224 protein-coding genes, 13 tRNA genes and 1 other RNA gene (1 of these 238 cut by a window edge) are annotated in these 230,686 nt (G+C 45.1%); 151 read left to right on the forward strand and 87 right to left on the reverse strand.

From position 1 onward, the window contains the following. The 16 genes from DD616_RS08570 to lolB form a co-directional block, all read right to left on the reverse strand. Positions 1 to 75 (reverse strand) — tRNA-Gln (locus DD616_RS08570). A 25-nt stretch (positions 76 to 100) separates the two neighbouring features. Then, positions 101 to 185 (reverse strand) — tRNA-Leu (locus DD616_RS08575). An 81-nt stretch (positions 186 to 266) separates the two neighbouring features. Then, a tRNA-Gln gene (locus DD616_RS08580) sits at positions 267 to 341 on the reverse strand. 24 nt (positions 342 to 365) lie between these two features. After that, positions 366 to 450, reverse strand: a tRNA-Leu gene (locus DD616_RS08585). Positions 451 to 469: 19 nt separating this feature from the next. Beyond that, a tRNA-Leu gene (locus DD616_RS08590) sits at positions 470 to 554 on the reverse strand. 45 nt (positions 555 to 599) lie between these two features. Continuing rightward, positions 600 to 676 (reverse strand) — tRNA-Met (locus tag DD616_RS08595). Positions 677 to 754: 78 nt separating this feature from the next. Next, positions 755 to 829: transfer RNA gene (locus DD616_RS08600), tRNA-Gln, on the reverse strand. Between the two features lie 25 nt (positions 830 to 854). Next, a tRNA-Leu gene (locus tag DD616_RS08605) sits at positions 855 to 939 on the reverse strand. Positions 940 to 1,020: 81 nt separating this feature from the next. Next, positions 1,021 to 1,095: transfer RNA gene (locus DD616_RS08610), tRNA-Gln, on the reverse strand. A 25-nt stretch (positions 1,096 to 1,120) separates the two neighbouring features. Then, positions 1,121 to 1,205, reverse strand: a tRNA-Leu gene (locus tag DD616_RS08615). Positions 1,206 to 1,245: 40 nt separating this feature from the next. After that, a tRNA-Met gene (locus DD616_RS08620) sits at positions 1,246 to 1,322 on the reverse strand. Between the two features lie 282 nt (positions 1,323 to 1,604). Further along, positions 1,605 to 2,696, reverse strand: a complete 1,092-nt coding sequence (ychF, locus tag DD616_RS08625; RefSeq protein ID WP_013857965.1) for a redox-regulated ATPase YchF — start codon at positions 2,694 to 2,696, stop codon at positions 1,605 to 1,607. Positions 2,697 to 2,706: 10 nt separating this feature from the next. After that, positions 2,707 to 3,297 (reverse strand): aminoacyl-tRNA hydrolase, encoded by a 591-nt coding sequence (gene pth / locus DD616_RS08630; protein ID WP_013856262.1) that lies wholly within the window; start codon positions 3,295 to 3,297, stop codon positions 2,707 to 2,709. Positions 3,298 to 3,446: 149 nt separating this feature from the next. Then, entirely contained in the window at positions 3,447 to 4,391 is a 945-nt protein-coding gene (locus DD616_RS08635) for a ribose-phosphate pyrophosphokinase (protein ID WP_010320509.1), read from the reverse strand. A gap of 29 nt (positions 4,392 to 4,420) precedes the next feature. After that, positions 4,421 to 5,293, reverse strand: coding sequence for a 4-(cytidine 5'-diphospho)-2-C-methyl-D-erythritol kinase (ispE, locus tag DD616_RS08640; protein ID WP_208872175.1), 873 nt, complete (start codon positions 5,291 to 5,293; stop codon positions 4,421 to 4,423). Continuing rightward, entirely contained in the window at positions 5,290 to 5,922 is a 633-nt protein-coding gene (lolB, locus tag DD616_RS08645) for a lipoprotein insertase outer membrane protein LolB (protein ID WP_208872176.1), read from the reverse strand. The genes ispE and lolB overlap by 4 nt, the downstream gene beginning before the upstream one ends. A gap of 161 nt (positions 5,923 to 6,083) precedes the next feature. Here lolB and hemA point away from each other — a divergent pair, with 161 nt between their 5' ends. From hemA to ybaK, 8 genes are all read left to right on the forward strand, one after another. Further along, the gene (gene hemA / locus DD616_RS08650) at positions 6,084 to 7,343 is read left to right on the forward strand and encodes a glutamyl-tRNA reductase (RefSeq protein ID WP_013856265.1); all 1,260 of its coding nucleotides are present in this window, start codon (positions 6,084 to 6,086) and stop codon (positions 7,341 to 7,343) included. A 29-nt stretch (positions 7,344 to 7,372) separates the two neighbouring features. Then, entirely contained in the window at positions 7,373 to 8,461 is a 1,089-nt protein-coding gene (gene prfA / locus DD616_RS08655) for a peptide chain release factor 1 (protein WP_208872177.1), read from the forward strand. Between the two features lie 4 nt (positions 8,462 to 8,465). Continuing rightward, positions 8,466 to 9,347 (forward strand): peptide chain release factor N(5)-glutamine methyltransferase, encoded by an 882-nt coding sequence (gene prmC / locus DD616_RS08660; RefSeq protein WP_105977206.1) that lies wholly within the window; start codon positions 8,466 to 8,468, stop codon positions 9,345 to 9,347. Further along, positions 9,332 to 9,715 (forward strand): SirB2 family protein, encoded by a 384-nt coding sequence (locus tag DD616_RS08665; protein ID WP_013856268.1) that lies wholly within the window; start codon positions 9,332 to 9,334, stop codon positions 9,713 to 9,715. The genes prmC and DD616_RS08665 overlap by 16 nt, the downstream gene beginning before the upstream one ends. An 18-nt stretch (positions 9,716 to 9,733) precedes the next feature. Next, entirely contained in the window at positions 9,734 to 10,543 is an 810-nt protein-coding gene (locus tag DD616_RS08670) for a SirB1 family protein (protein ID WP_208872178.1), read from the forward strand. A gap of 22 nt (positions 10,544 to 10,565) precedes the next feature. Next, positions 10,566 to 11,417 carry a 3-deoxy-8-phosphooctulonate synthase gene (kdsA, locus tag DD616_RS08675; protein ID WP_026028071.1) on the forward strand — a complete coding sequence of 284 codons (852 nt, stop codon included), beginning with the start codon at positions 10,566 to 10,568 and terminating at the stop codon, positions 11,415 to 11,417. Positions 11,418 to 11,788: 371 nt separating this feature from the next. Continuing rightward, positions 11,789 to 13,450: a bifunctional UDP-sugar hydrolase/5'-nucleotidase UshA gene (gene ushA, locus DD616_RS08680; RefSeq protein WP_208872179.1), complete on the forward strand. Its 1,662-nt coding sequence runs from the start codon at positions 11,789 to 11,791 to the stop codon at positions 13,448 to 13,450. 106 nt (positions 13,451 to 13,556) lie between these two features. Next, positions 13,557 to 14,033, forward strand: coding sequence for a Cys-tRNA(Pro) deacylase (gene ybaK / locus DD616_RS08685; RefSeq protein WP_026027304.1), 477 nt, complete (start codon positions 13,557 to 13,559; stop codon positions 14,031 to 14,033). 45 nt (positions 14,034 to 14,078) lie between these two features. Here ybaK and DD616_RS08690 read toward each other — a convergent pair whose 3' ends face one another. Beyond that, positions 14,079 to 15,338 carry a uracil-xanthine permease family protein gene (locus tag DD616_RS08690; protein WP_010320498.1) on the reverse strand — a complete coding sequence of 420 codons (1,260 nt, stop codon included), beginning with the start codon at positions 15,336 to 15,338 and terminating at the stop codon, positions 14,079 to 14,081. A gap of 189 nt (positions 15,339 to 15,527) precedes the next feature. Here DD616_RS08690 and DD616_RS08695 point away from each other — a divergent pair, with 189 nt between their 5' ends. Further along, positions 15,528 to 16,673 (forward strand): DUF8605 domain-containing protein, encoded by a 1,146-nt coding sequence (locus DD616_RS08695; RefSeq protein WP_041769128.1) that lies wholly within the window; start codon positions 15,528 to 15,530, stop codon positions 16,671 to 16,673. Positions 16,674 to 16,774: 101 nt separating this feature from the next. Here DD616_RS08695 and DD616_RS08700 read toward each other — a convergent pair whose 3' ends face one another. The 4 genes from DD616_RS08700 to bepA are packed head-to-tail and all read right to left on the reverse strand — an operon-like array spanning position 16,775 to position 19,609. Next, positions 16,775 to 17,200: a DUF2069 domain-containing protein gene (locus DD616_RS08700; protein WP_026028353.1), complete on the reverse strand. Its 426-nt coding sequence runs from the start codon at positions 17,198 to 17,200 to the stop codon at positions 16,775 to 16,777. Positions 17,201 to 17,208: 8 nt separating this feature from the next. Further along, positions 17,209 to 17,781, reverse strand: a complete 573-nt coding sequence (gene wrbA, locus DD616_RS08705) for an NAD(P)H:quinone oxidoreductase (RefSeq protein WP_017042769.1) — start codon at positions 17,779 to 17,781, stop codon at positions 17,209 to 17,211. Beyond that, positions 17,778 to 18,128, reverse strand: a complete 351-nt coding sequence (gene arsC, locus DD616_RS08710; RefSeq protein WP_088732765.1) for an arsenate reductase (glutaredoxin) — start codon at positions 18,126 to 18,128, stop codon at positions 17,778 to 17,780. The genes wrbA and arsC overlap by 4 nt, the downstream gene beginning before the upstream one ends. 23 nt (positions 18,129 to 18,151) lie before the next feature. Then, entirely contained in the window at positions 18,152 to 19,609 is a 1,458-nt protein-coding gene (bepA, locus tag DD616_RS08715; RefSeq protein WP_026029005.1) for a beta-barrel assembly-enhancing protease, read from the reverse strand. A gap of 194 nt (positions 19,610 to 19,803) precedes the next feature. Here bepA and DD616_RS08720 point away from each other — a divergent pair, with 194 nt between their 5' ends. The 3 genes from DD616_RS08720 to DD616_RS08730 all read left to right on the forward strand — a co-directional run bounded on the left by DD616_RS08720 (position 19,804) and on the right by DD616_RS08730 (position 23,194). Beyond that, on the forward strand, positions 19,804 to 20,031 hold the full coding sequence (locus DD616_RS08720) for a sulfurtransferase TusA family protein (RefSeq protein WP_017042766.1): 228 nt from the start codon (positions 19,804 to 19,806) through the stop codon (positions 20,029 to 20,031). Then, positions 20,032 to 21,108 (forward strand): AI-2E family transporter, encoded by a 1,077-nt coding sequence (locus DD616_RS08725; protein WP_017042765.1) that lies wholly within the window; start codon positions 20,032 to 20,034, stop codon positions 21,106 to 21,108. A 214-nt stretch (positions 21,109 to 21,322) separates the two neighbouring features. Next, a complete protein-coding gene (locus DD616_RS08730; RefSeq protein ID WP_017045754.1) occupies positions 21,323 to 23,194 on the forward strand; it encodes a methyl-accepting chemotaxis protein in 1,872 nt (623 codons plus the stop codon). Positions 23,195 to 23,275: 81 nt separating this feature from the next. Here the strand turns inward: DD616_RS08730 and bcp are convergent, their stop codons facing one another. Both bcp and DD616_RS08740 read right to left on the reverse strand, forming a co-directional pair. Continuing rightward, positions 23,276 to 23,743 (reverse strand): thioredoxin-dependent thiol peroxidase, encoded by a 468-nt coding sequence (gene bcp, locus DD616_RS08735; RefSeq protein ID WP_013856283.1) that lies wholly within the window; start codon positions 23,741 to 23,743, stop codon positions 23,276 to 23,278. 13 nt (positions 23,744 to 23,756) lie between these two features. Beyond that, positions 23,757 to 24,299: a glycine cleavage system transcriptional repressor gene (locus DD616_RS08740; RefSeq protein ID WP_017045752.1), complete on the reverse strand. Its 543-nt coding sequence runs from the start codon at positions 24,297 to 24,299 to the stop codon at positions 23,757 to 23,759. A gap of 282 nt (positions 24,300 to 24,581) precedes the next feature. Here DD616_RS08740 and dapA point away from each other — a divergent pair, with 282 nt between their 5' ends. Both dapA and bamC read left to right on the forward strand, forming a co-directional pair. After that, positions 24,582 to 25,460, forward strand: a complete 879-nt coding sequence (gene dapA / locus DD616_RS08745) for a 4-hydroxy-tetrahydrodipicolinate synthase (RefSeq protein ID WP_026028067.1) — start codon at positions 24,582 to 24,584, stop codon at positions 25,458 to 25,460. Between the two features lie 51 nt (positions 25,461 to 25,511). Next, positions 25,512 to 26,531, forward strand: coding sequence for an outer membrane protein assembly factor BamC (gene bamC / locus DD616_RS08750; RefSeq protein ID WP_208872180.1), 1,020 nt, complete (start codon positions 25,512 to 25,514; stop codon positions 26,529 to 26,531). A 43-nt stretch (positions 26,532 to 26,574) separates the two neighbouring features. Here the strand turns inward: bamC and DD616_RS08755 are convergent, their stop codons facing one another. Genes DD616_RS08755 through DD616_RS08770 form a run of 4 tightly spaced genes read right to left on the reverse strand, consistent with a single transcriptional unit; the run spans position 26,575 to position 28,940 of the window. Then, positions 26,575 to 26,754, reverse strand: coding sequence for a DUF2897 family protein (locus DD616_RS08755; protein WP_170906945.1), 180 nt, complete (start codon positions 26,752 to 26,754; stop codon positions 26,575 to 26,577). Between the two features lies 1 nt (position 26,755). Continuing rightward, positions 26,756 to 27,439 carry a M15 family metallopeptidase gene (locus DD616_RS08760; protein WP_208872181.1) on the reverse strand — a complete coding sequence of 228 codons (684 nt, stop codon included), beginning with the start codon at positions 27,437 to 27,439 and terminating at the stop codon, positions 26,756 to 26,758. A 3-nt stretch (positions 27,440 to 27,442) separates the two neighbouring features. Further along, positions 27,443 to 28,576, reverse strand: a complete 1,134-nt coding sequence (gene dapE, locus DD616_RS08765) for a succinyl-diaminopimelate desuccinylase (RefSeq protein ID WP_017045749.1) — start codon at positions 28,574 to 28,576, stop codon at positions 27,443 to 27,445. Positions 28,577 to 28,592: 16 nt separating this feature from the next. Further along, positions 28,593 to 28,940, reverse strand: a complete 348-nt coding sequence (locus DD616_RS08770) for an ArsC family reductase (RefSeq protein WP_017047857.1) — start codon at positions 28,938 to 28,940, stop codon at positions 28,593 to 28,595. A gap of 203 nt (positions 28,941 to 29,143) precedes the next feature. Here DD616_RS08770 and DD616_RS08775 point away from each other — a divergent pair, with 203 nt between their 5' ends. Beyond that, entirely contained in the window at positions 29,144 to 29,431 is a 288-nt protein-coding gene (locus DD616_RS08775) for a winged helix-turn-helix domain-containing protein (RefSeq protein WP_010318729.1), read from the forward strand. Positions 29,432 to 29,452: 21 nt separating this feature from the next. On the opposite strand, the gene DD616_RS08780 is transcribed toward DD616_RS08775, so the two are convergent. Next, on the reverse strand, positions 29,453 to 29,806 hold the full coding sequence (locus DD616_RS08780) for a DUF4156 domain-containing protein (RefSeq protein ID WP_115339200.1): 354 nt from the start codon (positions 29,804 to 29,806) through the stop codon (positions 29,453 to 29,455). Positions 29,807 to 29,810: 4 nt separating this feature from the next. Beyond that, positions 29,811 to 30,152 carry a DUF2956 domain-containing protein gene (locus DD616_RS08785; RefSeq protein ID WP_017045746.1) on the reverse strand — a complete coding sequence of 114 codons (342 nt, stop codon included), beginning with the start codon at positions 30,150 to 30,152 and terminating at the stop codon, positions 29,811 to 29,813. Between the two features lie 179 nt (positions 30,153 to 30,331). Here DD616_RS08785 and DD616_RS08790 point away from each other — a divergent pair, with 179 nt between their 5' ends. From DD616_RS08790 to flhB, 27 genes are all read left to right on the forward strand, one after another. Next, positions 30,332 to 30,799, forward strand: a complete 468-nt coding sequence (locus DD616_RS08790) for a DUF2919 domain-containing protein (RefSeq protein WP_208872182.1) — start codon at positions 30,332 to 30,334, stop codon at positions 30,797 to 30,799. 66 nt (positions 30,800 to 30,865) lie between these two features. Further along, positions 30,866 to 31,768, forward strand: coding sequence for a Dyp-type peroxidase (locus DD616_RS08795; protein ID WP_017048866.1), 903 nt, complete (start codon positions 30,866 to 30,868; stop codon positions 31,766 to 31,768). A gap of 125 nt (positions 31,769 to 31,893) precedes the next feature. Continuing rightward, positions 31,894 to 33,027 carry a flagellin gene (locus DD616_RS08800; RefSeq protein ID WP_208872183.1) on the forward strand — a complete coding sequence of 378 codons (1,134 nt, stop codon included), beginning with the start codon at positions 31,894 to 31,896 and terminating at the stop codon, positions 33,025 to 33,027. A 243-nt stretch (positions 33,028 to 33,270) separates the two neighbouring features. Then, positions 33,271 to 34,404, forward strand: a complete 1,134-nt coding sequence (locus DD616_RS08805; RefSeq protein ID WP_013856299.1) for a flagellin — start codon at positions 33,271 to 33,273, stop codon at positions 34,402 to 34,404. Positions 34,405 to 34,689: 285 nt separating this feature from the next. Next, complete coding sequence (locus tag DD616_RS08810) at positions 34,690 to 35,820, forward strand: flagellin (RefSeq protein ID WP_026028066.1); 1,131 nt, start codon at positions 34,690 to 34,692, stop codon at positions 35,818 to 35,820. Positions 35,821 to 35,894: 74 nt separating this feature from the next. After that, positions 35,895 to 36,323, forward strand: coding sequence for a flagellar protein FlaG (gene flaG / locus DD616_RS08815; RefSeq protein WP_013856302.1), 429 nt, complete (start codon positions 35,895 to 35,897; stop codon positions 36,321 to 36,323). Positions 36,324 to 36,345: 22 nt separating this feature from the next. Continuing rightward, positions 36,346 to 38,346 (forward strand): flagellar filament capping protein FliD, encoded by a 2,001-nt coding sequence (gene fliD, locus DD616_RS08820; RefSeq protein WP_013856303.1) that lies wholly within the window; start codon positions 36,346 to 36,348, stop codon positions 38,344 to 38,346. 1 nt (position 38,347) lies between these two features. Continuing rightward, positions 38,348 to 38,653, forward strand: coding sequence for a flagellar protein FliT (gene fliT, locus DD616_RS08825; RefSeq protein ID WP_013856304.1), 306 nt, complete (start codon positions 38,348 to 38,350; stop codon positions 38,651 to 38,653). A 10-nt stretch (positions 38,654 to 38,663) separates the two neighbouring features. Then, complete coding sequence (gene fliS / locus DD616_RS08830; protein WP_010318718.1) at positions 38,664 to 39,074, forward strand: flagellar export chaperone FliS; 411 nt, start codon at positions 38,664 to 38,666, stop codon at positions 39,072 to 39,074. Positions 39,075 to 39,322: 248 nt separating this feature from the next. Continuing rightward, positions 39,323 to 40,789, forward strand: a complete 1,467-nt coding sequence (locus tag DD616_RS08835; protein WP_017045739.1) for a sigma-54 dependent transcriptional regulator — start codon at positions 39,323 to 39,325, stop codon at positions 40,787 to 40,789. 129 nt (positions 40,790 to 40,918) lie between these two features. Next, positions 40,919 to 41,977, forward strand: a complete 1,059-nt coding sequence (locus tag DD616_RS08840; protein WP_013856306.1) for a sensor histidine kinase — start codon at positions 40,919 to 40,921, stop codon at positions 41,975 to 41,977. Then, positions 41,977 to 43,386 (forward strand): sigma-54-dependent transcriptional regulator, encoded by a 1,410-nt coding sequence (locus DD616_RS08845; protein WP_026028065.1) that lies wholly within the window; start codon positions 41,977 to 41,979, stop codon positions 43,384 to 43,386. The genes DD616_RS08840 and DD616_RS08845 overlap by 1 nt, the downstream gene beginning before the upstream one ends. 84 nt (positions 43,387 to 43,470) lie before the next feature. Further along, entirely contained in the window at positions 43,471 to 43,782 is a 312-nt protein-coding gene (gene fliE, locus DD616_RS08850) for a flagellar hook-basal body complex protein FliE (protein WP_026028064.1), read from the forward strand. A 14-nt stretch (positions 43,783 to 43,796) separates the two neighbouring features. Further along, positions 43,797 to 45,539 (forward strand): flagellar basal-body MS-ring/collar protein FliF, encoded by a 1,743-nt coding sequence (fliF, locus tag DD616_RS08855; protein ID WP_013856309.1) that lies wholly within the window; start codon positions 43,797 to 43,799, stop codon positions 45,537 to 45,539. Then, on the forward strand, positions 45,532 to 46,581 hold the full coding sequence (fliG, locus tag DD616_RS08860) for a flagellar motor switch protein FliG (protein ID WP_013856310.1): 1,050 nt from the start codon (positions 45,532 to 45,534) through the stop codon (positions 46,579 to 46,581). The genes fliF and fliG overlap by 8 nt, the downstream gene beginning before the upstream one ends. 30 nt (positions 46,582 to 46,611) lie before the next feature. Beyond that, on the forward strand, positions 46,612 to 47,415 hold the full coding sequence (gene fliH / locus DD616_RS08865; protein WP_013856311.1) for a flagellar assembly protein FliH: 804 nt from the start codon (positions 46,612 to 46,614) through the stop codon (positions 47,413 to 47,415). Next, the gene (gene fliI / locus DD616_RS08870) at positions 47,415 to 48,737 is read left to right on the forward strand and encodes a flagellar protein export ATPase FliI (protein ID WP_208872184.1); all 1,323 of its coding nucleotides are present in this window, start codon (positions 47,415 to 47,417) and stop codon (positions 48,735 to 48,737) included. The genes fliH and fliI overlap by 1 nt, the downstream gene beginning before the upstream one ends. A gap of 3 nt (positions 48,738 to 48,740) precedes the next feature. Next, positions 48,741 to 49,193, forward strand: coding sequence for a flagellar export protein FliJ (gene fliJ, locus DD616_RS08875; RefSeq protein WP_010318709.1), 453 nt, complete (start codon positions 48,741 to 48,743; stop codon positions 49,191 to 49,193). A 156-nt stretch (positions 49,194 to 49,349) separates the two neighbouring features. Next, entirely contained in the window at positions 49,350 to 51,401 is a 2,052-nt protein-coding gene (locus tag DD616_RS08880) for a flagellar hook-length control protein FliK (RefSeq protein WP_208872185.1), read from the forward strand. Positions 51,402 to 51,434: 33 nt separating this feature from the next. Beyond that, positions 51,435 to 51,932, forward strand: a complete 498-nt coding sequence (gene fliL / locus DD616_RS08885) for a flagellar basal body-associated protein FliL (protein WP_013856316.1) — start codon at positions 51,435 to 51,437, stop codon at positions 51,930 to 51,932. A 7-nt stretch (positions 51,933 to 51,939) separates the two neighbouring features. Further along, positions 51,940 to 52,992 carry a flagellar motor switch protein FliM gene (gene fliM, locus DD616_RS08890; protein ID WP_013856317.1) on the forward strand — a complete coding sequence of 351 codons (1,053 nt, stop codon included), beginning with the start codon at positions 51,940 to 51,942 and terminating at the stop codon, positions 52,990 to 52,992. Between the two features lie 17 nt (positions 52,993 to 53,009). After that, positions 53,010 to 53,420: a flagellar motor switch protein FliN gene (gene fliN, locus DD616_RS08895; protein ID WP_010318705.1), complete on the forward strand. Its 411-nt coding sequence runs from the start codon at positions 53,010 to 53,012 to the stop codon at positions 53,418 to 53,420. A gap of 33 nt (positions 53,421 to 53,453) precedes the next feature. Next, complete coding sequence (fliO, locus tag DD616_RS08900; protein ID WP_013856319.1) at positions 53,454 to 53,834, forward strand: flagellar biosynthetic protein FliO; 381 nt, start codon at positions 53,454 to 53,456, stop codon at positions 53,832 to 53,834. A gap of 46 nt (positions 53,835 to 53,880) precedes the next feature. Next, on the forward strand, positions 53,881 to 54,720 hold the full coding sequence (fliP, locus tag DD616_RS08905; protein WP_017048873.1) for a flagellar type III secretion system pore protein FliP: 840 nt from the start codon (positions 53,881 to 53,883) through the stop codon (positions 54,718 to 54,720). 11 nt (positions 54,721 to 54,731) lie between these two features. Beyond that, positions 54,732 to 55,001: a flagellar biosynthesis protein FliQ gene (gene fliQ / locus DD616_RS08910; RefSeq protein ID WP_013856321.1), complete on the forward strand. Its 270-nt coding sequence runs from the start codon at positions 54,732 to 54,734 to the stop codon at positions 54,999 to 55,001. Positions 55,002 to 55,009: 8 nt separating this feature from the next. Then, positions 55,010 to 55,792, forward strand: coding sequence for a flagellar biosynthetic protein FliR (fliR, locus tag DD616_RS08915; RefSeq protein ID WP_013856322.1), 783 nt, complete (start codon positions 55,010 to 55,012; stop codon positions 55,790 to 55,792). Positions 55,793 to 55,801: 9 nt separating this feature from the next. Then, a complete protein-coding gene (gene flhB / locus DD616_RS08920; protein WP_013856323.1) occupies positions 55,802 to 56,932 on the forward strand; it encodes a flagellar biosynthesis protein FlhB in 1,131 nt (376 codons plus the stop codon). 56 nt (positions 56,933 to 56,988) lie between these two features. Here flhB and smrB read toward each other — a convergent pair whose 3' ends face one another. Continuing rightward, the gene (smrB, locus tag DD616_RS08925; protein ID WP_013856324.1) at positions 56,989 to 57,519 is read right to left on the reverse strand and encodes an endonuclease SmrB; all 531 of its coding nucleotides are present in this window, start codon (positions 57,517 to 57,519) and stop codon (positions 56,989 to 56,991) included. A 63-nt stretch (positions 57,520 to 57,582) separates the two neighbouring features. On the opposite strand from smrB, the gene prmB reads away from it, so the two are divergent. Next, positions 57,583 to 58,515: a 50S ribosomal protein L3 N(5)-glutamine methyltransferase gene (gene prmB / locus DD616_RS08930; protein WP_013856325.1), complete on the forward strand. Its 933-nt coding sequence runs from the start codon at positions 57,583 to 57,585 to the stop codon at positions 58,513 to 58,515. 184 nt (positions 58,516 to 58,699) lie between these two features. Continuing rightward, the gene (aroC, locus tag DD616_RS08935; RefSeq protein ID WP_026028357.1) at positions 58,700 to 59,785 is read left to right on the forward strand and encodes a chorismate synthase; all 1,086 of its coding nucleotides are present in this window, start codon (positions 58,700 to 58,702) and stop codon (positions 59,783 to 59,785) included. A gap of 155 nt (positions 59,786 to 59,940) precedes the next feature. On the opposite strand, the gene DD616_RS08940 is transcribed toward aroC, so the two are convergent. Beyond that, on the reverse strand, positions 59,941 to 60,564 hold the full coding sequence (locus DD616_RS08940; RefSeq protein WP_026027295.1) for a trimeric intracellular cation channel family protein: 624 nt from the start codon (positions 60,562 to 60,564) through the stop codon (positions 59,941 to 59,943). Positions 60,565 to 60,798: 234 nt separating this feature from the next. Between DD616_RS08940 and DD616_RS08945 the strand changes: the two genes are divergently transcribed. The 3 genes from DD616_RS08945 to DD616_RS08955 all read left to right on the forward strand — a co-directional run bounded on the left by DD616_RS08945 (position 60,799) and on the right by DD616_RS08955 (position 62,267). After that, the gene (locus DD616_RS08945) at positions 60,799 to 61,329 is read left to right on the forward strand and encodes an elongation factor P hydroxylase (RefSeq protein ID WP_017045732.1); all 531 of its coding nucleotides are present in this window, start codon (positions 60,799 to 60,801) and stop codon (positions 61,327 to 61,329) included. 32 nt (positions 61,330 to 61,361) lie between these two features. After that, a complete protein-coding gene (locus tag DD616_RS08950; protein WP_013856329.1) occupies positions 61,362 to 61,625 on the forward strand; it encodes a YfcL family protein in 264 nt (87 codons plus the stop codon). 117 nt (positions 61,626 to 61,742) lie between these two features. Next, positions 61,743 to 62,267: an NADPH-dependent FMN reductase gene (locus DD616_RS08955; RefSeq protein ID WP_026028358.1), complete on the forward strand. Its 525-nt coding sequence runs from the start codon at positions 61,743 to 61,745 to the stop codon at positions 62,265 to 62,267. Positions 62,268 to 62,381: 114 nt separating this feature from the next. Here DD616_RS08955 and mnmC read toward each other — a convergent pair whose 3' ends face one another. Next, on the reverse strand, positions 62,382 to 64,409 hold the full coding sequence (mnmC, locus tag DD616_RS08960) for a bifunctional tRNA (5-methylaminomethyl-2-thiouridine)(34)-methyltransferase MnmC2/FAD-dependent 5-carboxymethylaminomethyl-2-thiouridine(34) oxidoreductase MnmC1 (RefSeq protein WP_208872186.1): 2,028 nt from the start codon (positions 64,407 to 64,409) through the stop codon (positions 62,382 to 62,384). 127 nt (positions 64,410 to 64,536) lie between these two features. Here mnmC and fabB point away from each other — a divergent pair, with 127 nt between their 5' ends. The 3 genes from fabB to DD616_RS08975 all read left to right on the forward strand — a co-directional run bounded on the left by fabB (position 64,537) and on the right by DD616_RS08975 (position 68,117). Further along, positions 64,537 to 65,748 (forward strand): beta-ketoacyl-ACP synthase I, encoded by a 1,212-nt coding sequence (fabB, locus tag DD616_RS08965; RefSeq protein WP_017047845.1) that lies wholly within the window; start codon positions 64,537 to 64,539, stop codon positions 65,746 to 65,748. Between the two features lie 226 nt (positions 65,749 to 65,974). Beyond that, positions 65,975 to 67,120, forward strand: a complete 1,146-nt coding sequence (locus DD616_RS08970) for a 4-phosphoerythronate dehydrogenase (protein ID WP_026028062.1) — start codon at positions 65,975 to 65,977, stop codon at positions 67,118 to 67,120. Next, positions 67,104 to 68,117 carry an aspartate-semialdehyde dehydrogenase gene (locus DD616_RS08975; RefSeq protein WP_013856334.1) on the forward strand — a complete coding sequence of 338 codons (1,014 nt, stop codon included), beginning with the start codon at positions 67,104 to 67,106 and terminating at the stop codon, positions 68,115 to 68,117. Before DD616_RS08970 ends, DD616_RS08975 begins: the two co-directional genes overlap by 17 nt. 114 nt (positions 68,118 to 68,231) lie before the next feature. Here the strand turns inward: DD616_RS08975 and fcrX are convergent, their stop codons facing one another. Beyond that, on the reverse strand, positions 68,232 to 68,681 hold the full coding sequence (gene fcrX / locus DD616_RS08980) for a ferric iron uptake transcriptional regulator FcrX (RefSeq protein WP_010318689.1): 450 nt from the start codon (positions 68,679 to 68,681) through the stop codon (positions 68,232 to 68,234). A gap of 214 nt (positions 68,682 to 68,895) precedes the next feature. Here fcrX and DD616_RS08985 point away from each other — a divergent pair, with 214 nt between their 5' ends. Beyond that, positions 68,896 to 69,414, forward strand: a complete 519-nt coding sequence (locus DD616_RS08985) for a DUF4442 domain-containing protein (protein WP_010318688.1) — start codon at positions 68,896 to 68,898, stop codon at positions 69,412 to 69,414. On the opposite strand, the gene DD616_RS08990 is transcribed toward DD616_RS08985, so the two are convergent. After that, positions 69,411 to 70,295, reverse strand: coding sequence for a LysR family transcriptional regulator (locus DD616_RS08990; RefSeq protein ID WP_094129040.1), 885 nt, complete (start codon positions 70,293 to 70,295; stop codon positions 69,411 to 69,413). The two genes, DD616_RS08985 and DD616_RS08990, sit on opposite strands and share 4 nt — an antisense overlap. 116 nt (positions 70,296 to 70,411) lie before the next feature. Here DD616_RS08990 and DD616_RS08995 point away from each other — a divergent pair, with 116 nt between their 5' ends. Next, positions 70,412 to 70,858: a CidA/LrgA family protein gene (locus DD616_RS08995; RefSeq protein ID WP_013856338.1), complete on the forward strand. Its 447-nt coding sequence runs from the start codon at positions 70,412 to 70,414 to the stop codon at positions 70,856 to 70,858. Next, positions 70,855 to 71,556, forward strand: coding sequence for an LrgB family protein (locus tag DD616_RS09000; protein ID WP_013856339.1), 702 nt, complete (start codon positions 70,855 to 70,857; stop codon positions 71,554 to 71,556). The genes DD616_RS08995 and DD616_RS09000 overlap by 4 nt, the downstream gene beginning before the upstream one ends. 70 nt (positions 71,557 to 71,626) lie before the next feature. Here the strand turns inward: DD616_RS09000 and fldA are convergent, their stop codons facing one another. The 3 genes from fldA to DD616_RS09015 all read right to left on the reverse strand — a co-directional run bounded on the left by fldA (position 71,627) and on the right by DD616_RS09015 (position 73,309). Then, positions 71,627 to 72,160, reverse strand: a complete 534-nt coding sequence (fldA, locus tag DD616_RS09005) for a flavodoxin FldA (protein WP_013856340.1) — start codon at positions 72,158 to 72,160, stop codon at positions 71,627 to 71,629. A 48-nt stretch (positions 72,161 to 72,208) separates the two neighbouring features. Then, the gene (locus DD616_RS09010) at positions 72,209 to 72,430 is read right to left on the reverse strand and encodes a DUF2788 domain-containing protein (protein ID WP_010318683.1); all 222 of its coding nucleotides are present in this window, start codon (positions 72,428 to 72,430) and stop codon (positions 72,209 to 72,211) included. A 108-nt stretch (positions 72,431 to 72,538) separates the two neighbouring features. After that, a complete protein-coding gene (locus DD616_RS09015; protein ID WP_017045728.1) occupies positions 72,539 to 73,309 on the reverse strand; it encodes an alpha/beta fold hydrolase in 771 nt (256 codons plus the stop codon). A 92-nt stretch (positions 73,310 to 73,401) separates the two neighbouring features. On the opposite strand from DD616_RS09015, the gene seqA reads away from it, so the two are divergent. After that, the gene (gene seqA / locus DD616_RS09020; RefSeq protein WP_010318681.1) at positions 73,402 to 73,947 is read left to right on the forward strand and encodes a replication initiation negative regulator SeqA; all 546 of its coding nucleotides are present in this window, start codon (positions 73,402 to 73,404) and stop codon (positions 73,945 to 73,947) included. Between the two features lie 110 nt (positions 73,948 to 74,057). Further along, positions 74,058 to 75,704, forward strand: a complete 1,647-nt coding sequence (gene pgm / locus DD616_RS09025) for a phosphoglucomutase (alpha-D-glucose-1,6-bisphosphate-dependent) (RefSeq protein WP_026028060.1) — start codon at positions 74,058 to 74,060, stop codon at positions 75,702 to 75,704. Positions 75,705 to 75,772: 68 nt separating this feature from the next. On the opposite strand, the gene DD616_RS09030 is transcribed toward pgm, so the two are convergent. Further along, on the reverse strand, positions 75,773 to 76,531 hold the full coding sequence (locus DD616_RS09030) for a DUF1853 family protein (RefSeq protein ID WP_208872187.1): 759 nt from the start codon (positions 76,529 to 76,531) through the stop codon (positions 75,773 to 75,775). A gap of 86 nt (positions 76,532 to 76,617) precedes the next feature. On the opposite strand from DD616_RS09030, the gene DD616_RS09035 reads away from it, so the two are divergent. Next, positions 76,618 to 77,373 carry a Nif3-like dinuclear metal center hexameric protein gene (locus DD616_RS09035; protein ID WP_013856344.1) on the forward strand — a complete coding sequence of 252 codons (756 nt, stop codon included), beginning with the start codon at positions 76,618 to 76,620 and terminating at the stop codon, positions 77,371 to 77,373. A gap of 85 nt (positions 77,374 to 77,458) precedes the next feature. On the opposite strand, the gene DD616_RS09040 is transcribed toward DD616_RS09035, so the two are convergent. Then, complete coding sequence (locus DD616_RS09040) at positions 77,459 to 78,748, reverse strand: citrate synthase (RefSeq protein ID WP_017042719.1); 1,290 nt, start codon at positions 78,746 to 78,748, stop codon at positions 77,459 to 77,461. Between the two features lie 396 nt (positions 78,749 to 79,144). On the opposite strand from DD616_RS09040, the gene sdhC reads away from it, so the two are divergent. The 8 genes from sdhC (at position 79,145) to sucD (ending at position 88,753) form a co-directional block, all read left to right on the forward strand. Beyond that, positions 79,145 to 79,537 carry a succinate dehydrogenase cytochrome b556 subunit gene (gene sdhC / locus DD616_RS09045; protein WP_010318676.1) on the forward strand — a complete coding sequence of 131 codons (393 nt, stop codon included), beginning with the start codon at positions 79,145 to 79,147 and terminating at the stop codon, positions 79,535 to 79,537. Continuing rightward, entirely contained in the window at positions 79,531 to 79,878 is a 348-nt protein-coding gene (sdhD, locus tag DD616_RS09050; protein WP_010318675.1) for a succinate dehydrogenase, hydrophobic membrane anchor protein, read from the forward strand. The genes sdhC and sdhD overlap by 7 nt, the downstream gene beginning before the upstream one ends. After that, complete coding sequence (gene sdhA, locus DD616_RS09055; RefSeq protein ID WP_013856347.1) at positions 79,879 to 81,645, forward strand: succinate dehydrogenase flavoprotein subunit; 1,767 nt, start codon at positions 79,879 to 79,881, stop codon at positions 81,643 to 81,645. Between the two features lie 15 nt (positions 81,646 to 81,660). After that, on the forward strand, positions 81,661 to 82,374 hold the full coding sequence (locus DD616_RS09060; RefSeq protein WP_013856348.1) for a succinate dehydrogenase iron-sulfur subunit: 714 nt from the start codon (positions 81,661 to 81,663) through the stop codon (positions 82,372 to 82,374). A gap of 89 nt (positions 82,375 to 82,463) precedes the next feature. After that, the gene (sucA, locus tag DD616_RS09065) at positions 82,464 to 85,274 is read left to right on the forward strand and encodes a 2-oxoglutarate dehydrogenase E1 component (RefSeq protein ID WP_170899968.1); all 2,811 of its coding nucleotides are present in this window, start codon (positions 82,464 to 82,466) and stop codon (positions 85,272 to 85,274) included. A 30-nt stretch (positions 85,275 to 85,304) separates the two neighbouring features. Beyond that, on the forward strand, positions 85,305 to 86,513 hold the full coding sequence (gene odhB / locus DD616_RS09070) for a 2-oxoglutarate dehydrogenase complex dihydrolipoyllysine-residue succinyltransferase (protein WP_013856350.1): 1,209 nt from the start codon (positions 85,305 to 85,307) through the stop codon (positions 86,511 to 86,513). Between the two features lie 201 nt (positions 86,514 to 86,714). After that, positions 86,715 to 87,881: an ADP-forming succinate--CoA ligase subunit beta gene (gene sucC / locus DD616_RS09075; protein ID WP_208872188.1), complete on the forward strand. Its 1,167-nt coding sequence runs from the start codon at positions 86,715 to 86,717 to the stop codon at positions 87,879 to 87,881. Continuing rightward, positions 87,881 to 88,753, forward strand: a complete 873-nt coding sequence (gene sucD, locus DD616_RS09080; protein ID WP_013856352.1) for a succinate--CoA ligase subunit alpha — start codon at positions 87,881 to 87,883, stop codon at positions 88,751 to 88,753. Before sucC ends, sucD begins: the two co-directional genes overlap by 1 nt. Positions 88,754 to 88,830: 77 nt before the next feature. On the opposite strand, the gene znuB is transcribed toward sucD, so the two are convergent. After that, entirely contained in the window at positions 88,831 to 89,610 is a 780-nt protein-coding gene (znuB, locus tag DD616_RS09085) for a zinc ABC transporter permease subunit ZnuB (RefSeq protein WP_026027242.1), read from the reverse strand. Continuing rightward, the gene (gene znuC, locus DD616_RS09090) at positions 89,603 to 90,385 is read right to left on the reverse strand and encodes a zinc ABC transporter ATP-binding protein ZnuC (RefSeq protein ID WP_013856354.1); all 783 of its coding nucleotides are present in this window, start codon (positions 90,383 to 90,385) and stop codon (positions 89,603 to 89,605) included. Before znuC ends, znuB begins: the two co-directional genes overlap by 8 nt. Positions 90,386 to 90,469: 84 nt before the next feature. Between znuC and znuA the strand changes: the two genes are divergently transcribed. From znuA to DD616_RS09115, 5 genes are all read left to right on the forward strand, one after another. Then, on the forward strand, positions 90,470 to 91,348 hold the full coding sequence (gene znuA, locus DD616_RS09095) for a zinc ABC transporter substrate-binding protein ZnuA (protein ID WP_047687812.1): 879 nt from the start codon (positions 90,470 to 90,472) through the stop codon (positions 91,346 to 91,348). A gap of 172 nt (positions 91,349 to 91,520) precedes the next feature. Beyond that, the gene (locus tag DD616_RS09100; RefSeq protein ID WP_208872189.1) at positions 91,521 to 94,883 is read left to right on the forward strand and encodes an AraC family transcriptional regulator; all 3,363 of its coding nucleotides are present in this window, start codon (positions 91,521 to 91,523) and stop codon (positions 94,881 to 94,883) included. Between the two features lie 770 nt (positions 94,884 to 95,653). Next, entirely contained in the window at positions 95,654 to 95,881 is a 228-nt protein-coding gene (locus DD616_RS09105) for a FeoA family protein (RefSeq protein ID WP_013856356.1), read from the forward strand. After that, a complete protein-coding gene (gene feoB / locus DD616_RS09110) occupies positions 95,881 to 98,154 on the forward strand; it encodes a Fe(2+) transporter permease subunit FeoB (RefSeq protein ID WP_208872190.1) in 2,274 nt (757 codons plus the stop codon). The genes DD616_RS09105 and feoB overlap by 1 nt, the downstream gene beginning before the upstream one ends. Continuing rightward, positions 98,151 to 98,381 carry a FeoC-like transcriptional regulator gene (locus DD616_RS09115; protein ID WP_208872191.1) on the forward strand — a complete coding sequence of 77 codons (231 nt, stop codon included), beginning with the start codon at positions 98,151 to 98,153 and terminating at the stop codon, positions 98,379 to 98,381. Before feoB ends, DD616_RS09115 begins: the two co-directional genes overlap by 4 nt. 112 nt (positions 98,382 to 98,493) lie before the next feature. Here DD616_RS09115 and DD616_RS09120 read toward each other — a convergent pair whose 3' ends face one another. Beyond that, complete coding sequence (locus DD616_RS09120; protein WP_013856359.1) at positions 98,494 to 98,922, reverse strand: HIT family protein; 429 nt, start codon at positions 98,920 to 98,922, stop codon at positions 98,494 to 98,496. An 83-nt stretch (positions 98,923 to 99,005) separates the two neighbouring features. Then, a complete protein-coding gene (gene argS, locus DD616_RS09125) occupies positions 99,006 to 100,742 on the reverse strand; it encodes an arginine--tRNA ligase (RefSeq protein WP_094123958.1) in 1,737 nt (578 codons plus the stop codon). A gap of 205 nt (positions 100,743 to 100,947) precedes the next feature. Between argS and DD616_RS09130 the strand changes: the two genes are divergently transcribed. Next, entirely contained in the window at positions 100,948 to 101,544 is a 597-nt protein-coding gene (locus DD616_RS09130) for a VOC family protein (RefSeq protein WP_017049126.1), read from the forward strand. Between the two features lie 26 nt (positions 101,545 to 101,570). Here DD616_RS09130 and DD616_RS09135 read toward each other — a convergent pair whose 3' ends face one another. Then, the gene (locus DD616_RS09135) at positions 101,571 to 104,348 is read right to left on the reverse strand and encodes an insulinase family protein (protein WP_208872192.1); all 2,778 of its coding nucleotides are present in this window, start codon (positions 104,346 to 104,348) and stop codon (positions 101,571 to 101,573) included. Between the two features lie 214 nt (positions 104,349 to 104,562). On the opposite strand from DD616_RS09135, the gene sixA reads away from it, so the two are divergent. The 23 genes from sixA (at position 104,563) to DD616_RS09250 (ending at position 126,010) form a co-directional block, all read left to right on the forward strand. Next, the gene (gene sixA, locus DD616_RS09140; RefSeq protein ID WP_017042529.1) at positions 104,563 to 105,027 is read left to right on the forward strand and encodes a phosphohistidine phosphatase SixA; all 465 of its coding nucleotides are present in this window, start codon (positions 104,563 to 104,565) and stop codon (positions 105,025 to 105,027) included. 181 nt (positions 105,028 to 105,208) lie between these two features. Next, positions 105,209 to 107,302, forward strand: a complete 2,094-nt coding sequence (flhA, locus tag DD616_RS09145) for a flagellar biosynthesis protein FlhA (protein ID WP_013856364.1) — start codon at positions 105,209 to 105,211, stop codon at positions 107,300 to 107,302. A 52-nt stretch (positions 107,303 to 107,354) separates the two neighbouring features. Continuing rightward, positions 107,355 to 108,842 carry a flagellar biosynthesis GTPase FlhF gene (flhF, locus tag DD616_RS09150; RefSeq protein WP_088732741.1) on the forward strand — a complete coding sequence of 496 codons (1,488 nt, stop codon included), beginning with the start codon at positions 107,355 to 107,357 and terminating at the stop codon, positions 108,840 to 108,842. A 13-nt stretch (positions 108,843 to 108,855) separates the two neighbouring features. Then, positions 108,856 to 109,743: a MinD/ParA family protein gene (locus DD616_RS09155; RefSeq protein WP_010318888.1), complete on the forward strand. Its 888-nt coding sequence runs from the start codon at positions 108,856 to 108,858 to the stop codon at positions 109,741 to 109,743. Beyond that, positions 109,736 to 110,470, forward strand: coding sequence for an RNA polymerase sigma factor FliA (locus tag DD616_RS09160; protein ID WP_010318887.1), 735 nt, complete (start codon positions 109,736 to 109,738; stop codon positions 110,468 to 110,470). Before DD616_RS09155 ends, DD616_RS09160 begins: the two co-directional genes overlap by 8 nt. Before the next feature lie 44 nt (positions 110,471 to 110,514). Continuing rightward, on the forward strand, positions 110,515 to 110,883 hold the full coding sequence (gene cheY / locus DD616_RS09165) for a chemotaxis response regulator CheY (protein WP_033197405.1): 369 nt from the start codon (positions 110,515 to 110,517) through the stop codon (positions 110,881 to 110,883). Between the two features lie 57 nt (positions 110,884 to 110,940). Beyond that, positions 110,941 to 111,657 carry a protein phosphatase CheZ gene (locus tag DD616_RS09170; RefSeq protein ID WP_017045236.1) on the forward strand — a complete coding sequence of 239 codons (717 nt, stop codon included), beginning with the start codon at positions 110,941 to 110,943 and terminating at the stop codon, positions 111,655 to 111,657. Between the two features lie 9 nt (positions 111,658 to 111,666). Then, positions 111,667 to 113,961, forward strand: coding sequence for a chemotaxis protein CheA (locus DD616_RS09175; RefSeq protein ID WP_017048523.1), 2,295 nt, complete (start codon positions 111,667 to 111,669; stop codon positions 113,959 to 113,961). A 25-nt stretch (positions 113,962 to 113,986) separates the two neighbouring features. Further along, complete coding sequence (locus DD616_RS09180; RefSeq protein ID WP_088732740.1) at positions 113,987 to 115,102, forward strand: protein-glutamate methylesterase/protein-glutamine glutaminase; 1,116 nt, start codon at positions 113,987 to 113,989, stop codon at positions 115,100 to 115,102. 10 nt (positions 115,103 to 115,112) lie between these two features. Further along, a complete protein-coding gene (locus DD616_RS09185) occupies positions 115,113 to 115,889 on the forward strand; it encodes a ParA family protein (RefSeq protein ID WP_026027244.1) in 777 nt (258 codons plus the stop codon). Beyond that, complete coding sequence (locus DD616_RS09190; RefSeq protein WP_088732739.1) at positions 115,879 to 116,868, forward strand: chemotaxis protein CheW; 990 nt, start codon at positions 115,879 to 115,881, stop codon at positions 116,866 to 116,868. Before DD616_RS09185 ends, DD616_RS09190 begins: the two co-directional genes overlap by 11 nt. 40 nt (positions 116,869 to 116,908) lie before the next feature. Then, a complete protein-coding gene (locus DD616_RS09195; RefSeq protein ID WP_013856372.1) occupies positions 116,909 to 117,403 on the forward strand; it encodes a chemotaxis protein CheW in 495 nt (164 codons plus the stop codon). Then, entirely contained in the window at positions 117,403 to 117,903 is a 501-nt protein-coding gene (locus tag DD616_RS09200; RefSeq protein ID WP_234427317.1) for a DUF2802 domain-containing protein, read from the forward strand. The genes DD616_RS09195 and DD616_RS09200 overlap by 1 nt, the downstream gene beginning before the upstream one ends. A gap of 211 nt (positions 117,904 to 118,114) precedes the next feature. Continuing rightward, positions 118,115 to 118,738 carry a cytochrome c biogenesis heme-transporting ATPase CcmA gene (gene ccmA, locus DD616_RS09205; protein WP_026027245.1) on the forward strand — a complete coding sequence of 208 codons (624 nt, stop codon included), beginning with the start codon at positions 118,115 to 118,117 and terminating at the stop codon, positions 118,736 to 118,738. Further along, entirely contained in the window at positions 118,735 to 119,403 is a 669-nt protein-coding gene (gene ccmB, locus DD616_RS09210; RefSeq protein ID WP_013856375.1) for a heme exporter protein CcmB, read from the forward strand. The genes ccmA and ccmB overlap by 4 nt, the downstream gene beginning before the upstream one ends. Positions 119,404 to 119,514: 111 nt before the next feature. Continuing rightward, entirely contained in the window at positions 119,515 to 120,267 is a 753-nt protein-coding gene (locus DD616_RS09215; protein ID WP_019280903.1) for a heme ABC transporter permease, read from the forward strand. A gap of 2 nt (positions 120,268 to 120,269) precedes the next feature. Beyond that, positions 120,270 to 120,476 carry a heme exporter protein CcmD gene (ccmD, locus tag DD616_RS09220; protein ID WP_013856377.1) on the forward strand — a complete coding sequence of 69 codons (207 nt, stop codon included), beginning with the start codon at positions 120,270 to 120,272 and terminating at the stop codon, positions 120,474 to 120,476. After that, positions 120,473 to 120,958 (forward strand): cytochrome c maturation protein CcmE, encoded by a 486-nt coding sequence (gene ccmE, locus DD616_RS09225; RefSeq protein WP_208872193.1) that lies wholly within the window; start codon positions 120,473 to 120,475, stop codon positions 120,956 to 120,958. Before ccmD ends, ccmE begins: the two co-directional genes overlap by 4 nt. After that, positions 120,955 to 122,910, forward strand: coding sequence for a heme lyase CcmF/NrfE family subunit (locus DD616_RS09230; RefSeq protein WP_017045241.1), 1,956 nt, complete (start codon positions 120,955 to 120,957; stop codon positions 122,908 to 122,910). Before ccmE ends, DD616_RS09230 begins: the two co-directional genes overlap by 4 nt. Continuing rightward, positions 122,911 to 123,462 (forward strand): DsbE family thiol:disulfide interchange protein, encoded by a 552-nt coding sequence (locus tag DD616_RS09235; protein ID WP_013856380.1) that lies wholly within the window; start codon positions 122,911 to 122,913, stop codon positions 123,460 to 123,462. Further along, entirely contained in the window at positions 123,462 to 123,959 is a 498-nt protein-coding gene (locus DD616_RS09240) for a cytochrome c-type biogenesis protein (RefSeq protein WP_017042542.1), read from the forward strand. Before DD616_RS09235 ends, DD616_RS09240 begins: the two co-directional genes overlap by 1 nt. After that, positions 123,959 to 125,176: a c-type cytochrome biogenesis protein CcmI gene (gene ccmI, locus DD616_RS09245; RefSeq protein ID WP_013856382.1), complete on the forward strand. Its 1,218-nt coding sequence runs from the start codon at positions 123,959 to 123,961 to the stop codon at positions 125,174 to 125,176. The genes DD616_RS09240 and ccmI overlap by 1 nt, the downstream gene beginning before the upstream one ends. 69 nt (positions 125,177 to 125,245) lie before the next feature. Beyond that, positions 125,246 to 126,010 (forward strand): MlaA family lipoprotein, encoded by a 765-nt coding sequence (locus tag DD616_RS09250; RefSeq protein ID WP_088732734.1) that lies wholly within the window; start codon positions 125,246 to 125,248, stop codon positions 126,008 to 126,010. Between the two features lie 33 nt (positions 126,011 to 126,043). Here the strand turns inward: DD616_RS09250 and DD616_RS09255 are convergent, their stop codons facing one another. The 3 genes from DD616_RS09255 to sodB form a co-directional block, all read right to left on the reverse strand. Next, positions 126,044 to 126,670, reverse strand: a complete 627-nt coding sequence (locus DD616_RS09255) for an SDR family oxidoreductase (protein ID WP_370685854.1) — start codon at positions 126,668 to 126,670, stop codon at positions 126,044 to 126,046. 233 nt (positions 126,671 to 126,903) lie between these two features. After that, positions 126,904 to 127,407 (reverse strand): VC2046/SO_2500 family protein, encoded by a 504-nt coding sequence (locus DD616_RS09260; RefSeq protein WP_208872194.1) that lies wholly within the window; start codon positions 127,405 to 127,407, stop codon positions 126,904 to 126,906. Positions 127,408 to 127,529: 122 nt separating this feature from the next. Further along, the gene (sodB, locus tag DD616_RS09265) at positions 127,530 to 128,114 is read right to left on the reverse strand and encodes a superoxide dismutase [Fe] (protein ID WP_010318866.1); all 585 of its coding nucleotides are present in this window, start codon (positions 128,112 to 128,114) and stop codon (positions 127,530 to 127,532) included. A 241-nt stretch (positions 128,115 to 128,355) separates the two neighbouring features. On the opposite strand from sodB, the gene DD616_RS09270 reads away from it, so the two are divergent. Further along, a complete protein-coding gene (locus tag DD616_RS09270; RefSeq protein WP_010318865.1) occupies positions 128,356 to 128,688 on the forward strand; it encodes a Grx4 family monothiol glutaredoxin in 333 nt (110 codons plus the stop codon). Between the two features lie 84 nt (positions 128,689 to 128,772). Beyond that, positions 128,773 to 130,725, forward strand: a complete 1,953-nt coding sequence (locus DD616_RS09275; RefSeq protein ID WP_208872195.1) for a DNA topoisomerase III — start codon at positions 128,773 to 128,775, stop codon at positions 130,723 to 130,725. A 74-nt stretch (positions 130,726 to 130,799) separates the two neighbouring features. On the opposite strand, the gene DD616_RS09280 is transcribed toward DD616_RS09275, so the two are convergent. Then, on the reverse strand, positions 130,800 to 131,027 hold the full coding sequence (locus tag DD616_RS09280; RefSeq protein WP_026028272.1) for a hypothetical protein: 228 nt from the start codon (positions 131,025 to 131,027) through the stop codon (positions 130,800 to 130,802). Between the two features lie 225 nt (positions 131,028 to 131,252). Further along, positions 131,253 to 131,343: transfer RNA gene (locus DD616_RS09285), tRNA-Ser, on the reverse strand. A gap of 585 nt (positions 131,344 to 131,928) precedes the next feature. Here DD616_RS09285 and DD616_RS09290 point away from each other — a divergent pair. Together DD616_RS09290 and DD616_RS09295 are read left to right on the forward strand one after the other, a co-directional pair. Next, complete coding sequence (locus DD616_RS09290) at positions 131,929 to 132,819, forward strand: formate dehydrogenase accessory sulfurtransferase FdhD (protein WP_094133610.1); 891 nt, start codon at positions 131,929 to 131,931, stop codon at positions 132,817 to 132,819. Between the two features lie 10 nt (positions 132,820 to 132,829). After that, positions 132,830 to 135,139 carry an FdhF/YdeP family oxidoreductase gene (locus DD616_RS09295; RefSeq protein ID WP_208872196.1) on the forward strand — a complete coding sequence of 770 codons (2,310 nt, stop codon included), beginning with the start codon at positions 132,830 to 132,832 and terminating at the stop codon, positions 135,137 to 135,139. A gap of 54 nt (positions 135,140 to 135,193) precedes the next feature. On the opposite strand, the gene DD616_RS09300 is transcribed toward DD616_RS09295, so the two are convergent. The 3 genes from DD616_RS09300 to DD616_RS09310 form a co-directional block, all read right to left on the reverse strand. Further along, positions 135,194 to 135,270: transfer RNA gene (locus DD616_RS09300), tRNA-Pro, on the reverse strand. Positions 135,271 to 135,332: 62 nt separating this feature from the next. Further along, positions 135,333 to 137,138, reverse strand: a complete 1,806-nt coding sequence (locus DD616_RS09305) for a DUF3413 domain-containing protein (RefSeq protein WP_017049110.1) — start codon at positions 137,136 to 137,138, stop codon at positions 135,333 to 135,335. Between the two features lie 24 nt (positions 137,139 to 137,162). Next, positions 137,163 to 137,387: a YejL family protein gene (locus tag DD616_RS09310; RefSeq protein ID WP_013856392.1), complete on the reverse strand. Its 225-nt coding sequence runs from the start codon at positions 137,385 to 137,387 to the stop codon at positions 137,163 to 137,165. A gap of 84 nt (positions 137,388 to 137,471) precedes the next feature. Here DD616_RS09310 and yejK point away from each other — a divergent pair, with 84 nt between their 5' ends. Together yejK and DD616_RS09320 are read left to right on the forward strand one after the other, a co-directional pair. After that, positions 137,472 to 138,473 carry a nucleoid-associated protein YejK gene (yejK, locus tag DD616_RS09315; RefSeq protein ID WP_017042553.1) on the forward strand — a complete coding sequence of 334 codons (1,002 nt, stop codon included), beginning with the start codon at positions 137,472 to 137,474 and terminating at the stop codon, positions 138,471 to 138,473. Between the two features lie 173 nt (positions 138,474 to 138,646). Continuing rightward, positions 138,647 to 139,843, forward strand: a complete 1,197-nt coding sequence (locus DD616_RS09320) for an Hpt domain-containing protein (RefSeq protein ID WP_094133166.1) — start codon at positions 138,647 to 138,649, stop codon at positions 139,841 to 139,843. Between the two features lie 109 nt (positions 139,844 to 139,952). On the opposite strand, the gene nhaC is transcribed toward DD616_RS09320, so the two are convergent. Then, entirely contained in the window at positions 139,953 to 141,389 is a 1,437-nt protein-coding gene (nhaC, locus tag DD616_RS09325; protein WP_017048541.1) for a Na+/H+ antiporter NhaC, read from the reverse strand. A 422-nt stretch (positions 141,390 to 141,811) separates the two neighbouring features. On the opposite strand from nhaC, the gene asd reads away from it, so the two are divergent. After that, on the forward strand, positions 141,812 to 142,942 hold the full coding sequence (asd, locus tag DD616_RS09330) for an aspartate-semialdehyde dehydrogenase (RefSeq protein ID WP_208872197.1): 1,131 nt from the start codon (positions 141,812 to 141,814) through the stop codon (positions 142,940 to 142,942). A gap of 115 nt (positions 142,943 to 143,057) precedes the next feature. Here asd and DD616_RS09335 read toward each other — a convergent pair whose 3' ends face one another. Beyond that, positions 143,058 to 143,696, reverse strand: a complete 639-nt coding sequence (locus DD616_RS09335) for a YchE family NAAT transporter (RefSeq protein WP_010318853.1) — start codon at positions 143,694 to 143,696, stop codon at positions 143,058 to 143,060. Between the two features lie 629 nt (positions 143,697 to 144,325). Between DD616_RS09335 and adhE the strand changes: the two genes are divergently transcribed. Next, on the forward strand, positions 144,326 to 146,998 hold the full coding sequence (gene adhE, locus DD616_RS09340; protein WP_013856398.1) for a bifunctional acetaldehyde-CoA/alcohol dehydrogenase: 2,673 nt from the start codon (positions 144,326 to 144,328) through the stop codon (positions 146,996 to 146,998). 123 nt (positions 146,999 to 147,121) lie between these two features. On the opposite strand, the gene DD616_RS09345 is transcribed toward adhE, so the two are convergent. Both DD616_RS09345 and rne read right to left on the reverse strand, forming a co-directional pair. Beyond that, on the reverse strand, positions 147,122 to 147,997 hold the full coding sequence (locus tag DD616_RS09345; RefSeq protein ID WP_088732727.1) for a DMT family transporter: 876 nt from the start codon (positions 147,995 to 147,997) through the stop codon (positions 147,122 to 147,124). 122 nt (positions 147,998 to 148,119) lie between these two features. Next, complete coding sequence (rne, locus tag DD616_RS09350; protein WP_081245248.1) at positions 148,120 to 151,206, reverse strand: ribonuclease E; 3,087 nt, start codon at positions 151,204 to 151,206, stop codon at positions 148,120 to 148,122. Positions 151,207 to 151,821: 615 nt separating this feature from the next. Between rne and rluC the strand changes: the two genes are divergently transcribed. After that, positions 151,822 to 152,769 carry a 23S rRNA pseudouridine(955/2504/2580) synthase RluC gene (gene rluC, locus DD616_RS09355; RefSeq protein ID WP_094133167.1) on the forward strand — a complete coding sequence of 316 codons (948 nt, stop codon included), beginning with the start codon at positions 151,822 to 151,824 and terminating at the stop codon, positions 152,767 to 152,769. A gap of 106 nt (positions 152,770 to 152,875) precedes the next feature. Here the strand turns inward: rluC and DD616_RS09360 are convergent, their stop codons facing one another. Next, a complete protein-coding gene (locus DD616_RS09360) occupies positions 152,876 to 153,460 on the reverse strand; it encodes a Maf family protein (RefSeq protein WP_013856402.1) in 585 nt (194 codons plus the stop codon). A 146-nt stretch (positions 153,461 to 153,606) separates the two neighbouring features. On the opposite strand from DD616_RS09360, the gene yceD reads away from it, so the two are divergent. The 14 genes from yceD to ptsG all read left to right on the forward strand — a co-directional run bounded on the left by yceD (position 153,607) and on the right by ptsG (position 166,029). Beyond that, the gene (gene yceD, locus DD616_RS09365; protein ID WP_010319120.1) at positions 153,607 to 154,131 is read left to right on the forward strand and encodes a 23S rRNA accumulation protein YceD; all 525 of its coding nucleotides are present in this window, start codon (positions 153,607 to 153,609) and stop codon (positions 154,129 to 154,131) included. 33 nt (positions 154,132 to 154,164) lie between these two features. Then, positions 154,165 to 154,335 carry a 50S ribosomal protein L32 gene (rpmF, locus tag DD616_RS09370; RefSeq protein ID WP_010319119.1) on the forward strand — a complete coding sequence of 57 codons (171 nt, stop codon included), beginning with the start codon at positions 154,165 to 154,167 and terminating at the stop codon, positions 154,333 to 154,335. A gap of 9 nt (positions 154,336 to 154,344) precedes the next feature. Beyond that, positions 154,345 to 155,370, forward strand: coding sequence for a phosphate acyltransferase PlsX (plsX, locus tag DD616_RS09375; RefSeq protein WP_208872198.1), 1,026 nt, complete (start codon positions 154,345 to 154,347; stop codon positions 155,368 to 155,370). 5 nt (positions 155,371 to 155,375) lie between these two features. Further along, entirely contained in the window at positions 155,376 to 156,326 is a 951-nt protein-coding gene (locus tag DD616_RS09380) for a beta-ketoacyl-ACP synthase III (RefSeq protein ID WP_010319117.1), read from the forward strand. Between the two features lie 63 nt (positions 156,327 to 156,389). After that, positions 156,390 to 157,313 carry an ACP S-malonyltransferase gene (gene fabD / locus DD616_RS09385; protein WP_208872199.1) on the forward strand — a complete coding sequence of 308 codons (924 nt, stop codon included), beginning with the start codon at positions 156,390 to 156,392 and terminating at the stop codon, positions 157,311 to 157,313. 19 nt (positions 157,314 to 157,332) lie between these two features. Beyond that, complete coding sequence (gene fabG / locus DD616_RS09390) at positions 157,333 to 158,067, forward strand: 3-oxoacyl-ACP reductase FabG (protein WP_041769216.1); 735 nt, start codon at positions 157,333 to 157,335, stop codon at positions 158,065 to 158,067. A 234-nt stretch (positions 158,068 to 158,301) separates the two neighbouring features. After that, complete coding sequence (gene acpP, locus DD616_RS09395) at positions 158,302 to 158,535, forward strand: acyl carrier protein (RefSeq protein ID WP_014204679.1); 234 nt, start codon at positions 158,302 to 158,304, stop codon at positions 158,533 to 158,535. A gap of 90 nt (positions 158,536 to 158,625) precedes the next feature. Then, entirely contained in the window at positions 158,626 to 159,870 is a 1,245-nt protein-coding gene (fabF, locus tag DD616_RS09400) for a beta-ketoacyl-ACP synthase II (protein WP_026028275.1), read from the forward strand. A gap of 77 nt (positions 159,871 to 159,947) precedes the next feature. Then, on the forward strand, positions 159,948 to 160,745 hold the full coding sequence (pabC, locus tag DD616_RS09405; protein WP_208872200.1) for an aminodeoxychorismate lyase: 798 nt from the start codon (positions 159,948 to 159,950) through the stop codon (positions 160,743 to 160,745). After that, complete coding sequence (mltG, locus tag DD616_RS09410) at positions 160,742 to 161,758, forward strand: endolytic transglycosylase MltG (protein ID WP_017045260.1); 1,017 nt, start codon at positions 160,742 to 160,744, stop codon at positions 161,756 to 161,758. Before pabC ends, mltG begins: the two co-directional genes overlap by 4 nt. Continuing rightward, entirely contained in the window at positions 161,755 to 162,399 is a 645-nt protein-coding gene (tmk, locus tag DD616_RS09415) for a dTMP kinase (protein WP_013856410.1), read from the forward strand. Before mltG ends, tmk begins: the two co-directional genes overlap by 4 nt. 9 nt (positions 162,400 to 162,408) lie before the next feature. Further along, entirely contained in the window at positions 162,409 to 163,395 is a 987-nt protein-coding gene (gene holB / locus DD616_RS09420; RefSeq protein ID WP_208872201.1) for a DNA polymerase III subunit delta', read from the forward strand. Next, positions 163,386 to 164,171 carry a TatD family hydrolase gene (locus DD616_RS09425; protein ID WP_017045263.1) on the forward strand — a complete coding sequence of 262 codons (786 nt, stop codon included), beginning with the start codon at positions 163,386 to 163,388 and terminating at the stop codon, positions 164,169 to 164,171. Before holB ends, DD616_RS09425 begins: the two co-directional genes overlap by 10 nt. A gap of 427 nt (positions 164,172 to 164,598) precedes the next feature. Further along, positions 164,599 to 166,029, forward strand: a complete 1,431-nt coding sequence (gene ptsG / locus DD616_RS09430) for a PTS glucose transporter subunit IIBC (protein ID WP_013856413.1) — start codon at positions 164,599 to 164,601, stop codon at positions 166,027 to 166,029. Positions 166,030 to 166,372: 343 nt separating this feature from the next. Here ptsG and DD616_RS09435 read toward each other — a convergent pair whose 3' ends face one another. The 3 genes from DD616_RS09435 to DD616_RS09445 all read right to left on the reverse strand — a co-directional run bounded on the left by DD616_RS09435 (position 166,373) and on the right by DD616_RS09445 (position 169,086). Next, positions 166,373 to 166,468, reverse strand: a complete 96-nt coding sequence (locus tag DD616_RS09435) for a MetS family NSS transporter small subunit (RefSeq protein WP_010319106.1) — start codon at positions 166,466 to 166,468, stop codon at positions 166,373 to 166,375. After that, positions 166,468 to 167,928: a sodium-dependent transporter gene (locus tag DD616_RS09440; protein WP_017045264.1), complete on the reverse strand. Its 1,461-nt coding sequence runs from the start codon at positions 167,926 to 167,928 to the stop codon at positions 166,468 to 166,470. The genes DD616_RS09435 and DD616_RS09440 overlap by 1 nt, the downstream gene beginning before the upstream one ends. 477 nt (positions 167,929 to 168,405) lie before the next feature. Further along, a complete protein-coding gene (locus DD616_RS09445) occupies positions 168,406 to 169,086 on the reverse strand; it encodes an outer membrane beta-barrel protein (protein WP_017048553.1) in 681 nt (226 codons plus the stop codon). Positions 169,087 to 169,124: 38 nt separating this feature from the next. On the opposite strand from DD616_RS09445, the gene cydH reads away from it, so the two are divergent. Together cydH and DD616_RS09455 are read left to right on the forward strand one after the other, a co-directional pair. Next, positions 169,125 to 169,214: a cytochrome bd-I oxidase subunit CydH gene (gene cydH / locus DD616_RS09450; protein WP_094123948.1), complete on the forward strand. Its 90-nt coding sequence runs from the start codon at positions 169,125 to 169,127 to the stop codon at positions 169,212 to 169,214. Positions 169,215 to 169,232: 18 nt separating this feature from the next. Continuing rightward, the gene (locus DD616_RS09455; RefSeq protein WP_019280909.1) at positions 169,233 to 170,432 is read left to right on the forward strand and encodes a patatin-like phospholipase family protein; all 1,200 of its coding nucleotides are present in this window, start codon (positions 169,233 to 169,235) and stop codon (positions 170,430 to 170,432) included. Positions 170,433 to 170,450: 18 nt separating this feature from the next. Here DD616_RS09455 and pyk read toward each other — a convergent pair whose 3' ends face one another. Continuing rightward, positions 170,451 to 171,899 carry a pyruvate kinase gene (pyk, locus tag DD616_RS09460; protein ID WP_019280910.1) on the reverse strand — a complete coding sequence of 483 codons (1,449 nt, stop codon included), beginning with the start codon at positions 171,897 to 171,899 and terminating at the stop codon, positions 170,451 to 170,453. Between the two features lie 279 nt (positions 171,900 to 172,178). Here pyk and mlc point away from each other — a divergent pair, with 279 nt between their 5' ends. Together mlc and DD616_RS09470 are read left to right on the forward strand one after the other, a co-directional pair. After that, positions 172,179 to 173,396, forward strand: a complete 1,218-nt coding sequence (mlc, locus tag DD616_RS09465) for a sugar metabolism global transcriptional regulator Mlc (RefSeq protein WP_013856420.1) — start codon at positions 172,179 to 172,181, stop codon at positions 173,394 to 173,396. Between the two features lie 90 nt (positions 173,397 to 173,486). Further along, positions 173,487 to 174,431, forward strand: a complete 945-nt coding sequence (locus tag DD616_RS09470; RefSeq protein ID WP_017048555.1) for a chemotaxis protein CheV — start codon at positions 173,487 to 173,489, stop codon at positions 174,429 to 174,431. 135 nt (positions 174,432 to 174,566) lie between these two features. On the opposite strand, the gene DD616_RS09475 is transcribed toward DD616_RS09470, so the two are convergent. Beyond that, positions 174,567 to 175,307 (reverse strand): YciK family oxidoreductase, encoded by a 741-nt coding sequence (locus DD616_RS09475; protein WP_088732719.1) that lies wholly within the window; start codon positions 175,305 to 175,307, stop codon positions 174,567 to 174,569. A gap of 90 nt (positions 175,308 to 175,397) precedes the next feature. Between DD616_RS09475 and sohB the strand changes: the two genes are divergently transcribed. Then, complete coding sequence (sohB, locus tag DD616_RS09480) at positions 175,398 to 176,459, forward strand: protease SohB (RefSeq protein WP_088732718.1); 1,062 nt, start codon at positions 175,398 to 175,400, stop codon at positions 176,457 to 176,459. 64 nt (positions 176,460 to 176,523) lie between these two features. On the opposite strand, the gene rrtA is transcribed toward sohB, so the two are convergent. After that, positions 176,524 to 177,117, reverse strand: coding sequence for a rhombosortase (gene rrtA / locus DD616_RS09485; protein ID WP_088732717.1), 594 nt, complete (start codon positions 177,115 to 177,117; stop codon positions 176,524 to 176,526). A 3-nt stretch (positions 177,118 to 177,120) separates the two neighbouring features. On the opposite strand from rrtA, the gene DD616_RS09490 reads away from it, so the two are divergent. Continuing rightward, positions 177,121 to 177,729 carry a tRNA-uridine aminocarboxypropyltransferase gene (locus tag DD616_RS09490; protein ID WP_088732716.1) on the forward strand — a complete coding sequence of 203 codons (609 nt, stop codon included), beginning with the start codon at positions 177,121 to 177,123 and terminating at the stop codon, positions 177,727 to 177,729. A gap of 49 nt (positions 177,730 to 177,778) precedes the next feature. Here the strand turns inward: DD616_RS09490 and DD616_RS09495 are convergent, their stop codons facing one another. The 3 genes from DD616_RS09495 to DD616_RS09505 all read right to left on the reverse strand — a co-directional run bounded on the left by DD616_RS09495 (position 177,779) and on the right by DD616_RS09505 (position 181,083). Next, a complete protein-coding gene (locus DD616_RS09495; RefSeq protein WP_088732715.1) occupies positions 177,779 to 179,104 on the reverse strand; it encodes an anti-phage deoxyguanosine triphosphatase in 1,326 nt (441 codons plus the stop codon). A 58-nt stretch (positions 179,105 to 179,162) separates the two neighbouring features. Continuing rightward, a complete protein-coding gene (gene yfbR / locus DD616_RS09500) occupies positions 179,163 to 179,747 on the reverse strand; it encodes a 5'-deoxynucleotidase (RefSeq protein ID WP_026028390.1) in 585 nt (194 codons plus the stop codon). 121 nt (positions 179,748 to 179,868) lie between these two features. After that, positions 179,869 to 181,083, reverse strand: coding sequence for a pyridoxal phosphate-dependent aminotransferase (locus DD616_RS09505; protein WP_013856428.1), 1,215 nt, complete (start codon positions 181,081 to 181,083; stop codon positions 179,869 to 179,871). Between the two features lie 217 nt (positions 181,084 to 181,300). Between DD616_RS09505 and DD616_RS09510 the strand changes: the two genes are divergently transcribed. The 6 genes from DD616_RS09510 to menE all read left to right on the forward strand — a co-directional run bounded on the left by DD616_RS09510 (position 181,301) and on the right by menE (position 188,602). Further along, positions 181,301 to 182,608, forward strand: coding sequence for an isochorismate synthase (locus DD616_RS09510; protein WP_208872202.1), 1,308 nt, complete (start codon positions 181,301 to 181,303; stop codon positions 182,606 to 182,608). After that, positions 182,605 to 184,320 (forward strand): 2-succinyl-5-enolpyruvyl-6-hydroxy-3-cyclohexene-1-carboxylic-acid synthase, encoded by a 1,716-nt coding sequence (menD, locus tag DD616_RS09515; RefSeq protein WP_208872203.1) that lies wholly within the window; start codon positions 182,605 to 182,607, stop codon positions 184,318 to 184,320. The genes DD616_RS09510 and menD overlap by 4 nt, the downstream gene beginning before the upstream one ends. Further along, a complete protein-coding gene (gene menH / locus DD616_RS09520) occupies positions 184,310 to 185,098 on the forward strand; it encodes a 2-succinyl-6-hydroxy-2,4-cyclohexadiene-1-carboxylate synthase (protein ID WP_208872204.1) in 789 nt (262 codons plus the stop codon). Before menD ends, menH begins: the two co-directional genes overlap by 11 nt. Before the next feature lie 45 nt (positions 185,099 to 185,143). Next, positions 185,144 to 186,010, forward strand: coding sequence for a 1,4-dihydroxy-2-naphthoyl-CoA synthase (gene menB / locus DD616_RS09525; RefSeq protein WP_026027256.1), 867 nt, complete (start codon positions 185,144 to 185,146; stop codon positions 186,008 to 186,010). Positions 186,011 to 186,104: 94 nt separating this feature from the next. Further along, positions 186,105 to 187,103: an o-succinylbenzoate synthase gene (menC, locus tag DD616_RS09530; protein WP_129532634.1), complete on the forward strand. Its 999-nt coding sequence runs from the start codon at positions 186,105 to 186,107 to the stop codon at positions 187,101 to 187,103. Further along, entirely contained in the window at positions 187,094 to 188,602 is a 1,509-nt protein-coding gene (gene menE, locus DD616_RS09535) for an o-succinylbenzoate--CoA ligase (RefSeq protein ID WP_208872316.1), read from the forward strand. The genes menC and menE overlap by 10 nt, the downstream gene beginning before the upstream one ends. Here menE and DD616_RS09540 read toward each other — a convergent pair. Beyond that, positions 188,549 to 189,259 carry an SDR family NAD(P)-dependent oxidoreductase gene (locus tag DD616_RS09540; RefSeq protein WP_208872205.1) on the reverse strand — a complete coding sequence of 237 codons (711 nt, stop codon included), beginning with the start codon at positions 189,257 to 189,259 and terminating at the stop codon, positions 188,549 to 188,551. The two genes, menE and DD616_RS09540, sit on opposite strands and share 54 nt — an antisense overlap. Before the next feature lie 5 nt (positions 189,260 to 189,264). Continuing rightward, positions 189,265 to 189,663, reverse strand: a complete 399-nt coding sequence (locus tag DD616_RS09545; RefSeq protein ID WP_208872206.1) for a thiol-disulfide oxidoreductase DCC family protein — start codon at positions 189,661 to 189,663, stop codon at positions 189,265 to 189,267. Positions 189,664 to 189,975: 312 nt separating this feature from the next. Between DD616_RS09545 and DD616_RS09550 the strand changes: the two genes are divergently transcribed. Further along, the gene (locus DD616_RS09550; RefSeq protein ID WP_017049087.1) at positions 189,976 to 190,692 is read left to right on the forward strand and encodes a hypothetical protein; all 717 of its coding nucleotides are present in this window, start codon (positions 189,976 to 189,978) and stop codon (positions 190,690 to 190,692) included. Between the two features lie 195 nt (positions 190,693 to 190,887). Here the strand turns inward: DD616_RS09550 and DD616_RS09555 are convergent, their stop codons facing one another. Beyond that, positions 190,888 to 192,759 (reverse strand): MFS transporter, encoded by a 1,872-nt coding sequence (locus DD616_RS09555; protein ID WP_094128937.1) that lies wholly within the window; start codon positions 192,757 to 192,759, stop codon positions 190,888 to 190,890. A 9-nt stretch (positions 192,760 to 192,768) separates the two neighbouring features. Continuing rightward, entirely contained in the window at positions 192,769 to 193,365 is a 597-nt protein-coding gene (locus DD616_RS09560; RefSeq protein ID WP_013856438.1) for a TetR/AcrR family transcriptional regulator, read from the reverse strand. A gap of 178 nt (positions 193,366 to 193,543) precedes the next feature. Between DD616_RS09560 and DD616_RS09565 the strand changes: the two genes are divergently transcribed. Continuing rightward, positions 193,544 to 194,413 carry a Tim44 domain-containing protein gene (locus DD616_RS09565; protein WP_013856439.1) on the forward strand — a complete coding sequence of 290 codons (870 nt, stop codon included), beginning with the start codon at positions 193,544 to 193,546 and terminating at the stop codon, positions 194,411 to 194,413. A 57-nt stretch (positions 194,414 to 194,470) separates the two neighbouring features. On the opposite strand, the gene DD616_RS09570 is transcribed toward DD616_RS09565, so the two are convergent. Continuing rightward, positions 194,471 to 195,538: a PLP-dependent cysteine synthase family protein gene (locus DD616_RS09570; RefSeq protein WP_013856440.1), complete on the reverse strand. Its 1,068-nt coding sequence runs from the start codon at positions 195,536 to 195,538 to the stop codon at positions 194,471 to 194,473. A gap of 119 nt (positions 195,539 to 195,657) precedes the next feature. Here DD616_RS09570 and DD616_RS09575 point away from each other — a divergent pair, with 119 nt between their 5' ends. Continuing rightward, positions 195,658 to 196,119, forward strand: coding sequence for an Lrp/AsnC family transcriptional regulator (locus DD616_RS09575; protein ID WP_013856441.1), 462 nt, complete (start codon positions 195,658 to 195,660; stop codon positions 196,117 to 196,119). A 19-nt stretch (positions 196,120 to 196,138) separates the two neighbouring features. On the opposite strand, the gene tesB is transcribed toward DD616_RS09575, so the two are convergent. Continuing rightward, positions 196,139 to 196,999 carry an acyl-CoA thioesterase II gene (gene tesB / locus DD616_RS09580; protein ID WP_013856442.1) on the reverse strand — a complete coding sequence of 287 codons (861 nt, stop codon included), beginning with the start codon at positions 196,997 to 196,999 and terminating at the stop codon, positions 196,139 to 196,141. Positions 197,000 to 197,145: 146 nt separating this feature from the next. Here tesB and DD616_RS09585 point away from each other — a divergent pair, with 146 nt between their 5' ends. Further along, positions 197,146 to 197,577 (forward strand): YbaY family lipoprotein, encoded by a 432-nt coding sequence (locus tag DD616_RS09585; protein WP_208872207.1) that lies wholly within the window; start codon positions 197,146 to 197,148, stop codon positions 197,575 to 197,577. Between the two features lie 111 nt (positions 197,578 to 197,688). On the opposite strand, the gene DD616_RS09590 is transcribed toward DD616_RS09585, so the two are convergent. Continuing rightward, positions 197,689 to 197,991: an MGMT family protein gene (locus DD616_RS09590; protein WP_094128935.1), complete on the reverse strand. Its 303-nt coding sequence runs from the start codon at positions 197,989 to 197,991 to the stop codon at positions 197,689 to 197,691. A gap of 69 nt (positions 197,992 to 198,060) precedes the next feature. Here DD616_RS09590 and DD616_RS09595 point away from each other — a divergent pair, with 69 nt between their 5' ends. From DD616_RS09595 to DD616_RS09610, 4 genes are all read left to right on the forward strand, one after another. Then, a complete protein-coding gene (locus DD616_RS09595; protein ID WP_017045285.1) occupies positions 198,061 to 198,804 on the forward strand; it encodes a VP0952 family biofilm-associated protein in 744 nt (247 codons plus the stop codon). An 83-nt stretch (positions 198,805 to 198,887) separates the two neighbouring features. Further along, on the forward strand, positions 198,888 to 200,954 hold the full coding sequence (locus DD616_RS09600) for a GGDEF domain-containing protein (RefSeq protein ID WP_208872208.1): 2,067 nt from the start codon (positions 198,888 to 198,890) through the stop codon (positions 200,952 to 200,954). A gap of 173 nt (positions 200,955 to 201,127) precedes the next feature. Next, an RNA gene (ffs, locus tag DD616_RS09605) (signal recognition particle sRNA small type) lies at positions 201,128 to 201,224 on the forward strand. 177 nt (positions 201,225 to 201,401) lie between these two features. Continuing rightward, a complete protein-coding gene (locus DD616_RS09610; protein WP_208872209.1) occupies positions 201,402 to 202,301 on the forward strand; it encodes a LysR family transcriptional regulator in 900 nt (299 codons plus the stop codon). Between the two features lie 127 nt (positions 202,302 to 202,428). Here the strand turns inward: DD616_RS09610 and DD616_RS09615 are convergent, their stop codons facing one another. Next, the gene (locus DD616_RS09615) at positions 202,429 to 202,914 is read right to left on the reverse strand and encodes a VOC family protein (protein WP_013856448.1); all 486 of its coding nucleotides are present in this window, start codon (positions 202,912 to 202,914) and stop codon (positions 202,429 to 202,431) included. A 376-nt stretch (positions 202,915 to 203,290) separates the two neighbouring features. On the opposite strand from DD616_RS09615, the gene DD616_RS09620 reads away from it, so the two are divergent. Genes DD616_RS09620 through DD616_RS09650 form a run of 7 tightly spaced genes read left to right on the forward strand, consistent with a single transcriptional unit; the run spans position 203,291 to position 209,651 of the window. Continuing rightward, positions 203,291 to 203,899 (forward strand): thermostable hemolysin, encoded by a 609-nt coding sequence (locus DD616_RS09620; protein WP_370685855.1) that lies wholly within the window; start codon positions 203,291 to 203,293, stop codon positions 203,897 to 203,899. A gap of 10 nt (positions 203,900 to 203,909) precedes the next feature. Beyond that, positions 203,910 to 205,409, forward strand: coding sequence for an AMP-binding protein (locus DD616_RS09625; protein ID WP_208872211.1), 1,500 nt, complete (start codon positions 203,910 to 203,912; stop codon positions 205,407 to 205,409). Between the two features lies 1 nt (position 205,410). Then, complete coding sequence (locus DD616_RS09630; protein WP_013856451.1) at positions 205,411 to 206,145, forward strand: iron-containing redox enzyme family protein; 735 nt, start codon at positions 205,411 to 205,413, stop codon at positions 206,143 to 206,145. Beyond that, on the forward strand, positions 206,135 to 206,932 hold the full coding sequence (locus DD616_RS09635; protein WP_208872212.1) for an SDR family oxidoreductase: 798 nt from the start codon (positions 206,135 to 206,137) through the stop codon (positions 206,930 to 206,932). Before DD616_RS09630 ends, DD616_RS09635 begins: the two co-directional genes overlap by 11 nt. A 27-nt stretch (positions 206,933 to 206,959) precedes the next feature. After that, entirely contained in the window at positions 206,960 to 207,589 is a 630-nt protein-coding gene (locus DD616_RS09640) for a tetratricopeptide repeat protein (RefSeq protein WP_049785460.1), read from the forward strand. 3 nt (positions 207,590 to 207,592) lie between these two features. Then, entirely contained in the window at positions 207,593 to 208,249 is a 657-nt protein-coding gene (locus DD616_RS09645) for a response regulator (protein WP_208872213.1), read from the forward strand. After that, complete coding sequence (locus DD616_RS09650) at positions 208,239 to 209,651, forward strand: sensor histidine kinase (RefSeq protein WP_473778381.1); 1,413 nt, start codon at positions 208,239 to 208,241, stop codon at positions 209,649 to 209,651. Before DD616_RS09645 ends, DD616_RS09650 begins: the two co-directional genes overlap by 11 nt. A gap of 29 nt (positions 209,652 to 209,680) precedes the next feature. On the opposite strand, the gene DD616_RS09655 is transcribed toward DD616_RS09650, so the two are convergent. Both DD616_RS09655 and DD616_RS09660 read right to left on the reverse strand, forming a co-directional pair. Then, positions 209,681 to 211,318, reverse strand: coding sequence for a phosphoethanolamine transferase (locus tag DD616_RS09655; protein WP_208872214.1), 1,638 nt, complete (start codon positions 211,316 to 211,318; stop codon positions 209,681 to 209,683). 163 nt (positions 211,319 to 211,481) lie between these two features. Then, complete coding sequence (locus DD616_RS09660) at positions 211,482 to 211,925, reverse strand: Lrp/AsnC family transcriptional regulator (protein ID WP_019280913.1); 444 nt, start codon at positions 211,923 to 211,925, stop codon at positions 211,482 to 211,484. Positions 211,926 to 212,030: 105 nt separating this feature from the next. On the opposite strand from DD616_RS09660, the gene DD616_RS09665 reads away from it, so the two are divergent. Beyond that, on the forward strand, positions 212,031 to 212,615 hold the full coding sequence (locus DD616_RS09665; RefSeq protein WP_013856459.1) for a LysE family translocator: 585 nt from the start codon (positions 212,031 to 212,033) through the stop codon (positions 212,613 to 212,615). Positions 212,616 to 212,722: 107 nt separating this feature from the next. Here the strand turns inward: DD616_RS09665 and DD616_RS09670 are convergent, their stop codons facing one another. The 3 genes from DD616_RS09670 to DD616_RS09680 all read right to left on the reverse strand — a co-directional run bounded on the left by DD616_RS09670 (position 212,723) and on the right by DD616_RS09680 (position 216,961). Continuing rightward, positions 212,723 to 214,381 (reverse strand): putative transporter, encoded by a 1,659-nt coding sequence (locus DD616_RS09670; protein ID WP_026027818.1) that lies wholly within the window; start codon positions 214,379 to 214,381, stop codon positions 212,723 to 212,725. Between the two features lie 286 nt (positions 214,382 to 214,667). Continuing rightward, on the reverse strand, positions 214,668 to 215,369 hold the full coding sequence (locus tag DD616_RS09675) for a response regulator transcription factor (RefSeq protein ID WP_013856461.1): 702 nt from the start codon (positions 215,367 to 215,369) through the stop codon (positions 214,668 to 214,670). Continuing rightward, positions 215,366 to 216,961, reverse strand: coding sequence for a sensor histidine kinase (locus tag DD616_RS09680; protein WP_017047054.1), 1,596 nt, complete (start codon positions 216,959 to 216,961; stop codon positions 215,366 to 215,368). Before DD616_RS09680 ends, DD616_RS09675 begins: the two co-directional genes overlap by 4 nt. Positions 216,962 to 217,137: 176 nt before the next feature. Between DD616_RS09680 and DD616_RS09685 the strand changes: the two genes are divergently transcribed. Next, positions 217,138 to 217,704 (forward strand): metal-independent carbonic anhydrase family protein, encoded by a 567-nt coding sequence (locus tag DD616_RS09685; RefSeq protein ID WP_208872215.1) that lies wholly within the window; start codon positions 217,138 to 217,140, stop codon positions 217,702 to 217,704. Between the two features lie 69 nt (positions 217,705 to 217,773). Here the strand turns inward: DD616_RS09685 and DD616_RS09690 are convergent, their stop codons facing one another. Continuing rightward, entirely contained in the window at positions 217,774 to 218,262 is a 489-nt protein-coding gene (locus DD616_RS09690) for a hypothetical protein (RefSeq protein WP_010319103.1), read from the reverse strand. 321 nt (positions 218,263 to 218,583) lie between these two features. Here DD616_RS09690 and DD616_RS09695 point away from each other — a divergent pair, with 321 nt between their 5' ends. After that, positions 218,584 to 219,591 (forward strand): substrate-binding domain-containing protein, encoded by a 1,008-nt coding sequence (locus DD616_RS09695; RefSeq protein ID WP_026027817.1) that lies wholly within the window; start codon positions 218,584 to 218,586, stop codon positions 219,589 to 219,591. A 70-nt stretch (positions 219,592 to 219,661) separates the two neighbouring features. On the opposite strand, the gene edd is transcribed toward DD616_RS09695, so the two are convergent. Both edd and DD616_RS09705 read right to left on the reverse strand, forming a co-directional pair. Then, complete coding sequence (gene edd / locus DD616_RS09700) at positions 219,662 to 221,473, reverse strand: phosphogluconate dehydratase (RefSeq protein ID WP_208872216.1); 1,812 nt, start codon at positions 221,471 to 221,473, stop codon at positions 219,662 to 219,664. Beyond that, entirely contained in the window at positions 221,470 to 222,003 is a 534-nt protein-coding gene (locus DD616_RS09705; RefSeq protein ID WP_208872218.1) for a gluconokinase, read from the reverse strand. The genes edd and DD616_RS09705 overlap by 4 nt, the downstream gene beginning before the upstream one ends. Before the next feature lie 160 nt (positions 222,004 to 222,163). Between DD616_RS09705 and DD616_RS09710 the strand changes: the two genes are divergently transcribed. The 3 genes from DD616_RS09710 (at position 222,164) to DD616_RS09720 (ending at position 225,198) form a co-directional block, all read left to right on the forward strand. Continuing rightward, positions 222,164 to 223,540: a GntP family permease gene (locus DD616_RS09710; RefSeq protein ID WP_026027816.1), complete on the forward strand. Its 1,377-nt coding sequence runs from the start codon at positions 222,164 to 222,166 to the stop codon at positions 223,538 to 223,540. Positions 223,541 to 223,566: 26 nt separating this feature from the next. Next, entirely contained in the window at positions 223,567 to 224,175 is a 609-nt protein-coding gene (locus DD616_RS09715; RefSeq protein WP_017047051.1) for a bifunctional 4-hydroxy-2-oxoglutarate aldolase/2-dehydro-3-deoxy-phosphogluconate aldolase, read from the forward strand. A 159-nt stretch (positions 224,176 to 224,334) separates the two neighbouring features. Further along, positions 224,335 to 225,198, forward strand: coding sequence for a DMT family transporter (locus DD616_RS09720; RefSeq protein WP_017047050.1), 864 nt, complete (start codon positions 224,335 to 224,337; stop codon positions 225,196 to 225,198). 149 nt (positions 225,199 to 225,347) lie between these two features. Here the strand turns inward: DD616_RS09720 and DD616_RS09725 are convergent, their stop codons facing one another. Continuing rightward, entirely contained in the window at positions 225,348 to 226,262 is a 915-nt protein-coding gene (locus tag DD616_RS09725) for a GlxA family transcriptional regulator (protein WP_208872220.1), read from the reverse strand. Between the two features lie 117 nt (positions 226,263 to 226,379). Here DD616_RS09725 and DD616_RS09730 point away from each other — a divergent pair, with 117 nt between their 5' ends. Continuing rightward, positions 226,380 to 226,898 carry a cysteine hydrolase family protein gene (locus tag DD616_RS09730; protein WP_105976590.1) on the forward strand — a complete coding sequence of 173 codons (519 nt, stop codon included), beginning with the start codon at positions 226,380 to 226,382 and terminating at the stop codon, positions 226,896 to 226,898. 235 nt (positions 226,899 to 227,133) lie between these two features. After that, positions 227,134 to 227,517, forward strand: coding sequence for a DMT family protein (locus tag DD616_RS09735; protein WP_208872222.1), 384 nt, complete (start codon positions 227,134 to 227,136; stop codon positions 227,515 to 227,517). A 103-nt stretch (positions 227,518 to 227,620) separates the two neighbouring features. Here DD616_RS09735 and DD616_RS09740 read toward each other — a convergent pair whose 3' ends face one another. The 4 genes in view from DD616_RS09740 to DD616_RS09755 are tightly spaced (each overlapping or abutting the next) and all read right to left on the reverse strand, a layout consistent with a single transcriptional unit that may run on beyond the window. Further along, positions 227,621 to 228,850 carry a beta-ketoacyl-ACP synthase gene (locus DD616_RS09740; RefSeq protein ID WP_208872224.1) on the reverse strand — a complete coding sequence of 410 codons (1,230 nt, stop codon included), beginning with the start codon at positions 228,848 to 228,850 and terminating at the stop codon, positions 227,621 to 227,623. Beyond that, on the reverse strand, positions 228,847 to 229,572 hold the full coding sequence (locus tag DD616_RS09745) for a 3-ketoacyl-ACP reductase FabG2 (protein WP_017045136.1): 726 nt from the start codon (positions 229,570 to 229,572) through the stop codon (positions 228,847 to 228,849). The genes DD616_RS09740 and DD616_RS09745 overlap by 4 nt, the downstream gene beginning before the upstream one ends. Next, a complete protein-coding gene (locus tag DD616_RS09750; protein ID WP_170888735.1) occupies positions 229,569 to 230,033 on the reverse strand; it encodes a hotdog family protein in 465 nt (154 codons plus the stop codon). The genes DD616_RS09745 and DD616_RS09750 overlap by 4 nt, the downstream gene beginning before the upstream one ends. Continuing rightward, positions 230,011 to 230,686: the 3' portion of a beta-ketoacyl-[acyl-carrier-protein] synthase family protein gene (locus DD616_RS09755; protein WP_208872226.1), read on the reverse strand. The gene runs 560 nt beyond the window's last position; 676 of the gene's 1,236 nt are visible here — the last part of the coding sequence; the start codon falls outside the window, past its right edge — the gene reads right to left on this strand; the stop codon is at positions 230,011 to 230,013. Before DD616_RS09755 ends, DD616_RS09750 begins: the two co-directional genes overlap by 23 nt.

Raw genomic sequence — 230,686 nt, forward strand, 5'->3', positions numbered from 1 at the left:
TGGCAGGGCTACCTGGATTCGAACCAGGGGATGGCGGCATCAAAAGCCGCTGCCTTACCGCTTGGCGATAGCCCTACAAGATGATTGCTCATCTAAATAATGGTGCGGAAGGAGAGACTTGAACTCTCACACCTTACGGCGCCAGAACCTAAATCTGGTGCGTCTACCAATTTCGCCACTTCCGCAACTTATGCTGTAGATAAACTGAGGATTGGTTACTCAATTTATCGTTGTTATGGGTAGCTTATCGCTAGCCATATGAAATATGGCAGGGCTACCTGGATTCGAACCAGGGAATGGCGGCATCAAAAGCCGCTGCCTTACCGCTTGGCGATAGCCCTACAGGATGATTGCTCATCTAAATATGGTGCGGAAAGAGAGACTTGAACTCTCACACCTTGCGGCGCCAGAACCTAAATCTGGTGCGTCTACCAATTTCGCCATTTCCGCAAATTTTTAGTTATCGAGATGGTGCGGAAGGAGAGACTTGAACTCTCACACCTTACGGCGCCAGAACCTAAATCTGGTGCGTCTACCAATTTCGCCACTTCCGCAGCTCGATATCTATGTGTTGCCAACTTTCGCTAACAACTAAATTATGGTGGCTACGACGGGATTTGAACCTGTGACCCCATCATTATGAGTGATGTGCTCTAACCAGCTGAGCTACGTAGCCATCTTTTTGAGCGAGACAATATAATACAATCCACACTCATGTGCCAATGGTTTTTTAAACACTGACCCATTTGAATAATGGCAGGGCTACCTGGATTCGAACCAGGGGATGGCGGCATCAAAAGCCGCTGCCTTACCGCTTGGCGATAGCCCTACAAGATGATTGCTCATCTAAATAATGGTGCGGAAGGAGAGACTTGAACTCTCACACCTTGCGGCGCCAGAACCTAAATCTGGTGCGTCTACCAATTTCGCCACTTCCGCAACTTAACCTGTAGATTCAGTGAATATTGGTATTCATTGAATCGTTGTTATGACCAGTTTATTCGCTAGTCATCTCAATATTGGCAGGGCTACCTGGATTCGAACCAGGGGATGGCGGCATCAAAAGCCGCTGCCTTACCGCTTGGCGATAGCCCTACAAGATGATTGCTCATCTAAATAATGGTGCGGAAAGAGAGACTTGAACTCTCACACCTTGCGGCGCCAGAACCTAAATCTGGTGCGTCTACCAATTTCGCCATTTCCGCAACTTTCCTAAATATTTTTATAAGAAAAACACTTAGGAAATGGTGGCTACGACGGGATTCGAACCTGTGACCCCATCATTATGAGTGATGTGCTCTAACCAACTGAGCTACGTAGCCATTTTTATTCTCTCTTTAAGTTTGCCTTAATGTCGAGAACGGAGCGCATTATGCGGATATGGCTCTAGAGCGTCAATAGTTTTTTTGAATAAATTCTTTGAAACCAACCGTTCGAACTTTTTTTGAACAAAGAGACGTGTTTGTGATCAAAAACGGTTAATAAATCATTAAGCTTATTGATTTTTCCTTGCTTGTCGCTAAGGTTGATTTTGAGAAAAAAACAAAAAAGCCAACAGAATCTGTCGGCTTTAATGGTGTATTAATGGCTGATTAACGAGTTATTTACACATTGAAGCGGAAGTGGATAACATCGCCATCTTTTACGATGTACTCTTTACCTTCCAAGCGCCATTTGCCCGCTTCTTTGGCTCCATTTTCGCCGCGATATTGAATGAAATCATCATAACCCACAACTTCAGCGCGAATGAAACCACGTTCAAAGTCGGTATGGATTTTACCCGCCGCTTGCGGAGCCGTCGCACCGACCGGAATCGTCCAGGCACGCACTTCTTTTACGCCTGCGGTGAAGTAGGTTTGTAGCGTTAGCAGTTCGTAACCGGTACGAATCACGCGGTTTAGACCGGGTTCTTCAATGCCTAAATCGGCTAAAAACTCGGCGCGATCTTCTTCTTCAAGTTCAGATAGTTCAGCTTCAATGGCTGCGCAAACAGCAACCACAGAATTGTTCTCTTTTTCTGCAAACTCTCTGACAGCATCAAGGTACGGGTTATTTTCAAAGCCATCTTCGCTCACGTTGGCGATATACATGGTCGGTTTCAACGTTAAGAAGTTGAGATAATCTACGGCGGCTAGCTCTTCTTTTGAGAGTTCAACCGTGCGAGCCATACCACCTTCCGTTAATACAGGGAGTAGCTTCTCTAATACGGTGATTTCAAATTTAGCGTCTTTATCGCCACCTTTGGCACGTTTTGCTTGACGCTGAATGGCGCGTTCACAGCTATCAAGGTCGGCAAGGGCAAGCTCTAGATTGATTACTTCAATATCTTCAATTGGCGATACTTTGCCTGCTACGTGAACGATATTTTCGTTCTCGAAGCAGCGAACAACGTGACCAATCGCATCTGTTTCACGGATATTGGCAAGGAATTTGTTGCCTAAACCTTCACCTTTTGACGCGCCAGCCACTAGGCCTGCGATATCGACAAATTCCATTGTCGTCGGAAGGATACGTTGAGGGTTTACAATTTCTGCTAACGCATCGAGACGAAGGTCTGGAACAGGAACCACACCCGTGTTTGGTTCGATAGTGCAAAACGGGAAGTTTGCTGCTTCGATGCCCGCTTTAGTTAGTGCATTAAATAATGTTGATTTACCCACATTTGGTAAACCCACGATGCCACATTTAAAACCCATGACTGTAACCTTATTCAGCTTTGAACGTATGTAAGCGATTTTGTGCTTTAGTTAGACCATCTTTTAGTAAAATGTCGAAGCAACGAACCGATTCGTCAACCGCGGCATCTAGGCACTCTTGCTCTTTGGCGGGTGCTTTACCTAAAACATAGCCTGCTACTTTATCTTTGTGCCCCGGATGGCCGATACCAATCCGCAGGCGGTAGAATTCTTTGTTATTGCCGAGTTTGCTGATGGTGTCTTTAAGGCCATTATGCCCGCCATGACCACCGCCCATTTTGAACTTAGCTACCCCGGGAGGTAAGTCTAGTTCATCATGTGCCACCATGATCTCTTCTGGTTTTATCTGGTAAAACTTGGCGATGGCCGCCACGGCTTTACCGGATAAATTCATAAAAGTTGTTGGGATCAATAAACGCAGATCTTCACCATTAACCACGATACGTCCGGTGAAACCGAAGAATTTGGCTTCGTTTTTCAAGGTGACGTTATGAACTCGGGCTAATTCTTCTACTACCCAAGCGCCGGCATTGTGCCTCGTTTTGGCGTATTCAGGACCAGGATTCGCTAGCCCGACAAGAAGTTTGATTGGTTGGCTCAAGGTTAGGATCTCTTTGCAATATCAAAAGCGCGGTATGATAGCACACAAAAGGGAAAGGGTGCGAGGCGCTAAAATAACAAAGGAAAAAGCACCTCATTTTTCAATGAAGTGCTTTAAAAGTATTTAAAAATCAGTAAATAAACTGAGTGTTAATTAAACATGGCAGAAATAGACTCTTCGTTGCTAATGCGACGAATCGCTTCAGCAAGCATGCTAGACAAGGTTAATTGTGTCACTTTGCCGGTTGCCGCCATCTCTTTAGATAGGGTGATCGAGTCTGTGACGATAACTTGGTCTAGTACTGAGTTTTTGATATTTTTCGCTGCGTTACCTGAGAATACCGCGTGCGTTGCGTAAGCAAACACACGTTTTGCACCACGTTCTTTCAACGCTTCAGCGGCTTTACACAAAGTGCCGCCAGTGTCGATCATGTCATCCACGATCACACAATCGCGGCCATCAACATCGCCAATCAGGTTCATAACTTCAGACACGTTGGCGCGTGGACGACGTTTATCAACGATTGCGATGTCGATATCACCTAATGCTTTTGCAGTCGCACGAGCACGAACCACGCCACCAAGGTCAGGTGAAACCACAACAGGATCTTCTAACCCACGCGCTTTCATATCTTCAAGCAACACCGGCGTACCAAAGATGTTATCTACTGGGACGTCAAAGAAGCCTTGGATTTGTTCTGCGTGAAGGTCGATGGTCAAAACGCGGTCAACACCAACGTTTGAAAGGAAATCTGCAACAACTTTTGCAGTGATCGGTACACGAGCAGAGCGCACTCGGCGGTCTTGACGGGCATAACCAAAATATGGGATGACAGCAGTAATACGGCCTGCTGAAGCACGGCGCATTGCATCAATCATCACTACTAATTCCATTAAGTTGTCATTAGTAGGAGCACAAGTAGATTGAATAATAAATACATCGCTACCACGAACATTTTCGTTGATTTGCACTGCAACTTCACCGTCGGAGAAACGAGAAACAGTAGCATCACCAAGAGAGATGTATAGACGTTCAGCAATACGTTGGGCTAGTTCAGGTGTGGCGTTACCAGCAAATAGCTTCATATCAGGCACGGTGGAAACCTCAGGGTTGCGTCCAGTTTTTAAATAGGTCGGGTGTTGGCGAATTGGTATTCAGCCAGAGTCTTTTTCAGTGGCGAAATGTTACACCCTAAGGCGACAAACGCGAAGACTGTGTCAGGGAGCTTGGCAAGGACAGCTTCCGCTTCTACTTTGCTAGAAAATTCGGCAAAAACGCAAGATCCCGTCCCAGTCAATCTTGACGGCGCGTATTGTAGCAGCCATGAAAGTTGCTTATCAACCTCTGGGTACAGCATTCGGACAATTTTTTCGCAATCGTTTTCGTAAGGGTGTTCGAGAAGCGTTGCTAGCGCTCGTTTTGGCGTGTTCCTTATCAATTGGGGATGAGTGAAAATATCTTTCGTTGCAATGCTCACATTAGGCCGAACCACCAAATACCATTTTTGCTTTGGTTCGGTTTGGGTCAGTTTTTCACCTACGCCTTCAGCAAATGCGGCAAAGCCATGGACAAAAACGGGAACATCCGCCCCGAGTGTTAAACCGAGCGTAGCGAGTTCTTGCTGTGATAAATTGGTTTGCCATAAGTAGTTCAGTCCAACAAGCACGGTTGCAGCATTGGAAGAGCCGCCACCGATGCCACCGCCCATTGGCAAAACTTTATTTAATTCAATGCTCGCGCCATAGCGGCATCCACTTGCCTTTTGTAAGGCGATGGCCGCTTTCCAAATCAAGTTGTCTTGTAGCGCAACGCCAGCAATGGCTGGTGTGAGAGTTATTTCGCCAGACTGATTGGCGGTAATGGTTAACTCATCACCAAAATCGAGAAATTGAAACAGTGTCTGTAATTCATGATACCCGTCGGCTCTTTGCCCGGTGATGTACAGAAACAGGTTGAGCTTAGCGGGTGATGGCCAGTGGGTTGGGGTACAAATCATGGCGTTAGGGTCCACTTTGAAATGACGAGGTTTAATAAAACTTGATCTTGAGTCAGCTTCAGTTTGGCTGGAAGTGGCACTGAAGTGGAAGAAGCGGATGTTGAGACGAAGGGATAAGCTTGGTAGTTCAAATATTCCAAGTGCCAGCGGCTAAGCCCTAGCTGTTTATCTAACGATGCCAACAAATTATTTTGATTCAATTGAAAACCATCCGCCTTGGTTGGCAGCCCAAGCAGCCAATCTTGTAGCTGCTCAATGGGGATCGATAACCCAGTTAACTCGTAAACTAAAGCATCCGCATTCTGCGCATCGATAATTTGATCATCATACGTTTTGACCTGGGCGCCCTGAGGCGAGATGGAGAGATTTAAAACGGTCTGCCCTAAAAATGTTGAGAGACGAAGCTGGCTATGGTCGGCGTTTTTTTGCCAATGAAAATTGAGGGATTGGCGCTGTTGTGGTGATATATAGCCGAGTTTTCCGCTGGCTTGGTACTCGCGGATCGTTTGCAATTGCTGTTGGTGTTGCTGCCAGCCGACGCTCTCGACCCTTGTTGAGGGTAAGTTTGTGCAACCAAAGAGTGTTAGCAGAGTGAGGAGAGTTAAAATCAGTCTATTTGCGCGTGTCATATCTGCCCATTATTTACACAGTGAAGGCCGTAAAAACGCCTCACTATATCATTGATATCACGAAGTCGGGAAAACAAATCCCTGTTGCCCTTTCATTAAAACAGGGCATCAAGTAAAATTCTGCTCCTATTTACATTTCCTGAACCGAGAAACCTCTATAGATGTCCTTGCTTGCTATTGGAATAAATCACAATACAGCGTCGGTAGAACTGCGAGAGAAAGTGGCGTTTGGTCCTGATAAATTATCAGAAGCCTTGCGACAACTTGCGTCCAGTTCCAGCGTTCAAGGTAGCGTTATTGTCTCTACCTGTAATCGCACGGAAATTTATTGTGATGTAAAATCATCGAGCAAAAGTAAGTTAATCGATTGGTTGTCTCAGTTCCATCATGTGAATCCAGAAGATCTTAAACCGAGTTTGTATGTACACGAAGAACAAGCCGCTATTCGTCATTTGATGCGAGTGGCTTGTGGGCTGGATTCACTGGTATTGGGTGAGCCGCAGATTTTAGGGCAGGTGAAACAAGCCTATGCGGATGCTCGCGAGCATAATGCGGCTGATTCAGCGATTGAAAAACTGTTTCAAAAAGCATTCTCTGTAGCTAAACGTGTGCGCACCGAAACCGAAATAGGCGGCAGTGCGGTGTCGGTGGCTTATGCTGCTTGTACGTTGGCAAAGCAGATCTTTGAATCACTCTCTGATTCAACGGTAATGTTGGTTGGGGCGGGTGAAACCATCGAACTGGTTGCGAAGCATTTAGCCAGCCATCGATGTAAACGCATGATAGTTGCCAACCGAACCCGCGAGCGAGCGATGGGGCTTGCACAGCAGTTTGACGCTGAAGTGATTGCACTCAATGAGATACCTGACTATCTCGCTCACGCGGATATCGTCATCAGTTCAACCGCCAGCCCACTGCCGATTATTGGCAAAGGGATGGTAGAAAGTGCGATTAAAGTGCGCCGCCATCAACCCATGTTACTGATTGATATTGCCGTGCCTCGTGATATTGAATCGCAGGTCGGGGATTTAAACGATGCCTATCTGTATACGGTTGATGATCTTCAGTCGATTGTAGACAGCAATATGGAACAGCGTAAAGTTGAAGCCATTCAAGCTGAAGCGATTGTCAGTGAAGAGAGCGCAGCCTTTATGAGCTGGATGCGCTCCTTGCAAGCGGTAGACAGCATCCGAGAATACCGTCAATCGGCCAACGAAATTCGTCAAGAATTGCTCAGCAAAAGCTTGCAGGCCCTAGCTGCAGGGGGCGATCCTGAAAAAGTGTTACTTGAGTTAAGTAACAAACTCACCAATCGATTGATCCACACACCAACCCGAGCATTGCAAAGCGCTGCCGAGTTAGGTGAACCGGCTAAATTGGCCGTGATTAGACAAAGTTTGGGTCTTGACGACCCTCGATAATATCCGTCACTCCGAATTAAGAAGAAACTATGAAAGCGTCGATTTTAGTTAAGCTTGAATCCCTTGTTGAGCGTTACGAAGAGGTTCAGCGCCTGCTTGGCGAGCCTACCGTAATTAGTGATCAAAACAAATTCCGTACTTTGTCAAAAGAGTACTCTCAGCTTGCGGAAGTCACTAAATGCTTCCAAGCTTACCAACAAGCGCAAGAGGATTTGGTTGCCGCAGAAGAGATGACCAAAGAAGAAGACGCCGAGATGCGTGAGATGGCTCAAGAGGAAATCAAAATAGCCAAAGCGACGATTGAACGTCTCACTGATGAATTGCAAATTCTGCTGCTACCAAAAGATCCGAACGATGATCGCAACTGCTTCTTAGAAATTCGTGCAGGGGCGGGCGGTGATGAGGCGGGTATTTTTGCTGGCGACCTGTTCCGTATGTACAGCCGTTATGCTGAGAAGATGAGCTGGCGTATCGAAATTATGTCCGCTAGTTATGCTGAGCATGGCGGCTATAAAGAAGTGATTGCTAAAGTGAGTGGTGATGGCGCTTACGGTGTGCTTAAGTTTGAATCAGGCGGTCACCGCGTACAGCGTGTTCCGGCCACGGAATCTCAAGGTCGTGTGCATACTTCCGCTTGTACCGTCGCGATCATGCCCGAAATTCCTGAAGCCGAAATTCCAGAAATTAAAGCTAGCGATCTGAAAATTGACACTTTCCGCTCATCGGGCGCGGGTGGTCAGCACGTAAACACCACCGACTCTGCGATCCGTATTACCCACTTACCAACAGGCACGGTAGTTGAGTGTCAGGACGAGCGTTCACAGCACAAAAACAAAGCCAAAGCGATGGCCGTATTGGCCGCTCGTATTGCACAAGCGGAAGAAGCGAAGCGCGCAGCCGAAGTGTCCGATACTCGTCGTAACCTACTGGGTTCTGGTGATCGTAGCGACCGTATTCGTACTTACAACTACCCGCAAGGTCGAGTTTCCGATCATCGTATTAACTTAACCATCTATCGCCTTAATGAAGTGATGGAAGGGGATCTGCAAAGCTTGATTGATCCAATCATTCAAGAATATCAAGCAGACCAACTTGCCGCTCTTGCCGATCAACACTGATCCCATGACGTTATCTCGTATTGATGATGCGTTGAAAGCCGCGATTGCTCAACTCCAAGAAGGCGGCAGTGATTCGCCTTCTGTGGATGCAGCGGTGCTGCTTTGCTATGTACTGGATAAACCACGTTCTTATCTGCTGACTTGGCCTGAAAAGACCTTAAGCGAAACGCAGTCGCGGCAATTTTGCTCGCTGATTACGCGTCGAGTGACGGGGGAGCCTGTGGCCTATTTGGTTGGGGAACGTGAGTTTTGGTCGCTGCCACTGAAAGTTTCGCCTTCGACATTAATTCCTCGGCCGGATACTGAACGTTTGGTTGAAATTGCGTTAGAAAAAAGCCAGCAGACGCAAGGGGATATTTTGGACTTAGGCACAGGAACTGGCGCGATAGCATTAGCGTTAGCGTCTGAGTTACCTGAACGTCATGTGGTCGGTATCGATTTACGCCCTGAAGCGCAAGCCTTAGCGTTGGAAAACGCGCAGCGTTTAACTATTACCAATGTCACATTTTTACAAGGTAGTTGGTTTGAACCTTTAAAGCTCGGTACAAAGTTTGCTTTAATTGTCTCCAATCCACCGTATATTGAAGAAAATGATCCCCATCTCACGCAAGGGGATGTACGTTTTGAGCCTTTAAGTGCGCTGGTGGCCAAAGACAAAGGCTTGGCTGACATTAAACACATTGCAGAGAATGCGCGACACTATTTGCAGCAACAAGGCTGGCTGCTGTTTGAACATGGTTATGATCAAGGGGCGGCAGTCAGAGCGTTATTTGAGTCACTCGGCTATCACCACGTAGTGACAGAAAAGGATTATGCGGGTAATGACCGAGTGACACTGGGTCAATATTCGCACTCAGAAGAGAGAGCATCATGTACGAAGGATTAAAACATTTTCATCTACTGACCATTGCGATCAGTGCACTATTGTTGTCGGTACGTTATGCCTTGATGATGATGGATTCCAAATGGCTGCAACACCCTTTTTTGAAACGTTTTCCTCATATTAACGATTCGCTGTTGTTGTTATCGGGTATTGCGTTGATTGTGATGTCTGGTTTTATCCCATTTACCCCAGCCGCACCTTGGTTAACTGAGAAGCTGACCTGTGTGATGGCGTACATTGCGCTGGGCTTCTTTGCGCTCAAACTGGGTCGGAATAAGCTGTTGCGTACCTTTGCTTTTTTGGGCGCATTAGGTTGGCTTGCTATGGCGGGAAAAATCGCCATCGTAAAAACGGCTATGTTTTTAGGCTAACAGCATCCGAGCGGCATTATGTTTGAATGGTTCGATGAAGATTTTGATGCAATGGAATTGGTGGAAGGGGCGCTGATCTTAAACAAGGCCGTCAATCCTGAAACTGAGGATGAATGGGCACGCCAAGAGTTGGCCCGTTTGCTTACACAAGCAAAACACGAGTTAGCTAATGAGCAGGATGAAAAACAGCGTTTCGAAGCGTTGTTGCATCTGTTTTACCAACAATGGGGTTTTAGCGGTGACAGAGAGGCTTATTTTGATTCACGTAATGCCTTCATCGATAAAGTATTGCAGCACCGCAAAGGTATTCCCGTCAGTTTAGGTGCGCTGTTGCTCTATTTTGCGCGCAAGCTAGGCTTTCCTTTACAAGGTATTACCTTTCCCACACAGTTTTTATTGCAGTTGCATTGGTGCGATGAATCACCGATTTATATTAACCCTTTTACTGGTGAAACCGTCTCATTACATATACTACAAGCGTGGTTAGTTGGGCATAAAGGGGTCTTGTCTAAGCTGAAATCGAGTCATTTGGAAGTGACAGATAATCCGACGGTGATCGGTCGTTGGCTGGCACTACTAAAGAGCGCACTATTAAGAGAAGAGCGTTATACCTTAGCGCTGCGTTGTACTGATTTAGCGCTGACTTTTGTTCCTGATGATCCGTATGAGATCCGCGATCGCGGCTTTATCTATCAGCAACTGGATTGTCACCAAATTGCCTTATCCGATTATCAATACTTTATTGATCATTGTCCGAATGATCCGGCGGCTGAGTTATTAAAAAATCAAGTTAATGCATTAAGCTTTGAAGCTATTACGCTGCATTAACCGCTAAATGAGAGAGAATAAAATGGAACAAAAAATCGTCCACGTGGGTGATATTCCCGTTGCTAACGACAAACCGTTTACTCTGTTTGCTGGAATGAACGTCCTTGAATCCCGTGATTTAGCGATGCAAATCTGTGAGCATTACGTGAAAGTGACCGATAAACTCGGCATCCCTTATGTGTTTAAAGCTTCTTTTGATAAAGCCAACCGCAGCTCTGTTCACTCTTATCGTGGCCCCGGCTTGGAAGAGGGAATGAAAATTTTCCAAGAGTTAAAGGAGACCTTTGGCGTCAAAATTATTACTGACGTGCACACAGAAGCTCAAGCTCAGCCTGTGTCTGAGGTGGTTGATGTGATTCAACTGCCAGCGTTTCTTGCTCGTCAAACTGACCTTGTCGAAGCGATGGCGAAAACAGGTGCAGTGATCAACGTGAAAAAACCACAATTTATGAGCCCTGGCCAAGTGGGCAATATCGTGGAAAAATTTGCAGAGTGCGGCAACGACAAAGTGATTTTATGTGAACGTGGTGCTTGCCATGGCTATGATAATCTGGTCGTTGATATGTTGGGTTTTGGTGTGATGAAAAAAGTATCAAACGGCAGCCCAATTATTTTTGATGTGACCCATTCACTGCAAATGCGCGACCCTTCTGGCGCAGCTTCTGGTGGGCGTCGTGAACAGACAGTTGAGTTAGCAAAATCAGGTCTTGCTGCCGGGATTGCGGGCCTTTTTATTGAAGCGCATCCAAACCCAGATAAAGCGCGTTGCGATGGTCCATCGGCACTGCCTTTGGATAAACTTGAACCTTTCCTTGCACAAATGAAAGCGTTAGATGATTTGATCAAGAGCTTTGCTCATATCGATATCCGCTGATTTTTTGTTGGATCTACCACTCATAATTTGGCCACCGTAAGGTGGTCAAATTTTATCGAATGTTTCCCAAACTTGTTTATCTTGTCTAAGTGCTCACTTTGTGCTCACTTTTCCTTATTTTTTCGTGTTTAGGAAAGAAAACGATTGCCTGTGATCCATTAAAATTTCACGTGTAACCTGTGGCAACCGTTACATTTTTGAATTGATTTTATAGTGATCAATTCTACATAAATATGAAATCAATCTGTCACCTTTGAGATGTTAATTTAAACTGGGTCAAGTTTATTGGTATGGCTTGATTTTGTGTTTGCAACGTTGACCATGACCTCCCCCTCACAAGCAGTGGATTTTTCAAGTTCAAAGGTATGATAATGAAACAACGTCTTATTCTAAAAACAGCGCTCAGCGCGGCCATTCTTACAGCCCTTGTGGGTTGCGCAACTCAACCCACTCATGAGTGGAAAGAAGATACGACTTATAAACTCACCGTGTTACACACTAATGACCACCACGGTCGTTTCTGGCAAAACAAATATGGTGAGTATGGTATGGCGGCACGTAAAACGCTGATCGACGATCTTCGCTCTGATATTGAAGCTGAAGGCGGCAGCGTGCTGCTTCTTTCTGGTGGCGATATTAATACCGGAGTTCCTGAATCTGATCTGCAAGATGCAGAGCCTGATTTTAAAGGCATGAGCAAGATTGGTTATGATGCGATGGCGTTAGGTAACCATGAATTCGATAACCCGCTCGAGGTGCTGTTTAAGCAAAAAGAGTGGGCGAATTTCCCAATGCTGTCGGCCAACATTTACGATAAAGCGACCGGAAAACGTCTATTCCAAGCCTACCAAATGTTTGATAAACAGGGCGTGAAAATAGCGGTTATCGGTTTAACGACTGAAGATACCGCTAAAATCGGCAACCCTGAATACATTGGTGGTATTGAGTTTAGAGATCCAAAAGAAGAAGCGAAAAAACTGATCGCAGAAATTGAGAAAACGGAAAAACCGGACCTTATTTTTGCCGTTACCCACATGGGCCATTATGAAAATGGTCAACGTGGTGTGAATGCACCGGGAGATGTTGCGCTTGCACGATACTTGGATGAAGGTTCTCTCGATATGATCGTCGGCGGTCACTCTCAAGAGCCGGTCTGCATGGAAGGCCCTAACGTGGTGAGGAAAAACTTCCATCCGGGAGATGAATGTAAGCCTGATATGCAAAACGGTACTTACATAGTGCAAGCGCATGAATGGGGTAAGTATGTTGGCCGTGCGGATTACGAATTCCGTAATGGCGAACTGAACATGGTGAGCTACAACCTGATCCCTGTAAACCTGAAGAAAAAGGTGAACGTGAATGGCGAGAGTAAGCGCGTACTGATTCAAGATCAAATCGCTGAAGATTCAGAAATGCTTAGCTTCTTGCGTCCATATCAAGAACAAGGCCAAGCGAAACTGAATGTGGTCATTGCACAAAGTAATGGCAAGTTAGAAGGGGATCGCAACGTTGTGCGTTTCCAACAAACCAATTTAGGTCGTTTGATTGCACTTTCTCATATGGAACGCGCAAAAGCCGACTTTGCGGTGATGAATTCTGGCGGCGTGCGTGATTCGATTGATGCAGGAAAAATCACTTATAAAGATGTGCTCAAAGTACAACCTTTTGCCAATATTCTCACTTATACCGATATGACCGGGGCTGAAGTGTTGGATTACCTCAATGAAGTGGCGACCAAACCTGTTGATTCTGGCGCTTATGTACAATTCGCGGGGATTTCGATGACAGTGGCCAATGGTAAGGTATCGAACGTCGTTATTGGTGATAAGCAGCTCCGTTTGGACGAAACGTATCGCTTCACTGTGCCTAGCTACAATGCAGCAGGTGGTGATGGTTATCCAAAAATCTCCGATCATCCAGGTTATGTGAATACGGGGTTTGTGGACGCGGAAGTATTAAAAGATTACCTCGAAGCACACAGTCCAATTGATGTGAACCAATATGCACCAGCAGGCGAAATTGTCTATAAGTGATAGCTCGATAAAGAGTTTGACTCATTGTGAGCAATCATTTTAACTAAAGGCGGTGCTTAGGCATCGCTTTTTTATTGGCACTAACGGTTACTTTGAGATAAGCACGATGACACCTGCGATTGATTTGGCGAAAAAGAAAAAAATTCCTCACACTCTCCATCAATATCAACATGATCCTAATCACAGCAGTTATGGTTTAGAAGCGGCTGAGGTTTTGGGACAAGATCCGAAAAAAGTGTTTAAAACACTGCTGTTTTGCTTAAATGGCGAGCCGAAAAATCTCGCTGTCGCGATTATTCCTGTTGATCAAAAATTAAACTTAAAGCGTGCGGCCAAAGCGGCTAAGTCGAAAAAAGCGGAAATGGCTAATCCAGACATAGCGCAAAAAACCACAGGTTATGTGGTCGGTGGTATTAGCCCACTTGGGCAGAAAAAAGCACTACCGACCTTCATTCATCTCAGCGCAGAAGATCAATCGACCATCTGTGTCAGTGCAGGTAAGCGCGGTTTAGAGATTGAATTGGCACCGAGCGATCTTGCGTTATTAACGCGAGGTGAGTTTGTTGAATTGTGCCAAGAATAGAGAATGAAAATCCGACCTCAATTGAGGCCGGATTGACTGGCAAAATTAGTTCTTCAGTTTGATCTCTTCTTCCATCTGGGCGTTATCCACCACATGGTTTTCACCTAAGTCATTAGGAAGGATCAAGTTTAGAATAATGGCTACGATACCGCATAAGCTGACACCTTGTAGGCTAAACTCTCCGATACCAAAGGCCATGCCGCCGATACCAAACACTAATGTCACTGCCACAATCACTAAGTTACGAGACTTGTGAAGATCGACATGATTTTTAATCAGTGTGTTTAGGCCAACCGTTGCAATTGAACCGAACAGCAAAATCATAATGCCGCCCATTACGGGAATTGGAATGGTTTGTAGTAGCGCGCCCAGCTTACCAACCAATGCTAATACAATCGCGGTGATCGCAGCCCAAGTCATGATTACTGGATTAAAGGCTTTCGTCAGCATTACGGCACCCGTCACTTCGCTGTACGTAGTGTTTGGTGGCGCACCCAGCATCGAGGCTGCGATGGTGGCAACACCGTCACCCGCAATGGTGCGATGTAGCCCAGGTTTCTTGATGTAATCTTTTCCAGTGACGTTTGAGATCGCGAGCATATCGCCCACGTGTTCGACTGCCGGAGCAATTGCAACCGGGATCATGAACAAGATCGCGTTGATGTTGAACTCAGGGAAAGTGAAGTTCGGCATTGACAGCCAAGCCGCTTGCGTAACAGGAGTAAAATCCACTACACCAAAATAGAGGCCCAAAAGATAGCCTGCAAAAATACCGCCGCAGATCGGCAACAGTTTGAGAAAACCTTTGGCAAAAACGCTAATCGTGATGGTGGTTAACAGTGAAACGCAAGAGATCCACATCGCTACATCTGAGCTAATCAGTTGTACCGAACCATCTCCAGTTTTACCTAGCGCCATGTTTACAGCAACAGGCGCAAGGCCTAAGCCAATCACCATGATCACCGGGCCAACGACCACAGGAGGTAAAATTTTGTGGATGATTTCTACGCCACGGACTTTGATGATCGCTCCCAGTAGTATGTAGACAAAACCAGCGGCCACTAAACCGCCCATCGTCGAGGCAACGCCCCAAGTTTGGATGCCAAACATAATCGGTGCAATAAAGGCAAAAGAAGAAGCAAGAAAGATGGGGACAGAGCGGCGAGTAATAAGTTGGAATAAAAGGGTACCGACACCGGCGCCAAATAGTGCAACGTTAGGATCAAGCCCAGTTAACAGCGGGACAAGAACCAGCGCACCAAATGCGACGAAGAGCATCTGTGCGCCTTGGATGGCATTTTTCATCATGATTTCCCTGAAGCAAAATAAAAATTCGCGGGATTCTATCACTTTTGCAAACGATTGCCATTGAAACTAGATCAAATAAAGTCACAAATGTTGATGAAATTATCACCGAACTCTGCCGTGGATTCCTTGCCGCGGACCGGATAGTTGCTTATCATCGACGTTCACAAAACAGATCATAGGAACAGTATGCGCTATTTAGCTATGTTGGTGATGAGCTTACTCACTCTCCCTGCTTATGCCTTAACCAAGGTCGACTTATACCATACCGAAGTCGTGATTGATCAACAGCAAGACAATGCCGACGCGAATGCTCGTATCAAAGGGATGAGCGAAGTGATTGTTCGAGCTTCGGGTGATAGGAATGCGGTGAACAATGAGGTGATTAAAAAAGCCTTAAGGCAGAATTCGCAATATTTAGCGCAAATCAGTTATGGTCAAAATGGGGCGCAATCTTCGATTGTCATGGGGTTTAGCGCACCGCATATCCGCACATTATTAACTCAAGCTCAATTACCATTTTGGCCTGAAAACCGAGCTAATGTTTTAGTCTGGTTGATTGAAGAGTCAGGTTATGACCGCAGTATCGCTTGGGAACATTCTGACACGAGTACGCTAAAACAGCTTAAAGGCGCGACTCAAACTCGCGGTTTGCCTATCACAGTGCCTGTGGGTGATTTTGATGATATTACCGGTGTGGAAGTATCGGATTTGTGGGGCGGTTTCGTACAGCCTATCAGCATGGCTAGCCAACGTTATCCAACCGATGCTGTATTGGTGGTCAGAGTGCAAAGTAATGGTGTGCGTTGGAGTTTGTATGATCAACCCGCCGCTCAAATGGCACAAGCCACGAAAGCGCCACTGTCTGGTCAAGCGTCTGGTGACGATGCCATTGAACAAATGGTCGATCAATTGAGTGATTACTATGCAAGAAAGAGCTCGGTTATCGTGGCCAGTGAATCCTCTTCTTCGCTGCTTGCTCGTTTTAGCCCGATTGATGATGCAATGGATTTCTTTACCTTGGAGAATAAGTTGAAGCGCTTAAGTTCTGTTGCTTCTTTGGACATTCTCAAGATTCAAGGTGAGGAAATCACTTTCGAAGTGCATTTGTTGGCTTCAGAGTCCGAGTTTGAGCAAGAAGTGCTACGCATGGGCAAAGTCGCTAAAATTGATGACCCACAGCCAGAGAGTGTGCCAACACAGCTTACCCCAGCAGCAGAGGTTGATGATTCTGCTGTGGAGTCAGGCTCTTTGCAAGTCACACCTGAACCGTCATTATCTCAGGCCATCACTGAACCAGTGAAGCGAGTGCTCTCTTTTGAGTGGCAAGCGTAAAGTACTCAGTCACCTCTTGAACAAATGCTGAGATAATCAAAAAGAGCCCATCAGGGCTCTTTTTGTATGAGAAGAATAGGCAATCCTGTCATGGATTGACTCTATGGTTGATTATCGTGGGTAAAATTGGCTTTCTCTTGTTTTTCGACTTCAGATAGACGCTTGAGTTTCAGTCCGAGCTCTTTACCGCGATGGCGAGCATACAAGGTATTACCGACAAAAGCGGCAAATGTAAGTAGCAGTTCCACTACCGCTAACCAGCGCTCCCCTCCATCAACATAAATCAGCGTCAATGCGTGTAGAAAGTAGAGCATTAAAACAAAGTTGGCCCAGGCGTGAGTGTAGGGTTTTCCGGCCAAAATTCCCGGTAATGGTAAAAGCAGTGGGATAACCCATGCAATGGCCAATGCAACATGATTAAGATGAGGGTGAGGAGAGAGCGAGAATTGCCATAAAACCACCCATATAATTAGGGATAAGTTACTCAGTAAAGCTAGCCATCGGTATTGCTTGGTGTTTGGCATCATTTCTGCCGTCATAATCTGTCCTTTAATCGGCTGGCTAGCATTGCCAGCCGTTTTCCTAAATTTTTAGCCAGTTCACTTTCGTGCGTAGTGAGTTGTGGCGAGTGTGTTGCGACATGGCTTGCACCATATGGCGTGCCTCCAGAGGTTGTGGTATGCAGTGCAGGCTCTGAATAAGGGATGCCAACGATTAACATGCCATGATGCATCAGTGGCAGCATCATACTCTGTTGCGTACTCTCTTGGCCGCCATGCAAAGAGGATGAAGAAGTAAACACGCAAGCGGGTTTATCAATTAATGCGCCGCTAATCCATAAAGGGGTCGTTTGGTCCCAAAAATGCTTCAGTGGCGCGGCCATATTGCCAAACCAGACTGGACTGCCAAAAGCCAAACCATCACATTGCTTTAACTCATCCAGAGTCAGGTAGGGATCGGTCGTTTGCTCTGCATGATTGTCTAGCGCCGGAACGGTGCGCAAGAGCGCTGTCGCGCCTTGTGCTTCAATTCCGCGTGCGATTTGCCGTGCCAGTGCTTGCGTTGAACCGTGCCTACTGTAATAAAGTACGACGACTTTAATACTCATAAAATCTCAAGTACTTGCTCTGGTGGACGACCGTGGCGCGCTTTACCATTGGCGACAACAATGGGACGCTCAATCAACTTAGGGTGCGCGGCCATGGCTGAAAATAGCTGATCATCAGTAAGTGCATCATCACTTAGGCCAAGTTCTTTATAGAGATCTTCTTTGGTGCGCATCATGTCACGAACCTGTTGTAGCCCGAGTTGAGCGTACAAGGTTTTCAACTGTTCGATGGTTGGGGTTTGGTCTAAATATTTGATGATCTGTGGCTTTAACTGGCGGTCTTCCAGCAGTGCCAGAGTTTCACGACTTTTTGAGCATTTAGGGTTGTGATAAATCACGACTGACATAACTTCTCCTCGTTGTATTGTGATTATTGGAGTGATAAGAATCGGTCTCGTTGCACCATCAATTGGTCAATGCGTGCATCGTAGCGAGCTTGTTCTAAGCTGCCAAGTTCGGCGAGTTGACTTGCTTGAGTGTAATATTGAATCGCTTTATTCCAATTAGCTTTGAGCGCTAAAAGCTCCGCTCGCGCGGCGAGATCTTCTTGGCTATTGCCAATGCCGATATTCGCTTCTGATAGCAAATGCCAGCCGTTGGTATCATTAGGGTTGTCATGGGTGTAGCGCTGCAATACCCGAATGGCATCAGACAATTTATCTTGTTTTAACAAGCTGTTGGCGTAGTTAATTGTTAAGGTTGGATTGTTCGGTTTCTGTTTAAGCGCCTTCTCGAGCAAGGTTTGGGCTTTGGCCGCTTGATTTAGAGCGATATCGAGATCGGCCATCGCATCAAGATAGAAATTGTTTGTTGGGTCTTGTGCAACCAGCTTTGATAAAATCGCTTCTGATTTATCAAATTGCTTGCTATCGAGATAAACCAAGGCTTTGCCATATTGGAAGGCTGGCGCGAGAGCTGCACTTTCTTTTTTCTCCGCACGCTTAAACCAATCAAGAGCGGCTTCATTATCAATCCCAGCATAGCGAGCAACAATTCGCGAGCGTGCTAAATGGTAATCCAACGAAGGTTGAAGGCGCATAGGCGGGTAGTGTTGGGCACGCTCACGGCTGTCGGTAATACGATCTTCTGGCAGCGGATGGGTTAGTAACATCGGTGGCGGTTTACTAGCGTAACGATATTCATCAGCGAGGCGGCCAAAAAACCTTGGCATGGCTTGGGCATCAAACCCCGCTTTGGCTAGCGTTGCAATACCAAATCGGTCAGCCTCTTTTTCATTACTGCGCGTATAGTTTATTTGGCTTTGCATACTGCCTGCGGTGGTGGCGGTAATGGCGGCAATGCCCACTTCAGGTGCCGCAATAGCCAGTAACAAAGAGCCTGCCAATGCGGCGATTGTTGCTGGTGAGCGTCTGGCTTGGTCTTCCATACTGCGTGCTAAATGGCGCTGCGTGACGTGGGCAATTTCGTGCGAAAGAACCGAAGCGAGTTCGCTTTCTGTTTGTGCATGCAAAAACAACCCAGAGTGCAACGCAACATAACCGCCAAAGAAGGCAAACGCATTGATATTGCGATCGCGGATCATAAAAAAGGTGAACGGCGTTTTTACATCGTTGGCATTGGCAACCAATTTATGCCCTAGGCTATCGATGTACTCGTTGATCACCGGATCATTGACGATAGGCTGGCTGTTACGCAGCATGCGCATATAAGCATCACCATAAATAAGCTCTTGATCAATCGTCAAGGTCGAACCTGCTACTGTCCCAATGTCCGGTAGCTCTATGGTGTCGGCATAGCTCAAGGAAGGGGCGTTTATCGCCACAGTAATACAGAGGCAAAGTAAGGATCGAGCGCGTTTAAACTTCATATTTGTCAGTGATATTCCGTGATCTTCTTGTCTGTATGACATTGAATGTGTGAATTGGTTTCCAACTCAAAATAGCGGCCAAAAATTGTAGAGAGATAAGAGTAAGCCAGCCGGTGTTTGAGTATCGATAAACACTGGCATGCCAGTCAAAACTCGATACAATGGCAGGCCTATATTAAGCATTGAGCAGAAGAATGGAACCAAATATTCTGGATTTACGCCAGCAGCGTTGTCCGATGGCTTTATTACTTGCGAAGCGTCACACTGTTCAATTGGTTTTGGGTGAGGTATTAGACATTTGGCTTAACGACGTCAGCTCAGGACAGGATATAGAAAAATATTTGTCTGCTCATGGCTTTCGTTGCCAGTGGAACACGTCACCCGGCTATTTTTGGCTAAAAGTAATTAAGGAACTCGATTAAATGTTTGAAATGGTAACTCGTTGGTATCAAAGACGCTTTTCTGATCCTCATGCCGTTAGTCTGGTTGCTATTCTGTTTTTTGGTTTTGTAACGATATATTTCTTCGGCCATTTGATTGCGCCGCTGCTTGTGGCCATTGTGCTGGCGTATTTACTTGAGTGGCCAGTAATGCAATTGCGCCGTTTTGGGCTTCCTAGGTCCGTTTCCGTAATTTTGGTGATTTTGCTATTTGTCGGTTTGATGCTGCTGGCTATCTTTGGTTTAGTACCAACCATTTGGAAACAGGTTGGTAATTTAATCAATGACATTCCTAACATGTATGCAGGGTTGCAAAGCTTCATTTTGAGTATTCCTGAACGTTACCCTGAACTCGATAACTTACAGATTGTTGAGTCGGTGATAAGCAATGCGAAGAACCAGGCTTTAGGTATGGGGGAAAGTGTCGTTAAAGGGTCACTTGCTTCTCTTGTGAGTTTGGCCACCTTGGGTGTCTATCTCATTTTAGTGCCGTTGCTGGTCTTCTTTTTATTGAAAGATAAGAATGAAATGCTGCGAATGACCAGTGGGTTATTGCCACGTAACCGTAAACTCGCGGCTAAAGTATGGCAAGAGATGAACCAACAAATCTCAAACTACATCCGTGGAAAAGTGTTAGAAATACTGATTGTTGGTAGTATCAGTTACGTCACTTTCGCCATTCTTGATTTACGTTATTCGGTGTTGCTTGCTGTGGCTGTGGGTCTATCGGTTTTGATCCCTTATATTGGCGCGGCCGCTGTGACGGTGCCAGTTGCCATTGTTGGTCTCTTCCAGTGGGGCATGACTCCGCCGTTTTACACATTATTAATTGCTTATGGCATCATCCAAGCTTTGGATGGCAACGTATTGGTTCCCGTTCTATTTTCTGAAGCCGTTAATCTACATCCCGTTGCTATCATTGTCGCGGTGTTAGTCTTTGGTGGGCTATGGGGGTTTTGGGGCGTATTTTTTGCAATTCCTCTTGCCACTCTAGTAAAAGCAGTATGGCATGCTTTGCCCAGCACTGATGAACCTGTTGTTGAGGCTGAATCACCCTAAAATCACTGAATTATAAATAAAAAATAGAGAGTAAACAGAATCTCTAAGGAAGCCTAAACCGTAATCGTTTTGGGCTTTTTTTTTGCCAAATAGTAAATATTGATTAGACTGAACTAAGTGGATGTGTAAAAAAGCTATAGATTTTTTGTAACTTGGCGATAACTAACTATAACCACAAAAATGATAATTAATTTGGCATCAATGAGGGATACTTATGAAGTTTAGCCAAAAAATAGTTGCAGCTTCTTCTGCACTTCTGCTTGTTACCGTCTCGCTTATTTCTATTCAGCAACTGAGCATTGTTCGCTCGGAAATAGAATCCCTAGTTACAAAAAGTCTGAATGAAATGGAAGCAGGGGTTAAAAACACCATTGTTTCTGAAATGGAAAGCAAAAAATCCTTAGCTCAGTCAATGACTGAGGTGATTGAGCTTGATCCGCTCAACCGGGATTACGTTAAAAACATTCTTGAAAAACCGAAGTTGAAAAAAAGCTTTTTAGCCATAGGGTTAGGGTATGAATCCGATGGTAAAGTGGTGGAGAATGATGACGGTTGGGAGCCAAGCGCTGATTACGATCCTCGCAAGCGCCCTTGGTTTGTGGATGCTAAAGCATCGAAAAAGCTTATCGTTACAGCGCCGTATGTCGATATTTCTACCAAAAATGTGATCATTTCTATTGGTACGCCTATTTACGATCAAGGTCGATTCTCTGGTGCCATGTTCTACGATATGGAATTGACGGGTTTAGCTGAATTGGTGAACTCTATTAATTTATTCGATGCGGGTTACCTCTTTATTGTTTCAGGTGATGGAGCGACGATTGCCCACCCTGATACCAAAAATAATGGTGAGAAGTTATCGACTTATTTACCACAAGTGACTCTGAAAGAGGGGGACCAACAGATTGAAATTGATGGTACCCGTTATCTCGTCAGCTTCACTCATATTCCAAGTGAGAACTGGTACATCGGTGCGATTGTTGATGAATCCATCGCCTTCAATGCGATTGGCGTATTACGCAATAGCTCTATTATCTATACGTTAATTGGGCTTGTGTTGAGTGTGATTGGCTTGACGCTACTGATTAAGGTGTTAATGCGCCCATTAGGTGTGCTCAATGAAGCGATTCAAGATGTCGCCTCAGGGCAGGGGGATTTAACCAAACGCTTGGATACCAATACGGACCAAGAGTTTGCTCAACTCGCATCAGGGTTTAATACCTTTACCGAGACGCTGCAAAAGCAGATCACGCAATCAAAAGCGATTGGTGAAGAGATCATGCGTGGCACAGAGCTCACGGTGCAAGGTGCTCATGAGTCAGCAGAAGCGATGCGCACTCAGTTACAAGAGTTAGAGCAACTAGCCACTGCAATGCATGAAATGGCAGTGACATCGACAGAAGTTGCCAATAATGCGCAAGGTGCAGCAGCAGCGGCGAAAGAAGCCGATGAAGCAACGCAAGATGGTTCCAGTGTGGTCAGTGAAACGACATTGTCGATCGACAATTTATCGGCCCGCATTGACCAAGCGGTGGAAGAGGTGAAAGGCCTAGAGTCCGCGACGGCAAATATTGAAACTATTTTGAAAGTGATTAATGACATTGCTGATCAAACTAACTTGCTTGCCTTAAACGCGGCGATTGAAGCGGCTCGAGCGGGTGAATCTGGCCGTGGCTTTGCCGTTGTTGCTGATGAAGTGCGTACACTAGCTCAGCGCACTCAGCAATCGACCACCGAAATTCGCAGTATGATTGAGCAATTACAAGCAGGAGCGAGTTCGGTTTCTTCGGCTATGAATGAAAGTAAAACGACGGCTGTTGATGCGGTGAATAAAGCGAAAACGGCAAATTCGGCATTGAACCGTATTCGTGATGCGATACAAGTGATTTCGGACATGAATATCCAAATTGCATCTGCGGCAGAAGAGCAAAGCCTTGTGGCTGAAGAGATCAACACCAATACAGTGAAGATTAAAGATTTGTCGACGCAAGTGGCACAATCTGCTGAAGAAGCCAATATCGCAATGCAGGTTCAAACGGAAAACGTTCGTGAGCAAGATGCTCTGCTCAATAAGTTCATTGTGTAATTACACATCAACTTTTGATTAGCCGTGTTACAAAAATGCCAGTATTAAGAACTGGCATTTTTTATTTCAGTCGAGCTTTGATTATTGGGCGTTTAGATAATCAAGTACCACTTCATGGTGATCTTTGGTTTTGAATTTATCAAAAACCTGTTCAATGATGCCTTGCTCGTTAATTAAAAAGCTAATCCGGTGTAGACCATCATAAACTTTGCCCATGAACTTCTTCTCACCCCATACGCCGAACTGTTCAGCAACCACGTGGTCTTCATCGGATAATAAAGTAAAGTTTAAGTGATCACGTTCAATGAACTTTCCTAAACGCTTCACGGGATCGGTGCTGACTCCGAGTACCACTACGTTGTGAGCATCAAGTTCTGCTTTTACATCTCGAAGGCCTTGAGCCTGAACGGTACAACCTGGTGTCATGGCTTTAGGATAAAAGTAGAACAACACCTTTTTCCCTGAGAAATCAGCAAGGGAAACGGTATTTCCATCTTGATCTAAAAGTGAAAAAGCAGGTGCTGGCGTGCCTGCAGTAAGCGTTTTCATTATTCTTCCTTTTTTATTGACTGTTTTTTATAAAGTTGAGCGAACCTTGTACATCCAGTGTCTTGCATAAACTGTCAAATTCTTCTTGTAGTTGCATTAAGTTACACCCTGAATCGACACTGGCGGTAATGGCAATATGAAATTGGTCGTGATCAAGATGTAACTTCGATTTATGAATCGTCTGCGCACTCAGTGAAGCCATACCAATATTACGATTGGCAAAAAATTGAGTGAATTTCTCTGTTAGGCCAATTTTGTCTTCAGACTCAACAAACACTTCAACCGTATAGGCATTATCTTGATAATCATGAGGTGATGTACGTTTCATGATGGTGATGAGATCATGTTGTTGGCCTAATAAAGGTAAGGTTGTCTCTACTCGGGTGATGTGGTTTGTATTGCCAGAGACCAGCATGATGAGCGTGAACTCTTTGCCAAACAAAGCAATTCGGCTATCGATGATATTGCAGCTTGATTGCGTAACTAAACGTACCACTTCATTACAGATACCAGGGCGGTCTGTCCCTACAGCAGTGATCACTAGATGCTGAGTCATAATATCGCTTCACTTTTATCGTTTTGGGCATGTTATCACAGTTAAATTATAGAGGAACGGTGGTGGAATAGCTTTTTAAGAACTCCGTCTTGAAAATAACGTGTTGTTGACATCGACATATTCAGATCCGCTATAAAGTTTGCCCTTAATTGATGTTGTTTGTTAAACCTCTAACATCTGATAAATATTCATCCAAATGGGCTGATTAAGCGAATTTAATCCCTTGTGTTTTTCAATCGCCTTACAGTACCATGCAGAAAGTAACAAATTAGGGAGATGGACATGTTTTCAGGAAGTATCGTAGCGCTCATTACACCGTTTAATCATGATGGTGAGGTTGATTTTGTTAGTTTGAAGAAGCTGGTGGACTTTCACGTGACAGCCGGAACTGACGCCATTGTTGCCGTCGGAACAACGGGTGAATCTGCCACGCTAACCGTTGAAGAGCATGTCAAAGTTGTCGCAAAAACCGTCGAGTTTGCCGAAGGACGTATTCCTGTGATTGCGGGAACGGGTGCGAATGCTACTCATGAAGCGGTAACGTTTAGCCGTTTATTAAATAACACAGGTATTGCTGGCTGTTTAAGTGTGACTCCTTATTACAATAAACCAACCCAAGAAGGTTTATTTCAACACTACAAAGCAATTTCTCAAGAGACTGATATCCCTCAGATTCTCTATAATGTACCAGGCCGTACAGCGGTGGATTTGCGTCCTGAAACCGTCGCTCGCCTTGCTGAAATTAAAACGATTGTCGCTTTGAAAGATGCAACGGGTGATTTGAGCCGAGTGGCTCTTCATCGTGAGCTTTGTGGAAAAGACTTTATTTTATTAAGTGGCGATGACGCGACGGGTTTGGAGTTCGTTAAATTAGGTGGACAAGGTGTTATTTCGGTGACGAATAATATTGCCGCTAAAGATATGGCGCAGATGATGCACTTAGCATTAGAAGGCCGATTCGACGAGGCTGAGCTTATTAATCAACGTTTAATGCCTTTGCATAAAGGTCTGTTTGTTGAGTCGAGCCCGATCCCAGTGAAATGGGCTGCTCACAAAATGGGATTGATTACAAATGGTGATCTACGTCTACCTTTGACTGAACTGTCTGAACCTGTACGTTCAACGGTTGCCCAAGCCATGACCGAAGCTTGTATCTTCTAAATCGATTCAATATTGTGCCGAGGCTTTTTCCTCGGCAGTCTAGGAGTTTGAATGAAATTTACTCATCAGCTAGTTATCAGTTCACTAGCTGTTTTTGTTTTAAGCGCATGTGCTGGTAACGCTTCTCAGCGTCGCCAAGCAAAAGATGATTTTGCTTATTTAGAAACCCCGGCTCTAAAAGAGTGGCAACTTCCTGAAGGAGCCACTCCGCAGTTTTACCCTAATTACCAGATCCCTGAAGGTGACTTCCAAGGTGGCATTGGCCGTACTGTGGATATTCGTCCTCCTCAACAAGTCTTAGAATTGATCCCTGGCGCGCGTGCCGAGCGCCAAAATGGCGAAGTGACATTATGGATGATCAAGCAAGATGAAGCCGACAAGGTGTGGCAAACTGCGTTAGCCATGCTTAAAGAGCGAAATATTGGTATCGCTGCACAAAGTGAAAACCAGATTGATACTGATTGGGTGACTTGGGTTTCTGAAGATGAAGAAGTTGAGATTGGTAGCCGCTACCAAATCTCACGGGTGATGGCGAATAATCGTTTTGGCTTTAAGATTTCATTGACTGGTTGGCGTGAAGGTGGCAAAGAGATGCCAGTGAGTGCTACCAATAAAGAGCGTTATAATGCGTTCATGACCAATTTGGTCACGGCTCGTTACGATACCGATCTACGTCAAGAAGCAGCACGTAAAGCTCAACAGTTGGTTAAACAGATCCCCATTACGATGGGCAGTGACCGTAGTGGTTTCCCTGTAATTATTGCTCGTACCTCTTATGATGTTCTGTGGCAACGTTTGCCTAATCTTATGCTGCAGTTCGGTTTTACGCTCGAAGAGCGCAACCAATCTCAAGGTACAATAAAAGCGAAATACTCCGCGCCAGATGACGCCTTTTGGCAAGACATTGGCGTGAAACCGATCTCGCTGAAAAGTGGAACTTACACCTTCTTATTAGGTGATCTAGGCAACCGTACCTCGATCAACGTGACCAATTCAGCTGGCAAACCGGTGGAAGAGGAGCTATTGAAAGATATGGTGCCTGTACTGTCGGCGATTGCCGAGCGTCAGTAATTGTGATGACGAATCCATGAAAAATAAAGGGACGAAAGTCCCTTTATTTTTGCTCTGAATCTGAGTCTTCGTGCTTATCAAGTTCGTTGAGTTTATCTAGATCACTCTTTTTCCCTTTCAAGCCAAATTTCATGTTAGCCGTGTATTTCAGCGCGGCAATATTACCGATAAACACCGCTAAGATTACAATAGTGATAACCCAAGGGTTGGTAATGAATTCCATATCAGGACTCCGGTTGGCTGATGTTAACAATGTACTGAGTGTAGATCCGATCTAAGTTCTCTTGTACCGTCGACACACCTAGGAGCGGCATGTTTTCAAGCTGTGTCGCCAATATACTTGGCGTCAACAGGTTAAGACAGTCTTTAGCCGCTGTTTTGTGGCTAATATGCCAAGGTTCAAACGCAACACCGCCTTTCTTTCCTTGGTAGGGGAAGAAAAAACCAAACTTAGGTAAATGCTCTTTCATCCATTGATAAAAAGGAGCTTGGTGGCCTGAGAGATATTCCCACGGTTCAAGCTTGAGTGTGACACCTGTCGGTAATGCTTTGCGATCAAAAACATCAAAGTCACACCCCCAATGGTGGCGGCTGCTACCGGGCAGCGCTGACCAGCGCAAAATCGTGAATATCTTTTGTTCTTCGCTTAACTGAGCAGGGTTTATCGGTTGACTGTTATTATCAAGTAATTCGGCTTGCCCTGACATTTTCCGATTCCAGATGTTCAACTGGCGTTCAAAATCACGAAACCCACTGGCGATATGGAAATCAAAACCAGCGTCGTCAGCCGCTTGCTTTAGATCGAGCAAATCTTGGATCACCCCGGGGTGAACCAAGAAAGATTTCTGCCCAATCAACACTGATGTTAAATGGGAGTCGGTTTGTCCGGTCAACTGCTCTGGAGTCATGGGTTACACCAATAAATTCTCTAGGGTTTTTTGGTACATATCCGTCAGTTTCTCTAAATCGGCAATCTTAACGCACTCGTTAACTTTATGAATTGTCGCGTTAACAGGACCAAGTTCGACCACTTGTGCGCCCATCTGGGCAATAAAGCGTCCATCAGATGTGCCCCCTGTCGTCAATAGCTCTGGGGATTTGTGGTTCACCTCATCGACGGCTTTAACGACGGCAGTCAGTAATGAGCCCGTATCGGTCAAGAAAGGTTGGCCGCTTAATGTCCAGCGTAATTCATAATCCAATCCATGGGCATCTAAGATAGAATGCACGCGGCGCTTGATCTCTTCATCGGTTAACTCGGTACTGAAACGGAAGTTAAACTGCACGTCAAACTCACCGGGGATGACGTTTGATGCTCCCGTGCCAGCTTGCAAGTTTGGAATTTGGAAGCTGGTCGGTGGGAAATAAGCGTTCCCTTCATCCCATTTTATTGCCGCAAGTTCGGCTAACGCAGGCAAGGCTTGGTGAATCGGGTTATTAGCAAGGTGAGGATAAGCAACGTGTCCTTGAATCCCTTTTATCTGTAGATCGCCTGTAATTGAGCCACGACGGCCATTTTTTATCACATCGCCCACATTTAATGTACTCGATGGCTCACCGACGATACACATATCAATTGGCTCATTACGCGCCATTAACGTATCGACTACGCGAGTGGTGCCATTGATGAATGGCCCTTCTTCATCTGAAGTGATCAAAAAGGCAATCGAACCTTGATGGTTAGGGTGCTGTTCAATAAAGCGCTCGACAGCGACAACCATGCAAGCAAGCGAGCCTTTCATATCTGCCGCCCCGCGCCCATGTAAATAACCATCAATTACAGTCGGTTCAAACGGCGCTGTATGCCACTGCGCTAAAGGGCCTGCGGGAACGACATCCGTATGGCCAGCAAAGGCAAAAAGAGGCGATTGAGTGCCGCGGCGAGCCCAAAAATTAGTGGTATCTTCAAAGACCATTGTTTCCACTTCAAACCCTAGCGCTTGTAAGCGTTTAATCATCAGGTCTTGGCAACCTGCATCCTCAGGAGTTACTGATTGGCGACTAATGAGATCTTTTGCGAGCGCCAGTACAGGGCTGTCTGTCATCCTTGAAATCCTTGTATTAAGAGAAAATAGCAGCGTATTGCTGAGCATTGAAACCGAGATGGTAATGGGTATCGACCAATAAGATAGGTCGTTTGATCATAGCTGGTTGTTCAACCAACAAAGTCACAACACTGTGAGCATCTAACGACTCTTTTTGTGACGGCGTGAGCTGACGAAAGGTTGTACCGCGTTTATTGAGTACATTTTCCCAACCAAGTGCTTGGCAAAACTGAGCCACGAGCTCGGCATCAATACCTTGTTTACGGTAGTCATGAAATTGGTAATCCACCCCCGCAGCTTCCAACCATTTCCGTGCTTTTTTAATGGTGTCGCAGTTGGGAATGCCATACATGGTGATCGTCATAAAAATCCTTGTTGAGGCGTATTATTTTTTTAATGGTCAAATCCTATCAGGAAGCGCTGTGGCTTACAAAATAGAGATGCTTTTATTTCGTTGTTTAAAAAAAATGTGTTTCAGTTGCTTACGATTGGAAAGTTATTGATCGAACGCAACACTCTAAATGTGAAAACAGAAATAATGAAGCGGCACAGTAATAGGAGGTGTCAATGGAACTGAGTCCTGTTTTTGCAAGGCGACTGTATTTAGCTTTGTTAGTAGAAAGCCTTGAAAGACCAAACGTGCCCAAACTCATCGAAAAAACGGGGTGGCCTCGCCGTACGATTCAGGATGTCCTGAAAGCACTGCCAGGAATAGGGATTGAACTGATGTTTGTTCAAGATGGAAGGCGTCACAATGATGGTTACTATCAACTCTCTGATTGGGGGCCATTTGATAGTCAATGGGTATTAGATCGTCGCTGTGATATTGCGACTAGCCTTGGATTTAGTGCATAAGCCAGCATTTGCTGGCTTTTTTTATGGTGTTTTCATATCCACATTGGGTAAGCAACGATAAACAGTACCGAAAATCGTGACAGAGGTTTTGAAATAATTGGAGTAGTCGAGCGTTACTGTATCGCCTCCCAGTTGATGAGCGTGAGTTTTTAGCTCGTTTACCGCCCTTCGAATCAATCTGTCATTGGGAATGAGCCAAGAGCTGAACCAGTAACCTTCACTGCCTGTCACATCCCCTAACCAGTCACACTGACCAGCATCAAATCCGGCATCAGTACGAATCTGAATGCGATCTGCATCGTTTGGGAGTGGGCTGTGTGATGAGCTACAGCCTATCATTAGCGCTGCCAGCAATAATATAGACAGTCTTTTCATCAGTTTAACCTTTCAGAACTAGATAAGAGATAAAACCAAGCCAGCTCACGATCAGCAGTGCCCAAGGTAACCATGAGGTCGATACCAAGCTGGATGACGTTTCAATGTGTGCGGGTTCTTCTTCCGTATTTTGTGCGGTTTTCTTTAGCTGCAATGCTCTTTTTTTGGCTTTATCTGCCTGTCGGCTTTTCTCTTTTTGCTGCTTTTTATACAAGGCTATGCCTTTCTCAATGCCTTGAGCGATCAGCTTGGTTTGTTCTTTCGTTTGCCCCTGCTTTTGAGTGGCTAAGGCGACTTTCATGGCTTGTTGCTGAGTTTGTTCTGAGGGAATAATCGTTTTATTCATAACGTTTACAAGCGGCTATAGACAGGCGCTTACCCTATCACGTATCGTCATCCTTCACTATTGAGATTGATCACTATGCGTGATGTTCAAGTTAGAAACTGGTCAAGAGCAAAAGATCTGGCTAGCTATTTGAAATCTATTCGCTAAAGTAAAAACGTTTTTTTAAAAGAGCGAAGGTATTGATGCGTTATGCGTTAGAGCGATACGATCAACATGGTTTTCTTAAAGCCCCTAAACTTATCTGGCTTGGTTGGTTATTTTTGGCAAAAGCTTGGGTTGTTTTCGTGGTGGCAGGAGCAAGCCGAGATAATGGCACGACGATTTTAACCATTGTTTACCCAGACCATTCGATGCTTTATTTGGGGTTGATTATGGGGTTGCCAAGTATCATTCTGATGTGGCTTATCAGCTTACGTGCTCCTGAACGATCGTGGCTAAACCGCATCGTCAGCATGGGAAAACCGCTGACGTTACTTATGGTTATCTTGCAATTTATGCAAACGCTTTATCATATCTATTTAGAGCACGGCGTTTTTAATTGGGCCAATGCAAGCACGCTGTTGGTGCTGTTATGGTTTGGTCTATATCTACTGAAGAGTAAAAGTGTGCGTGATTGTTTTTCTATCCCGCTCATAGACAAGGCGTGATCCCAATCAAGGTCGCCCCAAAAAACTGAATTACACTGAGCAAAAATAAGTAAGTGAGGATATTTTATGACACAACCTCAAACCGCGATTCTGCCTGAAGCAGGTCCGTTTGCACTATTTAGCCTTTTAAAAGTAAAGCAAAATCCGGCGCATGTTTTAGCGCAATTAAAAGCATTGCCCGCTTTAGTCAATGAGATAAATCAACATCAACCCGGCGCTGAATTAACCGTGTCGGTCGCGTTTACTCGCACCTTTTGGCAGCGTTTAAACCAAAGCATACCACAAGAGCTGATTGATTTTCCTGAGCTTGGTAAAGGCGAAACCATAGCACCAAGTACCGAGGTGGATGTGTTGATTCACTGCCATTCTCAGCGTCATGACTTGCTGTTTTATGTGTTGCGTAAATGGATGGAACCCGTGGCTGAGTTGGTTGAAATGGTGGATGAAACCTACTCATTTCGTTACTTAGATGCGCGAGATATGACGGACTTTATCGATGGCACTGAAAACCCTAAAGCCGAAAAACGTCAAGAAGTTGCACTGATTGCTGATGGTGAATTTGCTGGCGGCAGCTATGTGATGTTGCAGCGTTTTGTGCATAACCTTCCAGCTTGGAATCGCTTAAATGTGGCGGCGCAAGAAAAAGTGATTGGGCGCACTAAGCCTGATTCGATTGAGCTTGATAATGTACCAGCAGCATCTCACGTTGGCCGTGTCGATATCAAAGAAGAGGGAAAAGGGCTAAAAATTGTTCGTCACAGCCTACCTTACGGTACGGTGAGTGGTGAGCACGGTTTACTATTCATTGCTTATTGCCATACGCTGCATAACTTTAAAGTGATGTTGGAAAGTATGTATGGTGTGGCGGATGGTAAAACAGACCAACTGCTGCGCTTTACCAAGGCCGTAACGGGTGCGTACTTTTTTGCCCCTTCAGCTGAGATGCTGCAACATCTTGAACTAAAGTAAGTTTCAATACTGACCTACTATCGGACCGAGCCTTGTGCTCGGTTTTTCTTTTTTAAGCATTTTATGTAAAGAAAAGCGTCTACTGTCCGATAAAGAGATCATTCATTCTATGGCATAGGTCTGTTATGGCAATTACCGTTAATACCAATGTTTCCGCTTTGATTGCGCAGCGTCACTTAGGCTCAGCAAGCGAAATGTTGAATCAATCTTTGGAGCGTCTTGCTTCCGGGAAGCGTATTAATAGTGCCAAAGATGATGCTGCGGGTTTACAAATTTCGAATCGCCTTGAGTCGCAAATGAGGGGCTTAGATGTCGCTGTACGCAATGCTAATGATGGCATTTCAATCATGCAGACTGCTGAAGGTGCAATGCAAGAGACCACCAGCCTGCTTCAGCGTATGCGAGATCTCTCTTTGCAGTCGGCGAATGGCGCGAACAGTAAAGCGGATAGGCAAGCTTTACAGGAAGAAATGAGCGCCTTGAACGATGAATTAAACCGAATTGCTGAAACCACCTCTTTTGGTGGTCGTAAGTTACTGAACGGTTCGTTTGGTCAATCCTCATTTCAGATAGGGGCGAGCTCTGGCGAAGCAGTGCAAGTTTCGTTAAAAAATATGCGTTCAGACAGTTTGTATATGGGGGGCTTTAGCTATGTTGCGGCAGGCATGGCGGATAGTCAGTGGCGGGTGACACAAGATAATCGGCAGCTCACCATGAGCTATACCGATGCCAAGGGAAAACAGCACAACATTCAAATCCAAGCAAAAGTAGGGGACGATATTGAAGAGTTGGCAACCTACATCAATGGGCAAACCGATAAAGTATCGGCGTCAGTCAACGACAAAGGACAGCTACAGCTGTTCATGGCGGGTAAAGAAACCTCTGGGACTATTGATTTTAAAGGTAGCTTAGCCAATCAGTTGCAAATGAATGTGACGGGATATGAAGCAGTAGACACTCTTGATATTACCGAAGTCGGTGGTGCGCAGCGGGCGGTTGCCGTCATTGATACCGCAATGAAGTACGTTGATAGCCATCGCTCTGAGTTAGGCGCGTTGCAAAACCGTTTTAACCACGCCATCAACAACCTCGACAACGTACATGAAAACCTCGCTTCTTCAAACAGTCGAATTAAAGATACTGACTATGCGAAAGAGACCACCCAAATGGTAAAACAGCAAATCCTACAACAAGTCAGTACCTCTATTCTTGCGCAAGCCAAAAAACAGCCAAACCTAGCATTGGCCTTACTTCGCTAGCGATAAAAATCAACAATTATCGACCTTTATCAACAACTCTTTAGCGAAATTATTACCTTTTTGATGGGTTTTTGACCTCTTGTCCTGTTTTTTACACTAAACACATTTTTTTTAAGAAAATTGAAAAAAAATCCTCAAGCTTTGGAAAGTACCGCCGTTATAAAAAGTAACTTTGAGAGAACTATTTGGTTTTCCGAGACGTCGGAAACCGGAAACATCGGAAAATCAATTGGAGTAATCACCATGGCAGTTAATGTAAATACCAACGTATCAGCGATGACAGCACAGCGTTACCTAAACGGCGCTAGCAATGCACAACAAACATCAATGGAACGCCTATCTTCTGGCTTTAAAATCAACAGCGCAAAAGATGATGCGGCAGGCCTACAAATCTCTAACCGTTTGAATGTTCAGAGCCGCGGTCTTGACGTAGCAGTACGTAATGCGAATGACGGTATTTCTATTGCACAAACCGCTGAGGGTGCGATGAATGAAACGACCAACATTTTGCAACGTATGCGTGACTTGTCACTACAATCAGCTAACGGCTCAAACTCAAAAGCAGACCGTGTAGCGATTCAAGAAGAAGTCACCGCTCTGAATGACGAGTTAAACCGTATCGCAGAAACCACATCATTTGGTGGTAACAAATTACTTAACGGTACTTTTGAAACTAAGTCATTCCAAATCGGTGCGGATAACGGTGAAGCCGTCATGCTTAGCCTAAACAACATGCGTAGCGACAATGCTATGATGGGTGGCACAAGCTACCAAGCGGCGAACGGCAAAGATAAAGATTGGTCAGTTCAAGCCGGCAGCAACGATCTACAAATCACCCTGAAAGATACTTCAGGTACAGATCAGACTATCAATATCTCAGCTAAAGAAGGCGATGATATTGAAGAGTTGGCGACTTACATCAACGGTCAAACTGATATGGTGAAAGCATCAGTTGATGATGAAGGAAAACTACAAGTCTTCGCTGGCAGTAATAAAGTAGAAGGCCCTGTAACATTCGCAGGCGGTCTTGCTGGTGAGCTCGGCATGCAAGCTGGTCAAGCTGTTACCGTAGATGTCATTGATGTGACCTCTGTGGGTGGCGCTCAAGAATCGGTTGCCATTGTTGATGCTGCACTGCAATTTGTAGATAGCCACCGTGCACAATTAGGTGCATTCCAAAATCGCTTTAGCCATGCAATCAGCAACTTAGATAACATTAACGAAAACGTGAGTGCTTCTAAGAGCCGTATTAAAGATACTGACTTTGCCAAAGAAACAACAGCGCTTACTAAGTCGCAAATTCTTTCTCAAGCATCAAGCTCAGTGCTTGCTCAAGCAAAACAAGCGCCACAAGCGGCACTTAGCTTACTTGGCTAAAAGAGCCCAATAGCTCAAGAGTTACTCTTAATGAAAATCCAGCCTCGGCTGGATTTTTTTGCTTAGTGGCAAAGTGGAAAAAGTGTTAGTCGATGCAGCATTATCTTTCTTACTTTTTGACGCTAATCACATTTCTCATGCTCGCTGCATAAATTTTAAAAAAAAGCTTATTTTTTTCTAAAGGATATAAATCTTTCGCCGTTAAAGGATACGAGAGAAATGAGGTGTACCGACGTGAGGTGAGAGACACGGAAGTACATCAACACAATGCCTAAGGAGATCAATATGGCAATTAATGTAAGCACTAACGTGTCTGCAATGACCGCACAGCGTTATTTAAATAACGCCGCTGATGGTACGCAGAAATCGATGGAGCGTCTGTCATCGGGCTATAAAATCAATAGCGCGCGTGATGATGCAGCGGGTCTACAAATCTCAAACCGTTTAACGTCACAAAGCCGTGGCTTAGATATGGCGGTAAGAAACGCAAATGATGGTATTTCCATTGCACAAACCGCAGAGGGTGCAATGAATGAAACCACCAACATCTTGCAACGTATGCGAGATCTTTCTTTGCAATCAGCAAACGGTTCTAACTCAAGTTCAGAACGCCAAGCGATCCAAGAGGAAGTCTCAGCACTCAATGATGAATTAAACCGTATTGCTGAAACAACCTCGTTTGGTGGTAATAAACTGCTAAATGGTTCGTTTGGTAATAAATCTTTCCAAATTGGTGCCGATTCTGGTGAAGCTGTGATGCTTTCCATGAGCGACATGCGTTCTGACACAAAAGCGATGGGCGGTAAGAGCTATGTCGCGACAAATGGCAAAGCGCCTGACTGGTCAGTCACCAATGCGACGGATCTGACTCTGAGCTATACTGATAAACAAGGAGAAGCTCGCGAAGTCACCATTAACGCTAAAGCGGGTGATGATTTAGAAGAAGTCGCTACTTACATTAATGGTCAAAATGGTGACATCAAAGCTTCAGTCGGTGATGAAGGTAAACTGCAACTGTTTGCCGCCAATCAAAAAGTCTCAAGCGATGTCACTATTGGTGGTGGACTGGGTACTGAAATTGGTTTTGCTGCAGGTAAAGACGTAACCGTCAAAGACATCAATGTCACAACGGTTGGCGGCTCTCAGGAAGCTGTAGCTTTGATTGATGGTGCACTAAAGGCCGTTGATAGCCAACGTGCCTCGTTAGGTGCATTCCAGAACCGTTTCGGTCATGCCATCAGTAACCTTGATAACATCAACGAGAACGTCAACGCTTCTCGTAGTCGAATTAAGGATACTGATTATGCCCGTGAAACGACCCAAATGACGAAGTCGCAGATTTTGCAGCAAGCGAGTACGTCAGTTTTGGCACAGGCGAAGCAGTCACCATCTGCAGCTCTTAGTCTATTGGGTTAACCGATAGGCGAATGGAGCTTTGTGGGGAAAGCAGTGTTTTCACTGCCAACCTATGAGGTGGAAGGGAGATTGTTATGGAAATACCATCCTACACATCGAACATCCAGCCTTACGGCTCGCAAAGTGGCATTAAATTTGCTTCAGAAAACGATGGCGCGACACGCGCTTCCTCGAAACAAAATGAGGTGAATCGTACTGAACAGTTAAGAAATAGGCAAAACCAAAGCGTTGAAGCGGCAATCGAGCTTGCACAGCAACGAGAGCAGATCAACAAATCGGAAAGAGCCAAGATGGTAGAGCAGATGAATGAATTTATCTCATCTATCAACAAAGACTTAGCGTTTAGAGTCGATGAAGAATCAGGACGGGATGTTGTGACGATTTATGAAGCCAGTACTGGTGACATTATTCGTCAGATCCCGAACGAGGAAATGCTAGAGGTTTTGCGACGCCTTGCCAGACAAAAAGACCACAGTACAGGTTTATTGGTTGCTAAGGTGTAATCGTAGTTTTTGAGGTGATTTAATGAGCTTAGGCCCGATGGGTATGAATACTGGCATGGATATCAATTCCTTGGTCAGCAAAATTGTCAATGCAGAGCGCGTTCCTAAGCAGCAACGTATTGATAATGAGCTTGGCCAAATTGATGCCAGTATCAGTGCCTACGGCCGGCTCAAAGAGTCGCTGGATACGATGAAAAATCTTATGACGAATTTTCGTCAGGAGAAGGCTTTCGCTTTGCGAAAAGTCGATACTACTGATGAAAATGTCGTCTCCGCGACAGCCACCACTGACGCAATAGCAGGTAAATATGCTATCGATGTGTTGCAGCTTGCACAGAGCCATAAAGTTGCCTCGGATGTTTTAGATAAAGAGGCAAAGTTTGGTCCTGGTAAGCTGCAGATTTCACTTGGTGATCAGAAGTTTGATGTTGATGTCCAAGCCAATTCAAAATTGATTGATATCGTTCGCGGTATCAACAGCACTAAAACCAATCCCGGAGTTCGTGCTTCGGTAATCAATGATGTTGAAGGACCACGTTTGATTGTGGCCTCTAATCTATCTGGAAAAGATCATGACATTAAAATTAATGCTCAGTCTGATGCCGGAAATCCGCTCAAAAATCTAGAATACAAAACGCTGGAAGAACGCGTTAAAGATTTAGAAAAAGCACGCGCTGCAGCGCAACAAATCATTGCACCACTCACGCCAGCTCAACAAGCTATCGCTGCAAAAGTCGCCGAGAAAATAGGTGCGGCGGCACGCGAAGTTGACCAAAGTATGGCGAGTGGTGTTCAAGAAGTCGCCGGGCAAGTAGCTGCCGACGGTAAAGTCGCTAATGCTGCCGGTGAATTAACCGATGCCGCCGTCAAAGCTGCTGCCGCCGCCGGTGTTGCTGCCAATAAGTATCTGAAACCGCAAGATCGTATTCCAGGGTGGACTGAAACCGCCTCTGGCACCTTGCTCGATTCCTACTATGAACCTGAGCCAGAGCTTGATGCAACCGCGTTAGAAAAAGCGCCAGATGTGCCCGGTTGGACCAATACTGCTTCTGGTACTTTGGTTGACTCCTATGTCACCCCCAAAGAAGCGCAAGCCAAGCTTGAACAGCAATTAGCAGCTGAAAAAGCTGCGGTTGCGGCGGCGGTGCGTAGTGGTGAACTGACGCCAGAGCAAGCCAAGCAGAAAGAGCGTGAAAAGCTTGACCCGCAAGAGCGTGAGTATTTAGATAAAGTGGACAAAGCAGATGCTGAACTTAGAGCGGCACAAGCATCGTTTGACGCCTATCAAGGTATGACTCAAGTACAAGCAGGCCAAGATTCCGTGGTGGTTTTGGACGGTGTGGCGACCCTTTCTAGCAACAACAACGTGATTGAAGATGCGATTGAAGGGGTTGATTTGACCCTTAAAGGGCAAACGGCCAAAGGCAAACCACCGGCTGAAATTGGCATCGAATATGACCGCAAAACCGTGCGCGATGATATTGAACAATTTGTCGCGGCGTATAATCAGTTTTATCAGGTCTCTAAAGAACTTGGAGGCGTTGACCCTCGGACTGGCCAAGCTGGGCCACTGGCGGGTGACAGTATTGTGCGCAGTGCAGACTCCCGCCTACGTAGTGTTTTTTCGACTAGAATTGAGCAGGCTCCAGAAGAGATCAAAAGTCTGATTGAGTTTGGTATTACCACCACACGCCAAGGGACACTTGAAATTAACTACGACATGCTAGATCGCCAACTCAATAACAACTTTAATAAGCTAGGTGAGTTCTTTGGTGGAAACCAAGGATTTGCCAAACGGGTTGAAGATGCTATTCAGAGCATGACGGGGGTTACGGGGTCGATTCGCACACGCGAAAAAAGCTTAGTAGAACGCAACTACCGTGTGGCGGACGACCAAGCGGCACTTGATCGCCGCATGGACAGTTTGGAGAAGCGAACGCATTCTAAGTTTTCAGCAATGCAAGACGCGACCAGTAAAATGCAGAACCAATTAGCTGGTATGATGAATGCGTTAGGCGGCTGATATGGAGCAGCAACTCGACCTTTTAAGTGATCTAGATCACCAAATAAGAGCAATGCTTGTCATTGATGAAATTAATACTGAAGAAATCAATCATCTTGTCGATAAAAGGGAACGGATATTGCAAAACTTACTGACGCATGCGTCAGAAAATCCACAGTTTGCAATGTCGAGCCAATGGCGAGAGGCTATTGATGAAACTAAACATCTTGTTGAACTGATGCAGTCAAAAACGGTCGAGATCGGTAGAACGCTCCAAAAATACCGACACGGTAATAAATCCGTTCAGCAATACAAAAAGTTTTTATAAGAGGAAGACTATGCGCGGTTCTTTACAGGCATACAAAAAGGTATCAGTGGATAGCCAGCTCAGTGCGGCCTCGCCGCATAAAGTCGTACAAATGTTGATGGCGGGTGCCATTGAACGCCTTATTCAAGCAAAAGCAGCAATGCTACAGGGGAATATTCCAAGTAAGGGTGAACGCCTTGGTAAAGCATTGGATATCATTATTAGCTTACGCAGTTGCTTATCGATGAGTGATGGCGGGGATATTGCAAAAAATTTAGATCAGCTTTATGAATTTATGATCACTCAGATCACCGAAGCGAATCATCAAAATGACCCGCAACCACTGGATGATGTGATCGACATCATTCGAGAAATTAAATCAGCATGGGATCAAATCCCTCCTGAATACCACAATCTAACGGCAAGCGAAGTGGGCATATAAGTTATTTATAAAACTTTAGGCACTTATTTTTTAAAGTTTTAACTGATGTCACACCAGCTCATTGCTTGGTTGCCTTATTTTTTTTATTCCATAGAATAGAAGCCATTACTAGCCTAATGGCTTTTTTTGTTGCTGAATTCCACAAATTGTCTATCGTTTAATCAAGTGATTATAGAAAAACAAAACTGAATAACGATTTTCAGAAGTGCGGCCACAATTTCTCTGATTTAAGGCAAATATTCTCACCTATGCAAGGTTTAGCAAAACTGCTTGTGATAGAAGACGATCCGCAGATCCGTCTCAATCTAAGTAACATTTTAGAATTTGTTGGAGAGCACTGCGAGGCGATCGAGTCATCCCAAATCAAGGATATTGATTGTTCAAGATTGTGGGGGGGCTGCATTATTGGATCGCTAAAAAGTGAGCAGTTAACTGATGAGATAGCTCAGTGGTTGACTAAGGCCAATTATATTCCACTTCTAATGGCAAACAAGCAGCCATATTCATTGGAAGAATTTACTCAATACGTCGGTGAACTTGAGTCACCCCTTAATTATCCTCAACTGAGTGACGCATTACGACATTGCAAAGAATTTTTAGGACGCAAAGGCGTGCAAGTTCCCTCTACATCGCGTAAGAATACCTTATTTCGTAGCCTTGTAGGCCAAAGTCATGGTATCCAAGAAGTTCGCCATTTGATTGAGCAAGTCTCAGGCACAGAAGCCAATGTGTTGATCTTAGGTGAATCGGGAACGGGCAAAGAAGTGGTTGCGCGTAACATCCATTATCATTCTGCACGCCGCAACGGTCCGTTTGTGCCGATTAACTGTGGTGCGATTCCGGCTGATTTACTTGAAAGTGAATTATTTGGTCATGAAAAAGGGGCGTTTACCGGAGCGATAACCGCGCGTAAAGGTCGTTTTGAGCTTGCCGAAGGCGGTACTTTATTTCTCGATGAGATCGGTGATATGCCGATGTCGATGCAGGTAAAGTTGTTGCGTGTGTTACAAGAGCGCTGCTTTGAACGTGTGGGCGGTAACACCACCATTAAAGTGAATGTGCGTGTGGTGTCAGCGACTCACCGCAATTTAGAAAACATGATTGATGATGAATCATTTCGTGAAGATCTTTACTATCGACTCAATGTTTTCCCAATTGAAATGCCAGCGCTAAAAGATCGCAAAGACGACATTCCATTGCTGTTACAAGAACTCATGACACGTATGGAAGCGGAAGGTGGACAGCCATTTTGTTTTACCCCGCGAGCAGTCAATTCGTTAATGGAACATAATTGGCCGGGCAATGTTCGTGAGCTAGCGAATTTAGTTGAGCGGATGATCATTCTCTATCCAAATAGTCTCGTCGACGTCAATCATTTACCAACTAAATACCGCTATAGTGATATTCCAGAATTCCAACCAGAGCACAGCTCCTATGGCTCAGTTGAAGACCAAGAACGTGATGTGCTGGCGGGTATTTTCTCTGAAAACTTCAGTTTTGAAGACGTCGAAGAGATGCACGAAAATCTCAACGCACCGCAGTCATTGCCTCCTGAAGGCGTGAATTTGAAAGAGCTATTGGCGGACTTGGAAGTCAATATGATCAACCAAGCCCTTGAAGCTCAAGGCGGAGTGGTAGCGCGTGCCGCTGATATGCTGGGTATGCGCCGTACGACCTTGGTTGAAAAAATGCGTAAATACAATATGCAACGGTGATTAAAAAACAGCATGGGTAAAGTTTAGTCAATATATTGGCAATGGATTAATTCTTTGATTTTAAAGAAAAATAGCCTGGCATGTATTTTGCGTGTTAGGCTATTGTTGTTTTATAGGTAGAATTTCGACATGCAGTCTCCTGACACACCCATTAATCAATCTCACTTAGATTCTGTAGAGGATCAAGTTGAGCGCTATAAACAGGTTCTTGATGTGATGCCTGCTGGCGTCATTTTGCTCGATACTCAAGGCGTAGTCAGAGAGGCTAACCCTGAAGCTCAGCGGTTATTGCAAGTCCCATTAGCGGGTGAAAAATGGTATTCCGTCATTCAAAGTGCTTTTGCGCCGAGAGAAGATGATGGGCATGAAATCTCGCTGCGCAATGGTCGTAAAGTTAGATTAGCCATTTCAGCATCAGCAACAGGCCAATTGATATTAATCACCGATTTAACCGAAACTCGGTTACTTCAATCACGCATCAGTGATTTACAGCGCTTATCCTCACTCGGTCGAATGGTGGCGTCTTTGGCACACCAAGTTCGCACACCGTTATCCAGTGCCATGCTCTATGCCTCAAATTTAGGTGCGCCTAACTTGCCAAACGCTACAAGAGAGCGTTTTCAGTCTAAGCTGATGGATAGGCTTCATGATCTTGAAAAACAAGTCAATGATATGTTGTTGTTTGCCAAAGGTGGTGACAATAAAGTCATTCAGCCGTTTACAGTGACAGACTTGGTCAGCGAATTTGTTCCCATGGTGGAAACGGCATTAAAAAATAGCGCAATTGATTATCATCAGGAAGTGGAACAAGAAGGGACAGTGGTGTTAGGCAATGCAAATGCCATTGCCTCTGCACTGAGTAACTTAGTGATGAACGCAATACAAATTGCGGGTAAGGCGTCGCAAATTGATGTCTTTTTTCGCCCGGTAAATGGTGAGCTGAAAATCTCGGTACAAGACAGTGGCCCGGGAGTCCCTGCTGCGCTGCAAAGTAAAATTATGGAACCGTTTTTTACCACTCGCTCACAAGGAACGGGGTTAGGGTTAGCGGTGGTACAAATGGTCTGCCGCGCCCATGATGGGCGATTGGAATTAATTTCAGAAGAAGGGGAGGGTGCTTGCTTTACTATGTGCATTCCACTCGAGCGTCATGCCCCTTCTTCACCAACAGAGACTGGAGAAGGATGATGGCTCAAAGCAAAGTCTTAATCGTTGAAGATGATGAAGGTCTACGCGAAGCGTTAGTCGATACTTTGGCGCTGGCCGGTTATGAATGGCTGGAAGCTGATTGCGCCGAAGATGCACTGATTAAACTCAAAGCACATCCTGTTGATATTGTTGTCTCTGACGTTCAAATGGCTGGCATGGGTGGCCTTGCACTGCTGCGCAACATCAAACAGCATTGGCCCAATTTACCCGTGTTGCTGATGACGGCGTACGCCAATATTGAAGATGCTGTCTCGGCGATGAAAGAGGGCGCCATTGATTACATGGCAAAACCCTTTGCCCCCGAAGTGCTGCTCAACATGGTTAGCCGTTACGCGCCAGTGAAATCGGATGATAACGGTGATGCGGTTGTTGCCGATGAGAAAAGCCTGCGCTTATTGTCACTTGCCGACAAAGTGGCAAAAACCGATGCTAACGTCATGATTTTGGGCCCAAGTGGCTCAGGAAAAGAGGTCATGTCTCGCTACATTCATAACTCATCTCCGCGTAAAGATGGGCCATTTGTGGCGATCAACTGCGCCGCCATTCCAGACAACATGCTCGAAGCCACCTTATTTGGTTATGAAAAAGGGGCATTTACAGGAGCGGTACAAGCTTGTCCGGGCAAATTTGAACAAGCACAAGGTGGGACCATTTTACTCGATGAGATCAGCGAGATGGATCTGAACCTACAAGCAAAACTGCTGCGTGTACTCCAAGAGCGTGAAGTGGAACGCTTGGGGGGGCGTAAAAGCATTAAGCTTGATGTCCGCGTATTGGCGACCAGCAACCGCGACCTAAAGCAGTATGTGCAGGAAGGCAATTTCCGTGATGATTTATATTATCGCCTCAACGTCTTCCCAATCTCATGGCCAGCGCTACGTGACCGAAAAGGGGATATTGAACCGCTGGCTCACCACCTTGTAGAGCGTCACTGCACTAAACTTGGTTTACCTGTGCCTCGTATCGCGCCGCAAGCTATTAACAAGCTGCTTAGTTACGCTTGGCCGGGCAACGTCCGTGAACTTGATAACGTCGTGCAACGCGCGCTGATCTTGAGTGAGCAAGGAGACATTGCAAGTGAACATATCTTGTTGGAAGGGGTTGATTGGCAAGATGCTAGCAGCTTGCAACAAGTCGTAGAGCGCAGCGATATTGCCACACCAGAGATTAAGCCTGTAGCACAAGCCGAAGTGAACAAGCTGTTTAATAACAATGGCGCTGCATTGGGTGATGAGCTGAGAGATCAAGAGTACACCATTATTATGGATACTTTAGTCGAGTGCCAAGGCCGCCGTAAAGAGATGGCAGATAAGCTCGGAATTAGCCCTAGGACACTGCGTTACAAATTAGCAAAAATGCGTGATGCAGGAATTGATATCCCGAATTAACCCTAAAGTGGGTGATGGCATATAAATTGCTGCATCACAGAAAGAAGCAGCACAGCAGTCAAAGATTTGGCGTTAGAGGTAGCAATGAGACTTGATGGTTTAAACAGCGAAATGCAAACAATGATGTTGGAAGCAACCAATGCTCGTCCTACGGCAACTGGACAAAGTGTGAGTGCTGATTTTGGCGACATGCTTTCCAAAGCCATTAATAACGTGAACAGTTTGCAAAAGACCTCAGGTAATTTACAAACCCGCTTTGATCGGGGAGATGAAAATGTCTCACTATCGGATGTGATGATTGCTCGTAACAAGTCGAGTGTAGCCTTTGAAGCGACGATTCAAGTTCGAAATAAACTTGTCGACGCCTACAAAGAACTCATGAATATGCCCGTATAAATTAGGTAGCCGCCGTGGCAGAAGATAAGCAAACAACCGATCTTACCGTGACCAGTGGTTCTGACCACGCTTTAATGGCGAGCTCAGATCTAGACATGGACACGCAAAACCCAGATCTTGAAGAGAAGAGTTCATCCAAAAGTGATTTTGCGATGGGCGACTTGGACTTGTTGCGCCAGGTGGTGTTAGTCCTCTCTATTTCCATCTGTGTAGCACTGATTGTCATGTTGTTCTTTTGGGTTCGAGAACCTGAAATGCGCCCGCTTGGCGCTTATGAAACCGAAGAACTTATTCCTGTCCTCGATTATCTTGATCAGCAGAAACTGACCTATAAATTAGATGGTAATACTATCTTAGTGCCATCCAGTGAATACAACAGCTTAAAACTCAACCTCGTCCGTGCAGGGTTAAATCAAAACAAGCAAGCGGGCGATGAAATCTTGATGCAAGACATGGGCTTTGGTGTTTCTCAGCGCCTTGAGCAAGAGCGCCTTAAACTTAGCCGTGAACGTCAGCTTGCCAAAGCGATTGAAGAGATGAAGCTCGTCAACAAAGCTCGTGTGTTATTGGCACTGCCTAAGCAAAGCGTATTTGTTCGTCATAACCAAGATGCTTCTGCCTCCGTATTTCTTACCTTGCGAACTGGCGCTAACCTCAAACAAGAAGAGGTCGACTCTATTGTCGATATGGTCGCCAGTGCCGTGCCAGGGATGAAACCCAATCGAATTACCGTGACTGATCAACATGGTCGGCTGCTCAGCTCAGGCTCTCAAGATCCTGTGTCGTCAGCCCGCCGTAAAGAACAAGAACTTGAACGCAAGCAAGAAGAGGCGCTGCGTGACAAAATTGATTCGGTATTAATCCCGATTCTAGGTTTTGGTAATTATACCGCCCAAGTGGATATCCAACTGGATTTCAGTGCCATTGAACAAACGCGTAAACGCTTTGACCCGAATACGCCAGCGACACGCAGCGAATATACGCTTGAAGACTATAACAACGGCAATGTGGTGGCTGGCGTTCCAGGTGCATTAAGTAATCAGCCACCTGCGGATGCTTCGATCCCACAAGACGTCGCGCAGATGAAAGATGGCTCGGTTCTTGGGCAAGGTTCTGTGCACAAAGAAGCCACGCGCAATTTTGAACTCGATACCACCATCAGTCATGAACGTAAACAATCGGGTGTGGTGAATCGTCAGACCGTTGCGGTGGCGATTAAAAACCGACCATCGGTTAACCCAGAGACTGGCGAAGTCACCTATACTCCCTTGAGCGAAAGTGAAATTAGCGCCGTGCGACAAGTATTGATTGGGACGGTTGGCTTTGATGAAAACCGTGGCGATTTGTTGAATGTCTTGAGCATGCAATTTGCCGTGCCTGAAGTTGAATCAATGGTTGATGTCCCTATTTGGGAGCATCCAAACTTCAATGATTGGGTACGCTGGTTTGCTAGTGCCTTGGTTATTGTGGTTGTGGTGCTGGTGCTGGTTCGCCCTGCGCTGAAAAAACTGCTCAACCCTGCTGCGGATGATGATGATCCAATGTACGGACCTGATGGTTTACCGATTGGTGCTGATGGTGAAACCAGTTTAATTGGCAGTGGTATTGACGGCGGTGATCTCTTTGAGTTTGGTTCCGGTATTGATTTGCCAAACTTACACAAGGATGAGGATGTACTGAAAGCGGTGCGTGCTCTAGTGGCCAATGAGCCTGAACTTGCGGCTCAAGTAGTGAAGAATTGGATGCAAAATGCCTGATAATAAAAATAAGAGTGGAACAGAAGTGACAGAATCATCGGTTGATATTTCAACAATTTCTGGTGATGAAAAAGCGGCTATTTTGTTGTTGAGCTTAAACGAAGAGGACGCCGCTGGCATCATCCGCCATCTTGAACCTAAGCAGGTACAACGAGTCGGTAGCGCGATGGCGAAAGCGAAAGAGCTTAGCCAAGAGAAAGTCGGCGCGGTGCATCGTGCTTTCCTCGAAGATATTCAGAAATACACCAATATCGGTATGGGCAGCGAAGACTTTATGCGTAACGCGCTTATCGCTGCATTAGGTGCCGATAAAGCCAATAACTTGGTCGATCAAATTTTGCTTGGCACGGGTTCAAAAGGGTTGGATTCATTGAAATGGATGGACCCACGACAAGTGGCGAGCATCATTGTTAATGAACACCCACAAATCCAAACCATTGTTTTATCGTATTTAGAACCGGATCAATCGGCTGAAATTTTGGCGCAGTTTGCTGAACGTGACCGTTTAGACTTATTAATGCGCATTGCCAACCTTGAAGAAGTACAACCTTCGGCATTGGCTGAGTTGAATGAAATCATGGAGAAACAATTTGCCGGTCAAGCGGGCGCGCAAGCGGCGAAAATTGGTGGCTTGAAAGCCGCGGCTGATATCATGAACTACCTCGATAACAATATCGAAGGCATCCTCATGGATCAGATGCGTGAGCAAGATGAAGACATGGCAACACAGATCCAAGATCTGATGTTCGTGTTCGAGAACTTAGTCGAAGTGGACGACCAAGGCATTCAAAAATTGCTGCGTGATGTACCGCAAGATGTACTGCAAAAAGCACTTAAAGGTGCTGATGACGCATTGCGCGAGAAGATCTTCAAAAACATGTCAAAACGTGCAGCTGAGATGATGAAAGATGATCTGGAAGCCATGCCTCCGATTAAAGTATCAGATGTCGAAGCGGCGCAAAAAGAGATTCTGGCGATTGCACGTCGTATGGCCGACAGTGGCGAAATTATGCTGTCTGGCGGCGCAGACGAATTCTTATAATCTAACCCTGACTCAACAATAGGTAGCATTATGTCTGGAGAAAGAAAACGCGGCTTTTTACGTTTAGATGCAGACGCTAATATTGAACAAGCCAAAAAGTGGGGGTTGCCGGACTACGGCGCAGAGATCAATAAAAAAGCCAAAGAAACGGCAATGAACTACGACCCCGGTTGGATGCCAAGTTTTGATGAGCCTGTGGTTGAAGAGCCGCTGCAACTCAGCGAAGAAGAGATTGGCCAGATCAAACAAGGGGCTTATCAAGAAGGTTTGCACCAAGGCCAAGAAGCCGGATTCAAACAAGGTTATGAAAAAGGCAAAGAAGAAGGGCTGATTGCAGGACACCAAGAAGGTGTTGAGCAAGGCAAAACCGAGGGTGTCGCTGAAGGGCAAACCCTCATCCAGCAGCAGGTTGATATTTTCGTTGGTCTTGCCAATCAATTTGCTCAACCGCTAGAGTTGATGAATGCCCAAGTCGAAAAACAGCTGGTCGATATGGTTTTAACCTTGGTCAAAGAAGTCGTTCACGTTGAAGTACAAACCAATCCGCAAGTGATCTTAGATACCGTCAAATCGTCGGTTGAATCCCTGCCTGTATCCGGGCATGCCATCACATTAAAACTCCATCCAGAAGATGTTGAAGTGATTCATTCTGCTTATGGCGAAAAAGAGCTGGATTTCCGAAACTGGACATTGGTCAAAGAACCGGCATTAAATCGCGGTGACGTCCAGATTGAAGCAGGTGAATCGAGTGTGAATTATCGAATGGAAGATCGCATTCGTAGCGTGTTGAAAAGTTTTTGTGGCACCAATCGTCACCAACAAGGTGATCAATAGTGTTGTCTCTTGCCGATCGCCTTAGTCAATATAAAACCGAAGGGTTAACCTGCCGCCCAATGGCATCGGGCAAACTGGTCCGTGTGGTTGGTTTAACCCTTGAGGCTACCGGTTGTAAAGCCCCTATTGGTAGCTTATGTAAAGTAGAAACCATGTCCGGAGAAATGGAAGCGGAAGTGGTTGGCTTTTCTGGCGATAACCTCTATCTGATGCCCAGCGAACAGATAACAGGCGTACTGCCCGGAGCTAAAGTTACCCCAATGACAGGGGACCCTGGCCTACCAGTCGGGATGGAGCTGCTTGGACGGGTGATTGATGGTGTCGGTAATCCACTCGATGGGTTGGGGCCTATTTATACCGAAAAGCGCGCATCGTTTAATGCTGACCCCATCAATCCATTAGCTCGTAAACCCATAACAGAACCTCTGGACGTTGGCCTAAAAGCGATCAACGGTTTACTTACGGTAGGTAAAGGGCAGCGGATTGGTTTATTTGCTGGCTCTGGTGTCGGTAAATCGGTAACGCTTGGCATGATGACTCGTGGCACAACCGCTCAAGTGGTGGTGGTGGGGCTGATTGGTGAACGTGGCCGCGAAGTAAAAGAGTTTATAGAAGAGATTTTAGGCGTTGATGGACGTCAACGTTCAGTTGTAGTAGCCGCGCCTGCGGACTCCTCACCGCTGATGCGTTTAAAAGGCTGTCAAACCGCGTTAGCGATTGCGGAATACTTTCGTGATCAAGGGTTAGATGTATTGCTACTAATGGACTCGTTGACTCGTTTTGCCCAAGCGCAACGTGAAATTGCGTTATCTGTGGGTGAGCCGCCAGCCACAAAAGGTTATCCGCCATCGGTGTTTGCTAAACTGCCCGCCTTGGTTGAACGAGCGGGAAATGGCGGTCCTCACCAAGGATCGATTACCGCTTTCTTTACCGTGCTCACCGAAGGGGATGATCTACAAGACCCGATCGCTGATGCATCGCGAGCCATTCTTGATGGTCACATTGTTTTATCACGTGAAATGGCCGATGCCGGACATTACCCTGCGATTGATGTAGAGAAATCGGTCAGCCGTGTCATGCCACAAATCACCACCGATGAACATCTGTTGATGTCGAAAGCGGTGCGTCAAATACTCTCCATCTGCCGGAAAAATCAAGATCTCGTCTCTATCGGTGCTTACAAGCCGGGGACGGACCCTGCGATTGACAGTGCATTTACGCTAAAACCTAGGCTGGATGAATATTTGCAGCAAGGGATGAAGGATTCGGTTCCTTACGACATGTGCGTCAATATGCTCAAGCACGTTTTGCAAGTGGGGTAATCGATGGATAACGCACTCGAGTTTCTGCTTGATCAAGCCAAAGACAAAGAAGAAAAAGCCGTGATGGCGTTATCTAAATCGCGTGATGAGCTAGAGAGCTATTACAAGCAGTTGGCGCAGATTGAACAATACCGACTGGATTATTGTCAGCAGCTTATGGAGCGCGGCATGTCAGGTTTGACGGCGAGCCAATATGGACACTTAAACCGATTTCTTACCCAGTTAGATGAAACCCTTGTCAAACAAAGAGATGCAGAACAACACTTCAAAAATCAGGTAGAGAACTGCCAAGAGCATTGGATGGAAGTGAGAAAACAGCGACGCTCTTACGAATGGCTCATTGAAAAAAAACAGATAGAAGCGCAACGTCTGCAAGATAAACGAGAGCAGAAGCAGATGGATGAGTTTTCTACACTGCTCTTTAGTCGGCAACGTTCTAATCAACATAAGTTTTAATCAAAATAAGTTTTAAGTCACTGACGCCTCAAGTCGTCAACGTGTCCAATAAGATGGGTGTCATACTTTTTTATCGATATTGAAGGCTTGGCTCATTTCTTGCTTCTGACTAATCACGGAGTTCATTAGGTTAATCCACTGCGCCATCGTCAAAAAATGATGAAACATGACTTACTGGCCAATAATGAATCCGCGTCATCCTCTGTTTTTAGTGCGAGCATCATGGATATGAATGTAAATATTACAACACCATCCGACACCTCTAAAATGGCCAGCGTGAGTAAAGCAGGCTCTGATGCGGTGAGTGAAGGTTCTGAATCTCAAGGTTTTTTTGAAAAACTGACCGCCCTCATTATGGGTCGTAGCACTGAATCTTCGGCAGAAACCGACTTTAAGGCGCTGGATGAGGGAGCTGTGCTCACCGATGACGTGGCAGCCCAAAGTAGCGATGCCTTGTTAGATAAAGAACTTGGTGAGGCATTGAGTGAAGAGGCCGATGTTGATACCGCGCAAACAAAATCACCCCCTTCAGCAGAGGTTGATGACTCCGCTCTTCAGCAGAAAACAGCACAAGTGATGAGCGATGGCGATGAAATCCTTGGCCGTTTAAATAGCGCCAATCAAGCACTTGCTGACCAAAACGGCAAAACCTTGCCACAAAACACTCATCCGGTAGACGTGCAAATCGACGACAACGCAGGTGACTCCTCGGATCAAGTGGAGCAAAAAGCGCCAGCGGCTGCGCAAATATCAGCACAGGATGCATTCGCTAAACCCACTACTGAATCAGTAGCACCGGCGTCAGTGAATGAGCAAGCTCCATTGTCTGATCAGCACATCACGGAACAAGATGCAGAGCGTGTGCTGCCTATTCAGCAGGGCAAAGAGCGTTTGATGGCTGCGGAAGGTTCACCTACGGCATCAAGCTTAAACGCAGAGACTGAAGAGAATGGTGAACTCATCCTGCCGGAATCAGTCCGAAAATTCATTCAGCCGCCTCAAGATACAAAGTCAGTGCAAGCAAGCGCTTTGTCGCAAGCGATAGAAGATGAGGCCACTTTACTTGCCACAACTGAAGTTGGCGATGCAGCAGTTAACGCGGTGGCAAAAAGTGACAACGCCATGCCCATAGAGCCATCACCTTTGGTTGAAGCGCAAGCACTTGATTCACAATTGACGACAAATTTAGCAGAGGGAAAGCTACCACTTTCCCCATCCCCATCGGCGAATACACCTCAAACCGATTCGGAAAATGATCAGCAAGGACTGTCCACAGAGGCATTATTGACTGCCGCTGCCATTCCTTGGGCGAACACAGTTGTTGCCGAAGGGCAAGCATTACCTCTAGATGTGGCACAAAGTGAAACGGTCCTCAAGGGTAAAAATACGCCGGTTTCATTAGCCCATTCTGTTCAGCAAGCCTTAGCTCAGCAACAATCTCAAACCATGCAGGCTGCCGTGGCGGCAGACAAAGCCGCACTAGCATCGTCACCTCTTGTGACAGCAAGCAATGAGTTATCCAATGTACAAATACAACAGTTAGCGAATGCGGCCGCGATACCAGCTGCAACCCATGCAGAATTGCCACTCAACCCCGCGCTATTCAAAGCCGGATTAGGCGCGAAAGCGTTATCGGGTGTGAATGATGCAGGGGCGGCTCAAGAGCAAAAAGAGGGCACATTAGCGCAGCAGCTTTCGAGTGCTTTGGGGCAACATGGTTTGAACGCGACGCAGAGCCGTGCTGACAACTTGCAAGCCGCGCAACAGCCTCCTTTGTTGCTTAACCGAGAAATGGCCAGTGAGCAAATGGCGGAACGGCTGCAAATGATGATGTCGAAAAACCTTAAACATGTCGATATTCGCTTAGATCCACCGGAATTGGGGCGTTTACAAATTCGTATGAATATGAATGGTGATCATACGACGGTTCATTTTACGGTCGCTAACCATCAAGCACGTGATGTGATTGAACAATCTATGCCAAGGCTACGAGAAATGTTGGCACAACAAGGTGTGCAGTTGGGTGAGACCTCTGTCCAACAACAGAGCGCTGGTCAGCAACAAGCGCGCTACACTGCCGACGGGGATGCCCAATCTGGTCAATTGACGCGCAACGGAAGCTATTTAGACGAAGAAAACCTTGATACAGACGTCAAACTTGATTTGAATGTCGCATCAAAGCGTGATGGAATCAGTTATTACGCTTAAACTAATATTAAAAATAACGACATAGAGAACATTATGGCCGATGAAGAGTTAGGCGCGGAAGCCCCCAAAGGGAAGAAAAAACTGCTGATTATCATTATTGCTGCCGTAGTGTTACTGCTTGGTGGTGGTGCAGCTTTCTTTTTGATGAGCGGAGATGAGGGTGAAGCCACGAGTGAGCAAGCCCCCGCAGCGCAGCAAGCTTTGCCAACGGATCCTGTGGCTTACGTTAATATTGCACAGCCGTTTGTGTTTAACGTCACGGGTGATAAGAAAGATCGGTTGGTGCAAATCAAAGTGCAGTTGATGGTGCGGGGTTCTGAAAATGAAAGCCTTGCACGTTACCATTCACCTTTAGTGGAAAGCTCTTTACTAGCCACTTTTGCGTCTGCCACTGTGGAACAGCTTCGTAGCCCTACCGGGCGAATTGAGCTGAGAGATAAGGCGACCGATGACATTAAAGCGGCACTCACTAAAGCGGTTGGGCAACCTGTGATCGAAAAAGTGTTGTTTACCGATTTTGTAATGCAGTAGGTGAGAAGTGACTGATTTATTAAGCCAAGACGAAATCGATGCCCTACTTCATGGTGTAGACAGTGTTGATGAGGCGGAAGACGATGACGATGTTGCCGATAAGTCGGCGATTAACTTTGACTTCTCTTCACAAGACCGTATCGTCCGTGGGCGCATGCCTACGCTGGAGCTTATCAACGAACGTTTTGCTCGTCACATGCGTATTAGTTTGTTCAACATGCTGCGTAAAACGGCTGAAGTGTCGATCAACGGCGTACAGATGATGAAGTTTGGTGAATACCAAAATACGCTTTATGTTCCGACTAGTTTGAACATGGTGCGTTTTCGTCCGTTAAAAGGGACTGCGTTGGTCACGATGGAAGCGCGTTTAGTCTTCATTTTGGTGGAAAACTTTTTTGGTGGCGATGGACGTTTCCACGCTCGAATTGAAGGGCGCGAATTTACGCCAACAGAACGACGTGTCATTCAATTACTGTTAAAAATTGTTTTCGGTGACTACAAAGAAGCTTGGTCACCGGTGATGGGCGTTGAGTTTGAATATTTGGATTCAGAAGTGAACCCAAGTATGGCTAACATCGTTAGCCCAACGGAAGTGATCGTAGTGAGCTCGTTTCATATCGAAGTCGATGGCGGCGGCGGCGATTTCCACGTGGTCATGCCTTATTCGATGGTTGAACCCATTCGTGAGTTACTCGATGCGGGTGTCCAGTCGGATAAAATGGAAACTGATGTGCGTTGGAGTTCTGCACTGCGCGAAGAGATCATGGATGTACCCGTCAATTTCCGAGTCAATTTATTAGAACAAGACATTTCATTGCGTGACTTAATGGATCTACAAGTAGGCGATATCATCCCAATTAAAATGCCCAAAAACGCAACGATGTTTGTTGAAGAGCTGCCTACTTACCGAGTGAAAATGGGCCGCTCTGGTGAAAAACTGGCGGTTCAAGTCTCTGAAAAAATTAAACGCCCTGATGTAGTAAAAACGGATCTCGCCTTTTTAGGCAAAGACATCATGTCTGAATTTGAAGATGATGACGAAGAAGATAACGAAGAATAATAGAGTAGGTAACGAAGATGGAACCAAGTGACGACCAAAGATTGGCAGACGAATGGGCAGCCGCATTAGGGGAAGACCCATCCGCGCCTAGTATTGATGTAGATGAAATTCTGGCCGCGCCTCTTGATGAATTGAAAGACACTTCACCACCGATCACCGAAGATGAGCGCCGCAAACTTGATACGATCATGGACATTCCGGTGACCATTTCGATGGAAGTGGGGCGTTCGAAGATCAGCATTCGTAACTTACTGCAATTGAACCAAGGCTCGGTGGTTGAGCTTGATCGCATCGCGGGTGAGTCATTGGATGTGATGGTGAACGGCACCTTGATTGCTCATGGAGAAGTGGTAGTGGTTAACGATAAATTCGGTATTCGTTTAACCGATGTAATCAGCCAGACTGAGCGTATTAAAAAGCTGCGTTAGCATAACGTCAGCTTACGAAAAAGAAGTATTTGGATGAAAAAACTGATCGGTTTATTGCTCTGTTCAAGCCAAGCGATGGCAGCGCCGAATGATCACTTAGATTTAGCGACCACTTTCGGGTCGCTTTTGTTCGTTATTGCGCTAATTCTCTTTTTGGCTTGGGTGTTAAAACGAATGCGAGTACCCACGTTCGGTAATCAAAAAGGGCTGAGCATTGTACGTCAACTGCCAGTGGGTACTAAAGAGCGTATCGTTATTGTGCAAGCAGGAGAAGAACAATTTCTCGTCGGAGTCACGTCACAATCCGTCCAATTGATCGCAAAATTAGATGCCCCACTCAAACAGGAGGAGGCTGAGGTCAGTCCGTTTGCCGGTCAACTGACTCAGCTGCTAAAGAAAAATGACAAGAAATAGTCGCACGGCCTCATTGGGTTACCTTGGCCATCTATGGCATCTTTCTATGTTGCTGGTGGCATTATTGTTTACCCCGTTTGCGTTTTCAGAGCAAGAGTTAGCCACGCCAATTCCTTCCAGCGCCGTAGGCGCAGAAACGGTGACAGTAACGGCGATGAATAAAGACAGTGGCGCCTCTAAAACGATAGCCGCTGGTAGCGTCAGTGGTGGTGGCGGTATTCCAGCATTTACCATGACGACCAATCCAGATGGCAGTCAAGATTACTCGATCAATCTACAAATTTTAGCCTTGATGACCATGTTGGGTTTTTTGCCTGCCATGGTCATTTTGATGACTTCCTTTACACGTATCGTGATTGTGATGTCGATCTTGCGCCAGGCAATGGGCCTGCAACAAACGCCGTCAAACCAAGTAATTATCGGCATTGCTATTTTTCTCACTTTTTTCATTATGTCACCAGTCATCAATGCCATTAATGAGCAAGCTGTGCAGCCGTATCTCAATGAGCAGATGACGGCGCGTCAAGCGTTTGATACGGCTCAAGAGCCACTAAAAGCCTTCATGCTGAAACAGACGAGAGTCAAAGATTTAGAAACCTTTGTTGAGATATCGGGCTCTGACGCAACCAATCCTGAAGAGGTCTCGATGGCGGTGCTGATCCCTGCGTTCATCACCTCGGAGCTAAAAACGGCGTTTCAAATCGGCTTTATGCTATTTTTACCCTTTTTAATCATTGATTTAGTGGTGGCGTCTGTTTTGATGGCGATGGGTATGATGATGCTTTCGCCGATGATCGTCTCGCTGCCATTTAAACTCATGCTGTTTGTACTAGTGGATGGATGGAACTTGATCCTCTCAACGCTAGCTGGCAGTTTTGCTTTATAGCGGGGGCGCGAATGACTCCTGAAGTCTTTGTTGAGCTGTTTCGAGACGCACTGTGGATGGTGCTTATCATGGTGTGCGCCATCATCATCCCGAGTTTGTTGATTGGCTTAGTGGTCGCCATTTTCCAAGCCGCGACCTCAATTAACGAACAGACGTTGAGCTTTTTACCGCGTCTCATTGTGACGTTACTGGCACTGATGTTCTTTGCCCATTGGATGACGCAGATGTTGATGGAGTATTTCTTCTCTATCGTTGAACGGCTACCACAGGTACTGTACTAGGAGCTTGAATGGAGTACCCAACAAGCCTCGTTTTAGAGTGGATTGCTAGCTATTTTTGGCCCTACACTCGTATTTCCGCCATGCTGATGGTGATGTCAGTCACTGGGGCCCGCTTTGTTCCGACCCGAGTGCGGCTCTACTTAGGTTTGGCTATTACCTTCGCCGTGATGCCCGCGATTCCTGCCGTTTCAGAGACCGTTGAACTACTTTCATTTAAAGGTTTTTTGACCACCTTTGAGCAGATTATTATTGGCGTTGCAATGGGCATGATCACCCAGTTTATAATCCAAACCTTTGTTATGCTTGGCCAAATATTGGGTATGCAAGCCAGCTTAGGTTTTGCTTCAATGGTCGACCCCGTAAACGGACAAAACACCCCTCTGCTTGGTCAACTGTTTATGTTTTTAGCGACCTTGTTCTTCTTAGCAACCGATGGTCATTTAAAGATGATCCAACTGGTGGTATTCAGTTTTAAAACCTTGCCTATTGGCGATGGGGCATTAACGACCGTGGATTTTCGTGAGCTTGCATTGTGGCTGGGAATTATGTTTAAAGTGGCGCTGAGTATGTCTCTTTCTGGCATCATTGCGCTATTAACCGTCAACTTATCATTTGGTGTGATGACTCGTGCAGCCCCTCAGCTCAACATTTTCTCGTTGGGTTTTGCGTTTGCGCTTTTGGTCGGCTTGCTACTCTGTTGGTATATTTTAGGCGGCCTGTATAGTCACTACGAACTATTCTGGTTAGAAGGCGAGCAACAAATTTGTCGCCTTATCCGTATGAACTGTTAGGAGGCGCGTTTGGCAGAGTCAGACGGTCAAGAACGTACCGAAGACGCCACGCCCAAGCGATTGGACGAGGCGCGAAAAAAAGGTCAAGTCGCTCGTTCAAAAGAGTTAGCGTCCGTTTCGGTACTGGTGGTGGGTGCGATTGCATTGATGTGGTTTGGCGAATCGTTAGCCCGAGCTTTGTACGCTTTGATGGGTCGAATCTTCAACTTAAGCCGAGAAGAAGTGTTTGATCTCGGAAAGTTGTTTGATATTGCGGCTGGTTCTCTTGCGACCCTGATATTGCCACTCTCGCTTATCTTAATCACGTTATTTATTGCTGCATTAATTGGCGCGGCTGGCATTGGTGGAATTAACTTTTCTGTCGAAGCTGCGATGCCAAAGCCCTCCAAAATGAACCCGCTCAGTGGCTTAAAACGTATGTTCGGTTTGCAAAGTTGGGTTGAGTTATTTAAGTCCATTTTAAAAGTACTGCTTGTTTCTGGCGTTGCTTTTTATCTGATCAATGCATCGAAAGAAGATCTATTTCAACTGAGCATGGATGTCTATCCACAAAATATTTTCCATGCGCTCGATATTTTGCTCAACTTCGTGTTGCTAATTAGTTGTTCTTTATTGGTCGTGGTCGCCATCGATATCCCATTCCAAATCTGGCAGCACGCTGATCAATTAAAAATGACCAAGCAAGAAGTAAAAGACGAATACAAAGATACGGAAGGAAAACCTGAGGTTAAAGGCCGAATTCGGATGTTGCAGCGTGAAGCGGCCCAGCGGCGGATGATGGCGGAAGTGCCACAAGCGGATGTAATTATCACCAACCCAGAACACTTCTCAGTTGCGCTGCGCTATAAACAAAATACGGATAAAGCACCGATTGTGGTGGCTAAAGGCGTCGATCACATGGCGATGAAAATTCGTGAAGTAGCACGTGCGCATGATATACACATCATCCCCGCACCGCCTTTGGCTCGAGCGCTTTATCACACAACCGATCTTGAGCAGGAGATCCCCGACGGGCTTTTCGTGGCGGTTGCGCAGGTACTGGCTTATGTCTTTCAGCTTAAGCAGTATCGTAAACGCGGTGGCCAAAGACCCAAACTCGATGAGAATAACATGCCGATTCCACCGGATTTACGACATTAATCCTCATCGTTATGCTGGAGCAAAAGCGTTGATGCTGAAGTTAGCGTCAGTTTAAATCACTTATCAGGAATAGAAAGCAGCACCAATACCGCGCCATGCCCGCCAAATTCAAGGGGGGCTTGATGAAATGCCATCACATCAGGATGTTGAGCGAGCCAGAGAGGAACTTTTTGTTTGAGAATGTGTTTACCGATCCCATGTTGGACACAAGCGCAGTGAATATTTTCTTTCACACAATAAGCAACCATCGCCCCGAGCTCTCGTTTCGCTTCTTGCTGTGTCATGCCGTGCATATCCAAAAACACATCCGGCACATAGACGCCACGTCTTAACCGTTTAACTTCATATTTCGACACATCATCACGAGCATAGCGCGTCGGGCCTTCATCGCTGAGTTTTGGTATAAACTCATCGGAAAAATAAAATTCGGTATCGCTGGCTTCCCGCGCAATACGGCGGATTTCTTTTTGTTTGGGGTTTCTGTTTGGCGGCTGGATTATGGTATCCTGTCGCAACTTTTTAACGCCCTTTACTGCATCCCGAAACAAGTCGAAAGCGTCATCGTGTTCGGTCTCTTTTTGGCTCATTGGGTTTGGTCATTTTCTAACAGATCGATATTGGCAGTATTGTAGCGCTTTTCGGAGGCAATTTTGGATAAGATTTTTGTAGAAGAGGCGGTTTCTGAACTTCACACGCTTCAAGATATGATTCGTTGGACGGTCAGCCGTTTTAATGCCGCCAACTTATTTTATGGTCATGGGACCGATAATGCGTGGGATGAAGCCGTTCAGCTAATCCTACCGACACTCTATCTTCCGATTGATGTTCCTCCGCATGTACTGAATTCTCGTTTAACAGGCAGCGAACGTCTGCGTATTGTTGAACGGGTGATTAAGCGCATTAATGAACGTACTCCTATCGCTTATTTAACCAATAAAGCGTGGTTCTGTGGCCTTGAGTTTTATGTGGATGAGCGAGTACTGGTGCCACGTTCACCGATTGGCGAATTGATTGAAGCGCAGTTCCAACCTTGGTTGATCGACGAGCCTGTACGCATTATGGATTTGTGTACTGGCAGCGGTTGCATCGCCATTGCGTGCGCCCACGCGTTCCCTGATGCTGAAGTGGATGCGATTGATATCTCAACCGACGCACTGCAAGTGGCGGAGCAAAATATTCAAGATCACGGTATGGAGCAACAAGTTTTCCCGATCCGTTCCGATCTATTCCGTGATTTGCCAAAAGAGAAATATGACCTAATCGTGTCGAATCCACCGTATGTGGATCAAGAAGATATGAATAGTTTGCCCAAAGAGTTCAAACACGAACCAGAACTCGGCTTAGCCGCCGGTACCGATGGTTTGAAATTGGTGCGTCGTATTTTGGCCAATGCGGCGGGATACCTCACTGATAACGGTATTTTGATCTGTGAAGTGGGCAATTCGATGGTGCATATGATGAACCAATACGACCACATTCCGTTTACTTGGCTTGAGTTTGAAAATGGTGGGCATGGCGTATTCATGCTGACTCGCCAGCAGTTGGTTGATTGCGCTAGCGACTTTGCGCTTTATATCGACTAATGCCGTACGCATAAGAAAAACGCCAGCCACAGTGCTGGCGTTTTTTTATCCATTAGAAAAATACACATTGCTTTATTTTGGGGCTTTACATCATTTCGTAATAAAGCCACTATGAATCCACGAACAATAGAATGAAGCGGTGATAGGGAGCATGTCGCTCTGTGTCATCAATATTGAGGAAGTCATGGCAGGAAACAGTATCGGACAACATTTTCGGGTGATGACATTCGGAGAAAGTCACGGTATCGCACTAGGATGTATCGTCGACGGATGCCCTCCGGGCTTAGAAATTACAGAAGCTGACTTACAGATAGACCTAGATCGTCGCCGTCCTGGCACATCTCGCTATACAACGCAGCGCCGTGAAGCGGATGAAGTCAAAATTCTTTCTGGTGTATTTGAGGGGAAAACCACAGGTACATCGATTGGTCTATTAATTGAAAATACCGACCAACGTTCAACCGATTATTCAGACATTAAAGACAAGTTTCGCCCCGGTCATGCCGATTATACCTACCATCAAAAATATGGCATTCGCGACTATCGTGGTGGTGGCCGTTCATCAGCACGTGAGACAGCGATGCGAGTGGCAGCGGGAGCCATTGCGAAGAAATATCTCAAACAAGAATTTGGGGTTGAAATTCGCGCTTACTTGTCACAAATGGGTGATGTTTGTATCGATAAAGTGGATTGGAATGAAATTGAGAATAACGCCTTTTTCTGTCCAGATGCAGACAAAGTGGCGGCATTCGACCAACTGATCCGTGATTTGAAAAAAGAAGGTGATTCGATCGGTGCAAAGATTCAAGTTGTCGCGACAAACCTGCCTGTTGGTTTAGGTGAGCCGGTATTTGATCGTCTAGATGCGGATATTGCACATGCTTTGATGAGCATTAATGCGGTGAAAGGGGTAGAGATTGGTGACGGTTTTGATGTCGTGCAGCAAAAAGGCAGCCAGCATCGAGATCCTCTAACACCGAACGGCTTTCGCTCAAATCATGCCGGCGGTATTTTAGGCGGTATTTCGACTGGGCAAGATATTGTTGCCAGTATTGCGCTTAAACCCACGTCAAGTATTACAGTACCTGGCGATACCATTACTCGCACGGGTGAACCCACACAACTTATCACGAAAGGTCGCCATGATCCTTGCGTTGGTATTCGCGCCGTGCCCATTGCCGAAGCAATGCTGGCGATTGTGTTGATGGACCACTTACTTCGTCATCGCGGGCAGAATTTTGCGGTTCAAACAGAAACGCCTAAAATCTAATCCAGCATAACCGAATTAAAATGAAAAGCGCCCTTCTTGTTAGGGCGCTTTTGTTTTAAGCAATTTTCTGTTTGGCCAATTTCCGCGGCTGAATGAATTTTTTATCGAAACAAGTCAGCTAACTAACTAACTAAATATCTAACATCGGATTATGGCTAATGAATCTGATTTTCAGCATCAAGCTGGAAAGAAGGCAAACGCCATTTAAAACGCACTGCCGCCATACGCAATAAATAACCCACAATAAGCGTTACTATCGTGCTGGTGACATCATTGATGCCGAATGCGAGCAAGGTTAAATAAAGCCCTGAAGCGACTAATGAAACCGAAGCGTAGAGCTCTTCATGCAGTACCAGTGGCGTTTGTCTGCAGATTAAATCGCGTAATAACCCACCAAACACCCCAGTGACCAACGCAGAAACCATACAAATGCCGGGATGCAAACCCATGCCCATTGCGACTTTTGTGCCTATGATACTGAACACAATTAGCCCCAATGCATCTAAACGAATGAACAACCCTTTGAGTTTGATTACCCATTTAGCTAAGCCTGTGGTGAGAACGCCTGCGATACAGGTAATGGCTAAAAACTCCGGATTCTTCACCCAACCTAGCGGATAATGGCCGAGTAAAATATCCCTCACCGTACCGCCTCCAATCGCAGTGGCACTCGCTACTAACATCACACCGAACCAATCCATTTTTCGACGGCCTGCACTCAATGCACCAGTCATCGCTTCGGCAGTAATACCAATAATATATAAAACACTGAGCAACATAATGCGGTACTCCGACAGCACTTCCTTAGGTATATAAGAACCGAGAAAGCGGTTGAACTTAAAAATGGAGGCGCAAGTGTAGTAGTAAAGTCAGGCGATGGCGAATGAGATTTTATGCCAAGAAACCGTTTGACCGATTAATAAAACTAATGAAATGGGGCGATTGAATGGCTTTACCTGACTACAGAAAAATAAGAGAATGCGTTGAGAAATTTTTGCCTGCATGACTGAGTGATGACACATCAATACCAAGACTTGATCTCCCTGTTCAATGACACTTTTTTTGAGCCATTCAATACGCGTTTAGAGCTCGGTGGTGATGAGCCGATTTACTTGCCTGCTGATGCGCAAATTAATCATCACCGCATCATTTTCGCACGGGGATTCTTTGCCTCGGCACTGCACGAAATCGCGCATTGGTGCGTCGCCGGCCCTGAACGGCGATTGATGGAAGATTTTGGCTATTGGTATCAACCAGACGGGCGAACCGCGCAAGTCCAAGCCGAATTTGAAAAAGTAGAGGTGCGCCCTCAAGCGTATGAGTGGATTTTATCGGTCAGTGCTGGCTTTCCTTTTACTGTGAGTTGTGACAACCTACACGGCGATTTTGAACCAGACCGTATCGCCTTTATGACTCAGGTACATCGTGAGGTAGTCGCTATCTTACAGGTTGGACTTCCACCCCGAGTGAAGATGCTGTCAGATGCATTACGTGCTTTTTATGGTACGACAGAATTAAGGCTAGAGCACTTTATTATCAGGTAACTAGCTAAATAATAAGAGAAAATGAGAGTTGTATGATTATTGGATTTGAAGAAAAACTGCTGGAAATGATTGATGCACGTATTGCGACGGCATCGGACGATGAATTGTTTGCGGGTGGTTATTTGCGAGGTCATATTTCTTTGTCTGCAGCCGCGTGTGAAGATGAAGGAATTGACGATCTATCTCTGTTTAAAGCACGAATTGAGCAAAGCCTAGAGCAAGCGCGCACAGAGCTTACGCCTGCAGACCGCGTGATTGTGTTCGATTTATGGACCGAGCTTCACAACCAAGCTTAAGGTGACCACACTTAACTCATTCGAATTCTTTGAATGAGTCCGTAAAATTTTTATGGTTGTTGTTAATTTGTGCGATCGCTATGCTTAAGCCATATTCGAACACACAAGGGCAACACCATGAAAGTCATCGCATTTGGAGCATCAAACAGCTCAACTTCAATCAATAAAGCATTGGCCACTTACACCGCTCACCTCATTGAAGGTGCAGACGTGGTGGTGCTTGATATTAACAACTATACCGTTCCTATGTTTAGCGAAGATCTTGAAAAAGAGCTTGGTCAAGCCGAAGGCGCTCAAGCTTTTCTGCGTGATCTTGCTCAAGCGGATGCGTTTGTTATCTCTTTTGCTGAGCATAATGGTCACTACCCAGCAGCGTACAAAAATTTATTTGACTGGGCAACACGCATTGACCGTGAACTATTCAAAGGTAAACCTGCTGTTTACCTAGCCAGCTCTCCAGGTCCTGGTGGCGCGCAATCGGTTTTGGCGGCGGCAAATAATTCTGCTCCTTATTTTGGTGGTAATGTAAAAGCGTCTGTCTCGGTACCGAGTTTTTATGACAATTTTGACTTGGCTACGGGTCAAGTGACTAACCCTGAAGTGGCGGCACAATTGAAAGACGCGATTGCGAAGCTCGTATAGCTTTCTTGTCTCGTTTTAAGTTCGTCTCACCTTAAGTCTCACGCCTTTTCGCGTGAAAAAGTGAGCATTAAAAAAGCCTTGCTGGATAAGTAAGGCTTTTTTCTATGATGGGTTTTATCGAAGAGTACGTTCGGTGATGGCTTTGCCTTTTTTGAGTTTTCTCACCCACATTCGACTTGGATGAAGCGTTTCGAGTACATCAACAGCAAGTGGTAGCGGATCGCCATTCATTTGTGAAGCCAGCAACTCAGCCATTAATGGCGCAGAACTTAGCCCTCGCGATCCTAGCCCGAGCATGCAGTACAAATGAGGATAGTGAGCCACAGATGGAGTCTGTTGCGGATCTTGGGACGTTAACGGCTGGTAGTCGAGTTTGATCTGTTCAAAGTTGCCCACATTCCCGACAAACGGCAAATGATCGCGGCTGACACAGCGAACGCCTTGGCGAGATTGATTGCTAGATGTATCGACTTGCTGTGTCCAGTTTTGGTCGTTAATACAACGGGTTAAGCGTTGTCCATTCTCTTGCTGCGCCGCCGCATCGAATGCTTGGTTGGTTTGACTTCGGTCATAGCTTGCGCCAATGCAGTGCTGTTGAGTGTTGGGGTTGTGCGGTGTCATATAGCCGTCGTAACACAACACGCTGCTCAGCTTTTGCAATGTTTCTGAGGTTGGAATATGGCTTACTTGTCCTTTCACTTTGCCAAGTGGCAACGCTTGTGTTTGCTCGAAATGGTCAAATTGATGTCCGTTTGCAATGACCACACACTGATGGTGCTTTTCGCTACCATTAACACTTAATGTCCACTGCCGTTGTATTTCATCCCAGCGCAAAGACTCCACCTTGTGATTGAAATAGGCGTTGAATCGCTCACTTTGGCTTAATTGGTCAAACAGGCCTTGTGTCAGTTGAGCAGGGCAAAGCCATCCTCCGAGTGGGTAATGTAAGCTGACCATGTCAGTCGGTAAGCCGACGTTTTGTAACGTTGCTTGTTGATCGCAGTAGTGCATTAGCTGAGGGTTAAATTTCCCTTCAAGCATCGCCATCTGTTTTTGGGTCGATTTTTCATCCCACATCAATTGGGTCACACCACACCAATCATGATCAAAAGGGACGCTTTGCGCCATTTGCTCAACAAATTGCCGAGCAAACAGAAAAGCGGGCGCAAAAACACGCGATACACCACTGTGGTCTTTATTCAGCAGTGGGTAAACCGCACCTTGTCGGTTACCTGAAGCACCTTGAGCGGCCTGAGGATCGGCGCAATACAGGCTGACATTGATACCGCGGCGATTGAGCATTTTAGCTAATGTGGCACTAGCAATGCCGCCGCCGATGATCGCCACGTCGGTAACATTGGTCGTCGGCGCAATCGCAAACCAAGGTTTTATATTGCTGTACGGCGTTTTGTGTTCCAGTTGACCAGCAATCATCTCTCTTTTGGTGCCAAAGCCTTTCACTTTTTTCATCGAAAAGCCTGCTGCTATCAATCCGCGTCGTACAAAACCTGCGGCGGTAAAAGTGGCGCACGTGGCTTTGTGTTTCGCCAGTTTGGCCATATTCTCAAACAGCGTTTGATTCCACATTTCAGGGTTTTTACTGGGAGCAAAACCATCCAAAAACCATGCGTCTACCACGCCTTGCTCAGTCGTGGGAACTTGCGGCATACACTCTTTGATATCACCGAACCAAAGATCAAGGGTAATGGCGCCATCATCAAGAACAATGCGATGACATTCTGGTACTGCAATCGGGTAGTGTTGTTGAAGCTTTTTCGCATAAGTCGCTAATTCAGGCCACGCTTGGTGCGCTGTTATCAAGTCGTGTTTATGGAGCGGATATTTTTCAAAACTGATAAAATGCAGCGCTTGCAATGGCGCATTTGGGTTTTGTTGCCTAAACGCATCAAATTCTTGCCATACAGCGAGAAAATTTAACCCAGTGCCAAACCCCGTTTCGGCAATGACGAATCGTTTTTGGTCATATTGGTGCCATCTTTGTGGTATATGATTTTGGGAAAGAAACACGTAACGCGTCTCTTCTAGGCCGTTAACGTTGGAAAAGTAAACGTCATCGAATTGGTCGGAAACGGGTGTGCCCGCTTCATTCCAACCCAGTGTTGCGTTGGTTATGCTGGTCATAATGGTGTAATTCTGTGAAATCGGGCGATATATAGCTCGAGATTGTACGAATTTCTGGGAAAGCTGACCACTTTTGTTATTCTTCTTAGTTATTATCTAAGCGAATTTTGAATTATAGGAATGTCACATGAAACGAGTCGTAATCACCGGTATGGGTATTGTTTCAAGTATCGGTAACAACGTCGAAGAAGTTTTAGCGTCTCTAAAAGCAGGCAAATCAGGTATTACCGCTTCTGAGCAGTTCAAAGAGAACGGTTTACGCTCTCAAGTGTGGGGTAGCCTGAAAATGAACCCTGCTGACCATATTGATCGCAAACAGATGCGTTTTATGGGTGATGCGGCCGCGTTTGCATACCTATCAATGGAACAAGCGATTGCCGATTCAGGTTTAGCACCAGAGCAGGTCTCTAATGACCGCACTGGTATTGTGGCTGGTTCTGGCGGTGCGTCGTCGTATAACCAAGTTATTGCTGTCGACACATTGCGCACAAAAGGCGTGAAGCGCGTTGGTCCTTACATGGTTCCACGTACTATGTCTTCGACTGTTTCAGCCTGTCTTGCTACGCCATTTAAAATCCGTGGCGTCAACTACACCATGAGCTCCGCTTGTGCGACGTCGGCTCACTGTATTGGTCACGCAATGGAACTTATCCAATTGGGTAAGCAAGATGTTGTGTTTGCAGGTGGTGGTGAAGAGCTCGATTGGTCTTTAACTATGATGTTTGATGCAATGGGTGCGCTGTCAACTAAGTACAACGAAACACCAGAAAAAGCGTCACGTACTTACGATGCTGACCGCGATGGTTTCGTGATTTCAGGCGGCGGCGGCATGGTTGTGGTTGAAGAGCTTGAGCATGCACTGGCTCGCGGCGCAAAAATTTACGGTGAAATCGTCGGTTACGGTGCGACATCCGATGGCTACGACATGGTGGCTCCATCAGGTGAAGGCGCTGTGCGTTGCATGAAGATGGCAATGCAAGCGGTAGATAGTGTGGATTATGTCAATACACATGGTACTTCCACACCTGTCGGTGATGTAAAAGAGTTGGGTGCCATTCAAGAAGTGTTCGCTGGCAACAGCCCAGCTATCTCGGCAACAAAAGCAATGACTGGCCACGCATTGGGTGCGGCAGGTGTGCATGAAGCCATCTACTCTACCTTGATGCTTCACCACGGCTTTATCGCGCCAAGCATCAACATTGACAATTTAGATCCAGCGGCTGATGGCCTTGATATTGTGACCGAAATGCGCGAGCAAGAGCTAACCAGTGTGATGTCTAACAGTTTTGGTTTTGGCGGTACGAACGCGACGCTAGTGATCAAAAAGTATCAAGGCTAATGAGCCTACACACCTCTAATAAAAAGGTTTCCAGAGCGGGTCAGCTTAGCTGATCGAACAGACGCAGACTCTGTCCCATGGAGAGCGGGACGGGATCCTTTTGTTCTGGGTTTTTGCCCGGTTTCCGTGAGGAGCCGGGCATTTTTATGGAAAGCGGGATTTCTTCTCGACAGTCTGTGCGCTTTTCTGCACAATTCCTTCAATTTCGAAAATTGTGAACTCCGCTATGAAAATCCTTATTGATGAAAACATGCCTTATGCTGAATCGTTATTTAGCCAGCTTGGTGAGGTGGTGTTGAAACCCGGTAGAAGCTTAACGGCTGATGATCTTATCGACGTTGACGCCTTGATGATTCGTTCTGTTACGAAAGTAAATCAAGCACTATTAGCGAAAGCCAATAAATTAAAGTTTGTTGGTACGGCGACGGCAGGTATGGACCACGTTGATCAAGCGCTTTTGGCTGAAAGAGGCATCTTTTTTACTGCCGCACCGGGGTGTAATAAGGTGGGAGTGGCTGAGTATGTTTTCAGTGTATTGATGGTGTTAGCACAGCAGCATGGTTTTTCTGCCTTAGAGAAAACCGTTGGCATTATTGGTGCTGGTCAAGTCGGCAGCTATTTAGCCGAGTGTTTAGCGGGGATTGGCATTAATGTGCTGCTCAACGATCCCCCAAAACAAGCACAAGGTGATTGCCGCGAGTTTACTCATCTTGATGTTTTACTTGATAAAGCGGATGTCATTACGCTGCATACACCCATTACTAAAAGTGGTGAATGGCCAACTCATCACTTGATTGATGAAGTTCGACTTGCCCAGTTGCGCAGTGATCAGATCTTGATCAACGCGGCTCGTGGCCCTGTGGTGGATAACCAAGCGCTGAAACAACGCCTACAGAAAAATGATGGTTTTATTGCCGCTTTAGACGTGTTTGAATTTGAACCTGAAGTGGATATGGAACTGCTGCCTTTGCTCGCCTTTGCGACGCCGCATGTGGCTGGCTATGGGTTAGAAGGTAAAGCCCGAGGCACGACCATGATTTTTAATAGTTTTTGTGAGTATCTTGGCGATGACCATTGCGCGAATGCCAGTAGTTTATTACCCGAGACTCCCATTGCCAAAGTGTATTTATCACGCGGTTGGGATGAGGAAACATTACACAGTTTAACCCAATTGATTTATGACGTACGCAAAGATGACGCCTTGTTTCGCCGTGAAATTGGCAAACCAGGTGCTTTTGATCAAATGCGTAAACTTTATTGGGATAGAAGAGAATATAGCGCGATGACTGTCGTCGGTAGTGAGTCGTGTGATCTCACTCCCTTAGCTAAATTAGGTTTTAAAACAGAGGTAACAAATGAGCCAAGAATTTAATATCGCTATTTTAGGAGCAACCGGCGCGGTTGGTGAAACCATGCTTGAAGTGCTCAAAGATCGCAAATTCCCCGTTGGTGAACTTTACCTACTTGCCAGTGAGCGTAGTGAAGGTAAATTCTACCGCTTCAATGGTAAGACCATACAAGTACAAAATGTTGAAGATTTCGATTGGTCACAAGTTCAGATTGCACTGTTTTCCGCTGGTGGTGAATTGTCCGCAAAATGGGCACCTATTGCCACAGAAGAAGGCGTGGTAGTCATCGATAACACCTCACATTTCCGTTATGAGTACGATATCCCACTTGTTGTGCCTGAAGTGAACCCTGAAGCGATTGCGGATTTCCGTAACCGCAATATTATTGCGAACCCAAACTGCTCAACCATCCAAATGTTGGTGGCGTTAAAGCCGATTCACGATGCTGTGGGTATCGAGCGAATTAACGTATCAACTTATCAGTCCGTTTCAGGAGCTGGGAAGTCAGGCATTGATGAGTTGGCGGGACAAACCGCAAGGCTGTTAAACGGTGTTTCGGCCGATCCTGATGTGTTTAGCCAGCAAATTGCGTTTAACTGCATCCCACAAATCGACCAGTTTATGGATAATGGTTACACCAAGGAAGAGATGAAAATGGTGTGGGAAACGCAAAAAATATTCAATGACTCAACCATTATGGTCAACCCAACTTGTGTACGCGTGCCAGTTTTTTACGGCCATGCTGAGTCACTGCATATTGAAACACGCTTACCGATTGATGCTGAGCAAGTTATTGAGTTATTAGAGAAAACTGAAGGTATTGAAGTATTCAGTGGGAATGATTTCCCCACGCAAGTTCGCGATGCGGGAGGGAAGGATACGGTTCTTGTAGGGCGTATTCGCAACGATATCAGTCACCACAGTGGCATTAACATGTGGGTAGTGGCAGATAACGTGAGAAAAGGCGCTGCAACAAATGCGGTACAAATTGCGGAAGTGTTGATTCGAGATTATTTCTAATTAATACCTAGTAAAAGGAGTGGCTTACCACTCCTTTCTCTCTACATAAAAAAGCCGAGTGATTGATTCACCCGGCTTTTTTATTATCGTCCAGCTTAAGGCTGAGAATGATGGCTATCTTTTTGACTTGTGCGCGTTAGGGTTCTGCTTGCAACTGCCGTCGGCACATTTACCATATAGATAAAGACTGTGATTGGTGAGCTGTACATTATATTGCTCGGCAATCTCTCTTTGGCGTTGTTCGATCACCTCATCTGAAAACTCAATCACTTCACCACAATCTAAGCATACTAAGTGGTCGTGGTGGTGTTGTGTTGAAAGTTCAAAAACGGATTTTCCACCTTCAAAATGGTGACGAGTGACAATACCCGCATCATCAAATTGGTTTAATACTCGATAAACAGTCGCAAGACCGATTTCTTCACCAAGATCAATCAATTTCTTATACAGTTCTTCAGCGCTGATATGTTGGCATTCAGGCTGCTGTAGCACTTCTAAAATTTTTAGCCTAGGAAGGGTAACTTTAAGACCTGCATCCTTGAGCGCTTGGTTATTATCTGACATACACTTTCCTGTTGATGATCTGCAGCAGTTAACAGAATTCATAATTGCGATCATTATAGGGGAGTCACTGCTAACAATAAACCACGAAGTTCAAAGGGTTACTTTATATTTGTCACAAAGCCGCGCAATATCACTGATATAACAGCTCTTACCAGTTACAATTGCGTAACATTTATTAGTGATTGAGTCGATAGGTTTAAAAGGTGAGCACGGAATGAATCACTCTTTAGCAAGATTTTATAAGCCAAATATTGTTAAGTGGGCGTTAAATAGCTGGCCCCCTTTTTGGGGCGCTGGTATCCACATTGATGAAATTAGTAGCGACTTCCGTCAGGTGAAAATGCGCCTAAAGCTGCGGTGGTGGAACAAAAATGCTAATCGCACTCAGTATGGTGGCAGCATTTTCTCTCTCACGGACCCTGTTTACTCTTTGATGTTAATGGGGATTTTGGGTGAGCAATATTATGTATGGGACAAAGAAGCCAGCATCAACTTTATCAAACCGGGCCATTCTGATTTGTATGCGGAGTTTCTGATAACGCAAGACCAACTGGATTCAATCTTAGTGAGCACGGCCAATGGGGATAAATGCTTTCCGGAATTTGTTATCCATGTTAAGGATGCCAAAGGCGAAGTGGTCTCTGAAGTGCAACGTAAATTGTACGTGCGCAAAAAACCTAAATACAGAGAAGAGAGTGATGCAGACAAAATGGTTACTTTTTGTGACCGCTAAGGCTGTCCATTCTGCATTTGACACAGCTCAATCCAAGCTTCGGCGGTGCGAGAAACGTACCGTTCCGCGTGCCATATTAATCCTAAGTGCCAATCAATACTGGGTGTCATCGGTTTGACTAAGACGCCTTCTCCTTGAATTCGTCGACAAAGTGGTTCGGGTAGAAAGGCAACACCTACGCCACTTTTGACCAACGCGACTAAAAAATCCCACTGGCTACTGCGCGCTGCAACTTGTGGTGTAAATCCGTGTTGTAGGCAGAATGAGTGGATGTAGTCACTCAGCGTAAAATCATGGGTATAGAGGTAAAATGGCTCATTTTGTAGTTGCTCCCAACCGATGGCTTCTTGCTGCTTCCAAGGAGATGAATCGGGGAGTACGGCGCAAATGGGGTAACTGTCTAAGGAGAGTGACCGCAGATTATCAATCGGATGAGGCGAAAGCATGGTGACGGCGACGTCAATTTCGCCATTGAGGATAGCTTGCTCTATTTTACGTCCGCCATACTCAACGATGGTGAGCTCTACATGAGGGTAGGTTTGACGGTATTGGCGGATCAGACCTGCGTAAAGGTGTCCAACCATTGGTGGAATACCGAGATGCAGTTGTCCCCGCTTTACCTGATTGAGATCGACCAGCTCGGCTTCTAACTGAGACATCTGCGCTAAGATCTCTAGCGCTCTTTGATAGACAACCTCTCCTGCATCGGTAAGCCAGAAACGTCGACCTTCACGATGTAATAGTGGCTGTTCAATTTCCTGCTCTAGACTGCGGATCATCTTACTGATGGTGGGTTGGGTGACGAACAGTTGCTCGGATGCGCGGGTAAAGCTTTGTTGATTGACCAATTCAACAAAATAGCGCAGTGCTTTAATATCCATAATATCTCCTTTTATCATTCCATTTTGGCATGAAAATGATAATAAAAAGTCATTTTACGATGGTTTTATGGCTTAATATAATGTGACTAATTTCACAAAACGGCATTAGTCTCATCATGCAAAGAATAAGAAACAGCCAAAGAGTAAAAAACAATCTGCAAACAGTGGTACAAGTTGTTGCGCTATCAATGATCTGGTTTTTGGCGGATTTTCTAGTCAGCACTTTTCATATTCCTTTACCAGCAAATTTAACGGGCATGCTATTGCTGTTAACTTTAGTGATTATGAGAGTTGTAAAAGTTGATTGGCTGCGCAAGGGAGCAACTTGGTTATTGGCGGAAATGCTGTTGTTCTTTGTACCAGCGGTCATTGCGGTCGTTAACTATCAAGAGTTAATGCAACAGCAAGGGTTACGAATTATGGCGGTACTTGTCATCAGTACCATCATGGTCATTGCTATTACTGCTTGGACCGTTGATAAAATGTATCGTTTAGAGCTGATATTAGCGCGTAGAAAAAGCAACCGGGCAATACGCCTAACCAAAGTGGAGCGTTCATCATGAGCTCACTACTTACCTCAACGCTGCTTGGTGTATTTTGCTTGCTGCTAACCTTGGCTTTTTACTATGGCAGCAAGTGCCTTTATCAACGTAAACGTTCTATTTTCTTAATGCCGCTGCTATTGGCCCCTATATTGTTAGTGGCTGTTGTGATGATCTTTCACATCCCTTACCAAACCTATATGGCAGAATCTCATTGGTTATTGTGGCTACTTGGTCCGGCGACAGTGGCTTTTGCTATTCCTGTCTATGACAACCGATTGTTGATCAAGCGCCACTGGCTCTCTCTATCCGTGGGAGTGATCGTATCGGTTGTGGTGGCTGTGGGGAGCACGGTTTTGTTGGCTCGTTGGTTTGAATTACCCGATATGCTTCAGCGCAGTTTAGCGATGCGCTCGATTACCACCCCTTTTGCTGTTGAGGCGACGAAGTCAATTGGTGGGCAAAGTGATCTGACTGCTCTATTTGTGGTACTTACTGGGGTGATAGGCATGGCGGTAGGTGAAGTGGTGTTAGCGTTATTATCCATTCGCTCTGGGCTTGGTAAAGGAGCCAGTCTTGGCGCTTCCGCGCACGGTGCAGGAACGGCAAAAGCGTATCAAATTGGCAATGCTGAAGGGGTCGTGTCGAGTGTGGTGATGATGATTGCGGGAATGGTCACTGTGTTGCTTGCTCCATTTATCGGCCGTCTACTTTGGTAAAGAAAAGAGTGCTGTTGTATACGGGTCAATAAAAAATCCCCTCGCAAGGGGATTTTTTATGTTTAAGAGATTAGCCTTCAAGTTCGGCTAAACACATCTCTTCATAAATCTGCTTAACCCATGTGCTGACGCGCTGTTCAGTCAACTCTGGTTGACGATCTTCATCGATGCATAAACCAATAAAGTGGCTATTGTCACCCGCAACCAAGGCTTTAGAGGCTTCGAATTCATAACCTTCAGTTGGCCAGTGGCCAATAATCGTTGCGCCTTTGCTTTCGATAATGTCACGCACTGTACCCATCGCGTCACAGAAGTATTCAGCGTAGTCTTCTTGATCGCCGCAACCGAAAATAGCAACTAATTTCGTCGAGAAGTCGATCGCTTCTAATTCTGGGAAAAAATCATCCCAATCACATTGTGCTTCGCCGTAGTACCAAGTAGGGATACCCAGTAACAATAAGTCAAAATTATCAATGTCTTCTTTGCTGCTTTTCGCAATATCTTGAACGTGAACGAGCTGCTTACCCAGTTGCTTTTGAATCATTTTCGCAACGGCTTCAGTATTACCGGTATCGCTACCAAAGAAGAGGCCTACACTTGCCATAGAATCATTACCTTTAATTTGTCATTTTCTGGCGGATGAGCGTGTTCTTTACCCCAGTCCGGTACCTTCCCAACTGAGTTGGATAAGTCCTTTAAGGATAAAGCCAGCACAACCTAAAAACAGAACTAGCCATACAATACGGCGCCCAAATGGCGGTACATTACCTTGCTTAAGGACATCTTTTATTGCCATACCGATAAGGAAAAATATAGACGCAAAAAGAAGATCGAGTCCAATCGACTCAAGCATGTTCATGTAGTCGTACAGCATGGGTATCCTTTATGCCAATTTGCTTGAGCGCACTATAACACTGTTATTCGTCAAAGTTAATGCGCGCATTGGTACCTATTTCACACTTGTTGTTTCACAGTAAAGCGGCTAGCTGCCAATGAACTTCCTGATCGCTCGTAAAACTTCAACGGGCTTTTCTGCGTGTAGCCAGTGCCCTGTGTTGGCGATGACGTGCGCTTTCGCTTGGCTAAACTGCTGCTGGATCATTTCTTGGTGTTCCGCTAGTAGATAGTCAGAGTTGCTGCCTTTAACCAATAAGGTTGGAACAGAGCTGCAAGGGATTGGTTCCCAGCCTAAAATATTCCAGTAATTTTTTTCAATGGCGGGAACATTAAAACGCCAGCTCATTACACCATCTTCTCGTTTAAATAACGATTTACTGAGAAATTGTCGTACGCCTTCTAGCTCAATATGTTGCGCTAAAATGGCCATGACCTCTGCTCGCGAGGTAGGCTGCTGCGCAATAACCGCGTTGAGCCCCGCCAGTACGTTATCATGTTTCCGATGCTGATAGCTAACGGGTGCCATATCTAAAACCACCAGTTTGGCGACTTTGGATGAGGCGATGTCAGCCAGCTTCATGGCAACTTTACCGCCCATTGAATGGCCAATCAGCGTGACTGAATCACAAGCTAACTCTTCGAGTAAACTAGCAACATCGAATGCCATGCTCGCGTAATCATGTTCCTCACTGTGAAATGATTGACCGTGATTACGCAAGTCAATACTCAATACTTGGTGATCGGCTTTTAGGTCTCTTGCAAGTAAACCTAGGTTGTCTAAATTGCCGAATAAACCATGGATCAAAACAACGGTGTGACCTTCACCTTCGAGTTTGTAATTAAGAAGTGCTGACATTTTATCTTATTAGTGATTGGTTTAACGTAGAGTATCAGTGAAGATCTCGCTATAATCCCTCAGAGTTTAAACATTGAGATTGTGAAAAGCGAATGAAAACAATTGAGGTTGATGAGGATCTATACCGTTATATTGCCAGCCAAACCCAACATATTGGAGAAAGCGCGTCGGATATTTTACGCCGTTTGCTCAATGTTGACGGTAAAGTGTCTGCAGCAGCGGTCGTGACGCAAGTAAGTACCGAGCCCAAGGGCATTGTTGTGAGTAAAGATGCCGTACAAGAGATACAGATTGATAGCGTAAAAGAGATGCGTTCTTTGCTCATTTCTGATGAATTTGCGGCTTTGAAAAAAGCAATTGATCGTTTTATGTTGGTGCTTTCAACCTTATACCGTATCGATCCAGTAAGTTTTGCTGAAGCGACCTTAGTGAAAGGACGTAAGCGTGTGTATTTTGCTGACAACGAGCAAACCTTGCTTGCTAGTGGGCAGACAACCAAGCCAAGAGCGATTCCAAACACACCATTTTGGGTCATTACCAATAACAATACTAGCCGCAAACAACAGATGATCGAGCAGCTGATGGTATTGATGAATTTCCCGAGTGACATTATTGAGAAAGTGACGCACTCAATCTGATTTGTGCCCATTCATAGATAAAAATCTGATTCAAGCCTCATACTGCGGACCACTAAGTCCGTATCATGAGGCTTTTTATTTCGTTGTTATTTTAAGAAAGGATGTCAAAAATGGCTATGCACCCACGCGCCGGACAAAAAGCACGGCAGGAAGACTTACATAATATCCCTGCGCTCGTTGCAAACTACTTTTTACTTCAACCTGATGCGGCTAACCCAGACCATAAAGTACAATTTGGTACTTCGGGGCATCGTGGTTGCGCGGATAAATCGACATTTAACGAAAACCACATTCTTGCTATTGCTCAAGCGGTAGCAGAAGTGCGCGCTCAGCAAGGAACCACTGGGCCGATTTTTGTCGGAAAAGACACGCACGCACTCTCTGAGCCTGCTTTTTCTAGTGTACTTGAAGTACTGATCGCTAATGAAATTGAAGTGATCGTTCAACAGGATAATGGCTATACGCCAACGCCGGGTATTTCACACGCAATCTTGACTCATAACTTGAAGCACGCGCAAAAAGCTGATGGGATTGTGATCACACCTTCTCATAATCCACCGCAAGATGGTGGTATTAAATACAATCCTACCCATGGCGGCCCTGCTGAAGGGGAAATCACCCAAGCGATTGAAAACCGAGCCAATGAGATCATTGCAGAAGGCATGCAAGGCGTGAAGCGTCTGCCTATTATGTCGGCAAAGCAATCGCCGCTGTTTAAACAAGTTGATCTTGTGAAACCTTATATTGATGACTTAGTGAATGTGATTGATATGGAGGCCATCCAAAAAGCCAATCTAAAACTGGGTGTTGATCCGCTCGGTGGCAGTGGTATTGATTACTGGCGTCAAATTGGCAAAGCGTATCAGCTTGATTTAACACTGGTGAGCGAAGCGGTGGATCCGACATTCCAATTTATGTCACTCGATAAAGATGGTGTAGTGCGTATGGACTGTTCTTCTCCTTATGCAATGGCGGGGTTATTAGCGTTAAAAGATCAGTATGATCTCGCGTTTGGTAATGACCCTGACTACGACCGCCACGGCATTGTCACTCCGAAAGGTTTGATGAACCCAAACCATTTCTTAGCCGTATGCATCGATTATCTGTATCGTCACCGCAAGCAATGGCGTAAAGAAGTGGCTGTTGGTAAAACGTTAGTATCAAGTGCATTGATTGACCGTGTGGTCGCCGATCTTGGCCGTGAGCTGTGTGAAGTACCTGTCGGCTTTAAGTGGTTTGTTGATGGCTTATACAGTGGTCACTTCGGTTTTGGTGGTGAAGAGAGCGCAGGTGCGTCATTCCTGCGTAAAGACGGAACGCCTTGGTCAACGGATAAAGACGGTATTATCCTTTGCTTACTGGCGGCGGAAATCACCGCTGTCACAGGTAAAAATCCGCAGCAATATTATGAAGATCTGGCCGCGAAACATGGAGAGTCTAAATATAGTCGTATTCAAGCTGTCGCAAATGGCCCACAAAAAGCAGTGCTGAGCAAATTGTCACCAGAGATGGTCTCTGCGCAAACATTAGCGGGAGATGAGATCACAGCCCGCTTGACGCATGCTCCCGGTAATGGCGCAGCCATCGGTGGATTAAAAGTGACCACTGATTATGGCTGGTTTGCTGCTCGTCCATCAGGCACAGAAGATATTTATAAGATCTATTGTGAAAGTTTTAAGGGCGATGAGCACCTCAAGCAAATCGAAGCGGAAGCGCAACAGATTGTTAATCAAGTCTTTGCCGACGCTGGTTTGTAAGCAAACTTATCAATTAAAATAGGCGGCCAGAGGCCGCCTATTTTATATTTAGTCGTCTATTATCTTGGTTAAAGCTGAGGCCAACTGTCGGGAACGATGAACCAGAACTTTCCGCTGTCACTTTGGCAATGCACAAAACCATGCTCTTCATTTGCTGTGTAACGCGTGCAGTTTTTACCTTTCCCGCTAATCCATTGAGGCTTTTCCAGTAAGAATAACGCTTCATCTATTTGATGTGACTGGCTTTGATAACACCAAAAACCAGCAATTTGTGACGGATTGAGTTTATAACCTAGGCATTCACTAGGAACAAGCTCATCGTGAAAAGGGTTTACATATAAGCGCCCTTGCATCAGTAAATGACGGCTAACGTCACGCCAAAGTGGGTAAGCCGCACTAAATTGGGCTGATTGGGAAAGGGTCAATTGGTGGTTCAGCATATGTTCAAGTTTGAGATCTAATCGATCTTGAGCATTGGGACCATACCACAGCCCTTGATGTAGCAGGTAAAACTTCACTGCGACTTCCCAATGCTCATAACGCTGACTGCGTTTATTTTTGATGACAAAATCTAGCGAACCTAGTGTACTTCCTGCTTCGTTCAATTGAATTTCTTCAGAAACGGCGGAATAAGTGGGGTTTAGCGTAAACAATAAAGAACATAAATGCTGGTAGAGAAAGCCTAATCTAGGGTTCCCTCCATATTCTTCTTTCAATGTCGGAACATTGGGTAAAAAAGGAGTACGCGCCGCGACTACACCCTCTCCTTGAAAAAGAGTAGGGGTTGTCGACACCCAGTGTGCCAGTGTGTTGAGGTCCATTGTCATTAATTGTTCTCGTCCTTATTTTTCGACATTCTAGCTTGAAATTGTTATAACCACGCTAATGATAAAACTCAATTTTGGAATGAAAGATGGATAATTTAAAACTTGAAGCTCTGCTCAATCAAAAGCTTAATCCTCAATTGATTAAAGACTATTGCCCTAATGGATTGCAAGTTGAAGGTCGCACTGAAATCAAAAAGATTGTGACGGGTGTGACGGCCTCGCAAGCGCTGATTGAACAAGCAATTGAACGAAATGCTGACGCTTTATTAGTGCATCATGGTTATTTTTGGAAAAGTGAGCCTGAGTCCATCCGTGGAATGAAAGGCCACCGGATCCGAGCTTTGATACGAAATGATATAAATTTATACGCATATCACTTGCCGTTAGACATCCATCCAGAATTAGGTAATAACAAATTGCTAGCTGATTTATTGGGGATTCATGTTGATGGCGGATTAGAAGGGCACCCGCAGTCGGTCGCCATGTTCGGCCATTTTGAACAAGCGTTGACAGCCGATGAGCTCAGTCAACGAATCGAGCAAGCTTTACAACGACGGCCACTGCACGTAGCTCCGAGCTCAAACAGAATCATCAAAACGGTGGGTTGGTGTACTGGTGGTGGGCAAGATTACGTCGATCTAGCGGCGCAGCACGGATTAGATGCGTTCATCTCTGGTGAAATATCAGAGCGGACTACCTACTCAGCAAGAGAGCAAAATATTCATTATTTTTCTGCAGGGCACCATGCCACAGAACGTTATGGCGTTAAGGCACTGGGAGAATGGTTAGCGAGCGAATATGGCTTTGAGGTTGAGTTTATCGATATCAATAACCCTGTGTAGCGGGTTTGTTTCTGATCAATGCATCCAATGAAAAAAGAGCGAGTGGGAATTCGCTCTTTTCTATTAAGTACTATGACTGGGTTTGCTATTCGCGTTCGTGTAACGGTTTAAAGTTACGCATTTTTTGACCAGTGTAAAGTTGGCGAGGACGGCCAATTTTATTATCTGGATCACTGTGCATTTCATTCCAGTGGGCAATCCAACCGATAGTGCGAGACATTGCGAAGATAACGGTAAACATAGAGATTGGAATACCGATAGCCTTAAGAATAATGCCTGAGTAGAAATCCACGTTAGGGTAGAGTTTTTTCTCAACAAAGTATTCGTCAGAAAGCGCGATGCGCTCAAGTTCCATCGCCACATCTAACAGTGGGTCTTGAATATTCAGCTCTTTGAGCACTTCATGGCAAGCCTCACGCATTACCGTCGCTCTTGGGTCGTAGTTTTTATAAACTCGGTGACCAAAACCCATCAAGCGGAATGGATCATCCTTATCTTTTGCTCTGACGACATACTCAGGAATGTTATCAACGTTGCCTATCTCTTCTAGCATACGCAGACAGGCTTCGTTAGCCCCCCCATGAGCAGGCCCCCACAAAGAGGCAATGCCAGCCGCAATACAGGCAAACGGGTTAGCACCAGAAGAACCGGCAAGGCGAACCGTTGAGGTTGACGCGTTTTGTTCATGATCGGCATGCAGTGTGAAAATTTTATCCATCGCGCGTGCAACCACAGGATTCACTTCATACTCTTCACACGGCGTTGCAAACATCATGTGTAGGAAGTTCTCGGCATAGCTTAAGTCATTACGCGGGTAGATAAATGGTTGGCCGACAGAATACTTGTAGCACATCGCCGCCAATGTTGGCATTTTTGAGAGTAGGCGGTAAGCCGCTATTTCTCGGTGTATATCATTATTAATATCAAGTGAATCATGGTAGAACGCGGCAAGCGCTCCAACCACACCACACATTACAGCCATTGGGTGAGCGTCACGGCGGAAACCGTGGAAGAAACTTGCGATTTGCTCATGAACCATAGTGTGACGCGTCACCGTATGTTTAAACTCTTCATATTGCTTACGATTAGGGGCTTCACCGTAAAGAAGAATATAACAAACTTCCAAGTAATCAGCGTTATTGGCTAATTGATCAATAGGGAAGCCGCGGTGCAGTAACACCCCTTTTTCGCCATCGATATAAGTGATTTGAGATTCACAAGATGCAGTGGCAAGAAAACCAGGGTCAAAAGTGAAGTATCCGTTGGCTCCTAGTTTACGAACGTCGATTACTTGTGGGCCTACAGTCCCATCCATAATCGGCAGCTCGATTGGCGCTTTACCTTCAATATGAAGGGTCGCTTTCTTATCTGCCATAACAATCTCCTTTGTTTATTATTTAATCCGTCCAGGATGTTTGTGTGACATTTTTTTACGTGTGTTCTTAATTAAAGTCAATTTTTCTCGTCTGATGTGTGCACTTGTTTTGATTTTTTATACATATAAAGTTAAAAATCTGTTCTGTGTAGCAAAAATTGTTACATCAATTGTATTAGAATGTTGCGAGCCGTATAGTGGCACTGAAAATTTTGGTGAACACCTTATAAATAAAAGGCTAGAAACTGTATTTCAGTATTGCATTCTGTCTTTGTTGTTAACGGAATTATTACATTTAACTGCGCGATATCGGGCTCTTTATGTTAAAATAATGTTAACTTTTGTGGGTTTTACAACCAAAATTCATTTATAACTATAAATGCTCAATGGAGCTGAGTGAGCAAGCCCGTGAAAGAAAGAAAGTCAAGACCTGTTAATTTAGATTTACAGACCATTCACTTTCCGATCAGTGCGATTGCATCCATCCTACACCGAGTGTCTGGGGTGATGATGTTCGTTGCGGTCGGAATTTTGCTGTGGTTACTCTCCCTCTCGTTAAGTTCTCCGGTAGGTTTTATGGAAGCCAGCAACATTGTGAATGGCTTTTTTGCAAAATTTATTTTATGGGGAATTTTAACAGCGCTGTCTTACCACATTGCAGGTGGTATACGCCATTTGCTGATGGACCTGGGCCACTTTGAAGAGTTGGAGTCAGGGGCTATGAGTGCCAAAGTCGCCTTCATCGCAACAGCAGTGCTTTCAGTTTTAGCGGGAGTATTGGTATGGTAAAACATGTTTCTTCTTTTGGTCGTAACGGAGTGCATGATTATCTGCTGATCCGTGCTTCTGCGATCATTATGACTCTTTATACTATCTACCTAGTCAGCTTCTGTGCTTTCTCTGGTGATATCTCCTATGTTTCATGGACACAGTTTTTTGGTGGAACCTTTACCAAAGTCTTCACAATGCTGGCGTTAGTCTCTGTCCTTATCCATGGTTGGATCGGTTTATGGCAAGTATTAACGGATTACATTAAGTGTTCTAAATTGCGTGGTGGCCTGCAATTGGTCGTTATTGCAGTGCTCTTTGGATACTTCTTCTCTGGCTTATTTGTATTGTGGGGTGCGTAAGTGACTATTCCAGTTCGTGAATTTGATGCCGTAGTGATCGGCGCTGGTGGTGCCGGCATGCGTGCAGCACTGCAAATTTCAGAGCAAGGTTTATCCTGTGCTCTGCTTTCTAAAGTTTTTCCAACACGTTCTCACACGGTTTCGGCTCAAGGCGGTATTACCGTTGCGTTAGGCAACGCGCATGAGGACCACTGGGAACAACATATGTATGACACGGTAAAGGGCTCCGATTATATCGGTGACCAAGATGCTATCGAGTACATGTGTAAGAATGGTCCAGAGTCGGTGATTGAACTAGAGAAAATGGGTTTGCCTTTTTCTCGTTTTGACAATGGCACCATTTATCAGCGCCCATTTGGTGGGCAATCCAAAAATTTTGGCGGTGAACAAGCGGCTCGAACCGCTGCTGCCGCTGACCGTACTGGTCACGCACTACTTCATACCTTGTATCAACAAAACATTAAATATAAGACCACTATTTTCTCTGAGTGGTACGCACTTGATTTAGTGAAAAATGAAGAGGGTGCAGTACTTGGCTGTACCGCATTGTGCATGGAAACAGGCGAAGTTTGTTATTTCAAATCTAAAGCCACAGTGTTAGCGACTGGCGGAGCTGGCCGTATCTATGCTTCAACCACCAACGCGCATATCAATACGGGTGATGGTGTGGGCATGGCTATCCGCGCTGGCGTCCCGATGCAAGATATTGAAATGTGGCAATTCCACCCAACAGGGATTGCTGGTGCAGGCGTTCTTGTGACGGAAGGGTGTCGTGGTGAAGGTGGCTATCTTTTAAATAAAGATGGCGAACGTTTCATGGAACGTTATGCACCAAACGCGAAGGATTTGGCTGGTCGCGATGTAGTAGCCCGCTCAATGATGATTGAGATCCGTGAAGGTCGTGGTTGCGATGGTCCATGGGGTCCGCACATCAAGCTTAAACTGGATCACCTTGGCAAAGAAACTCTGGAATCTCGTCTGCCGGGCGTATGTGAGTTGTCACGTACGTTTGCTCACGTCGATCCAGTTAAAGAACCGATTCCAGTGATCCCAACCTGCCACTACATGATGGGAGGAGTACCGACTCAAGTTTCAGGTCAGGCGATTAAGCAAGATGCTAAAGGCGCTGATGTGGAAGTTCAAGGTTTGTTTGCGTGTGGTGAAATTGCATCAGTATCGGTGCATGGCGCGAACCGTTTGGGTGGTAACTCTCTACTGGATTTAGTGGTCTTTGGCCGAGCAACAGGCTTGCATTTGGGCGAAACGTTGAAAAAGCAAGCGGACGCAAAACCTGCCACAGAAGCGGACATTGAAAAATCGCTAGAACGTTACAACCGCTGGGAAAACAGTACAGGTGGTGAAGATCCCGCGCAAATTCGTAAAGATCTGCAACGTTGTATGCAAAATAACTTCTCGGTGTTCCGTGAAGGTGAAGCGATGGCTAAAGGTCTTGAAGAGCTTAAAGTGATTCGTGAACGTTTGAAGAACGCACATCTTTCAGACAAGTCAACCGAGTTCAACACTCAACGGATCGAGTGTTTAGAGCTGGAAAACTTGATGGAAACAGCATTTGCTACCGCGGTTGCTGCAAATTATCGTACCGAAAGCCGTGGAGCCCACGCTCGCTTTGACTATCCTGAACGCGATGATGCTAATTGGTTATGCCATTCAATTTACAACCCTGAGACTGAAAGCATGTCGAAGCGTAGCGTAAATATGGAACCAATTTATCGTGAAGCGTTTCCGCCTAAAGCGCGCACATACTAAGGAGAAGGCACTATTATGAAATTGAAATTCTCTTTGTATCGCTATAATCCGGATGTCGATCAAAAGCCTTACATGAAGGATTATCTGCTTGAAGTCGAAGAGGGCTCTGACATGATGTTGTTGGATGCACTCATTTTGCTGAAAGAGCAAGATCCCACCATTGCTTTTCGTCGCTCGTGCCGTGAAGGAGTGTGTGGATCTGACGGTTTGAACATGAACGGTAAAAATGGATTAGCGTGTATCACTCCATTATCCGCGCTTTTGGCCAAAGGCACGATTGTTATTCGACCTCTGCCGGGGCTACCAGTCGTCCGTGATTTAATTGTCGATATGGCCCAGTTTTATGAAAATTACGAGAAGGTTAAACCTTACCTTGTGACTGACGGAAACTTGCCTCCAGCTCGTGAGAACTTGCAATCACCAGAAGAGCGAGCGCATTTAGACGGTTTATATGAGTGCATTATGTGCGCTTGCTGCACAACTTCATGCCCTTCTTTCTGGTGGAACCCGGATAAGTTTATCGGCCCAGCAGGTTTGTTGGCGGCTTATCGTTGGCTAATTGACAGCCGAGATACCGCAACAGATGAACGTTTATCTAATCTTGATGATGCTTTTAGCGTTTTTCGTTGCCATGGCATCATGAATTGTGTAAGTGTTTGTCCTAAGGGATTAAATCCGACGAAAGCCATTGGACATATCAAATCAATGCTTGTGAACCGTTCGGTTTAAAATGAATAAAAATTGCAGGTCTTCGGACCTGCCTTTTATAGCTCGGCATAGACCGAAGCAAACGTGAAAACTACTGGTTAAGGGAAAATATGCACAACGGCGTGATGAAGGCATGGCTCGAGTCTTCACACTTGGCTGGCGCCAATGCAACTTACGTAGAGGACCTCTACGAACTGTATCTAAGTGATCCTGATCTGGTAAGTGAGGAGTGGAAACGTGTTTTTGATGGCTTGCCTGCGCAAGCTGACAATGTGGTTGAACAGCCACATTCACGTGTCCGTGACTACTTCCGACGACTCGCGAAAGAAACAAAGCATTACAATGTCCAAGTTAGTGATCCAGATGTCGATGCTAAGCAAGTAAGAGTCTTGCAGCTGATTAATGCTTACCGTTTTCGCGGTCATGAAGCGGCTCAACTCGACCCCCTAGGTTTATGGCAACGCCCATTAGTGGCAGAATTAGACCCAGCGTTCCACAATCTTAACGAAGGTGACTTCGAAGAAACTTTCAATGTCGGCTCTTTTGCTATCGGGCAAGAGACAATGAAATTGAAAGACATTTATCAAGCCCTCAACAAAACCTATTGCGGTTCCATCGGTGCAGAATACATGCACATTATCGACACTGAACAAAAGCGTTGGATACAACAACGTCTTGAATCAGTCGTTGGTCAACCTTCTTTCAGCAAAGAAGAAAAACGAATTTTCCTCGAAGAATTGACAGCCGCAGAAGGCCTTGAGCGTTATTTAGGCGCGAAATTCCCCGGTGCTAAGCGTTTTTCTTTGGAAGGTGGTGACGCGCTCATCCCAATGATGAAAGAGTTGATCCGTCATGCTGGTAGCACAGGTATGCGTGAAGTTGTGATTGGTATGGCGCACCGTGGTCGTCTTAACATGCTCGTCAACGTCTTAGGTAAAAAACCTCAAGATCTGTTCGACGAGTTTGCGGGTAAGCATGGTGAAAGCTGGGGAACGGGTGATGTTAAATATCACCAAGGTTTCTCTGCTGACTTTGCGACACCCGGCGGTGATGTGCATCTAGCCTTAGCATTTAACCCTTCGCATCTTGAAATTGTTAACCCAGTCGTAATTGGTTCAGTTCGTGCTCGACAAGATCGATTGGGAGATGAAGACGGTTCGACAGTGCTACCTATTTCGATTCATGGTGACTCTGCTATCGCTGGCCAAGGTGTCGTTGCCGAGACATTTAACATGTCTCAAGCGCGTGGTTATTGCGTGGGAGGGACGGTACGTATTGTTATTAACAACCAAGTTGGTTTTACCACGTCAAACCCTCGTGATACACGCTCGACTATGTATTGTACTGACATCGCTAAGATGGTTCAGGCACCCATTTTCCACGTCAATTCTGATGATCCAGAAGCAGTTGCTTTCGTCACCCGCATTGCACTCGATTATCGTAATGAATTTAAGCGTGATGTCGTCATTGATCTGGTTTGTTATCGCCGTCACGGCCATAACGAAGCCGACGAGCCAAACGCAACTCAACCGCTGATGTATCAAAAGATCAAAAAGCATCCTACGCCGCGTAAGCTTTATGCCGATGTTTTGATAGAGCGTGGTGAGTTTGATATTGAGATTGCCACACAGTTAGTCAACGAATATCGTGATGCTCTGGATCATGGTGAAGTCGTGGTGAAAGAGTGGCGTCCAATGGCACTGCATTCTGTTGATTGGTCACCGTATATTGGCCATGAATGGGATATGCCATGGAATAATAAAGTTGACCTTGAGCGTTTAAAAGAGCTAGGTAACCGAATTTGTCAGTATCCAGAAAGCCATAAACTGCAAAGTCGTGTGGATAAAATCTATACCGACCGACAAGCGATGGTTAATGGAGAGAAGCTTCTCGATTGGGGTATGGCTGAAACGCTGGCTTATGCAACCTTAGTTGATGATGGAAAGCGAATCCGCATTTCGGGGCAAGACTCTGGGCGTGGAACCTTCTTCCACCGTCACTCGGTATTGCATAACCAAAGTGACGCAAGTACCTATATTCCATTGGCGAATATCCATGATAAACAGGGTCCTTTTGAAGTATTGGATTCGGTTTTGTCGGAAGAAGCAGTGCTAGCTTTTGAATATGGCTACGCGACAGCGGAGCCGAGTGGTTTGACGATTTGGGAAGCTCAGTTTGGTGATTTCGCCAATGGAGCTCAAGTCGTGATTGACCAGTTCATCTCTTCCGGTGAACAAAAATGGGCGCGTTTGTGTGGTTTAACCATGTTGCTACCTCATGGTTATGAAGGACAAGGCCCGGAGCACTCATCAGCACGCCTAGAGCGTTATTTGCAACTGTGCGCCGAACAAAACATGCAAGTGGTGGTTCCCTCTACGCCAGCGCAGGTATACCACATGCTGCGTCGTCAGGTTGTTCGTCCAATGCGTCGACCATTGATCGTTATGTCACCAAAATCGTTACTGCGTCACCCACTATGTATCTCAACACTGGAAGACTTGGCTGACGGATCGTTTTTGCCGGCTATCGGCGAAGTTGACGATCTCAACCCAGCGAATGTCAAACGTGTTGTGTTCTGCTCTGGTAAGGTTTACTACGACCTGCTTGAACAGCGCCGCAATAACGAACAAGGTGATGTTGCTATCGTCCGTATTGAACAGCTATATCCATTCCCGAAAGAAGAAGTGGAAGCGGTTATCGCTCAATACACTAATGTTGTTGACTATGTATGGTGCCAAGAAGAGCCTCAAAACCAAGGTGCTTGGTACAGTAGCCAACATAACTTCCGTTCTGCCATTCCAGCCGGTGCTGATCTGAAATACGCAGGTCGCCCTGCATCAGCATCACCAGCCGTTGGTTATATGTCGGTACACTTGAAACAACAAAAAGCGTTGGTTGAAGACGCTCTGACCCTAGCTTAACGAACTAGAAGTAAAAGGAAGACACAGATTATGACAATTGAAATTCTGGTTCCAGATCTACCTGAATCAGTGGCTGATGCAACAGTCGCGACATGGCATAAAAAGCCAGGTGAAGCCGTCGCTCGTGATGAAGTACTCGTTGAGATTGAAACTGATAAAGTAATTCTTGAAGTGCCAGCGCCTGAGGCGGGTGTTCTCGAAGCCATTATCGAGCAAGAAGGTGCGACGGTGCTTTCGAAACAGTTATTGGCGAAATTGAAACCCGGTGCCGTTGCAGGTGAACCGACGAAAGATACCACCAACGATACAGAGCCGTCTCCTGATAAACGCCACAAAGCCACACTGACAGACGAAACGAATGATGCGCTTAGCCCTGCGGTACGCCGTTTACTCGCCGAGCATGGTTTGGAAGCAAGCCAAGTGAAAGGCTCTGGTGTGGGTGGACGTATCACGCGTGAAGATATTGATGCTCATCTAGCGGCTGCAAAATCAGCGTCAGCAGTTGCTTCAAGTCAACCTGAGCCTGTCGTTGCGATGGCGCGCAGTGAAAAACGTGTACCGATGACGCGTTTGCGTAAACGTGTTGCGGAGCGCCTGCTTGAGGCAAAAAATAGCACGGCGATGTTGACGACGTTTAATGAAGTTAACATGAAGCCTATCATGGATCTGCGTAAGCAATATCAAGGTCTGTTTGAAGAGAAACACGGTATTCGTTTAGGCTTTATGTCTTTCTACGTGAAAGCGGTAACAGAAGCGTTAAAGCGTTACCCAGAAGTGAATGCATCTATTGATGGCCAAGATATTGTGTATCACAGCTATTTTGATATTAGCATGGCAGTTTCAACGCCTCGTGGCTTAGTGACTCCGGTTCTTAAAGATTGCGATACGCTAAGCCTTGCCGAAATTGAGAAGGGCATCAAAGAGCTTGCACTCAAAGGAAGAGATGGCAAATTGACGGTTGAAGAACTGACTGGCGGTAATTTCACAATTACGAATGGCGGTGTGTTTGGATCGTTAATGTCAACACCGATCATCAATCCGCCGCAAGCGGCCATATTGGGTATGCACAAAATCCAAGACCGCCCAATGGCTGTGGATGGCAAAGTAGAAATTTTACCAATGATGTACCTAGCACTTTCTTACGACCACCGTTTGGTGGATGGCCGTGAGTCAGTTGGTTTCCTTGTGACAGTAAAAGAGCTACTTGAAGATCCAGCACGTCTGCTACTGGACGTGTAACCTCACTGAACGTTGTTCAGTGAATGTAAGGCTAGGCAGGCTCACGTCTAGCCTTCATTTAAGCAAAAGGCTACAAGCTATCCTCTTGGATAAATTGCAGCCGCTTAATTTGAGAAGCACCCTACAGATATATGGCGCAGCATAGCTGCCGCTTTATGGAAATAATAAATCCCCTAAGGGATAAACAAACGGAAGAACATAATGAATTTGCATGAATATCAAGCCAAACAGCTGTTTGCAGAATTCGGTTTGCCTGTACCGGAAGGTTATGCCTGTGATACTCCACAAGAAGCTTTTGAAGCGGCGGGTCGGATTAGTACAGCGAAGAAAGTTGTTAAGTGTCAAGTGCATGCAGGTGGTCGCGGTAAAGCGGGTGGCGTTGAGTTGCACGACACTAAAGATGGTGTCAAAGAGTTTGCTCAAAAATGGCTAGGTAAACATCTGGTTACTTATCAAACGGACGCAAATGGCCAGCCAGTATCAAAAATTTTGGTTGAAGAAGCCTCTAATATCGCGAATGAGCTTTACTTAGGCGCTGTTGTTGACCGTGCGACTCGTCGTGTCGTGTTCATGGCCTCAACAGAAGGCGGCGTGGAAATTGAAAAAGTAGCGGAGGAGACTCCGGAGCTGATTCATAAAGCCGCAATTGATCCTTTGGTTGGTCCGCAAGCCTATCAAGGCCGCGAACTTGCTTTCAAACTTGGCTTGGAAGGCGACCAAATTAAGCAATTTGTGAAGATCTTTCTAGGTCTTGGCGCTATGTTTACCCAGTATGATCTTGCATTGCTAGAAATCAACCCATTAGTTGTCACCGCTGAAGGGAACTTGTTGTGCCTTGATGGCAAGATCAACATCGACTCAAACGCACTTTATCGTCAACCTAAACTTCGTGAAATGCACGATCTCTCACAAGAAGATGAGCGCGAAGCTCATGCTGCTCAGTGGGAACTGAACTATGTTGCTCTTGATGGCAATGTTGGCTGCATGGTGAACGGTGCTGGCCTTGCAATGGGCACCATGGATATTGTTAACCTTCATGGCGGCAAACCTGCAAACTTCCTTGATGTTGGTGGTGGTGCAACCAAAGAGCGTGTTGCTGAAGCGTTCAAAATCATTTTGTCTGATGACAACGTGAAAGCCGTATTGGTGAATATTTTCGGCGGTATCGTACGTTGCGATATGATTGCAGAAGGCATTATCGGTGCGGTGAAAGAAGTTGGTGTAACGGTTCCCGTAGTCGTGCGTTTGGAAGGTACAAACGCGGAATTAGGACGCGGAGTACTCGCAAATTCTGGTCTTGATATCATTGCAGCTGAGTCGTTAACGGACGCAGCTCAGAAAGTTGTTACTGCGGCGGAGGGTAAATAATGTCGGTACTTATTAATAAAGACACCAAAGTAATCTGCCAAGGTTTCACTGGTGGTCAAGGAACTTTCCACTCCGAACAGGCGATTGCCTACGGTACACAAATGGTCGGTGGGGTTTCTCCGGGTAAAGGTGGTCAAACTCACCTTGGTCTGCCTGTATTTAATACGGTGCGTGACGCAGTGAAAGCAACGGGTGCAACGGCAACCGTTATTTATGTACCTGCACCATTTTGTAAAGACGCTATTTTAGAAGCAATTGACGCTGGTATTGAACTTATTGTGACGATCACGGAAGGTATACCGACTACCGATATGATTGACGTAAAAGTGAAGCTCGAAGAGACTGGTGTGCGTATGATTGGCCCGAACTGTCCGGGTGTGATTACACCGGATGCGTGTAAGATCGGCATCATGCCAGGCCACATTCATAAGAAAGGAAAAGTGGGTATTGTTTCTCGTTCAGGAACGCTAACTTATGAAGCCGTTAAGCAAACAACAGATGAAGGCTTTGGTCAGTCAACGTGTGTTGGTATCGGCGGTGACCCAATCCCGGGCTCTAACTTTATTGATATCTTGAAACTATTCCAAGACGATCCTGAAACAGAAGCGATTGTGATGATTGGCGAGATCGGTGGTACAGCCGAAGAAGAAGCCGCTGCATTCATTAAAGAGAATGTCACGAAACCGGTGGTGTCTTATATTGCTGGTGTGACTGCGCCTCCGGGTAAACGGATGGGCCATGCTGGCGCTATCATTTCTGGTGGCAAAGGGACAGCTGATGAGAAATTTGCAGCGCTTGAAGCCGCGGGTGTGAAAACCGTCAAAAGCCTTGCTGATATCGGAAAAGCATTGCGTGAAGTGACGGGTTGGTAATCACGCCTCCCTCAGTTTGAAGACAAACCCCGAACCTTGTTTCGGGGTTTTTACTTTAGATTCAATAGGTTTTGATACTAGCGTTTTACAAGTTGACTGCACATAAACATCGTTGTAGCCGTCACGACAACCGAAGGGCCTGCAGGTGTGTCAAAATGCCACGAGAGGATTAGCCCGCCCAGCACAGCTAAAGCGCCGACCAAAGAAGCCAATATTGCCATCTGCTCTGGGGTTTTTGTGAGTCGTCTAGCGGTCGCCGCGGGAATAATCAGCAGCGATGTCATAATCAGAGCACCAACAAATTTCATTCCTAGTGCAATCACCACCCCAATTAATAGCATTAGCAGCAAACGCATTAAATCAACGTTGATACCCTCAACAAACGCAAGCTCTTCGTTCACTGTAGTTGAAAGTAATGGCCGCCAAAAAAGAAATAGCAGTGCACTTACTGCAATCGCTCCCCCCCAAATGAAGGCTAAATCGGTAAAGTTCACTGCCAATAAATCGCCAAAGAGATAGCTCATTAAATCGATGCGAACGTTATCAAGGAAGCTTACTGCAATGAGACCAATGGATAACGAGCTGTGAGCGAGAATGCCGAGCAAAGTGTCTGTCGCCACAAGCTGCTGTTTCTGCATAGTAACCAAAATGATTGCAAGCCCAAGACAGCAAACGAGCAACGCAAGATAAAGGTTGATATCAAGCAAAAAGCCTAGCGCCAATCCCATCAGCGAGGCGTGTGCGAGGGTATCGCCAAAATAAGCCATTTTTCGCCAAACCACGAATGACCCAAGGGGACCTGCGATAACGGCAATACCAAGGCCTGCTAATATTGATGGAAGAAGAAATTCAATCATGATGGTGACCGTGTGAATGATTTGAACAGCAAGTTGCATCTCCTTTCACAGGTTGGCCTGCTAAGTCGTGATGATGCTGATGTTTGTGATGGTAAAAAGCTAAGGCTTCGCGATTGCGCGTACCAAATAAAGCGATATAGCTTGGGTGTTGAGTAATCGTTGCAGGTGAACCGAAACAGCAAACATGGTGATGAAGACAGATAACATCATCCGTTTTTGCCATCACCAGATGCAAATCGTGAGAGACCATGAAGACACCACAGCCGAAACGATGTCGTATGGCATCGATAAGATCATACAGATCAATTTGCCCTTGCACGTCAACACCTTGAGCTGGTTCATCAAGAATTAGAATATCTGGGCGCTGTAGCAATGCACGGGCGATAAGAATCCGTTGTGTTTCACCACCGGACAGCTTATGCATATCATAATCAAGAAGATGCTCGGCCCCGACTAGTCTGAGTGCGTCTAGCAACTCTTGTTGACTAAAACGTCCGGCCAAACTTAAAAATCGTTTAACGGGGAGTGGTAACGCGTCATTAAGTTTTAACTTTTGAGGAACATAACCAATTTTAAGGTTTTTTACGCGCGTCATCGTTCCGCTATGGACGGGCTGTAGCCCGAGCAATACTTTAACGAGCGTCGACTTGCCCGCACCATTAGGACCTATCAGTGTGGTAATCTTCCCTTTTTCTAGGTTGATACTGACATTGTCCAAAACACGGCGGTTGTTGAATTCGACACAAATGCCTTGCAGCTGAATTAAGTTGGACATGAATGGAACTTATTTGCAATTCGGAAGTGTTATAATGTAACATTTCGTTCCCTTTAACGCTATATACCGAATGGAAAAACCATCATGTTGCGTCAGATTATGCTCCTTCTTTGCTTAATAACATTATCGCCTTTGGCGTGGTCTACGGTCATTTTGACCAGCATCAAGCCGATTCAGATGATTACATATGAATTGACTCTCGATGTGAATGAACCAGAAGTACTACTGGGGGCAAATACCTCACCGCATGACTATGCGTTGCGCCCTTCTGATGTTAAAAAAGTCAGAGCGGCGGATTTAGTGATTTGGTATGGAAAAGACCTTGAGCCATTCTTAAGTAAGACATTAGCGAGTCACCACAACGTTTTGACCATCAGCCAAATTGATGGCCTGACACTGAGAGAGCTCAGTGGCGAACAACACGATCATGATGGGCATCACCATGGTATGTATGACCCACATTTTTGGCTTGGAACCGATCAAGCCAAGCAAGTGGCAGCGGCGATTACCGCAAGTTTAGTGAAAAGTGATAGCGCTAATGCCGAGCAGTATAAAGTAAACTTAGTCCGCTTTTTGGCTCAATTAGACTCGACTCATCAAGCAATCATGCAGAAGATGAGCAAAATTAGTGATAAAGGATATTATGTTTTTCATGATGCATACGGTTATTTTGAACAGCAATATCATTTGAATAACCTCGGCCATTTTACCGTTAGTCCTGACAGAAAGCCGGGTGCTAAAACCCTAATCACCATTAAAAATTCAATCATTAATAATGAAGCGAAATGCGTGTTTTCAGAACCTCAGTTTACCCCGGCGGTGATTGATACTGTGACTCGTGGCACTAAGGTTAAAACGGGAGTACTTGATCCATTAGGCGCAGATATCAAAGTGAAAAGTGGCAGCTATTTTGAGCTGTTAAATCAGCTGAGCAACAACTTTTACACTTGTTTGTCTCAATAGATGTACGCTGTATTGTATGTTGTACGATCTGTACTGAAATCTAGGATAAAGATTCACAGATTGTCGCTTTCTTAGCTTCAAAAAGCCTTATCTTTGGTTAGAATGTTTTGATAATTATCGCCACGAAAAAACAGTTTGCAATTTGGCGTGCTATTGATTGAGGCTCTGTCTGTTGAAAGGAAAGAACGACTATTTTAAACCTTTGCTCTGGATCTTGGGTTTTCTGACGCTTTTATTAGCGCAGGGGACACAAGCTCTAGACAAAGCACCTTCCATCTTCTATCCATTGCCAGCTCAGGCTCAAGGGAAAATTTTTGCCGCACAAAATTTGTTTTTAGGTGAAGAAGGGGGAATTTGGATACACGATGTGCATGGCAAAGTTGTTTTCTTTGATGGACAAAACATCCTTCCCCGGCGTGGCTCAGTGCTTTCACAAGAGAGCGAAAATATTACCTATCTTAATAACGCTTTTTGGACGTTCATTGATAATGAACTTTATCGAACTTATCCCGCACAAGATCGCGAATTAGTATTTAGCTTAACGCCTGGAATCATCATAAAAAAAATAGGTTCGTCAGGTAATTTCATCTGGTTAGCCGATGAGACGCACTTTTATACATACCATGCGCAAACCCACAAGTTAGTTACTTATTCTTTTAAAGAAATGTATCAATTAAATCAAGCTAGTCGATTGATCGTTAATGATGCGAAGTTTGTGCTTTCTAAATGGGTATTAGCCACTAATGCTGGAGTCTATCTGTCAGATGGAGAGAGTTTTTCTCACGTGCTCAGCTCTGGTAAAAACTTCATTGAGAAACTCTATTTTTCCGAGAAACGTAGAGAACTTGTGATTGGAACGCTCAATGGTGGGCTGATTATTGATGTCGAGGACCCAAAGCGCCAACAAAAGTTGGTTGGAGATTCCCATGTATTATCTGTTGCTGAGACAGATCAAGAGTATTGGATTGGTACTGAAGATGGATTATTTGTTCATTCGTTTTTGACAGGTAAAACCGTCAAGTTAGAAAGTAATGACCAAGACAATAATGGGTTACCAGGCAATAAAATTTATTCATTGGTCAATGACTTACAAGGTGGGATTTGGATCGCAACGGATAAAGGTGTTCGCTACTTTTCTCTGTTTGGACAAAAATTTAAGCGCCATTCCATTGTACAGCTCAACAATAATCCCATAACAAAAATTGTGACAAGGTCAGATAATAAAGGCTATTTGTTTTTAACTCGACAAGGGTTGTACCAAGTCGATGCTGAAGATTGGCAAGAGCCTAAACTTATTTTCCCTGGAGAAGTGCATGATGTTGCTCAAATAGATGATCATTCTCTATGGATAGCTACACATACAGGCATCGTTATTTATCACTTGCAGACAAAAAAGATGATAGAAACGAGCGTTTTACCTCTGAAGCTGCGTTCGAATGATACTAAACACCTTGAATTTGATCATGAAGGACTGTTGTGGGGAGCAACAGGTAACCATTTGTGGTCATATCAGTTGGCCGATAACTCGCTAACCGATTTCGGTTCTGAATGGTTTGTTGATGCATTTTTGCCTGCAAAAATAATAAAACTTAAGTCAACTCGGCGAGGGGTATTTATCGGCACTGACCATGGTGTTTATCTTTTTGACAAAGGCAAAATTGTTTTTCTCCGAGCGACTAGTCATTATGGACAAAGCATTGATATATTTGAGAGTAGCAAGGGTGATGTTTGGTTTGCTAGTGCTTATGGCGTCTTTGTTTTGGCACATGATCGTAGTGATATTCGATCTATTGATATGGTTGAAGAGAATATTAGCCCCAAATGTTTAACTGAAACGGGCAACGGTATTTGGCTGACTTCCTCACAAGGAATCTCGCTCTATAATCCTATGGGTGAGATGGTAAAGCATTTTGGTGATCCACACGGATTGATGAATAATGAATTTAAAAGTGGAGTTTGCGAATCAAGTATTATCAATAACCAACAGCAGTTGCTGCTAGGTTCCCGTTTTGGCTTAGTGACAGCATGGTCCTCTGAACTCACGGTTGCTACCCCTCCTAATACCAATATTATCTTTAGCCAAGTGAATGTCGATCACATTCCTGTCATGTTCGGTCGTGGTCGTTTTCAGACACTAGAACTGGAATATGGAAGTTCGATAAGCTTTTTGTTTGGTGCATTGCCAGAATCGAGAGCCTTATCATTGGAGTATCGTATAGCAGGGGATAAGGAGTGGCAGAGATTAGAAAGTGCTCAGTTGACACTTGATCACCTGTTACCTGGACACTATCGTTTGCTGGTGAGAAATTACAGTCCAAATCCGCAAAACAGTATGATAAACAGTCTATCATTTATTGTGGATAACCCGTGGTATTGGTCTTCATGGGCTATTGTTCTTTACCTTTGCCTTTCTATAGGCCTTATTGCTTTTGCTTCATGGTGGCGTTCTCGTTGGGTTACCAAAGTAAACCGAAAGTTAAAAGCTCAGGTGGCCTTGAAAACGGATCAACTACGGCATCAAAGCAAAATTGTTTTGACTAATAACCAGCAGTTGCGCAAGCAATTACAAATTCGCCATATCGTTGTTGAACAGATGTTAGATTCTATTACACCTACATTAAATCAGCTGATTTATCGCTCGCAACTCCATCAACTCGCGCGACTTGAGTCTTTAGCTTTAAAAGTAAAACGTGAACTGGCGTTACTTCGTAATGTAAGAAATGATAAAACAGCGACTCAGTTGCTCTACGATCTATCGATCATCTTGAACTCTTGTGTGGACGGATGGCGTGAAGAGTTCGCGAAAGCGAATATTTCGTTGGCTGTGAACAATGAGCTTAAACAAGCTTATATTGAATCTGCCCATTTTAACCTAGACATCATTTTCAATACGCTACTGTCTGATGCGGTAAAACGTCTTTACAGAAATCAAGAGCTACAAATTCATTGTTATGAAAGGGAGAAAAGACTATTTACTGTGATGATTGACTGTGGCGATCAGGTGCAATCCATCAATAGTGATAAGCGTATCTCTGGTTTTGAACTAGAGGAGATGCAACTGTTAGTACAGCGCAGTGGTGGGGAAATACATATTTTTTCATCGCCAGAACGAAATTTAGTTGAGCTTTCTTGGCCATCAGTAGGGCTTGTGAGTGATGCACCCGAAGTGATCGTTGTAGAGGAGCATTCAGAGGACAAGTTTATTGATGTAACGGAAAAAGAGTGGCTTAAAAAAGTCGAAAAATTGGTACACAATTACTATTCAGATCCTGAATTTAGTACCTCTAGTGCGGCTAAATCACTCTTCGTATCGGAGCGTAGTTTGCAGCGTCGTTTTAAAGCGATCACCAATAAAACATTCAAAGAGTATCTAAATGAGATCCGCTTAGAGAAAGCGTGCCAATATTTGCTTGCAGGAGGGAAAGTCGCCCAAGTCGCTTTTGATTGTGGGTTTAATGATCCGTCTTATTTCAGCCAAAGATTTAAACATCACTTCGGTTTATCGCCAACCCAATTTGTTGATGATAACGAGTAATACCGCCCCTGATAAATAGTGATAACTTTCCCACTTGAAGCTGCAGCGATGTTAGCGACATTCAGTCACCCTAATCACAAAGCTTATTCAGGTGTGTGGAGATGAACTCACTTTCCGCCGGCCTGCAATCAAGCTGTATCTCCCTTCTTGATTAGATTGACTGCTGTGTTAGCTGCGCATATTTGTCTATGCTTGCGTAGATACACTCATTAATACTCAAAGTCGTAATATCAATTTATTTTGGAAATAGCACTTACTCAATAAACAGGCTGGGTCGGTGATTGTGTTGCGGTAAAGATGAGATGAGTAGAAAAAAAAGATCGTGGTATAGCCGGGGGGACTATACCACGGGTGTCAATGACACCTTCGCTTGCTGCCGGAGTGATACGAGTAACACCCGTACCACCTCTGGAATTTGTATCTAAGGAGTAATTCCTTTCGATGGATTTACTATATGGCAAAGGACTTATTTCATTTATAAAATTAACGACAACCTAGTATAAGAAAAACGACAAAATATATAATTAACCATAACCTATTGATTTTAATAGTTTCTTTTTATTTTATCTGTTTTTGTTTATTTTTTTATGTTTAGCTAATTTGTGCCTGATAATTTTTTAACGTTTTTAACGTCAGTTTATTTACCGAAAACAACGTGATGGATTTATGCAATCTTTGATTTCACGCAATAAAATAGAGGGTTAGCGCGTGTATTATTTGCCTGTTAATAAAAATATTTCTCATTACCACTACCATTGAGAGCAAGATAGATGAAATTATCTCAATTAAATGAAGGGGATAGCGCGAGCATTGTCGCGTTCAATCAACTTCCAAATGACATTCGTAAAAAATTGATGGTGATGGGCTTGCTGCCTCTAACTACAGTTACGTTAATCAGAAGAGCTCCTATGGGAGATCCACTTCAACTTGAAGTGAGAGGCGTCTCTTTAGCGGTACGTGAAAATATAGCCGCTTGTATTGAAGTGGAGAGAGCGTAGTGCGATATCAAATTCTAACCGTTGGTAACCCTAATAGTGGCAAAACAACGTTATTTAATGGGCTGACAGGTTCTAAGCAGCAAGTCGGTAACTGGGCTGGTGTTACAGTTGAGAAAAAAACGGGTCGCTACACTCATTCTGGAGATGAATTCATACTAACGGATTTGCCGGGCATCTACGCACTTGACAGCGGGAATGACAGTAACAGTATTGACGAATCCATTGCCTCTAGAGCGGTTCTTACACATCCTGCCGATTTAATCATTAACGTTGTGGACGTGACGTGTTTGGAGCGCAGCCTCTATATGACGCTTCAATTGAGAGAGCTCGGGCGTCCAATGATTGTGGTTTTGAATAAAATGGATGCTTTAAAAAGAGAGCGTCAAAGCCTAGACATTCAACAACTTGAGAAAGTTCTAGGTTGCCCCGTTTTTATGCTTTCTGCTACCAGTAAAGAGCAGGTGAGTCGATTCAAAGAAAAGCTGCATAAAGTACTGCTGCAAGGCGTAGCTCTTAAAGAACTGCTATTGGATTACGGTAGTGCATTTGAACAATCGATCGGAAAATTAGCCACTATTTTTCAACATAAGCAAGTGGCACCTCGCGCATTGGCTATTCGTGCTTTAGAAAATGATCTTTTGGTGATTAATGGATTACCAGAAGTGCAGCGTGAGCTTATCCAGAAAGAGCAATTGCAAAGTGGTTTGGATATTGATCTGCATGTCGCTGATACCAAATACACATTTTTGCATGAACAATGCCAGCAGATCCGCAAAACAGAAGGGAAACTAAGCCACAGTTTTACACAAAAAGCGGATAAGCTGATTTTAAATAAATGGGTGGGTGTACCGTTTTTCTTTGTGGTTATGTACTTAATGTTTATGTTCTCGATCAATATTGGGAGCGCTTTCATTGATTTCTTCGACATTGGCGTCGGGGCGTTATTGGTTGATGGTGGGCACCACTTACTGGATGATCATTTGCCTATTTGGTTAGTGACATTATTAGCCGATGGCCTTGGCGGAGGTATTCAAACCGTCGCCACATTTATCCCAGTTATCGCTTGTTTGTACTTATTTTTAGCTGTACTCGAAAGTTCAGGCTATATGTCTCGCGCGGCTTTTGTTTTAGATAAAGTGATGCAGAAGATAGGCCTACCGGGTAAAGCGTTTGTTCCGCTTGTTTTAGGATTTGGTTGTAACGTTCCCGCGATTATGGCGACCAGAACTCTAGATCAAGAACGTGAACGTAAATTAGCGGCATCGATGGCACCCTTTATGTCATGTGGTGCACGTTTGCCAGTGTATGCGCTATTTGCTGCGGCGTTTTTCCCTGAAAGCGGTCAAAATGTAGTTTTTGCTCTTTATTTATTGGGCATTTTAGCCGCAGTGTTCACTGGTTTGGTTTTGAAGCATACGCTCTATCCGGGTTCAAGCGACAGCCTAGTGATGGAGATGCCAGATTACGAGATCCCAACGCTGCAAAACATCATGATCAAAACATGGCAGAAATTAAAACGTTTTGTTCTCGGTGCAGGGAAAACGATTGTCATCGTTGTTATGATCTTAAGCTTCCTCAATTCAGTTGGTACTGATGGCAGCTTTGGTAATGAAGATAGTGACAACTCCGTGTTATCAAAAGTGGCTCAAGTGGTTACTCCGGTATTTGCTCCTATTGGTATCAATCAAGATAACTGGCCAGCGACAGTGGGTATCATCACGGGTATTTTTGCAAAAGAAGCGGTAGTCGGAACATTAAACAATTTATATACCTCTGCTGAAGGTGATGAAAGCGAATATGACCTAATGGCGAGCCTACAAGAAGCGGTTATGTCTATTCCAGAAAACCTAACGGGATTAAGCTTCTCTGATCCGCTCGGTATCGAAGTCGGAGACTTGACAGACAGTAGCGCAGTGGCTGAAGAGCAAGCCGTAGATGCCTCAATCTTTGGTAATTTGAAACAGCACTTTGTCACTGGTCATGCCGCATTTGCCTACCTTATCTTCATTTTGCTTTACACGCCTTGTGTTGCAGCCATGGGGGCTTATGTTCGTGAGTTTGGTGCAAATTACGCTCGTTTTATCGCAGTATGGACGATGGGGCTTGCGTATGGTAGCGCCGCGCTTTATTACCAAGCGACAAGGATCACCGAAACCCCTGTCGAAAGTTTAACGTGGATTATTGCCATTGTTATGGCGAGTTTGTTGACCTTTAAAATGCTTAAGCGAAAAGGACTCCAGCAGAAAACGGTGCTTGAGGTACAAGTGGCATGATATTAAATGAGTTAAAGCGCTACATTGAAGATAATGGGATCGTTAGCCGCTCGGCGATTGCGAAAAAGTTTTCGCTCAGTGAGGACGGCGTTGACGCTATGTTATCCGTGTGGATACGAAAAGGTGTGTTGTCGCGCACTATCGATACCAACAAGGCTAACCGCGTAACAAGAGTGCGTTATGGGCTTAACCGAAATAACGGGCTGTCTTTGACTGTCGTACTTTAGTCATAATTGATGCTAGGCATTCTGTCTGATAAACGAAAGCCGCAGATGTCAGCGGCTTTCAAACTTTTACCCAATCTATCTTTTACCTAATATATGGTGTGAGAGACGACGTTTATCCTTTTCTAAAAATAGAACTCAGTGATAGAACATTTTGGATTCTGGTTAAGATCGCTTGCTGTTCTTGTTCGGCTCTCACTATCCCTTGAGTATTGCCCCAGATAGGCCCAGGCCATGCTATGTCATTTTTAAATCGAGCAACATGGTGAATATGGAGCTGAGGAACCATGTTACCCAGCGCACCTAAATTGAGTTTATCTGGACAAAACGTGGCTTCAAGAGCTTGGCTAACGGCTTGAGATTCGCATAAAAATTGTTGCTGTTCCTGCATTGGTAGATGATGCAGCTCTTTCAAATTTGCACGTTTAGGCACCAGAATAATCCAAGGCACGGCATTATCTTTATGGAGTAAGGCTAAGCAAAGAGGAAATTCACCAATGACGGAAGTGTCTTTGGCCAGTTGCGGGTGGAGTTCAAAATTCATGTCAATCTCACTTGCACGGATGTTATCACCGATAAAAGAAAAGGCTGACCATGGTCAACCCTTTCATTCACTCATAGCTGTCGTTACATACGTTCTAATGTATCAATACCGAGTAGCGACAGACCTTGCTTGATGGTTTTTGCTGTCAACGCAGCCAGTTTTAGGCGGCTTTGTTTCACACTTTCATCTTCAGCGACTAAGATAGGGCATGCTTCATAGAAGCTAGAGAATTGGCCAGCTAATTCAAATAGGTAGCTACACATAATGTGAGGTTGGCCTTCGCGGGCAACAGCTTGTACCGCTTCTTCAAACTGCAGAAGTTTCGCAATCAAAGCTTTTTCTTTCTCTTGTGTGACTTTAATTTCACCCGTCAGGTTATCCATCGATACGCCTGCTTTAGCAAAAATTGACGCGACACGTGTGTAGGCATACTGCATGTAAGGTGCAGTGTTACCTTCAAATGCCAACATGTTGTCCCAGTCAAACACGTAATCGGTAGTACGGTGCTTAGAAAGATCAGCATATTTCACTGCGGCCATCGCGACAGTATTGGCAATGTTCGCTTTTTCTGCGGCGTCTAAATCAGGGTTTTTGGATTCAATTAATTTAGCGGCACGCTCTTGCGCTTCATCGAGAAGATCGGCCAGACGAACAGTACCGCCAGCACGAGTTTTGAACGGGCGGCCATCTTTGCCTAGCATCATACCAAAGGCGTGGTGTTCAAGAGTCACTTCTTCAGGTACATAGCCCGCTTTACGGACAATCGTCCATGCTTGCATTAGGTGTTGATGTTGACGCGAGTCGATAAAGTACAGCACACGGTCCGCACCCAAGGTTTCATAACGGTATTTTGCACACGCGATATCGGTTGTGGTGTATAAGAAGCCGCCATCACGTTTTTGGATGATAACGCCCATCGGCTCGCCATCTTTATTTTTGTATTCTTCAAGAAAAACGACTTGTGCGCCATCATCTTCTTGCGCCAAACCTTTTTCTTTTAAATCTGCTACGATGCCGGGCAACATGTCGTTGTACATGCTTTCGCCCATCACATCATCGCGCGTGAGCGAAACATTCAAACGATCATAGTTACGCTGGTTTTGGATCATGGTGATGTCCACCAATTTTTTCCACATTTGAGCGCAGAATTCGTCACCGCTTTGTAGTTTGACCACATAATTTCGTGCTTTAGCGGCAAACACTTCATCTTCGTCGTAGAGTTTTTTTGACTCACGATAGAAAGCTTCAAGATCGGAAAGTTCCATTGAAACTTCGTTACCAGATTCTTGCTGCACACGTTCAAGGTTGGCTATCAACATACCAAATTGCGTGCCCCAGTCACCGATGTGGTTGGCGCGGATCACTTTATGGCCTAAAAATTCCAAGGTACGTACAACGGCGTCACCAATGATGGTTGAGCGTAAGTGGCCTACATGCATCTCTTTGGCAACGTTAGGCGCTGAGTAGTCTGCGACGATCGTCTTCTGCGCTTCTTTGGTTACACCAAGGTGCTCATCTGCTAGGGCGATATCCGCTTGTTTAGCAAGAAACGCTTCACTGAGGAAAATGTTGATAAAACCTGGGCCTGCAATTTCCGTTTTGCTCGCAATGCCATCGAGGTCCAGAACATCCAATACTTTTTGAGCAAATTCTCGCGGGTTGGTACCCAGTTGCTTAGCTACGCCCATAATGCCATTGGCTTGATAGTCACCAAATTGCGCTTTGGCCGATTGGCGAACAGCAGCAGGACTGCCAGCTGGTGCGCCTGCGGCTTCAAGAGCCTGAGATACTTTGTCATTAATCAGTGCTTGGATATTCACACGCGTTTCCTTTAATTCTTGGAATTGCAAAGGTATGCATTTTATTCACCATTTAGTGCCAATACATATCTTAATTTTGTTCATCATTTGGCGCACATAATACCAATTTTATTGAGGCGCTTATAGGGACTAAATTAGGAAATTTTCTACTTTTCGAAGAGTTGTTGGTACTATTAGACGATAATCATCATTTTGGACCATTTAAATGCTTGAACCATTAAAGAATGCAGCGCTTCATCCTGAACAGCTTAAGCAGAATTTAGATAAATTTATGCATAAAATTCAAGAATTAACCAAAATTTTGCATATTGATTTATCCACAAATCAAGCTGACCACATTGCACTGCGCATTAATGATCGTAAATTAGCGTCATTAGCACATGCGGCATGGCTGGAGGAAGGGCGAGAAATATCGAGTGCTCAGATAAATGGCCGTCCTATCATCGTGATTGAATTTACGGTGCCGCTATCGGCTAATAGTTGGTCAATAGAATGTTTGGAATTGCCTTACCCTGCCGAGGGAAAAATTTATCCAGAGCAGAGCTGGGAGCATGTGGAATTTGTGGTGCCATCTGAGGCACAAACCGCGCAAGCCTATTTGCAGGATATACTGTCGGTTTACCCACGATTAAAAGAATGCTGGACAACATTAGACACTCAAGGTGTTCAAGTTAAATTGTCCAGTCCAAAAGGGGAAGGGGAGCGATTACATAACCCGACGGTTGCATTTAAGTGGCAAGGCGTGTGCATTAAACTGCATCCCCACTCTTTAAAAGAGATTGTAAAATCAGAGCAAAGATAAATTGCTCTGATGGCGATGAAGTACGGTTATCCTAAGTTATAGCTTTTAGGCCGAAGCTGGAACGCTTCAATTGAGCCAATTTCTTGCCCTAAACTGAGTTTCTGAACCGTTTGATGTGCGTTTCCTTGGCTGTGCATGATCAGTCGATTGGCGGTCCTTGGTTTTAGCTCATTGACCACAAAGCGGATCATATCACTGCGACTGAGTGATTTCAGTTCACTCAAAACCTGCTCTCTTTGATCAAAGCCGGCATCTTTATTGCCGATAGCAACCCAAAGTCTTTGCGCACGGCTGCGAAGGGTGGGGTCGGGCGTTGAAATTTGATTCCATAAACCGCGCTTACTGCTGTGCCACTGGTATTCGTTGAGCTCCAGCAGCACCATGTAAAAAGCATTTAAAAATTCATCTACAGCGCTAATCAGCTCATAAGGGGCAGCATTCGGTGACTGGACGTAGAGTACGATGCCTGGGTGACGGTTTAATGGCATGTTGCCCGTTCCGACCATATAACCAAGTTGCTGCTTAGTGCGAATTTCATGAAAAAATGTAGCGGACATCAAGTGATTAGCTAATGAATATAAGGCGATGCTGCGCGGTGCGGCATCATTGCACTGATAATAGACCACCACAGCAGAATCTTCTTGATCGCAGTGAACCTCTTTTTGAAAAGTCCCACTCTCTCCGAGCATGACGAGTGGTCTTAATGATTCCTCGTACTGTTGATCTTTGACTCGTAATGCATTTTTAAGCGTATCTGCCATCGCTTGTGCATCACTTCTTAACCAGTCGCCATAGACAAACATCTCAACATGAAGTTGCGCTAATATTTGTTCAACGAAATCACTGAGCTCATCGACTTCTATCTGTTTTAAGGCACCAAGTAGCGTTTCATAAGGAGGGTTGTTGGGTTGTAAAATACCCGTCATTGCATTGAAAAGCTGCGAAATTGGACGATCTTTAGTGGTATTTTTCCAGTTACGAAGCAGTTGTTGCTTGATGGTGTTAAAGCGTTTTAGGCTAAAATCACGTTTAGCAAAGCGTGCGAGAATCATCTCCATTAACTGTGGTTGTTTTTCGCTAAAACCAGAAAGCATCAGGGTGACGCCGCCTTGATGAGCGTACATGTTGTAACTCATCCCAGCAATTTCTGCTTGATAAGTTTCCGTGGCCAGCGAGTCTAAAAACATTTCCACACAGAGACGTGTTTTAACAATATTTCGAGCAGTGGCTACCGAGATGGGGCTATCAATCGCGATGTAAATTACCCCTTTAGGCACTCTAAATTCATGGTCTTGTAGATGCCATAAACGAAAGCCTGGTAACTCTTCAATGATTTCCGGGTGTAAAGACGTTGAAGGCTCTAACGGTTTTGGGTCTAAGTCGTAACAGATAAAAGGATTGAGTGGCGGTAAGTTTGTTTCAATGTCGCAAGGGGTTGCGAATGCTGCAAGTTGTGACGCCGATAATGGAGTAATTGAATAAGGTGTAAAATACCATTTCGCTTTCTTATCGTAATACCCATCTTTAGCAATTAACGTGGCGCGTAGATTTTCAGGAGTCAAATAATGAAGTGCTTGCTTAAGTAGTGATTCGTTGTAGCCCGCCATCATGTAATCGCCATAGATGGTGTCTTGCGGCTGATAGTGCTGCATATTAACCACTAAATGGCTGACCATGTCTAATGGCCTTGTCGTTTCTTGAAAGCGAAAAGCCGATTCAAGCACCGCTCTTTTCTCAAGGTAACGCCATTCGTTTAGCCCCTGATCTGCGATTAATTTAATCTGAGTAAAGAGTGACTGGATGATGTTATCGACCTGTTTTACGCCTTCATGTGTCAGGCTAAAACTTATCGAAAACTCACGATAATTGCTGCCACTCGCGCCGCCTCCAGCCGATAAGGACGTGATCCAACCTTTCTCTTTTAATGCCAGCATTAAACTGCCTTCACCTTCGTAACCGATGAGATGGGCGAAATAAGAGAGAGGTTTGACATGATAAAAGTCATCCGTGCTTGGGGCAGGGAAGCTTAAAATCAGTTTGCGGATCTCTTTTCGTGGCTCGATTTGAATCAAGACGCCTCGGTGCGCGTCTAAAACAAAAGGCACCTCTATTTTTTTCGGGCCGAGCTGTTTATTTGGGATGGAGGAAAATTCATCTCTTGCCCACTGCTCTAACTCATCAAGTGTCTGTGGGCCTGCTAGCGAGAGCGTCATCAAATCAGCCGAGTAATTTTCATGGTGAAAACGGACAATTTCTTCACGGATAGAGACACCATTTCTATCACACAGCGTTTCTAAATTACCCACTGAAAATTTAGCAAACGGGTGTTGCGGATTGATGGTTTCTTTTTGAACCTGATAGAGCCTTCTCGAATCATCATTCTGTTTGAGTTTAAATTCAGAATCCACCGCTTGGCGTTCTTTATCTAGGGCTTCTTCATTAAATAAGGGGGCACAAAAGAATTGGCTGAATCGGTCCAAGGCTTTTTCAAAATGATTTGGGCTTACATCAAAGAAAAAACAGGTGTGCTCTGTACCAGTCCATGCGTTATTGCTGCCACCATGTTGATTAATAAAACTTTGAAACTCACCAATTTTCGGGTACTTTTCTGTGCCTAAAAACAGCATGTGTTCCAGATAGTGGGCAAGACCTTCTCTGTCTTCAGGGTCATCAAAATGCCCCACATTAATCGCTAAAGCAGCGGCTGACTTTTGTGCATCATCCGCTTGAATAAGTAATGTTCTCAGACCATTAGTTAACGTAATGTAGCGGTATTGGTTGGTGTCGTTAGGGCTTAAATGCACAGTGACTCTCCACAGAAAAGGCTTTTTTAATTATGGCGTTGAAACGGTTAGGTGCAAATTTCAAGCAATGATTTTATGAGCGAAGTGCCATTTTAGTCCTTCAGGAGACTTTTTAATAGACTGTTAACAGTGTCGAAGTCTTTGCTTGGTTGCCTGATATAATCGAGAATAAAGCCGCCTAGACGGCATAGATAATAACCACTAGGAATGAGTAATGAAGATTTTTATTATGCGTCACGGAGAAGCTGAACATTATGCAGCGAGTGATGCACAAAGGGCCTTAACCGAAAGAGGTCTTCGTGAGTCTGTTGCTGTGGCTCGTGCTTGTGAAAAGCAAGATCTTCGCCATGTAGATAAAGTATTGGTAAGCCCTTACTTACGGGCGCAGCAAACTTGGGCTGCGATAGCCTCTTATTTTAATGCCGATGATGTTGTGACCTGTGATGACATCACACCTTATGGGAAAGCGGAAGTGGTATTTGAGTATGTCTCTGCCTTGGCCGATGTAGAACAAATCGAATCAGTGCTGCTGGTGTCTCATTTACCGTTAGTTGGCTATCTCGCGGCTGAATTCGTTACCGATTTAGTCCCTCCAATGTTCCCCACATCCGGTCTGATTGGTATCGAATATGATAGAGAGTTGCGTAAAGGACAGCAGATCTGGAGTATTAATCCTTAAACCACCATTCAAAGTAAAAGAAGTTCACGTAATTTGAATAACTAGGCTACGTTAAGTGAAGGGTTATTGCCTTTACCAATGTAGCCATTATTTTGACTGTTTTACTGGACTAAAAATTGCATCGCCGAGTTAACGCATTGTCGCATTTATAGATATTTATCAACAGATTGCTTGCTAACCTATGAAATTTACTCTCCCATTTGCAGATAAATTGCCATCAATACCGCAGCGAAGTATGCCAGCAATCGGTGCGCCGGTTATGGTATTGGCCACGTTGGCTATGGTCGTTTTACCGATCCCAGCCTTCCTATTGGATCTGTTTTTCACTTTTAACATTGCCTTATCGATGGTGGTGTTACTCGTCACTGTCTATACCCGTAGACCGCTTGATTTTGCTGCTTTTCCTACGGTTTTGCTTATTGCAACCTTACTTCGACTAGCCTTGAACGTTGCTTCAACCCGTGTGGTTTTATTGTATGGTCATGAAGGCCCTGGGGCGGCTGGTAACGTCATTGAAGCGTTTGGTAGTGTGGTGATCGGTGGTAACTACGCCGTCGGTTTAGTGGTGTTTTTGATCTTGATGATCATCAACTTCATGGTAGTAACCAAAGGTGCGGGACGTATTTCTGAGGTGAGTGCTCGCTTTACCCTAGATGCCTTGCCGGGTAAGCAAATGGCCATAGATGCGGACTTAAATGCGGGTTTAATCGATCAAGACCAAGCGCGGCTGAGACGCTTTGAAGTAACCAAAGAAGCGGATTTCTACGGTTCAATGGACGGTGCGTCAAAATTTGTTAAAGGGGATGCGATTGCTGGGATATTAATTTTGTTCATCAACATTATTGGCGGCTTATCGATTGGTATGGCGCAATATGGGTTGGGTTTTAAAGAAGCGATCCAAATCTACACACTGCTGACCATTGGTGACGGCTTAGTGGCTCAGATCCCCTCATTGCTGCTTTCGATTGGCGCTGCCATGATGGTTACCCGTCAAAATACCGATGAAGATATGGGAGAGCAAGTCGTCTTCCAACTGTTTGACAACCCTAAAGCATTGATGATTACCGCTTGTATTCTCGGCATCATGGGCATTGTACCGGGTATGCCTCACTTTGCTTTTTTACTGCTAGCCGCGTTAGCGGGTGGTTGCGCGTATTGGATGATACGCAAACAGAAAAAAACCGCCGATGAAAAGAAACTGCCTGCAAAAGTGGACAACGAAGCACCCACTCAAAAAGAGCTCTCTTGGGATGATGTTCAACCCGTTGATGTGATTGGCTTAGAAGTGGGCTATCGATTGATACCGCTGGTGGACCGAGATCAAGGTGGAGAGCTGCTCGAACGCGTAAAAGGTGTTCGGAAAAAACTGTCGCAAGACTTTGGCTTTCTCATCCCCGCAGTGCATATTCGCGACAATTTAGAATTAACACCCAATAGTTATCGCATTACCTTAATGGGGGTTGCTGTTGGTGAAGCGGAGATCCGCCCAGATCAAGAACTGGCGATTAACCCTGGTCAAGTCTATGGTGTTATTGACGGTGAACGCACACTCGACCCTGCATTCGGCCTTGAAGCGGTTTGGATCCGTGAAGAACAACGTGAACACGCACAAGCTCTCGGTTACACAGTTGTGGACTCATCGACCGTACTCGCCACTCATTTGAGTCAGCTTCTCACTAATAACGCCTCGCAACTGATTGGTCATGAAGAGGTTCAAAACTTAATTGAAATGCTGGGTCGCTCAGCGCCAAGGCTAGTTGAAAACTTCGTTCCAGATCAACTGCCGTTGGGTACAGTCGTTAAGGTACTGCAAAACCTACTCAATGAAGCGATTCCAATCCGAGATATTCGAACCATAATACAAACCTTGGCGGAGTATTCTGGGCGGAGTCAAGAACCTGACATCCTAACGGCGGCCGTTCGAATCTCATTGAAGCGTTTAATCGTCCAAGAAATCAATGGTATAGAACCTGAACTACCAGTGATAACACTGATTCCTGAGCTGGAACAAATATTGCATCAAACCATGCAGGCGTCAGGAGGAGAATCGGCAGGTATTGAGCCAGGCTTAGCAGAGCGTTTACAAGCTGCACTGAGCCATGCAACGCAAGAACAAGAATTGAAAGGTGAGCCCGCCGTGTTACTCACGTCTGGTGTGCTTCGTTCCACTTTGGCGAAGTTTGTGAAAAACACGATACCTAATTTGCGTGTGCTCTCTTATCAAGAAATACCTGACGAGAAACAAATTCGGATTGTTCAAGCCGTTGGGAACTAACGAAACTGTTGTTACCTAATCGGGCTTTAGCCATTTAACACGGATATCTGCTTTGAAAATAAAACGATTTTTTGCCAAAGATATGCGAACAGCGCTGCTGCAAGTGAAAGAAGAGCTTGGTGCGGAAGCGGTGATCATGTCGAATAAAAAAGTCGCGGGTGGTGTGGAAATCGTTGCCGCTGTGGATGGTGAACAGCCCACCCAGCAAAACAGTGCCAAGCGCTATAATTCGCAGCCTAGACAACAAGGTTACACCCAAGTCACCCCGTCTTTGAACAAATCCTCTCGTGAGTTGGATGATGATCGAGTCAGCCTGCAAAACAGCGCAGATACTGGGCGTTCAATGACCAAACGTTTTGCAAATATGTTAAAGCAGTACAGCGCACCAAGTGGCTCAGATTCGGACTATCACGCCGAAAATGAAGATTCGCTCTCTGCATTATTGCAACGTCAATCAGGTTCATCTAACACTAACTCAGGACACGGTAGTGCAGAGTTACGAGCCGATTCGCCATTAGCGAAGTTAATTGCAGAGGATAGAAGAGCGTCCACCCGTCAAACGCCGAAGCTAGATCCGTCGCGTTATGATCGTTACCCAACGCAAGAGGCGAGTGTTTCGAACCCAGAGCTGGAAAACATGCGTGAAGAGATGACCTCAATACGCCGCCTGTTAGAACATCAAGTGTCAGGATTAATGTGGCAAGAAGTTGAGCGTCGAGAACCTTTGCGTGCCATGCTCATTAAAAGACTTGAGCGCATGGGGGTTTCACAAGAACTGGCTGACCAGCTTGCGTGCTATATCCCAGAAGATACTGCTCCAACTAAAGCTTGGAAGGCACTGCTTGGCTTAGTGGCTGATCAAGTCCCTGTTTCCAAACAAGATATTCTGAAACGTGGTGGTGTGGTTGCGCTATTAGGCCCAACAGGGGTTGGTAAAACCACCACCATTGCTAAACTAGCCGCTCGCGCTGCTATGGAGTATGGCGCTGATAACGTTGCTCTAGTCACCACAGATACCTACCGTATTGGTGCTCATGAACAGCTCTCTATTTATGGCCGAATCATGGGTTGTCCAGTAAGAGTTGCTAAAGATTCCAGTGAGTTAGCCGATGTAATATATCAGCTAAGAAATCGGCGTTTAATTTTAGTTGATACCGCGGGGATGGGGCAGCGTGATGTTCGGTTATCAGAGCAGCTCGATACCCTGATGCAAGAGAGTGGCGAAATCATCCACAGTTACCTTGTTCTGCCTGCAACGGCGCAAAGAAAAGTATTACAAGAAACAATCGAGCACTTTAGAAGGATCCCTCTTTCAGGGTGCATTATGACTAAGCTTGATGAGTCATTGAGCTTAGGGGAATTTGTGAGTGTCGTGGTTCAAAACGCACTGCCCGTTGCTTACATCGCGAATGGCCAGCGTGTACCAGAAGATATTGTGATTGCCCAGCCGAAGTACATGGTTGCAAAGGCAAACGAATTGCTAGAGAAGTCGACAGAGAATGAACCTCACTATTGGAGCAGCGACTCCGAGAGATTCTAGGCGGCGGACAAATATGGCGAATAATATGATATATGACCAAGCGAGCGGTTTACGCCGCTTAACTCAACCGTCACTGACCAAAGTCATATCTGTGACTGGTGGTAAAGGTGGTGTGGGTAAATCTCACGTGACACTCGGCATGGCGATCTGCATGGCTCGTCAAGGCAAAAAAGTCATGGTGTTGGATGCAGACTTAGGTTTAGCTAACGTGGATGTGATGCTTGGCATACGCCCGAAGCGAAACTTAGGGCATGTACTGGCTGGCGAGTGTGAACTCAAAGATGCCATCGTCGAGGGGCCTTTTGGGATACGAATAATTCCAGCGACCTCGGGCACACAGTCGATGACAGAGTTGTCACACGCCCAACATGTTGGTTTAATACGCGCCTTTGGCAGTTTAGAAGATGAGATGGATATTCTGCTCATCGATACAGCCGCAGGTATTTCTGATATGGTCGTGAGCTTCTGTCGCGCCGCACAAGATGTAGTGATCGTGGTATGTGACGAACCGACATCCATCACCGACGCTTACGCGCTGATCAAGCTCTTAAGTCGTGAACACCAAGTGCAACGTTTTAAAATTGTGGCCAATATGGTGAGAAGTTATCGTGAAGGACGGGAATTATTTGCTAAATTAACTTTAGTGACAGAAAGATTCCTAAATGTGAGCCTTGAACTTGTTGCTTGCATACCTTTGGATGATAAAGTGCGACAAGCAGTAAAAAAACAAAAAATAGTGGTCGATGCGTTTCCACGGTCACCTGCGGCACTGGCAATCAGCTCGTTGGCAAGTAAAGCGTTAACGTGGCCAATTCCAAGAACGCCGACAGGCCATCTGGAATTTTTTGTCGAGCGTTTGCTAAATAGAACAGAAAGTGTAGGGGAACCATTCGGTGAATAAAGCGCTTACTTATGACCAACACGGAAACCTAAAGAGCCAACAAGCATTTTTAGAAAAATACTCTGTATTGGTTAAGCGTATTGCACACCATTTAGCAGGTCGCCTGCCACCAAACGTATTGGTCGAAGATCTAATACAAGCCGGTATGATAGGCCTACTTGAAGCACAAAAAAATTATGATGGGAGTAAAGGTGCAAGCTTTGAAACCTACGCAGGAATTCGAATTCGTGGAGCTATGCTCGACGATATTCGGCGTGGTGATTGGGTTCCACGCTCGGTTCATAAACACAACCGAGAGATAACCCATGCAATTTCAGTTCTAGAAGGTGAGCTAAACCGAAACCCAACTGATACAGAAGTTGCGAAGTATTTAGGCATGTCGCTGGATCAGTACCATACTGTATTAACTGACATTAATTGCTCACGGATTGTCGGAATCGAAGATTTAGGTATTTCTGATGATGCAATTTCTCCTCTGGATGACGATGAAGACAACTCGCCATTTAAGGGAGTCGCCGATGAATCGTTTCGTAAAGCATTGGTTGAATCAATAAAATCACTTCCAGAACGTGAAGCTTTGGTACTTTCGCTCTATTATGATGAAGAGCTAAACTTAAAAGAAATTGGTGAAGTTCTAGGTGTTAGCGAATCCCGCGTTAGCCAGATACTAAGCCAATCTATGCAGCGACTAAGAACGAAGTTAAGTTCTTGGACGCAAAATGACTAATATCACTGATTTCGAGCTCAGTGGAGGCAATTTTGAATAAAAACATGAAGATCCTTATTGTTGACGACTTTTCAACAATGCGCCGTATTGTTAAGAATCTACTTCGTGATTTGGGCTTCAATAATACCCAAGAAGCAGATGATGGCCTGACAGCGTTGCCTATGCTAAAGAAAGGTGATTTTGAGTTTGTGGTTACAGACTGGAATATGCCGGGCATGCAAGGCATCGATTTGTTGAAAAATATCCGAGCAGACGCAGAACTTAAGCATCTGCCTGTTCTGATGATCACCGCAGAAGCAAAACGCGAACAAATCATCGAGGCAGCTCAAGCAGGTGTGAATGGTTATATCGTAAAACCTTTTACTGCTGCTACGCTTAAAGAAAAACTGGATAAAATTTTCGAGCGTTTATAAAGCGTGTGGTCACAGACAAAAGGTGCTCTATTCATTTATGCGCGAAAAGGCTAATCGATGATTTCATTAGAACAAGCAAAAGAACTCGTTCAGCTACTGGAAAATGGACAGCAAGATCAGGCGAATCAACTCTTTAAAGAGACCTACGACAAAGCAAGCAATCCAATGCTGCAAGAAATAGGCACTTTGACAAGGGAACTGCATGAATCGCTCAAACAGTTCAACCTTGATGAACGGATGGCTGAGATTGCAAATGACGAAATTCCAGATGCAAGGGATCGTCTTCAATACGTAATTGATAAAACGGAAGTGGCTGCGAATAAAACAATGGATGCAGTGGATCGATGTATGCCGATCGCTGACAGCCTTCACGAAGGTCTGTTAAAAGTGCGTCCACAATGGAATGAGTTGATGCATGGACGTATTGATCTCATTGAGTTTAAAGCACTTTGTCACCGTATTGATGATCTACTATCACAAGTTGAAGGCAACAGCAGCGAATTGCGAGGTCAGCTAACTGAGATATTGATGGCTCAAGACTTTCAAGATCTCACTGGCCAAATAATTCGGCGTGTTATTACGCTGGTTAATGAAGTTGAGAAACGCCTAGTTGAGATTCTCACTGCCTTTGGGGCTAACCAAATAGAACAAAAAACAGACAAGAAGAACCCATCTATCGAACCTGAAGGTCCTATTTTGAACCCTCATGAAAGAGCCGATGCGGTTTCATCTCAAGACGAAGTCGATGATTTGTTATCGAGTCTTGGTTTTTAGGGGTAACGTATGAGCTACGAATTAGACGACGACATTCTTCAGGACTTTTTGGTTGAAGCAGGTGAAATTCTCGAATTGCTCTCAGAGCAATTGGTTGAACTTGAGAACAACCCCGAAGACAGGGAGTTATTAAATGCGATTTTCCGCGGTTTCCATACCGTTAAAGGTGGGGCCGGGTTTCTTGCCCTCACCGAGCTGGTTGAGACGTGCCACGGTGCCGAGAACGTATTTGATATCTTACGCAATGGCCAAAGAAGTGTAACATCGAGCTTGATGGATACGATGTTACGAGCTTTAGACACCGTTAACGCACAGTTTCGCGCTGTTCAAGATCAAGAACCCTTAGAGCCTGCAGATCCCGCTCTACTCGATGAACTTCATAAATTGTGTCGTCCTGCTTCTGAAGATGAAATTGACGAAGTGGAGCCTGTTATTGCTGAAGTTGAAGTCGAGGAAGAGGCCGCTATCGAAGCGCCTGAACCGGAAGTCATTCAACCAGTGGCCTCAAAGGCTGTCGCGTCAAATTCTATCGATGAAATCACGCAAGATGAATTTGAAAAACTGTTAGACGAACTACATGGCAAGGGCACCGCGCCTAATGCTCATTCTGAAAATGCCGCACCGGCGGCCCCAGCGCCTAAAGCCCCAAGTGCATCAGTGGCTGCTAGTGGTGACATTACGGATGACGAATTTGAAAAGCTGCTTGATGAACTGCACGGCGTAGGCAAAGCTCCAACCGTTGAACCCGCTCCTGAGGTTACAGCGAAACCAACTACTCCGCCTAAATCAACAGCGGCACCTAAAGCTTCTGCTGGTGGTGGCGATGATTTGATGACGGACGAGGAGTTTGAAAAGCTTCTTGACGAACTGCATGGCTCAGGAAAAGGGCCATTGCCAGAAGAGTTGGAAATGGCAACCAGACCTGCTTCTGAAAATGTGAAGCCAGCAGAGCCTGTAAAACCAACAGAGACCGCAAAACCGAAAGCTGAAGCGGCGAAACCTACACCTGCTCCTCAGCCTAAAGTAACGGCTCCAGCCACCTCTTCCCCTGCGAAAGCTCCGGTTGCAGTGGCTGAGAAAAAAGAAGTATCAGCACCTGCTGTGGCTAAAAAAGCGCAAACTCAGCCGGAAACAACAGTCCGTGTTGATACATCAACGCTCGACATCATTATGAACATGATTGGCGAATTGGTGCTAGTGCGTAACCGCTTGCTGAGTTTAGGGCTTAATAGCAACGACGAAGAGATGGCAAAAGCGGTGGCTAACCTTGATGTAGTTACCGCGGATTTGCAAGGCGCGGTCATGAAAACGCGCATGCAACCGATTAAGAAAGTGTTCGGCCGTTTCCCTCGCGTGGTTCGAGACCTTGCACGTACCCTGAAAAAAGACATCGTGCTTGAAATGCGGGGCGAAGAAACAGACCTTGATAAAAACTTGGTCGAAGCGCTTGCAGACCCATTGATCCACTTAGTGCGCAACTCAGTTGACCACGGCATTGAAATGCCTGATGTGCGTAGCAAATCTGGAAAGCCAAGCACGGGTAAAATCATACTCTCAGCTTCGCAAGAAGGTGATCATATTGAGCTAGCTATCGTCGATGATGGCGGCGGTATGGACCCAGATAAGCTGCGTAGTATTGCGGTTAAACGAGGCATGATGGATGAAGATGCGGCGTCGCGTCTCTCCAATAAAGAGTGTTTTAACTTAATCTTCATGGCGGGATTCTCCAGTAAAGAGCAAATTTCAGACATTTCTGGTCGTGGTGTTGGGATGGATGTTGTAAAAACAGCCATCAATACACTCAATGGTTCAATTGACATCGATTCTGAGATGGGCAAAGGGACTAAGATTACGATCAAAGTGCCGCTAACACTCGCTATCTTACCGACATTGATGGTTGGGGTCGCAGGGCATCCATTTGCTCTACCGCTTGCGAGCGTGAATGAAATCTTCCATCTTGATCTTAGCCGGACGAACGTTGTTGATGGACAACTGACCATCATAGTACGTAAAAAATCGATACCACTCTTCTACTTACAGAATTGGCTAGCACCTAAAGCGGGTAAAATAGAACTGCGTAAAGGTCATGGACATGTTGTTATTGTTCAGATTGGTAGCCAGCGAGTTGGTTTTGTGGTTGATACCTTAATTGGCCAAGAAGAAGTGGTAATCAAACCACTAGATAAGCTTCTTCAAAAAACACCGGGTATGGCTGGGGCAACGATTACCAGCGATGGACATATTGCACTAATACTAGATGTGCCAGATTTGCTTAAGCAGTATGCTGCTGCTTCCCGCATTTAAATGAGCACACAATATAAGGACACCCATGGCGATTAGAGTATTAGTCGTTGATGATTCGAGCTTTTTTAGACGGCGTGTGAGTGAAATTATTAACTCTGACACCCGTCTAGAAGTGATTGATGTTGCAACTAACGGTAAAGAAGCCGTAGAAAAAGCGAGAATCTTAAAGCCTGATGTCATCACAATGGATATTGAGATGCCAGTTATGGATGGCATTACTGCTGTCCGTGAAATTATGGCTGCGAACCCGATCCCAATCTTGATGTTCTCATCGCTGACTCATGATGGTGCCAAAGCAACGCTAGATGCTTTAGATGCTGGAGCGTTAGATTTCTTACCGAAAAAGTTTGAAGATATTGCCCGTAACCGTGATGAGGCTGTCGCTTTATTACAACAACGGGTTATTCAAATCGCGTCGAAAAAAGGGATGCTGAGAAGACCTTTGGTTTCACGCCCAGTGCCGAGCACATCGTCGCCGTTTTCCAATAGAACAGCGGCTACAACGGCGAGTTCCCCTGCGCCGAAATCAATGGGCACATTGGCTCGCTTTAAAGCTACAGGTAAAAAATATCAGTTGACCGCTATCGGTACCTCTACAGGGGGCCCGGTTGCGTTACAAAAAATATTGACGAAGTTACCTGCGAATTATCCGCATCCGATCGTACTCATTCAACACATGCCAGCCACCTTCACTGCTGCATTTGCAAACCGGCTCAACTCACTGTGTAAAATTGAAGTGAAAGAAGCAGAAGATGGTGATGCATTGCGCCCAGGCGTTGCCTATTTGGCTCCGGGTGGTAAACAGATGATGATTGAGGGCCGTCCGGGTAGTGCTAAATTGCGCATTATCGATGGTGGCGAACGTATGAACTATAAGCCGTGTGTTGATATAACATTCGGTTCTGCGGCGAAGATCTATGCAGATAAAGTGCTGTCAATGATATTGACTGGTATGGGAGCCGATGGTCGTGAAGGGGCTCGAATGTTACAAGCCGCAGGGGCAACCATTTGGGCTCAGGATGAAGAAAGTTGCGTGGTGTATGGTATGCCGCAAGCTGTCGCAAAAGCGGGGATCTCGTCTGAAGATTTACCGTTAGAGCGTATATCAGAACGAATGTTAGTTGAAGTTGGCCTCGCATAAAGGAAGTTCAATGATTGTATGGAGTATTGCAAACCAAAAAGGCGGTGTGGGTAAAACAACCACAACAATTACGCTTGCCGGTTTGCTAAGTCAGCAAGGCAAAAGAGTGCTGTTGGTCGATACTGACCCTCACGCCTCGCTTACTACATACTTAGGTTATGATTCTGATGGCGTGCCCGTCAGCCTGTTTGACCTATTTCAGCAACGTGAGTTAACAGAGCAAAGCGTTACCCCTCTTATCCTAAAAACCGATGTTGAAGGCATTGATCTCATCCCTGCCCATATGTCTCTAGCCACTTTAGATAGAGTCATGGGCAACCGCAGTGGAATGGGGCTGATTTTGAAACGTGCGCTTCTTGCATTGCGCCATAATTATGACTATGTATTGATCGACTGTCCTCCAATCTTAGGGGTAATGATGGTTAATGCATTGGCCGCCAGCGATCGTATCTTAATTCCAGTGCAGACTGAGTTTCTGGCTATGAAAGGGCTCGAAAGGATGATTCGCACCTTAGCCATCATGCAAAAATCTCGTAGTCGATCGTTCAAAGTGACTATCGTACCGACTATGTACGACAAGCGAACCCGGGCTTCTTTGCAAACGCTGAATCAACTTAAAAAAGATTACCCAGAGCAAGTTTGGAGCTCTGCTGTACCTATAGACACCAAGTTTCGTGACGCGAGTTTAAAGCGCTTGCCTGCTTCTCATTTTGCTGAAGGTAGCCGTGGTGTTTTTGCTTATAAACAGTTGCTGATTTATTTAGAGAGGCTAGCTATTGATGAGTAGTGGGCCATTTTTATCCAGTGAACAAGCACTCGATGACTACTTTACAGCGTTACTAGATGAAGAAGCGATTGAACTTGAGCTGAAAGCGGAAGAGCAAAAAGAATTGTCCCTTGCTGAACCTGAGTTAGCGCTTTCGACATCGGTGCAATCTGTACCGGAAAAAAGTTATTACCATGCTGAAGTGGTTGAGTTTGAGCTGCCGAATTTAGATGATGTGCAGCGCTTATTAAGCCAGCTAGAATCAAGTAATCCAGTGGCAGAGTTAGAGCTGGAAGAGATCATGGAGCAAAACACCGTTCAGATCGCTTTAAAAACTCAACCAGTGGCTGAAATTGTTGAAGAGATCCAAGAATGGGATATTCCCGCCGATACTTTGGAAACAGAACCTGAAGTTGAAATTCTGACTGCGGCAGACACTGTTGAAGAATTTGTTGTTGACGTGGAAGTGGTTGAGCAACCGACGGCTGAAGTCGAACTTGAAACGCAAGCGGGCTACTCTGGAATTGGTACATGGCAAAGCACTGCGAGAACACGAGATTTTCAAGTGCTCTATTTTGAAGTGAATGGTGTGACGTTTGCGGTGCCTCTTGATGAACTTGGAGGGATCCACCGTATGGCAACGCTCAATCATTTAATCGGTCGACCTGCTTGGTACCTTGGACTGCAAACGAATAAAGATAATCAGCTAGATGTTGTCGATACGGCAAAATGGGTAATGGCAGAAAAGCTCCATGATGATAGCTACAAAGAAGGTTATCAATACATCGTCATGCTTGGTGACAGTATGTGGGGGTTAGCAAGTACTCAGCTTATGGGTACAGAATTGCTAAGCTCAGAGAAGGTCCGCTGGCGAGAACAGGCAGGCAAAAGGCCGTGGCTTGCTGGAATGGTAAAAGAAAAAATGTGTGCTTTGATCCATGTTGAAGCATTGATAGCTATGCTTAATGCAGGGCTTGATGTAAAAGCACTAGAGAAATAATAATACATTGATGTCGGAATCGACTTAGAGAGGAAAAGGTATGTCTCAGACTAACGAAGTAGAAGTAAGAAAAGACAAGTCTAACGACGAAGTGCTTCAGTGGGTGACGTTCCAACTAGAAGAAGAAACATACGGAATTAATGTAATGCAGGTACGTGAAGTACTCCGCTATACAGAAATTGCACCGGTACCAGGTGCTCCTGATTATGTTCTTGGCATCATTAACCTACGTGGTAATGTTGTGACCGTCATTGATACACGATCTCGTTTTGGCTTAATGCAAGGTGAAATCACGGATAATACACGCATTATTGTGATTGAATCTGAGCGCCAAGTGATTGGTATTTTAGTCGATAGCGTTGCGGAAGTAGTTTACCTACGTTCTTCTGAAATCGATACTACACCAAGTGTTGGTACTGATGAGAGCGCTAAGTTTATCCAAGGCGTGAGCAACCGTGACGGTAAGCTATTGATCCTTGTTGACCTGAATAAACTGCTAACTGAAGACGAGTGGGACGAGATGGTCCACCTATAATGAGCGAAGTTATGTTGTTCAGTGCTCCTGTTATTCTTATAGGGAGCGCGGTTTTTGTTGTTGTATTTTTGTTGCTGGTGTTACTTCGTGTACGTCAGGGACTTGCCCAACAGATTGATCACCAAAGACAACAAGCCCGATCGTTAGATAAGGAGTTGCAAAAGGCGAATAGACAGCTGTTGGAAATACGCTCAGTTGCTATTGGTCTTGGCCAAAAAGTGACGGATCAGCAGGATCTCATCCAGCATTTAAACGAGCGAATTACTGAATTGGAACATGTTGATACGGATGGGCGTTTATACAGCCGAGCGACAAAAATGGTCCAACTCGGTGCTGACATCAATGAGCTTATTAAAGAGTGTGAGCTACCTAAAGCTGAAGCTGAGTTGATGATGTCCTTGCAGAAGAAAATTGCAGGGCATGAAAGCATCCCGCCACTGAGTAGTCACCCGGAAGGTCGCGAGCCGGTGCAAAGTACGAGGCGACCTGCAAAAAAATAGTCGAAAGAGCGAAACTAGAGAGGGAAGCCAATGGCTTCCCTCTCTAGTTTTGAATGTGGCTAAATGTAGCCATAAAGTAGTAAATGAGACAGAAAATAATTAAAAATTAACAGTTTCTTACCTAGTTTCGTGACTGGTAATAGTCTTATTATGTTTTGTCTTAGGTGTGGTGTGCTAATATAGCGGCTCAAATTTCTCGATTTAGATGCACATGCTTGAAGTAAATAACCTGACCGCAATTCGTGATGAAAGAGTTCTGTTTGAAGCACTTAGCTTTGTGATTCATGCTGGCGAATTGGTGCAGATTGAAGGACGGAACGGCACAGGTAAAACGACCTTACTACGAATTATTACCGGGTTAGGTGATAGAGAGGATGGTTCTATTTTGTGGAATGGCATGAATATTGAGTCTAATCGTGATGATTACCACCAAGATTTACTGTTTCTTGGTCATCAAACTGGGGTTAAGCGCGATTTGACGGCATTCGAGAATCTTCATTTTTATCAATCAGTGCATAATGCAGAATCGTCTTCTCAAGAGATATATCAAGCCTTGGCTAAAGTGGGTTTAGCTGGCCGAGAAGACGTGGCTGCAGGCCAGCTTTCTGCCGGACAACAGCGCCGAGTTGCGCTGGCTCGTTTGTGGCTCAGTCAACAAAAGTTGTGGATTTTAGATGAACCGTTAACTGCGATTGATAAGCAGGGTGTCAAAGTGTTGGAAGCCTTATTTCTAGCGCATGCGCAACAAGGTGGCATTGTTGTATTGACCACACACCAAGATATGTTTGCTAACTATCCGCAATTGCGAAAAATTAAATTGGGGCATGAGTCATGATCGTGACCATGGGGATGATCATCCGTCGTGAATTATTGATCGCCTTTCGACGTCAAGCCGATATTTTTAATCCACTGTGGTTTTTTATCATAGTGATCACCCTATTCCCGCTGAGTATCGGCCCAGAGCCTGCTTTGCTCGCCCGTATCGCTGCAGGTATTGTTTGGGTTGCGGCGTTACTGTCGGCGCTACTATCACTTGAGCGTCTGTTTCGCGATGATTTTCAAGACGGGTCACTTGAACAAATGATGCTGATCCCAGTGCCATTACCCATAGTCGTTATTTCAAAAGTCGTGGCTCATTGGTTATTGACTGGACTGCCTTTAATTTTAATTAGCCCATTGTTAGCCGTATTATTGTCATTAGATTTTAATACGTGGCTTGCAGTTGTATTGACTTTGTTCATTGGCACGCCAACGTTGAGTTTTATCGGTGCTATTGGTGTTGCATTGACCGTAGGCTTGCAAAAAGGTGGCGTGTTGCTGAGCCTACTGGTCTTACCCTTGTATATCCCGATTTTAATCTTCGCTACATCAGCTATTGATGCAGCATCGCTTGGCATGCTCTACAACGGTCAATTGGCTGTTTTGGGGGCAATGTTTATGGGCGCGATAACATTAACTCCATTTGCTATTAGCGCAGCATTGAGAGTCAGCGTTAACTAAATTAAGTACGAACGATATTTTCAGCAATGCATTTGAGCGTTGCGTATCAACAACACAATAAACTGAGCAGACACATGCTCAGAAGCAATGAAGTAAGAGTGAGACAATACAATGTGGAAATGGCTCCATCCCTATGCAAAGCCTGAATCCGCCTATCGGCTATGTGGAAAGTTCCTGCCTTGGTTTGCAGGGCTCGCTATCTTATGCCTGGTAGTCGGTAATATCCTTGGTTTAGCTTATGCTCCGGCAGACTATCAACAAGGCGACAGCTTCAGAATCATTTACATTCATGTCCCTTCCGCCATTTGGTCAATGGGCATTTATATGTCGATGGCGATTGCGGCTTTCATTGGTCTAGTTTGGCAATTAAAACTGTCAGACATGGCCGCTGCTGCAATGGCGCCCATCGGTGCGGTATTTACGTTTATTGCGTTAATTACTGGAGCAATTTGGGGCAAACCGATGTGGGGTACCTGGTGGGTATGGGATGCTCGTCTGACGTCTGAGCTCATTTTACTGTTTCTCTATTTGGGAGTGATTGCGCTTTACCACGCTTTCGATGATCAAAAAACAGCCGCAAAAGCCGCAGGTCTGCTGGCCATCGTTGGTGTGATCAATCTACCTATCATTCATTTCTCCGTTGAGTGGTGGAATACCCTGCATCAAGGTGCCACGATTACTAAATTTGAAAAGCCTTCCATATCCAGTGACATGTTGTGGCCATTGCTGCTCAATATTTTTGGTTTTGCTTTCTTTTTTGCTGCGGTCACTATGGTCCGCTTACGCAATGAAATTATCAGTAAAGAGAGCCATCGCCCTTGGGTTATCGAATTGGCAACCCTTCAAACACAGAAAGGTAACTGATCATGCATTTTGACTCTTTGAGTGATTTCTTGGCGATGGGCGGTTACTCCGCCTATGTATGGAGTGCATTTGGCATTACCTTTTTATCCATGTTTATTTTACTGATGCTCAGCATCAAGCGTGGCAAAACCTTGTTGCAAGATGTGCAAGCAAAGGTTGAACGCCAAGCCAGAATTGATGCTGCAAAGCATATGGAGAACACCTTATGACCCCAAGACGTAAAAAAAGACTCACCATTATTTTGGCATTGATTATTGGGGCTGGTGCCACCATTGGTTTGATGTTGTATGCACTCAATCAAAATATGGACCTTTTCTATACGCCGACCGAGCTTGTACACGGTAAACCCGATGGGATAAAACCAGAAGTGGGTCAACGGCTACGCATTGGCGGCATGGTGGTGGTGGGCTCTGTGAAAAGAGATCCGGATTCACTAAAAGTAAGATTTCAGCTCCACGATGTTGGTCCAAATGTGATGGTCGAATATGAAGGCATCTTACCCGACTTGTTTAGAGAAGGTCAGGGTATTGTTGCGCAAGGCGTATTGAAAGATGCCACTACAGTAGAAGCGTTTGAAGTGCTAGCCAAGCATGATGAAAACTATATGCCACCGGAAATTGCTGAAGCAATGAAGAAAACGCATGAGCCGTTAACCTATAGCTCGGAACAAAAACAAGGAAGTGCTCAATGATTGTTGAAATAGGACATTTTGCCCTTATTGTTTCACTTGGGCTTGCCATATTACTCAGCTTACTTCCACTTGTTGGTGCTTCTAAAAACAATACCATGCTGATGAATACTGCGCGGCCATTAGCATGGGGAATGTTTTCATTGCTATTGGTCTCATTTAGCATTTTGCTGTGGGCATTTTATGTCAATGACTTCACGGTACAATACGTGGCGAGTAATTCGAATAGTCAATTACCCTGGTATTACCGTCTAACAGCGGTGTGGGGGGCGCATGAAGGTTCATTATTGCTGTGGGTTTTAATTCAAGCGGGATGGACTGTGGCGGTGGCTACCTTTAGCCGTGGTATGCCTCAAGAATCTGTGGCGCGAGTCTTATCTGTTATGGGGCTGATCAGCGTTGGATTCTTGCTGTTTGTCATCGTGACTTCGAATCCATTTTTACGCACCTTACCCTATTTCCCAATTGATGGTCGTGACTTAAACCCGCTGCTACAAGATCCTGGGCTAATCATTCACCCACCCATGTTATACATGGGATATGTTGGTTTTTCAGTCGCATTCTCATTTGCGATAGCCTCTTTGATGACTGGGCGTTTGGATACTGCATGGGCCCGTTGGTCTCGTCCTTGGACAACTGCGGCGTGGTTATTTTTGACATTAGGTATCGCGCTAGGTTCGTGGTGGGCTTACTACGAACTTGGCTGGGGTGGCTGGTGGTTCTGGGATCCAGTAGAAAACGCGTCGTTTATGCCATGGCTTGCGGGAACGGCATTGATGCACTCACTTGCTGTGACAGAAAAACGTGGCACATTCAAAGCTTGGACAGTGTTACTGGCAATTTCAGCATTTTCGCTCAGTTTACTGGGCACATTCTTAGTGCGATCTGGTATTTTGGTTTCGGTACACGCATTTGCATCCGATCCCGCTCGTGGCCTGTTTATCCTTGGGTTTTTGGTGTTTGTCATCGGTGGCTCACTGCTATTGTTTGCCGTTAAAGGTGCGGCAGTGCGCGTCCGTGGCAATGCTGAATTGATCTCGCGTGAAAATGCGCTGCTCTCCAACAACATCTTATTAATCGCGGCATTGGTGGTGGTGTTGGTTGGCACCTTGTTACCTTTAATCCACAAGCAGATTGGCCTTGGTTCCGTATCAATAGGAGCGCCTTTCTTCAACATGCTGTTTGCATGGCTAATGGTGCCATTTGCATTTTTGCTGGGGATCGGTCCACTGATCCGTTGGAAGCGCGATAATTTTTCCAAGCTTTTGAAACCGATGTTGATTTGTGGCCTGATGGCGTTGATTCTTTCGGCGGTTATGGTGTACCTGCTAGCTGAACGCTTTAGCTTGATGGCATTTATCGGCTGGGTCATGGCGTTTTGGATCATCTTGCTACACGTTGTCGAGTTGCACCAACGTGCGACACATCGTCATAGCTTCATGATAGGGGTGACTAAATTACAACGTAGCCACTGGGCTATGATGTTAGGCCATGTTGGTCTTGCCGTTACTGTGATTGGTATTGCGATGGTGCAAAACTACAGTATCGAGCGTGATGTTCGTCTAGCACCTGGGGAATCTTTTGAAATCCAACAATATAACTTTTATTTCAAAGGGTTAAGAGATAAAGATGGCCCGAACTATGATGGTTATATTGCCGATTTTGAAATTACGCAGGATGGGCAATACGTGAATACACTCCATGCGGAAAAACGCTTTTATCGTACTGCCAAGTCAATGATGACTGAAGCGGCCATCGATCGTGGCATCACTCGCGATTTGTACATTGCAATGGGTGAGCGATTAGAAGATGGTCGTTCATGGGCGATCCGAATTTATTACAAACCATTTGTACGTTGGATCTGGGCTGGTGCTTTATTGATGTCATTAGGTGGTGCGTTAGCCATCAGTGACAAACGCTACCGCTTTAGAAAAAGCTCCCAACAGGAGGCGTAGATGAACAAGAAAATTCTATTTATTCCATTGGTGGCTTTTCTTGGTCTAGTTGCCGTCTTTGTTACTCAGTTGGTCAAAAATACCGAAGGTGATGATCCCACAAAATTGGAGTCGGTTCTGATTGGTAAGTCTGTGCCTGAATTTCGTTTGGAAGATTTAGCCGAACCCGGCAAGCTGTATGACCAAGCGATATTTAAAGGGGAGCCTTTGCTGCTGAACGTCTGGGCAACTTGGTGCCCGACCTGCTATGCCGAACATCAATATCTCAATCGGTTGGCGGGTGATGGTGTAAAAATTATAGGCTTAAATTATAAAGATCAACGAGATAAAGCGGTTCAATGGTTAAATGAGCTAGGTAATCCTTACTTGATCAGCCTGTTCGATGGTAATGGTATGCTAGGGTTAGATCTCGGCGTTTACGGTGCGCCGGAAACCTTTCTCATTGATGCCAACGGCGTTATTCGTTACCGCCATGTGGGGGATGTTAATCCAACCAATTGGCAAACAACTTTGCAACCTATGTATCAGAAACTTCTAGAGGAAGCGAAGTAATGAAGCGTTTTATATTATCGATCATTGCTAGCTTTGCTTTGGTATTTTCTGTGCAATCTGCAATTGAAGTGTACGAGTTTGATAATCCACAGCAAGAGCAGCAATTCAAAGAGTTGAGCAATACATTGCGTTGTCCAAAGTGTCAAAACAATACTATTGCCGACTCAAATGCTGCATTAGCACAGGACTTACGTAATAAAGTCTATGAAATGACCAAACAAGGTAAGTCTGAACAAGACATTGTTGACTACATGATTGCACGTTACGGCAACTTTGTGACCTATAACCCACCGTTGACTTTGGCGACTTCCATCTTATGGCTAGGTCCTTTGAGTGTGGTGTTTCTGGGTTTTGGTTTTATTGTATTACGCAGCAAACGTCGTAAAGCATCAACCGCTCAAAATGGTGAAGTTTGGGATGCCGAAAAGGAAGAGCGATTAAATCAGTTGCTCGCCGAAGACGCGGTTGATGATGAGAAGCATGGAGACAAACAATAATGACGTTTTTTTGGTTATCTACCCTCATTCTGACCTTCTTTGGTTGTGTCTTCATTGCACTGCCGATCCTCAAAAACAGAGCGAACAACGATGCAGCGCTGCGTGACGAATTGAACAAAGCGATCTTTAAAAACCGCCTTGCAGAGTTACACGAAGAGACGCAAGAAGGGTTGGTTGACAGCGAACAAGAGCTGATTGCTGATCTGAAACAGTCGCTATTGGATGATATTCCTGCGCAATCGGTGCAAGGAAATTCTTCACATGTGTCACCGATGGTTGTTTTGATCCCCTCGATTTTATTGGTCGTCATCTTAAGCTATGGCTTTTACCTAAAATTTGGCGCGGCTAGTCAAGTAGAGCAGTGGCAGCAAGTGAACGCTAACTTACCTGCACTCTCAAAAAAAATGATGTCACCAGAAGGTGCTGCCTTAAGTGATGATGAGATGAATGATCTCACACTGGCGCTGCGCACTCGTCTGCATTATCAGCCTCAAGATGCGACCGGGTGGTTGCTGCTTGGACGTATTGGACTTGCTAACAGAGATATAGAAACATCGATTGGCTCAATGAAGAAAGCGTATGCGTTAGATCCAAAAGATGCAGATGTGAAGTTGGGCTATGCGCAAGCATTAATGTTGTCACAAGATGAGCTTGACCAAAATCAAGCACGTGAAATTTTAACGGCATTAGTACAACAAGATTATGTTGATCTACGCGTGTTTTCACTACTTGCGTTTGATGCGTTTGAACGCCAGGATTACCCAGCGGCGATGAAGTATTGGCGATTAATGCAGCAGATGATTGGCCCTGAAGATAGCCGTTATGAGATGCTTTCGCGCAGTATTGAAAGAGCACAAAGCAAAATGCAGCCTAAAGCTATCGATGGGAAAATGGTTCCTGTCACCATCTCACTCGGTGATGGTGTGACTCTTGAACAAAATGCAGTACTCATAGTCTCTGTGCACAGTTCTGATGGTGCACCTATGCCTGTTGCCGCAGCGCGTTATCCACTGACTCAATTCCCTATTAAGGTTGTGTTAGATGATAGCAATAGCATGGTTCAGGGTCGGAAGTTATCCGACCTTGCACAGCTTATTGTTCGAGTACGCTTGGATACGGATGGCAATGTTTCAACCAAACAAGGTGATTGGTTTGGTGAAAGTGCTCCCATGAGCCTCGGTCAACCTGTTGAAGTTGTGATCAATAAGCAGTATTAATAGCACTTATATACAATTAACGTATTGATAGGCCGATGTCTCATCGGCCTTTATACATGGAAATAAATAATGATAAGCCGCCTATCCCGACTGATATGCCCTATGCTGTTCTTTTTCGTATTATCAGGGTGTGCAAGCGCTCCGGATTCAACGTCAGCCGAATCAAATCAAACGCAGTCGGGCGATCCTTTTGAGGTTTTTAACCGATCAATGTGGACAATCAACTACGATTATATCGATCCATACTTGGTTCGCCCTGTTGCGATTGCCTACGTGGATTACATTCCACACCCCATTAGAAAAACGATCGCCAATGTTCTGTCAAACCTTGATGAACCTTCAAGCATTATCAACAACATATTGATGGGTAATGGTACGAAAGCCGTTGACCACTTTAACCGCTTTTGGATTAATAGCACCTTAGGCCTGTTTGGGATGATTGATATTGCGTCAGAAGCGGGCATCACCAAACACAATGAAAAAGCGTTTAGTGATGCGGTAGGCCATTATGGTGTTGGTAATGGTCCATATTTAATGATTCCTGGATACGGACCCTACACGATTCGAGAAACCACAGATGTTGTGGATGGCTTGTATGTACCACTTTCTTATCTCAATGTCTGGGCTGGCCTAGGCAAATGGGCTCTGGAAGGATTGGAGACCCGAGCAAGGCTCGTTCCCCAAGAAGTGACGTTGGAAAACTCCCCAGATCCATACTCATTAACTCGCGATGTTTATTTACAACGCCAAGATTTTAAAGCAGAAATTGATACCCAAACGTATGATGAATCGGAAGAAGAGTATCTCGACGATTATCTGGAAGAAGGGTTTTAATCATACCCATGTAGGTCGGCCTTGTACTGCTAGCTAGGCCGACATCACACGTCCGCTAAAGTATTCGTTAGCGACGATGTATTCCGTATTGCGGATCAATTCATCTTGCAGCTCAGCCCAATGGGGCTTCTCATCTACATCACCTTTTGCGCTAGGCACTACGCCTCCGACCCTTATGTTGAAAGGGGTTAGTTCTTTTGCCCAACTCTGCGTGAAACCAGAAACCATAGAATTCGCATTTTCAATTCCCGCTAGGTCATACTCATCATTTTGAGAAATGACGTTCACAATCACACCTGGTTTGTTGTTAATACGCATTCGCTCAGCACTTGCTTGACCAAAAGTGAATAAAGTTGAGGCCATCATGGCGAGCTTCTGAAGAAAGACTTCAGCTCGTTGTTCACCTATCAAGGGGGGGAGGGATGCATTTGGCCAATTATTGACCAGTACATCCGGTGCCCCATGATAGGTTTGATCAATAAAATCGAACAGCCGATGGATCGTTTCTAAAGAGTAATCTGGTGTGTGGTAATAATGAACATCCTGAGAGATCGCTTTGCAACGAGCAAAGGTTTCCATTAATCCAAATTTGTCTTGGTCACACAAAATAATTTTTGCACCTAAATGTGCGAAATGAACGGCCAGCGTGCTACCAAGCATCGAACTTGCTGAAGTGATTAATATTATTGCACTTTTTATATCCATTGGGTGCCTCACCCTATTGTTTGTTTTATTGTTGTAGCGGGATTTAGTCTCAATAGGATGGTTGATTAACTGTGGGTAGGGTGTGAATAACATCAAATTACTCAGCCTAAGCGAGCGTGGTATGTGTTTTTTTTGGTCATACTCACATTCTGATCTAGAGAATGTCGTTTTGTGTTACATACAAGACATCAAACTTGGGTGCGGATCTGATCTCGCCGGTGGGCAACGGTGAGTTGAACCGACAGATCGGCAACTAAGAGCTCAACGTTTGAGGGGGAGGCAAGATGCCTTCGCTCATGTCCTGACAGATTAAGATATACCTCTTCGGGTAAATCATGCGTATCTTCAGGCAAATAGGCGAGTACTTCAGGAGTCAAGTAGTGGCTGAGTTTCGCACTGGCGAGCCCTCCGTGATGGAAAAGCTCGGCCTGTTTTGCTGAAACAGCGTAAGAGCTTTGGTCGGAACGCAGTGCTTGAGGATCCGTAAGCTCAAATCGCTTACGTAACAATTCATCGCTAGTGGGTGGGTTTTCAATACGTTCAACAGGAGTGTTGTCGCGTACATCGTTAGAAAACATCGACAGTATGAGTGCAAAGTCCGCACGGCGTCCTTGCTGAACAGCATGGCTTAGCCCCGAGCCAAATTGAAGCTCGTTTATAATACTGGCTTTATCTAATGTATGTACTTGCATTTGCCTCTCCAACCGATGCACTTTTAGCGGCGAGAAAGCAGATAACTTTAGATAAAATAACAAAAAAGCCTGCGATAAAGCAGGCTTTTCATATGACTAAATACCAATCCAAGGGGAAAAGGTTATTTTGCTAGGTTTTCTGCAACGAATGCCCAGTTAACCAGTGCCCAGAAACCATTCATGTAGTCAGGGCGTAGGTTACGGTAATCGATGTAGTAAGCGTGTTCCCACAGATCAACCGTCAGTAGCGGAGTCACACCTTCGTGAGTCAGTGGTGTGGCTGCATTTGAAGTGTTGATGATCTCTAAAGAGCCATCCGCATTTTTCACCAACCAAGTCCAAGATGAACCAAAGTTATTGATCGCTGAGTCAGTGAATTTTGCTTTAAAAGCTTCAAAAGAACCAAATGCGGCGTTGATTGCGTCTGCAACGGCACCTGTTGGTTCGCCACCTGCATTTGGTGCAAGGCAGTGCCAATAGAAGGTGTGGTTCCAAATTTGAGCGGCGTTATTAAACACGCCACCAGTTGAAGTTTTGATGATCTCTTCGAGAGATTTACCTTCAAATTCAGTGCCAGGAATAAGGCCGTTAAGCTTCACAACGTAAGTGTTGTGGTGCTTACCGTGGTGGAAATCTAGTGTTTCGGCTGAAATGTGTGGTTCTAGAGCGTCTTTAGCGTAAGGCAAAGCTGGTAATTCGAATGACATTGCTCGATTCTCCGTTGTGTAGAAAGAGTGAAAGTCTCTTTCAGTAGCTTCCAGATATTATAATGATATTCGTCGATACGACTGACTTGAAGGTATTTTAGCAAGTTTTTACTTTATTAAAAGTCCTAATATTGAAAATTGTTGTATAGGCAGGATATCCATAAATAATATGTGCTTTTTATTCTCTATTAATGATTTAGAATGTCAGTAACAAACCGCACTATCCCATTAAGAGGAAGCAATGGAAACTATTGATAAAATTAAACAGCAACTTGAAGAAAATGCCATTCTGCTATATATGAAAGGCTCTCCTAAGCTACCAAGTTGCGGATTCTCTTCTCAAGCTGCGCAGGCTTTGATGGCTTGTGGTGAGAAATTTGCTTATGTGGATATTCTGCAAAACCCAGATATCCGCGCTGAGCTGCCTGTATACGCACAGTGGCCTACTTTTCCACAATTGTGGATTGAAGGTGAGTTGATTGGCGGTTGTGACATCATTATCGAAATGTTCCAAAAAGGCGAACTGCAACCTTTAGTGAAAGAAGCCGCTGCACGTGCAGGCAATGAAGAGTAATACTGTATAAAATAACAGTTTTTCTTGATTTATTAAGGTCACATTGGTTAATGTGGCCTTATTTTTTTGCGTTGATTTGAGTTTATGACCCGTTTATTCATTGCTGAAAAGCCCAGCTTAGGGCGCGCTATAGCCGATGCTCTGCCGAAACCACACAAGAAAGATCAAGGTTTCATTCGTTGTGCGAATGGCGACATCGTTACTTGGTGTATTGGGCATTTACTCGAGCAAGTTGAGCCGGATGTTTATGATGAACGCTATAAAAAGTGGAATTTACTCGACTTACCTATCATTCCTTCACAGTGGCAGCTTAGACCGCGCAAAACATCGAGCAAACAGTTGACTGTGATTCGTCAGCTTTTGAAAGAAGCATCGCAAATTATCCATGCAGGAGACCCGGATCGCGAAGGGCAACTATTAGTTGATGAAGTGATTGATTATTGCAAAGTAAGCCAAAGTAAAAAAGAGCAAGCATTGCGGCTACTGATCAGCGATTTAAACCTTCCAGCCGTGCAGCGTGCACTGAAACAGATGCGCAGTAACCGCGAATTCATCCCTTTATCGGTTTCAGCGCTCGCGCGTTCAAGAGCCGATTGGTTGTATGGCATGAATATGTCACGGGCTTATACTTTGCTGGGGCAGAAAGCGGGCTATCAAGGTGTCTTGTCGGTTGGACGGGTACAAACTCCTATTCTAGGGCTTGTGGTACGTCGGGATGAGGAGATAGAAAACTTCATCCCGCGAGACTATTTTACATTACATGCGTTAATCCCTTATCAAACTGATCAAGTGGCGTTTGATATCCGTGCGCGCTGGAAACCCAGCGATGCTTGTCAGCCGTGGCAAGATGAAGAAGGGCGAGTCTTAAACCGCAAGTTGGTGGAAAATGTCGCACAGCGCATCGCAGGGCAACCCGCCACAGTGATTGAAGCCGAACAAAAGCAAACTAAGCAAGCCGCGCCGTTACCTTATTCCTTATCTGCACTGCAAATTGATGCAGCGAAGCGCTTTGCAATGAGCGCCCAGCAAGTGTTAGACACTTGCCAATCTCTGTATGAGAAGCATAAATTAATCACCTATCCGCGCTCAGATTGTCGTTACTTACCACAAGAACATTACGCTCAAGCTTCGTCAGTAACTCAAGCTATCGCGTGCAACGCCAAAGAGTTGTTAACGGCGGTCAGTGGCGCAAACTTAGCTCTTAAATCCAAAGCATGGAACGATAAGAAAGTGGACGCGCACCATGCCATTATTCCCACACCAAAGCAGGCATCCGTCAATGCCTTGTCGGGAAATGAGATGAAAATATACCAATTGATTGCGCGTCAATACTTGATGCAATTTTATCCCGCCGCCGTGTACGCGGAAGCCAAGCTGGTGTTTGATATTGCGGGTGGCTTTTTTGTTGCGTCAGGGCGACAACTGGTTGACACCGGTTGGAAGAGTTTGTTGGGCAAAGTCGATGAAGAAGAGAACGGAGTCGATACCGTTCCACCACTGAGTAAAGGGACGGTGCTGACGTGTCGAGAAGGGGAGATTCACGATCGAAAAACCGAGCCTCCTCGTCATTTTACTGAAGCGACTTTGCTACAAGCGATGACGGGAATTGCTCGCTATGTTGAAGATAAAGAGCTGAAAAAAATCTTACGTGAAACCGATGGTTTGGGTACGGAAGCGACGCGAGCGGGGATCCTTGACACTTTATTCAAGCGGCAACTCTTAACACGTCAAGGTAAACTGATTCTAAGCTCGTCAGCGGGAAGGGGTTTAATTCATGCGCTGCCAAATGAATCAACTTATCCTGATATGACCGCCCATTGGGAGCATCAATTGCAAGCGATGGCTGAACGTGGGCAAGCGTATCAACCCTTTATGCAAGTGCTGCAAGAGCGCATTATTCAGATCATGGAACAGGCGAAATCGGGCGCAGTGCCAGAGTCGCTTCGCTCATTGCCCAAAGTGGAGCGCCCTGCATTCAAACGAAAGATACTTAAATCCAGCAAAACCACGCGTTATCAACGTAATTCGGCTCAATAAAATGACATCAAAGAATCGGTCGCTAAGTAAGCTGAGGCCTGCGAATTAGGTAAGATATTCACCGACCTGACGAGCTAATTATCACATTTTCGATAAAAAAGGCTGGTATCCCAATCGGTTACATTGTCAGTCACTTTGCCGACAAGTGGCAGTAAACGCCACGCCTCGCGCTCTTGAAAAGGGTGGCTTGTTATCACGGCAAAACCAGCAATACAGCATCTTCCACCTTTAGAACGGATAAACTGGGCAATCGAGCTGACCGCTTCTTCACTGTAGGATTCAATCTTATAGAGATGGCTCATACACTTCTCCTCTCTAACCATGCCATTAATTACGACATAACCGTTGAATAATGGGAAGCATATTTGATGCCAGTTTCTAAAAAATACACCTTTGGTATGTGATGAATGGAGAGGGTACTTATCTAATGAATGGCAACTGGTGCGTGGAATAAAATATCAGTATGAGAAAATGATGTTAATCAGATACGAAAAAGCCGCTGTAAAAACAGCGGCTTTTCTTAAAAATGGCGGAGAGATAGGGATTTGAACCCTAGGATAGCTATTAACCATCGCCGGTTTTCAAGACCGGTGCTTTAAACCACTCAGCCATCTCTCCGTGTGGTGCGCATAATAGCGAGGCAATTTTACTTTGTAAAGTCTTGAGCTGATCGTTTGCTGGTTTTGTATACAATTGACGATAATTTTCCACTAATAGCTTGATTCTTAGCGCCTTGTTGGAGAAAAAACGTACATTAATGCGTACTTCGTTATGGCGCATTTTTGATTTGGTTGCTGGCTTAACGGTGAATTCTTACGATGTTTATACAGAAAGTCGTATTGAAGCGGGGTAATCGATTATGTATTAGCAACGGTTTACCAAGAGCCTGATGCTCTCTTGTAGTATCAGGCTACCAGAGTTTCATAAATGGAATGTTATTTCTTTTTTATGCTTTTATGTTCATATAATGCTTAAACCTCTGGGAATGACGGGTAACAAGCTAAAACTGGCAGGGAAATGGTACTAAACCTGAACCATAGCCAAAAGATGGCTTTCTTGACCCTGCGCAAGGTGAGGAGTAATTTGCAGCTTCCTGTGTTTAAGGCACTGCTTCCATTTCCAATCATTAAGTACAGAGTGTTTGCAGGAGTTTATCTTGCACTCACCTATGCTGATGATTGAAATCAGTCAATAAAAAGAACCATGCTAGAAGAAACGACAACCAATGACCCTCATGATGCTCAACCTGAGGGGACTGAACGCATTTATCGCCAACGTTTTGATTCCAAAATAGGGTTTCAAAATGAATACGATATTCTTGCTATTGAAGAGCCTTTACAAATCAGTTTGCAATGGAATGATACGGTTACTAACAAGCTGCATATCGAAGAGTGGAGCATGACAATGCGAACGCCCGGTGACGATGCTCATCTCATCGGTGGCTTACTTTACACGCAGCAAGTGATCGATTCATATGACCATATACTCAATATGGAATTGGTTGACGACGAATCACGCCATGGCCAGAATCACTGGTTGGTCACGCTCAATCATCCATGCACTGATGTGATTCAGCATCAGGCCCGTCGTTATATGAGCCAGTCGAGCTGTGGCATTTGCGGTATGACATCCATCCGAGCCTTGAGTTTGAGGCGAGAAATTCGTGTTGATGATAGCCCGAAATGGCTCTCTTCTGATGTTGTTATTGCGCTTCCTAATCTGCTTCTTGTTCATCAACCACTGTTTGCAAAAACGGGGGCGGTGCATGGTGCGGGTTACTTCGTGAATGGCGAGTTGATTGCCGTTGCCGAAGATGTGGGCCGCCATAACGCAGTGGATAAGTTGATTGGTCGAATTTTGAGTGAGCAACGTTGGCACCCGCAAGGGGTATTGATTCTTAGTGGCCGAGTGAGTTTTGAGTTAATGCAAAAAGCGGCCATTGCTGGCATTTCAGTGGTGGTGGCTGTTGGTGCGCCATCACGTTTAGCGCTCGATATGGCGCGTCAGTTCGATATGACACTGATTGGTTTTATCAAAAAAAATCAGTTCAATATATACCATGGTCATGCACGTTTGCAGTCAGTGAAAGAGTGAGAAGAAGAATATGAGTATTAAACAATATACCGGTTCGGCTGGTGGTTGGGGAGCGCTAAAAAGCACCGCGCATCATCTATTGAAAAGTCATAATGTTGCCAAAAATATTTCCAATCTTTTAAAAACCAACCAAGACCATGGTTTTGACTGTCCGGGCTGTGCTTGGGGTGAAAAACATGTCCCAGGGCGTTTTCGTTTTTGCGAAAATGGCGCTAAGGCCGTCAACTGGGAAGCCACTTCTCGACGCGTTGGGGCGGATTTCTTTAAGCAATATTCGGTCACTTGGCTCAATAAGCAGAGTGACTATTTTCTCGAATCTCAAGGGCGTTTAGCGGAACCAATGCGCTATAACGCTCAAACGGATCACTATGAGCCAATCAGCTGGGATGAGGCGTTTGCACTGGTTGCACAACACCTCAATCAACTCGCTAGTCCAAATCAGGCGGAATTTTATACATCAGGCCGCGCGAGTAATGAAGCTGCATTTCTATACCAGTTGTTTGCGCGCCGGTTTGGTACCAATAATTTTCCTGATTGCTCAAACATGTGCCATGAAGCGACGAGCGTCGCCTTGGTTCGCTCGATTGGCATTGGTAAGGGAACTGTGACTATTGAGGATTTTGAAGAATCCGATGCGATTCTTTTATTTGGACAAAACCCAGGAACGAATCACCCTCGTATGTTGGAAACACTGGCGTCAGCCTATAAGCGTGGCGCTCGGGTTGTTGCGTTTAATAATTTAAAAGAGCGAGGATTGGAGCGTTTTACTAACCCGCAAAATCCTTTTGAAATGTTAAGCAATGGTTCAACACCGACCACTAGCCATTATTTCACTCCTAAATTAGGCGGAGACATGGCGGCGGTTCGTGGCTTGGTGAAAATTCTTCTTGCTCGTCATCAGCAAGCACAGGCCTGCGGTGAATCGATATTCGATCTTGATTTCATTGCCCAGCATACCGAAGGGATGGAGTCTTATTTAGCCATGGTGCAGGCTACGTCGTGGTCAAGTATTATTGAACAATCTGGGCTCACGCAACAAGAGCTAGAGCTGGTGGCAGATATTTACCAAGGCGCTAAACGCGTGATCGTAACTTGGGCAATGGGGGTGACTCAGCATAAGCATTCAGTGGCAACCATACAAGAGTTGGTCAATCTACAATTACTGTTTGGCCAAATTGGTAAGGATGGTTCTGGGGTATGTCCTGTCCGTGGCCACTCAAATGTGCAAGGTGACCGCACGGTTGGAATTAATGAAAAACCGCCTGAATTTCTACTCGACAATATTGAAAAAGTACTGGGCTTTACGCCACCAAAAGCGCATGGCCATAATGTAGTTAATGCTATTGAGGCGATGCTACGGGGTGAAAGTAGAGTCTTTATCGGTTTAGGAGGAAACCTCGTTGCTGCTGCGCCCGATACCGAGCGTGTCGCACAAGCAATGAAAAACTGTAATTTGACCGTAAACATTGCGACTAAACTGAATCGGAGTCATGTCAACCCGGGCAAGGATGCGTTGATCCTGCCTTGTTTAGGTCGGACAGATATTGATATTCAGGCTCAGGGGCCACAGAAAATTACCGTTGAAGACTCATTCTCCATGGTTCATGCTTCTTCTGGGCGAATTGATGTTACAGGAGAGATGATGCGCTCAGAGCCTGCCATTATCGCAGGAATGGCAAAAGCGACCTTAGGGGAGGGAAATCCAATCGATTGGCAATCCATGGCCGATAATTACGATAACATTCGAGATTTGATTGAAAAGATTATCCCAGGATTTGCCAATTTTAATCAGCGGCTCAAAGGGCCTGGCGGTTTTTATCTTGGTAATTCAGCGCGTGAATTTAATTGGAAAACGCCCACAGGAAAAGCGCAGATAAGCAGTAATGCACTTCCTGAATCTATCGTTCCGCTTAAAACTCAGCAGATGACCAAGAAACCGATTTTTGTGTTGCAGACGATGCGTTCGCACGATCAGTACAACACCACGGTTTACGGTTTGGATGATCGTTACCGAGGTGTATTTGGCGAACGTAATGTCATCTTCATGAATGAAAAAGATATTGAGCAGCTGCAATTAAAAGCGGGTGAACGAGTCGATATTGAGACACTGTGGGATGATGGTATTAAACGTGAAATTTTGGGCTTCAAAGTGGTCGCCTATGTAATTCCTCAAGGGAATGTAGCGGCCTATTTCCCTGAGGCAAATGCACTCATTCCATTGAGCAGTAAAGGCGACTTTAGTGATACCCCGACATCAAAATCTATTGCCGTTGTTATTCACCCAACCAAAGTTGCACCACCGTTAGTTCAAACAGACTAAAAAATCAGATACTAAAGCAAAAAAGAGAGCCGAAGCTCTCTTTTTTTAGGTGTATGGTCGGACTGAGAGGATTTGAACCTCCGACCCCCGACACCCCATGACGGTGCGCTACCAAGCTGCGCTACAGTCCGATTGGCGTAATCTAATCATTTATCCCTTTAGCGTCAAGAGATAATCTTGCTAACGACCTGATTTAATTATCTTTGGCGTAAAATCTCTGCAATTCAGTTAAGCCTTGCATCAGTACTGGTAACGCTGGGCTAGAGTCTTTCTGACGTTGATAGTTTTCATCAAACAGCTTGAAGTTGCCAAATTTATCAATGAGAGTCGTTTGGGTATCGGTAATCAAGGCTAATTCACGGGCATCACCGGCTAAAATCCACTTCCTTTTGTTTTCATCAAACAAGTTTCTACCACTGCTAAATTCAATAGGGTTGGATGAAGCACCTAACAGATCCTGTAAAAGCGTGACTGAAAAATCTAAGTGACTTGAACGGTGTGAGTATTCCCCTGCCATTTTTCCAGGCCAATGGATGATCATCGGCACTTGTAACTGGTATCGGCTGTAATTGCTGTTAGCACCCCAGCTGTTGGTTTTTGTCTCGTTAAACTCCGCGCCATGATTTGAGGTGATCACAATCAGCGTATTGTCTTGCAATTGTAATTCGTCAATCTTAGTGAGCAGCAGGCCTATTTCTTGGTCGGCTGCATTGACCGAGTTATTGTAACCAGCACGCAGGCGATCGCTGGCACTACCTTTACTTGACCGAGGGTCAAAGTCATTAAAGTTGTCAACGGTCGTCAACTCCAAATAGCTGAACCAGGGTTGTTCGGTTTGCTCGGATACCCATTTATGCCAGCGTTGTATAGTTTGGTTATCTGTGCTCGATTCTTGATCAAAAGGAGCTTTAGAGACCGTTAAAGTGCGGAAAATCGTCTCTTCGTATAAGGTGTCGTCAAAATTATCGCCACTAAAGAGGCCAAACTGATAATTCTGTTTTTTCAATACATCTATCAGTATCGGAGGGGTACCTTGTGAACGAATGGCGTTGGCATAACTGCTTGGCAATCCATAAAATAAGCCAAAGATCCCAAACATGTCATTACTCGAGCTGTAATGATTATTAAACTTCAAATTTTCTGTCGCAAATTGGTAAGTGTTGGGCATGATTTCAGCTGTCAGCACATCACTTCTTAAATTATTGACACTCACTAGCAAAATATTGAGATTATTTGCTCTGCGGCCAAATTGAAGAGGCTCAAGAGGATAACGAACAATGTTAAGGTTCTCTTCATTATCCTTCAAACGCTTTAAGTACACATCACGATCAAATAGACCGTGTTTTTCCATGAACGATTTTGCCGTCATTGGATACGAGAGCGGGAAGTTTGATTTTTGGCTGGTCACTGATGTTTCTAAATACGCATCAGACCAAACGTAAATAAGGTGGCTGGTAATAAAACTAATGAAAAATACCGCCGCGATGGGCCGGCCAACGTGTTTATGCGATAGTTTTCGCTGCTTACGCCAAACCCACTCCGAAAGCCCAAGTTGTAAGAGGAAAATGAGCGGCATGACCACAAACAGATGCTGTAAGTCGGCGGTGATAGCGCTGGTCTCATCGCTAAAAAGCAGTTCCCATACAATCGGTGTTAAGTGCAGGTTGATTGCTTGATAAGCTTGGGTATCGATTAATAAGAGTGTGAGTCCTAACGTTGCAAAACAGACCGCCACGAAGCGAAATAGTTTGCGCGACGGAATGATGAATGTCAGAGGGAATAAAACCAGCAGATAGAGTGCAAAGACCAAAAATCCAAAATGGCCGACCCAAGACACAGCTAAATAAAACTGCCCCAACAAGGTTTCAGGCCATGGTGATTGTACGATATATCGAGTACCAATAAGCATTGCTGCAATGATATTGAAGAAAGCAAACCAATGCCCCCAACCAACCAACCGTGATACGCGTTCACCGTATGTATTTTCGCTATCTGCCATGTGATTTTCTATCTATGCATTCTATTAGTGAGTAGTAGTTTCTAAAGACGACATCAATGCCTGAGCAAATTTTTCCGCAATCGCCTTACGCTGTGAAGCGGCAACGTTTTGGTTTAAGACATTCGTTGCAATGTTTCCCGCAATCATGAGAGTAAGCTCAGGGGAAGCACTATGTTTAGCGAGGATGGCAGCAACTTCTGTCAGGATATTTTCAATTCTTTCGTCGCTGTATTTAGATGTAATAGGCATAAAGACTCTAATGATGATAGTAAAAGCGGCTTATGATAACCTACAATGCCTTACAACTGAAACCAGAACGATGATAATTTCACTATGAGTCTTCACCTTTCCAACGTGATTTTGCACCAATTAAGCAAAAACGAGCAAGATGAGTTGGTGGTTAAATACCGCTCTCAATCTTTAGATAATGATACGTCTGCCGAAAATTTAGTGGCTGAGTTGCATCGCGTGTTTAATTCGAAAGCGAGCAAAGGTTTTGGTTCGTTTAAGTCGGACAGTGATTTTCAAACTTGGTTGCAAGAACTTCGTCAAGGTGAGCGTGATTTTTACGATTTTTCACAAATCAGTGCTCAACGGCTGAAAGATGAATTATCAAAGTATCCGTTTGCTGATGAAGGGATCTTAGTGATGGCCGAATATCAGTCACTGGCTACTGATTACCTATTTATTGGGCTTTTACCTCTCAACCAAAGTTTGAAAGTAACAGAGGGGCTCGACATTAGCGCGACAGATTATCTTGATATCAACAAAATGGATATCGCGGCGCGTCTTGACCTCTCAAGTTTTGAAACGGACAAAAACTCAAACCGTTACCTTGCCTATATCAAAGGTCGCGTTGGTCGAAAAGTGTCGGATTTCTTTCTTGATTTTCTGCAAGCCGATGTCGGGTTAGATACCAAAGTGCAAAATCAAGTACTGATGCAAGCGGTACAGGATTTTTGCACGGATTCTAAGCTAGAAAAAGATGAAGCGATCGGTTACAAGAAGCAGGTTTACGATTACTGCAATGAGCAAATTAAAGCCGGTGAAGAGGTTCATATTCGTGAGTTGTCTGGTGAATTACCTGCTAGCCAAGACGGCACGGGTTTTTTCGAATATACGCAGGCACATGGCTATGAACTGGAAGAGAGCTTTCCTGGTGATCGTTCTACCGTGCGTAAACTGACCAAGTTTGTCGGTGCAGGGGGCGGTTTGAATGTGAGCTTTGATAGCTTGTTATTGGGAGAGCGTATTTTTTATGATCCTGAAAGCGACACGTTAACCATCAAAGGCACGCCACCGAATTTAAGAGAACAGTTAACGCGCCAGCGTTAATCGTTTACCACTAAGAGAGCTTGATATGGCTCTCTTTTTTGTCTTTTCTCCCGATGTACAACTCAGCACGGTCCAAACTTTAGGTTTATGCTTGTATTAATTACAAGTACAAATTGGTAATCACAGTGTTTGGGCAAAAGAAATCAAAACGATTCAGCGTGAGATCGTATGGAGTGATTCTGTTTGGTTGGTTAATCTCCGTTGGTCTTGTGTTTTGGCAAAGCCATTTAAGCTACCAAGCCATGCATGCGGTGAAAGAGTTACATTACAGTGTTGAAGAACTTAAAAGTTCACTCTATTTTAAAGAGCCTTATCGTTCGACGCGAGCGAATGATATCGCGCTGAATGTACAGCTACTCTATTCACTTAGGCTACAGCTGGAAGTTGAGCACCGAGATTTTTCATGGCGACCAGATATTCAGCAATTGCTTCATGTGACTGATCGCTATATCACACTGACCAAATCGTATTTGTCGATTGAGCTTAATATTCAACCCTTGGTTGAACGCCTACAAGTGCTGCGCGATAATCCCACTAATTCAGAACAACTCAAGCAAATGTATGTGGTGTTAGGCGCTTATGTATTTGAAGCGATGTTCAGTGACACTGAGCAAAATCCGGGGATCTATCGAGCATTAGATAAACTCTATGTGGATGGGCAATCTTTACCAGCCATTCAGAAAAAAGAGTTAGAGCAGACATTAGCACAAGCGTCTGATTTACTGAATCAATACGCCCAAGGTGCACGTTTGGTCGACAATTTAATCAATCACTCTATTTACAATCAGCTTATCCATGTTGAAAACCAATACCATCGTCTTTTAAACATCTATGCTTATCTTGTCACGGGGTTAAGTGGTGGTGTTATGCTATTGCTGGGTTGGTTGATGTTTCGGTCATCAGTTTTAACTCGTTCTCATGTTAATAAAGTTCCCAGCGCTGCGAAAGAGGATGCGTCATCTGAGATAAATCCCAGTCGTGTTTTGTCTACAGAAGAACCACAGGTGGAAACATCGGATCTTTCTGATGATTTGGCCATCGATATTGAATCCATGCTCATAACTCTCAATGGCGATGTTGAGTCTGTCACTCTACTGTTGAGCGTATTTATACAAGATCATCAGCATGATGCAACTGAATTGAAAAGATTGGTGCATTCTGATTTGGAGGAGGCGCAGCGCCGAGCACACAGCCTGAAAGGCGTCGCGGGCAATCTTGGTTGCCGTTCACTCAAGCAGATAGCGTCAGAAATAGAGTTGCGACTTAGTCAGAAGCAACGACCTACGGAGAAGCAATTGGGGTTATTAACAACGCAATTAGCGGCCGCTATAGCCAGTGCGCAACACTACCTTGATCAAAGAAAACGATAAGCCAGTTCTATCGTATCAGCTTTAAATGGTGATTCTGCTTGTAGTAAAAAAGAGCTCAGTTGAGCTCTTTTTAATGGTTTTTTAGTTCAATGACCTTTGCAATACTCTGCTAGGCTGACTGTTGGTTGAGAACCGGTGCTTGTTCAGCACTGTCTGCTGGTGCAGTAGGTTCACATTTATCAACAAACCAACCCATGTAAGAGGTAAAAATGGTCACCAAAATACAGACAAAGCTTAGCCACATAAAGGGGGCATATGAGAGCGTTGCAACGCCTAGAATGCTCGCCATGTAGATGCCATTATCGCTCCATGGCACCATACCGGAGGTGAGCGTGCCACCAAATTCAGCGTTACGTGATAGGTTCTTACGCTGATAGCCTAAACGGTCATAGTTCTTGGCACAGATTTTAGGGGTCAGGATGAGTGATACATACATAGCTGAGCCAAAAACGTTGCCCATAAATGCAGTACCAATGGTACTGGTAGCCAGTGAACCTGCGCTTGTCACGCGGCGCTCAAATAGTTTTGCGATGGTTTCAAGCACACCCACTTTATCTAGCAATCCACCAAACCCGAGACCAAAGACAATCACGGCTACAGAACCAAGCATAGAGGACATGCCGCCTCGGTTTAAGATTGAGTCAATGAAGCCAACGCCAGATTCAATATTGTAAGGTGCCCATGCGGTATTGAAAGCTTGCAAGAAGTCTACGTCTTGGATCATCACAGCCCAAATGATGCCCAGCAATGAACCAAAGCTAATTACAGGAAACGAAGGCATTCTCATCGCAAGCAAGCCGAGTACAATCAGCACTGGCACAAAAGAGTATGGGGTAATGTAAAACTGCTGTTCCATCGCCTCAATCACGCTTTGTACTTGAGACATGTCTACGTTACCCGCATAGTGGAAACCAAATAAGGTAAACATGATACCCGTGATCACGTAGCTGATAAGCGCTATCGGCAGCATACCTTTAATGTGCTCCATCACTTCAACGTTAGACATCGAAGACGCCAGAATAACGGAATCAGATAATGGCGACATTTTGTCACCAAAGTAACAACCTGAAAGTACTGCGCCAGCGGTGATTGGTGCTGGAACGCCAAGACCCTGACCAATCCCCATCATGGCAATCCCCGCGGTACCAGCTGCACCCCATGAGGTTCCAGTTGCTAAAGCGGTGAGAGAGCAGATGATCATCGTTGCAAGAAGGAAAATAGAAGGATGGATTGCTTGAAGACCGTAGTAAATGATGGTCGGCACGATCCCGCCAGAGATCCAAGTACCAACTAATGCGCCAACAGCTAAAAGTATCAACACGGCACCTAAACCATTAGAAATACCATTCAGTGCTGCTTTTTCTAATTCTTTATATTGGTGACCTAAACGAACACCGAGCACAATAATGATGAACCAGCCAATGTATAAGGCCAGTTGGATAGGGAGATCGAGTTGAGCTGTAAACGAAAACGCGAGTAACAAAAACAAGCCTAGAGCAATAATTACTTGAATTAAGCTAGGTAGGCGTTGAGGGGCTTGCGTCATAAAAGAGCCTCTTGTCAGATTTATGATCTAAGGACAGAACGGTGCCCTTATTGAGTTCGATCGCACTTTACAATAGTTAGCATAATATATCGACATCAAACACCTCGGATGTGATTTATGTCGTTCAAGTGGTTAATCTTCGATGTTAAATGTTGATAATAGTTAAATTTAATGGTTATAAATGTTTTGTAGTGTGGGCTTTTTGTGTAACAAGAACGTGATTATTTAGCGTTTCGTTGATTATTGAATGCTGAATCATAGTGCGGTTGAGTGATTTTTAGGCTTAAATGTGTTTTTTACAAAACTGGCTACGCAGAAAGAAAAAGTTACCACTTTTACTAAGAAAGTCTTGAGATTTTATGCTGAACCACTTATAGATGGAGCAATAAATTTTCATTTTAGATACATGGAGAGTGAGCGCGATGAGAGTAGGTTTAGTGGGTTGGCGTGGTATGGTCGGTTCTGTACTGATGCAGCGTATGGTTGAAGAAAATGACTTTGACTTGATCGAACCGGTTTTCTTTAGCACATCTCAAATTGGTATTCCTGCCCCAACGGTGCCTTCTAAGAAAGGCCATCATCATACAGGGTTACTGCAAGATGCTTACGATATTGATAGCCTCAAACAATTAGATGCCATTATCACTTGTCAAGGTGGTAGCTACACTGAAAAAGTGTATCCAGCGCTGCGTCAAGCGGGTTGGAAAGGTTACTGGATTGATGCTGCATCTACCTTACGGATGGATAAACAATCAATCATCACTTTAGATCCGGTCAACTTGACACAAATTCAGCACGGTATCCATTCAGGAACCAATACCTTTGTGGGCGGTAACTGCACAGTCAGTTTAATGCTTATGGCATTAGGCGGCCTTTATGAGAAAGGTTTGGTCGAGTGGATGAGCGCAATGACCTACCAAGCAGCTTCGGGTGCTGGCGCTCAAAATATGCGCGAGTTGATCTCGCAAATGGGAGTAATTAACGATGCGGTGAGCTCTGAATTGGCTAATCCATCGAGCTCAATTCTTGATATTGACAGAAAAGTGGCTGAAACCATGCGATCACCTTCTTTTCCTACCGAGCAGTTTGGTGCACCACTAGCGGGTTCATTAATCCCTTGGATTGACGTCAAACGCGACAATGGTCAAAGCAAAGAAGAGTGGAAAGCGGGCGTTGAAGCTAATAAAATTCTGGGACTTCAATCGTCACCGATTCCGATTGATGGAACCTGTGTTCGTATTGGCGCAATGCGCTGCCACTCACAAGCATTAACCATCAAGCTGAAGAAAAATGTTCCGCTTGATGAAATCGAAGAGATGATCGCTACGCACAATGATTGGGTGAAAGTTATTCCAAACGAGCGCGATATTACCGCACGTGAATTGAGCCCTGCCAAAGTCACTGGTACTTTGTCAGTTCCCGTAGGACGTTTGCGTAAAATGTCTATGGGTGATGATTTCTTAAATGCGTTTACGGTGGGTGACCAATTATTGTGGGGAGCTGCTGAGCCGCTTCGCCGTACTTTGCGGATCATTCTGGCTGAAAAACAGTAAAGATGGATCTCGGTTTAAAACCACTTGAGTAAAAATAAAAAAAAGGGGCGCTTTATGCAAAGCGCCCCTTTTTTTATGCTTTTTGTCTGTAGCAACTGTGACGATGTTAACGCGGTTATGCAAGGCCAGGAAATAAATTTCTGAGCCCATTGGCAATAAACTCAATACCGAGTGCGCCTAGTATCAAACCCATGATCCGCGTAATCACGTTGATACCCGTTTGACCTAAGAAGCGGACAATATAGGGCGCTGAGCGAAACAGCAGCCAAGAGCTTAAACTAAATAACACCACAGTGATTATAATACCCACGGTATCGAACATGCTTGGGTAGCGAGAGCCATACACTATGGTTGAACTGATGGCACCCGGTCCTGCCATTAAAGGCATAGCGAGTGGCACAACTCCAATTTGTTCACGGCTAATGTATTCAGATTTCTCTTGTTTGTTTTGTTTATCTTCACCCAATTTACCGCTCATCATCGAAAACGCGATGCTCAGCAGCAATAGGCCACCAGCTACTCGAAACGAATCTAAAGAGATACTAAACATATCCAGTAACATCTGCCCAGCAAGCAGTGCTGTAATCAAAATTATTGCCACAGCAATATTCGCTGTAGCCGCCGTTTTGTGTTTCTCTTCTTGCGTCATATGCCCAGTGAGAGAGACAAATATTGGCATAATCCCCACGGGGTTCACAGCGGCTACAAGGCCTAAGAAAAACTGCAGGAAAATGGCTAACTCAAAGGTTTGCATGGCATTTATCTCTAATGGATCATTTCGATGAAATATTACGTGGCTAATGTAAGCGAAAGCAAAGGATAGCACGAATGAAAAAAACTAAAGCGATTGGGGTTTTATTGCTGAGAAAAACTAATTCAATGAAGAAAACGTTTTACAATTGTTTTTCTAATGTATGTGAGTGGTGTTGTTTTTTGCTCAACTGTTAACATCTGCACATTTTTAATAAAATTAGTGCTCCTAGCTGGTGGTAAAAGTGAGAGTCGATATACTCTCAGTAGCACGTAAAATTAGGTGTGTTCATTCATCTATCGCTCAAAAATGAAACTTTTTTACAGATTGTTGTAGTTTTTATAGTTTTCGTTGTTTAAGTAAATGTTTTTTATTCATTTAATTATCTATATGTTTTTTGTTTGTTTTCAGTGTCTTGTAGGCGATTTTGTAGGGTGGTCACCCCTAATTGGGTAATTAGTTTTTGAGAACTGATCTGAGTCAATTTTTTTCACACTCTGAAATATTATACTCAGTCCTGAAAGCAATTTACTAAGTCTGTCATTGTTTAAGCTGTTGAGAAAAAACAAAAACACAAAGCTGCAAACTTAATAAAGAGTTTTTAACATTTTTCTATTTTTAGGAGATCCATTATGCCTGTAACTAATTTAGCTGAACTTGATGCTCTAGTAGCGCGCGTTAAAGCGGCTCAAGCAGAATTCTCTACTTACTCTCAAGAGCAAGTAGATAAAATTTTCCGCGCAGCATCATTAGCAGCTAACCAAGCTCGTATCCCTCTAGCGCAACAAGCGGTAGCGGAATCAGGCATGGGTATTGTTGAGGATAAAGTAATCAAGAACCACTTTGCGTCTGAGTTCATCTACAACAAATACAAAGACGAAAAAACGTGTGGCATTCTTGAAGAAGATAAAAACCTAGGCACGATGACTATCGCTGAGCCTGTAGGCATCATCTGCGGTATCGTTCCAACCACTAACCCTACTTCTACTGCAATCTTCAAATCTCTCATCTCTTTGAAGACTCGTAACGGTATCATCTTCTCGCCACACCCACGTGCGAAAAATTCAACTAACGATGCAGCTAAACTCGTGTTAGATGCAGCAGTTGCAGCTGGCGCGCCAAAAGATATCATCGGCTGGATTGATCAACCTTCAGTTGAGCTATCTAACGCGCTAATGAAGCACGAAGGTATTGCACTTATCCTTGCAACAGGTGGTCCTGGCATGGTGAAAGCGGCTTACTCGTCAGGTAAACCAGCAATCGGTGTAGGTGCAGGTAACGTTCCAGTTGTAATCGACGAAACGGCAGACATCAAACGTGCAGTTGCTTCTGTTCTTATGTCTAAAACATTCGATAACGGTGTGGTATGTGCTTCTGAGCAAGCGGTTATCGTTATGGACGAAGTGTATGACGAAGTAAAAGAACGTTTCGCGAGCCATAAAGCGCATGTTTTAAGTAAAGCAGACGCAGACAAAGTACGTAAGGTACTGCTTATCGATGGCGCACTAAACGCGAAAATCGTAGGCCAACCAGCAACAGCCATCGCTGAAATGGCGGGCGTTAAAGTTCCAGCAGATACTAAAATCCTTGTCGGTGAAGGTATTGGCGAAGTTTCTTATGACGATGAATTCGCACATGAAAAACTTTCTCCAACACTTGGCATGTTCCGCGCGACTTCTTTCGAGAACGCGGTAGAACAAGCAGTAAGAATGGTAGAAATCGGCGGTATCGGCCACACTTCTGGTCTATACACTAACCAAGACGTTAATGCAGACCGTATCCGTTACTTTGGTGACAAAATGAAGACGGCGCGTATTCTTGTAAACATCCCAACCACTCATGGTGGTATCGGTGACCTTTACAACTTTAACGTTGCACCATCTCTAACGCTAGGTTGTGGTTCTTGGGGTGGTAACTCAATTTCTGAGAACGTAGGTCCTAAGCACCTAATCAACAAGAAAACTGTTGCGAAGCGAGCTGAAAACATGTTGTGGCATAAACTACCTAAGTCAATTTACTTCCGTCGTGGTAGCCTTCCAATCGCTATGAGCGATCTTGAAGGCAAAAAACGCGCATTCCTAGTTACTGACCGTTTCCTATTCAACAACGGTTATGCAGACGACGTAGTGACTCTGCTGAAGTCAAACGGTATGGAAGTTCAAACATTCTTTGATGTAGAAGCTGATCCAACTCTATCTGTCGTAGAGAAAGGCGCTGAAGCAATGAAGAGTTTCCAACCAGACGTGATTCTAGCACTTGGTGGTGGTTCACCAATGGATGCGGCGAAGATCATGTGGGTTATGTATGAGCACCCAGAAACTCACTTTGAAGAGCTTGCAATGCGCTTTATGGATATCCGTAAACGTATCTACAAGTTCCCTAAAATGGGTCAAAAAGCAGAATTGGTTTGTATCACGACTACTTCAGGTACAGGTTCAGAAGTCACACCATTTGCCGTTGTAACAGACGACAAAACAGGTGCTAAATACCCACTAGCGGATTATGAGCTAACACCTAACATGGCTATCGTTGATGCGAACCTTGTGATGAATATGCCTAAGTCTCTAACGGCATTTGGTGGTTACGATGCTGTGACTCACGCTCTTGAAGCCTATGTATCTGTTCTTGCGAACGAATACTCTGATGGTCAAGCTCTACAAGCACTTAAGATGCTGAAAGAGTACCTACCATCAAGCTACAAAAATGGCGCAGCAGACCCAATTGCTCGTGAAAAAGTGCACAATGCAGCGACTATCGCAGGTATTGCTTTTGCTAACGCGTTCTTAGGTGTATGTCACTCTATGGCGCACAAGATCGGTGCTGAGTTCCACATCCCGCACGGCCTTGCTAACGCATTGCTTATCTCTAACGTTGTGCGCTATAACGCGAATGATAACCCAACCAAACAAACTGCGTTCTCTCAATACGACCGTCCACAAGCACGCCGTCGTTACGCTGAAGTGGCTGACCACTTAGGCTTGAGCCAAGCGGGCGACCGTACTGCTCAGAAGATTGAACGTCTACTGACTTGGTTGGAAGAGCTGAAGAAAGATCTCGACATCCCGCTATCTATCCAAGCGGCTGGCGTGAATGAAGCGGATTTCCTCGCAAAAGTTGACGTGCTATCAGTTGAAGCGTTTGATGACCAATGTACTGGTGCAAACCCACGCTACCCACTGATTTCTGAGCTAAAAGAAGTACTTCTTGCGGCTTACTATGGTACAGCGTTTGTTGAAGGTGAAACTTTCGAAGGCACTACCGTTATCAAGAAGAAAGATGACCAAAAACCAGCAAAGAAAAAGTAAGCTGAGTTATTGAGAGATTTTCGCTAGCACGAAACAATCTCTATCGGGAAAAGATAAAGCCTCACCGTCTGGTGAGGCTTTTTTTGTATCGAGTAACTTCATCATCAAAGCGTGGATGGGTATCTATCCCCACATGACTAAGATAGCGGCAATTGCGACTAGAACAAGCCCCAGCCCATCTTTAATTTTCACCGATTGTTTTAGCCAAAAAATAGAAATTAACATCGTAAAAAAGATCTCAATTTGGCCTAAAGTTTTTACATAAGGCACGGTTTGAAGAGACATTGCACTGAACCAACCAATAGAACCAAGACAGCTACTTGTGCTGGTTAATAGCGTTAGCTTAGGTCTTACCCATAATTGTTTTAATGAGTTGTTGTCGGTCACCATTAGGTAAATTAGCAGTAATAAAGTCTGCAGTGAAATGACCAACAATAATACCCAAGCAGCACTGTGTGGAAAGGGTAAGCCAAGCGCTAAACTGGCTTCACGTACCCACAATGAAGTGAGCGCAAAGGCACTACCACAACTTAATCCCAGTAAAACAGTTGGCATTGAAAGCTGCTTAATATTGCCGTGCGTGCTCATCAAAAATACACCAATGCCACCAACGATGACGCCAATCCAGCCCAAGCCTGTCAAATGAGTCCCAAAAAAAATCATCCCTAAAATAGCGGCAACTAAGGCTTCGCTTTTGGCTAGCCCAGCACCTACAGCATAGTTATTTAATTTAAAAAGCTTAACCATGAGCGCAGTCGCGATGATTTGCATCAATGACGCGCCGATAATGAAAGCGATAAAGGTCAATGACAATGTAGGTAATTTCGCGGGTATGAAATGATACAAAGTGATGAGATACAGAGCCGCGATAGGGCCAGCCCAAAGAAAACGGGCAAGGGTAACACCAGTAGTACTGACCTCAGTTGCTAAGCGACTTTGGAATGCATTGCGCCAAGATTGCATGAATGCGGCCAGAAGGGTGAATAAGATCCAAGTCATGGAAGTCCATTTTGAGTGACAAGAAAGAGGTAATGCTATGAGATGCAGAGATATTGGGCAAGCGGAATATAAAAAGGGCTGCGAATGCAGCCCTTTAATGGTATTTAAACTCGGTTCAGAGATTAATACTGTGGTTTAGTCATTGCTGCACCAGCTTGACTTTGCGCTGACTGGCTGCCTGCTGCACGAGTTGCAATTCGTTCAGCATGGAAAGGTGCTGATACGATTTCAATCTCTTTGAGCAACAAAGAGCCTGAGGCTTTGGTCATCGGAGAGAATGCATGCGCTTTGATTGTTTTGGGTAATACGGCTTCAGGTGCCTTAGTTACTGCTTCAACCTTCAATGCTGGTACTTTCTCTGTCGTGGCTTTTTCTTCGACAACGAGCTCAATAGCGGTAGTCTTTTCAATAACAACTTCTGCGATCACTGGCTCTGAAATAACGGCTTCTACAGTGACCGATTCTGTGACTGAAACCGATTCTGTTACCACTGTCGATGGTACTTGAGGTTCAATAGCGTCCTGCAAAGAGACTGTAACAGGTTCTTCAACGACGCTCTGGTTCTCTTCGTGGCGAATAATGACCTTACCCATTGCCATTTCAGGGAAAGCAAAACCACCTAACGTTATCTCAGTATTGTTATCTACGACATCTGCCACTTGTTGAACAGGTTCAACCGCTGCGACTTGCTCTGTTACTGGTGCTTGATACACAGGTTTAGAGAGGTCATAGCGAGGCATCACTTTACCCATTGCCATCTCAGGAGAGGCAACCCCACCTTTGCGTAAACGGAATGGGTTAGGGCGACGATCACGACCACGGCGTCGACGTTGACCACTGGCTCGTAAATGACGAGGGGAGCGGCGATTGCGACGTTGATTTTGATCGTCATTCTCATTGTCGTCGTTTGGTGTAACGACCGATGTCTCAACAGATTGTACTGTTTCAGCTTTTACGGCTTCAATAACCTCTGCTGCCGGAGTTGTATTGATCAACATTTCAGCTTCTGGTTGTTCTTGAGCGATTGTCTGATCTTTTACACGAACTTGTTTGTTTAACTTACGGCGTTGACGGCGTTCTTTGACTTTTGCCGTTTTCTCTTCCGTTTTATCTTCATTCGCTGTCAAGGTAACGGCTTGCGCTTCAGCCGCAAGTTGTAGCCCTTGCTCCGCTAACTTTTCAGATTTGCTGTCATCACGCTTGTTGCGGCGCTCTTGTTTTGGCTTGCGAGCTTGTGTCTTACGAGGCTCGTTGGTAGCAACAATTTCTTTGTCTTGTGTTTCTTCAACAAGAGCAGAGGTATTGACAGGTTTACGTTTGTTTCTGTCACGGTTTGCGTTGTCGCGATTAACATTTTCACCGCGTCCGTTACGACGACGTTGGTCATTTCGATCACGACGCTGGCGTGGTGCTTGGCTACGTTCGTTTTCTTGTTTTTGTTGCTCTTCCTCAGTTTTCACCTCTTCCGTGGTGGTTGAGAAGATGCTACCAAGAGCTTTAACGATGCGGCCAAATAGACCTGGTTTGCCTGGTTCAACAGCGATCTCTTTGACTGGAACCGCTACTTCTGCTTTAGGTGTTGGAGCTGGAATAGTTTGTGCTGGAGCAGCAAACCCTTTCAACGCTGGTTCTTCAATGCGTTTTGGTTTGAAATCGATATCTGAGCTTTCTTTACCTTCTGCTTCTTTCAGTGCTTCTAGTTTCATTGGCACTAAGTAAGAGAGTATTTCTTGCTCTTCCCCTTCACGGACACGGATCACTTCAAAATGAGGCGTTTCCATTTCAGAGTTAGGGACAATGGTGATCTCGACTTCTTGAATGCGTTCAATATGATTGATTGAGCGACGTTTTTCATTGAGTAGATAAGATGCAATAGGAACGGGAACCACCGCCATAACTTGAGCGGTATTATCTTTTAGTGCTTCTTCTTCAATGAGACGTAAAACAGAGAGCGCAAGAGATTCATTATCACGAACCACTCCGGTACCAGAGCAGCGTGGGCAGATATGGTGACTTGCTTCGGCAAGTGATGGGCTCAAGCGCTGACGCGACATTTCTAACAAGCCAAAACGTGAAATTCGGCCAATTTGTACGCGAGCACGATCTAGGCGTACGGCATCGCGTAAACGGTTTTCTACTTCACGTTGGTGACGAACAGGAGTCATATCGATGAAATCGATAACCACTAATCCGCCCAAATCGCGCAGACGTAATTGGCGAGCAATTTCATCGGCTGCTTCTAAGTTGGTGTTAAGCGCCGTCTCTTCAATATCGCCGCCTTTTGTTGCACGAGCAGAGTTGATATCAATTGAGGTCAATGCTTCGGTTGGGTCGATAACAATAGAGCCACCAGAAGGCAAACGCACTTCACGCTGGAAAGCCGATTCGATTTGGCTTTCAATTTGGTAATGGCTAAATAGGGGTACTTCACCGTCGTATTTTTTTACACGACTCACGAAGTCAGGACGCACCAAACGAATGTGCTCAAGGGCACGTTCATAAATTGTGTTGCTATCAATTAGAATTTCACCAATGTCACGACGCAGATAATCACGAATTGCGCGTACAATGACGTTGCTCTCTTGGTGAATAAGTAGCGGTGCAGGACGCAAATCTGAAGCCTGTTTGATTGCGCTCCAGTGATTGAGCAAAACGTTTAAGTCCCACTCTAGCTCTTCCGCACTTTTGCCCACACCTGCAGTGCGAACGATAAGGCCCATGCCTTGAGGAAGCTCTAAACTGCTCAATGCGGTTTTTAATTCGGTACGCTCATCGCCTTCGATACGGCGTGAAATACCACCGGCACGAGGATTGTTTGGCATAAGAACTAGGTAGCTACCAGCAAGAGAAATGAAAGTGGTCAACGCAGCGCCTTTGCTGCCTCGTTCTTCCTTTTCAACTTGGACAATAACTTCTTGGCCTTCTTTAAGCGCTTCTTTGATGTTTGGACGGCCTTGGTAAGTGTAGCCATCAGGGAAGTATTCGCGGGCAATTTCTTTGAGAGGAAGGAAACCGTGACGTTCAGCGCCGTAATCAACAAATGCAGCTTCTAAACTCGGTTCAACACGGGTGATACGTCCTTTATAGATGTTCGCCTTTTTAGATTCATGCCCTGGACTTTCGATGTCTAGATCAAAAAGTCGTTGGCCATCAACCAGCGCGACACGCAACTCTTCTTTTTGAGTTGCGTTAATTAGCATTCTTTTCATTTAAAAATCTCGTTATCTTTCTTTAGTTTTGATTATTGGACTTGTTGCTGGGTTTCGTTTTCACGGTGCCAGATCCCATGACTAAAAGGTGCAGCCTCCCGGCTGGAGGGGATGCTCTAGGGCACTTCAGTTATCGCACGCACACGATTGCCTGCGATCCGCGTATTGGCGGAAAATACTCAACATGAAATGACGATGAGTAGAGCAACAAGATAGCTTCGCTCAATAGTGTCTTACGCCATGTGCAGCACATTGACGCTTAGCAGTCTACTCACTATTTTGCTCAAAAATGGACGGTAAAGAATAAAAAATCACCGAATCATTCATTGCAGCTGTGAACTATAGCAGTGACAGGTAAACACAGCAATCTGCTTTGTTATGAACAGGTCAAAAAAATGAGAATAGGTCTAAAAGTTAGATGGCTAATTTAATGTTTATCAAAGAGTTTTAGTTGTTAAAGTAAGAATTGTAATGGGTAATATTTAATTTTATCCACAGTCACATTTCAATTGGTGTAATTCTCGCCAATTTGCCATTAAACAGCAGATGAAAATATTCTTTTTTGGGGCGAAGAAAATGTGAATTTAAACAATTTACAGTGGTACAATGGCGCCCATGAGTGAAATTAGAACCCAAGTCCAGCTCATCGATATCGATGAAGATATGGCTGGTCAACGCATTGACAATTTTTTGCGTAACCAATTAAAAAACGTTCCCAAAAGTATGGTTTACCGAATCCTGCGCAAAGGAGAGGTTCGTGTAAATAAAAAACGCATCAAAGCAGAATATAAGTTATCGGCTGGTGATGTGGTGAGAATACCACCAGTGACTCTCGAACAGTCGGATCAAGAGAGCAACACACCCAATACCAAATTGAGTAAAGTCGCCGAGCTAGAACACTGCATTATTTTTGAGGATGAGCACTTACTTATTCTGAATAAACCTTCCGGTACGGCTGTTCATGGTGGGAGTGGTTTGAAATTTGGCGCAATTGAAGCGCTGCGGGCATTGCGCCCAGAAGCTCGCTTTTTGGAATTGGTGCACCGTATCGATCGCGATACGTCGGGCATTTTATTAGTGGCTAAAAAGCGCTCCGCGTTGCGCCATCTCCAAGCCCAGTTTAGAGAAAAAACGATTCAAAAATATTACTTTGCTTTAGTTATGGGGCAATGGAAAAGCAGTTGTAAAGTCGTGAATGCGCCACTATTGAAAAATGAAGTGAACAGCATTGTGCGAGTCAATCCAAACGGTAAAGCATCGGAAACGCGCTTTAAGATCCTTGAACAGTTTGCACAAGCAACTTTGGTGCAAGCCAGTCCGATCACTGGCCGTACTCATCAGATCCGCGTTCATACTCAGTATACAGGGCACCCGATTGCGTGGGATGATCGTTATGGTGACCGCCGTTTTGACGCATATACCGCACAGTTTGGCATTGACCGATTATTCTTACACGCGGCCAATATTCGTTTTATTCACCCTTCGACAGAGGCGTTAATGGACATTAATGCACCACTCGGTACTCAACTAGAGCAAGCATTAGTCAAATTGAGAAATGCTTAAGGCCAGCTTTCATTCGCTAACGAGTAGCAACATAGTAGAAACATAAAGTAATGGTCGAAGTCATGGTATAAAAGTGAGCGCAGATCAAGGCGCTCACTGTTAATCATTATCCTAAAACGGTAATGCCTTGAGACTCAAGCATTGAGACTAGCTTAATTAATGGTAACCCAACCAAACTATTAGGGTCATCACCTTCTAAACGTTCAAAAAGTGCAATGCCTAGGCCCTCACACATAAAGCTGCCTGCGCACTGTAGTGGCTGTTCTTTTGCCACGTAAGCCGTCACCATCTCGGTAGATAAAGAGCGAAAATGAACCGTGAAGGGTTCTATGGTGACCATGCATTGACCAGAGACTGAGTTGTAAACCGCAAGCCCAGTATAAAAAGTGATGGCTTTTCCACTTTGTCTGAGTAACTGCTTAATGGCTTGTTCTTGAGTATGAGGTTTGCCAATAATCTCACCGTCAATCACGCAAACTTGATCAGAACCGATGACTAAACTGGGTTGGTTTGGATGGTAAGATCTTGCTTTCGTTTCCGCTAAACGAGTCACCAGATCTTGTGCGGGCTCACCAGGTAACGGAGTTTCGTCGCAATTAGGCGAGCAGGTAACAAAAGGTAGATCCAGCTTTTTAAGTAATTGCTGCCGAAACGGCGAAGTAGATGCTAAAACTAGTTGGTAATTTTGCATTTTGATTTAGAATTGCTGCGAATTTTACCGCAGCATATATCAATCAGACATGCTGTACATAATTCTCTCAGTGGAAAGGGGAAAAAACGAACTTTTTTGCCTTTTTCTTTGACTAAAACCGATTTGGAAGATAATATTCGCGCCCTATGCAAAAGGTAAAAATACCGCGATCGATTGATCCGGCTAAAGCAGCTCAAAAACGACTTGATTGTGATGGTATCATCCAACTCAGTCTTTTTAAGCGTTTAGAAGAATCAGTCGCAGGCGTTAAACGCGACGCACAAGTCTCATTGTCATTTGGGCTTGATGAACAGCGACTAGTTGTTATCTCTGGTAAAGCTAACATCTCTGTCGATTTAGAGTGTCAACGCTGTAACAAGGTTTTCGCACATGAGTGCGAAGTCCAATTCAAGTATACTCCTTACTTGGGGAGTAAAACGGATGAAGACGCACCGGAAGAGTACGATTTGGTAGATCCGAATGAGTACGGTGAGATCGACCTTGTACAATTAGTTGAAGACGAGTTCATCATTAATTTGCCACAAGTAGCAATGCACGATAGAGCGGAATGTAGCGTTAATTCAGACAATTTAGTATTTGGTGAACTTCCAGAAGAACTAGCGGAAGAAAAGCCGAATCCATTTGATGTTTTAAAAAACTTAAAACGATAATTCGTTATAGGTTAAGACAAAGGAGTAGGGTCAATGGCCGTACAAAAGAGCAAAAAATCACGCGCACGTCGTGGCATGCGTCGTTCACATGATGCGCTAACTACATCTGCACTATCTGTAGATGCGACTTCAGGTGAAACTCACCTACGTCACAACATGACTGCTGACGGTTATTACCGTGGCAAAAAGGTTATCAGCAAGTAAGGTTGACCTTTGCAATATTTAACCGTTGCACTTGATGCAATGGGCGGGGATTTCGGTCCTCGCGTAACAGTGCCTGCCGCCGTGCAGGCACTGTCGCATTTCCCAGAGCTTAAAGTGATCCTCGTTGGTGATCAAGTTTTGATCACACATCAATTATCTCAATTAGGTTATGAACTTAATACTCGCTTGAGTATTTTGCACAGTGACCGCGTTATTTCTAATTCCGAAAAACCTTCTCTGGCCTTACGCAATAGTGCTGGAAGTTCAATGGGCATCGCAATTGACCTAGTTTCTGATAGCCGTGCTGATGCTTGTGTCAGTGGTGGTAATACAGGTGCGCTCATGGCGTTATCTCGTTTTCGTCTGAAATTGCTGCCCGGCATTGATCGTCCTGCATTAGTTTCGGCGTTGCCGACGGCTTCAGGTCAACGCACTTGGATGCTGGATTTGGGTGCGAACGTATCAAGTGATGCAGATTCTCTGTTTCAATTTGCTGTCATGGGGAGTGCGCTGGCCGAACAGCATTTAGGTCGTACTGCAAAAGTTGCCATCCTTAATATTGGTGCGGAAGAGATTAAAGGGAATGATTTAGTGAAGCGTTGCGCTGAAATGCTGAATCAAACTCAGGCCGTCAACTATATCGGCTATATCGAAGGTAATCAGTTGTTGGATGATGTCGCTGATGTGATTGTTTGCGATGGTTTCGTCGGCAATGTTTGCCTGAAAGCATGTGAAGGCACAGCACAACTCTTTATTGATAAGTTAAAAAGCCAACTTTTGGGCTCATCCATAAAGGGTTGGATTGCACGAAAACTGTTTTCTTCATTATTTACTGAACTAAAAACATTGAACCCCGACCAGTATAACGGCGCAAGTTTGTTAGGATTGCGCGGCATTGTCATAAAAAGTCATGGAAGTGCTGATGTACTCGCCGTCGTGAATGCGATTTCCGAAGCGGTACACGAGGTCAAACGACAAGTCCCCAGCCGTATAAGCGATCGTTTGGAAGCGGTTTTACTCGAGAGGCATTATTAGTCTTCATGTATAGCAAAATTTTAGGTACTGGCAGCTACTTGCCATCTCAGGTGCGTACCAACGCAGATTTAGAGAAAATGGTAGAGACAAGCGATGAGTGGATTATTGCCCGTACTGGTATTCGTGAGCGCCGCATTTGCGCGGAGAATGAAACCGTTGCGGATATGGCTTTCTATGCAGCGCAAAATGCCATTCAAATGGCCGGCATTGATAAAAACGATATTGATCTGATTATTGTTGCAACAACCAGCAGTAGCCATGCATTTCCTTCGGCGGCATGCCAGGTGCAAGGTAAGCTTGGCATCAAAGGATGTCCTGCTTTTGATTTAGCGGCGGCTTGTTCAGGTTTTGTCTATGGATTATCGATTGCAGATCAACACATTAAATCGGGTATGTGTAAAAACATTCTTGTCATTGGTGCTGATGCCTTGTCTAAAACTTGCGATCCAACGGACCGTTCGACGATCATTTTATTTGGTGATGGCGCAGGCGCTGTCATTATTGGCGCAAGTGAAGAGCCGGGCATTTTGTCGACTCATATCTATTCTGATGGTGAGTTTGGCGAGCTCTTGAGTTTACCTGTTCCAGAGCGTGGTGGTGATGCGGATAAATGGCTCTATATGGCGGGTAATGAAGTCTTTAAAGTGGCGGTGACGCAACTCTCTAAGCTTGTTAAAGATACGCTTGCTGCCAATAACATGCACAAATCAGAATTAGATTGGTTAGTGCCTCATCAAGCTAACTATCGCATTATTTCCGCGACCGCGAAAAAACTATCGATGTCACTTGACCAAGTCGTAATAACGCTTGATCGCCATGGTAATACGTCTGCTGCTACCGTCCCAACCGCGCTCGATGAAGCCGTACGAGATGGTCGAATTCAACGTGGTCAAACGTTATTGCTTGAAGCCTTCGGTGGTGGTTTTACTTGGGGCTCGGCACTCGTTAAGTTTTAAGCGGATAGATTTTTATTTTAAGGGGTTGGTTCAACCTCTTGTTTTTACTTAAGGAAACAAACAATGAGCAAGTTTGCTATCGTATTTCCAGGTCAAGGCTCGCAATCAGTTGGTATGCTTGCAGAACTTGGTCAGCAGTATGATGTCATTCAACAGACATTTGCCGAAGCTTCTGAAGTGCTGGGTTATGATTTATGGGCATTGGTACAAAATGGCCCAGTAGAAGATCTTAACCAAACCTCTCGTACTCAACCGGCATTACTCGCTTCTTCTGTTGCCCTTTGGCGGTTATGGCAAAGCCTAGGTTTAGAGCAGCCAGCCTTGCTTGCTGGCCATAGCTTGGGTGAGTATTCCGCACTGGTGTGTGCAGGTGTAGTTGACTTTAAGCAAGCCATCAAATTAGTAGAGCTGCGCGGTCAGTTAATGCAAGAAGCCGTTCCGGAAGGCGTAGGTGCGATGTCGGCTATTATCGGTCTTGATGATGAGCTGATAGCAAAAGCGTGTGAAGAAGCAGCTCAAGGTGAAGTGGTTTCACCGGTTAACTTTAACTCGCCAGGCCAAGTTGTCATCGCAGGCAATAAAGATGCAGTTGAACGTGCGGGTCAGTTATGTAAAGAGGCCGGAGCAAAGCGTGCGCTGCCATTGCCAGTTTCTGTTCCTTCTCACTGTGCTTTAATGAAGCCAGCAGCAGACAAGTTAGCGGTTGCATTACAATCGATTGAATTTAATGCACCACAAATTCCGGTCATCAACAATGTGGATGTAATAGCAGAAATTGATCCGGCCAAAATTAAAGATGCGTTAGTTCGTCAACTATACAGCCCTGTTCGTTGGACGGAATGTGTACAGTTGATGAGTGAGCAAGGCATAGAAAAGCTGCTTGAAGTTGGCCCAGGCAAAGTTTTGACAGGCCTGACTAAGCGCATTATTAAATCGCTTGAATCAGCAGCAGTGAATGACATTGCTTCACTTGATGCCGTTAAGTAATCAAAGGAAAGAATAGATGATGAACCTAGAAGGCAAAATTGCTCTCGTGACTGGCGCAAGCCGTGGTATTGGCCGAGCGATCGCTGAATTATTAGTTGAACGCGGTGCAACAGTGATCGGCACGGCTACTAGCGAAAGCGGTGCAGCGGCAATCAGTGAATATCTTGGTAATAATGGTAAAGGCCTAGCGCTGAACGTGACGGATGTGGAATCTATCGCAACGACGCTGAAAATCATCAATGACGAGTTTGGTGTGATCGATATTCTTGTGAATAATGCCGGGATTACTCGTGATAATCTATTAATGCGCATGAAAGATGATGAATGGTCAGATATTATTGATACCAACTTAACGTCTATCTTCCGCTTATCGAAAGCGGTGCTACGTGGCATGATGAAAAAGCGCAATGGTCGCATCATCAATGTGGGCTCTGTGGTCGGTACTATGGGTAACGCTGGTCAAACCAACTACGCAGCGGCAAAAGCGGGCGTAATTGGCTTTACTAAGTCGATGGCTCGCGAAGTTGCATCTCGTGGTGTGACGGTTAACACAGTTGCGCCAGGTTTTATCGAAACAGATATGACAAAAGCGCTGAATGATGACCAACGTACTGCTACACTAGCCCAAGTGCCAGCTGGCCGCTTAGGCGATCCACGCGAAATTGCGTCGGCAGTGGTATTTTTAGCTTCTCCAGAGGCTGCCTACATTACGGGTGAAACTTTGCACGTAAATGGCGGGATGTACATGGTATAAGTTGGTTTTTGAACGTTATTGATGAAATAAAGGCTTTGCTATTGTCAACAACGTGTAAAACTTGCTAACTATATGCGCAACATTTGTGCATGATTTAAGTCAAAAATGGTCTTAATTTCGGTTAAAATCGGTAAAATTGTGGTTTGACCAGCAATGACCCACTTGCAACTTTCCCTAGTTAGAATAAACTACGGAACCATCGCATTAGGCGAAATCTGTAAAGGAAAAGAAAACATGAGCAACATCGAAGAACGCGTAAAGAAAATCATTGTTGAACAGCTAGGTGTAGACGAAGCAGAAGTAAAGAATGAAGCTTCTTTCGTAGAAGATCTAGGTGCTGATTCTCTAGATACAGTTGAGCTAGTAATGGCTCTAGAAGAAGAATTCGATACTGAAATTCCAGATGAAGAAGCTGAGAAGATCACTACTGTTCAAGCTGCAATCGACTACGTAAACAGCGCTCAGTAATATCTCTCCCCAGGCGGCCCTCTGGCCGCCTGAGTTTTTCTAACTCTTCTATACCTCTCATAGAACTTTTCAACTCCGGAGAATATGATCGTGTCCAAGCGTCGTGTCGTTGTCACTGGCATGGGTATGTTGTCACCGGTAGGCAACACTGTAGAATCTTCTTGGAAAGCCCTGCTAGCTGGTCAAAGCGGTATCGTTAATATCGAACATTTTGATACCACCAATTTTTCAACTCGTTTTGCAGGTCTAGTCAAAGACTTTAACTGCGAAGAGTATATGTCTAAAAAAGATGCCCGTAAGATGGATCTCTTTATCCAGTACGGTATTGCGGCGGGTATCCAAGCACTTAATGATTCTGGTATCACAGTAACTCCAGAAAATGCCCCAAGAATCGGTGTTGCTATCGGCTCTGGTATTGGTGGTCTTGACTTGATTGAAACTGGCCATCATGCCTTGGTAGAAAAAGGCCCACGTAAAGTGAGCCCGTTCTTTGTACCCTCAACGATTGTCAACATGGTTTCAGGCAACTTGTCTATCATGCGTGGTCTTCGTGGTCCAAATATCGCTATTTCTACCGCATGCACAACAGGTTTACATAACATTGGCCATGCGGCACGTATGATTGCATACGGTGATGCCGATGCGATGGTGGCGGGTGGTGCAGAAAAAGCATCGACACCACTTGGCATGGCGGGTTTTGGCGCAGCAAAAGCATTGTCTACGCGTAATGATGAACCGCAAAAAGCGTCTCGTCCTTGGGACAAGGGCCGTGATGGCTTTGTTCTAGGCGATGGTGCGGGCGTTATGGTTCTTGAAGAATATGAACATGCTAAAGCACGCGGTGCGAAGATTTACGCTGAGTTAGTTGGCTTTGGTATGTCTGGTGATGCTTATCACATGACTTCACCAAGCGAAGACGGTTCAGGCGGTGCGTTAGCGATGGAAGCCGCGATGCGTGATGCGGGCGTAACAGGTACTCAAATCGGTTACGTCAACGCTCATGGTACTTCGACTCCAGCTGGTGATGTTGCGGAAATTAAAGGTGTTAAGCGCGCTTTAGGTGAAGAAGGTTCGAAACAAGTTCTTGTCTCTTCTACTAAATCGATGACTGGTCATTTGCTAGGCGCGGCTGGTTCTGTTGAAGCCATTATCACCGTTATGTCATTAGTTGACCAAATTGTTCCACCAACCATTAACCTTGATGATCCAGAAGAAGGTTTAGGCATTGATCTTGTTCCACACACTGCCCGCAAAGTGGAAGGTATGGAATATGCAATCTGTAACTCTTTTGGTTTTGGTGGTACGAACGGCTCGTTGATTTTCAAAAAAATCTAATGATTGTGGTTGTGACACTTGAGTTTGAACGGCTTGATGCTTAGCATTGAGCCGTTTCTTTTTGTGGGGTAAGCACGATGTTTTGGGTAAATGGACAACCTAGTGACACTCTATCTCTTACTGATCGCTCTTTTCAGTATGGGGATGGTTGCTTCACAACGATTCTCGTTTGCGCTGGTGAGCTTCAATATTGGGATATGCACGTTGAACGCATGGAATCTTGTTTGCGGTGTTTAGCTATTCCCGCCCCTGATTGGCGGCAAGTTGAACATTGGCTCTCAACGATCGTTCCTCTTACCGCAAAATCCGGTGTGAAAATTCATATTAGCCGCGGACAAGGTGGTCGGGGTTATAGCCCTGCTAACGTTGGCGATTCTCAAGTCACTATCAGTACCTTTGAGTATCCAGCCCATTATGGTCAGTGGATAGCCGATGGTATCGAGCTTGGTGTATGCCAACAGCGGATGGGACTCTCGCCATTATTGGCGGGTCACAAACATAACAATCGACTAGAACAAGTTTTATTGAAGTCAGAGATGGATGCAAAAGGGTACGCTGACGGCATCGCGCTAGACATCAATGAGCATGTCATAGAAACTACGGTTGCAAATATTTTTTGGGTGTCAGGGGATAGGTTATGTACGCCAAACTTAGACAATGCAGGCGTAGCTGGGGTTATTCGTCGTGTATTATTGGCGGCGGCTACCGATCTCAAGGTTGAGATGAGAGCATTCTCATTAGAAGAGTTATTGTCGGCAGATGAAGTGTTTATTACTAACTCCTTATTAGGCGTTGCGCCTGTCACGGCAATTGCAAATACGATTTTCCCTATTGGTAAAATAACACGCTATTTTCAGGAGCGTTTTAACTCGTGATTAATCGAATTTTCGTTGTATTACTACTGATCATTATCGCCGTTGGAGCTGGATATTTCTACATTGAGCGACAGGTAGATGCTTATTTAGAACAGCCTCTATCGCTTCCTTCATCGCAAGTCGTGACCATAAAATCAGGTACAAGCCTTAATGGCGTATTAACGCTATTGAATGAGAAAAAATGGATAACGGATTTTTCGATGTACAAGTTAGTGCGACGTCTGCATCCTGAAATAACCAAAATTAAGGCGGGAACTTACCAAGTACAACCCGGAGATCGATTGATCGATCTCTTAAGTGACGTGATATCCGGTAAAGAGCATCAGTTCTCTATTACCTTTGTCGAAGGGAGCCGCTTTAATGAGTGGCGAGCTCTGCTTGCACAAACCGAAGGCGTGACAAACACGATAGCTGATTTGGCAGAAGCCGACATTGCCCAAAAATTAGGCATTGAGCAGCAAAAGCTTGAAGGATTGTTTCTAGCGGAGACTTATCATTTCCCTTTTGGAACGACCGATCTTGAGATCCTAAAAAGGGCCAATAGACGTCTTGAGAAAATACTCGATCAACATTGGGCCAATCGCCAGCCAAATCTGCCAATTAAAACGCCTTATGAAGCGTTGATTTTGGCGTCAATTATTGAAAAGGAAACGGCTATTGCTTCAGAGCGAGGGCGCATTGCCTCCGTTTTTGTCAATCGACTCAATAAACGGATGCGGCTACAGACTGATCCTACGGTCATTTACGGGCTTGGTGATGCCTACGATGGCAATCTTCGTAAAAAAGACTTAAGAACACCGACGCCATTTAATACTTATACTATTTTTGGTTTACCTCCTACGCCTATTGCGATGGCGGGGGAAGCTTCAATCAAAGCGGCATTAAACCCAGAGCAGAGTAATTATTTGTATTTTGTTGCCAGTGGCTCTGGTGGACACGTTTTTTCTAAAACATTGAATGAACATAATCGCGCTGTTCGCGCTTATTTAAAACAGTTAAGAACCCAGTCATGAATGCTAAATTTATTGTTGTAGAAGGTTTAGAAGGCGCAGGAAAAAGCACTGCTATTCAATCCATTAGAGAAACACTTATTGAGTTCGGCGTGACAAATATCACTCATACTCGTGAGCCGGGTGGAACTGTTTTAGCAGAAAAAATGCGCGCCTTAGTCAAAGAAGAGCATGACGGTGAAGTGCTTCAGGATATGACTGAGCTGCTATTAATGTACGCCGCTCGTGTTCAATTGGTTGAAAATGTGATTAAGCCTGCACTTGCGGCTGGTTCGTGGGTGGTAGGTGATCGCCATGATATGTCCTCTCAAGCCTACCAAGGTGGTGGGAGGCAAATTCCGCTAGAAACGATGCAAAACCTTAAAAAGGTAACGCTAGGTGATTTTAAGCCAGATTTTACTCTCTATTTGGACCTAGATCCGAGCATCGGTTTAGAAAGAGCCAGAGGTCGAGGTGAGCTTGATCGTATCGAAAAAATGGATATTGGTTTTTTTGAGCGCACGCGTGAACGTTACCTTGCCCTAGCTAAGGAAGATAAAAGCGTGGCTGTGATTAATGCTGAACAAACAATAGAAGCGGTGGCATTCTCTATCAAAGCAGCGTTAACCCAGTTTCTAGAAACCAATATGCTAGAGAGAAACTAGGGCTAAACATTGAGTAACAAATTAATGATAAATGATCTGTATCCTTGGTTAGCAGGCTATTGGCTTCAGTGGCAAACCAGCCTCAATAACCAGCAGTTCCCTGCGGCGAGCTTACTCGTTTCTCCCTCAGGGCTGGGCGCTGAACGGCTCATTGAGAAGTTGAGTGCAGCAGTGATGTGTTCGCATAGCCATTCAGAAGCGTGTGGGTTTTGTCATAGCTGCGAATTGATGAAGTCTGGTAGTCACCCTGATTTTCATCTGATCTCGCCTGAAAAAGAGGGGAAGGCGATTACCGTTGATCAAATTAGGCAATGCAATAAGTTGGCTCAAGAATCGGCGCAGCTTTCTGGTGCTCGCTTTATCGTTATTAATCCCGCCGATTCCATGAATGAATCAGCAGCGAATGCACTGCTCAAAACGTTAGAAGCTCCGGGGCGCAATTGTTTTTTCTTACTTGTCGCCTCTCGTATCAACCCATTACTCCCAACCATTATCAGTCGCTGTCAAAAAACGGTGCTGACACCACCGAGCAGTGAACAAGTCTCGCATTGGTTAAGTGAACAGACATCGCAACCTGTCCCTCCTTATGCGGCGCATTTAAATGGTTATTCACCACTAAATACGTTGGCGTTTATTCAATCGGGAGAGTTAGCAACATATCAGGCTTTTGAGCAAAATATTGCTCATTGCTTAACCGATACTAGTGCCGATATTTCCGCTTGTGTGAAGCAGATTAATGAGGCGCCTACCCAATATTTGGCTTGGCTGTGGACCATGTTGACCGATACGCAAAAGGTACAATTTGGCGTGGTTGAACAGCAGCAGCTTCCTATTAGCCTTCGATTAGCAAAACAGATCAGCTACCCAGTACTTTATCGCCAAACCAAGGCATTAACTCGTTTAATGGAAGAACTAAAGACGTTTAGTGGGCTCAATAGCGAGCTACTGATCAGCGATTGGCTATTTAACTTTAATGATGAGAAAACATGTTTGTAGATTCGCACTGCCACTTAGATAAACTTGATTACGATACGCTCCATATCGATGTTGCTGATGTAGTAGAAAAAGCTCGTCAAGCCAATGTTAAGCAATTGCTTTCTGTTGGCGTAACGCTGGATTCTTTTGAACCAATGTTAGAGCTTATTCAGCCCTTTGATAATGTTCATGCTTCTTGTGGTGTTCATCCACTTGACGTTGAAAGTCATTTTGAATTGACCCGCTTCCATCAATACGCGAGTCATCCCAAAGTGGTGGCGATTGGCGAAACGGGGCTAGATTATCACTATCAGCCGGAAACGGCTGAGTTACAGAAGTTACGGTTTTCACAGCACATTGAAACCGCCGTTGCCCTTAACAAACCTTTGATTATTCATACACGAAATGCCCGGGCTGATACTCTTGAAATGCTCCGTGATGGTGGGGCAGAAAGGTGCGGTGGTGTTATCCATTGTTTTACTGAAGATCTTGCCTTTGCACAAGCCGCTATGGAGCTTGGCTTTTATATTTCTATCTCAGGAATTGTCACGTTTAGACAAGCGACAGAATTGAAAGAAGTTGTGAAGGCGCTGCCCTTGGAACGCTTGCTGATTGAAACTGATTCCCCTTATCTTGCGCCGGTTCCACACCGTGGTCAGCAAAATCAGCCAGCCTACGTTGTTGAGGTTGCTGCTTATATTGCACAGCTAAAAAATCTGTCATTAAAAGAAATTGAAGAAAAAACGACCGAAAATTACCAAAATCTTTTTTTGCGACGGAAAGTTGAATTGTCGTGAGAAATGCGTGTAAGACGGCGTTTTTTATCAAGTTAGCGTGATAATTAACAACTTATTACCTTGTTTACTTAATTTGTTGAAAAAATAAGCTTGAAAGTTAAAATTGTAATTTTGTTACTAAAAATAACAAGTGCGCTAATTTTATTCACTCTGTGAAATTAATGGTATTGTTAACAATGTCATTATAAAACATGGAGTTATATTAATTGATTGGCAGTGTTTACACCCTCCCGCATTGTGATCGGTCTATTGTTTTGAAACAAAATTTCGTTACTAACTAGAAAGTTTGAGTGGCATCAAGATATATTTAGAGGCGAAAAATATAATGCGATATGTGGTTACATTTTCATTGGGTGCTAACATTTAGGCTACGGGGGTGTGCCGTTAGAACCCAAACAATTCTAATAACTTAATCAGGAGCATAAACATGTTTAAAAACCTTTTTGCAAACCTGCAGAAAGTTGGTAAGGCTCTGATGCTTCCAGTATCAGTTTTACCAGTTGCGGGTATTTTGCTTGGTGTGGGTGCAGCGAACTTTAGCTGGCTACCGGAAGTTGTTTCACATTTAATGGAACAAGCTGGTGGTTCGGTTTTTGGTCAAATGGCACTACTCTTTGCAGTAGGTGTAGCATTAGGCTTCACGAATAACGATGGTGTTTCAGGCCTGTCAGCAATTGTTGGCTATGGCATCATGGTTGCGACGCTAAAAGTAATGGCAGTCGTAATGGGTGTTGATAACATCGAGACAGGCGTTCTTGGTGGTATCCTTGCAGGTGGTGTTGCTGCTTGGGCATTCAATCGTTTTTACAAAATTCAACTTCCTGAATATCTTGGCTTCTTCGCGGGTAAACGTGCAGTACCAATCATTACGGGTTTCCTTGCGATTGCTCTAGGTATTGTTTTATCTATCATTTGGCCTCCTGTAGGTTCAGCTATCGCAACATTCTCTGATTGGGCTGCTAACCAAAACCCAGTAACCGCATTTGGTATATACGGTGTTGTTGAGCGTTCATTGATTCCATTTGGTCTTCACCACATCTGGAACGTGCCTTTCTTCTATGAAGCAGGTACATGTACCAACAATGCAGGTACTACCGTTCACGGTATCATGACTTGTTTCTTGACTGCTGATGATGCGTCTCGCGCTGCAGGTAACGGTTTCGGTCAACTAGCGGGTGGCTACCTATTCAAAATGTTCGGTCTTCCAGCTGCAGCAATTGCAATTGCACACAGTGCTAAACCAGAAAACCGCGCCAAAGTAATGGGTATCATGGCGTCAGCTGCATTGACTTCATTCCTAACGGGTATTACAGAACCTATTGAGTTCTCGTTCCTATTCATCGCTCCAGTACTTTATGTTGTTCATGCTTTGCTAGCTGGTCTTGCTTATGTATTGACTAACGCTCTAGGTGTTGTTCACGGTCACACGTTCTCGAACGGTTTCATTGACTTTGTTGTTCAATCTCCTCGTGCTGAAAACATGTTGCTATTGGTTGGTCTAGGTATTGCTTATGCAGTTCTATACTATGTCGTGTTTACTTTCGTTATCCGTACGATGAACCTGAAAACTCCAGGTCGTGAAGATGAATCTGAAGAAGCTTCTTCTGCTACAGGCAGTGAGTTAGCTGGTGAACTTGTTGCAGCCTTTGGTGGTAAAGAAAACATCACTAACCTAGATGCATGTATTACTCGTCTACGTGTTTCTGTTGCTAAAACAGAAGCAGTAAACCAAGAGAAATTGAAACAGCTTGGTGCTGCGGGTGTTGTTGTTGTATCGGGTGGCGTTCAAGCTATCTTTGGTACTAAGTCTGACAACCTTAAAACTGAAATGGATGAGTGGATCCGTAACCACGGTTAATTCATATCTTTTCATTCCCCTATAAAAAAGGAGGCGAAAGCCTCCTTTTCTTTTGCCGCTAACTCGTTCATCAGCCATCCCCTATTTTTATAAGTTGATCATTGCCATCTCATTTATTATTGCGGCGATAAGACGGATCTCACACTTGGCTTGTTGACTTAATTCTCTTTTATCTCAAACGATAATCAAGTAAGGGCTATTTCGCTCTATTCCTTTATTCACATGTTTAATTTTGCTGTGGTTTGGGTGGCATGAATAGGTTTGGCTTCAAGAGGCAGGTGTAGCGGTTGTCGACAGGCATAAAAAAAGCCGATGATGACATCGGCTTTTAGAATCAACAGGATTATTGTTTGTTCATGGCTTTTTTAATGCAGATGGCGGCGCCACCCCACGTAATGCCCAAACCAATAATCATCATAATAATTGCACTTGTCGTCATTAGTTGCACTCCTTGCGGCTTGTTGCATTGATTGTTACGCCTATAGCGAATAGTAACCCGATCATGACCCATCCTAGGGTGAGGTCATAACCACCGTAACCTTCTGTGAATAGAGCGTTCAGTTTTGTGGCGACAATAATGGCCAAAATTACAGGTGAGATAAAGCGCAGACAAATATCAAACCACACGCCAATATTGAAATCGGAAATGCTGTTCACGTATTTGCGTACGTCAGAAATCTTAAATAGCCATGCCATGAGCGTAAGTTCCACTAGACAGCTCGCCATAATGCCCACGTTGTTTGCGAAGTGGTCGACAAGGTCGAGTAGCAACAGGCCACCGTTGGTCGCAAAGGCCATTGAAACCAAAAACCCTACACTGATAACTACATTAGCGGCCTTTTTACGGCTCCATTTTAGCTTATCGATGACGGCTGAGGTGACGGCTTCAATGATTGATATGTGTGAGCTTAGGCCTGCAACAACAAGTGCAAAGAAGAAGATTGGCCCAAGAATATAGGGCGCTGGCAATAGGTTGATAGCCGCTGGCAACGTAACGAATGCAAGCCCAACGCCCGCAGACACGACTTCTGTCAACGGTTTGCCTTGTTCATGAGCCATGTAGCCAAGAACAGAGAAAATCATAATCCCCGCCAGAATTGAGAAACCACAGTTGATCAATACTGTCATGAAGGCGTTATTCGTTATGTCTGATTTCTCAGGAAGGTAGCTGGAATACGCCAGCATGATGGCAAAACCAATACTTAGGGTGAAGAAAATCTGTCCATAAGCAGCAGCCCAAACCTTCACATCCCAGATCTTGTCAAAGTCAGGCTCAAACATGTAGTTCACACCATCTAATGCACCTGGTAGGAAAATCATGCGGCCAATCAAAAGCAGTACCATGATAAACAGTATTGGCATCATGATTTTTGAAGCGCGTTCGATTCCAGACTTCACTCCACCGACGATAGCAGCATAAGTAATGGCCCATGCAATCAGCATTGCAATGGCGATTTTCCATTGAATACTACCGAGATTTGTCGGTGAATTATCGCCTAGTGCTAAATAGTTGCTAAAGAAGAAAGCATTAGTATCGGTTCCCCAACTTTGTGTAAACGACATACCAAAGTAGGAAATAGCCCAGCCAATAACGGCCACATAATACACAGCAATAATAGCGGCAACCCCTACTTGGAACCAACCTAACCATTCAAATTTTGCGTGAATTTTAGCCAGTGTGGCTGGTGCTGAACCGCGATGCTTTTGACCCATACTGAACTCTAGGATCATAAACGGTATACCCGCTGTGATCATGGCGAAAAGGTAAGGGATGAAGAATGCACCACCCCCATTCTCATAAGCCATATAAGGGAAACGCCATATGTTTCCAAGACCGATAGCCGAACCTACGGCAGCCAGAATGAACCCTGCACGGGATCCCCATTGTTCTCGCTTCATTGTTTACTCCTTTACGACTTCCCTGAGGTATGAAGCTTCTCTTCGGCTGCGGAGCCAGTGTTGGAGTGATGAATACTATCGGTACACTAAATAGACCGTGAATATTTGCGCCATCATCCATGAACTGGCAAAAAGTTAGTGTTATATGTTGTCAGCTTTCAGAGAACTCAGAATATTGTTCTTAATAGTTCGATGTGTGTTTGCTGTATCTGAAATAATCAGCTACGCATGGGTTCGAGACTACAGACTAATCTAAGTTAAGGCAATAGATTGTAAATGTTATTCTCTGGTTTTTTGATGGTGTATTAGTTGTTAATTAATTGGGATTTAGGTGGAATGAACGTCATTTTTTAATAAGAATGGAATTTATAACTTCGTTGTCTAAAAAATATAAATGATAAAACTATTTTTTGTCGAAGAGTGTATGACTGAAAAACATACACTCACTAGTGAATCACACCACAATTTTATCTTGGTTTAAAAACGAACTGTTAGGCCGATATTAGCCGAAAATTGATTGATCCAATCAGATTTAAAACGAATCGCGCACGTTTCTGAAGAGGGCAGTGTGCAGGTTGCTGAAGTTTCGTTGTCAACAGAGGTACCTAACCAACGCACTTGGCTATTCAGCGCAATGTTATCGGTAAAGGCATACTCAAAACCCCCAAACAAGCTTGAAGAAAAACCATATTTATCTTTAGCCCAGTCAACATCCGTATAAGAACCACCGATACCTAGGCCTATATAAGCGGTCAATTGTTGGCTTGTCGGATAATAAATGCTGCTTTGAAAGTGGAGATAATGGATGTTGGTATCCGCGTTAATGGTTTCAACAGAGGTGTTTTGAGTGGCATAAAACAGACCAATTCGGCCTTTTTCGTAATCAGTTTCTATAGCGAGGCCATAACCAGAGGAAGCTTTTAAATCGTATTCATTGCTGGCTTGATCCTCGACTTCGCCCCCAACGATATACCCAAAAAAGGGAGAGACGATGACTTGCGCTTGTGCATAGTGAGCAGATAAAGCTCCGATGATAAGAATGATTTTATTATATTGATGCATAATTATTAACCTAAGCCACTTTTTAACGATTAGGTTATTGTGATGGTAACTACATAATTGTGCACGAAAAATCAACGATTCTTGAAGATACTTCACACTGATGTTATTACTTTGTTATCTGATAGGAGGTGGCTATGGAACTTGATCTAAAATATGCATTAGTGATTACTGCAACGGTCTTTACTATTCTCGTCGGTTTTGGTTTGATCGCTATCAGCCATTAATCAACGAGGGTTCTGCTGATGAACACTAGTGGAACTATCTCTGATAAAGAGACGAGAGCGGATTTAGATCGGCTCTCGAAGTACATTGGAGGAAAAAATGCATTGGTTACCCAAGGTGGTGGCCAAAGAGGTATTTTTACCGCAGGTGTGTTAGATGCGTTCCTTCTTTCCAATTTTGACCCCTTTGATGAATTTTATGGCACCTCTGCAGGTGCATTGAATTTGTGCGCTTACCTATGCCGTCAACATGGGTTAGGTAAGGCTTTTATTTTAGAACTCACCACGGATGCTAATTTTTTTAATCTATTTAGCTACGTTCGGCGTAAGCAGTTCATGAACTTGGATTGGGCCTTAGATCGCATATCGGAATTTCCTTATCGGTTGGATGTCGATATGGGAGCCCAAGTCCTTGCGAAAAGAAAAGCTTATGCTGCTGTTACCTCAGCACACTCACTCCACGACCATTATTTCCCGATATTAGAAAGTAACTGGCGAGAGGTGTTGATTGCCACCTGTGCGATTCCCCGCTTATATCCGCATGAAGTCAAGCTGGGTGATGACCTATATATTGATGGTGGAGTATCGGCATCAATTCCAGTTCAGGAAGCATGGCGTAGAGGTGCCCGTTTTGTTGCGGTAATCCGCACTGAATGCCCTGATGCCGACGCGGTAGAGAGTGGGTTACCGATGAAGCCGTTGCCTTCTGCTAAGCCTTACAACGAGGCTCATTGGTTACATGAACCTTTGCAAAATATTCAAGGTCAGTGGCGACAAAAATTGTCTTACTGGAAGCAAGAGTGGAGTGGTCTTCTCCATCAACAAATAGAACGTTCTAAGCTACAAAAACGTGAGCAAATGAATTTGGAGCTACTTAATGGTGGACGCTGGTTATTTGGCGCTGATGATATTTATCGCTTGAGTCATTTAATTGGTGACAAGTTTGATTCGGGGTTAGCGGATATGTTAATGGTGCATTACCAAACTTATTCTCTTACTCAAGAATTTTTGCGTGCGCCGCCGGATGATGTTTACATCCTACAGATTGTGCCCAGCGAACCATTGAGGTCAAGATCTCTCTTAAGCAGTCAAGAAGATCTGCTTTATGATTATGAGCTGGGACTGACGGCGGGTTATCGCTTTATCGACCAATTTAACCAAGCGCAGTCGGCATATCAGTCCCGTATTGCCTCATCGGATTATTTTCCCCGCGACCATTAAGTCAACGGGGAGCACGGGTTATTCAAGGACCGGCAGGATACGCATGCAGTTGGTTGACCCTTCGACATCCATAATGTCACCTTGAGTGATGATCACTAAGTCACCGAACTCTAACAATTTTTTCTCCTTAAGCGTATTGAGAGCTGCAACGGCCACATCAAAACCAGTGTCTGCTTTGGTATCAAAATAGACGGGTGTGACTCCCCGATATAGAGCGCAGCGGTTTAAACTTCGTTCATTGGGCGACATAGCAAAGATAGGCAGTACAGAATTTAAGCGTGAGGTCATAAGCGCTGTTCTTCCTGATTCGGTCAGAGTCACCATGGCTTTGATTCCTTCCATGTGATTGGCCGCATAGATAGTGGACATCGCAATGGTCTCTTCAGCAGTCACAAACGAAGTATCGATTCGGTAATTTTGTTGGCTAGCTTCGATCATTTTTTCCGCGCCGACACACACTTCGGCCATCGAACGAACCGTTTCTACTGGGTATTTACCAGCAGCAGTTTCACCTGAAAGCATCACCGCATCGGTTCCGTCAAGCACCGCATTGGCAACATCCATTACCTCCGCGCGGGTTGGCATTGGGTTCTCGATCATTGACTCCATCATTTGTGTTGCGGTGATCACTACTCTATTGAGTGCCTTGGCGCGGCGGATCAGCTTTTTCTGCACACCAACCAGCTCAGGATCACCAATTTCTACCCCCAAATCACCACGAGCGACCATGATCACATCAGAGGCCATAATGATGTCATCAATATTGTGATCACTGGCCACGGTTTCTGCCCGTTCCACTTTCGCCACGAGCTTGGCCTCAAGGCCTGCATCACGAGCGAGGCGGCGAGCGTATTTCATATCTTCGCCATTGCGAGGAAATGAAATGGCTAGATATTCAACCTGTATTTCGGCGGCGAGTAGTATGTCTCGTTTGTCTTTTTCGGTCAGCGCTTCCGCCGATAAACCGCCACCCTTTTTGTTGATGCCTTTGTTATTTGAAAGTGGACCACCGACGGTGACTATGGTGTGTATTTTAGCACCATCGACTGCTGTGACGAGTAGTTGTACTCGTCCGTCGTCCAATAGCAGCAAATCATCCTGCTGCACATCTTGTGGTAGTTTTTTGTAGTCAATGCCAACCGAATCTTGGTCACCTTGCCCTGGGGGGAGCTCTGCATCAAGAACAAATCGGTCACCTTCATCTAAGTAGACTTTTCCTTCTTTAAATGTGGAGACCCTAATTTTTGGTCCTTGTAAATCACCAAGTAAAGCAACATGGCGACCCAACTTAGCAGCGATAGCTCTTACTCGTTGCGCTCGCAGTTTATGGTCCTCGGAGCTACCATGTGAAAAATTCATGCGCACAACATTTGCGCCAGCTTTGATAATCGCCTCTAATATCTCGCCTTTGTCTGTTGATGGGCCTAAAGTAGTCACGATTTTTGTTCTTCTTAACACAGCGGTCATTGTGTTCTCCTGATGGGGCGGGAATCTAGATTGAGTATATGCAAGATCTGGCGAAAGAAAGGGGATAAGAGTGAAATTTATCGACAGGTGTCAGATGATTTTTGTCACAAAAAAAGAGGAGTTTCATATTTTTTGAATGTAAACAAATGGCAGTTTATTGGCTAAATACACGAAGATCTAGGTATATCCGTGATGCTTGTCACGGCAATATACTAAAGCGCTTCACAATTACTTCGCAAAGTAAAAAAATTGGCATGTTATTGATTTCTGGAGCTCCCAATGTATATGGCGCAACCAGGCCATATTGATCATATCAAACAGGTCAATGCTGGTCGTGTATATAAACTCATTGACCAAAAAGGTCCCATTTCTCGCATCGATTTATCGAAGGAGAGTGAGCTTGCTCCGGCAAGTATTACCAAAATTACTCGTGAGTTAATTGAAGCTCATTTAATCCATGAAACGACAGTACAAGAAGCGATCAGCCGTGGCCGCCCAGCCGTTGGTTTACAAACCAATAATGAGGGATGGCAATTTTTATCCATGCGTTTAGGGCGTGGTTACCTAATTATTGCCCTGCATGAGTTGGGTGGTGAAGTGTTGATCGACACCAAAATTGAGATCCATGAGCTAGACCAAGATGACGTGCTCGCTAGGTTGCTTTACGAAATTGAAGAATTTTTTCAAACCTACTCGTCGCAATTGGATCGAGTGACGAGTATCGCAATTACCTTGCCCGGTTTAGTGAATTCAGAGCAAGGGATTGTACTGCAGATGCCTCATTACAATGTGGAAAATCTGGCTCTTGGTCCTGAAATTTATAAGGCGACGGGCCTACCTGTATTTGTGGCGAATGATACCCGAGCTTGGGCACTGGCTGAAAAGTTGTTTGGCCATTCGCAAGGCAATGAAAATTCAGTTCTTATCTCTATTCACCACGGTTTAGGGGCCGGCATTATCCTTGATGGCAGGGTGCTGCAAGGTCGGCACGGGAATATCGGTGAGTTAGGTCATATCCAAATTGATCCGCACGGTAAACGTTGCCATTGTGGCAATATTGGCTGTTTGGAGACAGTCGCCAGTTCGCAAGCAATTCGTGAAGAAGTGGCGCTGCGTATTGCAAACGGTGAGGTTTCATCATTGACTGAGCACAGTGAAATCACCATCGAAGATATCTGTGAAGCCGCAGCAGAGGGTGACCCATTAGCGGTGGATGTGATAGAGAAACTAGGGCGTTATTTAGGGGCCGCAATCGCAATTGTGATCAACCTGTTTAACCCAGAAAAAATTCTTATCGGTGGTGTTATTAACCAAGCTAAGAACGTGTTATACCCTGCATTGCAAAAATGCATCGAAGAGCAGAGCTTACCTGTCTATCATCAAGATCTCGAATTAGTGGAATCACGTTTTTATAAACAGGCAACCATGCCCGGTGCGGCTTTGATTAAACAAGCTCTCTATGATGGACTTTTGCTGATGAAAGTTGTCGAAGGTTAATTTTTTCGCGGTTAGATCATTTATATTTTTTACAATTAACCCATATGGCTATACTGTTATGTGAGTTCACTATAATTTTCGGGATTTCGTATGTCAGGTGTTTTAAATACGGTTGACCAGCGCACCAATCTTGTCGGAGAGAATCGACTAGAGTTGCTTTTATTCAGCTTAAATAGCCGGCAAATTTTTGCGATCAATGTATTTAAGGTGAGGGAAGTGATCAAAGTTCCTCAGTTAACGAAATTGCCCGGTTCTCATCATAATATTACGGGTGTAGCCTCATTGAGGGGAGTGCCAGTTCCTGTCATTGATTTGCGCAGTGCGATCGGTTTTCCTCCATCTCGCTTGGATAGCCAAGAACAGAACCTCATCATCACTGAGTACAATCGAACTATTCAAGGTTTTTTGGTTGGGCAAGTTCGCAATATTATCAATACCGCATGGACTGAAATTCAGCCACCACCGCGTTTAGCTGGCCGTTCTAATTACCTTACCGCTATCACCCATGTTAAAGAGGTCAACAGTAGCCATATTGTTGAAATCATTGATGTTGAAAAAGTGTTAGCTGAGATTATTGATTATGATGTTTCTATCTCAGAAGGCGTTCTTGACCATGATTTGGTTGCGGAGATGGTCGGGCGAAAAATTCTGATTGTGGATGATTCTTCAACGGCTCGTAACCAAATAAAAGGGACGCTCTCACAGCTTGGTTTGGAAATTGTCGAATGCAGAGATGGCTTAGAAGCATTGAATCTTCTGAAGTCGTGGAGCGATGAAGGAAGAGATGTAACGAGTGAGCTTTTACTGATGATCACCGATGCTGAAATGCCAGAAATGGACGGTTATAAACTGACTTCCGAGATCCGTAATGATCCGAGAATGAAATCACTATTTATTACGTTAAACACGTCACTCAGTGGCAGCTTTAATGAAGCCATGGTACAAAAAGTGGGTTGTGATCGTTTTATCTCTAAATTCCAACCCGATTTATTAGTACAAGTGGCACAAGACCGATTACGTGATGTGCTTTCGTAAGACTTTTTAGCCATCATTACAATAAAGTCGTCTCTAATGTGCCGATGTGCCGACATGAAATAGTGATTTTTACCTCAAACGACAATGCCTTGCTGATGAGGCAAGGCATTGAAAGATTAAGAAAAAGCTAAGCCATTACTCTTTCGGTTGTGCATCGATACATTGACCATTCACGGCTTGGCTTTCCGGCGCCATTAAATAGAGATAAAGCGGCATGATATCTTTAGGCGTTTTCAACAGCTCCACATCTTCAGCGGGATAAGCTTTGGCGCGCATGCCTGTGCGCGTGCCACCGGGATTAATTGCATTCACTCGAATTGATGTGTTGCTTAGCTCATCAGCTAGCACTTGCATCATCCCTTCTGTGGCGAATTTTGACATAGCATAAGTGCCCCAAAAAGCACGACCATGGCCTACGGTTGAAGACGTAAATACAATCCGCGCATCTGGAGATTTGTGCAGCAATGGCAGCGCCGCTTGGCTGAGTAAGAATTGCGCTTTGACGTTGACCTGCATGACATCGTCATAAGAATCTTCACCGATCTGATCAAACGGGCTGATCACACCCAAAAGCCCCGCGTTATGTAGCACACCATCTAAGCGACCAAACTGCTCTGCAATGGTATCGATCATATCGAGGTAATGTTGCTTGGTGGCTCCTTTCATGTCCAGCGGAACAATCGCAGGTGTTGCGTAGCCAGCGTTTTCTATCTCATCATAAGTTTGTTCTAACTTTTTCACCGTGCGGCCGAGCAAAATGACGGTTGCGCCGTGGGCTGCATAGCTGATGGCGGCTTGTTTACCGATACCGTCGCCAGCACCTGTAACTAAAATGACTCTATCTTTGAGGGCATCTGCAGAAACTGAATAATCCACCTTGTGCTTCCTTATTGTTATGATTTGCTTTAAGTCTTCGTGACAAGGTGGTTACAATACACCAAATCAAAACCTATGAGGATTAGGACGTTGGAATTTTTATTGGACTACGGCCTATTTTTGGCCAAGATTGCGACAATCGTCGTCGCTCTTGTTGTGCTATTGATCATTGTGAAATCGGTGGGCGGAAAAAACAGCGCGCAGAAAGGCGAGCTGGAAGTAGTGAATTTAACCGAGCGTCATAAAGAAATGGTCGAGCAAATGGAACACCATCTGCACGATGATGCTTTCTTGAAGGCTCGCGATAAAGCAGAAAAGAAAAGCGAAAAAGAGAAAAACAAAGCACGTGACAAAGCGATCAAAAAAGCGGCCAAAGAGGGAGCGCTAGATACCAAACGTGAACCGCATCTCTTTGTCTTGGATTTCAACGGCAGTATTGATGCCAAAGAAGTGAGTTCGCTACGCGAGGAAGTGACCGCCATTCTCGCCGTTGCTCGTCAAGGTGATGAAGTGTTGCTGCGTTTAGAGACTGGCGGTGGCATGGTGCATGGTTATGGTTTGGCTTCTTCGCAGCTCGATCGCATTAAAGCGGCTGGGTTACCCCTAACTATCGCAGTTGATAAAGTGGCCGCCAGCGGTGGTTATATGATGGCGTGTATTGCTGATAAAATTGTGGCCGCTCCTTTTGCGATTGTCGGTTCCATTGGCGTTATCGCGCAACTACCTAACTTTAATAAACTGCTTAAAAAACATGATATTGAATTTGAACAGTTGACCGCAGGTGAATACAAACGCACGCTGACTATGTTTGGTGAAAACAGTGATAAAGCGCGCGATAAGTTCAAGCAAGAACTCGAAGAGACTCACGAACTGTTTAAAGATTTTATCCGCGAGCATCGTCCAGCGCTTGACCTTGAGAAAGTGGCCACTGGTGAACACTGGTTTGGGACTCAAGCTCAAGAGCTCGGTTTAGTTGATGAGATCAAAACTTCTGACGACTTAGTGGTTGCTGCGTGTAAAGATAAAACGGTACTGGCAATCCATTATGTGCAGAAGAAAAAACTGACTGATAAATTGGCTGGTGTTGCGGGCGAAGCGGCTGATAGTGTGTTGCTGAAATTGATCAGTCGCGGTCAACGGCCAATCGTTTAGGTTAGGTGCGTCTTTCTCGAAGCAGGCAGATTATTTTTCGGAGAGTATTAAGCGGAGAAGTACGTTACTTCTCCGTTTTTTTTGATCTCAGCCATTCACCGATGGCGAGTATCAACCCGGCCAACATGCCTGCTAAATGCGCTTCGATAGCAACGCGTGCATTAATAAGCTCACTGGTGTTACTTGAAGCGCCGAAAATTTGCTCCCAGACAACTTTGACAATAACACCAACCACCAACAGCCAACTGCTGCGACGCCCTTGCAGTGCTTCTTGCAGCGCCAAATAGGCAAACATTCCATGGAGCGCGCCTGAAAGGCCGACATAGACTTGCATACGGCTCAAAAAAAGGCTAACGCCTACCATCAGGCTGGTTGCCAGAAGGCTGATTAACCATTTTTTACTGCTCGGTTGAAACACAAAATGGATAATCCACAGCCCTGCGAGGTTCATACCAAGGTGTGTAAAGTTGGTGTGTGTGAAATTTCCTGTTAGGATCCGCCACCATTGGCCCGCTTCAATGGCAGGCCGATTCCACGCACTGAGGGCGGCCAGCTGCGGCCATTGCAACCCCAAGCAGACCAAGCTGATAGCAAGTAGTGCAAAATAACGATTTTTTTGATGGTTTATGTTTAGTAAGCAAAGGCGAAAGTAATTCACGTTATGTCTCGATACTGTTCTCAATGTGGTAAAGCGCGAAAAGCCTGCATCTGTTCTTTGATCGTACCGCTTTCCTCGTCGGTCGAGCTTATCATTCTTCAACATCCGACAGAAGAACATCGCCCAATGGGCACAGCCCGAATTCTCGATTTATCTTTAGCGAATTGCAGGCGCTTTGTTGCCGAAGATTTTAGCCGGCACACTCAGCTGAATGAGTGCTTAGCTGAGCCGGATGTGCTCAACTATGTACTTTACCCGCATGAGACTGCGCAGCCCGTGTCGGCTATGAATATCAATGCTGATACCAGAAAAGTACGAGTTATTTTACTCGATGGTACTTGGAAGAAAGCGTATAAAATGTGGCAACTCTCGAGCAATTTACATTCGCTACCGTGTTTGCACTTGCCGACCGATCTCAAAGGCAATTATCGCATTCGCAAGGCACCGAGTGAAAACAGCTTATCAACTGTTGAAGCTGGTTTTCATATCTTGTCATTGCTTGAGCCTCGGCAAAATTTTCAACCGCTCCTTGATGCTTTTGATGCGATGGTTGCCTTTCAAATTAGCCAAATGCCAGCTGGGGTTTTTAAGCAAAACTATATCAGCGAGTAACCGCTATATCAGTGAGTAATGATGGCAGAAGCTATCACTCAACCAGCCATTAATAGTGATTATGAGCTGAGAACAGTTGTTGATGGAGCCTTTGCGCATAGCCATCGGTCATAGCCGAAATATAGTCACAGATAACGCGCATACCATCGTTTTCATTGGTTTGGGCTTGCCACTTACCGCGCGTTGTTTCTGGCAGTAAGCGTTCAGGATCGGCGCTTAGCGCTTCAAACAGATCCATGATGATCTGCTGGCCTTTGTATTCAAAACGCTGCACTTGCGGAATTTGAATCACATATTGGCTCACAAATGATTTCAGTACTTCCAGCGCAGCGGCCATATTGGGTTCTAAATAGGCGTTGAAGGCGAGTAATTCATTCTCAAAATGCGCATCAACGGCTTGAATATGAATGCTAGTCAGTAGCGCATTAACAATCCCGCCAATCGCATCTTTACGACGATAATGTTTGCCTGCAAACAGCATTTCACTGATGGAAGCGATGTGTTTTTCAAACCACGCATCGCCGCATTCGGCCAGTTTCGAGGCTGCGGCCTCTTGCCACTGTTGGCGAGTCACCATGCCAAGCACGATGGCATCTTCTAAATCGTGCACGCCGTAGGCAATGTCATCGGCCAGCTCCATGATGGAGCAATCGAGTGATTTAAAGCGAGTCTTGTGATGTTGATAAGGCGTTGCGGGCTGACCACGCATTTGACTGAGTAGGGCTTTATCTTGCGCAGAGAGCGGCTCCGTTACCCAAGAAAAAATCGCGTGATCGCAATCGTATATTCCCTTAGCGGGCGACCACTCTTTGGCTTTCAACTGACGCTGGTGAGCGACTGCATGGGGTTGCTGTACAGCGCGAGTTTGACTTAGCAGCGCAGGGTATTTTAATAAGCCCAGCACAGTGCGGCGCGACAGGTTCATACCATGGTGTTCGGTGTAAGGCTCTAAGCTGGTCACAATTCGAAAGGTTTGCGCGTTGCCTTCAAAGCCGCCGTGAACGCGCATCATATAATTGAGCGCCACTTCGCCGCCATGACCATAAGGAGGGTGACCGATATCATGCGCTAGGCATAAGGAATCGATCAAACTATCCGAAGGCAGCAAATCACGAAACTCTGGTTGCTTGAGTTTAATTTGCGCCACTATTCCAGTGCCGAGTTGCGCGGCTTCTAAGGAGTGAGTGAGGCGAGTGCGATGGAAATCATTCAAGCTAGTGCCATGTACTTGAGTTTTGGCTTGCAAGCGACGAAATGCTGCCGAGTGAAGAATACGTGCCCGATCGCGTTGGAAAGGGCTGCGGTGATCATCGCGGCGGATTTTATGCTCATCATCTTGGCGTTCAAGCCATTTGGGGTCAATGGATATATCCATGCCATCTCCTGCAGTACATTTATGTTTTTCAAACACTTAACAAGTAACTTAGCGTGAGTTAGCTGATCTCGTCCAGCGTTAATTCGAAACTAGGGGCAAAGGTATTGAGAAAATACTCCATCTCAGGTGTATGGCGATCTCGTAAGGTGACGTCTAAACGTTTTTTGGCCAGCGCATATTCGTGGTTGCCCGCGCTGAGTTCTTCTAAGCATTTGAGATAGGCGCAGAGTGAATCTGCCTGTTTGACTATCGCCACATCTTCAGGGTGCGCGGCGTCTGAAACGAGATATGGAGCAAAGTCCTCACGCAGCTCTTCAGGCAACATCGAGAGCAGTTTTTGTTCGGCGGCGGCTTCTATCTTTTTGTATTCTTTCGCAATATCGGGGTTGTAGTATTTAACTGGTGTCGGAAGATCGCCCGTCAACACTTCACTGGTATCGTGGTACATACCTAAAATCGCAATCCGTTCAGGGTTGACCTTGCCGCCAAATTTTTTGTTTTTGATTACGGCTAAAGCGTGAGCGACAAATGCCACTTGTAGGCTGTGTTCAGAGATATTTTCACTGGAGATCGATCGCATTAAAGGCCAGCGTTGAATTAACTTCATTCGGGCTAAGTGAGCAAAAAAGTGACTCTCTTTCATTGCAATAAACATCCTTGCTGTGTCGGGGGCCAAGAGAAAAATTGGCGATTCAAAGAAAACGGGCGCACTTTCAGTATCGAAAAGTGCGCCCGTTTAGCATATGGAAGTTTACGCCAGAATGCTACTGACTGTAGGTCGATAAGAAACGTTCGAAGCGGCCAATGGCAATTTCCAAATCTTCAATATGCGGTAAGGTGACAATGCGGAAGTGGTCCGGTTTTGGCCAGTTAAAGCCCGTTCCTTGAACCAATAGCACTTTCTCTTGTTTTAAGAAGTCGAGCACCATTTTTTGGTCATCTTTAATGCTGTACATTTTCGTGTCGATTTTCGGGAACAGATACATGGCTCCTTTAGGTTTGACACATGAGACGCCGGGGATCTGGTTGATCAATTCCCACGCGCGGTCGCGCTGTTCGAGCAGTCGGCCGCCGGGTAAAATCAGCTCATTGATACTTTGATAGCCACCTAATGCGGTTTGAATCGCATGCTGCATGGGCACGTTGGCACACAAACGCATTGAGGCAAGCATTTCCAAACCAGCCACATAACCTTTGGCGATGTGTTTTGGCCCGGTAAGGAACATCCAACCACCACGGAACCCGCACACACGGTACGCTTTTGACAGGCCGTTAAAAGTGACCATTAAAACGTCATCAGCCAGTGTTGAAATGGGCGTATGGGTTGCACCATCGTATAAGATTTTGTCGTAGATTTCGTCGGCGAAAATGATCAATTTATGCTTGCGGGCAATCTCAACAATTTCCAGCAGGAAATCACGGCTATAGACAGCACCTGTTGGGTTGTTGGGGTTGATCAACACAATACCGCGTGTTTTGGGCGTGATTTTACTGTTGATGTCGTTGAGATCAGGATACCAATCGGCTTCTTCATCACACAAGTAATGCACAGCAGTGCCGCCCGAGAGGGCGACCGAAGCGGTCCATAATGGATAATCAGGAGCAGGGACAAGCATTTCATCGCCATTATTAAGCAGCGCTTGCATCGCCATCACGATAAGCTCTGAAGCACCATTACCGATGTAAACATCTTCTACATCTAGGCTACGCAGCCCTTTTTTCTGGTAGTGCTGCACCACGGCTTTGCGCGCGGAATAGATCCCCTTTGAGTCGCAATAGCCTTGTGAAGTAGGCAGATTACGGATCACATCAACTAGGATTTCATCTGGGGCGTCAAAGCCAAATGGGGCGGGGTTACCAATGTTTAACTTCAGTATTTTATGCCCCTCTTCCTCCATGCGTTTAGCATGTTTGAGTACAGGACCCCTAATGTCATAGCAGACATTGTCGAGTTTTGACGACATCCCGATATTTTGCATTGTATAATTCCTGAAAAATAAATAATTTCTTTATTAAACTACACTAAATTGATGTTTGATAGAATAAAAATCTGCCACTGTGCGCTTTTAGGATACAGATGAGGATGCCCGTTATCACAGGAATCTGCAAAAGATAACTCGTAACCTTGATTTCGTTTCCCTCTCTAAATAGAGTAGCCGTCAGTAGAGCCCGTGTCTCAATGTTTTCGAGGTCGATTTGTCGCATTTTCATCAAGCTATTGCTCGGTTAATCGAGCAAATAAACGACGCGAAGGATGATGACGTTCGTTTTGTACAAATACTGCAAGAAGCTCCCCCTTTCGCGCCAATTGATTGGCTTGAAGCGCAACCCATTTTCCCTAAATTTTATTGGCAGTCACGTGATACGCGCGAAGAAGTAGTGGCATTAGGTCAGCTGTATACTTTTTCTGAGGCTGAACCTGCCTACGCTATTCTTGGTCAGGAGCAGCGAGTTTGGGGTGGACGTTCTTTTGATGGGCATACGGACAAAAATCGCCGTTGTCTATCCTCATTTTTCTTTTTACCGCAAATTGAGCTGATTTGCTGTGATGGTCAATGGTCATTGGCGGCGAATATTACCGCTGAACGCCAACGAACCTTGGTCGCACTGCATAAACTGCAACTTGAAGTTAGTCCGTTACGTGGTATGACGTCACATATAAAACAGGTCACCCATCAACCTAATGAGGTGAAGTGGCAGCAGTTGGTCAATCAAGTGCTTGAGGGGATTGGTCATCAAGCGTTTAAGAAAGTGGTGCTCGCGCGGCAAACGACACTCAGTTTAGATAAGCCGTTAAGCGCGGCGCAGTTGCTTAAGGCAAGTGCGGCGCACAATCATCACAGTTTTCATTTTTTATTAGCATTTGATCAAAAACACAGCTTTATGGGGTCGACACCTGAGCGTTTGTACGCTCGTCAAGGGCAGACTTTGTATACCGAAGCGCTGGCGGGAACTATAGGTCGGGGAGAAAATGCGAGCCAAGACATGGAGTTATCTCATTGGCTTACTCAAGACAGTAAAAATCTTAATGAAAATCAATATGTAGTGGATGACATTATTGAACGGTTAACGCCTTATTCTGAAAGGGTTGATGTTGAACAGGACGTCCGTTTAGTGCGTTTGCGCAAAGTGCAACATTTAAAACGGGGTATCCATGCGCAGCTGAAAAAGGGTGTGAATGGTGTACAACTGCTGAACGCGTTACAACCGACCGCAGCCGTGGCTGGCCTGCCGCGTAAAGCGGCGATGGATTTTATTCAGGCTAATGAGCCTTTTGCACGTGGTTGGTATGCTGGCTCAGTCGGTTATTTTAGCCATCAACAAGCGGAGTTTTGTGTGGCGATTCGCAGCGCTTTGCTGGTGGACAATCAGGTCCAACTGTTTGCCGGAGCGGGCATTGTTCCAGGTTCAGTTGCAGAGCATGAATGGCAAGAGTTAGACAAAAAAATGGCAACCTTACTGAGTTTGATCAGCGACCATTTTCCTCTAGGAGTGGCGTCATGAAGCATGACCAAGCGGTGCTGAACCGAATTTGGAGCCAAACGCTACTTGAGGAGCTTACTCGACTTGGGGTGCAAGAGATCTGTATTGCACCAGGTTCACGCTCGACACCCTTGACCTTAGAGGCGGCCGCCAATCACAAGCTTTCAATCCATACTCACTTTGATGAGCGTGGGCTGGGCTTTCTTGCTTTAGGTCTTGCTAAGGCGAGCCAAAAACCAGTTGCGGTGATTGTCACTTCTGGCACGGCGGCGGCTAATTTACTGCCAGCGATTGCTGAGTCACACCTCACGGGTGAAAAACTCGTTGTACTCACGGCTGACCGGCCCGTTGAGCTCGTGGGATGCGGTGCGAATCAAGCAATCAATCAAGTAGGTATTTACTCATCACATGTCACGCAGGCGGTGAATCTACCCAGTCCATCGACGACTATCCCATTGACTTGGTTGTTAACCACAGTGGATGAGGCTATGGCCAACCAAGATTATATGGGTGGTGCAATACATATTAACTGTCCCTTTCCCGAACCACTTTATGCCGAACATGATGTAGATCTTTACGCGGACTATTTAGCTGTGATTGAAGCGTGGCGTCAGCGTGAGCAAGCATTCAGCTCTCGCCAGTACCAAACCGAAACCAAAACGTTAGATGATGGTGCATGGCTGAGTAAAAAAGGGCTGGTGATTCTTGGGTCGTTGACGTTAGCTGAAGCGAAGAAGGCCAAGCACTTTGCCAACAAACTTGGCTGGCCAGTTTTATGTGATCCACAATCAGGCGTGAGCAGCGAATGGGCGCATTTTGATTTGTGGTTACAAAATGCGCGAGCACGTGAGTTGCTTAGTGAAAGTGAGGTGGTGATCCAATTCGGTTCACGGCTGGTCTCAAAACGGCTTACTCAATGGCTAGCTAGCCATGCTCACATTGGTAACGTGCAGTATATTTATGTCTCACCCCAAATGGCACGTAATAATCAAAGCCATCTGATGCAACAGCAGTTTGTCACTGATATTGCGTGCTGGGTCGATCGGCATATTGGTAAATTAACGGCTTTAGGTGCGGCGCAAGCGGGTTGGTCGGATCGAATAAAAACTGTGGCGCAAGAGATTGCCCAACTGGCTAAATTGCATTTGAACGGTGACTCTTCTATTACAGAGATTGGTTTAGCGCTCGATATGGCCGAGCGTAGCGAAGGGGCCGAGCTATTTATCGGCAACAGTTTGTTCGTTCGTTTAGCCGATATGTTTGCTCAAATTGAGGGACGTTCGGTTTACTCCAATCGAGGCGCTTCGGGCATTGATGGCTTAGTGGCAACTGCCGCAGGAGTACAGCGAGCCAATCATAATCCAATGTTGGTATTTATGGGTGACACGTCATTGCTGTATGATCTGAATTCTCTAGCTCTGCTTAGCCAAGTCAGCACGCCTCTGGTGCTGGTGGTGGTGAATAATGATGGTGGCGCTATTTTTGATCTATTACCCGTTCCCAAAACGCACAAAACCGCCTTGTACCAAATGCCTCATGGCTACCAATTTGAACACGCCGCACGGCAGTTTCGTTTAGGTTATGCTTGTCCGCAAACCTTATCTGCTTATCAAAGCTTGGTCCGTGAACATTTACAGCAGGGTACTGGCACCTTATTGGTTGAAGTGACCACGCCGTCTGGGCAAGCCGGTGAGCAAATCACACAATTTACCCAGCAAGTTTATGCTTTGTAGTCGTTTTTATTGCAGCACCACCACAGGTTCGACGTCGGTCGAGCCTGTGGTGGTTTTTCTACATGGTTTACTAGGCAGTGGGCGAGATTGGTCGAAAACGGCGGTTTTTCTTTCGCCATACTCGCAATTATGGATTGATCTTCCCGGCCATGGCGGTAGTCAGTCTCTCTTATGTGATGATTTTGATGAGTGCTGCGATCACATTTCTGCAACCGTGCTTAAGCAGCTTGGCGAAAAAACACCTATCGTATTGGTGGGCTATTCACTTGGTGGAAGGCTGGCAATGTATGGCGTGGCGATGCAGCGTTTTTCGGCGTTGAATATTCAAGGTTTGATCGTTGAGGGTGGCAACTTCGGCTTGCAGAGTTCTTTTGAACGTGAACAACGATTGAAAAATGATCACCATTGGGTACATCGTTTCCAAACTGAGCAGATTGAGCGAGTTTTGGTCGATTGGTATCATCAACCCGTTTTTTCTTCATTAAATCATGAGCAAAGACAAACTTTAGTCACTCAACGCAGTGCTAATCTTGGGGTGGCAGTGGCTCACATGCTACTTTCGACTTCATTGGCAAAGCAGCCTTATCTGCTCGCACAACTTGAGCAAGTCGCATTGCCAATTGTCTATGTTTGTGGGGAGAAGGACAGTAAGTTTGTTCATCTGGCACAGCAAAGTGGCTTCGAATATCGGCAAGTGCGGGCTGCAGGGCATAATGTCCATCATGAGCAGCCCGAAGTATTTGCTCATCTTATTCAAGAATTTATCAGCCAATGCTAACGCGTTGGTTCAAAAACAATAATTAATAGAACAATGGAAAGCACCATGGCTAAAACAGTCGGTATTACTGAACAAGAATTGTATGCACCAGTCATCTGGAGTGACTGCAGCGCCGAATATGAAGATATTCACTATCACAAATCGCAAGATGGCATTGCCAAAATTACGATTGCCCGCCCTCAGGTGCGTAATGCCTTTCGCCCACAAACGGTTAAAGAGATGATCAGTGCGCTGGCCGATGCGCGTTATGATGAGCAAGTTGGCGTGATCATTCTAACTGGTCTTGGTGAAGCGGCATTTTGCTCTGGTGGCGATCAAAAAATTCGTGGCGACTACGGCGGCTATCGTGATGAGTCCGGTACGCATCATCTCAATGTGCTCGATTTCCAACGCCAAATTCGTACCTGTCCGAAACCTGTAATTGCGGCGGTGGCTGGTTGGGCTGTCGGTGGTGGCCATGTGCTGCATATGATGTGCGATTTAACTATAGCGGCAGAAAATGCCCAGTTTGGTCAAACAGGACCCAAAGTGGGTTCATTCGATGGTGGATGGGGTGCGTCTTACATGGCCCGTATCGTTGGGCAGAAAAAAGCGCGTGAAATTTGGTTCCTTTGCCGTTTTTATGATGCTCAAGAAGCGTTGGACATGGGGCTGGTCAACACGGTTGTGCCAGTAGCTGATTTAGAAAAAGAGACGGTTCGCTGGTGTCGTGAAGTATTGCAGCATAGCCCTATGGCGCTGCGCTGTTTGAAAGCAGCGCTCAACGCAGATTGTGACGGCCAAGCAGGTTTGCAAGAACTGGCGGGTAACGCAACCATGATGTTCTATATGACAGAAGAGGGGCAAGAAGGGCGCAATGCCTTCAATGAAAAACGCCGCCCTGATTTCAATAAATTCCCTCGTAATCCTTAAGCGTAAAATCGGCTCAAGTCATCCAATTTTCCGTGATGATTTGGGCTAGTGGTCTCAATGAACAAAGTCGAATATCGAACAAAAGGTTGAAATTATGCGCAGCGCAACACTGTATCGCTACTGTTTACCGATGGATAGCGGCGTTATTCTCCGCAATCAGAAGCTGGTAGAACGTGAAGGTCTGATTATTGAATTACAAGATGATCACGGTTCAGCGTTGGGTGAAGTTGCCCCATTACCCGGTTTCAGTTTAGAGTCACTTGAGCAAGCACAGCAGCAGTTAATAACGCAGCTTCAGCTTTGGGTTAGTGGTGAGCTTATTACCTATGATGATCTTTTTCCTTCTGTTGCCTTTGGTTTGTCGATGGCGGAGTTAGAGCTGGATGGTGGGTTGCCTCAAGCCGGACACTATCACGCAGCACCTTTGTGCTCGGGAGACCCTGATGAACTGATCCCGCTTCTGAATGCGCTACCGGGCGATCATAGAGTTGCGAAGATTAAAGTTGGGCTGTACGAAGCGATTCGCGATGGGATGATCGTAAATCTGTTTTTAGAATCCATGCCTGATTTGCAATTGCGTCTTGATGCTAACCAAGCTTGGACACCTGCTAAAGCTGAAAAATTTGCCCAATATGTCTCTCCTTCGCTGCGTCAACGCATTGCGTTTTTGGAAGAGCCGTGTCCATCTCCCAGTGACAGCTTGGCTTTTGCTATCAATACGGGCATTGCGATTGCGTGGGATGAAACCTTACAGCAAGCCGTTCGCCGTGCAGATTTTCAGCTAGAAGATCTGACGGGAGCGAAAGCCATTGTGATTAAACCGACCTTGATTGGGTCGGTACAGCGCTGTATCACTTTGATTGAAAAAGCTAAAACATTAGGCATTCAAGCCGTTATTAGCTCTAGCATCGAATCGAGCTTAGGGCTTTGCCAATTAGCTCGTTTTGCGCAGTGGCAACTGCCTAATGAAATTCCGGGGCTAGATACGATTAGTTTGTTTAAAGCACAACTCGAAAGCGCATGGCCCAACAGCGCATTGCCGATACAAACGCTCGCGCAGCAAACGGTGGTTTGGCAATCTCAATGCGAGTAGGCGTTTCCTTTTGCCAAAAGCCGTGGCAACAACATGCTTTGTATACGCCGCACGCGATCGCATTGCGTACGGCGAATCAAACCTACACTTGGCAGCAGTTAGCGAACCGTATTGACGCTTATGCTTTTGCAATGCAGCAACAAGGTTTGCAGAACCAAGATGTGCTGACGTTAGTGGGTAAGAACAGCCTTGAGTTAGTGTTAATCTACCTTGCGTCGTTAAAACTTGGCGTGATCTGCGCCATCACCATGCCACAACCTGTGATGCTGCTGAAACAGAAACTCAGTACCTTATACGGAGAGAATAAACCACATTGGTTATGGTTAGGTGAAGGAGCTAGGCTCAAGGAGAATGAGCTAACTTCATTGCTCGCTGAGGCTAACATCCAGCTTTTTACTCATGAACATATTACTAACGAACATGTTTCGCCGCCCACGAGCGCTATGGTAAACAAGGCTGAGACACAGTTTGCCTCAATCATCTTTACTTCTGGCTCTACTGGGGTTCCTAAAGCCGTTATTCATACTTTTCAGCAGCATTGGTCGTCAGCCAGTGGTTTACTTGAGGTATTTTCATTTAGTTGCCATGATACGTGGCTGCTGAGTTTACCGATGTATCATGTGTCTGGGTTAGCCATTATTTATCGCTGGCTAGTAGCTGGTGCTTGCTTAAAAGTCGGCAGCGGCGATCTCACCCAAGATATAATTCATGTTACGCATGCTTCATTGGTTGCTACTCAATTGAAGCGTTTATTAGACAGTAAAACACCGCTCGCATTAACGCACGTGCTGCTTGGCGGAGGCCATATCCCAAACCATCTCGCCCAGCAGGCGGCAAAGCATGGCATTGAAACTTGGGTGGGTTATGGCATGACGGAAGCGGCTTCCACTGTCACAGCAAAACGTGTTAACGCAAGCCAGAGTGTTGGCCACGTGCTACCTAAACGGCAAGTGAAGCTACAAGGTCAGCGCATTTTCATTGGCGGTGAAACCATATCCAGTGGCTATTACCAACAAGGCTTAATCACGCCTCTTATCGATGAACAAGGATGGTTCGACAGCCAAGATCTTGGCCATTGGCAGAATGATGAGCTGTTCATTATTGGCCGCGTTGATAACCAATTTATCTCTGGAGGCGAAAACATTCATTGTGAAGAGATTGAAGCGGTATTATCTCACCACCCCGACATTGCTTTAGCGATGGTGATCCCTGTGCATGATGATGAGTTTGGCGCGCGCAGCGTGGCTGTGCTGCAATGCCAAGCGATGCCTGAAAAAGCGGCGTTAGAGCAGTGGCTCAATGGCAAGCTTGAAAGATTCAAATATCCTCTCGATTATTTTTTAATACCAAACCACTTGAGCGAAACGGGTATTAAAATATCGCGCAAGACCTTAAAAACATGGCTCACCGAACATCAGCTGCGTTATCGACCACTCAATGAGCGATCACCATTTGATGGTCTGGTGCTGCCAATCCACAAAACAGACGGGCTTATCTAACATTTCCTTTTGCTGTAGTTGATAAAGTTGCTTAGCCACAAACTCCGGTTCAAAGAGCTTATCGCTAGCCACATTACGCTGAAATGGTTTAGAAAGCGGGGTGTCGGTGGTTCCCGGATGAAACAGAATAGTTTGTGTGTTGGGATGAGTGCGAGCTAGCTCTATCGCAAAACTTTTCGTCGCCATATTTAGCGCCGCTTTACTCATCCGATAGCTGTACCAGCCGCCACTGTAGTTATCCTCTAAGCTACCTATCCGCGCGCTAAAAACCGTAATTTTTGCAAAAGATTGACGATCAATAAGTGATGGTAAATATTGAAACCAACGCACTTGGCTCAAAACGTTACATTGTAAAAGCCATTGAAAGTAAGACTCGTCAAACCTTGAGATACGCTTTTCCGGTGTATAGGTGCCGTTGTGTAGTTGCCCATTAAAAAACACAATTTGATCAAACTTATGCCCGATGTCGGCCAATGTTTTGGCAATCAAGGCCGTTGATTCGATACTGTAGTCGGTTGGAAAATGTTCTCTTGAGGATTGGGCGAGATATTTTTGTCTTGAGACGGTAACGATTTCTGGCGCTAAAGTCTGCGCTTTGAGCTCCCTTATAAAAGCTTGGGCGATGGTGCTTGAGGCGCCAATAATGAGGTATTTCATTGTTATCATTCTCTGTTTTTACAAACGCCATTACGGCATTGAGCATGACTAAACCAGCGAGATATCGACACGCGATGTTTTGCAAAAAGGAGATAAATTTGGTCGCTAATCCATTTTAGGATGGGTAAGCGCGTGATGAATAACCAGCGATGTTTGTTGACTAAACGCCAAGCTAGAACGGTTACATCCAGCCCATAAAGCAGATTGCCTTGTTGATCTAAGCCATGCAGTATCGATAACGCCTTGCTTTTGTCGATAGAAGGAAAGCTACGCATAGCATCGCCGTCATTTATGTCGATAAGCTGAACCCGACCATGGTGATCGAAGGTTTTTAATGAACGCATTTCATTGCAGCATAAAGGACACTGCGCATCGAAAAAAATCACTAAAGATGGGGTGCTCATATGTATGTCGTCAGCCTAACAGCCCGTTAATAACATATTTGTACGTTCACTCTTCAGTATAAGATCAAAGTGGTCTTTATCCTGAAGCATTTACTTGAGTTACAAATGACCTAAGTGTCATTAAATTGCCACTATGAGCACTGTTGATACGTGTTTTTCATCAATGCAATCATGTAGATGTCGATATTTACCTCAACGTGTGTGTTTTTGTGGAGCAAAAATTGGCAGGAAATTTCAGAATAAATCTCGTGATATTCAACCCTCTGTGGTTAATGGTGTTGATTGACTTGTCAATTAATTAATAGGTGTATCATGTCGACAGCTTTCTCTCCTTTGAAAAATATTATGATGATTGCGAGAATCAATCTATCGCAGAGCGAATTAAAAAAATTAGAAACAATGCAGGTTAAAACTATCCGTAATGTAGACTTTAAGCGGTTGGAAAACACGCTTGTAAGCAAAAAAACACCAATGGAAATGAAAAATAGGATCATGATAGTTTTAAATAAAAAGAGTCAAGATGAAAATTGGGTCAAGATATTAGCCAATTTTAACTCTGAAAAGAAGGTAAACGATTGGATAGATTTGAGAGTGCATGGAACGGTTTCTAATGCGTTAAAGAACCTTCTAAAAGACAAACAAAACCTACTGAATGAGCCTACTACAAGAGAAATAAAACAACATTTTGCATGTTATGGTGTTGGATTGATAGAAAGAAAAGTTAACTCTGCCCAAGTTAAAGAGACCACTAAAAAATTTTTAGAATGGATACGGGTAGATAGAAAAGACACGGGTAAATCTGGGCTTCAAGCGGCGCTAATGAGCGAGGTGGACAAGGCAAAACTTGACGTTGATCTAGCAAGTGTGGAGTGGAGAAAGAGTGTTACTAATCAGATCAATAGAAGTGTTGAAATTCAGATAAACGAATATTTGTCTGGTCATGCAGAACGGAACAAGATTGTTACATCTAGCGGTACTACTTTAACGGCACACGCAATAGAAGATTGGCTTACACAATACACTGCTTGATTCATGTTAAGTAACATCAGTTAAGGTGTGCCGCAGCGATACGAAAATAGAAGTGCAAATTTATACCTAACAATAGCAATCCATTGCAATTCATTGGCTAATTTACAGGTGCTAAGCCCCCAGCCTTTAAAGCAAGGTATACTACCCGTTTTTCTCACAAGGCAAGCTTTGCTGAACGTTATATTGAATCCCAATTTAACGCCAATCCCCCCTGAGTTCGGCGACTTTTTGTTGCATCACTTGTGTTGTTGCCTCTTTTTGGGGGACGGGCTCGCCAGCTTCAATTTCTATATGTGACCAAAAACGAGTCGGTAGCCCACAGCAGGCGCGCCCTTTGGCACGGCTAAAATAGCTTCCCCACAATCCCTTCAATGCCATGGGGATGACAGGCACAGAGCTGCGTTTTAAAATAATATCCATCCCGCGCATGAAATCGCTGATTTCGCCATCCGCGGTTAACCGTCCCTCTGGGAAAATGCAGACGATATGCCCCTCTGCCAATGCTTGTTCTACATCGTTAAAGGCTTGGCGGATAGAACCGCGACGCGTTGCGGAAATAGGTATCACGCCTGCACGTTTCAAAAAGCGACGAAGTGGCGGCAAATTGGCGTAATCCTCTTCCATCACAAAACGAATTAAGCGAGGACAAACCGCGCTCAGCAACAGTGCATCCATATAGCTAACATGATTGCACACCAGCAGTGCTCCGCCCTTTTCAGGTAAGTGATGAAGATTTTTGTGGCTGACTCGATACATGGTATGCGTGAGCATCCACATTAGAAATCGCACCAAGAAGACCGGGACTTGGTAGCATAAATAGAGTGCAACAAAGCCATTAAGCAAAGCTAATATAATGAAGAACTGAGGGATTGTAAGCTCAAGAAAGCTCAAACAGACAATCCCTAATAGTGCGCTCGCCACCATAAACAGTGAGTTGTAGATATTTAAAGCGGCAATGACTTGTGCGCGTTGAGTGACTTTAGCACGCTGCTGCATTAGCGCATATAAAGGCACAATGAAGATGCCACCGCAGACGCCAATCAACAATAGGAAAAGAAACATCGGCCATAGTGATTGGTAGCTGATAAATTGATAAAAATCAGTAAATTGAGGCAGTTTTTCTGGTACGGAGGTTGCCATTAAATAGCCAAATAATGTAATGCCAAAACTGCCGATAGGCACGATGCCGATCTCTATTCTATGATGCGATAATTTGTCACAGGTCAATGAGCCAGTGGCAATACCAACAGAAAACAGTGCTAGCAAAAAAGAAACGGCGCTCTCTGTGCCATATAAATAGTGATGCGTGAAATTTGGAAATTGAGTTAAGTAGGCGGCACCTAAAAACCAGAACCAACTGATCGCCATTACGCATTGGAAAATAGTACGGTCTTGTTTGGCAATCGCAATGGTCTGCTTGGTTTGCTTAATGGGCTGCCAGCGAAAAACGAGATCGGGTGCGCAAGCAGGGGCTTTAGGAATATGACGGCTGGCTAAATAGCCTAACAACGCAAATAGCACCACCGCGCCAGCAGCCACGTATTTAGTGTAGGGCATCGAGGCAATGAGCCCAGCCCCCAATGTGCCTAATAAAATCGCTAAAAATGTGCCTGTTTCCACTAACGCATTACCCGGAACCAATTCATTCGGCTTGAGTTGCTGCGGCAATAAAGCGTATTTGACTGGACCAAAAAAGGCCGATTGTGTCCCCATCAAAAACAGTAATAACAGTAAAATGGCGTAACTCTCGGTCATAAAACCGATCGCGCCAAGACACATGATGCCAATTTCAGCCAATTTCACTTTACGAATGAAAGCGGATTTTTCGTACTTGTCAGCAAGCACACCAGCAGAGGCAGAAAAAAGGAAAAAAGGAAGAATGAATAGCCCTGCGGCAAGGTTAATAAATAAATTACTGGAAACCGGTAACACGTTCGCTCCAGCAAACGCGACCAATAGCAGCAAGACATTTTTAAAGATGTTATCGTTAAATGCGCCAAAAAACTGGGTGATGAAATACGGAAGAAATCGTTGCTGAGTCAGCAATGAAGATTGAGATTGACTCATTGATGGTCCTTATCGCGCCCAGTGATTAAGATAGTTTGAGAGTAGGTTTTCAATCAGCTCTTTACCATCGATGGGTTCGGCGGCGAAAAATTTATCATCTACGCTTAATAAGGTAATACCATGTACGCCAGACCACAGGACTCGGCTTGCTTGCAGCACTTCTTGTTGCGAGTGTTGTGGAGCAAGGATGGTCAATAAACCTTCAAGCATGGCGGTCATGTTGTCGATGCGCTCTGCTTGCCACTGGGGAAGTAGTTCACCATTCATATTATGTTCAAAAATAAGTTGCCAGCGATTGGGGTGCAACTGAGCAAAATCGTGGTAGCAATAGGCCAATTTATACAACGCTTCTTTTGGATCGCTACACTTACCCACCACTTTTTTCGCTTGCGAAGAGAGTTCATCCAAGGTTTGAGCTACCACATGCAACAATAAAAGATTGTAACTGCCGAAGACATTGACCAAAGTGCTAGGTACGTAGCCAATCATGGTTGCGATTTTACGCAGGCTGAGCTCGTGATAAGTGTGATTTTGAAGAAAATGCTTCGCGGTCTTGAGCGTCAATGCAATCAGTTCTTCTCGGGTGTGATCGTTTCGTCTGGCCATGGTTACGTATCAATTATGAACAACGTTCGATATTCTAGTGGGGTGGTGTATAAGCGTCAACTTATGGACGGTTAATTTGCAATATTCTGATACATGTCTGCGAGAAGCAACGGTTTTCTTGTCTATCCGAAGTGGTTATGATGAGTAAGCCTCAATAATTATAACCCTAAGGAAAAACATGAAACGTTTTTTTTCCCTTGTAGCACTGCTGATGGTTGCTGTTGCGATCACACCGATAGCAGAAGCAAAGAAATTTGGCGGTGGTAAATCGTTTGGTAAAAGCTATAAAACGGCTCCAGCTCCCAAACAGCAGACTCAAAAAAATGACACCATTAAGCAAGATCAAGCAGGTAAAGCTGGTTCGACCAAAAAAGGTCTGATGGGCGGATTACTGGGTGGTTTACTCGCTGGTGGTCTACTAGCGGCTTTCTTTGGCGGCGCGTTTGAGGGTATCCAATTTATGGATATTCTGATCTTCGGCCTGATTGCTTTTGTGCTCTTTAAACTGATGCGCGGTATGCTTGGTGCGAAGCAGGGTAGCATGAATCGGCAGCAGCCTGCGTTTGGTGGCGTGAATAACCGGACGGAGTTTGAACAGCCGAACGTGCACAATTTTGAACAACAGCCTCAAGCCACGGGTGGTTTTGGAGCGAATGCACACAGCGATATCCCACATAACTATCCAGCCGGTTTTGATAAGGCCGCTTTCATTAATGGTGCGCGTGAGCACTACCGTATTTTGCAAGGTGCTTGGAACCATAACCAACTTGAAACTGTTGAAGAATATGTATCGGCGAGCTTGTTTGAAGATTTAAAACAAGAGCGCGCAAAGCTAAACGGTGAACAGCACACAGATGTGATGTACGTAGACGCTGAAGTCGTTCGCGCCGATTACGATGCAAGTAAAGCGCAGTTGAGTTTGCAGTTTACTGGCCGCTACCGCGATTCCGTGGAAGGCATTGAAGAAGATATTAATGATGTGTGGCATTTAGAGCGTGATTTAACCGTACCTAATGCACCTTGGTTGATTGTCGGCATTCAAGGCTAAGACTTTTCACGATGGATCCAAAACGCCCAAGTTTGTCTTGGGCGTTTTGCTAGGTCACTAAGCTAATTTAGCCGTTGTTTCAAAGGCTTCTAATTTTGAAAGATAAGGTGTTAAATCACCAATATTGCTTTTCACCCAATCGGCACAGTAATAGGTATCTAAATAACGTTCGCCGCTGTCGCATAACAGCGTCACGATGGAGCCTGTTTCACCTCGTTGTTTCATCTCACTGGCAATTTGCAAAACCCCATAAAGATTGGTGCCGGTAGAAGGGCCTGCTTTGCGGCCGAGTAGTTTTTCCAACCAATAGATCGTAGCGACACTGGCGGCATCCGCAACGGTACGCATTTCATCGACTACGCCGGGAATAAAACTCGGTTCAACTCGTGGGCGACCAATTCCTTCAATTTTGCTACCACACTGCAAGGTTAAGCTTGGGTCTCGGCTTTTGAAATAATCATGAAATACCGAGTTTTCAGGGTCGACGACGCACAGTTTGGTATTGTGTTTTTGGTAGCGAATAAAGCGGCCTATAGTTGCTGAGGTTCCGCCTGTGCCCGGGCTCATTACAATCCATGTTGGAACGGGGTGATCTTCCATTTGCATTTGGTTAAAAATACTGTCGGCAATATTGCTATTACCACGCCAGTCGGTCGCACGTTCAGCATAAGTGAACTGGTCCATATAATGGCCATTCAGTTCTTTGGCTAAGCGGTGTGATTCGGCATAAATTTGATCAGAGCGATCGACTAAATGCGCTTGGCCGCCATAAAGCTCAATCTGCTCAATTTTTTTACGTGCAGTACATTTGGGCATTACAGCAATAAAAGGCAAGCCTAGTAAACGGGCAAAATAAGCTTCTGATACCGCAGTACTGCCCGATGAAGATTCAATGATAGTAGTTTCAGGGCCAACCCAGCCGTTACAGATGGCATACAGAAAAAGAGAACGGGCGAGGCGGTGTTTCAGCGAACCCGTAGGATGCGTACTTTCATCTTTGAGATAAATATCGACCCCAGCGACACAAGGCAAATCGAGCTTGATCAGATGAGTATCGGCCGAACGTTGGTAGTCCGCTTCTATTTTTCGAATTGCGTTGTTAATCCATTGATGATCGGTGCACATGGTTCTCTCTCCATCGTTATTATGAGGGTAATTTACCCTTAATTTGAGAGAAAAACTTTGCTATGTTGCCTGTCATTTTGTAGTTTTAGAGAAAATTATTCTCTTATTTTGGGGAAGCTATGGAGCTTGATAGAATTGATCGCATGATCCTCTCATTACTGCAACAAGACAGCACTTTGTCGCTAAATGATTTGGCTGAAGCGGTGAACTTAACCACCACACCTTGCTGGAAGCGGTTGAAAAAGCTTGAAGAATCTGGCGTGATTGCGCGGCGAGTTGCCCTGCTTGACCCAGAAAAATTAGATTTGAGTTTTACCGCGTTTGTGTTGATTAAGACCAGCGATCACTCTCACGAATGGTACAGCCATTTTGTCGTGACTGTGTCTGAGTACCCTGAGGTGATGGAGTTCTATCGAATGGCGGGTGAGTACGATTACATGATGAAAGTGTTGGTCAAAGACATGAAGTGTTTTGACCAGTTTTATAAAAAACTGGTCAATGGCGTGAAAGGGATTAATAACGTGACTTCAACCTTTGCAATGGAGTCATTGAAGTACACTACCCAATTGCCTCTGGCATAGCCTGCTCGTCCGAGTCTTGTTATTTGGTGAAGCGCATCACACCTTCTTGCACTGCTGTTGCGACTAAATCTCCTTGGCGGTTGTAAATCTCGCCACGCACTAAACCACGGGTATTGCTGGCCGTAGGGCTTTCTATTGCGTAGAGCAACCATTCATCCATTTTGAATGGGCGGTGGAACCAAATCGAATGATCAATCGTCGCGACTTGAAAGTTAGGTGTCATCAAAGAGACTTTATGAGGATGTAACGCTGTGACTAAAAACCCCCAATCAGACGCGTAACCGAGCAAATATTGATGGATGAGTTGGTTATTTGGCAACTCACCATTAGCGCGTATCCACAGGTACTGTTTTGGCTCCGCTTTTTGTGGTTTTAGCGGGTTAATTACGGTCACTGGACGCATCTCAATCGCTTTTTCGCCACAAAAAACCTTTTTTATTTTTTCAGGTAATAAGTGTGCAATCTGGGCTGCCAGTTCAGATTCAGAGGCAAAATTTTCAGGACCAGGGATGTCAGGCATGGTGTTTTGATGTTCAAAACCGGGCGCTTCACCGTGATAAGAAGCGGTGAGATAGAAAATCGGCCGACCATTTTGAATGGCTTTGACTCGTCTGGTACTGAAACTGCGTCCGTCCCTTAAATTCTCAACATCATAAATGATTGGTTTTTCAGGATCTCCGGGGTAAAGAAAATAGCTATGAAATGAGTGAACAGTGCGGTCGGAATCAACCGTATAGCGAGCCGCCGAGAGTGCTTGGCCAATCACTTGCCCACCATACACTTGTGGCAGACCTAAGTTCTCGCTCTCACCTCGGTATAAACCTTCTTCTAGCTTTTCCAGTTGCAGCAAATCCAATAGTTCATTTAATGGTTTACTCATAGACCCTCACCGAGATTCTTAATGTAATTATTATCATTGTTGACTAAGTCAATATCTTGTTAATACCAAATGGACGACCATGACAGCAGATAAAACCGAACCTATAATCATCACCTATCTAACACCATAACTGAGGTTTTATCCTTATGAAAAAGGCACTGTTGCTGATTATGTCGTCTGTTTTGGGTCTAATGCTTGTGGGTTGCCAGTCAGCGCAAAAACCAACCTCTTCCGAGAGCAATATTCAATCTATCATGGGTACGGTTTCGTACCGTGAGCGTATCGCACTGCCGGATAAGGCGCTTGTCACGATCACTTTGCAAGATGTTTCATTGGCTGATGCACCCGCTAAAGTGATCGCAAAACACCGCTTTGAAACTAACGGAATGCAAGTGCCGCTTGAGTTTGACTTGGCATTCGACAACCGAAAAATTGATGCTCGCCACCGTTACAGCGTCAGTGCTCGCATCGAAGTAGATGGAAAACTGCGCTTCATTACGGATACCCATAACGCCGTGATTACTGATGAGAATAACACTAAACGGGTTGATTTGCGTTTGGTTGGTGTTAAACAGTAAAAACAGAAGCAATAAAATAGACGCAATACTATAAAAACAGTAAAACAAGAAATAGTAAAACAGCCCTTTCCCGTGCTAGATAAGCGGGAAAGGCGCTTGACCGAAAGGGGCTTAGGGGCGCCACTGGTATAATCGAAGTTTTATTTTGCCATGCTCGTTCACTTCGACGCCTTCGGCGATCAATTTCTGTCGTTGACGTAATAAATCCTCTCCTTTTAGCGAAATCTCTCCTTTGCTGTTGATCACACGAAACCAAGGTAATCGGCTGTTTTGAGGTAGGTTACCTAATGCTTTTCCAACATGGCGTGCGTAGCCGGGGTATCCTGCTAAACGAGCAACTTCCCCATAGGTTGTCACTTTTCCTGCGGGAATTTGATGTATAACTGCAAAAATCTGCGCTAAAAATTGGTTCATGCTGACAATTCGTCCATACTAGCAGTGTCCTAGTTCGATAGTTACCAAGGAACGGTATAAGGAGAGGGCATGCTATTTTCTACCTTTCAATTTTTAATCACAACCTTGTTGGCTGTGGTTTGTGCAAGAGCCATAGGCTTAAGCGAAGGGGACATCCCCGTGCTGGCCATCGTGATCCCTGCGCTGTGGATTTTACCGCAAGGGGGCGTCGCGGGTGTGTTGTTATTGGCTGCAATGACCGCTTATGGTTTCACTTTATCTTATCAGCCAATCGCTCTTTCTGTCAGTGTTTGGGTGCTGCTGCCTTTGTTGACGGTGGCCTTTTCTAAACGCAGTAGCATGGGCGTTATCTTAGTGAGCACGTTGATCGTACTGACGTTGCAAGTCGGTATCATCGTTACTCAATCGGCTGGGAAATTAGGCGGTACAGGCTGGCTGACTGTTATTCAGACTCTTTCTGTTATCGTTGTTTGGTGGTCGGTTGCGCACTGGAAGCCATCCAATAAGCACCGTTGGTGGGCGCTAGGGTTACTGCTACCGCTATGGATGGCCGATTTCTCGTATGCGGTGTTAGTTGCGTTAAGCATTACTGGCATTATGGCGTCGATGGAAAGTTTAACCCAATCCAAACCAGTCGCGGTGAATTGGAATGGTTTGTTATGCTGGACACTTCCAACGGTAGGCTTTGCAAGCTTAGTCGTCTCGCCCACAAGTGATGTACCAAACCCCGTATTCGTGGTTTGGATCTGTTTGCTGGCTACCGCTTGGATGACTGATTATCTACTCAAGAGCACCGAAGAGAATACCGAATGACCAGAACACAACTGAATGTAGATTAGAGCATGTTGTGGGTGAAGTTGTGACTTCATTCTTATGCATATATAGAGCATTAGTATATGATGCTCACCTCTCATTACAATAATATAAACGTCATGGTTCGTGCATTTCGGCTAATAGGTCTTTTATGGCTAGCAACGGCGGCACACAGCGTCATCAGTGCTCCCATAATCAACGCTAAAACATATCGAGTAGCGACAGAAGCGGACGATGTTGTCACGCGTATTTTGTTTGATGCCATTGCTTACCAATTTCGCCTTGAGATTGACTATGTTAATTACCCCAGCTTTGATGCGATCTTGACCGCTATCGAACAAGGGGAGAGCGATTTTGCAGCCAATGTGACTTACACCGAACAGCGTGCTCAACGCTTTGATTTCTCAAGTCCTACCAATATTGAATACACCTATGCATTTAGCCACAGCAACGTACAGTTAACCGATCTGGCGAGGGTCGGGGTTCCCAAAGGAACGATTTATGGTGAGCTGATTGCCGCTTATTTTCCTCATATTATACAGGTTGAGTATGATGGTGCTCGACGTGCCAAAGAACTTTTAAGCACGGCTGAAGTCGATGTGGTCGTAGACGCGATTAATCAATTAAAGCCGATGTTGATGGCAGGGCTCGATGCGCAATTGCTTAATGACCAACTGCCTATTCAGCCAGTTGCCATTGTTACGCCAAAAGGGCACAACACTTTATTACTCAACAAAATTCAAGAATATGTACACTCAGCGTCGGTACAAAAACTGCTTAGAGAATCAGTACAAAAATACCAATTTGATATCCGCAAGCAGGCGTTGCGTCAATCCGTCATCGATAGTGGCTTAAACGTGCAGCGACCGTTAAAAGTAAAATTGGAGAACATCAGCCAATTTGCTCAGTATCAGCACGATGGTAAAGTGAAAGGAATAAACGCGGACATTGTTTTTAAAGCATGTGACATTCTGTTACTCAAATGCGAACTGGCCAGCCAGCCAGACGAAACGTGGGAGAGTATGTATGCCGATTTGGTCAATAAACGCATTGATATCCTAGTACCAGTTACCGTCTCTCAACAACGAAAATCCGACGTTTATTTCAGTGACACGTATTACCAGCCTGAAGCCGTCTTGATCAAACGTGAAAATTACAAAGACAATGTTTACAGCAATGTGTCGGAATTAATTGTTGAGCGCATCGGCGTGATTAAAGAAGATTTCTTTGAAGAGCTGTTAGGAAAAATGCTGCCCAATAAAGTGCTACATGTTTATAAAACTCAAAATGAATTGGTCAAAGCCTTGCTCGGTAAGGAGGTCGATTACATCGTTCTAAACCGTGCTAACTTTAACCAAATATTGCGCGAAGCGGATAACTTATTGCCGTTGGAGGAGGATCTATTTATCGGCAGTTTTTACTCGTCTGAGATTGCAATGGGCTTTCCCAAAAATAGCATGGGCGCTTCGCTGGCTCCTTTATTTACTCGTGCTATTAAGATGATTGATACGCAGAAAATCATCAACACCTATGATTATCAACCGAATTGGCGAGCAACGTTAGCGGCCGAGAAAACTTTTTCACGCCACACTCAATGGCTGTTTACGTTGGTATTTGGCTTCTTGTTAGTGGTCGCTTTCTATCTACACTCACAATCTGTTACCGATAATTTAACCAAGCTGCGTAATCGCCGAGCTTTATATCGTCGTTATTCGAGAGGCTTAAACAGCGATCTAACCTTGATTTATTTAGATGTGAATAACTTTAAGCCGATAAACGATAACTATGGTCATGAAGTGGGGGATGAAGTGTTGAAAGCACTTGCCAGCCGTATCGACTCTATTTGGCGTGGTCGTAGTTACCGAATCGGGGGTGATGAGTTTATCCTGATTGGGCAATATAGTGATGAGGAGCTTGAGCCTGTGTTAATGCAGTTAGAGTCCTTTACCTACAGCGATTCTGCTCGAAATTTAAACATAAAAGTCAATGTGGCGATTGGTGTGTCGAATTACAGAGATCATTTCATGAGCCTAGAAGAAGTATTGCACCAAACTGATATTGCCATGTACCAAAGTAAGCACCACGGTAGCGGCCAACGAGATAGTACAAAGCCTCTTCTCAAGATAATCAGAAGTTCAAACAAGAGCTAAAATAGTCCACCTATTTTATTGAGTAGAAGAGAAAATAGAAGATTTGCTCAAATGGTGTTCACTTAAAACAAAAAGCTTCCATCCATTGGGATTTCGGCTTGCAATCATTACTATGATGCTTGATAATCGCCGCACTCTTTGGCTAGCAAGCCAAGAAAACAAATCAATGGAGGCTCTGGTCCTCCCGCAACACTAACTTGTGAACTCGGTCAGGCCCGGAAGGGAGCAGCCGCAGCAGGCGACGTGTGTGCCGGGATGTGGCTGGGGCCTCCACCCTTTTTGTCGCTGACAAACTTTATCCGTACACTCCCGATTTCTTCGTTTCAAAAGCTAATGCAATGATGTTTTATCATATTGCAATCTGAAACATACATTTTGTCCAAAGACATGCTGATTCATTTATAATCAATTATTATTGAAAGTTGATTTATTAATAACTATTGGTTTATGACTATGCTCAATCCTATGTGGTTAAACACTTTTAAAACATTAGTCGATATTGGGCACTTTACTAAAACGGCTGAGTTACTCCATATGACGCAACCTGGGGTAAGCCAGCACATAAATAAACTAGAAGCTGCCTGCGGCTATCCTTTGATAAAGAGATTTAACAAGAAATTTGAGTTAACAATCTATGGGCGGAAAGTTTACGATTATGCTGTCAAACACTTTGAAGAAGAGTTTGAGTTATTACAGAATTTGGCACACGACGAACCTTTCCGTGGTCGCTGTACTATAGGCTGTTCGGGGACTTTCGCGTGGCTGATTTATTCACAATTACTTTCTTTGCAAGTGAGCTATCCAGGCTTATCCATTGAGTTAGAAGCAACGCCAAACCATCGTATATTTGAGCAGATATTGCAGGGGAAACTGGATATAGGTCTAGTGACAAAAGAACCTAACCCTAAATATTTCGCGAGCCGTATTGTTGGTGTGGAGTGTCTTGCTCTTGTATTGCCACTGTCCGCAGATGAAAGCTTGCCTATAAATGACTTGTTAATAGAATTGGGAGTCGTTCGTCATCCAGATTTTGCTCACTACTTCCAAACATATGTCAATCAAGCGAATAATGATTTGCTTCGTCTAGTCGATTTGGAGGATGTTTCGACGCAAAGCTATATTAACCAAGTGCACCAAATATTAGTTCCTATAGCTAAAGGGATTGGTTTTACAGTGGTTCCTCGATGGTGCGTTAACTTGTTCGCGGATAAAGAGCAGCTAAAAATATTCAACATTACCGAAGACATACAAGAACCTGTTTACTTGGTTAGCAAACTTAACTCACCTCTTGCTAGGCGTTATGAGCAAGTCATTGACGTTATTGATCACTCTTTTAAGGCTGTTTGACTTGATTGAACTCCACATAAGCAGATGATATTGGCATTAAAGCTTCATAGCTGACCTTGCAATAGAAACCAAAAAGGGCTGGTTGTGCTACCAGCCTTTGAAATTTTATTAATGCATCACAGATCGACTATTCGTAATCAGAGGCATAAGTTTCTTCGTATGAGTGCGAGTAAAGCTCAAATAGGTTGCCAAATGGGTCTTCTAGATAAATCATTTTAGCGAGCTTGTTATCATCTTCTGGGTGGTAACGCATGATATCCATACGCGCTTTACCGCCATATTGTTCAATGCGCTTAATCGCGCCTTCAAAGTCGTCGGTTTGTAGACAGAAGTGGAAGATACCAAGGCGAGAGAAGTCTACTTCGTGACGCTCTTCGCGCTCTTTCATTTCAAACAATTCAACGCCAATACCATCAGTTGTTACTAGATGTGCAATATTGAAACCTTTGAAACCCTCACCAAAAACAGCAATACACATGCGGCCAATCGCTGACTCTCGCTCTTCAATAACTTGTGTATTATTCATAACGATTTTTAAACCCAAAGCTTGAGTGTAGAACTCAACAGCTTTATCCATATCGCCAACCATAATACCGACGTGATTCATTTTCATAATTCGCTCCTAATACCTTTGATTTTTTGGCTTCGTTTCGATAGATGGAAGTATATGGAGATTGATGGATTAAATAAAATTATCAGTAATTATAAAAATGATAAATTATAATTATAAGCGAAACGCAAGATGTCTTCGTGTTAGAACCAATACAAATGGCGATAGTAGAAAATGATAATTTTCCGTATCTAAGCCAATCCGTGACAGGCTAATTTAGAAAAATCGTTCAGTTCAGATTTGGCCACACATTTGCGAGTGAGCTAAGTGGTATCGGATATTCAACGGCTCCTCATCCATTGAGTTGAAGAAAAATCTCTTATTAAGGGATTCTTAAGTTACGTCCGTTATTTTTGTTTACAGAGTAAGCAAAAAGGAAATGCCGATGAAAACCATACGCTCAGCATCTGATCTGCAATTGGCCGTAATTGATCCTTCTCATCCTCGCTGGTTGGAAGCCATACACCTTGTGCGCGAGCGTTATCAGCAAGCGTTTGATGCACGCCTTATTACTTTTATGCCTGCTTATTTAGCTTTGCTTGATCATGACGAAATGAAATCCGTATGTGGTTTTCGCGTAGCGCAGCAAGAGCCTCTATTTCTCGAACAATACCTTGACCAACCTGCCGATGAAATTTTATCGCAGCGTTTTGATTGCCGAGTATCCCGAAGTGCTTTGATTGAATTTGGCCAACTGGCCTCTTTTGGTCGTGGTTTATCGGCGCTGCACTTTACTTTGATCGCTCAACAGCTGGTTGATTTAGGGTATGAATGGTGCGTTTTTACAGCAACGGATCCACTACATGCTTTGATGCGTCGATTTGGTTTACAACCGACATTGATCGCGAAAGCGTCAGTATCTTGCATTCCTAACGCCAACCAAATTTGGGGCAGTTATTACCAACACAGCCCTCGAATTTTATCGGGAAATTTGGCGCAGGGGCTGGCGTTGCTCAACCGATTTCATTTAAACCAAAAACAAGCGTGAGGCCTTTGCTATGAACCGAATTTTATCGGCGCTTCATCAACATGCGCAGCAAAAGCCAGATAGCATTGCCTTCATTGGGCACAATGCCAAACAAGAAAAGATAGCGCTGAGCTATCAACAGCTCTTAGAAAAGGTGGAAGCCACAGCACGCACATTACGCCAGTGGCAGGTTCAGCGTATTGCATTAAAAGCTGAAAATAGTTTGGATTGGGTGATCATCGACCTTGCGGCCATGCACGCAAAAATAGTGCTTGTTCCTGTACCTACTTTCTTTAGCAAGGCACAGGTTGAACACTTACTGTATGAATCGGGGGTTGATGTTTGCTTAGGTGATTGGCCAACGCTAGGTGAATCTTTCTCAACGCTCAGCCATCTACCTGCTTTTGTCTATTTGGCGAATCCATCAGCACAGGTGTTGCCTTTGACGCAAAAAATCACCTTTACGTCTGGGTCCACCGGAACGCCGAAAGGGGTGTGTTTGAGTGACGAAAACATGCAAGCGGTCACGCTGGCGATCGCAGAGAAAATGTCCGCGCAAGTTGAGCGTCACCTCGTGATGCTGCCTCTCTCAACCTTGTTAGAAAACATCACGGGTGTGTATGTTCCTTTGGTTCTGGGTGTGACATCAACAGTCGTCTGTGGCAGCGAAGTAGGTTTGACCGGTTCTAGCCAGTTCTGTGGTGCAACGTTCGCACTCGCACTACAACAGTTTCAGCCGTCAAGCTTGGTGCTAACGCCTGCGTTATTGCTGGCATTAATTGAAGTCGTCAAGCAGAGCCCAGCTCTTGCGCTGCCTTTACGCTGGGTTGCCGTGGGCGGGGCGCGAGTGGCTCCCCAATTAATTGACGCAGCTCGCCAGCTCGGCATTCCCGCTTTTGAAGGGTATGGTTTGTCTGAAAGTGCTTCGGTCGTGAGTATGAATACACCCCAACAAAATAAGCCGGGGTCGTGCGGACAGGTGCTGTCTCATCTTCAGGTTTCGCTGGCACAAGATGGCGAATTGTTAGTTAAAGGCAACACGGCTTTGGGGTATTTAGGTGAGCCGTTTAGCCACGAGTGGTTGTCAACTGGCGATATGGCCACAATCGATGATGAGGGTTTTTTAACCATCATCGGGCGTAAAAAGAACCTCATCATCACCAGTTTTGGGCGTAACGTGGCCCCTGAATGGATTGAATCTCAAGCATTGGCTTTGATTGCACACCATCGATTTGTGGTGGTGGGCGACGGGCAGGCAGGCCTCACGGCCGTCAGTGACAGTCCTTTACCTGATCTCGTTACGCGCGTGCAACAGCTCAATAGCGTGTTGCCCGATTACGCACACATCACGCAGCTTTGGTTGGTGAGCGATACTCATTGCTGGCAAAAGTGGCTGACCGCTAATGGTCGCCCAAAACGCTTAGCTATTGAAAACGCACTGCAAGAGGCTCGCTTAGCGCGCCACACCACTAATCCACAGACGGTTTTTATCTCTATTCCTTCCTTCTATTCAATGGCTGAGGAGCTTTAAAATGAGCAAATTTTTCCATATTTTAAAAACACAAACTGAGCCAGCACAGCAGCAGATGTTGCAAGCTCCGGTATTTGATGCCTGCGCAAGAGGTGAGATCAGCCTAGAGATGTATATTCGTTTTCTCACTCAAGCTTATCACCATGTTAAACATACGGTGCCACTGCTGATGGCATGCGGTAGCCGCTTAGGCGATGAATATGAGTGGGTACGAACGGCGATTGCCGAGTACATCGATGAAGAAAAAGGCCACCAAGAGTGGATCTTGAACGATATTAAAGCGTGCGGTGGTGATGTGGACGCAGTGCGTCATAATGAGGGCGCAGGGCGCGTCAGCGCTTCCATCGAACTCATGGTGGCGTATCTCTATCACCAGATTGATCGCGCTAACCCGTTGAGCTTATTTGGTATGGTGTGGGTACTTGAAGGAACCAGTGTGGGTGTCGGTGGGAATATCGCACGGTTAGTCAAACAGCGTTTGGAGCTTCCTGATGCGGCGATGACTTATCTCACTTCGCACAGCGAACTTGACCAAGGGCACATCCGTTTTTTTGAGTCGTTAATGAACAACATTCAGTGTGTATCCGATCAAGAGGCCATCATCCGCTCTGCAAACATGGTGTTTGATCTGTATGGGCAGATGCTGCGAGAACTACCGCTTCCTTGCGAGTCAATGGTGCATGCAGGTTCGCAAGATTTAGCTTCGCAAGGTGTAAGGTCGCAATATGGATCTTAATCATCAACATGTTTTACTCACTGGCGCTTCCGGTGGTATTGGGCAACGCATTGCATTGCTGCTTGCTAAGCAAGGAGTCAGTCTAGTTCTGGTGGCTCGTGATGGTCAAAAACTCGAGCAACTTCGGCAAACGCTACCTATGCCTGAGAAGCATCTGATTTTGAGTGCAGATTTAAGCACAGAGTCAGGAATAGAGCAGATCAACACCTTCATTCAGCGCTTTTTTATGGGCCAGAAACGAATCAGTGTGGTGATCAATAATGCGGGCATTAACCAGTTTCGCTTATTAGCCAGACGAACCGCAGTTTCAGTGCAACAGGAGCTGCATTTGAATTTACTTGCTCCGATGCAACTGACTCAATCGGCGATACATTGGTTGAATAAACCGGGGATTATTTTAAATATTGGCTCAAGTTTAGGGGCTATTGGTTACCCGGGTTATGCCACGTACTGCGCTACCAAAGCAGGGTTGCACCGTTTTAGTGAAGCGATGCAGCGTGAGCTTGAGGGGACGGGTATCAAGGTACTTTACCTAGCGCCGCGAGCGACCAATACCGAGCTGAATAATGACACGGTGAACCAGTTTAACCAAGCCGTAGGCAATCACTGTGATGAGCCAGAGGTTGTTGCCCAACATGTGCTTAGTATGCTCGAAAGCGAATCAACAACTCGCTGGATTGGCTGGCCTGAAAAAGTGTTGGTGCGATTAAATCAACTATGGCCAGCAGTGATTTCGTCGGCAATTAAAAAGCAGCAAGCGACCATTCTTGCCTTTTTGAACCGTTAAAGCGTGATAACTCAAGGAGAACAACATATGAAAACTGTGTTTAAATGGGCCAGTTCATTGGTCATCTTTGCGGTAAGCACGACACCCGCTTTTGCGATCACCCCTTTAGCTCAGGTTCAATCTGATTGGGCCAAATGCCAATACAAAATGAAGTCGAGCGATGATCAAGAACGTTGTTTTGAACGTGTCATTATGCGTAACACATTAGAGATGAAATCAAGTAACAGTCCAGAACTAAAAGTGTGGCTTGCCATCAATAAATCCTCATTAGCGGGCGTAAAAGGTGGGTTGGGTGCGCTATCTTTAGTGAAAGAGGCGAAATTATTGTACGAAGAGGTTATCGATCAAGCGCCTAATACCTTAGATGGCTCGGCTTTCACGAGTTTAGGCACCTTATATTACAAAGTGCCCGGCTGGCCAGTGGCTTTTGGCGACGACGTTAAAGCGGAAGAGTTGCTGCAAAGAGCGCTGCTGATTAACCCGACAGGAATTGATGCCAACTATTTTTACGGTGATTTTCTTGCCGAGCAGGGCAGAACCGATGAAGCAAGAAAGTACCTGTTGCAAGCACAACAAGCACCAGCAAGGCCACAAAGAGCGATTGCCGATGCTGGGCGTCAGCAAGAAATTGCTCTTTTGTTGGAGAATTTAAAATAACGTATGCGTTTATTATTAGTCGAAGATGACAAACAACTGGGCGAGTCAATGCAGGTGGCGTTGACTCGCCAAGGTTATACGGTGGATTGGCTAGAAAAAGGTGGCGGCGTGGCGTGTGCGCTCAAAACTGAACAGTTTTCGGCGGTGATCTTGGATTTAACCTTACCGGATATGGATGGTCTTGAGGTGTTGCGTGGCATTAGAAACGCCGGTTATTCGCTGCCTGTGATGCTCCTAACGGCGCGTGATGATATTAGCGATCGCGTCAAAGGGTTAGATGGTGGAGCCGATGAATACATAGGTAAACCCTTTGCGCTAGAAGAGCTACTGGCACGTTTACGGCTTATCATTCGTCGTAGCTCGGGCAGCGCCGAGGCTCTGATTTCGATTGGTGATCTGAGCCTCTCTCTTTCCAAACAGGAGATTGAATATCGTCAGCAACCCCTCAAACTGACGCGCAATGAATATAAAATTCTCGCCAGTTTGATCACTCAAGCAGGGCGAGTGATGAGCAAAGAGCTATTGCAACAAGCGCTTCATGGCTGGGACGAAGGCAGCAGTGACAACGCTATCGAAGTTCACATTCATAACTTGCGTAAAAAAATGCCAGAAAATGTCATCAAAAATATCCGTGGTGTGGGGTATATGATTGAAAAATAAAAAAATCTTTTCGATTAAACGTCGTTTAACACAGTCGGCTGTATGGTTAAGCGGTGGCTTACTGCTCATTTCTCTTTATTTCAGTTTTTCTACTGCTCAACATGAAGTTGAGGAGGTCTACGATGCGCGCTTAGGTCAATCGGCAAAATTACTGTTGATGGCGACTTCTGTCTCTATAAAAGAAGGAGACAATGCCGATCTTCATCAACAGTTTGATCAGTGGATGCAAAGTATTGAACGTCTTTCGCAAGCCAACAAGGAGATGGCAACGCAGTATGGTCACCCTTATGAGCGGTACATTCTGTTTCAGTTTTATCGAGATGGTCAGTTGATGTACAGCTCTGATAGCCAGCAACCCGCCTTTAGCACTAATGCCAGCAATGATGGATTTGGCAGCGTCACTATTGATGGCCAAACATGGCGTTATTTTCAATTGGCGCAACCTCATCCTGATCGCGGCTCTGAATACATTCTGGTTGCGGAAAAACAGAGTATTCGTGATGAAATGGTCAATGAAATTGCACTGTCGACCGCATTGCCGCAATTGATCCTGATCCCATGCGTTATCTTGGTGCTGGTGATGCTTATTGGCCGAAGTTTCAAACCACTACAAGAACTAAAATCAGCAATCGCCATTCGCAGTGTCCATAAGTTGGATCGCATTTACGTTACAGAACAAACCACCGAACTCTCACCATTAGTAGAGACACTCAACCAACTGTTGGCTCAATTAGAATTGGCTTGGCAGCGAGAGAAGCGCTTTACGCGTATGGCCGCTCATGAACTTAAAACACCACTGACGGTATTGAGATTAAATGCCGAAAACGCCATGCTCAGCCAGAATGAGCAGCAACTGAAATATGATCTGAACATGATTCTTAAGGGTATTGAGCGTACTGACCGCCTTATTCATCAGTTGTTGATGTTAGCCAAAGTCGAAAGCACTATGGAGTTGTCATCACAAACGGTCGATCTCTCAGTCTCTATTAAGCAAGTTATCGCAGACCTTGCGCCGTTAGCCTTAAAGCACGACCAACAATTGAGCTTTGAAGGGCAGAGTTTGTCGGTTCAAGGCGACGAGCTATTACTCGGCGTGTTGTTTAAAAACTTAATCGATAATGCGATGCGCTATTCTGGCGTACACAGTCACATTGATATTACGTTGCATGGCGATGATCAGTTTATTCAAGTGAATGTGACTGATAGCGGCCCCAACATTACGAACGAAGCCCGAGAAAAAATATTTGATAACTTTTATCGAGCTAACAGTGAAAAAGGCGATGGGGCAGGGCTTGGAATGTCGATTTGCCGTGATATCGCCGCGCTGCATAATGCCACCGTCGAGTTGCTGCCGAGACACAACGGCAGCAACATCTTCAGGGTTTGTTTTCATCTAAGTTAACGGATCTCTTCTGTTTTTATCCATACTCTTTAGCGGCATGGCGCAAAAATATCTTGCGCTTTCTCGTATGCATTGGTTGATACATCCATAATGCCAAGTAAAGAGTGAAAGAGATTACTGTGAGCATAGGGCTGAGTGGCTGTTTGACGTAAACAGGTTTGATTCACGCCTTTCGTACGGGCGAATTCGTCAGATAACCAGACTAAAAGCGGTACTTGAGTTTGATAATCGGGTGCTAGGCTGTACGGCATGCCATGTAAGAACAGTCCATTTTCTCCCAGCGATTCCCCATGGTCGGAGACATAAATCAATGCGGTGTTGTATTGCGCTTGCAGTGATTTTAGCTTTTCAATCAGCTGCGCCAAAACAAAATCTGTGTAACGAATAGTGTTGTCGTAAGTATTCACTATCTGCTCAACGCTGCAATTTTCAATATCCGCTCTTGGGCAATCAGGTTGATATTTCGCCATTTCTTTAGGATAGCGCTTAAAGTAGGTTGGCCCGTGACTTCCAATAATGTGCATGAAAATCATTCGGTTACCAGTTTGGTTGGCAATTTCTTCATCTAAGTTGTCTAGCATTGTGACGTCATAACAAGTGCTGCCGTTACATCGGCCTTCTCGCGCAGTTGTATCCAGCTCTTTCTGCGGAATATTTTTCGCGACGCCTTTATCGCCTCCATCATTTTCTTTCCATAAGAGGTCGACGCCTGCGCGCTGCAAGATATCGAGGACGTTGTCTTGGTTATCCGCTTTGGTACGATCAAAATTATGACGATCCATATTGGAAAATAAACAAGGTACAGAGACCGCTGTCGCAGTACCACAAGAGGCGACATCACTGAAAAATATAGGCTGATAAGGCGCGGTATAAGCATTGGTATCACGTGTGTAGCCGTAGTATTGGTAATTTTGTGCGCGAGCCGTTTCTCCTAGCACAAATAAGACTAAGGTTGGTTTTTCTGCATCACGGCTATGGGTAGTTTTCGGTTGCTGCTGCGCATCAGCGCCGATAATTTGATACACCACGGGCTCGGTAAAATAGCGATCTTTCACAAGACCATAAGCGCTATAGACAAAGTGAGTGGGGATGATCATTTTCTTGAGGTAACTATTGTTGCGCCCAACCGACGAATAGTTCTGATAATACAGCGCCGCAATAATGATGATGCCGAGTAAAGAGAGCAATATTGATAGCGCTTTATAGCCTAAAAAGCGGGAAATGGATTTTTCTACTTTAAGTGGCGAAAGCAGTAATAGAACGGCAGGGAGGATGCCCAACGCTGAGATCCAGACAATGGAATAGAGACTGACATAAGAGCCTGCCTCACTGCTATTGGTTTCAACGACATTGATCAACATGTCTCGGTCGACAATCGTGCCGTAATTGTAACTCGCATAACTCACCACAGCAGAAAGGATGAGTAAGACCGCAAAAAAAGGTTTTAGAAAATAAGGCCACGAAAACAGTTGGAAAATAACGTTCAGCGCCAAAAAGAAAAAAATCGGTATTGAGAACGCAAACCCCCAATTGAACTGCTCAGCAGCCGAAAAAATCTGTGCCAATTTGGCATAAATAGGGATGTTGAGTACCAAGCTGAAATAGAGAGCAATCAACAAGGTAATACTTGCGTATGAGAAGCGAGGATTTTTCATTGTGGGTTCCATAAAATGCGGTTCTACTATAAACGTTATGATAACTATAAAGAACTTTTCTTAATAAAGACTTAAGAAACTTAATGAGTTGGGTAATATGTGATATTCGTCTTATTGCGCTTGGTTGGTAATTTCTTCGTGCTTTGTTGAACGTTAAAAGTGATGGCGTATCACACTATTGCCGTTCGTCTTTAGGAGAGTCCATGACTACCATGGTGGTGATCGATTTCACCGTTAGGCACTCACCAAGCACATCGGCGTGAAAACGTTTATAGGCGCTGAGATCTTTGCTTTCGACGCGCAGCAAATATTCGTTCATCCCGGTAATATTGTGGCATTCGACCACCTCCTTGGCGTAGCGCACATGTTCTTCGAAACTGAGCTGCGCTTTTTTCGTGTGGCTGTTTAAGCCAATTGCCACATAAGCGACAAACCCGACATCAAGTTGGGTTTTATTTAAGACCGCTCGATAGCCTTTAATGATCTGCTTACGCTCGAGATCCTGCACGCGGCGCAACGTGGCGGAGGGCGATAAGCCGATGCGTTCAGCCAGCTCGACATTCGAGACTCGGCCATCAAGTTGTAGCTCTTGCAATATTCTCTCGTCAAATCTGTCCATGGCTTATTTTTATTGCTCAATATTGGTGGTATTGACCAATATAAGCACAATATTGCCAGCCGATACCATTATTATTTGTTCATCATTATTAAATAGAGAAAGAAGATGGATTACACACAATGGTGGCCACTGGTGGCTTTTGCTTTTGTTTCGACCTTTTCACCGGGTCCAAACAACATCATGCTGATGACATCTGGTGCAAATGTGGGCTTTATGCGCACTATTCCGCACATGCTTGGTGTAACGTTTGGTTTTAGCATTATGGTGCTATTGGTTGGTGTTGGGTTAACGGGTTTATTCCATCGTTATCCTATGTTGCAACAAGGCTTGCAAATTGCCTGCACCATTTATTTGGTCTATTTGGCGATAAAAATTGCGCTGAGTAATCCTTCGCAGGGAGAGAAGCAGTATCAACCGATGTCATTTGTTTCGGCTGTACTGTTTCAATGGGTCAACCCCAAAGGTTGGTCGATGGCGCTGACTGCGGTGAGTGTATTTAACCAAAGTGCGAGCTGGGCGCAGTTAATGCTGATTTCATTGGTGTTTGCTTTGGTGAACATTCCGTCGGTCAGTGTTTGGACTGCGGCGGGTAAACAGTTGAGCCACTGGATGAATCACCCAAGTTATGTCCGCTGGTTTAACGGCGCGATGGGCGCGTTGCTGCTACTGTCCGTTGTTCCTATGTTGTAGAGATTTGGTGAGACGTTGCTGTGTGGGAGCATTATCAACGCAGCAAAAGAAAGTGGGTACTGAGCGACCCACTTTGTTTATCTAGTTTGCCTGATATTAACCGTTCGCTATATTGCCCATAAAATTAACGCCAATATTTGCGGTGAGAGTATGCGTAGGCACATTACTAGCGGATAGACAGTGGCGTATGCTAACGCAGAAGCGCCGCTGCTTTCGTGCAGCGCATTTGCAAAAGCAAGAGCGGGTGGATCGGTCATCGAGCCTGCTAGCATGCCACAGATGGTGAGATAGTTAATATGGCCTAAAACACGAGCCAGTATTCCGACGGTGATCAATGGAATACCCGTGATCAACATGCCGTAACCCATCCAACTGACGCCATCGCCTTGCACTAAGGTTTCAACAAAATTGCCCCCAGATTTTAACCCGACCACGGCTAAAAACAGCACAATACCAATTTCTCGTAGAGCAAGGTTCGCGCTGGGCGGCATAAACCAATACATTTTGCCAATGCTGCCGATACGCGCCAAAACCAGTGCGACAATCAGCGGTCCTCCAGCCAAGCCGAGCTTAATGGCGGCGGGGAATCCCGGTAGATAAAACGGAATAGATCCGAGTAATACCCCAAGTCCAATCCCAACGAAGACTGGTAGCATCTGCACATGCTGTAATTTTTGGTGCGCGTTGCCGACCATGCCACTGACCGCTTCAATCGCTTCTTGACGCCCGACTAAATTGAGAATGTCGCCAAACTGCAAGGTAGATTGACTGGTTGGGATAAGCTCAACCCCGGCACGGTTTAAACGCGAAACTACGACGTCGTATTTCTCTTTTAAATCCAGATCGCGCAGCTTTTTACCAAGCACAATCTCGTTGGTGACGACTAAGCGCTGTACTCGCAGCTCCGTGCCGCGTGTCGAAAGTGATGCATCAACCTCTTCGCCAATCACCAAGCGTGCTTTTTCTAACGCTTTTTTATCGCCGACCAGATGAAGCAAATCATTCACTTCAACTCGTGAATCGGGTTTGGGCACGGAAAGGTGTTCACCACGTTTAAGGCGCGAGCACACAATATCGCCATCACTGAGCGCGGGAATGTCTTTTAAGAGCAGGCCATTTAAGTTGGGGTTTTTAATCGCAACGTTAATGGTGTGCAAGCTCTCTTTTTTGTGGCCGTTGTGGATCTCAAACTCTTCGGCTTCGGCGTCAACACTGACACGAAAGGCAATTCTGAGCAGCCACATGGTAAGCAAAATACCGCATATGCCAAAGGGGTAAGCAATCGCATAACCCATACCCGTCAGGTCAAGCATGTTCTCTTGGCCACCTAACTCAGTCAGGATTTGTTGCCCCGCGCCTAATGATGGCGTATTGGTGACTGCACCGGAGAATACACCAAGAATAACGGGTAAAGGTACATCAAACAGATAGTAAAGCGCGACCGTCACCACGCAGCCCAGCAACACAATGAGTGCGGCAAAGGCGTTGAGTTTTAGTCCTGAGCTTCGAAGTGAAGAGAAAAAACCGGGTCCGACTTGTATACCAATAGTGTACACAAATAGGATAAGGCCGAACTCTTGAATAAAATGCAACGTATTGTAGTCAAGAACCACACCCCACATGCCTGTAAAGTGGCCGACGAGAATGCCGCCAAACAGCACCCCGCCGATCCCTAAACCAACACCGTAGACGCGCCAATTCCCTATCCACAAACCCAGCACAGCTACCAGCGAGAGAATGCTGATAGAAAGTGCAATATCACTCATGATGAGTCTCCTGAACAATTAAAAAACGGCTGGTGGGCAAGCTTAATGAACGGCAGGGGTAGGCGTAAGAACTCGGTTAGTGGTTATGTCTACAGCTGGAGGGTTCAAATACGGCATTGAGAAGTCACCTAGTGAAATGAACTCTCGATGTCGTTTTGTGGTTGCCCTGAACTTATGACCAGTAATACTGTAATGAACTACAAATGTTAACTATAGGTATGCAAATTTGTGCACCGGAACGAATATTAAATTTCTCAGATAACTAATTGTTAGATAAGAGTTAAATTTATCCATTTCCTGTGCGTTGCTCACCACTATTTTTATCGAGAAAATAGCCCATACCGCGTTTAGTTTTAATCAGTGCTGATGAGAAAGGGTCATCAATTTTTTTGCGTAGACGACGCATATACACATCGACTACGTTGGTTAGGGGATCTTGATGGAGACCCCAAACATTAGCAAGAATCCGTTCTCGGCTAAAAATATGACCGGGTTTATGCATCAATAGCTCTAATATGGAGAGTTCTTTGGCGGTTAACTCAATGGCTTGCCCTGCCCGTGTTACGGCCATGGTTGATAAGCAGAGCGTTAAGTCTGCAATGTGTAGAGTGGGCATTGGCGCAGAGTCAGAATGTCGACGTTGCAGCGCATCTAGGCGAGCCAGTAACTCTTCAAAATGAAAAGGTTTTGCCAGATAATCATCCGCACCAATGCGTAGGCCCCGAACCCGTTCTTCAACTTCGCCCAGTGCAGAAAGCATCAAAATTCGCACATCAATACCGGCTTCACGTATTTGCTGACAAAGAGTTAATCCATCGGTGTGCGGAAGCATTCGATCTAAAATTAAAATATCGGGCTCGCCGCTTATGAGTGTTTCAAGTGCGTATTGCCCATCATTTAGTCGCTGAATGTGGTGACCTTCTGCTTTGAGCCCTCGCTCAATAAAGTTGGCAATTCTGGCATCATCTTCAATTAAAAGAATTCTCATGACTCTTCCTCTTCCAGTTCAAAGGTAAGTGTAACGGTTGTGCCTTGAGCCAGTTGGCTTTGGAATGCGATGGTTCCGCGTTGCTGTTGCACAATGTTATAAGCCAGCGTTAAACCAATCCCCAAGCCATCAGGGCGATAGCGTTTGCCGTTCTCGGACCGAAAATAGCGTTGGAAAATCTGTGCGAGGTCCTCTTGGTCAATACCAATACCGTGATCTTGCAATTGAAGATGAAATTGCTGGGGCTCAACTAGCAGAGTGAGCGTAATAGGCTGGTTATATGGATCATAGCGCAATGCATTATCGACTATAATTCGCACGGTCATCAGTAGCTTATCTAAATCAGTATGAAAGATTCGAGCTTGCCAGTTTGCCTGTTGTGGGTGAAGACATTCAAGTTGCACTTGATGCGCGTGAGTTAAAAGGGTGGCTTGTCTCGTCACCGACTGCCATAGGTTCTCTAAGGTGATAGGGCTAAGAGCCGGTTGGAACAGCTTTTCATCTTGACGGATCAGCAACAATAAATCGTCGATCCGGTAGGAAAGGTGGGTTGCCGATTCATTGATACGCTGTAGCGTTTGTCGATACTCTTCATCACTATTTTGACGACTGCGAAGGGTAATTTGCGCTTCTCCTAAAATGGCCGTTGCGGGAGTACGCAATTCATGGCTGACGTTCGCAAAAAACTCTTTCTGCTGGCGTTTAGCTTGCTCCAATGTTTCGAGTGCATTGGCGAGTTCTTGGGTGCGTGCAGTAACTTCTCGCTCAATGAGTTGACGCGAAGCGATCTCTTTTTGCTGCGCATTTTCAAGGCTTTGTGCCATGTGATTAAAATGCTGCGCTAGGGTTCTGAGCTCACTTGGTCCGCTGACCGATACTCGATGGTTAAGATGGCCTTGTTCTAAAGCTGAAGTGCTTTTTACCAGTTCCGCTAACGGTTTGGATAAGGTGCGTAGTAACCAGCCTCCGAGTAGCAAGCCAAAGACTACCCCCAGTGATGATAAGGTTACAATGACATTTTCTACATCAGATAATGATTTCATCGCTGCCGCTTCATAGCGTGCAGTACGTTGTTTCTGTAGAGAAATAGCTTGATTCAGCAGCTGGCGTAGGTCGGTATTATCCACTTTATCAAAGGTGTCACTGAGTAAAAGCCAGCGATCATTATTGTCTGTGATTTTTGCGATTTCCCAGGATCGAAGCGCTGTTTTTAATCGTCCAAAGTTAGTTTCAAAGAGAGAAATGACTTTGATTTGCTGAGTGATCTCGGCAAAGTCTTGGTTGGTGATACCGTGTTGTTGTGCTTGCTCGGTTAGCAAATAGAGCTCGCTGAGCAAATCTTCAATCTTTGAAAAGCGCATGTCTCGTTTGAGCGTGCTGCCATCTTTCGTCAATAAATACTCGGCAAGCCAAATTTTCAACTGCTGTTTTTCCGTGCTCAACTGCATAAAGCTTTGCAAGATTTGATTGGAGATCTGTCCGCGCTGAATGTGTTCATTAGCGACGTTATTTGACCATAAAGCGGTGCCAGCTTGGGCTAAGATTAGGGTGAGTAACAGAGCCAGTACGAGAGATAATTGATAACGAAACATAATGATCGCCGCATAAATTCAATAGGTGAGCAGAGTAAGCGATCCGTTGGTATTGGGTAAAGAATATTCATCTGAAGTTAATCTAAGCGCATGGTTTAGGTTCATCGAGAGGCCGTAAATTACTCCCATCAACCACATTACTCCCATCAACTAGATAATTAGATAAGGCCTTCATTATGCAACGTACATATAAAAGAATTTCTATTTCAGCATTATTACTTTGCGGGTTGTTACCGCTATCCGCTCAAGCTTCTAACGTATTAGTTAATAACAACATTAACCACCAAGAGGTGCTTGATGCCCAGCAAGCTTGGGGAGAAGCGTTAATCAAGATCAGCCAGACTTATGAACAAAAAGGTCATGCTGAAGCGAAGAAATTGGCACAGCAAGTGTTAGACCAAGCTTATGGCTATCAACAAGGTGCGGTGCTTTTCAAACCTACGCTTGCCAGTGGGGAGCAAACCTTTCGCACAGAAGCGGACGGAGCACTATCGTATTTTGTCGGCAGTGATAAGCAATACCCACAAGATTCTGGCTTTGCACTAAAAGGTTGGAAGGAGTATAGCTTTGATAACGCAGCAGTCTACATCAACGGTGATGTGGCCTTAACCATGGGGCACGTTAAGCTCATCGACAATAAAGGAAAGCAAACCGTGGTGGATAAAAGCTGGGCATTTAAGAAAGATGAACAGGGCCAACTGCGAATTGTTCTGCACCATTCATCACTGCCTTTTCAACCTTAATTGAGGGGAAAGCTTTTAGATGTGGGTGATGGTAATACACCCACATCGCAGACCTTTCTGTTGTGCCAGTTAAACGCCAGCACGCTTGAGCAGGCCAGCCATCAATGGCGAGCTTGAACGAACCTGTTTTGATTTGTTCTGTAATGTTTTAGCCAGCGTCGGGTTATTGATGCTTTTGGCAATGTAGGCCATTGAATGATAGAAATCTCCTGCGGATTTCATTTTATTGGCGTCATTTAATGGCGCTAACAGTTGCACCATGGTTGTGCCACTCATCGCTTGTTGGGTGGCGTACTCTTGTACTGCATCGAGTAGAAGATCGAGATCGACCATCGCCTCGGCACTTTCCACACCATGTTTTTTCATCTCTTTGCGGTTACGTTTACGCATTTGTTTAATGACAAAGGCCGGTTTGTTGAGCTTTTTAAAAGCAAAGTAACCAAGAACCACTGCAAGCACGACACCGCCCGCCACATAACCCCAAATAGAACCGGAAGATTCAACAACAGGCTTTAGGGTTTCAACGGTATATTCAACGGTAGTGGGTGTATCAGACATTATTATTTCCTTAGAATGCAGCTTCAAAATCAGAAGCTATTAATTAATCTGGCAGGGGGAAAAGCGCCTTGCGATGAATCAAAGATCCATGAAAAGGAGAGCTTCTGCCTCACATTACTCTCTTTTTGGGGTGAGGAGGCAAGAAAGCAAGTCCATTTTAGGGATTATTAATGAGTTTGTTGATAATTGTGCGAGTTGGTCACACAAATTACGCCATTGCCTCTGTGTGTATGAGCTTAACGAGGTGATATAAAGATTGAAATGCACAGTCGTCATGAGGTTTAATGTTACGGTAACATTCAGTTGGAAAACAGAATAAAAATGAGCAGTATGCAACGTAAAACTAGGCCTACCCTGCAAGATATCGCAGACCGCGTGGGGGTGACGAAAATGACCGTTTCCCGTTTTCTACGCGACCCCAACTCGGTCGCATTGGCAACCCAAGAAAAAATTGCCGCAGTGATTGAAGAATTAGGTTATATACAAAATCGCGCCCCGGCGATGTTGTCGAAATCGTCAAGTAAGGCGATTGGTATTCTTCTGCCTTCCTTGTCAAACCAAGTGTTTGCCAATTTAGTTCAAGGGATTGAGTCGGTAACCAAAGCAAGAGGTTACGATACACTTATTGCCCACTTTGGTTATAACGTGCAAGAAGAAGAGGAGAAAATTGCCTCGTTGCTGTCGTATCAAGTCGATGGTCTTATTTTGACCGAAACGCACCACTCCGAACGTACCATCCAAATGCTAAAAGCGGCGGGTGTGCCAGTGGTTGAAACGATGGAGCTGCCAGACAAGCCGATCAATATGGCGGTGGGGTTGGATCACGAACAGGCCTCGTATCATGTGGTGACGCAGATGATTGATAGTGGCAAACAGCATATTGCCTATCTCGGTGCGCGTCTTGATACTCGAACGCAGTTGCGGATGAATGGCTATGATCGTGCAATGCAAGATGCAGGCTTAACCGCAGTTCATATCCTAACTCAAGAGCATTCAAGTTTTACTCTCGGCGGTGATTTACTCGAACAAGCCCTAGAAGAGAGGCCAGAGATCAATGGCATCTTCTGTACTAATGATGACATTGCAATTGGTGCCATGATGAAGTGTGCACATCGAGGGCTGAAGATTCCTCAAGATATTGCAATCGTGGGGTATAACGCGCTCGATATAGGTCAAGCGATTTCGCCAAAGCTAACCAGTGTAGAAACGCCTCGGTTTGAGATTGGCAAGAAAAGTGCTGAGCTATTATTGTCCGCACTGGCGGGTGAAGTGATTGAGCAGAAAGTGTTCGACTTAGGCTTTAGTGTCACCGATGGCGAGAGCCTTTAGTCAGCTTGTTATTCAGCCATTGAAGTGGTTGGGTTTGTCACTTCAATGGCTACATCAAGCTCATGTTGTATCAATTAGGGTAGAGGAACGAAGCCCCTTGATTGGCGGCAGAGACATTATCTCGGCACACTTTAAACAGATCGCGCCCCCAAGTTTGCTGTGTGAGCTCAGTATCACAAGTGGCGATATCGCGGCCTTCGGTTGGCGTTAAGTTCTCTAATCGGCCTGTCACCGCATCGACGCGGATCCTATCTCCTTCTTCAATAAGCGCAATTGCGCCGCCTCTTAATGCTTCCGGTGAGACGTGAATAGCCGCAGGAATTTTACCAGAAGCGCCGGACAAACGACCATCGGTCACTAACGCAACCTGATAGCCCGCTTTTTGTAAGTTGCCCAAAATCGGCATTAACTTATGCAGCTCAGGCATGCCATTGGCTGCTGGCCCATTGAAGCGGACTACAACCACGCAATCTTGATTGAGCTCGCCGCGTTGATACGCCTGCTCAACCTGATGTTGGCAAGCGAACACTTTGGCGGGCGCTTCAACAATGCGATGTTGCTCAGCCACGGCAGAGACTTTGATCACTGCTTGCCCAAGGTTACCCGATAACACTTTAATACCACCAGAGCGCTGAAATACCTTATCAGGTAGGGCGATTACCGAGGAGTTTTTAGTTTGAGTACACGCTTGCCACTCTAACGTATGGCCCACTAATTGCGGTGATTTTAGTTGATCTGCAAATTCACCAAACACGGGTTTTACGTCAGTGTGAAGTAACTGCGCTTGATGCAGACGCGTCATCAACATGGGTACGCCCCCTGCGAGCTCAAATTCATTGATATCCGCCGAACCATTGGGGTAAACATTCACCACAAGAGGAACGACGTCAGACAGATCACTGATATCTTGCCAAGTCAGCACAATACCCGCCGCGCGAGCAACAGCCAGTAAATGAATGGTATGGTTTGAACTGCCACCAGAGGCGAGCAAAGCCACTAGGCCATTGACTACGCTTTTTTCTGTCACCACCTCATAAAGTGGACGGAAATGCGCCGTGCCATCGCTCATGGCGGCAAGGCGGATTGCGGCATGTTGCGTCAATGCAAGGCGCAATGGGGAAAAGGGAGCGACAAACGCTGACCCTGCCAGCATTAAACCCATCGCCTCAAACACTAATTGGTTGGTATTGGCAGTGCCGTAGAAAGTACAAGTGCCTGGGGAGTGGTACGAAGCGCACTCCATATTCAGCAGCGCGCTATCATCAACCAAACCCGCTGCGTGTTTTTGGCGAACATCGACTTTCTCATCATTTGTAATGCCAGTGGACATTGGCCCTGCGGGAATAAAAGCCGTTGGTAGGTGCGCAAACGCCAGCGCGCCCATCAGTTGTCCGGGCGCAATTTTATCGCAAATACCGAGCAGTAATGTGCCATCAAACATATTGTGGCTGAGTGAAAATGCCGTGGCTTGTGCAATCAAATCGCGTGAGAACAACGACATATCCATGCCCGCTTGGCCTTGCGTTACGCCATCACACATCGCCGGAACGCCGCCAGCAACTTGAGCCGTGTGGCCAAATGGGGCGAGCACTTTTTTGATCTGCTCAGGGTAATCTTTATACACTTGGTGCGCGCTAAGCATATCGTTGTATGCTGTGATAATGGCTAAGTTAGAACGCGTTAAATCGAGAATGTGCGCTTTTTCTTGAGAGCAAGAGGCGGCGACGGCGTGAGCCAAATTACCACAAGAAAGTGATGCTTTACCCTTGCCACTGTGCTGCTGTGCCTTGGCGCGGTTGAGAAACTCATCACGCAAAGTACGGCTGCGCTGAATAATTCGTTCGGTGACGGCTGTGATGGTTGGGTTTAAGGCTGTACTCATGCTGACACCTTTTGACCTTCTAAAGTGAGCTCGCGCAATGCCACTAGGGCGCGCTCTACAACCTCATCAATATCCGTATCGATATCAACGATAGCGACTTTCACTTCGTTGTCGGGGCGCTCTAACGTATTGAACTGGCTTTCCACCATGTTCGCTTTCATAAAGTGGCCTTTACGCGCTTGCATGCGCTTCATGATTAAATCAAAACTGCCATCGAGAAAGAGAAAGGTCACATTTTGGTTACCGTCACGGATTTGATCGCGGTAGGTTTTTTTCAACGCAGAGCAAACAATCACGCCGTGCTCATTTTTACTCTCTAAGCTAAAAGCCGCGTCACGGATGCGCTCTAACCAAGGTTTGCGATCGTCATCATTTAGCGGATCTCCGCCTGCCATTTTGAGAATATTGGCTTTTGGATGAAGGTCGTCACCGTCGATGAATTTCGCCCCTAATTTATGGGCCAGTTTCGCGCCTACAGTGCTTTTTCCGCAGGCGCATACGCCCATTACAATAATGCTACTACCAGTCATACGGACTCCTTGAGTGGTATTCTGAGCTGGATCTCATTTTTTAAATTCACTTGGAAATATGACTTTATCTTATCCATGTTATCGGTAACATGTTACCCGTAACTTAGAGATTTGTGAACTGAAACACAAACAAAACAATACGTGATATAAGGTGAAGAACATGGAATTGATGACTCAAAGCAGTAACCCTGCTTACCTATTAGCAATCGCGGGATGTGCGATTGCAGCACTACTGATTTTAATCATGAAGTTGAAGATACACGCCTTCGCTTCATTAACCTTAGTCAGCCTCGGCACTGCAATTGCCACCGGCGTTGCGGCGGAAAAAGTGGTCCCAACTATGATGTCTGGTTTTGGTGGAACCCTAGCGTCTGTTGCTTTGCTGGTCGGTTTAGGTGCGATGATTGGCAAAATTTTAGAAGTGACGGGCGGTGCTAAAGTGCTGGCCGATACCTTGATAGGCCGCTTTGGTGAAGAAAAAGCGCCGTTTGCACTGGGTATTGCTTCATTACTGTTTGGTTTTCCCATCTTCTTTGATGCGGGATTGATCGTGATGATGCCGATCATCTTTAGTGTAGCGAAGCGCTTTGGTGGCTCACCATTGAAATACGCGCTGCCTTCAGCTGGTGCTTTTGCCGTGATGCATGCTTTTGTGCCGCCTCATCCTGGGCCGGTTGCGGCTTCAGATCTTTTAGGTGCTGATCTTGGTCTGTTGCTGATTGTTGGTATCTTGGTCGCGATTCCTACTTGGTATTTTGGCGCTTACCTCTTTGGCCTGTATGCGGGTAAGAAATTTGATATTCCACTCTCCAAAGCGTTTTTTAATACCGAGCAAATTATTGATGAAAATAAATTGCCAAAATTTGCCACGGTATTAGCAATTTTAGTGATGCCTGTGCTGCTCATTTTTATGGATACAGGTCTTAATACTCTTGCGGTAGCAGGCGTGATTGACGGTAAAGCGCCATTGGTTGAATTCTTACGCATGTTGGGTAAAACCCCGGTGGCCCTGTTGCTGACTCTGCTAACTTGTTTACTGGTGTTTGCCAAAGATTTTGGAATGAACAAGCTGGAAAAACTGTGCAGTGACTCGTTAGCGCCTATCTGTGCGGTAATTCTTGTGACAGGTGCGGGCGGCATGTTTGGTGGTGTGTTGCGCGCCAGTGGCATTGGCCAAGCATTGGCTGACGTGTTATCCGATACCGGCATGCCTATCATAGTTGCGGCGTTTGTTATCGCAACTTGCTTACGTGTGGCGCAAGGCTCTGCCACCGTGGCACTAACCACCACCGCCGCTTTGATTGCGCCAATTGTGGCACAAACCACGGGTTTGAGTGAGTTGGATTTATGTTTTATCGTGATTGCGATTGCTGGTGGTGCAACGGTACTATCTCACTTTAATGACTCAGGCTTCTGGCTGGTTTCTCGCTTGATGGAAATGGATGAGAAAACCACACTCAAAACTTGGACTGTGATGGAAACACTGCTTGGTAGCATCGCGTTTGTGATTGTCGCTGTCCTAAGCTTCTTATTATAAAAAGCGTTTTACTATAAGGTTATGAAATGAAAACTCTTGAACAACGATTGAAAGAAATCAAAATCGTCCCTGTGATTGCGATTAATGATGCTAGCCAAGCGGTCCCTTTGGCCAAAGTATTGGTTGAAAATGGGTTGCCATGCGCGGAAGTGACCTTTAGAACAGAAGCGGCTGCAGAATCGATTCGTTTGATGCGTGCCGCCTACCCAGAGATGCTGATTGGCGCAGGGACAGTACTGACCACGGCGCAAGTAGACCAAGCCATTGAAGCGGGCGTGGACTTTGTAGTCAGCCCCGGTTTTAACCCAACCACGGTGAGATATTGCCAACAGCGTCATGTGGCAATTGTTCCGGGCGTCAATAACCCAAGTTTGGTTGAGCAAGCGATGGAAATGGGTTTGCGCACATTGAAATTCTTCCCAGCCGAGCCTTCAGGTGGCGTGGCGATGCTCAAAGCATTGACGGCCGTTTATCCGGTCAATTTCATGCCAACAGGTGGCGTTAGCCCAAGTAACGTTCAAGACTATTTGTCGATTAAATCCGTAGTGGCGTGTGGCGGTACGTGGATGGTACCGACAGATCTGATGGATAAAGGTGATTGGCAGGGAATTGCGGAATTGGTGAAAGCGCTATAACCCTTTCTATTTTCTTTAAGAACAACGGCTTGCTTCGGTAGGCCGTCTTTTTATTCCGTGCGCACCTCCGACCATTAACGATAAAAGTAATCGAGAGTAACGCGCGATCAAAAATCTCGTTACAATCGTTCTCCTACTCATTTCACGATAAGCCAAGCTATGTACGCAAACCGACGCGCAGAATTAATTTTAGTTATCACGACCTTATTGGCTGCTGCGGGCTGGGTGTTTTCCAAACAAGCCATTCAAGGCCTACCACCTTTTGGCTTTATTGGTGTGCGCTTTCTTTTAGCGTCGCTGTGCCTACTGCCATTTTGTCTCAAAGCGCTGCGCCAAGCCTCACTGCACGATTGTTTGAAATCGATGAGTGTGGGTGTGTTGCTAGGTGGCTCGATTTTTTGCTGGATCCACGCGATTTCCATTAGCGATACGCTAGGCGAGGGCGCATTCATCATGAGCCTCTCTATGCTGTTTGTTCCGTTATTAGCATGGCCGCTGTTTGGCGCTAAACCGGCGCGCGCATTTTGGTTGTCGCTACCCATTGCACTGATTGGGCTTTTTTTACTGTCGTGGAACGGGGAGTGGGTCGTCGCGACTAGCCAGCTGTGGTTTATGGCTGCGGCCTTTAGCCTGGCATTGCATTTTAACTTTAACAGTCGTTTTTCGGCTAATCTGCCGCCGATGTTGCTCACTACATTACAACTGTTTGTTGGCGGCTGCCTTGGGGTATTACTCTCTTTACTGTTTGAGTCATGGCCAGATCAAATAAGTTTGATGACATGGAAGTGGCTTGCTCTGAGCGTATTACTCGCCACCAGTTTGCGGTATTTGATGCAAACCATAGGTCAAAAGCACGCCAACCCCACCAATGCGGCGATATTAATGCTGCTTGAGCCAATCTGGACACTGGTTCTGAGCGTGCTGATTTATGATGAATCGATGCCAGCGAATAAGATTTTCGGCTGCGGCTTGCTGCTCTGTTCGCTTCTTTTCTATCGAATGGGCCATTTTCGTCATCGCTGAAATCATCGCAAATCTTTCAAAACGGTTTTGCTGCATAGTTTCTAGAGCTAAGGTGGGTTGGGCTGTAGTCATTGTGTGCGTTGATAGCGTGGAGAATATGATTATTGGGGCTGATAAATTATTTTGGGGAATTTTTGATTCAGACAAAATCAAGAAAATCGTTTTCTAAACTCTCGCGGCGTTAATCCCACAATATTAATGAAGGCCTTTCGACACGCGCTGATATCCTCGTAACCAACCTGATTTCCTATCCACTCAAATGAATGTTGTGTGCTTTCCAAGTAGTCACACGCACTCTGTATTCTAAGACGCTGCAAATACTGATTAGGGTTATGACCTGTAGCCTTTAAAAATCTTCGTTGCATCGTACGTTCGGTAACGTTTGCTTGCTTTGCTAACTGCTTTATAGACAACGATTCAGCATAACTCTGATGCATTATTTGTTGGACCGAAACAATCGCCATATCACCATGATAGAACGAAGGATTGAATTGTTGGTAGTAACTCTGCGCTCTCTGCGCTGTGTCGATAACCAGCGTTTTACCAAGTTGACGCACAACTCTTGGAGATGCATATTTGGCGATCAACTCAAACCCTAGATCTAGCCACGACATCATCCCGCCCGCCGTAATTATGTCACCGTGATCGACCAATATCTTATTGCTATTAAGCGTAATACTAGGAAACATTTTGGAAAATGTTTCTGCTAACGCCCAATGAGTTGTCACTTCTCTTTTACCAATTAAGTTAGTTGCGGCCAAAATAAATCCCCCCGCACAAGCAGATGATAGAACTGCACCTTTGGAATACTGCTTTCTAAGCCATTCAATAAGTTTGGCTTCAGGGACCAAGTAGTAATCATCTATTGAAGCAGGCGGTAGCAAAACAACTGTAAAGCTATCCTCTATAAGCTCATCATGCGAAATAATGACTGGTTCAAATAAGACCTCAATCCTTTGTTCCCAACAAACTCTGCTTGCAAGCAAAAACATCTCTTCAAGACCGTAAACAGCTGACTTCAATACTGAAGGATACTCGCAAATTCCAATCGTAATTTTTAACATGTCTATCTCTGAATTTGTCGTTTTTAACCTCTTTAATGTCATTTTAGCCTCTAAAAGTAATGCAGCAAGTTACTCATAATTTTTCTGAGCCAAAACTTAAAAAAACAGGATTTGGAAATGGGTAAAAAAGCATTGCTTGTAATTGATATACAAAACGACTATTTCCCTGACGGAAAATTTCCTTTGTGGAATACAGATAAAACCCTGAGCAACATTAAACAGCTCATTACTAAAGCCAACGCACAGCATGTTCCTGTATTCCTTATTCAACATATATCTTCTGCACCTCAAGGAATGGCACCTTTCTTTGAAGAAGGAAGTGACGGTATGAGAATTCACTCTGAAATAATGTCAATATGCCCTGATGCTGAAATTATCTGTAAACAGCACGCTGATGGTTTTCATCAAACTAATCTAGAAAAATCACTAGGAAAGCTCGATGTTGATGAGTTGCTGATCTGTGGAATGATGACTCAGAATTGCGTTACGCATACGGCAATATCAAAGAAAGCGGAAAAATATAAAGTCTCCATTATTGGAGATTGTTGTACGGCTACAGATAGAATGATTCATAACATAGCGTTAAATGCGGTATCAATTCGAGTACCTTTATTGGCTTTTTCTGAAGTGTTATAGAAGTAAACTGCCACAAGAAATGTATCGAGAATTCACTGGTATAATCTACCCGTAAGCTTTCTACCTAAAAACTTTGAAACACAAGCCATTTCAGTCAGTTGTTATGTTGGCTGAATTGGTTCGTATTTTAGGCAGTTTAGCGCTCATCAATAATATTGGCGAAGGGAAACGTTGAGCGCAGACTCCGCTCGTTTGTGAGTTCAGTTCGTGTTTGCTTATTTTGGAGTTTGTCTTAATGTTCACCCTTCCTCCCGTCGTGATGACTATTGGGCTTTTGTTGATCAGCAACGTATTTATGACCTTTGCTTGGTACGCTCACTTAAAAGATTTCAGCCACAAACCGTGGATTATTGCAGCGTTAGTCAGTTGGGGAATTGCCCTGTTTGAATATCTCTTCCAAGTACCCGCTAACCGGATTGGCTATACGGTATTAAACCTTGGCCAATTGAAAATATTGCAAGAAGTGATCACCTTATCGGTGTTTGTGCCTTTTGCATTGATCTACATGAAAGAGCCTTTCAGGCTTGATTTTGTGTGGGCAGGGCTCTGTTTGCTTGGCGCGGTGTTTTTTATTTTCAGACCGCAAATCCTCGAAGTACTTGCGAAAAGTATTGGCTGATTGCTGGTGAGTATTTGGCAGGCAACCAATATTTAAGAGGCAAATGCCGGATAAATAAACTCATAAAAAAAACCGTTGGGTGGGCAACGGCTTTTTTATGGGATTATTCGCTGAATTTCTTAAAAATAATCGAGGTGTTGATGCCACCAAAAGCAAAGTTATTGCTCATTATATATTGCACATCCAGCTCACGTCCTGTGCCTGTAATGTAATCAAGATCGCCACATTGCGGGTCGATGTTATCTAGGTTAAGGGTTGGATTAAACCAACCGCTGCGCATCATTTCTAAACCCAACCAAGCTTCAACCGCGCCACATGCGCCCAATGTGTGACCAAAATAACTTTTCAACGAGCTGATCGGCACTTTACCCAACGCGTTTGCGGTGGCGTGACTTTCGGCTATATCACCCCGGTCGGTCGCCGTGCCGTGAGCTGAAACATAGTCAATTTTATCTGCACTTAACTTGGCATCACGCAGCGCCATCTCCATGCAGATTTGCATGGTGTCCATTTGTGGTTGAGTGACATGGGCGGCATCGCAGTTGCTGGCAAAACCGATGATTTCTGCGTGAATGACGGCACCGCGTGCGATGGCGTGTTGATACTCTTCAAGCACTAAAGTTCCTGCACCTTCACCAATCACTAAACCATCACGCTGAGTATCATACGGGCGGGGGGTGGTTTTTGGCTGGTCGTTTTTGAGGCTAGTGGCAAATAAGGTATCAAATACGGCCGATTCGGTAGGGCAGAGCTCTTCACCACCGCCCGCCACCATTACGGTTTGGTAGCCGTGCTTGATCGCTTCGTACGCGTAACCGATGGCTTGGCTACCAGACGTGCAGGCGCTACTGGTTGGAATGACGCGGCCTTTGAGCCCGAAAAATAGACCTACGTTCACCGCTGCAGTGTGAGGCATCATCTGTACATAAGTGGTGGCGGTAATGGCTCGAGTGGTTTTTTCGTTGAGCATGACACCAAACGCACCGATGGCATCGGTACTGCCTGTTGATGAACCATAAGCGATACCGGTTTGGCCATTTGTCAGCACTTCATGACCAATTAAGCCTGCTTGCAGCAGCGCATTTTCGGTGGCAACGGTCGCCAGTTGTGACACGCGGCCCATACCTCGGACTTGCTTACGTTTGTAGTGGCTAGGCAGTGTAAAGCCCATTATTGGCGCGGCGAGTTTAGTGTTTAAACCCTCATACTGCTCATAGGAAGGCATATATTGAGTGGCATTTTCACAAGCTCTGAGTTTTGGCTCAATACTGGACCAGTCATTACCAAAAGCAGTCACGCCGGACATGCCTGTAACGACAACGCGGCGGGTCATACTAAGCCTCCATTAACCGAGATAACTTGGCGAGTGACATAAGCAGCAATATCAGACATTAAATAGCTCACAAGACCTGCGACTTCTTCGGGTTCACCCATGCGGCGTAAAGGAACTTGTGGCAGTGCGTGCTCTTTGACGTGCTCATCCACCATGCCTGTATCGATTAAACCCGGAGCAACGCAGTTGACGGTGATTTTGCGCTTAGCCAGTTCAAGCGCGAGCGATTTGGTCGCGCCAATCACGCCAGCTTTAGCGGCGCTGTAATTGGTTTGGCCCCGGTTGCCTGTGATGCCCGACACCGATGCTAAAGTCACAATGCGCCCACCTTGGCGTTTTTGCACCATTGGCATCACACAAGGGTGGAGGACGTTATAAAAGCTGTCTAAATTGGTGTGAATTACACCATCCCATTCTTGTTCTGTCATGGCGGGAAACGCCGTGTCACGAGTAATGCCCGCGTTATTGACCACGCCGTAATAAGCGCCATGCAGAGCAATATCGGCTTCTAATACTTCGCGACACTGAGCTCGGTTGCTGATGTCAAATTGAATCAGTCGGCCTGAACCACCGTTTTGCTCGATGGTCGCTAGTGTTTGCAGGGCACCTTGCTGGTCGCCCATGTAATGGACGGCAATGGCAAAACCATCTTTGGCGAGCGCAATCGCAATCGCTTTGCCTATGCCTTTACTCGCACCAGTCACTAATACGTGTCGGGTCATGCTTGACTCCTCATTTTCATTTCTTCTAATTTTTGTTCTGATGGCACATACACATTTAATTGGCATTCGGCCAAAAGCTGGTGTTGGTGCTCGATTCTTGCCTTAAACACGGCCATGCCATTGTCTTGCATTAGCTGTTCAGCGTAGATATCGAGCGTTTGCCCTGTCAGGAATGCATCGCACAGTGCTCGATAACGGCGACTGCCGAGCAGAAAGCCAATCGGCGGTTGAATGCCTTGGACAAGTGAGTGATACCCAGACCACGCGGCAATGGCTTGTGCCATAAACTCGATACCGACATAGGCCGGTATGCTTTGTGTCGCCGGGTCAAAAAACAGGTGGTGCGATTCAATATCCACTTGGCAGTGGATAGATTCGCTCTGTACCTCAAGCGCGCGGTCGATCAAAATCATCGGCGCTTGATGAGGCAGCAGTTGATCAATTGCAGGAAGCTTTGTCATTAACGTAACCAAAAATGAGGCTAATATTGTTGCCACCAAAAGCAAAGGAGTTGCTTAAAATGGCCTTGTTTTCTAAATATTGAGTGGTTTCCACTAGCGTAATATCGATGTCTGGCGCTTTGTTAGCACAGCGCTGAATGGGCAAAGGCAATTGGTATTGCAGTATGTGCCAAGCAATGGCGGCTTCGGTTGCACTGGCCGCGCCGAGCGTGTGTCCAGTGAGTGGTTTGGTTGAACTCACCGCAACGTGCTGGCCAAAAACGCGGGAAATCGCTTTACTTTCCATGCTGTCATTGAGCGGTGTTGCGGTGCCGTGAGCGTTGATATAGCCGATATCACTGGCGGTTAATTTGGCATCTTGCAGCGCGTTACGCATCGCTTGTTCTGCACCGTTTCCATCTGGGTGGGGCGCAGAAATATGGTGTGCATCGGAACTGTCGCCAGCACCCAATAGCGCAATGGCGTGAGCGTGTTGCTGAGACGGCGTTTTACCCAGCAGCATAAAAGCGGCAGATTCACCAATGTTGATGCCATCTCGCTGTGCATCAAACGGTTTACACAAACGTTGAGACAGCGCTTCTAAACCGTTAAAACCATTGAGTGTTAAGCGGCACAAAGTGTCGGCACCACCGACAATCACCGCATCAACCAAC

The sequence above is a fragment of the Vibrio anguillarum genome (assembly GCF_003390515.1).
Classification (GTDB): Bacteria; Pseudomonadota; Gammaproteobacteria; order Enterobacterales; family Vibrionaceae; genus Vibrio; species Vibrio anguillarum.

Bases quoted from the DNA above. Each gene is read 5' to 3' on its own strand.
- fliN (WP_010318705.1), top strand. From the start codon at position 53,010: ATGGAACCAAGTGACGACCAAAGATTGGCAGACGAATGGGCAGCCGCA.
- nhaC (WP_017048541.1), bottom strand. From the start codon at position 141,389: ATGACGCAAGCCCCTCAACGCCTACCTAGCTTAATTCAAGTAATTATT.
- DD616_RS08740 (WP_017045752.1), bottom strand. From the start codon at position 24,299: ATGACTCAGCATCTAGTGATCACTGCTGTAGGGACAGACCGCCCTGGT.
- DD616_RS09585 (WP_208872207.1), top strand. From the start codon at position 197,146: ATGAAAAAGGCACTGTTGCTGATTATGTCGTCTGTTTTGGGTCTAATG.
- DD616_RS09710 (WP_026027816.1), top strand. From the start codon at position 222,164: ATGGAATTGATGACTCAAAGCAGTAACCCTGCTTACCTATTAGCAATC.
- DD616_RS09680 (WP_017047054.1), bottom strand. From the start codon at position 216,961: ATGTTTCGTTATCAATTATCTCTCGTACTGGCTCTGTTACTCACCCTA.
- DD616_RS08795 (WP_017048866.1), top strand. From the start codon at position 30,866: ATGACACAACCTCAAACCGCGATTCTGCCTGAAGCAGGTCCGTTTGCA.
- wrbA (WP_017042769.1), bottom strand. From the start codon at position 17,781: ATGAGTATTAAAGTCGTCGTACTTTATTACAGTAGGCACGGTTCAACG.
- DD616_RS09215 (WP_019280903.1), top strand. From the start codon at position 119,515: ATGTGGAAATGGCTCCATCCCTATGCAAAGCCTGAATCCGCCTATCGG.
- menH (WP_208872204.1), top strand. From the start codon at position 184,310: ATGCTTTGTAGTCGTTTTTATTGCAGCACCACCACAGGTTCGACGTCG.
- menE (WP_208872316.1), top strand. From the start codon at position 187,094: ATGCGAGTAGGCGTTTCCTTTTGCCAAAAGCCGTGGCAACAACATGCT.
- DD616_RS08720 (WP_017042766.1), top strand. From the start codon at position 19,804: ATGGAACCAAATATTCTGGATTTACGCCAGCAGCGTTGTCCGATGGCT.
- prmC (WP_105977206.1), top strand. From the start codon at position 8,466: ATGACGTTATCTCGTATTGATGATGCGTTGAAAGCCGCGATTGCTCAA.
- DD616_RS09360 (WP_013856402.1), bottom strand. From the start codon at position 153,460: ATGCAAAATTACCAACTAGTTTTAGCATCTACTTCGCCGTTTCGGCAG.
- DD616_RS09440 (WP_017045264.1), bottom strand. From the start codon at position 167,928: ATGAAGCGAGAACAATGGGGATCCCGTGCAGGGTTCATTCTGGCTGCC.
- DD616_RS08970 (WP_026028062.1), top strand. From the start codon at position 65,975: ATGAAAATCCTTATTGATGAAAACATGCCTTATGCTGAATCGTTATTT.
- sucD (WP_013856352.1), top strand. From the start codon at position 87,881: ATGTCGGTACTTATTAATAAAGACACCAAAGTAATCTGCCAAGGTTTC.
- arsC (WP_088732765.1), bottom strand. From the start codon at position 18,128: ATGTCAGTCGTGATTTATCACAACCCTAAATGCTCAAAAAGTCGTGAA.
- DD616_RS09230 (WP_017045241.1), top strand. From the start codon at position 120,955: ATGATTGTTGAAATAGGACATTTTGCCCTTATTGTTTCACTTGGGCTT.
- ushA (WP_208872179.1), top strand. From the start codon at position 11,789: ATGAAACAACGTCTTATTCTAAAAACAGCGCTCAGCGCGGCCATTCTT.
- znuA (WP_047687812.1), top strand. From the start codon at position 90,470: ATGTTGCGTCAGATTATGCTCCTTCTTTGCTTAATAACATTATCGCCT.
- DD616_RS09705 (WP_208872218.1), bottom strand. From the start codon at position 222,003: ATGACTGGTAGTAGCATTATTGTAATGGGCGTATGCGCCTGCGGAAAA.
- aroC (WP_026028357.1), top strand. From the start codon at position 58,700: ATGGCAGGAAACAGTATCGGACAACATTTTCGGGTGATGACATTCGGA.
- bepA (WP_026029005.1), bottom strand. From the start codon at position 19,609: ATGAAGTTTAAACGCGCTCGATCCTTACTTTGCCTCTGTATTACTGTG.
- DD616_RS09015 (WP_017045728.1), bottom strand. From the start codon at position 73,309: ATGTCAGCACTTCTTAATTACAAACTCGAAGGTGAAGGTCACACCGTT.
- pabC (WP_208872200.1), top strand. From the start codon at position 159,948: ATGTTTTGGGTAAATGGACAACCTAGTGACACTCTATCTCTTACTGAT.
- edd (WP_208872216.1), bottom strand. From the start codon at position 221,473: ATGAGTACAGCCTTAAACCCAACCATCACAGCCGTCACCGAACGAATT.
- DD616_RS09130 (WP_017049126.1), top strand. From the start codon at position 100,948: ATGCTTGAACCATTAAAGAATGCAGCGCTTCATCCTGAACAGCTTAAG.
- DD616_RS09670 (WP_026027818.1), bottom strand. From the start codon at position 214,381: ATGAGTGATATTGCACTTTCTATCAGCATTCTCTCGCTGGTAGCTGTG.
- rpmF (WP_010319119.1), top strand. From the start codon at position 154,165: ATGGCCGTACAAAAGAGCAAAAAATCACGCGCACGTCGTGGCATGCGT.
- DD616_RS09260 (WP_208872194.1), bottom strand. From the start codon at position 127,407: ATGCAAGTACATACATTAGATAAAGCCAGTATTATAAACGAGCTTCAA.
- dapE (WP_017045749.1), bottom strand. From the start codon at position 28,576: ATGACAGACAGCCCTGTACTGGCGCTCGCAAAAGATCTCATTAGTCGC.
- DD616_RS08945 (WP_017045732.1), top strand. From the start codon at position 60,799: ATGACACATCAATACCAAGACTTGATCTCCCTGTTCAATGACACTTTT.
- yfbR (WP_026028390.1), bottom strand. From the start codon at position 179,747: ATGAAAGAGAGTCACTTTTTTGCTCACTTAGCCCGAATGAAGTTAATT.
- dapA (WP_026028067.1), top strand. From the start codon at position 24,582: ATGTTTTCAGGAAGTATCGTAGCGCTCATTACACCGTTTAATCATGAT.
- sucC (WP_208872188.1), top strand. From the start codon at position 86,715: ATGAATTTGCATGAATATCAAGCCAAACAGCTGTTTGCAGAATTCGGT.
- menD (WP_208872203.1), top strand. From the start codon at position 182,605: ATGAAGCATGACCAAGCGGTGCTGAACCGAATTTGGAGCCAAACGCTA.
- DD616_RS09505 (WP_013856428.1), bottom strand. From the start codon at position 181,083: ATGCAAAATATCGGGATGTCGTCAAAACTCGACAATGTCTGCTATGAC.
- cydH (WP_094123948.1), top strand. From the start codon at position 169,125: ATGGAACTTGATCTAAAATATGCATTAGTGATTACTGCAACGGTCTTT.
- znuC (WP_013856354.1), bottom strand. From the start codon at position 90,385: ATGTCCAACTTAATTCAGCTGCAAGGCATTTGTGTCGAATTCAACAAC.
- sdhD (WP_010318675.1), top strand. From the start codon at position 79,531: ATGGTAAAACATGTTTCTTCTTTTGGTCGTAACGGAGTGCATGATTAT.
- DD616_RS09630 (WP_013856451.1), top strand. From the start codon at position 205,411: ATGAGCAAATTTTTCCATATTTTAAAAACACAAACTGAGCCAGCACAG.
- DD616_RS08835 (WP_017045739.1), top strand. From the start codon at position 39,323: ATGCAAGGTTTAGCAAAACTGCTTGTGATAGAAGACGATCCGCAGATC.
- DD616_RS09105 (WP_013856356.1), top strand. From the start codon at position 95,654: ATGAAATTATCTCAATTAAATGAAGGGGATAGCGCGAGCATTGTCGCG.
- DD616_RS09625 (WP_208872211.1), top strand. From the start codon at position 203,910: ATGAACCGAATTTTATCGGCGCTTCATCAACATGCGCAGCAAAAGCCA.
- ccmI (WP_013856382.1), top strand. From the start codon at position 123,959: ATGACGTTTTTTTGGTTATCTACCCTCATTCTGACCTTCTTTGGTTGT.
- DD616_RS09675 (WP_013856461.1), bottom strand. From the start codon at position 215,369: ATGAGAATTCTTTTAATTGAAGATGATGCCAGAATTGCCAACTTTATT.
- DD616_RS09120 (WP_013856359.1), bottom strand. From the start codon at position 98,922: ATGAATTTTGAACTCCACCCGCAACTGGCCAAAGACACTTCCGTCATT.
- DD616_RS09550 (WP_017049087.1), top strand. From the start codon at position 189,976: ATGTCGACAGCTTTCTCTCCTTTGAAAAATATTATGATGATTGCGAGA.
- DD616_RS08785 (WP_017045746.1), bottom strand. From the start codon at position 30,152: ATGAATAAAACGATTATTCCCTCAGAACAAACTCAGCAACAAGCCATG.
- DD616_RS08880 (WP_208872185.1), top strand. From the start codon at position 49,350: ATGATGAAACATGACTTACTGGCCAATAATGAATCCGCGTCATCCTCT.
- ybaK (WP_026027304.1), top strand. From the start codon at position 13,557: ATGACACCTGCGATTGATTTGGCGAAAAAGAAAAAAATTCCTCACACT.
- fliH (WP_013856311.1), top strand. From the start codon at position 46,612: ATGTCTGGAGAAAGAAAACGCGGCTTTTTACGTTTAGATGCAGACGCT.
- DD616_RS08770 (WP_017047857.1), bottom strand. From the start codon at position 28,940: ATGACGATCACCATGTATGGCATTCCCAACTGCGACACCATTAAAAAA.
- menB (WP_026027256.1), top strand. From the start codon at position 185,144: ATGGCTAAAACAGTCGGTATTACTGAACAAGAATTGTATGCACCAGTC.
- fliO (WP_013856319.1), top strand. From the start codon at position 53,454: ATGAAAAAACTGATCGGTTTATTGCTCTGTTCAAGCCAAGCGATGGCA.
- flaG (WP_013856302.1), top strand. From the start codon at position 35,895: ATGGAAATACCATCCTACACATCGAACATCCAGCCTTACGGCTCGCAA.
- DD616_RS09310 (WP_013856392.1), bottom strand. From the start codon at position 137,387: ATGCCTATTACATCTAAATACAGCGACGAAAGAATTGAAAATATCCTG.
- fliL (WP_013856316.1), top strand. From the start codon at position 51,435: ATGGCCGATGAAGAGTTAGGCGCGGAAGCCCCCAAAGGGAAGAAAAAA.
- DD616_RS09570 (WP_013856440.1), bottom strand. From the start codon at position 195,538: ATGTGCACCGATCATCAATGGATTAACAACGCAATTCGAAAAATAGAA.
- menC (WP_129532634.1), top strand. From the start codon at position 186,105: ATGCGCAGCGCAACACTGTATCGCTACTGTTTACCGATGGATAGCGGC.
- DD616_RS09240 (WP_017042542.1), top strand. From the start codon at position 123,462: ATGAAGCGTTTTATATTATCGATCATTGCTAGCTTTGCTTTGGTATTT.
- DD616_RS09590 (WP_094128935.1), bottom strand. From the start codon at position 197,991: ATGAACCAATTTTTAGCGCAGATTTTTGCAGTTATACATCAAATTCCC.
- tesB (WP_013856442.1), bottom strand. From the start codon at position 196,999: ATGAGTAAACCATTAAATGAACTATTGGATTTGCTGCAACTGGAAAAG.
- DD616_RS09035 (WP_013856344.1), top strand. From the start codon at position 76,618: ATGGATAATTTAAAACTTGAAGCTCTGCTCAATCAAAAGCTTAATCCT.
- DD616_RS08775 (WP_010318729.1), top strand. From the start codon at position 29,144: ATGGAACTGAGTCCTGTTTTTGCAAGGCGACTGTATTTAGCTTTGTTA.
- fliE (WP_026028064.1), top strand. From the start codon at position 43,471: ATGAGACTTGATGGTTTAAACAGCGAAATGCAAACAATGATGTTGGAA.
- ccmD (WP_013856377.1), top strand. From the start codon at position 120,270: ATGCATTTTGACTCTTTGAGTGATTTCTTGGCGATGGGCGGTTACTCC.
- DD616_RS09195 (WP_013856372.1), top strand. From the start codon at position 116,909: ATGTCTCAGACTAACGAAGTAGAAGTAAGAAAAGACAAGTCTAACGAC.
- fliR (WP_013856322.1), top strand. From the start codon at position 55,010: ATGGAGTACCCAACAAGCCTCGTTTTAGAGTGGATTGCTAGCTATTTT.
- DD616_RS09600 (WP_208872208.1), top strand. From the start codon at position 198,888: ATGATGCTCACCTCTCATTACAATAATATAAACGTCATGGTTCGTGCA.
- DD616_RS09490 (WP_088732716.1), top strand. From the start codon at position 177,121: ATGTCTCGATACTGTTCTCAATGTGGTAAAGCGCGAAAAGCCTGCATC.
- DD616_RS09115 (WP_208872191.1), top strand. From the start codon at position 98,151: ATGATATTAAATGAGTTAAAGCGCTACATTGAAGATAATGGGATCGTT.
- flhA (WP_013856364.1), top strand. From the start codon at position 105,209: ATGAAATTTACTCTCCCATTTGCAGATAAATTGCCATCAATACCGCAG.
- DD616_RS09685 (WP_208872215.1), top strand. From the start codon at position 217,138: ATGCAACGTACATATAAAAGAATTTCTATTTCAGCATTATTACTTTGC.
- DD616_RS08995 (WP_013856338.1), top strand. From the start codon at position 70,412: ATGCAAAGAATAAGAAACAGCCAAAGAGTAAAAAACAATCTGCAAACA.
- yejK (WP_017042553.1), top strand. From the start codon at position 137,472: ATGAGTCTTCACCTTTCCAACGTGATTTTGCACCAATTAAGCAAAAAC.
- DD616_RS09275 (WP_208872195.1), top strand. From the start codon at position 128,773: ATGACCCGTTTATTCATTGCTGAAAAGCCCAGCTTAGGGCGCGCTATA.
- tmk (WP_013856410.1), top strand. From the start codon at position 161,755: ATGAATGCTAAATTTATTGTTGTAGAAGGTTTAGAAGGCGCAGGAAAA.
- acpP (WP_014204679.1), top strand. From the start codon at position 158,302: ATGAGCAACATCGAAGAACGCGTAAAGAAAATCATTGTTGAACAGCTA.
- DD616_RS08990 (WP_094129040.1), bottom strand. From the start codon at position 70,295: ATGGATATTAAAGCACTGCGCTATTTTGTTGAATTGGTCAATCAACAA.
- DD616_RS08690 (WP_010320498.1), bottom strand. From the start codon at position 15,338: ATGAAAAATGCCATCCAAGGCGCACAGATGCTCTTCGTCGCATTTGGT.
- DD616_RS08985 (WP_010318688.1), top strand. From the start codon at position 68,896: ATGAATCACTCTTTAGCAAGATTTTATAAGCCAAATATTGTTAAGTGG.
- DD616_RS09640 (WP_049785460.1), top strand. From the start codon at position 206,960: ATGAAAACTGTGTTTAAATGGGCCAGTTCATTGGTCATCTTTGCGGTA.
- ptsG (WP_013856413.1), top strand. From the start codon at position 164,599: ATGTTTAAAAACCTTTTTGCAAACCTGCAGAAAGTTGGTAAGGCTCTG.
- DD616_RS08780 (WP_115339200.1), bottom strand. From the start codon at position 29,806: ATGAAAAGACTGTCTATATTATTGCTGGCAGCGCTAATGATAGGCTGT.
- DD616_RS09270 (WP_010318865.1), top strand. From the start codon at position 128,356: ATGGAAACTATTGATAAAATTAAACAGCAACTTGAAGAAAATGCCATT.
- DD616_RS09645 (WP_208872213.1), top strand. From the start codon at position 207,593: ATGCGTTTATTATTAGTCGAAGATGACAAACAACTGGGCGAGTCAATG.
- DD616_RS09715 (WP_017047051.1), top strand. From the start codon at position 223,567: ATGAAAACTCTTGAACAACGATTGAAAGAAATCAAAATCGTCCCTGTG.
- DD616_RS09155 (WP_010318888.1), top strand. From the start codon at position 108,856: ATGGCGAATAATATGATATATGACCAAGCGAGCGGTTTACGCCGCTTA.
- DD616_RS09380 (WP_010319117.1), top strand. From the start codon at position 155,376: ATGTATAGCAAAATTTTAGGTACTGGCAGCTACTTGCCATCTCAGGTG.
- mlc (WP_013856420.1), top strand. From the start codon at position 172,179: ATGTATATGGCGCAACCAGGCCATATTGATCATATCAAACAGGTCAAT.
- DD616_RS09575 (WP_013856441.1), top strand. From the start codon at position 195,658: ATGGAGCTTGATAGAATTGATCGCATGATCCTCTCATTACTGCAACAA.
- DD616_RS09750 (WP_170888735.1), bottom strand. From the start codon at position 230,033: ATGACAAAGCTTCCTGCAATTGATCAACTGCTGCCTCATCAAGCGCCG.
- DD616_RS09610 (WP_208872209.1), top strand. From the start codon at position 201,402: ATGACTATGCTCAATCCTATGTGGTTAAACACTTTTAAAACATTAGTC.
- DD616_RS09030 (WP_208872187.1), bottom strand. From the start codon at position 76,531: ATGACAATGGACCTCAACACACTGGCACACTGGGTGTCGACAACCCCT.
- DD616_RS09545 (WP_208872206.1), bottom strand. From the start codon at position 189,663: ATGAGCACCCCATCTTTAGTGATTTTTTTCGATGCGCAGTGTCCTTTA.
- DD616_RS09000 (WP_013856339.1), top strand. From the start codon at position 70,855: ATGAGCTCACTACTTACCTCAACGCTGCTTGGTGTATTTTGCTTGCTG.
- DD616_RS08760 (WP_208872181.1), bottom strand. From the start codon at position 27,439: ATGACTCCAGAGCAGTTGACCGGACAAACCGACTCCCATTTAACATCA.
- pyk (WP_019280910.1), bottom strand. From the start codon at position 171,899: ATGACCGCTGTGTTAAGAAGAACAAAAATCGTGACTACTTTAGGCCCA.
- DD616_RS09425 (WP_017045263.1), top strand. From the start codon at position 163,386: ATGTTTGTAGATTCGCACTGCCACTTAGATAAACTTGATTACGATACG.
- ccmB (WP_013856375.1), top strand. From the start codon at position 118,735: ATGATCGTGACCATGGGGATGATCATCCGTCGTGAATTATTGATCGCC.
- bcp (WP_013856283.1), bottom strand. From the start codon at position 23,743: ATGAAAACGCTTACTGCAGGCACGCCAGCACCTGCTTTTTCACTTTTA.
- adhE (WP_013856398.1), top strand. From the start codon at position 144,326: ATGCCTGTAACTAATTTAGCTGAACTTGATGCTCTAGTAGCGCGCGTT.
- DD616_RS08840 (WP_013856306.1), top strand. From the start codon at position 40,919: ATGCAGTCTCCTGACACACCCATTAATCAATCTCACTTAGATTCTGTA.
- mnmC (WP_208872186.1), bottom strand. From the start codon at position 64,409: ATGACCAGCATAACCAACGCAACACTGGGTTGGAATGAAGCGGGCACA.
- DD616_RS08665 (WP_013856268.1), top strand. From the start codon at position 9,332: ATGTACGAAGGATTAAAACATTTTCATCTACTGACCATTGCGATCAGT.
- DD616_RS08800 (WP_208872183.1), top strand. From the start codon at position 31,894: ATGGCAATTACCGTTAATACCAATGTTTCCGCTTTGATTGCGCAGCGT.
- kdsA (WP_026028071.1), top strand. From the start codon at position 10,566: ATGGAACAAAAAATCGTCCACGTGGGTGATATTCCCGTTGCTAACGAC.
- DD616_RS09695 (WP_026027817.1), top strand. From the start codon at position 218,584: ATGAGCAGTATGCAACGTAAAACTAGGCCTACCCTGCAAGATATCGCA.
- DD616_RS09745 (WP_017045136.1), bottom strand. From the start codon at position 229,572: ATGACCCGACACGTATTAGTGACTGGTGCGAGTAAAGGCATAGGCAAA.
- rne (WP_081245248.1), bottom strand. From the start codon at position 151,206: ATGAAAAGAATGCTAATTAACGCAACTCAAAAAGAAGAGTTGCGTGTC.
- DD616_RS08700 (WP_026028353.1), bottom strand. From the start codon at position 17,200: ATGATGCCAAACACCAAGCAATACCGATGGCTAGCTTTACTGAGTAAC.
- bamC (WP_208872180.1), top strand. From the start codon at position 25,512: ATGAAATTTACTCATCAGCTAGTTATCAGTTCACTAGCTGTTTTTGTT.
- fabB (WP_017047845.1), top strand. From the start codon at position 64,537: ATGAAACGAGTCGTAATCACCGGTATGGGTATTGTTTCAAGTATCGGT.
- sucA (WP_170899968.1), top strand. From the start codon at position 82,464: ATGCACAACGGCGTGATGAAGGCATGGCTCGAGTCTTCACACTTGGCT.
- DD616_RS09175 (WP_017048523.1), top strand. From the start codon at position 111,667: ATGAGCTACGAATTAGACGACGACATTCTTCAGGACTTTTTGGTTGAA.
- fcrX (WP_010318689.1), bottom strand. From the start codon at position 68,681: ATGTCAGATAATAACCAAGCGCTCAAGGATGCAGGTCTTAAAGTTACC.
- DD616_RS09595 (WP_017045285.1), top strand. From the start codon at position 198,061: ATGCTATTTTCTACCTTTCAATTTTTAATCACAACCTTGTTGGCTGTG.
- DD616_RS08805 (WP_013856299.1), top strand. From the start codon at position 33,271: ATGGCAGTTAATGTAAATACCAACGTATCAGCGATGACAGCACAGCGT.
- DD616_RS09255 (WP_370685854.1), bottom strand. From the start codon at position 126,670: ATGCTTGGTAGCACGCTGGCCGTTCATTTCGCACATTTAGGTGCAAAA.
- ychF (WP_013857965.1), bottom strand. From the start codon at position 2,696: ATGGGTTTTAAATGTGGCATCGTGGGTTTACCAAATGTGGGTAAATCA.
- smrB (WP_013856324.1), bottom strand. From the start codon at position 57,519: ATGAGCCAAAAAGAGACCGAACACGATGACGCTTTCGACTTGTTTCGG.
- DD616_RS09280 (WP_026028272.1), bottom strand. From the start codon at position 131,027: ATGAGCCATCTCTATAAGATTGAATCCTACAGTGAAGAAGCGGTCAGC.
- fabD (WP_208872199.1), top strand. From the start codon at position 156,390: ATGAGCAAGTTTGCTATCGTATTTCCAGGTCAAGGCTCGCAATCAGTT.
- DD616_RS09250 (WP_088732734.1), top strand. From the start codon at position 125,246: ATGATAAGCCGCCTATCCCGACTGATATGCCCTATGCTGTTCTTTTTC.
- DD616_RS09295 (WP_208872196.1), top strand. From the start codon at position 132,830: ATGAGTATTAAACAATATACCGGTTCGGCTGGTGGTTGGGGAGCGCTA.
- DD616_RS09435 (WP_010319106.1), bottom strand. From the start codon at position 166,468: ATGACGACAAGTGCAATTATTATGATGATTATTGGTTTGGGCATTACG.
- ccmA (WP_026027245.1), top strand. From the start codon at position 118,115: ATGCTTGAAGTAAATAACCTGACCGCAATTCGTGATGAAAGAGTTCTG.
- DD616_RS08950 (WP_013856329.1), top strand. From the start codon at position 61,362: ATGATTATTGGATTTGAAGAAAAACTGCTGGAAATGATTGATGCACGT.
- DD616_RS09740 (WP_208872224.1), bottom strand. From the start codon at position 228,850: ATGACCCGCCGCGTTGTCGTTACAGGCATGTCCGGCGTGACTGCTTTT.
- fliS (WP_010318718.1), top strand. From the start codon at position 38,664: ATGCGCGGTTCTTTACAGGCATACAAAAAGGTATCAGTGGATAGCCAG.
- sodB (WP_010318866.1), bottom strand. From the start codon at position 128,114: ATGTCATTCGAATTACCAGCTTTGCCTTACGCTAAAGACGCTCTAGAA.
- DD616_RS09180 (WP_088732740.1), top strand. From the start codon at position 113,987: ATGGCGATTAGAGTATTAGTCGTTGATGATTCGAGCTTTTTTAGACGG.
- fliQ (WP_013856321.1), top strand. From the start codon at position 54,732: ATGACTCCTGAAGTCTTTGTTGAGCTGTTTCGAGACGCACTGTGGATG.
- fliP (WP_017048873.1), top strand. From the start codon at position 53,881: ATGTTGCTGGTGGCATTATTGTTTACCCCGTTTGCGTTTTCAGAGCAA.
- DD616_RS08975 (WP_013856334.1), top strand. From the start codon at position 67,104: ATGAGCCAAGAATTTAATATCGCTATTTTAGGAGCAACCGGCGCGGTT.
- DD616_RS09635 (WP_208872212.1), top strand. From the start codon at position 206,135: ATGGATCTTAATCATCAACATGTTTTACTCACTGGCGCTTCCGGTGGT.
- fliD (WP_013856303.1), top strand. From the start codon at position 36,346: ATGAGCTTAGGCCCGATGGGTATGAATACTGGCATGGATATCAATTCC.
- DD616_RS08725 (WP_017042765.1), top strand. From the start codon at position 20,032: ATGTTTGAAATGGTAACTCGTTGGTATCAAAGACGCTTTTCTGATCCT.
- DD616_RS09345 (WP_088732727.1), bottom strand. From the start codon at position 147,997: ATGACTTGGATCTTATTCACCCTTCTGGCCGCATTCATGCAATCTTGG.
- DD616_RS09720 (WP_017047050.1), top strand. From the start codon at position 224,335: ATGTACGCAAACCGACGCGCAGAATTAATTTTAGTTATCACGACCTTA.
- cheY (WP_033197405.1), top strand. From the start codon at position 110,515: ATGAAGATCCTTATTGTTGACGACTTTTCAACAATGCGCCGTATTGTT.
- DD616_RS08755 (WP_170906945.1), bottom strand. From the start codon at position 26,754: ATGGAATTCATTACCAACCCTTGGGTTATCACTATTGTAATCTTAGCG.
- DD616_RS09235 (WP_013856380.1), top strand. From the start codon at position 122,911: ATGAACAAGAAAATTCTATTTATTCCATTGGTGGCTTTTCTTGGTCTA.
- DD616_RS09615 (WP_013856448.1), bottom strand. From the start codon at position 202,914: ATGAAAATGAATCACGTCGGTATTATGGTTGGCGATATGGATAAAGCT.
- DD616_RS09660 (WP_019280913.1), bottom strand. From the start codon at position 211,925: ATGGACAGATTTGACGAGAGAATATTGCAAGAGCTACAACTTGATGGC.
- fldA (WP_013856340.1), bottom strand. From the start codon at position 72,160: ATGGCAAGTGTAGGCCTCTTCTTTGGTAGCGATACCGGTAATACTGAA.
- DD616_RS09305 (WP_017049110.1), bottom strand. From the start codon at position 137,138: ATGGCAGATAGCGAAAATACATACGGTGAACGCGTATCACGGTTGGTT.
- DD616_RS09690 (WP_010319103.1), bottom strand. From the start codon at position 218,262: ATGTCTGATACACCCACTACCGTTGAATATACCGTTGAAACCCTAAAG.
- fliT (WP_013856304.1), top strand. From the start codon at position 38,348: ATGGAGCAGCAACTCGACCTTTTAAGTGATCTAGATCACCAAATAAGA.
- DD616_RS09725 (WP_208872220.1), bottom strand. From the start codon at position 226,262: ATGTTAAAAATTACGATTGGAATTTGCGAGTATCCTTCAGTATTGAAG.
- DD616_RS08845 (WP_026028065.1), top strand. From the start codon at position 41,977: ATGGCTCAAAGCAAAGTCTTAATCGTTGAAGATGATGAAGGTCTACGC.
- hemA (WP_013856265.1), top strand. From the start codon at position 6,084: ATGTCCTTGCTTGCTATTGGAATAAATCACAATACAGCGTCGGTAGAA.
- yceD (WP_010319120.1), top strand. From the start codon at position 153,607: ATGCAAAAGGTAAAAATACCGCGATCGATTGATCCGGCTAAAGCAGCT.
- DD616_RS09655 (WP_208872214.1), bottom strand. From the start codon at position 211,318: ATGGAACCCACAATGAAAAATCCTCGCTTCTCATACGCAAGTATTACC.
- DD616_RS09170 (WP_017045236.1), top strand. From the start codon at position 110,941: ATGATTTCATTAGAACAAGCAAAAGAACTCGTTCAGCTACTGGAAAAT.
- DD616_RS09200 (WP_234427317.1), top strand. From the start codon at position 117,403: ATGAGCGAAGTTATGTTGTTCAGTGCTCCTGTTATTCTTATAGGGAGC.
- DD616_RS09060 (WP_013856348.1), top strand. From the start codon at position 81,661: ATGAAATTGAAATTCTCTTTGTATCGCTATAATCCGGATGTCGATCAA.
- DD616_RS09735 (WP_208872222.1), top strand. From the start codon at position 227,134: ATGTTCACCCTTCCTCCCGTCGTGATGACTATTGGGCTTTTGTTGATC.
- DD616_RS09540 (WP_208872205.1), bottom strand. From the start codon at position 189,259: ATGAAATACCTCATTATTGGCGCCTCAAGCACCATCGCCCAAGCTTTT.
- DD616_RS09620 (WP_370685855.1), top strand. From the start codon at position 203,291: ATGCCGATGAAAACCATACGCTCAGCATCTGATCTGCAATTGGCCGTA.
- DD616_RS09335 (WP_010318853.1), bottom strand. From the start codon at position 143,696: ATGCAAACCTTTGAGTTAGCCATTTTCCTGCAGTTTTTCTTAGGCCTT.
- ccmE (WP_208872193.1), top strand. From the start codon at position 120,473: ATGACCCCAAGACGTAAAAAAAGACTCACCATTATTTTGGCATTGATT.
- DD616_RS09665 (WP_013856459.1), top strand. From the start codon at position 212,031: ATGGATTACACACAATGGTGGCCACTGGTGGCTTTTGCTTTTGTTTCG.
- rluC (WP_094133167.1), top strand. From the start codon at position 151,822: ATGAGTGAAATTAGAACCCAAGTCCAGCTCATCGATATCGATGAAGAT.
- DD616_RS08670 (WP_208872178.1), top strand. From the start codon at position 9,734: ATGTTTGAATGGTTCGATGAAGATTTTGATGCAATGGAATTGGTGGAA.
- DD616_RS09730 (WP_105976590.1), top strand. From the start codon at position 226,380: ATGGGTAAAAAAGCATTGCTTGTAATTGATATACAAAACGACTATTTC.
- DD616_RS09010 (WP_010318683.1), bottom strand. From the start codon at position 72,430: ATGCTGTACGACTACATGAACATGCTTGAGTCGATTGGACTCGATCTT.
- DD616_RS08730 (WP_017045754.1), top strand. From the start codon at position 21,323: ATGAAGTTTAGCCAAAAAATAGTTGCAGCTTCTTCTGCACTTCTGCTT.
- fabG (WP_041769216.1), top strand. From the start codon at position 157,333: ATGAACCTAGAAGGCAAAATTGCTCTCGTGACTGGCGCAAGCCGTGGT.
- DD616_RS08955 (WP_026028358.1), top strand. From the start codon at position 61,743: ATGAAAGTCATCGCATTTGGAGCATCAAACAGCTCAACTTCAATCAAT.
- DD616_RS09495 (WP_088732715.1), bottom strand. From the start codon at position 179,104: ATGGATATATCCATTGACCCCAAATGGCTTGAACGCCAAGATGATGAG.
- DD616_RS09565 (WP_013856439.1), top strand. From the start codon at position 193,544: ATGAAACGTTTTTTTTCCCTTGTAGCACTGCTGATGGTTGCTGTTGCG.
- DD616_RS08940 (WP_026027295.1), bottom strand. From the start codon at position 60,564: ATGTTGCTCAGTGTTTTATATATTATTGGTATTACTGCCGAAGCGATG.
- seqA (WP_010318681.1), top strand. From the start codon at position 73,402: ATGAAAACAATTGAGGTTGATGAGGATCTATACCGTTATATTGCCAGC.
- lolB (WP_208872176.1), bottom strand. From the start codon at position 5,922: ATGACACGCGCAAATAGACTGATTTTAACTCTCCTCACTCTGCTAACA.
- DD616_RS09560 (WP_013856438.1), bottom strand. From the start codon at position 193,365: ATGGCCAGACGAAACGATCACACCCGAGAAGAACTGATTGCATTGACG.
- DD616_RS09290 (WP_094133610.1), top strand. From the start codon at position 131,929: ATGCTAGAAGAAACGACAACCAATGACCCTCATGATGCTCAACCTGAG.
- DD616_RS09455 (WP_019280909.1), top strand. From the start codon at position 169,233: ATGAACACTAGTGGAACTATCTCTGATAAAGAGACGAGAGCGGATTTA.
- prfA (WP_208872177.1), top strand. From the start codon at position 7,373: ATGAAAGCGTCGATTTTAGTTAAGCTTGAATCCCTTGTTGAGCGTTAC.
- DD616_RS09470 (WP_017048555.1), top strand. From the start codon at position 173,487: ATGTCAGGTGTTTTAAATACGGTTGACCAGCGCACCAATCTTGTCGGA.
- DD616_RS08695 (WP_041769128.1), top strand. From the start codon at position 15,528: ATGCGCTATTTAGCTATGTTGGTGATGAGCTTACTCACTCTCCCTGCT.
- ispE (WP_208872175.1), bottom strand. From the start codon at position 5,293: ATGATTTGTACCCCAACCCACTGGCCATCACCCGCTAAGCTCAACCTG.
- odhB (WP_013856350.1), top strand. From the start codon at position 85,305: ATGACAATTGAAATTCTGGTTCCAGATCTACCTGAATCAGTGGCTGAT.
- DD616_RS09040 (WP_017042719.1), bottom strand. From the start codon at position 78,748: ATGGCAGATAAGAAAGCGACCCTTCATATTGAAGGTAAAGCGCCAATC.
- DD616_RS09185 (WP_026027244.1), top strand. From the start codon at position 115,113: ATGATTGTATGGAGTATTGCAAACCAAAAAGGCGGTGTGGGTAAAACA.
- pgm (WP_026028060.1), top strand. From the start codon at position 74,058: ATGGCTATGCACCCACGCGCCGGACAAAAAGCACGGCAGGAAGACTTA.
- asd (WP_208872197.1), top strand. From the start codon at position 141,812: ATGAGAGTAGGTTTAGTGGGTTGGCGTGGTATGGTCGGTTCTGTACTG.
- fliG (WP_013856310.1), top strand. From the start codon at position 45,532: ATGCCTGATAATAAAAATAAGAGTGGAACAGAAGTGACAGAATCATCG.
- DD616_RS09555 (WP_094128937.1), bottom strand. From the start codon at position 192,759: ATGAGTCAATCTCAATCTTCATTGCTGACTCAGCAACGATTTCTTCCG.
- fliJ (WP_010318709.1), top strand. From the start codon at position 48,741: ATGGATAACGCACTCGAGTTTCTGCTTGATCAAGCCAAAGACAAAGAA.
- DD616_RS08810 (WP_026028066.1), top strand. From the start codon at position 34,690: ATGGCAATTAATGTAAGCACTAACGTGTCTGCAATGACCGCACAGCGT.
- sixA (WP_017042529.1), top strand. From the start codon at position 104,563: ATGAAGATTTTTATTATGCGTCACGGAGAAGCTGAACATTATGCAGCG.
- znuB (WP_026027242.1), bottom strand. From the start codon at position 89,610: ATGATTGAATTTCTTCTTCCATCAATATTAGCAGGCCTTGGTATTGCC.